The sequence below is a fragment of the Janthinobacterium sp. NFX145 genome, assembly GCF_049810325.1.
Lineage (GTDB): Bacteria > Pseudomonadota > Gammaproteobacteria > Burkholderiales > Burkholderiaceae_D > Janthinobacterium > Janthinobacterium rivuli.
On record NZ_CP187360.1, the window covers coordinates 4,787,608 to 5,011,530 of the forward strand.

Here is a 223,923-nt window from a genome sequence, read left to right on the forward strand (position 1 = left end):
GGCGGCGCCCAGGCGCCAGCGCTCGGCGCCGGCCATGGTGCCGATCCACAGGTTCTGCTGGCGATCGATCAGCAGCGACTGGATGACGTTGTACTTCGAGCCAGGATCCGTGTCGACGGCAAAGTGCTCGAAGCGGTCGCTGCCCGGCGCCAGCATGTCCAGGCCCGTGACCGTGCCGATCCACAGGCGCTGCTGCGCGTCCAGCGCCAGCGCCTTGATTTCATTGTCGCCCAGGCTATGCGGCTTGCCTTCTTCATGGTGCCAGGTGCGGAAGACGCCCGTGGCCGGATCGAAATGCTGCAAGCCGTCCGAGGTGGCGATCCAGAAGCCGCGCGCGCCATCGTCGAGAATGGCGTGGATATGCCGGTTGCCGTTGCCGCGCTTGCTCTTTTCGGCCGGGGCGTAGTGGATGAAGGTCTGGCTGGCGGCGTCGAAGCGGTCCAGGCCATTGTCGGTGCCGACCCACAGCTGGCCCTGGCTATCGACGTGCAGCTCGCCCACCCAGTTGTCGGCCAGGCTGGTCTTGTCGCCTTCGATATTTTTGTAGACGACCATGCGGTAGCCATCGTAGCGGCTCAGGCCAGACTGACTGCCGAACCACATATAGCCCTGCCGGTCCTGGGCGATGGCCAGCACCGATTCCTGCGCCAGGCCCTGGTCGACGCTGAGCTGGTCGAAACGCAGGGTGGGCGCGGGCGCCGCCGCGGCCCAGCCGCTCAACAGTAGACTGAATAACAACACCACATCGCAAACACGTCGAAATACCAGCACAGTCGTCCTGTCAAAAAAAACGCGAAAAACCCGCACGCCGCTCCAAGGGCCGTCTCAGGAACCAAAGAACGCCAGGACATCATCCTTGCGGGCTTGCGTATCGCGCTGTCCAAGACGGATCAGCTCGTTAGTATACGTCGATTCGAACAATAAATACGATGCCAGCGCCGCGCCGCGCGCTTCGGCCGCGCCGATACCGGACAACATGGTGCGGATGGGACGGGGCAAACTGCCGATATGCCGGCTGGCGATGGCGTCGAGGCGCTCGGACGGCGCGATGACGAGCAACTCCACGGGACGCAAGGCCGTCTTGCCCAGCAACTCGGGCGGCAGCATCGACAGAGTCAGGTTGATGCGGTTCAGGCGTTCGATGTCGACGGCCAGGCCATCGAGGAAAATCGACGACAGCGCATGGCCGGCGATCTGCGCCAGGCTCGGGTAGCGCGCCGCTTCGGATGCGGCCGGCGCCGGTTCCGTCATGCGCCCCGCGCCCACCACCAGCACCTTGTTCGCGCCCAGGTGGATGGCCGGCGAGATCGGCGCCAGTTGGCGCATGGAACCGTCGCCGCAGTATTCGCGCTGGCCGCCCACGTACAGGGGCACGGCGGGGAAGATGAAGGGGATGGCGGCCGAGGCGAGCAAGTGCTCCACGCCGATCTGGTCCGGCAGGGCCAGGCGCTGCGTGCGCACCCAGGGCGCGATATCCTCGGCCGTCTGGTAAAACGTCATGTGGCGGCTGCCCGAATACGACGACGCCGTCACGGCCAGCGCATGCAGCAGGCCGTCGGCCAGGGCCGCGTCCAGGCGCGGCAGGTCGAGCATGCGGTGCAGCAGGCTGACCAGCGGGGTATTGTCAAGCAGGGAACTGGGCGGCGACGCATGCCACTGGCGCAGCAGCCAGCCGAACGACAGCAAGGACAGCCAGCGCGCGCCCGAGCGGATCACGCCCAGCGAATCGGCGCGGTAGACTTGCTCGACCTCGATGTGCTGCCACACGTCGAGCAGCTTTTGCACGCCTTCGCCGAAATTGTCGGCGCGGCAGGCCAGCGCCGTGGCGTTGATGGCGCCGGCCGAGGTACCGCAGATGATGTCGAACGGGTTGCGCGCCGGCGCCCAGCCCGCTTCCCACAGTATCGCCGAAATCGCCTGCAGCACGCCCACCTGGTAGGCGGCACGGGCGCCTCCTCCCGTCAGTATCAAGCCTGTTTTATTTTGCATTCCCATGCCGGCAGATTAGCAGGGTCTGGATGCTTTGTGGAAAAGATTCGGGGGTGATTAATCTCCGCGTACCATGCCCTCCCTGCGTGGATCCGCACCCCCAAACCAGAAATCCTTGCCATGCGCATTCAGGCGCATGATGCCCTGCAAGCCCGAGTTCTGCTCGATCACGCGCACCTCGTGGCCCATGGCCTGCAGCGCCTCGACTTGGGCTGCCGGCGCGCGGCCCTTTTCCAGTTCCGTCGGACCGTTGCGGCTGCCGAAGTTCGGCAGGCTGATCGCCTGCTGCACGTTCAGGCCCCAGTCCATGGTGCCGACCAGGACCTTGGCGACATAGTTGATGATGGACGAGCCGCCGGGCGAACCCGTCGCCAGCACCAGTTTGTGCGTGCCTTTCTCGAACACGAGGGTGGGCGACATGGCGCTGCGCGGACGCTTGCCCGCTTCGACGCGGTTGGCGATCGGGCCGTCCGCATCGCGCGAATCGAACGAGAAATCCGTCAGCTGGTTATTGAGCAAAAAGCCGTCGACCATCTGGCGCGAACCGAACGCGTCTTCCACGCTGGTGGTCATCGACAGGCCGCCCCCAAACGCGTCGACGGCCACCAGGTGCGACGTCGACGGGCGCTGCAAGGCGTTGTCCATGCCCCACGCCACCTGCATGCCGGGCGGCGTGCCGGGCAAGGCTTTCACCATGGATTTGTCGCCGATCAGCGCGGCGCGCTGCGCCAGGTAGGTTTTATCGAGCATCGAGGCGACGCCATTGCCCGGCAGCGGCACAAAGTCCGTGTCGGCCACGTAGCGGTTGCGGTCCGCGTAGGCCAGGCGCCCCGCTTCCGAGAACAGGTGAATCGCTTGCGCATCGAGCACGCCGTCGACGGGTGCATACGGGCGGATATCCTTCACTTCCAGCATGCCCAGCATCTGCGCGATGGCGATGCCGCCCGACGATGGCGGCGGCATGCCGCATACGGTCCAGGCCTTGTAATCGCTGCAGACGGGTTCACGCACCTTGGCCCGGTAGCCAGCGATGTCGGTCGCCGTCAGCTTGCCCGGATTGCTCGGATGCGACGCCACCTTGGCGGCGATGTCGCGCGCGATGCGGCCGTTGTAAAAAGCGTCGGCGCCGCCACGGGCGATCTCGCGCAGGGTGCGCGTCAGTTCCGGATTCTTCAGCACGTGGCCGACGGGCCAGGCCTTGCCCTCTTTGTCATAGAAATAGGCGGCAGCGACGGGATCGCGCTTCAGGGCCTGATCCCAGTTCAGCAAGCCGTTGAGGCGCTGGCTGACGGGAAAGCCGCCGTGCGCCAGCTTGATGGCGGGGCCGAACAGGGTGGCCCACGGCAGCTTGCCGTGTTCCTTGTGCGCCAGTTCGAGCATGCGCAGCACGCCGGGCGCGCCCACGGAACGCCCGCCCACCACGCCCGTGGCGCGCGAGACGGGGCTGCCGTCCGCATTCTGGAACAGGTGTTCATCGGCGGCGGCAGGCGCCGTTTCGCGCCCGTCGAACGCCTGCACGCCCTTGGCGGTCGAGTACAGCAAGAAGGCGCCGCCGCCGATGCCCGACGATTGCGGCTCGACCAGGGTCAGCACCAGCTGCGTGGCGATGGCCGCGTCGATGGCGCTGCCGCCCTGTTTCAGCATCTGGTAGCCAGCATCGGCGGCCAGCGGATTGGCGGCGGCGACCATGAATTTCTGCGCCGCCCAACCCGATTTTTCCGCATACGCGGTGGCGATTTCCGGCGCCTTTTGCGGCGCCTCGGCAAATACGGGACTGGCAGCGAGGGCTCCCAGCAAGGTCAGGCTCAGCGCCAGCGGCTTCAATGTGATCATGGATTCTCCGATAAAAAAAGGGCGCACAGCCGAGCAAGGCTGTACGCCCCATACGGGGGTATCCTACATCAAATCACGCCCAACTTACTTTGGCTGCATGCGGATGGCGCCATCTAAACGTATCGTTTCACCATTGAGCATGACGTTTTCCACGATGGCTTTCACCAGTTGCGCGTATTCGCCTGGCTTGCCCAGGCGCGATGGGAACGGCACCATCTTGCCCAGCGCATCCTGCACTTCGGCCGGCATGCCCAGCAACATCGGCGTTTCGAAAATGCCGGGCGCCACCGTCATCACGCGGATGCCGTTGCGCGACAAATCGCGCGCCATCGGCAGGGTCAGTCCCACCACGGCCGCCTTCGACGACGCATACGCGGCCTGGCCGATCTGGCCATCGTAGGCCGCCACGGACGCCGTGTTGATGATGACGCCGCGCTCGCCTTCAGCGGTGGCATCCTGCTTGGCCATGGCGTCGGCCGTCAGGCGGCACATATTGAAAGTGCCGACCAGGTTGATGTTGACGACTTTCTGGAACAGGGCCAGCGGATGCGGGCCATCCTTGCCCACGGTTTTCACGGCCGGCGCCACGCCGGCGCAGTTGACCAGGCCGCGCAAGGTACCGAGCTTGGTCGCCGCCGCCACCACGGCCATGCCGTCTTCTTCCGACGTCACGTCGCACTGCACGAACACGCCGTTCAGTTCCGCGGCCAGCGCCTGGCCCGCCTCCGTCTGCACGTCGGCCAGCACGACCTTGCCGCCAGCCGCCGTCAGCATGCGCGCCGTGGCCGCGCCCAAGCCCGATGCGCCGCCCGTGATGATGAATACATTGTCCTGAATCTGCATGAAATCTCCTGAGTGATGAGGGCCGTGTTCCCGGCGCCTGATGGTTGCATGGTGCCATAGTTACGTTTACGTAAACGTAACGTCGGCGACAATTGTAGCCATTTTTACGCTCACCGAGCGAAAACTTGCAACACCAGCCAATGGCAGGGTTAAAAACACTGGATGAATGCGCCGTTGCGGTGGCAGATGCGCCCATTGGCGTCGAGCGTGGCGTTGCCCGCGCCGTTGTAGCGCGCGCCGGCCGCATCGAGGCAACCGCCCGTGTCGCATGCGCCGATGGGCTGCGGCGCGCGCGGCATCGGCACGGCCGGGCTGGGCGGCAGGGGCGCCATGGGCACGACCGGAGGCGCAGGCTGGGCCGGCATGCGGCCGATCACCTGTGCCACGGAACGGCGCGGCTGCACGGGCGGCGCCGGGCGGCATGGCTCCACGGCCAGCTTGCCGCTGTCGCGCGGGTCGAGCTGGCACACGGGCAAAGGCTCAGGCAAGGATTCAGCAGGCGCCGCCGGCTCTTGCGCCCAGGCATGGCCGCCAGCGAGCACGATGGCGCAGGCCAGCGCCGGTATGGTTTTTATCATCGTCTTCATGCCACCTCCCACGCATCGATCTTACCGCTTTCATTATTGGCACACACGGCGCCAGATACCATGCACATGTTGCAACGGTGTTTTATTTCCTCTCATTACTTTCTTTCTTGCCAGCATGGCATTACAATAAGAACGATTCTTATTCTCATTATCGGAATTCGAGCGCAGTTTATTCTCTTTTCATTCATACCCGAGCCACCCGGAAGGCAGCCAGGAAATAACAACATCCGGAAAGTTCACCATGACCAAGCGTAGTCCCGCTTTCGCAACCTTTGCAGCCCCCGTTCCCACTCCCGTCCGCTCCATGCATTCCGCCGCCCTGCTCCTGCCCTGCCTGCTGTCGCTGGCCGTCAGCAGCGCCTGGGCCGAAGGCAATGTGGCCGCCGATCCCACCATGAACACGGTGGTCGTCACCGCCTCCGGCACGGCCATCGACATCAAGGATGCGCCGGCCAGCATCAGCGTCATCACGCGCGAGGAAATCGAGCGCCAGCCCGTGTATGACCTCAACACCCTGCTGCGCCGCATCCCCGGCGTGACGGGCGGCACCGGCACCGAAGACGAAGCGTCGAAGATCAAGCTGCGCGGCTTGCCCGACAAATACACCTTGATCCTGGTCGATGGCAAGCGCGTGGGCAGCTCGGCCGACACGGCGTACCGTCCGGATTTGGGCCGCCAGGACTTGAACTGGATTTCGCCCGACATGATCGAACGTATCGAAGTGGTGCGCGGCCCCATGTCCTCGCTGTACGGCTCGGACGCCATGGGCGGCGTGATCAACATCATTACGCGCAAGGTGCCTGGCAAGTGGAACGGTTCGGCCACGGCCAACTACACGCAGCCGCAGGACAGCGGCCGCGGCACGGCGCACCAGCTGGGCGTAAACCTGGCCGGTCCCCTGTCGGACACGGTCGGCATGCGCCTGGGCGTGAGCCAGACGCGCCAGAATCCCGATGAAAAATTCTTCGACAAAGCGGGCAGCATGGGCGGCGAGCGCAACCAGACCGTCTCGGGCCAGCTGACCTGGGCGCTGGGCAAGAAACAGAACCTGTCGCTGGACGCCAGCTATGGCAGGCAGGAAGCCAGCACTTCGAGCGCGCGTGATGCGGACGGCGAACCGCTGGTCGACAGCTGGGGTGCCAACAAGCTGATACGCAAGAGCGTCAGCCTCGGCTACGAAGGCCGCTGGGACTTCGGCAAGACCACGGTCAACCTGTATCACAACGACTTCGATAACCAGGACGTCGGCACGGTGGCGAAGTCCAAGGACAGCACGCTCGACGCCAGCCTGGAAAAACGGGTCGGCTGGGGCGGCATCGAACAGATGCTGGTGATGGGCGGCCAGTGGAAGCACCAGGAACTGACGAACACGAATACCATCGGCACCGTGCCCACCGATTACCTGGGCAACACCGTGAGTGGCGCGACCTTGTCCGGCACCACGTCGGCCCTGTTTGCGGAAGATCAGCTGTTCCTGCGCGACAACCTGACGGCCACGGCCGGCCTGCGCCTCGATCACCACAGCAAGTTCGGCAACCACTACAGCCCGCGCCTGTACCTGGTGTACCACCCTGCCCCCGCCTGGACCATCAAGGGCGGAGTCTCGCAAGGCTTCCGCGCCCCGAGCCTGAAGGAAAACTCGCCGGCGGCGGCGACCAATTCGGGCGGACGCGGTTGCGGCAGCCTGAAACCGCTGGGCTACGTCACCGGTTCCTGCTACATGGCCGGCAATGCGGACTTGAAGCCGGAAACGAGCACGGCCGGCGAAATCGGCGTGGCGTGGGAACAGAATGGCTGGGACGTGGGCCTGACCTACTTCCACACGGATTTCAAGAACAAGATCGACTATGCGCCGCTGGGCTTTTACCAGCAGCGCTGGTGGACCAAGATGACGAATATCCAGAAGGCGCGCACCAGCGGCCTGGAAGCGACGGCCACCATCCCGCTGACGAAAAACCTGAACTGGCGTAACAACGTCACCTACATGGCGGAAGCGAAAAACCTGACGACGGGCGCCAACCTGCTCTCCACGCCAAAACTGTCGTGGTACTCGGCGCTGGGCTGGCAAGTCAACGACCAGCTGTTCAGCGAAGTATCGGCCCAGTACACGGGCAAGGAACTCGATGCGGGCAAGCTGGCCGACAAGGCCTACACCATCGTCGACACCGTCGTGTCGTACAAGGTCACGCCGCAGTGGACCGTGCGTGGCGGCGTGCAAAACCTGTTCAAGAAGGGCCCGATGGCCGATGGACTGGTCGACTATTATGTGCCGGGACGGCGCATGTTCGTCGGCCTGACGTCGCGCTTCTAAGCAGCCATCCCGGCGCCAGCAGCAAGCACGGCCGAGAGTTGCGCGCTACAAACGCCAACAGCCCTACGGCGCGGGCCACGGGGCTGTTGGGAATGACGCGGATTATTGCGCCGGCAAGCTTTGCACCGGTGTCGCCGGCGCCAGGATGGGCGGCACGGGCGCGTGGATCGGTGCCGGCGCCTTGACCGCCAGCCAGCCCGTGGCTGGCAGCAGCGGCACCAGCAGCAGGGCCACGATATTGATGATCTTGATCAAGGGGTTGACTGCCGGGCCGGCCGTGTCCTTGTACGGGTCGCCCACCGTGTCGCCCGTGACGGCGGCCTTGTGCGCGTCCGAACCCTTGCCGCCGAAGTGGCCATCCTCGATGTATTTCTTCGCATTGTCCCAGGCGCCGCCGCCCGTGGTCATGGAAATGGCCACGAACAGGCCCGTGACGATGGTCCCCATCAAGAGGCCACCCAGCGCCGCAGGCCCCAGCAGCATGCCCACGACGATGGGCACCACCACGGGCAGCAGGGACGGCACGATCATTTCGCGGATGGCCGACGCCGTCAGCATGTCGACGGCCTTGTCGTATTCGGGTCGCGCCGTGCCTTCCATGATGCCCTTGATATCGCGGAACTGCCGGCGCACCTCGACCACCACGGCGCCGGCCGCGCGGCCCACGGCTTCCATCGCCATGGCGCCGAACAGATACGGTATCAGCCCGCCGATGAACAGGCCGACGATGACCATGGGATTCGACAGATCAAACGTGATGTGCTGGCCCACGGATTCGAGCGCATGCGTGTAGTCGGCAAACAGCACCAGCGCGGCCAGGCCGGCCGAGCCGATGGCATAGCCCTTGGTGACGGCCTTGGTGGTATTGCCGACGGCGTCCAGAGGGTCGGTAATGGCGCGCACGGAGTCGGGCAAGCCCGACATTTCCGCGATGCCGCCCGCGTTATCCGTGATGGGGCCATACGCGTCGAGCGCGACGATGATGCCCGCCATCGACAGCATGGCCGTGGCCGCGATGGCGATGCCATACAGGCCCGCCAGCTGGTACGAGACGAGGATGGCGACGCAGACGGCCAGCACCGGATACGCCGTGGACTTCATCGACACGCCCAGGCCGGCGATGATGTTGGTGCCGTGGCCCGTCGTCGACGCTTCGGCGATGTGGCGCACGGGCTTGAAGTCGGTGCCCGTGTAGTACTCGGTGATGTACACCATCAGCCCCGTGAGGACGATGCCGACGACGGTGGCGCCCAGCATCTTGTAGCGCATGGCGTCGTCGGGCCACAGCAGCCACGTCACCACCGCGAAGCCAACCAGGGACAGGCCGGCCGCCCACCACAGGCCCGTGTACAGGGCCGACATGATTTTCGCACCCGGCTTGGTCTTGACCATCGAGCAGCCGACGATGGAAGCGAGGATGGAGACGGCGCCCAGCAGCAGCGGGTAGATGATGGCCGTGCCGCTGGCCTCGGCCATCAGCAAGGCCCCCAGCAGCATGGTGGCGATCAGGGTCACGACATAGGTTTCGAACAGGTCGGCCGCCATGCCGGCGCAGTCGCCCACGTTGTCGCCCACGTTGTCGGCGATGACGGCAGGGTTGCGCGGATCGTCCTCGGGAATGCCCGCCTCCACCTTGCCGACCAGGTCCGCGCCCACGTCGGCGCCCTTGGTGAAGATGCCGCCGCCGAGCCGCGCGAAGATGGAAATGAGCGAGGCGCCGAAGGCCAGGCCGATCAGGGGCTTGATCAGGTCATGCTGGGTCAGGCCGGGCGCGCCCGTCGTCACCAGCAGCCAATAGAACAGGGTCACGCCCAAGAGGCCCAGGCCCACGACCAGCATGCCCGTGATCGCCCCGCCCTTGAAGGCCACGTTCAAGGCCTGGTTGATGCCCAAGGTGGCCGCCTGCGCCGTGCGCACATTGGCCCGCACCGAGACATTCATGCCGATGAAGCCGCAGGCGCCCGACAGCACGGCGCCAATCAAAAAGCCCAGCGCCGTGTGCAGGCCAAGCAGCGCATAGATGGCGATCAGCAGCACCACGCCGACGATGGCGATGGTGCGGTACTGGCGCGCCAGGTAGGCGGCCGCGCCCTGCTGGATGGCCAGCGCGATTTCCTGCATGCGCGCGTTGCCGGGATCCTGCCGCAGGATCCAGCTGCGCGACACCAAACCGTAAATGACTGCGACCACGCCGCAGGCTACCGCAAACCACAAACTGGCTGCCATATCGTCCCCTTCTGTTTTTATCCGACGTCATTGCCAACAGCTGCAGACCGCACCGGGTAGGCACGCGCAGCCAGGAAAACACGACCTGCAAAAAACCTGAACCACGAAAACGATACGGCGCCCGCCTGAAGCGCGGGCACAAAAAAAGCGGACACTCAGGTCCGCTTTTCAATACTGCTTATTCCGCCAGGGCGGCAAATGCGCTGTCGCGGATTTGCTCGACCGGACCGACGCCGGCGATGCGGCGGTATTTCGGTGCGCCTGGCAGGCCGGATTTGGCCCAGTCATTGTAGTAGCCGAGCAAGACCTTGGTCTGGTTGTGGTACACGTCCAGGCGCTTCTTGACCGTTTCCGCCTTGTCGTCGTCGCGCTGGATCAGCGGTTCGCCGGTGATGTCGTCGACGCCGTCGACCTTGGGCGGATTGAATTTGACGTGGTAGACGCGGCCCGAACCCGGGTGGCTGCGGCGGCCGTCCATGCGCTCGATGATCGAAGCGTCAGGCACGTCGATTTCCAGCACGTAGTCGACATTGATGCCGGCGTCTTTCATGGCGTCCGCTTGCGCGATCGTGCGCGGGAAGCCGTCGAACAGGTAGCCATTGGCGCAATCGGCATCCTGCAGGCGATTCTTGACCAGGCCGATCATGATGTCGTCCGACACGAGGCCGCCCGCATCCATGACTTTTTTCGCGGCCAGACCCAGTTCCGTGCCTTCCTTGATCGCCGCGCGCAGCATGTCGCCCGTGGAGATTTGTGGAATGTTGTATTTTTCTTTGATGAAATTAGCTTGGGTGCCCTTGCCGGCACCGGGTGCTCCTAAAAGTATCAGACGCATTGAAAAGTTCCTAAAAAACAGATTTTGGATGGTGGTATGTGTAATTATTTTTAGATGGTGTTGCCAAGGCTATCTTTCCGTACGAAACTTACCACAAAAAATCCCTGGAACGCCAGTTTGCTATCGAATTGCTATGCCCTGATTGATCAAAGCCAGCAATTCGCGCGGCAGACGTTTCAAAATGTGGTTTTTACTGCAGGCGCACAAAACTTTATTTGCACGCCTGCCGTTTTACGGGTAGCGCTTACAGGGCGCCGTAGTGTGCTTGCACCCGGGCAAGATCTTCCGGCGTGTCGACGCCGGCGGCCGGCGCCGAGTCCGTGACATGCACGGCGATGGCAACACCGTGCCACAGAACGCGCAGCTGCTCCAGCGCCTCGATGGCTTCCAGCGGCGAGGCGGACAATTGCGGATACTCTTGCAAGAACGCATTGCTGTACGCATACAGGCCGATATGGCGCAGCGGCACATAGCCTGCGGGCAAGCTGTCTTTCGACTGCGCGAAGCCGTCGCGGTGCCACGGGATGGTGGCGCGCGAGAAATACAAGGCGCGGCCGTGCTTGTCCAGCACGACCTTCACCACGTTCGGATTGAATGCGTCAAGCACATCGTGCAGCGGATGGGCGCACGTGGCCATGGGAACGGCGGCGCTGATCTGCGCGGCGCAGGCGGCCAGCAGGGACGGATCGATCAGCGGTTCGTCGCCCTGCAGGTTGACGACGACGGCATCGAGCGGCAAATCGAGCGTGCGCGCCACTTCGGCGATGCGGTCCGTGCCCGACGGATGGTCGCCGCGCGTCATGCACACTTCCACGCCATGCGCGGCGCAGGCGGCGCGAATGGATTCATGGTCGGTGGCGACGATGACGCGCGCGGCGCCCGACAGGGCTGCCTGCTCGGCCACGCGCACCACCATGGGCTTGCCGCCCAGGTCAGCCAGCGGCTTGCCCGGCAGGCGCGTCGAGGCCAGGCGGGCCGGGATGATGACGATGAACGCCATCGTTATTCCACTGCGTCTTGCAGGGTGCGCGCTTCGTCCGCCCACATGATGGGGATGCCATCGCGGATAGGATAGGCGAGGCGGTCGGCGCGGCAAATCAGTTCCTGCGCCTTCTTATCGTGTTCAAGCGGACCCTTGCAAACAGGGCAGACCAGGATATCAAGCAGTCGAGCGTCCACGACATTTCTCCACAATTTGTTGGGCCAGCGCGCTATCGATGCGCGCACTGACGGGGACGACCCACAGTCTCGGGTCATCTTTGAGATGTTCAATTTGCGCACATTTTACTGCATCCTTCTCGGTGATCAAGATCACATCCGTGTCGAGCGCCGCAAATGGCTGGTCGAGGAAGTCGTGATGATCGGGCAAGGGCAGTTCCATGAAGTCCAGCCCGGCCCCGCGCAGCATGGCAAAGAAGCGCTGCGGGTTGCCGATGCCGGCCGCCGCCACGATGCGCTGGCCGCTGGCCGCCAGGGTCGCCAAAGGCATGCTTTCGCCGCGCTTGACCAGGCGTTCGGCCACGCCGCCATCGAGCCGCATCTGCACCACCAGGGAACCAGCTGGCGCCACCTGCGCCACGAGTGCCGGCGCCAGCTCGGGCGCATTGATCACCGTCACGTCGCGCCGGCGGCGCGGCGATTCGCGCAAAGGTCCCGCCGGCAACAGCCAGCCATTGCCGGCGCCGCGGCCGTCGAACAGCACGATTTCCACATCGCGCCGCAAGGCGTAATGCTGCAAGCCGTCGTCGGTGACCAGCACGTCGACGTCGGGATGGGCGGCCAGCAGCGCCCTGCCCGCTTGCGCGCGGTCGCGCCCCACCATCACGGGACAGCCGCCGCGCTGGAAGATCAGCAGCGGCTCGTCGCCCACCTGTTGCGGCGTGGAAGCTGCGCTGACGGCGCGCGGCGAACGGTCGGCGCTGCCATGGCCGCGCGAAATGACGCCCGGGCGCATGCCCGCGTCGCGCAAGGCTTGCACCAGCCAGATCGTCAGCGGCGTCTTGCCCGTGCCGCCGATAAAAATGTTGCCGACGACGACGACGGGCACGGGCAGGCGCGCTGATTTGATAATGTTTGCCCGGTACAGGCCGCGCCTGACACTACTCAGGGCGCCGAACAGCAGCGACACGGGCCACAGCGCGCACGCCAGCGGGCCGCGCGTCAGCCAGGCGCGGGTCAATGTGGATTCAAGCTTGGCGGGGGAGGATGTGGGCATGAAGGAAGACGTAAAAATGGTGTAGGTCGGATTAGCTGCGCCGCCAGGCGCAGCGTAATCCGACATGCTTGGCTGCGGCTTGTGTCGGCTTACGCCGTTCCGGCTAAGCCGACCTACTTGCCACCCGCCTGCGCCGCAAACGTCAGCTTTTCATAGCCGGCCAGGCGGGCCGCTTCCATCACGTGGATGACCATCTGGTGCATGGCGAACTGGTCGGCGTTGACCACCACGACGGGCGTCTGCGCGGGCGCCTTGCCGCCGTTGGCCGCTTTCGCCGCGTCCTGCAAGGCATCGGCCAGGCCGGCCACGTCGCGGAACGACACCGGTTCGCGGTTGACCGTGTAGTTACCCTTGGCATCGATGGTGACGTCGATCTGCTGCGGCTTGTCCTTGGCCTGCTCGGCGTCGGCCGTCGGCAAGGTGATCTGCAGCTCCGTAAACTTGCTGTAGGTGGTGCTGACCATCAAAAAGATCAGGATCACCAGCAGCACGTCGATGAACGGAATCAGGTTGATTTCGGGGTCTTCACGCCCCTTGCCTTTGCGGAAGTTCATTTGCGGCCACTGTGGACGATGTCGACGAACTTGACCGCTTGCTGCTCCATGTCAATGACGAAGCTGTCGACGAGGGCGCGGAAGTGGCGGTAGAAGATCAGGGCCGGCATGGCAATGGCCAGGCCGAAGCCCGTGTTATACAAAGCCACCGAGATACCGTGCGCCAATTGTGCGGGATTCGAGCCGCTGGCGTTTTGCGAACCGAAGATTTCAATCATGCCCACCACCGTGCCAAACAGGCCCATCAGCGGCGCCAGGGTGGCAATCGTGCCCAGGGTGGTCAGGAAACGTTCCAGTGTGTGGGCCACGCCGCTGCCCGCCTCTTCGATCGATTCCTTCATCACCTCGCGCGGCGCGTCGACGTTGCGCAGGGCGGCGGCCAGCACCACGCCCAGCGGCGAATTGTCTTCCAGCTTGGCCACCGTGTCCGGCGTGATCTTGCCGCTACGATACACCTGCACCACTTCATCAAACAGCTTGCGGGGCAGGATCTTGGCGCGTCGCAAATACAGCAGGCGCTCGATGATCAAGGCCAGGGCGACGATGGAAGCGATCAACAACAGCCAGATGGGCCAGCCAGCGGCTTGAAATATAGCGAGCAAAAGGAACTCCTGGTAAAGGGAAGGCGGTGAATCGCCCGAACAGCCTGTATTGTACCGAGCGCCGAAGTGCGATGGTGCGCGCGCGGGAATGGCGCAATGTAGCGCGTTGCCGCGCCGGCGGCAAGTGGCGCCCGCATGGCACTTGTCCACACGGCGCGTCGGGCGCACGCTGCCGCTGCACAGTTTTGCACACTTTGTGTGGATAAGATTGTGAGCAAGCATGAAGTCCAGCATGCAAGTCATTGATTTACATGAGAATTACTGCACTGCGCAAAATACAGGCATAGCAGCTCATCGCCATTAGTCAATGTCACAAAATCAAGAATTCAAGAGTTCTGCACATTTACTGTGGACAAGATTGTGCGCAAAGCCGAGGAATTCAATCAAGTCATTGATTTTAAAGGAGATTAAATCAATGCGTAAAAAAGTGGCAGCCGGCGCGCAATCGGCGGTAAACAGGCGGTCAAAGTTCTGCACACAATCTGTGGACAAGATTGTGTGCAAGCGCAAGGATACGCGCCAAGTACATTGATTTATATCGTTTTTATTGCCATGCATAAAAATGTGGCAGAGGTCGGAAAGCGGGGTTTTCCACGTCCGATTGCACTTCCAAACGGCAGTTTTCCACCGCCAGCGCAGTTCCACACATAAAGTGTGGATAAGATTGTGAGCAAGCCGATTGACTCCATGCAAGTGCCTTGATTTTAAAGGGATTTTTTTCCATGCTGAAAAATGAGGCAGCAATTCGGCGTGTTCACGCGGTGGAAAACCCGGACAAGCCACGAAACGGTTTATGCAGTTTTGCACACATTCTGTGGATAAGATTGTGAGCAAGGCGCACGGCCTTACGCTACATCCTTGATTTATATGGCTATTTTTATGCTGCGCAAAATTCAGGCAAGCGATGCCATGGGCCTTCCCGTGGATATATCCGGCGCCGTGCCAGAGTTCTGCACATTTTTTGTGGATAAGATTGTGCGCAAGGCCATGCATGGCATACTAAGCGCTTGATTCCTATACACTTTATTTCCGTGCGCAAAAATGTAGCAAGGCACTTTTATCGGTCAATGTTGCCTTGCCGGGCCATGTTTGTTCCAGGCAAAAAGTTCCGCACACTTTCTGTGGATAACTTTGTGCGTAAGTGGCAGGGGCTGAACTGATGTGCTTGATATTAAAGGTTTTTTTCCCCGTGCACGCAAATCAGGCATCCGGGAATTCATCATGAAATCAAATACTTAGAAATAGAACTTGTTGTTTTGCACGATATATGACATAAGCATGACCTCGCCGATAATATGTGGACAGTTCCCTCCCCCATAGCACCAGATGATGACCGATACCCCAACTGACAGCGGCTTTGCCGCCCCGCCCGTGCTGACCGTCAGCGCCCTGAACCAGGCCGTCGCGCGCCTGCTCGAGCGCTCGTTTCCCCTGACCTGGATCGCCGGCGAGATTTCCAACTTCACGCGCGCCGCTTCCGGCCACTGGTATTTCACCTTGAAGGACGATGGCGCCCAGGTGCGCGCCGTGATGTTCCGCGGCCGCGCCCAGTTTGCCGGCTTCACGCCGCGCGAAGGCGACAAGGTGGAAGTGCGCGCCCTCGTCACCTTGTACGGCGCGCGCGGCGATTACCAGATCAACGTGGAAGCCATCCGCCGCGCCGGCGTGGGCGCCCTGTATGAAGCGTTCCAGCGCCTGAAGGAAAAGCTGGCCGCGCAAGGCCTGTTCGACCAGGAACGCAAGCGCGCCATCCCCATGTTCGCGCGCAGCATCGGCATCGTCACCAGCCCGCAGGCGGCGGCCCTGCGCGACGTGTTGATCGCGCTCAAGCGCCGCGCGCCGCACGTCAACATCATCCTGTACCCCACGCCCGTGCAGGGCCAGCAGGCGCCGGAAAAAATCGCGCACGCCATCCGCACGGCATCGACAAGGACCGAGTGCGACGTGCTGCTCGTGTGCCGTGGCGGCGGCAGTATCGAAGACTTATGGTCGTTCAACGATGAAGCCGTGGCCCATGCGATCGCCGATTGCTCCATGCCCGTGATCAGCGGCGTGGGCCACGAGACGGATTTCACCATCGCCGACTTCGCGGCCGACCTGCGCGCGGCCACGCCGACGGCGGCGGCCGAACTGGCGGCCACGCCGCGCGCCGACTGGATGGCTTCCCTGCGCGCCGATGCGGCCGACCTGCGCCGCGCCATGCGCCGCAGCCTCGACGATGCGGCGCAGACGCTGGACCGCCACAGCCGCCGCCTGCTCAACCCGAAGGCGCAGCTGCAGCAACAGCGCTTGCAGCTGCTGGCCCTGTCCACGGCCATGACGCATGCGGCGCGCGCGCCCATCAACCAGTCGCAGTACGCGCTGGAGCGCCTGCGCTCGCGCTGGGCCAACCTGCGGCCCGACGTCACGGCGCCGCGCGCGCGCCTGGCGGACATGCAGCGGCGCAGCGGCGCGGCCATGGCGCAGCAACTGGGCCAGCGGCGCCACCACCTCGACGGCCTGGCGGCGCAGCTGGAGCTGCTCAATCCGCAGCGCACGCTGGAACGCGGCTATGCCATCCTGCGTGATGAAAAGGGAAATATCGTGCGCTCGCCGGCGCAGCTGCAAGCGCGCCAGAACGTCAATGTGCGCCTGGCCGAAGGCAGCGCGCAGATCGGCATCGCCAGCGTGCAGGCGAGTCTGGAATAAGCGCTGGAATAAAAAAGGCCGGGGAAGAACCCCGGCCCAACACCTTCCCTACTGAGTGGACTGCTACTGCAACTGCCCTTTCACACGGCCTGATTAAAACTTCATCGACACGCGCGCGCCAAAGGTGCGCGGCGCGTTGTAGAAGGCGCCGTAGATCTGCTGCGTGGGCTGGCATGGCATGCCGACGTCCGTGCAGATTTCATTGACGTCCAGCTTGACCGCCTTGTCGGTGGCGTTCTGCACGAACGCTTCGACCGTGTACGCCTTGTTGGCCGGCTGGAAGCGCAGGCTCAGGTCCAGGGTCGTGTAGGCTTCCTGGCGCTTGACGCCGGCGTGGCCCGGCACGTCGCCGTTGAAGGCGCCCGCACCCACATACGACATGGTTTCATAGTGCACCGAGGCGCGCGGCGTGAGCTGGCCGCCGGCGACACTGAAATCATGCTCGTACTGGACGGTCGTGGAAAACTTCGGCGCATGCTTCATGGTGCTGCCGCCCACGTTCACCAGTGGCGCCGTCGAACCGCAGGACTGGCCATTCGCGCGCGCCGCATCGACGTCGCACGACATGAAGTCGTCATACACGGCTTTGAGCCAGGTGGCGTTGCCCGTCAGGCGGTCGACCTTCGTTGGCCGCCAGACCCATTCCGCTTCCAGGCCCTTGACGGTGGCGCCGGCCGCGTTGAAGTTGGCCAGCACGCTGTTGACCACCTGCGACTCGAGCTTGTCCTTGTACTTCATCAGGAAGGCGTCGAGGTTCAGGGTCAATTCGCGGTTCAGCAAGTCCGACTTGAAGCCGATTTCATAGCTGGTCAGCTTTTCCGGCTTGGTGGTGGCGCCGCCATCGCCGATGGCCGGCGAATGGAAGCCCGTCGTCACGGAACCGAACAGCAAAATGTCCGGGCGCAGCTTGTACTCGATGCGGCCCAGCCAGGTGGCCTGGCCATATTTCAGGTCGGCCGTGTTGTCGCCCGGCGTATTGCCGCAGGTGGCGGCCGTGATGGCGCCGCCAGGGCCGATATTGTGCGTGTTGGCCAGGCCCGTGCCCGGCTTGACCAGTTGCGCCAGCTGATCGGGATTGAGCACTGTGGTGCCCAGCGGCGCGTTCGCGGGCCAGTTCGGGCAAGCCCAGTTCTTGCCGCCGACGTCGAATTTATGGTCTTTCGTGTAGCGCGCGCCGGCCGTCAGCTTGATCTGGTCCGTCACTTGCTGGCTGACCTGGCCGAACACGGCCTTCGATTTGAGCTGGCGGTCGCCCTGAATGAAGGACATCGACGACGCATACTGGCCCACGGTCGGCTGCACGAAGATCACGGCGCCGTTGGCGATATCCTGCTGCACGGCCGCCTGCGAAATCTGGCTGCGGTCGATATCGAAGCGCACCTTGTTCTTTTCATTGAACAGGAACACGCCGGCCACCCACTGGAACGGCGCATCGTCGTCCGAGCGCGCCTGCAGCTCGTGCGAATAGCTGTCGAACTGCGCCCAGTCGGTGCGGTTTTCCGACTTGAAGCCGGGGAACAGGCCGGCATCGGAATCGTTGCTGTTCTGGCGCTTGTAGCGGCTCCAGCTGCCCAGGTACGTGAAGTCCAGCGCGTCCGTCGGCTTGTAATTGAGCTTGCCCTTGTAGGTCAGAATCGACTGGTCCAGGGTGCCCGGCGTGTCGATCAGGGCCGAGCGCAGCTTCTCGCCCCGTTTCGGTTCGGCCGCCAGGTAGACGTTGCCGGCACCCTGGTCGAGGAAGTAGTCGGCGATGAAGGTGCCGCGCAGTTGTGGCGTGAACTTCCACAGCAGCGAGGCGCGCACGCCCATCTGGTCGCCGGCGCCATACTTGGCCGTGCCCGGCATGACGTTCGAGCCGCGGCGGAAGTCCACCGTGCCGTCATGGCTATCCTTGATGGCGGCGATGCGCAGCGCCACGTCGTCGGAAAACGGGATATTGAGCATGCCCTGCGTCTGCAGATGGCGCTTGTCGCCCACCGTGATGCCGGCCGAACCCATGAACTTGGCCGTGCTTGGCGCGGCCGACACGAGGTTGACGGCGCCGGCCGTCGAATTGCGGCCGTTCAGCGTGCCCTGCGGTCCGCGCGCCACCTCGACGTGCGACAGGTCATACATCAGCGCCGTGGCGCCCTGGGGACGCGGCGAATACACGCCGTCGACATAAAAGGCGACGGCCGGGTCGCCCAGCTCCGTGTGGTTGGCCGAACCGACGCCGCGCATGTAGACGTGCACGCCGCCCGAGTCGCCATGCTGTTCGACGACAAGGCTCGGCACCATGGTGGCCAGCGATGCCAGATCCTTGACCTGGTTGTTTTGCAGCGTGTCCTGGTTGAAGGCGGTGACGGCCAGCGGCGTCTCCTGCACGAAGGTATTGCGGCGCGTGGCCGTGACGACGATGCGGTCCATCTGTTCGGCAGCCGGTTTTGCCGCGTCGGTGGCTGCAGCCTCCTGGGCCATGGCGGCGCCGCTGCCCAGCAAGATGAACTGGGCGAATGTCGCATGCGCGAGGCTGAGGGCGATGGTGTTGCGTTTGAGCTGTTGCATTGTTGTTGTCTCCTGTACCGCTGGTTGATTGATGATCACATAGCTCTTTGGCTATTGCTGCACATTTTTTGGGTGTCAATCTGAAGTCATGTCGCCTCCGTGCGGGGTCAATGGGTAGCCACAGCGCGCCCGGCCGTGTCAAATAGAAAGGCATGGCCTTCTTCCGGCGCGAAGCCGATGCTGCTGCCCTGCGCCAGACTGTGGCGCGCCTCGCCATGCAGCTTGATGGCCACCGCATGCGGACTGTTATCGAGGGTCGCGTGGATGATTTGCGCATCGCCCAGCTGCTCGATCAGGGTCACCGTGGCGCCATAGCCTTCGTGGCGCGGCACCAGGCGCAGGTGTTCGGGGCGTATGCCGACCAGCATGCCCGCCTCGCCGCCAAGCTGGCTGGCCAGCGCGGGGACTGCGGCGCACGGCAAGAAGTTCATGCGCAGCGCGCCGATGAAGCCGGCGACGAACTGGCTGGCCGGATGGCGGTACAGGTCCAGGGGCGCGCCCACCTGCTCCAGGTGGCCGCCATGGAAGACGGCGACCCGGTCGCCGAGTGTCATGGCTTCGACCTGGTCGTGCGTCACGTAGATCATCGTGGTGCCCAGTTCCTGGTGCAGCTTGGCCAGTTCGATGCGCGTCTGCACGCGCAAGGACGCATCGAGGTTGGACAGCGGCTCGTCAAACAGGAATACCTTGGGCTGGCGCACGATGGAGCGGCCGATGGCCACGCGCTGGCGCTCGCCGCCCGACAGGGCTTTCGGCTTGCGGTCGAGCAGATGCGTGATCTGCAAAATCTCGGCCACCTTGCCGACGGCGGTGCGCACTTCGGTTTCCGGTTTGCCCGCCAGTTTCAAGGCAAAGCCCATGTTGTCGCGCGCCGTCATGTGCGGATACAGGGCGTAGCTCTGGAAGACCATGGCGATGCCCCGCTCGGCCGGGGCCACATCGTTGGCCAGCAAGTCGCCGATGCGCAGCTGGCCCGCGCTGATGTCTTCCAGTCCCGCGATCATGCGCAGCAGGGTCGACTTGCCGCAGCCGGACGGCCCGACAAAGACCATGAATTCGCCGTCGTGGATATCGAGGTCCAGGCCCTTGACGATTTCCGGGCCGTCGCCATAGGTCTTGCGGATGCCGCGCAGGGAAATGGCGGCCATGTCAGTGCTCCTCGGCCAGGACGGCGGCGTGGGATGCGCGCTGCGCGGCGATGAAATCGCGGTACCACAGGGCGCTGTCCTTGAAGCTGCGCTGCTGCGTGGCGTAATCGACGTAGACCATGCCGAAGCGCTTGGCGTAGCCGGAGTTCCACTCGAAGTTGTCCATCAGGCTCCAGTAGAAATAGCCGCGCACGTCGATGCCCTGCGCGATCACGGCGCGCAAGGCGTCCAGGTGCAGCTGCACGTATTCGATGCGCGGCGCGTCGTGGATCTTGCCGTCGACGGGCTTGTCGGCCACGGCCATGCCGTTTTCCGTGATGTAGACGGGGGGCAGCCGGTATTCGCGGTGCAGGCCGACGAGCAGTTCCGTCAAGCCTTGCGGATAGGTTTCCCAGCCCATGTCGTTGACACCGAGCTTGCATTCGGGTTTGCGCGGCGGCGTCTCGGCGCTCATGTAAGCACGCGTGTAATAGTTCACGCCGAGGAAATCGATGGGCTGCTTGATATCTATGAAATCGTTTTCAAAGATGGATAAAGCAGAAGCGTCGACGTGTTTCAGGGCCAGGGCCGGGTAGCGGCCCTTGAAGATGGCGTCCATATACCACTGCACCGAACGCGCATATTCGAGTTCGGCCAGCTCGCGGTCCTGGGCGCTGTCGGTGGCCGGCGTGGCCGTCCATTGATTGAGCACGATGCCCAGTTTCGCGGGCGGATTGACGGCGCGCATCGCCTGCATGGCTAGGCCGTGCGACAGCAGCAGATGGTGCGACACTTGCACGGCGGCGGCCGGGTCGGCCATGCCGGGGGCGAACTGGCCCGTGCCGTGGCCCAGCACGGCCGTGCACCACGGTTCGTTATGCGTGGCGATGCTGGCGACCTTGTGGCCGAAGCGGCGCGCCACTTCGGCCGCGTAGGCGGCGAAGTGGTAGCAGGTGGCGCGATTGAGCCAGCCGCCCTCGTCCTGCAAGGCTTGCGGCAAGTCCCAGTGGTACAGGGTCAGATGGGCATCGAGTCCCTTGGCGGCCAGGGCGTCGAGCAAACGCCCATAAAAGTCGAAGCCGGCCTCGTTCCAGGCGCCGGAACCCGTCGGCTGCACGCGCGACCAGGACATGGAAAAGCGGTAGGCGTTCACGCCCAGGCTGGCGATCAGCTCCACGTCCTCCGCGTAGCGGTGGTAATGGTCGCAAGCCACGTCGCCATTGCTGCCGTCGATGATCTTGCCATCCGTGTGGCTGAAGGTATCCCAGATGGAAGGGCCGCGGCCGTCGATGGCGGCGGCGCCCTCGATCTGGTAGGCGCTGGTGGCCACGCCCCAGGTGAAGGTGGCGGGAAAGTTGATATCGGTGTCGTCGTTATGCATGGTGGTCATGTCAGTGTAAGTGGATGAAAAAAAGTGCTAGCCTTTGACGGCGCCCTGGGTCAGTCCTTCAATTAAACGCTTCGAGGCGACAAAAAACATCAGCAGCAGCGGCAGCACGGCGATGGCGGCGCCCGTCATCAGCGCGCCCCATTCCGTGTTGTTCGGCGCCTGCATGCTGCGCAAGGCCAGCGGGATCGTGTAGTTCTCGACCGAGCGCATGACGACCAGCGGCGTGATGAAATTGTTCCACGAGTTGATGAAGGTGATCAGGCCCAGGGTGCCCATGGCGGGACCGATCAGCGGCAGCACGACGCGCCAGTAGATGGCGAATTCGCCGCAGCCGTCGATGCGCGCCGCCTCGATCAGGTCCTTCGGAATGGCCGTGCCGATGTACTGGCGCATCAGGAAGATGCCCAGCGCGCCGGCCGCTCCCGGCACGTACAGGGCGCGCGGCTGGTCCAGCCATCCGAGGAAATCCATCAGCATGAAGGTCGGGATCATGTTCATGAACGAGGGGATGATCATCGACGCCATCACCAGGGTAAACAAGGGCCGCTTGAAGCGGAACTCGTACATGGCGAAGGCATAGCCGCCCAGCGAGCAAAAGAACAAGGTCAGCGCCGTCGTCATCAGGGCCACGTACAGGCTGATGCCGATATTGCGCCAGAACGGCAGCCGCTCCTGCAGCAATTCCAGGTTGTTGAGCAGGGCCGTGCCGAACCAGCGCGGCGGCGGCAGGCTGTAGATCTCGGCGCTCGTATGCGTGGCGAAGACGAACATGAAGTAGAACGGCGCGACCATGATCAGGGCGCCGATGGCCACCATGGCGTAGGCCGTCCAGCGGGTGGTTTTCATCGGACCTCCTTGCGCTCATTGCGTTCATTGCGGCTGAAAATGCGGTTGTTGACCCAGGTGGTGCTGGCGATGATCAAAAACAGCAGCCAGGAAATGGCCGACGCCGTACCGAAGTCGCCCGAGGAAAACGCCGTCTTGTAGACGAAGATGGCCGTCGTCATCACCGACTGGCTCACGCCGCTCGATTCGGCCACCAGCACGAACGGCTCCTCGAACAGCTGCAGGTTGCCCATGATGGTCAGTGTCACGGCCAGGTAGATCATGGGTCGCAGCTGCGGCAGGGTGATGTACCAGAACTGCTGGCGTTTCGACGCGCCATCGATGGTGGCCGCTTCGTACAAGTCCTTGGGTATCACCTGCAGCGCGGACAGATACAGCACCAGGTTCCAGCCCAGGTAGCGCCAGAAAATCACGAAGGCGACGGCCGGCTTGATGAACAGCGAGCTGCCCAGCCAGTCGATCGATTCCGCCGGAAACAGGCCGCCGACGAGCGGCAGGCTGGCGCACCATTGAATCAGCACATTGATCTGCCCATAGTCGCGCGAGAACAGGGTATTGAAGACCATGGCGATGGCCACGCTGGACGTGATGAACGGTAAAAAGTAAATGCCGATCACCAGGTTGCGCGAGCGCTTGAAGCTGTTGTGGATGAAGGCTGCCAGCGGAATGGCGACCAGGTGCTGCGGCACGCCCGAGGCCAGCGCCAGCCACACGGTATTGCCCAGCGAGCGCAAAAACCACGGATCGCTCAAGGCGTATTTGTAGTTGTCCAGGCCCACCCACTGCATGGCTTCCACGCCGCTGGCCGCTTCCCACTGGTTGAACGACAGATAGATGGAAAACAGCAGCGGGAACAGGCTGAAGACGGCGAACAGGATGAAGAAGGGGCTGATGAAGATATACGGCGCCCACTTCTTCATGTTGTAGCGTTTCCTGGCGGGCCGCGCCGCAGCGGCAGCGGGCGCGCCCTCGGTACAAGGCATGGAGGTAGTCATGCTGCTCCTAGCGCCGCGCGCGGTGGGTGATCAGGGCCTTGGCGTCGGCCAGGGCCGTCTTGATATCCTTGTTTTGCGCCAGCACGCTTTCCAGTTCCATGTTGACGATGTCGCGCGCCACGGCGTCGAACTTGTCGACGCGGATGACGGGGATTTTCGCCGCCGTGTCGCGCGCCAGCAGACGCGTCTTCTGGCCGCCGAAATACGGCTGCGGCTCGTCCATCATCGGGTCCGCATACGCGGCCTTGAGGGCCGGGAAAGCGCCGATCTCTTTGAGCGAATGCAGCTGGATATCCTTGTTGACGGTCATGAACTTGATGAATTCCCAGGCCTGGGTTTTATTCGCGGCCTTTTTCGGGATGCCGTAGAAGGAGCCGCCGTAGGACGCCAGCGCGCCGGCCGGCAGGTTCGCCGCGCGCCACTGGCCGGACGACGCCGGCGCCAGCCACTTGGCCAGGTGGCCGCTGAGCCAGGAACCCATCATCTGGCTGGCCACCTTGTCGCGTTTGAATCCTTCGGCCCACTCGCCCGTCCAGGCCACGGTGCGCGCATCGATGCCGGCGACCCTGGCCGCCTTGGCCAGTTCGAACGCTTTCACGAAGCGGGGCGAGTCGACCAGCACCTGGCCCTTGTCGCCAAAATAGATGCCTTCGCCATCTTTCAAATTGGCGCGGATATAGATGTCGGCCAGGTCGCTGGCGCCGGCCAGCAGATAGGTGCCGGTGGCGGCCTTGAGTTTCTTGCCGGCGGCGATATACGATTCCCACGATTGCGTCAGATCGGTTTCCTTGATGCCCGCCTTGTCCATCAAGTCCTTGCGGTAGAACAGCGTGCCCGGTCCCAGGTCGGCCGGCATGGCGCCCAGGGTGCCGCGCGAACTGGTCGCCTGCACGAAGGTGAATGGCACGAACTGGGCGCGGTACTGCCCTGCCCCGTATGGCGGCTGCAGCAAATCTTCCATGCCCTTCGATTCGGCGAAGCTGCCGACATAGCGGAAGTCGATGGCCATCACGTCGGGCAGGCGCGCGCCGGCAGCCAGCGCCGTCGTCATCGAGTTATGGTGGTCGTCGATCTGCAGGCTGACCAGCTTGACCTTCACTTGCGGATACAGCTTTTCCCACAGGGGCAAGGCCGTCTTGACGGCGCGGTCGAGGTCGGGGAACGAGGCGACGGTAATCGTGGCCGGGGCCAGCGCCGGCAACGGTGCGGCCGGCGGGACGGCTGCGGGGGCGGCGGCCACGCTGGCAGCCAGGGTCAGCGCCGCCAGTGGGGCGGCGCCAAGGATGCTTGACTTCATTATTTCATCTCCGTTTATTGAGCGTCTTCTATCTTGAAAACGTTTTCACAACATGTGTCCATTTAACACCGCAAAGAAAATCAAGTCAACCGAAAAAGTTGTCATTTTTATTGAGGACAGCGTGGCGGGATGCATGCCGGGGCGCGTGTTCTCCTATGAAAAAGGCGAAAATATTGGCTGCCGGGCTTGCTGTTGTTTTTTGTGAAAACGTTTTCAAGCGCCGACCCACGGCCCTTTCGGCATTTATGGTAATCTTTCGATGAAAAGGTTTTCAGAGCACTGACAACCAGCCATTTTGATACCCAGGAATCACCTTGAACGATAGCGCCCACGCTGCTCCCCCTTCCACCCTGCTCGACGTGGCCCGCCAGGCCGGCGTGTCGCCCAGCACCGTCTCGCGCATCCTCAATGGCACGGCCAAAGTGTCCGACGACAAGCGCGACGCCGTGCTGGCGGCCATTGCGCACATGAAATTCGCGCCGAACCAGATGGCCCAGGGTCTGAAGAAGGGCCGCTCGATGACCATCGGTATCGTGGTGCAGGATATTTCCAGCCCCTTCTTCGACGAAAGCCTGCGCGGCGTGGACGATGGCCTGAAGGACACGGGCTATGCGTCCGTCATCGTCAGCGGTCACTGGAATGCGCAGGAAGAGGCCGACCGCATCCGTTTGCTGCTGGCAAGAAAAGTCGACGGCATCATCCTGCTGTCGGGGCGCATCTCGGACGAGAGCGTGCTCGATTTCTCGCAGCAGCGGCCCATCGTCTCGACGGGCCGCCTGCTGGCCACGAAAAGCGCCATCGGCTTCAAGCTCGACAACGAATACGGCGCCTACCTGGCCGTGCGCCACCTGGTGGAACTGGGCCACCGCCGCATCGCGTTCGTGGCCGGCCCCGCCAACAACACGGATGCGGCCGAGCGCCTGACGGGCTACCAGCGCGCGCTGCGCGAAGCGGACATCGCCATCGACCCGAAGCTGATGGTGGAAGGCGATTTCCACGAGGCAAGCGGGATGCTGGCCATGAACCATTTGTTCGATACGCAGCAGCAATTCAGCGCCGTCTTCGCCGCCAATGACCTGTCCGCCTACGGCGTGCGCCTGTGTTTGTACCGCAAGGGCATCCGCGTGCCCGACGATATCTCGCTCGTCGGTTTCGATGACTTGCCCGGCTCGTCCTACACGACGCCGCCGCTGACGACCATCCACCAGCCCCTGTACGACATCGGCCGCATCGCCACGCAAGCGCTGCTGGGGCTGATCAATGGCGAAGCCGTGCAGGCGGCAATACCGCCCCTGGAGCTGATCGTGCGGGAAACCACGCGGCGTATTCGCTAGGCCTGGCGCTGAACGAGAATCACTACGCCAACGGCATGCGCAACGCGTGCGGGAATCTGCAGCAATGGCGCATCCGCTTTACAATAGTGGCTCGTTCAGCAAGAATGCTTGGTTCAAGCACGCAAGGCTCAACCCTCCGGCCACAGGCTGGAAGACTCCGAACACTCACCATAAAGGGACATCACATGGAACATACTCTGCCACCACTGCCGTATGAAATGGACGCTCTGGCGCCGCATATTTCGAAAGAAACCCTGGAATACCACTATGCCAAGCATCACCAGGCGTATGTCACCAACTTGAACAACCTGATCAAGGGTACCGAGTTCGAGAACCTGTCGCTGGAAGAAATCATCAAGAAATCGTCGGGCGGCATCTTCAACAATGCAGCGCAAGTATGGAACCACACCTTCTACTGGAACGGCATGAAGCCGGCCGGCGGCGGCGCGCCTACCGGTGCCGTGGCTGACGCGATCAACGCGAAATGGTCGTCGTTCGACAAATTCAAGGAAGAATTCACCAAGTCGTGCGTGGGCAACTTCGGTTCGGGCTGGACCTGGCTGGTGCAAAAAGCCGACGGCTCCGTCGACATCGTCAACACCTCGAACGCCGGCTGCCCGCTGACCACCGGCGACAAGCCGCTGCTGACCTGCGACGTCTGGGAACACGCCTACTACATCGACTACCGCAACCTGCGCGCCAAGTACGTGGAAACGTTCTGGGGCCTGGTCAACTGGGACTTCGTTGCCAAGAACTTCGCGTAAGCGCCAGTTCCTGTCAACGTAGGGCGAAAAGAAGCCTGCGCCGCCCGGCGCGGGCTTTTTTTTGCCTGCTGAAAGGCACGGTGCTGCGCTACAATCACTGCCCCGCCACCGCTATCTCCCCTGCCCCGATGTCCGCTCGCCTGCTGCGCCGCCTGTTGATCTTGCCCCTGCTGGTGTGCCAGCTGCACGCGTGCGCGGCCGCCCCATCGCCCCTGCTGTCCGACTACACGCACAACGCCTGGGGCGCCCTGCAAGGCGCGCCCGTCGATGTGCTGAAATTCGCCCAGGGCAAGGATGGCTGGCTGTGGATCGCCACGGCCACCGGTTTGTACCGCTACGACGGCGTGCGCTTCGACAGGGTCGACAGCGTGTACGGCCACCGCCTGCCGTCGAGCAATGTGCTGGGCCTGGCCACGCCGGCGGACGGCGCCGTGTGGGTCGGCTACCGCCTCGGCGGCGTCAGCGTCTTTCGCAAGGATGGCGCGCGCACTTACCGCGAGGCGGACGGCTTGCCGCCGGGCGCCGTGTTCCATATCGAGGCAGCGCCCGACGGCGCCATCTGGGTCGGCACGCGCGATGGCGCGGCGCGCCTGGCGCCCGGCGCGGACCGCTTCGTTGCGCAGGCGGCCAACGTCGGCCTGCCCGACAAGCGTGTCTACCAGATCCTGTTCGCGCGCGATGGCACGCAGTGGATGGGCACCATGCACGGCGCCTATTTCCGCAGGCCGGGCGAGACGCGCTTTTCCCACGCCTGGCCGCGCACCATCCTCACCAGCATGGATGAAGCGCCCGATGGCGCCATCTGGGCCGTCGACGCACAAAGCAATTACTATCGCGTGCGCACCAGCGCGCCGCGCGGCGATGCACCCATCCGGCCCGACGCCAGGGGCAACAGCATCCGCTTCGACCGCGCCGGCACCATGTGGCTGATGCAGCCCGATGGCATCGAACGCAAGTTCGACCCTTCCGGCCCCAGCCTGCCGTCCCAGCGCCTGACGCGCCAGAACGGCATCAGCGGCCCGCTGCCGCAAACCTCGTTCCAGGACCGCGAAGGCAATCTGTGGTTCGGCACCTCGACGGGCCTGGACCGGCTGCGGCCGAACCGCCTGACAACCCTGAGCGTTGCCGTGCCCTTCGACCATCCCGGCATGCTGCCGGGGCCCGATGGCGACGTGTGGATCGGCGATTACGTGAGCGACGTGCGCAGCTTTACGGCCGACGGGATGAAAAAAGTGATCTTGAAGGGGGCGCTGGCGGCCAGCCACTGGGCGCCTGACGGCACGCTATGGCTAGGCAACGAGCAGGAACTCCACCATCGCGCGCGCAACGGCGTCATGACGCGCGTGGCGACGCCCGTGCAGGGACTCGATCCCCAGGCGCTGCAGCAAGACCGCTCGGGCGCACTGTGGGCCTCGTTTTCCGGCGGCGGCCTGTTTCGCCTGAACGAAGGAAAATGGAGCGCCAACGGCGGCCTGTCCGGCCTGCCCGCGGTGCTGACGACGGCCATGGCGATGGATGGCGCCGGCACCGTCTGGCTGGGCCATGCCGACAATACGGTCAGCCTGGTGGCCGACGGCCAGCGCGCGGGCGCCGTCAAACGGCTCGGCGCGCCCGAGGGTCTGCAGGTGGGCACCGTGTTGCAGCTGTACCGCGATGGCGAGGCGATGTGGGCCGGCGGCGAAAACGGCGTGGCGCTGTACAGCGCCGGCCGCTTCCACACCTTGCGCGGCGCGCGCGGCGCGGCATTTCGCGGTGTGTCGGGCATCGTTCGGCTGCCGGACGGCGACCTGTGGCTGCATGGCGCGGACGGCATAGCCCATATCGGCGCCGCCAGCCTGGCCGCGTGGATGCGGGATGGCAGGGCCGTCGACTCGGAACGCTTCGACGCGCTCGACGGCTTGCAGGGCCATGCCTCGCAACTGCGCCCCGTGCCGTCGCTGATCCATGCACCCGATGGCAAGCTGTGGTTCTCCACCTCGGCCACCATCGGCATGCTCAACCCGCTGCACATCCGCCGCAACACCCTGGCGCCGCCCGTGCAGATCCACAGCCTGCTGGCCGATGGCGCGCGTTACGCGCTGGACGATGGCAAGCCGCTGCACCTGCCGCAAGGCAGCAAGTCCCTGCAGATCGGTTTCACGGCCCTGAGCCTGTCGATGCCGGAACGCGTGCGCCTGCGCTACCGGCTGGCGGGCGTGGACGCCGGCTGGCAGGAAGCCGTGGGACGCCGCGAAGCCTACTACACCAACCTCGCGCCCGGCAGTTACCGCTTCGAGGTCACAGCCGCCAACGAAGACGGCGTGTGGAACACGCAGGGGACGGGACTCGACATCGTCATCGCGCCCGCCTTCGTGCAAACGCCGTGGTTCGTCGTGCTGCTGGCGCTGGGCGCCGCGCTGCTGCTGTATGGCGGCTATGTGCTGCGCATCCGCCACCTGACGCGCAATATGCAGGAACGGCTGCAGGAACGCTTGCAGGAGCGCCTGGCCGAACGCTCGCGCATCGCCCGCTCGCTGCACGACACCCTGCTGCAAAGCGTGCAAGGCTTGATCCTGTCGTTCCATGCGCATGCGGACATGCTGCCCAAGGGCACGCGCGAACGGGCGCGCCTCGATGGCACCCTCAACCTGGCCGACCAGCTGCTGATCGAAGGCCGCGACCAGATCATGGACTTGCGCGCCTCGGCCGAACCGGATGAACTGCGCCTGGCGCTGCAGCAATTCGGCAAGGGCCTGGCCGAGCACCGCGCACATGCGTTCGCCGTGCATGTCAGCGGCACCTGCCGGCGCCTGCAGCCGCGCGTGCATGACGAGGTTTATGCGATCGCGCGCGAAGCGCTGTTCAACGCCTCGCGCTATGCCGAGGCGGCCAACATCGTGCTGGAGCTCGACTATGCGGAACAGGCCTTCACCCTGCGCGTGCGCGACGACGGCTGCGGCCTCGACGACGCCGTGGCGCAGGCAGGCCAGCGGCCCGGCCACTGGGGCCTGGTCGGCATGCGCGAACGCGCCGCCGGCATCAGGGCCAGCCTGCGCATCGACAGCCGGCCCGGCGCCGGCACGCAGATCGAAGTGAGCGTGCCGGGCCGCCTGGCCTATTGACGCCGCTGGCAGGGAAGTGTTGTAGGATGCGCAAGAGCGCTGCCTTGCGCCGATCCCGCCACCACTCTGTCTGAAAGTACATCATGAAAAAATGCCTGCTTGCCCTGCTCGTGTTTGCCTCCGGTTCCGCCTTCGCCAACTCCGCTTGCGACACGCCGCGCAACGACTTCGACGGCCTGTATTGCCTCAACAAGGTGTACCAGGAAGCGGACAAGGAACTCAACGCCAACTACAAAAAACTCGCCGCCCAGCTCGATGCCGGCGGCAAGCAAAAGCTGAAATCGGGACAGCTGGCGTGGATAAGCAACCGCAACCAGAATTGCTCCAAACGCGAATCGTCGGGCTTTTATGTGAACCTCGATTGCGCCACCCAGACCACCATCGAACGCGCGCAATTCCTGCAGGACCGCGTGCGCGAATGCGTGAGCGCCGGCTGCCAGAACAGCAAACTGTGAGCTGAACCTGCGCCAGCGCAAACGGGAGCGGGCGGCAAGCGCCCATACTGGCCGCTCCAATGTCTTTCCCGTTTGTGCCATGAGCAAACTCATCGATATTTCCCTGGACCAGTGGGACGCCAGCGGCAGCGCCGCGCAACAGGCGGCGGCGCTGCAGGCACTCGAAGACGGGCAAGTGCTGCTGCTGCCCCGCCTGGGCTTCTCGCTGCGACAGGAAGAGCATGCCCTGCTGAACGGCGCGGCGGATAGCGCCAGCAGCGCCAAGAACATCAGCTGGGAAGCGGCGCGCGGCGTGCGCGGCCACGGCGACGCCTGCGATGCGGTCCTGCTGGCCGCGCTGATGCAGCGCTATGCGCGGCACACGCAGCGCCTGCTGGGCGGCTTGCTGCCTGGCTATGTTCCCCATCTGCAGCAAGGCAAGGGCAGCTTTCGTCCCGTGGAAATCGCCGGCAGAGTCAGTTCCTGGCGCAAGGACGATACGCGCCTGCACGTCGACAGCTTTCCCTCCTCGCCCACGCAGGGCCGGCGCATCCTGCGCGTCTTCACCAACATCCATCCGCGCGACACGCCCCGCGTGTGGAAACTGGGCGCGCCATTCGAGCAGGTGGCGCAGCATTTCTTGCCCGTCGCGAAGCGTCCGCAACCGGTGCTGGCATCCCTGCTGCAATGGCTGCACGTCACCAAGTCGCGGCGCACGGCCTATGATCACTACATGCTGCAACTGCACGACGCCATGAAGGCCGACCTCGGTTACCAGGCGCAGGTGGAACAGCACACCCATGCGTTCGCGCCGGGCCAGACGTGGATCGTCTTCAGCGACGCCGTATCGCACGCGGCCCTGCGGGGACAGTATGCGCTGGAGCAAACCTGGCTGCTGCCCGTGCACGCCATGGCCGCCCCGCACAAGTCGCCGCTGGCCATCCTCGAGCGCCAATTGCAACGTCCGCTGGCTTAGCCAGGTTCAGGCCGGCAAACGTGCCGCCTTGAAACGCCGCCACGCCTTGTGCATGCGGCCATCGCTGCCCTGCGCCTGCGCGCGTGCCGCCAGATAACCGCGCACGAAGGCCGCGTGCAGCCGCAGCCCGTCCTGGGTGGACTGATCAAGCTGGCCAGTCTGCTCAGCCTGAACTTCGGGCAATTGCTGCAGCAAGCGGTCGGCCACCTGCACATCGTTGAGCCAGCCCAGTTCATCCTGCAGGGCCGACAAGCGTCCCACATACGGTTTCACGGCCCGGCCCGCAAACAGCGAGGCAAAAAATTCCGTCGCGTAGCGCGTCTTCTTGGCCGCGATGCGCACCCGGTGGCGCTGCGGCGGCGTGGCATGCAGCAAGCCCTTGCCGCGCTTCATCAGGCGGCGCTGGTCCTTGCGCAGCGTGGCGCGGGCAAACGGCGAAACGCGCGCGTCCAGGCGCCGCAACTGGCGCACGGAGCAATTGTCGCGCCAGGCGCGCGCCTGCAGCCAGCGTTGCAAGCCCAGCATGCAGGCCGTATAGCGCGCCGAGGTGACGGCCTGGGCCGCTTGCTCGTGCTTGAGGCGCGCCTGCGCGTGCGCCGCCTCGGCCAGCGCCGCCGCATCCGCCTGCGCCTCGCCGTCGAGTTGCGCCAGGGTATTGCCTGCCAACACATCCCAGTCGCGCGCCTCGCCCAGCGCGCCGCCCAGCCACTCGAGTTCGCCCTTCAAGGCGTCCGGCAGCACCAGCAGGGACTTGAACATACCCAGCGCCGAACGCAAGCGGCGCAGGCCCACGCGCATCTGGTGCACGCTTTCCACATCCTCGCCGCCCGCCACGCCATCCTGGTTGCCGCTGACTTGCTCCAGGCAATTGCTGGCGATGGCCAGGAATACCTGCTCCACGGACATGGCCGCGTCCAGCGCCAAAGGCTGCGCCTTGGCCGCTTGCAGCGGCTGTGACGCTGCGAGACGGTAGCCGCGCTCCGCCTTGCTCATATGGCCCAGCTGCAGCGGCACGTCCTGCAACAAGGCCAGCGCCACGTCGAACAGGCTGGCCGCCTGCCCCTGCTTCAATTCCAGTTCGATCTCGCTGACGGGCACAGTGCGGACGACGCTATCCGCCCCGTCCGCGCCGCTTTCAATGACACCCTGGTCCAGCACGCATTCGATCTCGTCGCCCTGCGGCGTGCGCAACTGCCATACGGTGCGCTCCATGCGCGTGGTAAACACGGGCCGCAAGGCGTCACGGATGGCGTCCTGGCGCAGCAGCGCGCGGATGGGCTGCTTGCGGCCGATGGCCGCATCGAGCGCGGCCAGGTCCGGCTGCGGCCCGGGAACTTCGCCTTCCCATTCATGGCGGCTGTGCAAGCCGCCGCTGACGGTACCGCCCGCCTTCAGCGTTTGCACCCAGCGCCCCTCCACCTGGCGCACGCGCAAGCCCGCCTGCTGGCGGCACAGCTGCAAATCGGGCGTGTCGACATAGATATCGTGCATCCGCAGCAGCTGCGGTTCACCTTGCGTGGATTGCGCCAGCAGCGGGTGCGCGCGCAAACGGGGCACGTCTTGCGGTGCCAGCAACAATTTCAATTCGATTTCCATGACCGCTCCTTGCGAGACTCCTGAACGCCCATTGTAAGGCGCGTCCGGCCGCTCGCAAGGAGCACGCACACGGACCTTGATTTTGCGCGAAAATAAGCGCTTCATTCAACCAGGAGATGCCATGACCTACCACGCCGCCGAGAACCGCTACGACAGCATGCCATACCGCACCTGCGGGCGCAGCGGGCTGAAACTGCCGCTGCTGTCCCTGGGACTGTGGCACAACTTTGGCGACAGCAACAGCCTGGCCTCGCAGCGCGACATGCTGCGCACGGCGTTTGACCTGGGCATCACGCATTTCGACCTGGCGAACAACTACGGCCCGCCGTATGGCAGTGCGGAAAGCAATTTCGGCAAGCTGCTGCGCGACGATTTTTTACCGTACCGCGATGAACTGATCATTTCCACCAAGGCGGGCTGGGACATGTGGCCGGGCCCGTACGGCCAGGGCGGCGGTTCGCGCAAATACGTATTGGCCAGCCTGGACCAGAGCTTGCAGCGTCTGGGCCTCGATTACGTCGACATCTTTTACTCGCACCGTTACGACGCCGACACGCCGCTGGAAGAAACCATGGGCGCGCTGGCCACCGCCGTGCAGCAGGGCAAGGCGCTGTACGTGGGCCTGTCCTCGTATTCGCCGCAAAAAACGGCCGAGGCGGCCGCCCTGCTGAAGGAATGGAAAGTACCGTGCCTGATCCACCAGCCGGCCTACAATATGCTCAACCGCTGGATCGAGGAAGATGGCTTGCTCGATACCCTGCAGCAAGAAGGCATGGGCTGCATCACGTTCACGGCGCTGGCGCAGGGACTGCTCAGCGACAAGTACCTTGATGGCGTGCCGCAGGATGCCCGCGTCAACCGCCCCGGCGGCGATTCGCTGACGCAACAGCACCTGAGCACGGAAAACCTGGCCCGCGTGCGCGCACTGAACCAGATCGCCGCGCAGCGGGGGCAAACCCTGGCGCAGATGGCGCTGGCCTGGGTGTTGCGCGACCCCCGCGTCACCTCGACCCTGATCGGCGCGAGCAGCAGCGCGCAAATCCGCGAAAACGTGGCCGCGTTGCAGCAATTGTCGTTCACGGCCGACGAGCTGGCCGCCATCGACGTGCAGGCGCGCGAAGGCCATATCAATCTGTGGGAAGGTCCGTCGCGGGCCGTGTAAGGCGATTATGGCGACAGTGGCGGCGGCAGCAGGGCCAGCAGTTCCTGCGCCACCTGCCAGCGCCGTTCCGGCGTGGCAAAGACGCCCACCGCCACATGCCGGGTAGCATCACGCATATCGTTGATGTGTATCAATTGGCGCGGCCCTTGCGGCACATCGATGCGCGTGCACCAAGGCGCAAAGTGGTGGCGCCGGCACTGCCCGGCGCTGACCTGTTCGATGACCAGCTCGCCGTCGCGCAAGGCGATGTGCTCATAGTCGCGCGCGTGGCGCAGGTAATGCAGCAGGGCGGCGGCCACCAGGATCAATTCGGCGAACGAAAAAACGGGGATGTACCAGAGGCCGCGCAGTGCAAAAGCGGCGGCAATGACGAGGGAAAACAGGCATAGCAAGCCGTAGGCGCGCAGCAACTGGCGCGCCGTCAAGGCACTGTGGCGCGCCAGCAGCCATTGCGGCTGCTCGCGCGAGTGATCGCGTGGCATGGCGCCTCCCGCACTATCGCTTTATCACCCATCACAATCACCGCAGCGGCACTTGCCGCCGCAGGGTCAGCCAGACCGTTCTGCCAGCTTGCGCCCGGCTCAGGCGCCCATGCGCACCAGCGCGTGGCCCACGTGCTGCCACCAGTGTTCGCGCGACTTGACCTGTTTCAGGCAAGACGTGTCGATTTCCGCAGGAAACACATGATCCTGGCATGCCTTCGTTTCCAGCGCATGGCGCTGGTTTTCCGCCGCTGCCAGGGCCACGACGAGCCAGAACGCCAGCGCCAGCAAGATCACCAGCAAGCTCCAGGCCAGGTGATTGGTGTTACTTTTTTCGCCAAAAAACTCGCGCGGCCGCGTCTCGCGGTACATCGACATCAAGTCTTTTTCTTTCTCTTCCGACATCTGCGTTTGCATCCTCTGACATCCTATCCTGTGCCGGCCGGCTGGCCATGGCGGCGTGCACGCCGCCTTGCCCGCATTTTACGCTGATGCCGCAGGAGAGGCGGTAATTCATGGGGGCGATTCGCCACCACCTTCCTCCGCCGGCCGCACGGGCGCCATGCTTTCTACATGGTCGACGTCGATGTCGCCGCCATCGGGCGCCGTATTGCGCGGCTCCACGCCGGCCCGCTCACCTGTGCCGGCCGCATCGCTGTCGTTGTCGAGCGCTTCCGCATCCTGGCCGGGCACGCCCTGCATGTCGCTGCCGCTGTCGGAACTGTCGCTGGGGCCGAGCGCGCCCTTGCCATGGCCGCTGCCCAGGACGCGGTCGGGGATGACGGGCAAATTGTCCGGATCGAGTGTGCTGCCGCTCATGGTTGACTCCCGTTGAACAAAAAACCAGCTTACTCCCCTGGCCCGGCCAGCGGCGCACGCCTGCACCGCATTTTCCAAGGGGCAAATGCGGCGGCGCACAACTATTTTCATAAATTACTTCACAAATGTACTATTCATTGCTATAGTTAATTCAAGTAAGCATCTTCTCATCCAGAAACTGCTTCATCGCCGGCACGGCGCCCACCAGCGCCATGCCGACGAACCGACCGGTACGTGGCGATCCGGCCCATCCACCCAGCCATCATGCACATTTTGGAGTCTTATCATGCAAGCCAAATCACTCATCGCAGCATTGTTTGCCATCACCACCGCCACTTCGGCTTTGGCCCAAAGCGCCGCACCTGCCCCAACGGACAAGCAACTGACGCGCGAGCAAGTCACGGCCGAATACATCCGCGCCCGCAACGCCGGCGAAATCGCCACCAGCGAAGTCGACTACCCGAAAACGCCGGCCACCGCCGCCAGCCAGGTGACGCGCGAACAAGTCATGGCCGAGTTCTACGCCGCCCGCAAGGCAGGCCTGATTCCGCAAACGGAAGCGGACTTTGATATCGCGCATACGATCAAGCAGGTCGTGCAATAAGAAACCAGTCAGCCGGTTTCAGTCACACAGTAGTACACCTCAGTTGCGGCGCAGCACCCGGGCCTACCCCGGCCGGGCCACTCCCGGCGCTCACCGCGGCGAGCTGTCAGCATCGCCCCAATACCACCTTCCGGAGTTCCTGCATGTCCCTGCACCGCCGCTTGCTTGCCGCCAGCCTGATCCTTGCCTTGAGCGCTTGCGCCGACATGGGCCATATCGCGCCGCAATCGGCCATGCTCGACGCAAACAAACTGCAAGCGAGCCAGGCCATGGATGCCGCCGCCAGCGCCGCCATCGAATGGCCGCGCACGCAATGGTGGCAAGACTTGCATGACCCCCAATTGAACCGTTTGATGGACCAGGCCCTGGCCGACAGCCCCACCCTGCGCGGCGCCCAGGCGCGCGTGCGCCAGGCCGAGGCGCTGGCCGGCGCAGCCGAAGACAAGACTCGTCCGCAGGCCGACGCGGCCATCTCCATCAACCGCGAACTGTATTCCCAGCACGGCAGCACGCCGGCGCCGCTGGCCGGCAATTACGCGTGGCGCAACCAGGCCACCGTCACGGCCTCGTACGACCTGGACCTGTGGGGCCGCAACCGCGCCGCCCTGTCCGCCGCCCTGGGCGACGTGCAAATGGCGTCGGCCGAATCGCAGATGGCCCGCCTGGCGCTGGAAACGGCACTGGTGCGCACCTACATCCAGCTGTCGTATGAATTCCAGCTGCAGGATGTGATCGAACGCAGCCTGGCGCAGCGCGCCCGCATCCTCGACATCACGCGCCAGCGCAAGGCGGCCGGCATCGGCACGGACATTGACGTGGCGCAAATCGAAACCACCTTGCCGGCCGGCCGGCGCCAGCTGGAACAGTCGGCCGAATCGCTGGCTCTGCTGCGCAACCAGCTGGCCACCCTGGCAGGCAAGGGGCCGGCCGCCGGTGCGGCGCTCACGCGTCCCGTGCTGCGCCTGGACCAGCCGCTGGCCATCCCCGCCGCCCTGCCGGCCGAGCTGATCGGCCGCCGGCCCGACATCGCCGCCCAGCGCTGGCGGGTGGAAGCGGCGGCGCAGCGCATCGATGCGGCCAAAGCCGAGTTCTACCCGAACGTCAACCTGGTGGCCTTCGCCGGCTTCCAGGCGTTTGGCTTCAGCCATTTTCTCGACGCCAACTCGGACATCCGCGGCGTCTCGCCCGCGCTGAGCCTGCCCATCTTTGCCGGCGCCCGTTTGCGCGCCCAGCTGGGCAGCCAGACGGCCGTGTACGACGGCGCCGTGGAGCAGTACAACGCCACCGTCATCAACGCCATGTCGGACGTGGCCAATGCCGTCACCCGCGCCCAATCGCTGGCCAAACAGCACCAGCTGACCGTGCAGGCGCTGGCGACGGCGCAGCGCGCGCGCGACCTGGCGGAAAAGGCCTACAAGGCGGGCATGAGCGACGCCATCGCCATGCTCAACACGCAAGTGGCGCTGCTGGCGGAAGAACAGCAGCAGGCGCAGAATGGGGCGCGCGAGCTCGATCTGTACGTTTCCTTGATGAATGCGTTAGGAGGCGGCATCTGAGCTTGCAATCCTGGCATTGCCTTAGCCCAACAAGATACAATCGGAACTTTATTCACACATGAAGGAATATGACATGACCGCTTTTGACGCCACCTCCAAGCGGCTGCAAAACATCCGCACGCGCATGCCAGGCTTCCCCATGGAACTGATGCGTTTATTGCGCATGACGTACCACATTCAAAAAGGCATGAAGGACCTGACCAACGCCGCGCTGAAAAAGCACGACCTGGTCGATGCCAGTTACATGGTGCTGGCCGTGCTGTACGGCACGGACGATGAAACCTCGAACGCCTGCACCCTGGGCATGGCCTGTCATGAAAAGCCGGCCAACCTGACGCGCGTGTGCAACGACCTGGAAACGCGCGGCCTGATCCATCGGGGCACGCGCCCCGGCGACCGCCGCTCGGTGATGATCTCGCTGACCGACAAGGGCCGCGCGCTGATCGAGACGGCGCTGCCGGACGTGTACCAGGAAACCTCGGCCCTGTACGAAGGCTTCACGGAAGAAGAGCTGCAAGTGCTCGACAAGCTGTACATGCGCCAGCTGCGCAATTTGAACAATCTCAACAACCAGAACTGATAGCCTATCGATGACGCCAGCCACAGCAACAATATCTACGCACGGCCCCCTGAGCCGGGCGGCCCGCTGGCTGGCGCTGGCGCTGCAGGACTGGCGCGCGACGGAAGGCGAGCGCTGGATCTACGTCGGCAAGACCCTCATCGCCGCATTCTGCGCCCTGTGGCTGGCCTACCGCCTGGGCCTCGATTCGCCCAGCACGGCGATGACCACCACCATCATCCTGGCCCTGCCCAGCAGCGGCATGGTGCTGGAAAAAAGCTTTTACCGCCTGTGCGGCACCCTGCTCGGCTGCACGGCCGCGCTGACCCTGATCGGCCTGTTCCCGCAGCAGCCCGTGCTGTTGTTCGCCGGCCTGGCCCTGTGGGTGGGCCTGTGCACGAGCGGCTCGGCCCTGCACCGCAACGCCCAGTCATATGTGTACGTGCTGGCCGGCTACACGGCCTGCATGATCGTGCTGCCCGCCATCGAACAGCCGATGCAGGTGTTTTCGCTGGCCGTCACGCGCGTGGCTGAAGTGAGCCTGGGCATCATCTGCTCGGCGGCCGTCTCCAGCGTGCTGCTGCCGCGCCACCAGGGCACGCAGGTGATGCGCACGGTGCAGGCGCGTTACGGCAAATTCCTCACCTTTTGCCAGGATGTACTGCAGCAAAAGCTCACGCCGGCGCAGGTGGAACTGACGCATCTGCAGTTTGCCGCCGACGTGGCGGCGCTGGAACTGGGGCGCTCGGCCGCCCTGTTCGAAGTCACCAGCAAGGTCAGTCACGTGCGCGCGCAAAACCGCAAGCTGCACGCCTTCAACGCCACCTTCATGACGGCGCTGACCACCTTCTATACCTTCCACCGCCTGTTCGACCGCCTGCAGCGCGATGGCGAGACACAGGTCATGCAGGCCTGCGCGCCCCTGTACGCCATCGTCGCCGAAGCGCTGCAAACGACGCCATCACAAGACTCGCTCGACACCATGCAGCGGCATCTGCAAACGGCGCTGGGCCAGGCCCGCGCGGACATCGACGGCGCGGCCATCGCGCATGCGCAGCGCATCGATTTCGACACCGTGTGCGAACTGCTCGAACGCTTCGCGCGCGACATCAGCCGCTTTCACGAAGTGTATTTCAGCCTCGTGCACGACACGCCGCTCGATGTGAGCACGCCGCAGGCATACGCGCCGAAGACGCCGCCCGCGCTGGTGCTCGCCAGCGGCGCGCGCGCCGGCATCAGCCTGGCCCTGCTGGCGCTGGGCGCCTATTTCCTCGCCTGGCCCTACGCCAGCACGGCGATGCTGATGGCGGCCGTGTTCTGCGCGCTGGCCTCGTCCTCGCCGCGCCCCATCCTGATGATCCGCCAGGTGCTGACGGGCTTCCTGATCGCCATGCCGCTGTCGCTCGTCTGCGTGTATTTCGTGCTGGTGCACGGCGACGGCTTCCCCATGCTGGTCCTCAGCTTTGCGCCGTTTCTGGCCGTCGGCCTGTACCTGATGACGAATCCCGCCAAACTGGGCGTGGGCCTGGGCGTGTCGACCTTCATCACGCAGATGGTGCCGACGAATGTGATGCACGTCGATGGCGCGGCCTTTCTCAACACGGGCATGGCGCTGATCGTGGGACTGATGCTGGCCGCCCTCGTATTTGCCGTGCTGCTGCCCGAGCACACGATGGGCCACAAAGACCACATCGGCCGCGCACTCTGGCGCGAAGCACTGCATGCATGCACGGCGCCCGCGCGGCGTGTCAAACACCGTTTCGACAACCGCGTGCGCGACTTGCTCAGCCAGCTCAATGCGGCGGCCGGACCGGCGCCGGGCGAGGCCACGCGCGCCGTCGTGCGCCAGGCCCTGACCCTGCTGGAAATCGGCCACTCCGTGATCGAATTGCGCGAACTGATTGCCACGGCCCGGCCAGGCGCCACACGCCACGCGCTGCAGCAATGCGTGGACCACATCGCCGGCTGGCTGCGCACGCGCAGCGACCCCGCACTGCAGGCGGCCCTGGCCGCCACCCTGCAGGCGGGCGCCGTGGTGCGCGTGGCGCAAACGGAAGCTGGTGCGACACAAGAACGCAAGCAGGAGCAAGACCTGCGCCTGCAGACGGCGCTGGCCGACCTGCATTCGATCTACACCTCATTACTCGACCATATGGCGCCTGGCGCCGGAGACCACCATGCCGCGTGAATTCGCCCTGTTCGGAATTCTGATTCCTACCCTGCTGCCCCTGTTCCTACTCAGCATAGCCCTGCAAACCCTGCTTGACCGCGTGCTGGGCTGGCTGGGCGTGTACCGCATGGTGTGGCATCCGTCGCTGGCGCGGCTATGCATCTTCATCGCCATCTTCGGCGCGCTGGCTTTATCGCTTTACAAATAAAAAAAACTGTTCAACCAATCAAGGAAAGGCTGCCGACATGGTAAGCAAACTGACCCGCTATGCAATCACCGTGCTGCTATTGGCAGCCGCCCTGTGGACAGGCAAGACCGTCTGGGACCGCTACATGGAGTCGCCGTGGACGCGCGACGGCCGCATCAAGGCCGACATCGTCAACATCAGCGCCGACGTGGCCGGCACCGTCACGGACGTGCTGGTGCGCGACAACCAGGTGGTGCAGAAGGGCGATATCCTGTTCGTCGTCGACAAGGAACGCTATGCGAGCGCACTGGCGCAGGCCGACGCCGTGCTGGCCGCGCAAAAAACGGAGCAGGGCCGCCGCGGCAAGGAAGCGCAGCGCCGCGCAGGCCTGGACGCCAGCATCATCTCGACGGAAAGCCGCGAAAGCGCCGCCTTTGCCGCCAGCTCGGCCTCGTCGCAAGTGCAGGCCGCCGTGGCCGCGCGCACGCTGGCGCAACTGAACCTGGAGCGCACCACCGTGCGCGCGCCCGTCAGCGGCTACGTGACGAACCTGAACGTGCACAAGGGCGATTTCGCCGCCGTCGGCGCGGCCAAGCTGGCCGTCATCGACAGCGCCTCGTACTACGTGGTCGGCTACTTCGAAGAGACCAAGCTGGGCATGCTGGCGCAGGACGACAAGGCGGAAATGAACCTGATGAGCGGCGGCACCCTGCATGGCCACATCGAAAGCATCGCGCGCGGCATCACGGACCGCGACGCCGCCACGGGCCGCGAATTGCTGGCCGACGTCAACCCCACCTTCAACTGGGTGCGTCTGGCGCAGCGCGTGCCCGTGCGCATCCACATCGACGAGCAGCCGAAGGGGCAATTGCTGGTGGCCGGCACCACGTGCACCGTGGTGATCACGCCGCATTCGGCACCGGCGCCGAAGCCAGCAGCGGCCGCGCACCCCGCATGAGCCGCGGCGGCGCCGGGCGCCTGGCGGAAATCGCCCTGTTCCTCGACGCCGCGGCGCTGGGCAGTTTTTCCGCGGCCGGCCGCAAGCACGGCCTGTCGCCGGCCGCCGCCAGCGCCGCCATCGCGCGCCTGGAAACGGCGCTGGGCGCCACCCTGTTCGAACGCACCACGCGCCAGCTGCGCCTGACGGATGAAGGTGTGCACTACCGCCGCTACAGCGAACAGGCGCTGGACTTGCTGGCGCAGGCCGAAGACGGCTTGCATGCGGGCGACGGCGCCGTGCGCGGCGTGGTGCGCATCTCGGCGCCGTCCGACATCGGCCGCCAGTTGCTGCTGCCGATGCTCGACCGCTTTGCCGCGCTGCACCCGCAGGTGCGCCATGCGCTGACCCTGACGGACGCCACGGCCGACCTGGTGCAGGACGACGTCGACCTGGCCATCCGCTACGGCGAGCTGCCCGACAGCGACATGGTGGCGCGCCTGCTGCACCCAGGCCGGCGCGTCGTGTGCGTGGCGCCCGCGCTGGCCGCCAGGGTCGGCGTGCCGGCCGCGCCGCGCGACCTGGCGTCGCTGCCAACGCTCGTGCTCATGGCCGGCGACGGCGCGCCTCAGGAATGGCGCTACCGCGAAAACGGCAAGCGCCACGGCCTGCGCCTGCAAGGGGAATGGCACAGCAACGACGGTGAAATCATCCGCCGCTGGGCCGTGGCCGGCCATGGCTATGCCTACAAATCCCTGCTCGACATCAGCGACGACCTGCGCGCGGGACGCCTGCAGACGGTGCTCGACGATTACTTTGCCGACAGCGTCCCCCTGAACCTGCTGTACCGGCGCAGCCGCTTCCAGGCGCCGCGCATCGCCCTGCTGGCCGAGTTCCTGCTGCAGCAGTTCGCCGCGCTGCAAGTCTGACGGCCGCCCTTACTGCGCCAGCACGCCCAGCTGGCGCAACAGGGTCAGATTGTCTTCCAGGTGCCAGTTGTCGCTGATGCGCCCCAGCGCGTTCACGCGGTACAGGTCGAACGCATGGAAATCGATGGCTTGCCCCTGGCCGCGCAGCTCGCCCTGCGGCGTGGGGAAGACGCCTGTGAAATGGCCCGTGAAATGCAGGCGCAGGCTGACCCGATCGCCGGCCACCAGCATCTCCTCGATGGCGACTTTCAAATCCGGCACGGCCGCATGAAACACTTGCGAGGCCTGCAGCGGGCCGGCCAGTCCCTGCGGACGGCCGGCGGGCAAGGTGCGGTCAATAAAATCGTCGGCCAGCGCCAGCCGCGCCAGGGCCGGGTCGCCGCTCTGCCAGAACGCGGCGTAGCGGCGCGCGGCCAGCGCCGTTGTATCCGTGGCGGTGGCGCCGGACAGGTGGGCCGGCATGGGCAAATCCGTGGCGGCATGGGCTGGCGCGGCGCCCAGCAGCGACAGAGCCAGGAGGGCGGGGGCAAAAACGGAGGCGGAAGCAGATACGGGCATGATGAATCCAGGTTGGTTGATCGGCGTGCACATGGCACACCGCCATTCTGGACTCGCTTGCCCTGCTTGATAATTGGCCCCGCGCTTGAATCAGTCGCTCGCCAAATTTGAAAATGAGTTGAAAATCAGCGCCCGCCCGCCACGTCGAGGATGCTGCCCGTCACATACGTGGCGCCCGGTCCCAGCAGGTACAAAATGGCGTCGGCGATTTCTTCCGGCTGGCCGCCGCGCTGCATCGGCACGCCGGGTGCCAGGCGCGCCACCCTTCCCGGCTCGCCGCCGGAAGCGTGGATCTCCGTATGGATGATGCCGGGCCGCACGCCGTTGACGCGGATGCCTTCGGCCGCCACTTCCTTCGCCAGACCGAGGGTCAGGGTATCGACGGCGCCCTTCGAGGCCGCGTAATCGATGTATTCGTCCGGAGAACCGATGCGCGCGGCCGCCGACGACACATTCACGATGCGCCCGCCCTGCCCGCCACGAGCCGTCGACATGCGCCGCACGGCCTGCTGGCAGCACAGGAAATAACTGATCACGTTGGTGCGCAGCACACGTTCCAGGCGCTGTGCGGACATGTCGGTCAGCCGGCATTTCTGCTCCAGCACGCCCACATTGTTGACCAGCGCCGTGAGTGTACCCAGCCGCGCATCGATTTCGCCGAACAAGCGCGCCACGTGCGCTTCGTCGCTGACGTCGGCCTGCACGGCGATGGCCTCGCCCCCGTCGGCCACGATGCGCGCACACAGCGCCTCGGCCGCCGGCGCATCGCGCACATAGTTAATGCACACGGCATAGCCCTGGCGCGCCGCCAGCTGCGCCGTCGCCGCACCGATGCCGCGGCTGCTACCGGTAATCAAGATCACTTCCTTCATTGTCCCTCCTGGCTGGTTGTGGCTTCATCATACGCGGACGAAAAAAAACCCACGCGCGGCGGGTTTTCATGCAGACGCCTTCAGTTTCGGAAGTGCGTCATGGCGTACGTCAGATGCTGCCACCAGTGTTCGCGCGACCGCACGGACGCCAGGCATTTCGCGTCGACCTCGTTCTTGAACGCGGGGTCCACGCAAGCCTTGGTGACCAGCGCATTGCGCTGGTTTTCCACGCTGACGACGGCGATCGCCAGCCACGCCACGAGGGCCAGGGCCAGCACGCACAGGGTCCAGGGCAGCTGTTTCATGATGCGCTCCGCTTACTTCTTCGCCGGCGCCGGGGCGCGCTCTTTCAGCACGCGCGCCACCAGTTCATCCATCACGCGCAGGGTCGCCGTCTGGGTTTGCGGCTCGGACTGGCCCGGACGCGACAGCTGCGCCGGCGACGTGACGAAACGGCCATCGATGACGATGGTCGGCGCGCTGTCGATCTTGCTGGCGGTGATCAGCTGTTCGTTGCGTTTCAGCTTGGTCTGCACGCCGAAGGAATTGAACATGTCCAGGTATTTCGCCTTGTCGATGCCGTTCTTGACCAGCAGGTCGAGGATGGCGTCATCGCGGTTCAGGCGGTTGCGCTCGACGTGGATGGCGCGAAAGATCTTGTCGTGGAACTGGTCCAGCTGGCCCATCGCCTCCAGGGTGGCATAAGCGTGCGCCTGCGGGTCTTTCGGGCCATTGAAGGCCAGGTGGATGCGGCGGAAGGCGATCTTGTCGCCCTGCTTCTTGACCCAGTCGTGCATCAGCGGATCGAGCGCGTAGCAGTGCGGGCAGGAATACATGAAGTACTCGACCACTTCCACCTTCTTGCCCGTGTCCGTGCGCACTGGCGTCGGGAGCGTGGTAAAGCCGGTATCGGCCGCCATGGCGCCGCCGGTGGCCGCCACCAGGGTGACGGCGGCAAGCAGGGGACGCAAGAAACGCAGAAAACGCATATAAATCCTTCATTATAAAGTGGTCGTGAACGGGGCGAGATTACCACTTTTTGCGCCGGGCGATGAGGCCCGGGCGGAAAAAAGCCGTGTTTATCGCCCCGCTTTGCGCCCGCTTAAGCCGCATTTAAGCCCCGCTGCGCCTGCACCTCAAAAATGGTAGCGCGCCGATACGCGCAGCTGGCGCGCGTCGTTGAGGTAAATGCTGGAACGGCAGCCCGGCGCATCGCCGTAATGGCGGCGGTTGGCCAGGTTGCTGCCGGCCAGTTCCAGCTCCCAGGCGCCCAGCTTGCGCGCATAGCGCCCGTCCACTGTGGCAAACGCGGGCACTTGCGCCAGGCAGCTGCCGGCGAAATCGGGGCCATAGCGCAGCGCGCGCAGCCATTGCACGCCGACGTCGGCACTGGCGCCGCCCTGCCCCGTCCAGTACAGGCGCAGGCTGGCCAGGGTCTTGGGCACGAGGGCGATATCCGGGCCGTCGTAGGCGTAATCGTCATAGCGCGCATGCACTTGCCGCACTTGAGCGTCGAGGCGCCAGTCGCGCGCCAGCGCCATGCTGGCCTCGATGGCGATGCCGTCGCGGCGCGAGGGGTCGAGGTTGCCCGCAAAGCCCAGCTGGCCCAGGCTCTGGTCGAAGACGATCTGGTTGCTCAGGCGCTCGCTGAAGACGCGCACGGAAGCGCTGCGCGCCGCGTCGCCGACGGTGGCGCCCACTTCCATGTCGCGCCGCAGCTGGCCCGCCAGGGGGCGGTAGCCGGCGCGGGTATAGCCGTCGTCGTCGATGCGGTAGCTGCGCGCGGCCTTGGCGTACACGCTCAGTTGCGGGCGCAATTGCAGGCTGCCCTGCACGTCCCAGGCATTCTGGTTTTCCCAGTCGCTGCCGCCGGCGGGCAGGTCGGCCGGATCGAGCTGGAACTGTTCATGCCGCAGTCCCAGCAGCAGGCGCGGCGCATAGGGGCCGCCGAAGGCCAGCTCCTCGCGCAGCAGCAGCGCGCGCGAAGTCTGGCGCCGGCGCGCATCGCCATCGCGGCCCGAGCGCCGCTGCCACTGCATCAGATCCAGGCCCACTTCCGTATCCGTGCCCACGCCGCCCACCTTGCCGTAATGGCGCAGGCGCGGCGCCAGTTGCCGGCGACGGCTGCTGTAGGTCGATTCACTGCTGCCGTCCTCGCCCGCATAGTGGGCCGTGGCGCGTTTTTCCCGCTGCGACAGTTCCACGCCCAGCTCGAACTTGCCCACATAGCGCTGCACGAAAGCGCTAGCGCGCCGCACCTCATAGCGGTACAGGTCTTCGGGACGGGCCGCCAGCAAGGCCAGGAACGGCGCCTCGGGCGCGGGATAGCGGGTGTCCTGGTTCAGCTGGTCGGCGCTGAAGCCGAAGCGGCCCTGGCGCGCCTTCCATTCCGCGCCGCCGGTGAAGCCGCGCTGGTGAAACACGCTGCCATCGCGGTAATTGCCATTGCGCAGAGCGTCGACGGCCGCATCGAGCGTCATGCCGCCCTGCTCGCGCGACAGGGCGCCGCGCACGCTGTGCTGGCCGCCCTGCCCCAGTTCGGCGGACACGTCGCCATGCGTGACGCCGGCCGCGCCAGCATCCACGCCAGCCACACCTTCCTGCGCGCACGCCGGCATGGCCAGGGCGCACAGCAGCAAGGCGCGCGTGGCGATGGTCAGGACGGGAGGGGTAGGCATCATGGCGGCAGGCTTGAGACGTCACCTCGGCGCGGCTGCGCGCAGGCGGAACGGAGGGATGGCAAAAGCGAATCATTATACGCACGGCGCGCGGCGCCGCAAGCGCCAGCCCGGTGGTACTTTCCTTATGCCAATATTTTATTGGTGATTTGGCATTTTTGTAGGTATATTAAGCTGCGCCCGGCGATCCTGGGTGCAGCCGACTGCATTTAAAAATCAACAATAAGAAGTCACTGTGGGAGTCACGCATGGAAAGTCGTAGCACAACGCGCCAGGGGCCGCCAAGTCCCCGCGGCACGCGCCGCAGCATTGGTTTTTTCCCCATCTCGGGCAAGCTCAAAGCCCTCTCCATCGCCGCCCTGCTGCTGGCCGGCCTTGCCCTGCAGGCCGACCTGTTCGCGCAGCCTGGCCAAGGCAAGCCGGCCAGCGCGCCCTTGCCGCTGGCGCCATCGGCCGACGGCATCGCCCTGGCGTCGCCGCACGCGTCGGCCGTCAACACGCCCAGCGCCAGCAATGCCTGGGGCGGCGCGCGCACGGGCGCGCAAGCGACCCTGTCGGACCGCGTGGTCGACTACCAGATCGAAGCGACGCTCGATCCCGTCAAGCACACCATCGACGGCCAGCAGAAACTGCGCTGGCGCAACCGCAGCGCGCAAGCCGTCAGCAGCGTCTACCTGCACCTGTACCTGAACGCCTTCGAAGGCGAACATTCGACCTTCTTTACCGAAAAGCGCAAGCTCGACACGGGCTTCCGCTCGGGCGTCGACACGCGCGACGGCGAGTGGGGCTACATCGAACTGCGCAGCATGACGCAGAACGGCGCCAAGGCGCCCTGGCATTTCGTCCAGCCCGACAACGGCCCGGCCACCGACCGCACCGTCGTGCGCGTCGACTTGCCGCAAGCCGTCGCGCCGGGCGCCGAGACGACGCTCGACATCCGCTTCTTCGACCAGCTGCCGCGCGTCATCGCGCGCACCGGCTATTTCGGCAGCTTCCACCTGGTGGGCCAGTGGTTCCCGAAGATCGCCGTGCTGGAACTGCCCGGCGAACGGGGCGCCACCGCGCCGCGCTGGAACGCGCATGAATTCCACCTCAATTCGGAGTTCTACGCCGATTTCGGCCACTACGACGTGAAGCTGACCGTGCCCAAGGAATACACGGTGGGCGCCACGGGCGAACTGCAAGGCGCGCCGCAGGAAAAGAACGGCATGCTCACGCATCACTATGTGCAGGGCGACGTGCACGATTTCGCCTGGACGGCCGACAAGCACAGCGCCCAGCCGCTGACGGGCAGCTGGAGCGGCCCTGGCAGCCCGCCGGTGGCCATCAAGGTGCTGTACCCGCCAGAATATGCGTCGAACGCGGCGCCCGCGCTGCAGGCGGCCAAGGATTCGCTCACGTATTTCTCGCGCACGCTGGGCCCGTATCCGTACAAGACGCTGACGGTGGTGATTCCGCCGTTTAACGCGGCCGAAGCGGGCGGCATGGAATATCCGACCTTCATCACGGCGTCGAGCTACGCCAACCTGCAGCCGAAGACCATCCCCGAATTCGGCCTCGATTTCGTCACCATCCATGAATTCGGCCATGGCTATTTCTACGGCATCCTGGCATCGAACGAATTCGAGGAACCGATCCTCGACGAAGGCTTGAACGAGTACTGGGACCAGCGCATGCTGCGCGCGCGCGACCAGCACATCCACGCCACCACGCCCCTGCTCAAGCGCCTGGGCTTCGATCCCGTCTTCAAGGTCTTCGAATTCGAGCGCATGGCCGCACCGCGCCAGGATGCGGCCGATCCGCTGGGCCAGAACGCGTGGGACCGCCTGCAGGGCGTAGGCCCCGTCTACAGCCGCACGGCCATCACCATGCGCGACCTGGAAGCGCGCATCGGCAGCGAGGCCATGGAACGGGGCTTCAAGGCCTATTACGAACAGTGGAAATTCCGCCACCCGAGCGTGGCCGACCTGCGTGAAACGCTGGCCGAGGCGACGGGCCAGCGGCGCATCGTGGAGCAGGTCTTCGCGCAGCAAGTGTATGCCAGCGCGAACATCGACGACCGTATCGGCACCTTCACCAGCGAAGAGCAGACGCCGCTGGCCGGCACGGCGCTGGTGAACGGCAAACGCGTGGAACATACGGCCGACACGCTGGAAAAAGAGGAGAAAAAGGTACGCGAGGCGTGGGACAAGGCGCATCCGGACGCCAAGCCCGGCACCGGGCCGTATCCGTATCTGACCAGCGTGGTCCTGCGCCGCCGCGGCGCGCCCGTGCCGCAGGTGCTGCTGGTGAAGTTCGCCGACGGCACGTCCGAACGCGTGGTGTGGGACAACGAGCAGCTGTGGCAACGCTACACCTGGAGCAAGCCCGTGAAGGCCGTCTCGGCTGAACTGGACCCGGACCGCGTGCACTACCTCGACGTCAACAAGCTCGATGACGGCCGCACCCTGAAAGCCGACAAATCCGCCGCGCGGCGCTGGAGCTTCGACCTTGCCGCCGCCTTCCAATACCTCCTTTCCCTGATTGCCATCGTATGAGCGCCACTTCCACGACACGGGCCAGCGGCCTGACACTGACCACGCGCGCCAGCCGCGCCGCCCTGCAATGGCGCTTGCTGCTGCTGTGGGCCGGCCTGCTGCTGATCCCCGCCATCCTTGCCGTCATTCCCCTGTGGCGCACCTTGAGCGCCAGCCTCGATAACGCCGTGCATGCGGCGGCCCTGGCGCACAAGCTCGACCTGATGACCCTGGCCGACCTGGTGGCCAATGCGGGGCGCAACGGCGCCGCCATCAGCCAGGCGGCCATCACGGGCATCGTGCTGGCCCTGCTGCTGTCACCGCTGCTGAGCGGCCTGGTGGTGACGGCCGCGCGCGCGCCGGCGCCACTCGGTTTCGGTCCACTGCTGACGGGCGCCTTCAGCGAATACGGCCGCATGCTGCGCATGTTGTTGTGGAGCATCGTGCCGCTGGGCCTGGCGCTGACGATCGGCGCCGGCGCGCTGAAACTGGCCGACAAGCACGCGGCGAAAGCCATCCTGGAAGCCGACGCCGACCTGGCCCGCCACCTGGCCTTGCTGTTCGCGGGCGTGCTGTTCCTGCTGGCCTGCGCCACGCTCGACGCGGGCCGCGCGGCGCTGGCCGTCGACCGCCGCCGCACCTCGGCCGTCAAGGCCTGGTGGCGGGGCCTCGGCATGCTGCGCCGGCGTCCGCTGGCCAGCCTGGCCATCTACCTCGTCATCACCTTGCTGGGACTGGCGCTGTACGCGCTGCTGGGCGTGGCGCGCCTGAACCTGGCCGCGCCCGGTCCACTGGCCATCGTGGCCGGCCTGCTGGTGACGCAGCTGGCGGCGCTGGTGCTGGCGTGGATGCGCAGCGCGCGCCTGTTCGCGCTGATCGACGTCAAGCGCTCGCTGGCGTAATCAAGTCCCCAGGCGCCCTTCATCGGCAAGAAAGTCGATGAAGGTGCGCACTTTCGAAGACAGGTAGCGGCGGCTCGTGTAGACGGCGTACACCTTGCCGCCCGCCAACTTGAAATCATCGAAAAGGCGCACCAGCCGCCCCGCCGCCAGGTCCGCATCCGTCTGCCACGACGGCAGCAGCGCGATGCCCATGCCGTCGAGCGCGGCCGCGTGCAGCAGGCTTTCGTTATTGCATTGCAGGACGGGCGAAAACTTCACCGTCTCGCGCCCCTGCGGCCCGTCGAAATCCAGTTCATTACCGTTTGCCAGCAAGGAATAGCTGATCATGGCGTGTTGCGCCAGGTCTTGCGGCAGCTGCGGGTGGCCCGCGCGCGCCAGATAGGCGGGCGCGGCCACCAGGTGAAAGGCAATGCTGCCGATGGGCCGCGCGATCAGGGCCGGCGACGGCGCCTGACTGACGCGCAGGGCCAGGTCGAAACCCTCTTCCACCAGATTGACGACTCTTCCGCTGAGGTCGATGTCGAACGTCACTTCCGGGAAGCGTTCGCGGTAGGCGGCCAGGGTGCGCGTGAAGATGGCGTTGGCGAACCAGACGGGCGCGCTCAGGCGCAGCATGCCGCGCGGCACCACCGTCGTGCGGCCGACCGTCGCTTCCACCTCGTCGAGATTGTCGAGCATGTCGCGGCACTGTTCAAAATACACCTTGCCGATTTCCGTCAGGCTCAGGTGGCGGCTGCTGCGGTTCAGCAAGCGCGCGCCCAGGTGGCGCTCCAGGTGCATCACATGCTTGCTGACCATGGCCGGCGACAGATCGAGGCGCTCGCTGGCGCGCACGAAACTGTCGAGTTCCACCACGGCGCGAAACACGCGCATGCTGCGCAAGGTATCCATGACGATCCGATCATCAACAAAATGGAAATGATATATCAATAATTGCGATCTTGATCAACTGACTGCGCATGACTATCATGGTTCATCGTTAGCCATTCCTTCTGGAGCCGCCATGCAAGAGCACACCTTCCCCACTTACTTCCTGTCGCACGGCGGCGGCCCGTGGCCGTTCATGAAAGACCAGTTCGGCGGCCGCTACGACGTGCTGGAAGCGTCCTTGCAGGATATCCCGCGCCAGATCGGCGCGCGGCCGAAGGCCGTGCTGGTCGTCACGGCGCACTGGGAAGGGCCGCAATTTCTCGTCTCGGCCAGCCCCCGGCCGGACATGATCTACGATTATTCGGGCTTTCCGCCGCACACCTATCAAATCCAGTACCCGGCGCCCGGCGCGCCGGAACTGGCGGCGCAGGTCAAACAATTGCTGGACGCGGCTGGCCATCCGGCGCGCCTCGACCATGAGCGCGGTTTCGACCATGGCACCTTCAGCGCCCTGTTCCCCATCTACCCGCAGGCCGACATGCCGCTGGTGCAGCTGTCGCTGAAACACGGCTACGACCCGCTGACGCACGTCGAGGTGGGCCGCGCGCTGGCCAGCCTGCGCCGCCAGGGCGTGCTGATACTGGGCAGCGGCCTCAGTTACCACAACCTGCGCCAGTTCGGCCAGGCGGGCGCCGTCGCCTCGCACCAGTTCGACGCCTGGCTGCGCCAGACCATGGCCTTGCCACCCGAACAGCGGCTGGAACAGTTGCTAGCTTGGGATCGTGCACCGGGCGCGCGCCAGGCCCATCCGCAGGAAGACCATCTGCTGCCGCTGATGGTGGCGCTCGGCGCGGCCGAGCAGGAAGCGGGGCAGGTGGTGTATCACGAGGAGGATTTTTTTGGGGCGCTGGCGGTGACGAGTTTTAGGTTTGGCCAGGCAGCAACATAAACCCGCACTGCGAAAATGCCGGGGTCGGACGGGGACGCCGAGTCCCTGAGGGTCCGCCCCCTGTCGTCGCTATTGGGTTAAACAAAGCCGCTAACAAGCGGCTTTTAGTTCATTACGTGCCGCGCTTGCCGCGCGCCGCATTCTTCGCCTTCTCGGCAGCGATCTCCGCTGCCTTGGCCGCTTTTTCCGCCATCTCGGCCGCGTGCTGGGCCAGCAGGGCCGCGCGCGTGTCCGGCGTTTCCAGAGAGATACGTCCGAGGATGCCGCTGCGGTAATCGAGCAGCAGGGTGTGCGACGCTTTCTCGAAATCGTAGTCGCCGCCCTTGATGCGGAAACCGCGCTTGGCGGCGATGCCCTCGACCACGCCGATGGCGTCGACTTCATCGACCTTGGTGCCGTAGCGGGTTGCCAGCAAGTCCGGGTAGCGCTTGAGCAATTCCTCGGCCAGGAACACGGCCACTTCCTCTTCGATCAGCGCGTTCGAGCCGATGGCGTGGCTGGCCGCCAGCATCAGGCCGTCGCTGGGGATGGCGATCTTCGGCCACAGCATGCCGGGGGTGTCGACGAGGATGGTGTTCTTGTCCAGGTACAGCTTTTGCTGCATCTTTGTAACAGCCGGCTCGTCGCCCACCTTGGCCACGCGCTTTTTCAGCAGCGCGTTCATCAGGGTCGACTTGCCCACGTTGGGGATGCCCATGATCATGATGCGCAGCGGCTTCGTCGGCACGCCGCGGTGCGGCGCCAGCGATTTGGCCAGATCCGGAATGCGCGCCACGTCGCCCGGCTTCTTGGTCGTCATCGCGTACGCGGTCACGCCTTCCTGGGCATTGAAATACGCCACCCAGGCGGCGGTGGCGGCAGGATCGGCCAGGTCGGTCTTGTTGAGGATTTTCAGGCAAGGGCGCTGGCGGAACAGGCGCAGCTCGTCCACCATGGGATTGCAGCTGGCTGCCGGCAGGCGCGCGTCCACCACTTCAATCACCAGATCGGTGTTTTCCATGGTCTCGGCCGCTTTCTTGCGGGCCGCGTTCATGTGTCCTGGGTACCATTGTATCGCCATGCTCTTGCTTTCAAAATCGTTCGGTCAATCCGCTATTTTACGTGGTTGCCGCCACGACGTCCCATTTTCCGCCACCAGCGCCAGCCGTGCGACACGAACGAGACAATTGGTGATAATTTGGCAGTTACATGAATGATAAGATCCGCAGTCCGTCCAGCCTGGCCGGCTCCCCATCGCAAGCTTAACCTGACACGCATTCCATGCACTTTTCCCGCTTTTGCCTCCTCACCTCCCTTTACGCCTGCCTGCTGCCCGCCATGGCCCAGGAAAAACCGGCGGCGCCGGGCGACGCGGTGAATCAGGAAATGCAGCAGATCGTCGACGTGCAAGGCACGCGCGATCCCGACCTGCGCCCCTACCGCACCATGCTCAGGGGACTCGACGCGTATGCCGACCACCAGCGCCTGGCGCCAGCCGCGCCGCTGCGCTTCATGCTGATACCCGCCACGCCCCAGGCCAGGCTCGATGGCGTGACCCTGCACCTGTCAGCCGACAACCTGTCGATCCCCGTGCCGCTGGCGGCGGATGGCGGTTTCACTTTGTCGCGCGACAAGACCGCCTACGATGCGAATGCCGACCTGGTCAGCAACAAGAAGCGCGATACCTTGCGCTGGCGCGCCGACATCCACACGCCGGGCTTGCCGCAGAACGTGCGCCGCCTGGGCGACTTGCGCCTGGAATGCGAAATCCGCTGGGCCGTCGAGCAGGACGAATTGTCCTTTGTGCGGCGCAACCTGTTCCGCCTGGCGGGCGGACCGTGCCACTCGTCGCTGATCCACGTGCCGTTTCCCGTGGCCCGCAAGCTGCTTGCCGTGCAGGCGCGCTCGGGCGAGCGCACCCTGGACATCCGCCTCACGCAAGACCGCCAGCGCTACGTGCCGCCGCTGCATGACGTGAACTGGGACGACGATACCCTGCTGACCCTGACGTACGCCGACGAGGGCAAGATGGCTGGAGCCGCTCCGGCAGCGCCCTTGCAGACAATGCAGCATCAGTGAGGGGCACCCGGGAAGTCAGGTCAAATATTTCCACATGGATTTTTATATTTACTGAAAGAAACAAAAAAGTATGCTCTAATATCGCCTCTTAAATGAAAAGCAATTATTTTCCAGGCTGGTTCCCGCCGGGGAGATAGGCGATGGGGATAGTGCGATATGATGATGGAACACACTGGCAAGGCGCCCAAGCGCGTGCCGCGCAATGACTGGAAGAAGGAATGCCGGCAGTTGCAGGGCCAAGTGGCGCAGCTGGAAGAACGGTTGAAGCGCCAGAGCGCGGACAGCTATGGCTTGCAAGTGCTGTATGACCAACTGGTCAATGAAATCAAGCATCACCGCGACATGTTGCAGCTCGACAGTTTTGACGCGGACAAATCGTCGCTCGTCTACACGCAAGCCTGGCGCCGCTTCATGGCCGGCGATGCGCTCGACTACCAGACGCACCGCCACACGAATTCCCGCAGCCGCCCGAGTTTGCTTTAGTTAAAGCTCCGCCAGCGCCTTCACGTGCGCCGCCACGCTGCGGCCCAGGGACGACAGGTTGTAGCCCCCTTCCAGGCAGCTGACGATGCGGCCCTTGCCATACTGATCGGCCACGGCCATCATCTGCTGCGTCATCCACGTGTAATCGGCCTCCACCAGGCCCATGCCGCCCACGTCGTCTTCACGGTGGGCGTCGAAACCGGCGGAAATGAAAATCATCTGCGGCTGCTGCCGGTGCAGCGCTGGCAGCCAGTGGTCGAGCACCAGCTGGCGCACGGCGTCGCCCTTCGAGCGGGCCGGCACGGGCACGTTGACGCGCGTGTCCGTGTACGATTCCACGTCGCTGTACGGATAGAACGGGTGCTGGAAAAAGCTGACCATCAGGATGCGCGGATCATTTGCCACGGACTCGGCCGTGCCATTGCCATGGTGCACGTCGAAATCGACGATGGCGACCCGTTCGAGCCCGCGCACGTCGAGCGCATGCTTGGCGGCGATGGCGATATTGTTGAACAGGCAAAAACCCATGGGCTCGCTGGGCCGCGCGTGGTGGCCTGGCGGACGGATCGCGCAAAAAGCGTTGCTGATCTCGCCATCGATGACGGCGTCCGTGGCCGCCACGGCCGAGCCAGCGGCGGCCAACGCCGCCTCGTAGCTGTGCGCGTTGAGCAGGGTGTCGCCGTCGAGCGGGTAATAGTCACCGGCCTGCGGCACATTGTCGCGCACGAGGCCGATGGCCGTCGCGCTGTGGTTGCGCTCGATATCGGACAATTGGGCATGCACGCCATCGCGGTGCTCGACCAGGTCGCTGATGTGCGCGAGGATCAATTGATCATTGATGGCCTGCAAGCGGGCCGGCGATTCGGGATGCCAGTCGCCCATTTCATGGCGCTGGCAATCGGGATGGGTATAAATGGCTGTGCTCATGCGCTGTACTGGTTACCTCTGTCTCTGTCCGTTCTCCGGGAACACTGCATGGCATTCCTGTTCGCCCTGCGCGTTCTCGCATAAAATCACTGGCCGGTCTGTGCCGCTACTGCACTAATCTACCACGAGCCCGGCACGGGCGGGCGGCACGGCTTGACCTGGCCAAAGCGATTGTAAATTAAATAATCCGACTTACTGTGATAGAAATAGCATGTTTTCGAAAATACACCAGGCCGCACAGCAGATCGGCGAAGTTCTCGTCGGCAAACACTTGCAGATCCGCCAAGCCCTCGCCTGCGTGCTGGCCGGCGGCCACCTGCTGATCGAAGACGTGCCCGGCGTGGGCAAGACGACTCTGGCGCACGCGCTGGCCATCTCGCTGGGCCTGCAATGGAAGCGCCAGCAATTTACCAGCGACCTGCTGCCCGCCGACGTGGCCGGCATGAGCGTGTATGACCGGGGCAGTGGCAGCTTCATCTTCCACCCTGGTCCCCTGTTTACCCAGGTGCTGCTGGCCGACGAGATCAACCGCGCCACGCCGAAGACGCAATCGGGCTTGCTCGAAGCGATGGAAGAGCGGCAAGTGACGCTCGACGGCGTCACGCGCGCCCTGCCGCAGCCGTTTTTCGTCATCGCCACGCAAAACTGCGCGCACCAGCTGGGCACCTTTCCCCTGCCCGAGTCGCAGCTCGACCGTTTTCTCATGTGCGTCACCCTGGGCTACCCCGATGCGGCCGCCGAACGGGAACTGCTGCTCGGTGCCGACCGCCGCGCCATGCTGCAAACCTTGCCGGCCGTCATGAACGCGGAAGAATTGCTGCAGGCGCAGGCGGGCCTGCGCGCCATCCACGCCTCGGTCGGCGTCGTCGACTACGTGCTGGCCCTCGTGCATGCCACCCGCGTACCGGGCGTGTTTGCCGATGGCCTGAGCCCGCGCGCCGCGCTGGCCCTGCTGCAGGCAGCGCGCGCCTGGGCCGCCCTGGCCGGACGCGACCACATCACGCCCGACGATGTCCAAGCCGTGCTATTACCCGTCTGCGCCCACCGCCTGCATGCGGCGCAAGGGTCCACGGACAGCCGCACCCTGCTGCTGCAATTGCTGCTGGCGACTCCCGTCTGACCGCCATGCGCCTGCGCACCATCCGCTGGCTGCCGGCGCGCCCCTGGCTGGGCGCGCAGCGCGTGCACATCCGTCCCTCGCGCGCGGGCCTGGCGTTTGCCGCGCTGCTGCTGGCGCTATGGATCGCCGCCGTCAATTACCGCCTGGGCCTGGGCTATGCGCTCACGTATTTCGCGGCCGCCTGCGCCATCGCCGACATGCTGTTTGCCAGCCGCAACCTGGCGGGCCTGGCGCTGGCCGCCACGCCAGGCAATCCCGTGTTCGCTGGCGGCCACGCCACGTTCACCTTGCGCCTGATCAACCGCAGCACACGCCCGCGCCATGCGATCCAGCTGACCGTGATCGATTCCAGCGCAGCGCCCAGCCTGGCCGATATCGATGCCCACGGAGAAACGGCCATCCAGATCGTCGTAGCGGCGCCGCAACGCGGCTGGCTCGATGCCCCGCCCTTGCGCCTGTCCGGCAGTTTCCCGCTGGGCCTGTTTGTTGCCTGGTGCCATTGGCAACCCGAGGCGCGCGTGCTCGTGTATCCGCAGCCCGAGCAGAACGCGCCGCCGCTGCCCTTGCTGGCCAGCAAAGTGCAGCAGACACAACAAGCAAAACAGGCACAACAGCCACACTCGTCCGGCGGCGCCCTGGAACTGGCCGGCGTGCGCGCCTACCAGCCCGGCGATCCCTTGCACCGCCTGGCCTGGCGCCAGATCGCCCGGCATGACGGCGAGCATTTATTCAGCAAGCAATTCCAGCCAGCCGCCGACGCGCAAGCAGGCGCAGCCCATGGCAGCATCGTGTTCGATCTCGCCACCCTGCACGCGCTGTCGCCGGAAGCGCGTTTGTCCCGTCTGGCCGCCTGGGTGCTGCAGGCGGAACGCACGGGCTTGCCATATGGCTTGAGCCTGGGTGCGCTGACTCTGGCGCCGGCCCTGGGCGCCAGCCAGCGCGACGCCTGCCTGCGCGCGCTGGCGCTCCATGATGTGCCGCACGGTTCGCCGCACGGTTCGCCGCACGATTGGCCGCACGATGGGCCGCACGATTGGCCGCCAGCGCAGGCGACGCCATGAAAGCCTGGCTGAGCAACTTGCCGCGCGACAAGGCCGACATCGTGCTGCTGTTGCTGGCCGCCGCCATGGTGCTGGCGCCGCACGCGCTGCACCTGCCGCCGTGGCTGTCGGCCGCCGCTGCCGCCCTCCTGCTGTGGCGTGCCGTCATCACCGTGCGGGGCCGGCGCCAGCCGCGGCTGACCGTGCTCGCGCCGCTGGCCTTGCTGGGCATCGCCGGCGTCCACGCCAGCTACGGCACCGTGCTGGGGCGCGATGCGGGCGTGGCCATGCTGGCTTTGCTGCTGGCCTTGAAATCGCTGGAAATGCATGGCCGGCGCGACATCTTCGTCTTTGTCTTCCTCAGTTTTTTCCTCCTGCTGGCGAACTTCTTTCATGCGCAAGGCATCCTCAGCGCCGCGTGGATGCTGGCCACCGTCATCGTCCTGCTGGCTGGCCTGTTGTCGGCCCAGTACGGCGCCGTGCAGCCGCGCCTGGCGCAAAGGCTGCGTTTGCTGGGTCGCATGCTGGCGCTGGCCCTTCCCCTGTCGGCCGTACTGTTTCTGGCCGTGCCACGCATTGACGGCCCCCTGTGGGGCGCGGCGCCGGAAGGCGCGCAGGCGCGCACGGGCTTGTCCGACAGCATGCAGCCGGGCGCCATCGCCTCGCTGGCTCTGTCAAGCGAACCCGTCTTCACAGCCCGCTTTTCCACGCCGCTCCCGCCGCAAGACCAGCTGTACTGGCGCGGCGTCGTGCTGGGCGACTTCGACGGCGCCACCTGGACGCGCCGGGGCGCGGGCCAACGCGCACCGGCCAGCGACAACCGGATAGACATCGCACTGGAAGGCCAGCCCAGCCAATACGAAGTGACCTTGCAAGCGAGCGGCCAACGGCGCATCTTCGCGCTCGACGTACCTCGCAGCATCGAACGCCTGCCAGGCAATCCGTATGTCGTGTCGTCCGCGCTGGAAGTGCTGACCATACAACCTATTACTTCGACCGTCCGTTACCGCGTCAGTTCCCTGCCACGCTACCGGCTGCAGGCGGGCCTGTCGCCAGAGCAGCAGCAGCCATGGCTGGCCTTGCCCGCTGGCAGCAATCCGCGCAGCGTGGCCTGGGCCCGCACATTGCGCGGCCAGGGCGCGCAGGCGCTGACGCCCGCCGACGCCATCGCCGCCGTGCTCGGGCACTTCCGCCGCGCGCCGTTCCGCTACACCCTGCAGCCGCCGCTGCTGGGCAAGCAGGGCGTCGACGACTTCCTGTTCACCACGCAGGCGGGCTTTTGCGAACATTACGCGGGCAGCTTTGTCGTGCTGATGCGCGCGATGGGCATACCCGCGCGCGTCGTCACCGGTTACCAGGGCGGCCTGCGCAACGGCACGGACAACAGCCTGAGCGTGCGCCAGTCCGACGCCCATGCGTGGAGCGAGGTGTGGCTGGCTGGCCGGGGCTGGGTGCGCGTCGATCCCACCGGCGCCGTTGCGCCGTTGCGCACGGAGCGCAACCTCGACGCCGCCCTGCCGCCGACCGCGTCACCGCTGACGGCGTGGCGCGCCCTGGCCGGCCTCGATGGCGGCGCGCACGGGGCGGTGGCCGCGTGGCGCCAGCAATGGCAGCAGGCCGAGCACGTCTGGAGCAACTGGGTGCTCGACACCACGCCGCAGCGCCAGCGCGCCATGCTCGACGGCTTGAAAAACGTGCCCGCAAAAAAGCTGGCACTCGCTTGCGCCGTGCTGGCCCTGCTGGCCGCCGTGGCCGGCGCGCTGGTCTGGTGGCGGCAGGCGCGGCAAGGCGATCCGCTCGACGCCCTGTACGTACAGTTTTGCCAGCAGCAGGCGCGGCGCGGCTACAGCCGTGCGCCGCATGAAGGCCCGCACGGTTATGCTGCGCGGCTGGCCGCAGGCAAGGCCACGCAAGAGGCGCACGCCGCCATTGCACAGTTTCTGGCAATCTATGCCGCGATGAAGTATGGTAATGCCAACCCAGACGAACAATTCCGCGCGCGGCGCAGCTTGCGCCGCCTGTTAACCCAATGCCGATGAGACGCTCCTTGTTACCGATCAAATACCCCGCCCTGTCCCTGCTCCTCGCCCTTCCCTTGTGCCTGTCCACCGCGCATGCTGGTGAAAACAGCAATATTTCCGCTGCCGACCGGGCCCGTGCCGTGCGCGCGGCCAAGGCGCCACCCGCCAAGGCAGCCGCCAAAAAAGCACCGGCGAAATTCGACTTCGAAGGCGAATTTGTCGACTATGCCAACTGGAAGGAAGTACGCGCCTTCCTCGATGACATGTCCGCCAAACACGGCTTTAACCGCGCCGAACTCGATGTCCTGATCGGCAAGGTGCGCTATGTCGAGTCGACCGTGCAGCTGATGAAGCCGGCCCCGCCGGGCAAGCCGAAGAACTGGCAAGCGTACAGCGCCCGCTTCATCGAGCCGGTGCGCATCAATGCGGGCGTGAAATTCTGGGAAGAGAATGCGGATGCGCTGGCGCGCGCCGAACGCGAATATGGCGTGCCGGCCGAGATCATCGTCGGCATCATCGGCGTGGAAACTGTCTACGGACGCAACACGGGCCGTTTCCGCGTGCTCGACGCGCTGACCACCCTGGCGTTTTCCTACCCGGAAAGCCCGACGCGCGCCGCGCGCATGGAGTTTTTTAAGGGAGAACTGGAAAACGCGCTGCTGTACGCGCGCAAGGATGGCATCGATCCCTTGACCCTGCTCGGCTCGTATGCGGGCGCCATCGGCCTGCCCCAGTTCATGCCTAGCAGCATCATGAAATATGCGGTGGACTTCGATGGCGATAGTCACATCGACCTGCGCAATTCCACGGCCGACGCCATCGGCAGCGTCGCGCATTTCCTCGTCGAACACGGCTGGCGGCGCGACGATCCGGCCATCAGCACCTATCCCGTCACCGTCTCGGCCAGCCGCGCCTGGGAAAAATTCATCGGCCAGGGCTTGCAAGCGAAGTACCGGCTGGCGGAAATGCAGGAGGCTGGCGTGAGTGCCGGCCCGTCCACACCCCAGAACATGCTGTTTGGCCTGATCGATCTGCAAAATGGTTCAGAAGCAACTGAGTATCACTTGGCAACCAATAACTTCTTTGCTATAACTCAGTACAACAGAAGTTATTTTTATGCCATGTCAGTGATCGACTTGGGCAAGGCCATCAGTCAAGTGCGCGCACGCTAACCGAAAGTCAGTGTAAAGTTATAATATTACTTGTAAGAAAGCGTAAGGGATGTTGAAGCGACCAGAAAACAAGTCTATGGTAGGGCCGATAACATGTGCCAGCCTTGCTCGCCAGCCTTTGTGCGGCACGGAATACGGAAATGGTTTTATACTTAACTTTTGTCAAAGTACAATTTTTGTTCTATCATAGAGCATAATAAAGAATAAATAGGTGTTGCAACAAGACAACACCTATTTTGTACAAAGCAAGATTGCTGGGCTTTCCGGCCTGAAATTGAATCCTGTTGTACAATTGTGTATATATTACGAAAAACTGTATCCCGGATCGTACCGTGTGTGAATTCGTTCCTTTTAGTAAAGAATGAACATGAACGCAGCAAGAGCGAGCTCCGAGTGTTTTTTACTTTGCAGTGCAACTACAGAAGGAACAATAACATCATGACAAACCAAGTCGGCATTGATATGAACAGCGATTCGGACTCCGACGATCTGCTCCAGTACAACCCAAACAGATTGCTCGATACCCTGATCGAAAACCTGCGCCTGAAAAACGACGCAGCCCTGTCCCGCGCGCTGGAAGTAGCGCCGCCAGTCATCAGTAAAATCCGCCACCACCGCCTGCCGGTCGGCGCATCGCTGCTGATCCGCATGCACGAAGTCAGCGACCTGAGCATCCGCGACCTGCGTTACCTGATGGGTGACCGTCGTAACAAATTCCGCATCAGCGACAAGCAATTCAAGCCAAAAGAAGGCGAAACGCCACAAGGCTGATCCTGCCAGTTTCGCAGGTTTTCCCTCCCCGCCATGGGGAGGGGGTATTTCCAGCAGTTCTCAGGCCGTTCTGGCCGACATTATTTTCCCGTATCAACTATCAAGCAGGAAACACGCCGGTCGAGAGATAGCGGTCGCCACGGTCGCACACGACAAACACGATCGTCGCGTTTTCCACCGTTTGCGAGATGCGCAGCGCGATTTCGCACGCGCCGGCTGCCGAGATGCCGCAGAACAAGCCTTCTTCCGCCGCCAGGCTGCGCGCCATGCGTTCAGCCACGCCCTGGCTCACATACTCTACCTGGTCGACGCGCGACTTGTCGTAGATTTTCGGCAGGTACGCTTCCGGCCACTTGCGGATGCCGGGAATCTGCGAACCTTCCTCGGGCTGCGCGCCGATGATCTGGATGGCGGGATTCTGCTCTTTCAAATAGCGCGATACGCCCATGATGGTACCCGTCGTGCCCATGGCGCTGACGAAATGCGTGACCTGGCCATTCGTATCGCGCCAGATTTCCGGCCCCGTGCTTTCATAGTGGGCGCGCGAATTGTCTTCGTTGGCGAACTGATCGAGGATCACGCCACGGCCATCCTTCTGCATCTGCTCGGCCAGGTCGCGCGCATATTCCATGCCGCCCGTCTTCGGCGTCAATAAAATGTCGGCGCCGTAGGCGGCCATGCTCTGGCGGCGCTCCACGCTGAGATTATCCGGCATCAGGAGCAGCATCTTGTAGCCGCGCAAGGCGGCGGCCATGGCCAGCGCGATGCCCGTATTGCCACTGGTCGCCTCGATCAGGGTATCGCCCGGCTTGATGACGCCGCGCTCTTCAGCGCGCTTGAGCATGGACATGGCCGCGCGATCCTTCACGGAGCCGGCTGGATTATTGCCTTCCAGCTTGCCCAGGATGACGTTGTTGCGCGCAAGCGCATCGGCACCCGGCAAGCGCGTCAGCTGCACCAGCGGGGTATTGCCTATCGTATCTTCAAGTGTCTTGTAAGCCATCGTGTCTGTTTGAGTAGGTTCAACAAAGACCCATTCTAATATGAGATGCCGGCCCGCGTATCGCTGATCGGCTCCAGCAGCCGGGCCCGCGCGCGCCCCTTGCTGCGCCGCCACATGCGGCATGGCGCCTGCCGCGCCGCCATTTCCGGGCGTACACAAGGGGTATTGCGGCAGGCGCGCGCCGCATGCGCTAGACTCGTCACTGTTAGTTATTTTTGTTATTTGCTTATTCAGCCTCCGAACGGACTCGCCATGGCCAGCAGCACACCCGAATTCATTCCCGAAACGACGCAGGACGATCCCGTCCAGTTCGCCACGCTCGACTTGCAGGGCCGCAGCCACCAGATCTCGCCCGTCTTCAATGGGCTCGAACTGCAGCGCTTGCAGCGCTATGGCACGCTGCAGCGCTTTGCCGATGGCGATACCCTGTTCGAGGCGGGCAGCAGCAGCTTCGGCATGCTGGTGATACTGTCCGGGCGGGTCAGCATCAAGCGCCACGAAGTGATGGGACAGGCGTCCGTCCTGCGCGAAGTGGGCGTCGGCCACTTCATTGCCGAAGTGGCGCAATTGTCCGGCCGCCCCACCCTCGTCAACGGCAGCGCCGTGGGCGCCGTGGAATTGCTCGACATCAGTTCGGAATCCCTGCGCGCGCTGATCGTGGCCGAGGCGGAGATGGGCGAACGCATCGTGCGCGCCCTGATCCTGCGCCGCGTGGCGCTGATCGAATCGAATTCGGGCGGCCCCGTGCTGGTAGGGCCGCGCGGCAATGGCAATCTGTTCCACCTGCAAAGTTTTCTGTCGAGCAATGGCCATCCGCACACGGTGCTTGATCCGTCCACCGATGCGGCCGCCGCCGCGCTGGCCGAGCGCTACCAGCCTACGCCGCAGGAATGGCCGCTGGTGGTCTGCCCTGACGGCAAGATCATGAAGAATCCCGGCAATGCGGAACTGGGGCGCTGCCTGGGCATGCTGCCCGACTTGTCCGGTGACAAGATTTTTGATGTGCTGGTGGTGGGCGCCGGCCCCGCCGGCCTGGCCACGGCCGTGTATGCAGCCTCCGAAGGCCTCACCGTGCTGGCGCTGGAACAGCGCGCGTACGGCGGCCAGGCGGGCGCCAGCGCGCGCATCGAAAATTACCTGGGTTTTCCCACCGGTATCTCCGGTCGCGCGCTGGCGGGACGCGCCTATGTGCAGGCGCAAAAATTCGGCGTCGAGATCGCCACGCCAGCCAGCGCCGCCAACCTGCTGTGCGATACCTGGCCCCTGCGCGTCAATCTGTGCGACGGCACGCAGGTGCGCGCCCGCACGGTGGTGCTGTCGTGCGGCGCGCGCTACCGCCGCCCCTCGCTGGCCAACCTGAAAACGTATGAGGGACGGGGCGTGTATTACTGGGCCTCGCCCATCGAAGCCAAGCTGTGCCGGCAGGAAGAGATCATCCTCGTTGGCGGCGGCAACTCGGCCGGCCAGGCGGCCGTGTTTCTCTCCGGTCACGCCGCCAAGGTCCACATGGTGATCCGCGGCGAAGGCCTGGCGGCCAGCATGTCGAGCTATTTGATCGAGCGCATCGCCGCCACGCCCAACATCACTTTGCACACGCACACGGAAATCATCGCCCTCGAAGGTGACGACGATGGCTTGACGGAGGTGCGCTGGCGCAACAACCGCACGGGCGAGGAAGCCGCTTGCGCCGTGCGCCGCGTCTTCCTTTTTGTTGGCGCCGATCCGAACACGAACTGGCTGCACGACTGCGCCGTGGCCGTCGATGAACAGGGCTTTATCCGCACGGGCTTCGACGTCACGCGCGCCGAATGCCGCGCCCACGGCCACGCAATCTATCCGCCAGACTTGCCCGACCGGGCCGCGCTGGAAACGAGCGTGCCGGGCGTGTTCGCCATCGGCGACGTGCGCGCCGGTTCCACCAAGCGCGTGGCCGCCGCCGTCGGTGAAGGCGCGGCAGTTGTTTCCCAGATTCACGGCTTCCTGGCGCGGCTGCCAGCCGGCTCCGCCTGAAAATCGTGCATTGTAGAAACTGCTACAATCGGCTGTTGCCATCCAGCTGAAAGAGTCCGCATGCTCCACACCACCCGGCTTTTCCCGCGCCGCAGCATGCCCGCGGTACGCTGACGGTGCGCCGCATGCTCGTCAAATTGCTGCTGCTGGCCACCTTGTTTGCCATGCTCAGCATCGCCGCCCTGTACAGCTACGGGCGCTTCGCCGAGCGCTCGCTGGGCTCGCCTGGCACGGCCTTGCCCGTGGCGATGGATGCCACCCTGCTCGACCGCGTGCTGGCGCCGCAACTGGCGCAACGCCCAGGCCACAGCGGCACGGCGCTGATCGACGATAATCTGGAAGCGTTCGCCCTGCGCGCCCTGAGCGCGCGCGAAGCGGGCCGCAGCCTCGACCTGCAATACTACATCTGGCATAACGACGTCACGGGACGGCTGCTCGGGCGCGAACTGCTGCGTGCGGCCGACCGCGGCGTGCGCGTGCGCGTGTTGCTCGACGATATCAACGCGCGTGGCCAGGATGCCGCCATCCTCGCGCTCGACAGCCACCCGCTGATCGACGTGCGCATGTTTAACCCGGGCCGCAACCGCGACGGCATCTGGTTGCGCGCCACGGAAATGGCCTTGCGCGCCGTCAGCCTGAACCGGCGCATGCACAACAAGGCCTGGATCGTCGACGGCAGGGTCGCCCTCGTCGGCGGACGCAATATCGGCGATGAATATTTCGATGCCGCCGAACAAGTCAATTTCCAGGATGCCGACCTGCTGCTGGTGGGCCCCGCCGTGCAGCAGACGAGCGACATCTTCGACCGTTTCTGGAATAGCCGCGCCGTCATCCCCATCCGCGCTTTGCACGCTGGCAAGGACGCGGGCGCGCCGGAACTGCAGGCCGTGCGCGCCCGCCTCGACGCACTGACGGGCGAACTGGGCGCCTCACCCTACCTGCGGCAACTGACGGATGCGGGCCAGTTGCAAGCCCACCTCGATGGCCGCGTGCGCCTGCACTGGAGCGAAAAAGTACAGGTACTGTCGGATCCGCCGGAAAAAGCCGCGCCAGTAGCCAGTTTGCAGCGCAGCGAGCACTGGCTCATGCACAGTTTACTGCCCCTGCTGACGGAGGCGCGCGCGGAAGCGCTGCTGACTTCGCCATACTTCGTGCCCGGCGCGGCGCTGACGCGGACCCTGGGCGAAAAAGTCGCCGCCGGCGTCCAGGTCCAGGTGCTGACCAACTCGCTGGCCGCCACCGACGTGGCCCTCGTGCATGCGGGCTATGCGCGCTACCGCCAGGCGCTGCTGGTCGGCGGCATCGAACTGTATGAATTGAAGACCCAGCACCGCAAGCGCATCAGCCTGATGGGGTCGAGCCGCGCCAGCCTGCATACCAAGGCCATGGTGGTGGACGGCCAACGGGGCTTCGTCGGCTCCTTCAACCTCGATCCCCGCTCGGCCCAGCTCAATACGGAGATGGGCGTGCTGTTCGACGATGCCGCGCTGGCGAACGACATGCGCGCGCTGTTCCACCATTCGACGGCGAGCGACACCAGCTACCGTTTACTCCTTGACAACGGCGCCCTGCGCTGGTCCGACGCCACCGAAGTACCCGCCAAAGTGTGGACGCACGATCCGGAAGCGGGTATCTGGCGCCGCATGCTGGTGTCCGTGATGCGCTGGCTGCCGATCGAGTCGCAGCTGTAGCCGCACATGGCATGCAAAGACTTTAATCCCGGCAAGATTGCTACCTAAAAATACTTGTTGTTTTCAAGACATGTTAGATGCTGTTTTACCAAACGCTGCTATAATCGCTTCAACGAGACACCACCGCTGTCTCTGCAATACCTTTCTCGCCCCTTCCGCGATTGAATCCAACGTTGGCCAAAAGCTCGCCGACAGACTGCAACACTACCCTGTCACTTTTGGAGCTTTATCATGCGTAACACATCTACTTTGCTGGCCCTGGCCGCCGCTTCCCTGTGCGTCACTGCCGCCCAGGCCGCCACGACCAACCTGGTCAAGAATGGCGATTTCGAACTGACCAGCAACGGCACCTCGAAACAACTGAACGAAGGCACGTACGCCCGCGCGGACCGCACCTACCTGAGCGACTGGTCCAGCAAGGGCTACAACTTCGTCTTGAACGGCAATAACATCGACGACACCAACGCCGCGACGGCGCTGGCCTTGTGGGGCCCGAATTCCTACAGCGGCCGCGGCCCGCAAAACGGCCTGGGCGTCAGTCCTACGGGCGGCAATGTGCTGGCGGCGGACTGGGATTACTTTCCCGGCCCCGTCACGCAGCAGGTGAGCGGCCTCGTCCCCGGCCAAGCCTACACCCTGAGCTTTTCGTATGGCGCTGGCCAGCAAGTGGGTTTCCGCGGCGATAATCCCGTCAATTACTGGGACGTTGCGCTGGGCAACAGCAAGCAGCAGACGGCATCGCTGGCCAACGTCAGCCAGGGCTTCACGGGCTGGCACCAGGCCAGCATGACCTTCACTGCCACGGACAGCAGCGAATTGCTGTCGTTCATGGCCAAGGGCAGCCCAACGGGCGCGCCACCGTTCATGCTGCTCGACGGCGTGTCGCTGGTGTCGGCCGTGCCGGAACCATCGACCTGGGGCATGCTGATCGGCGGCCTGGGGCTGCTCGGTTTCCTAGCGCGCCGCCGCAAGACGGCCATTGCGGCCTGAGACACCAACAATTGGCCATTGCTTGATGGCATAAAATGAGCCTGCTGCACACCTTGCAAACCCACCTGCCCGGCATCGCCATCGATGTGCTGCGCCTGGGCCTGTGGCTGGTGCTGCTGGCCGTGATCTTCGTGCCGCTCGAACGCTTCTTTGGCGAGCGCCACACAGGGCGTTCCCGCACGGAACTGTTCAGCGACCTGGGCTTTTATTTCATCAGCAGCCTGCTGCCGGCCGTCTTGCTGGCCGCGCCGCTGGCCCTCGTCGCCGTCGCTGGCCAGCGCTGGCTGCCGGACGCCATTCCCGCCACCTTGTCCGCCCTGCCCCTGTGGGGCAAGCTCCTGCTGGGCTTGCTGATCGGCGAAGTCGGCACTTACTGGGGACATAGACTCAGCCATGAAATGCCATGGCTGTGGCGCTACCATGCCGTGCACCACAGCACGGAACAGCTGTATTTCCTCGCCAATACGCGCACCCATCCCGTCGACATGGTTGTCACGCGCCTGTTCGGCCTGACACCGCTGTATCTGCTGGGCCTGGCCGGCCCCGGCGCGGCGGGCAGCGCCGCACCTGTGCTCTTGCTGCTGGTCGGCACCGTCTGGGGCTTCTTTATCCACGCCAACCTGCGCTGGCGCTTCGGCCCGCTGGAATGGCTGGTGGCGACGCCCGCCTTCCACCACTGGCACCACAGCAAGGTCGAGCACATCAACCGCAACTACGCCTCGACTTTACCCGTGCTGGACCGGCTGTTCGGCACATATCACTTGCCGCGTACGTGGCCCGCCGCCTGCGGCATCGAGACGCCCATGCCAACGACGCTGGGCGGGCAACTGGCTGCGCCATTCCGGCGCACTGGCAAGCCGGAAGTCGAGGCCACAGAATAAAAAAAACCCGCGCGGCCGGTACCACGCGGGGTTTTCTTCTCGTGCTGCGCGGCACCACCACGCAACACGCCTTACAGCAAACTACAGCAACACGCTTACTTTTTCTCGGCTTCGGCCTTCTTCGCGTCGGCAGCAGCCAGTTTGGCTTCCTTCTTCGCCGCCGCTTCCGCAGCCTTGGCTTCTTTCTTGGCGGCCGTTGCCGCTTTCTTCGCAGCAGCCGCTTCCTTCTTCGTTTCGGCCGCCGTTTTCACGGGGGCGGCATCGGCGGCGGCTGGCGCGGTAGCGGCGGCAGGGACGACCTTGGCGGCGGCGGCTTCTTTCTTGGCGGCGGCAGCGGCGGCCTTGGCTTCTTTCTTGGCAGCAGCAGCTTCCTTCTTCGTTTCAGCGGCTGTCTTGGCTGGCGCCGCAGCGGTGTCGGTCGCAGCAGCTGGCTTCGGTGCGGCTTCTTTCGCTGCAACTTCCTTCACAGCAGTTTCCTTTTTTGCCGGGGCAGCTTTCGCCGCCGGAGCAGGCGCCGCTGGCGCGCCGGACTTGGCCTGGCCATTCACTTGCAAGCCCGCTTCCGACAGCTTCAACGAACTTTTCGGGCCGATGCCCTTCACGCGGGTTTCAAAATCGGCCCAATCCTTGAAGGCGCCGCCCTTGGCGCGTTCATCGATGATGGCTTTCGACGTGACGGGGCCGATGCCCTTGACGCTATCGAGTGCCGCCTGGTCCGCCTTGTTGACATCGACCTGGGCAAAGGCAAAGCCCATCGTCGCGATCAGGGTGGCGATGGCCAGCAGTATTTTTTTGAACATGGATATCTCTCCGTAAGGTGGTTTCAAGATGACTCGAACGCAAAGGAGGAACAGCGCCTTAACGGCTTAACGGCTGGGGCGTGATACGGTTGACAAGACGGGACAGCGGAATGGCAGGAGAACCTGCGCCAGATCAAACGGACCGGCGCAGGCGAGATGCGGCATACAGCGGCATAGTTACTGCGGGAACAGCTCTTCCCGGGTGACGGTGGCCGTGCCCAGCTTGCCGACGACGATGCCGCCGGCGCGATTCGCCGTGCGCACGGCCTCACCCAGGGCCATGCCGGCGCCCAGCATGGCCGCCATGGTGGCGATCACCGTGTCGCCGGCGCCCGAGACGTCGAACACTTCGCGCGCATCGGTCGGCATGTGCAGCACTTCATCGGCCGTGTACAAGCTCATGCCTTCTTCCGAGCGCGTCAGCAGCAAGGCGTCCAGGCCCAGTTGCGCGCGCATCTGTTGCGCGCGTTCCGTGAGTTGCTCTTCCGTATTCCAGTTGCCGATCACGCGGCGCAGTTCCGATTTATTCGGAGTGAGCACTGACGCTCCGGCATAGCGACTGAAATCATCGCCTTTCGGGTCGACCATGACGATCTTGCCGGCAGCCCGGGCCGCCTTGATCATCTCGGCCACGTTCACCAGACTGCCTTTGGCGTAATCGGACAGGACCACCACATCATAGTGCGGCAAGAGGGCATTGAATTGCGCCAGCTTGTCGCGCAACACCGTATCGCTGGGCGCATCCTCGAAGTCGATGCGCAGCATCTGCTGCTGGCGGCCGATCACGCGCAGCTTGATGATGGTGGAAATGGCCGCATCGCGCTGCAGATAGCTGTGGATGCCGCCGCCTTCGAGCAGGCGCTCGACCTGGCTGCCGGCCTCGTCGTCGCCGACCACGCCCAGCAAGCTCGTCTTCGCGCCCAGCGCGGCCGCGTTGCGCGCCACGTTGGCCGCGCCGCCGAGGCGCTCTTCGCGCTTTTCGATGCGCACGATGGGCACCGGCGCTTCCGGCGAAATACGGCTGACGTCGCCAAACCAGTAGCGGTCCAGCATCACATCGCCCACCACCAGCAGGCGTACCTGGGCCAATGCGGCCGGCGCCGTCAAGGCGACCACCTCTTGGGCGCTCATGCGCGCGTCAGGATCGAGCGACCGATCCCGTGGTATTCGATGCCATTCTCGGCCATGACGGCCGGCTCGAACAGGTTGCGCCCGTCAAAGATCACGGCCTGCTTCAGGCGCGCCTTGACCTGCTCGAAGTCGGGGCTGCGGAAAGCTTTCCATTCGGTCACGATGACCAGCGCATCGGCGTCCTGCAGCGCATCTTTCGAACTGTCGGCAAAGCGCACCTTGGCCAATTGCTGCGGCGTCAAGTCCAGCTGCAGCACGCGGCGCGCCTCGGCCATGGCGACGGGATCGTACACGGCCACGGTGGCGCCGCGTCCCAGCAAGTCGGCCAGCAGCACGCGGGCCGACGCTTCGCGCATGTCGTCCGTATTCGGTTTGAAGGCCAGGCCCCACACGGCGAAATGCCGGCCCGTCAGATCTTCGCCGAAGCGAGTGACCACTTTGCGTCCCAGCACCTGCTTCTGCTGGTCGTTGACGGCTTCGACGGCGCGCAGGATCAGCAATTCCTGGCCGTGCCCGCGCGCCGTGCGCTCGAGCGCCTGCACATCTTTCGGGAAGCAGGAACCGCCATAGCCGCAACCCGCGTACAGGAAGCTGTGGCCGATGCGCGGGTCGGAGCCGATGCCGTGGCGCACTGCCTCGATGTCGACGCCCACCTTGTCGGCCAGGTTCGCCAGTTCATTCATGAACGAGATGCGCGTGGCCAGCATGGCGTTGGCCGCATACTTCGTGAATTCGGCCGAGCGCACGTCCATCCAGTAGGTGCGTTCATGGTTGCGGTTGAATGGCGCGTACAGGCTTTTCAGCAATTCGCGCGCGCTCTCTCCGTCCGGCGTGGCGTCGACGCCGATGACGATGCGGTCCGGACGCATGAAGTCTTCGACGGCCGCGCCTTCCTTGAGAAATTCCGGGTTCGAGGCGACCGAGAACGTGGCGGCCACGCCGCGCGCGTCGAGTTCGCCCTGGATGGCGGCGCGCACTTTTTCCGCCGTGCCGACGGGCACGGTCGACTTGTCGACGATGACCTTGAATTCCGTCATGTACTTGCCGATGCCGCGCGCGGCGGCCAGCACGTATTGCAGGTCGGCCGAGCCGTCTTCATCGGGCGGCGTGCCGACGGCGATGAATTGCATTACGCCGTGTGCGGCGGCCGCCTCGACGTCGGTGGAAAAGGTCATGCGGCCGGCGGCGCGGTTGCGCGCCACGACTTCTTCCAGGCCAGGTTCATGGATGGGGATGCCGCCGCTGTTGAGCAAGGCGACCTTCTGTGCGTCCAGGTCGAGGCAAAAGACGTCGTTGCCCAGCTCCGCCAGGCAGGCGCCGGTCACGAGGCCAACATAGCCGGTGCCGATAATAGTGATTTTCATGGATGTACCGTATGGATAAAAAGCAGGTCTTACATAGAAGTACACGCCACATTGCTCAGGACAAGGTGACGTGTACGAATCAGTTCATGACATTGAGTTCTTCTGTGCGGCGTGGTGGGTAAGTCTCCCACTTATTGCAGCCAGGGCAGTGCCAGTAGAACTGGCGCGCCTTGAAGCCGCAGTGGCTGCACTGGTAGCGGGCCAGCTTTTGCGTGTAGCCGTGCACGAGGTTTTTCACCATCGACAGCTCGGACCAGATCGCGGCCGGCGCATCCATCATGCGCGCTTCCAGCAGTTTATCGAGGCCCAGCAGGGTCGGCGTGCGGCGCAGCTCGGCGCTGACCAGCTGCTTCGCCGCTTCTACGCCATCGAGTTCGATGACGGCCTTGAAGACGACTTCGATCAGGTCGATCGACGACGCCTCTTCCAGGTAGGAGCGCAGCAGGTTGACGCCTTCCTGTGGACGGCCCAGCTTGGTGTAGCCATCCATCAGGCGCTGCGCCACCAGGGCCACGTGCGGCACGCTTTGCTGCTCCACGCGGCGCCAGGTGGTCAGCGCGCCTTCCACGTCGCCGCGCGCCAGCAGCACGTCGCCCGTCAGGATGGTGGCGCGCACGCTCTTGCGGTCCGTCTGCAAGGCTTTTTCCAGCAGCGGCATGGCCTCGTCCGGTTTCATGTGCACGAGGGCGTCATGCGCCAGTTCGCAATAGAACTGGGCGATTTCCTTCTGGCGCGCGCCGGCGCCCGATTCCTGCAAGCCCACGGCCGCTTCGATGGCGCGTGGCCATTCCTTTTCGCGCTGGTAGATTTCCAGCAGCGCGCGGCGCGCCTGGGCCGCATATTGCGTGTCGATCAGGCTATTGAAAGTTTCTTCGGCGCGGTCCAGCAGACCCGCCTTCAGGTAATCCATGCCCAGCTCGTAGGCGGCGTGGCCCTGCTGTTCCAGCGGCAGGTCCGGGCGCGCCAGCAAGTTCTGGTGCACGCGGATGGCGCGCTCCGTCTCGCCGCGGCGGCGGAACAGGTTACCCAGCGCAAAGTGCATATCGGCCGATTCCGGGTCCAGCTTGACGACTTCGATGAAGGCGTCGATGGCCTTGTCATGCTGCTCATTGAGCAGGAAGTTCAAGCCCTTGAAATAATTGCGCGGCAGGCTGCGCGATTCGGACACCAGTTGATGAATGTCCACACGCGCGGCAATCCAGCCCAGCGCGAAAAACATCGGGATACCCAAGAGCCACCAGAGTTCAAAATCCATGCGATTGTTTTTATTCGAGTAAGAGAGATAGGAGCGACGGCGGCGCTTACTGCGCGCTCACGCTGTCCGGTTGCGGCTGGACATTGCTGGCCACGCCAACGGTCTGCAGCGCGGCAATGGTGGTTTTTTGCTTGCTCGCTTCGCGGCGGTGACGGAACACGGTCGGCGTCAGGGCCAATACGCCCAGGCTCGCGCCAGCGACAAAAAAGCCCAGCAGCATCAGGACCAGGGGGCCGCGAATTTCATAATTGAGGAAAACATGCAGGTCAACAACCTGCGCATTCTTCAGCGCAAAACTGAAGAACAGGACGAAAAGAACACAGCCAACGATGGTGGAGATGATTTTCATCGATACGTCCAGAAAGTACAAAAAATGCCCGTATGGCACAACCTTGGAATGCCTGACAGAAGCGTAGCGAGCGTCAGTGATTTGTGGCCAAGAAGCGCAACCGTACTTGAGTACGGTGAGCATCGCAGGCCGCAAAGCGCGACGCGCAGTAGCTTATGTCAGGTATTCTCAGCATATTAACAAAAAAAAGCGGCATCCAAGGACGCCGCTCTTTATGTCGCCTTCCAGCAGACGATTAATCCTCGATAATCGGTTGCCCGACCATCGCGTCCACGCGCTCGCGCAACTGTTTGCCCGGTTTGAAGTGGGGCACCCGTTTTTCAGGAACCATCACCTTGTCGCCGGATTTCGGGTTGCGGCCGATGCGCGGGGGCCTGCTGTTCAGGGCAAAACTGCCAAAACCGCGGATCTCGATACGCTGACCGGTCGCCAGGGCGTTGGTCATCGCATCGAGAATGGTCTTGACGGCATACTCCGCATCTTTCGCCACCAGCTGAGAATAACGCTCAGCGAGGCGGTTGATCAGCTCGGACTTTGTCATCTGCCGTATCCGCAGTCTTAGTTCTTGTTATCGAACTTAGCTTTCAACAAGGCGCCCAGGCTGGTGGTGCCCGAAGCTGCGTTGTTGTCGGTAGCTGCCATCTTCTGCATGGCTTCCTGGGTTTCAACGTTGTCTTTCGCTTTGATCGACAGTTGGATACCACGGGCTTTGCGGTCGATGTTCAACACCATAGCTTCGACGGTGTCGCCGACTTTCAGGTGCGTACCAGCATCTTCAACGCGGTCGCGCGAGATTTCGGAAGCGCGCAGGTAGCCTTCAACTTCTTCGGACAGTTGGATCACGGCGCCTTTAGGCTCAACCGATTTAACGGTACCGGTTACCAGCGAGCCTTTGTCGTTCATGGCTGCGAAGTTGTTGAATGGGTCACCTTCCAGTTGCTTGACGCCCAGGGAAACGCGCTCGCGCTCAACGTCGATGGCCAGAACGATGGCTTCCAGTTCGTCACCTTTCTTGAAGCGACGCACAGCTTCTTCGCCGGTTTCGGTCCAGGACAGGTCGGACAGGTGCACCAGACCGTCGATGTTGCCGGCCAGGCCGATGAACACGCCGAAGTCGGTGATCGATTTGATCGCGCCGCGGACTTTGTCACCTTTCTTATGGGTAACACCGAAGTCGTCCCATGGATTGGCTTTGCACTGTTTCATGCCCAGCGAAATACGACGACGCTCTTCGTCGATTTCCAGAACCATCACTTCTACTTCGTCGCCCAGTTGGACAACTTTGTTAGGAGCAACGTTTTTGTTCGTCCAGTCCATTTCGGAAACGTGTACCAGACCTTCGATACCCTGTTCCACTTCAACGAATGCGCCGTAGTCGGTCAGGTTCGTTACTTTACCGAACAGACGGGTGCTTTGTGGGTAACGACGGGACAGACCGGTCCAAGGATCGTCGCCCAGTTGTTTCACGCCCAGCGAAACACGGTTTTTCTCTTGATCGTATTTCAGGACTTTGGCGGTGATTTCCTGGCCAACCGTCAGTACTTCCGACGGGTGACGTACACGGCGCCATGCCAGGTCGGTGATGTGCAGCAGGCCATCGATACCGCCCAGATCCACGAACGCGCCGTAGTCGGTGATATTTTTGACGACGCCGGTCACGACCGTGCCTTCTTTCAGCGTTTCCATCAGTTTCTGACGCTCTTCGCCCATCGAAGCTTCGATGACGGCGCGGCGGGACAGAACCACGTTGTTACGCTTGCGATCCAGCTTGATCACTTTGAATTCGAGGGTTTTGCCTTCGAATGGGGTCGTGTCTTTGACAGGACGGGTATCAACCAGCGAACCCGGCAGGAACGCGCGGATGCCGTTGGTCAACACGGTCAGACCGCCTTTGACTTTACCATTGACGGTACCGACGACGATTTCGCCCGATTCCATCGCTTTTTCCAGAGCCAGCCACGAAGCCAGACGCTTGGCTTTATCGCGCGACAGGATGGTATCGCCGAAACCGTTTTCCAGCGATTCGATCGCCACGGAAACGAAGTCACCAACTTTGACTTCCAGTTCGCCGTGGTCGTTCTTGAATTCTTCGACAGGGATGAATGCTTCGGATTTGAGGCCGGCGTTCACGATCACGAAATTGTGGTCGAGGCGCACGACTTCAGCGGAAATAACTTCGCCGGAGCGCATATCTTGACGCGACAACGATTCCTCGAAGAGCGCAGCAAAACTTTCCATACCGGTAGATTCGTTAGTTGTAACAGTAGACATAGGGTTCACACAGGTTATCCAGCAGAGATCGCACGATGCGACTTAAACTGGGTTAGGTTTTTGACACACCCGGACAGGCCAGGAGCCGTCAACGGGCACCACATAGCACAACAACACGCTATTTTGCTGCAGCGGCATACCATTTCAACACGGTTTCGACGGCCTCATCAGCCGTCATTTCCGACGTATCCAGGACATGCGCCCCTTCCGCGGGGACCAGCGGCGCAATCGCACGGTGAGTATCACGTTCGTCCCGCGCCTGCAAATCCATCAGAAGGTCTTCCATATTAGCAGAAAAACCCTTGTCTATCAATTGCTTGTAGCGCCGTTGCGCGCGCGCCTCGACGCTGGCCGTCAGGAACACCTTCAATGGGGCATGCGGGAAGATCACCGTGCCCATGTCGCGCCCGTCGGCCACGAGGCCTGGCGTCTTGCGAAAGCCCAGCTGCAACCCCACAAGCGCATGGCGCACCGTTGGCAATACGGCAATCTTCGACGCCGTATTGCCCACTTCTTCGGCACGGATCTGCTCGCTGACGTTTTCATGCGCCAGCAGGATCTCGCCGCCGGCAAAATGGCAAGGCAGGTGTTCGGCCAGCTTGGCCAGCGCGTGCTCATCGCGCAAGTCCGTGCCGCGGCGCAGCGCGCTCAAGGCCGTCAGGCGGTACAGCGCGCCCGAATCGAGGTAATGAAAGCCCAGCTTGTCGGCCACGCGGTGCGCCACCGTGCCTTTGCCGGAAGCGGTGGGGCCGTCGATGGCGATGACTGGGATGTTGGAGGTCGGCATAGTATTAGGCAATCAATTAAATCAGGGTGTCTTTGGCAATCCCCGCGAATGCGGCGAAATACTCGGGGAAGGTCTTGGCCACGCATTTCGGGTCGTTGATGCGCATCTCGTTGCCGCGGCGCGCGGCGCCATCGAGCGAGGCGAGCGAGAAGCACATGGCCATGCGGTGGTCGTCATATGTGTCGATGGTGGCGGCGGCAATTTCGGCCGGCGGCGTCACGCGCAGGTAGTCCGCGCCCTCTTCCACTTCCGCACCGAGCTTGCGCAACTCCGTGGCCATGGCGGCCAGGCGGTCCGTTTCCTTCACCCGCCAGCTGGCGATATTGCGCAAGGTCGACGTGCCGTCCGCGTACAGGGCGGCCACGGCGATCGTCATGGCCGCGTCGGGAATATGGTTGAAATCCATGTCGACGGCTTTCAATACACCATTCGAACGGGCTTCGATCCAGCTCTCGCCCATGGTGATGGTCGCGCCCATCTGCTGCAAGGCTTCGACGAAACGCACGTCGCCCTGGATGCTGTCGCGCCCCACGCCTTCCACGCGCACGGGACCGCCGCCGATGGCGCCGGCCGCCAGGAAATACGAAGCAGACGACGCATCGCCTTCGACGTGGATCGTGCCCGGGCTTTGGTATTGCTGGCCCGGCTGCACGGTGAACGACTGCCAGCCGTCATGTTCGACCGTCACGCCAAAGCGGCGCATCAGGTTCAGGGTGATCTCGATATATGGCTTCGAAATCAGCTCGCCCGTCACGGCTATGGTGACCGCATGGTCGCGCGCCATCAGCGGCGCCACCATCAGCAAGGCCGTCAGGAACTGGCTCGACACGTTGCCGCGCACGGCGATGCGCTGCGCGTGGATGTGGCCGCGGCGGATGCGCAGCGGCGGGAAGCCCTGCTCGCCCGTGTATTCGATCTGCGTGCCGACGGCGTTCAGCGCGTCGACCAGGTCGCCGATGGGACGCTCGTGCATGCGCGACACGCCATGCAGGGTATAGTCGCCGCCGATCACGGCCAGGGCCGCCGTCAGGGGGCGGATCGCCGTGCCGGCATTACCCATGAACAGGTCCGCCTCGTGGTGCGGGAACACGCCGCCGCAGCCTTCCACGTGGTGCACCTGGTGGGCCGTGGCCGGGTCGCCCGTCAGCTCATCCTGCGTCCATTTGACGCCCAGCGACGTCAAGGCCGTCAGCATGACGAAGGTGTCGTCCGAGGCGAGCAAGTCGATGATCTTCGTCGTGCCCTTGGCCAGCGCGGCCAGCAGCAGCACGCGGTTGGAAATGCTTTTCGAGCCGGGCAGGCGCACCGTGCCCTGGGCGTGCATCACCGGCTTCAGATCGATATGGTGGGGGTAGTGCTTGGTCTGGGTCATGCTGGAATCCTTGAGTATTTATCGTGTGGGCGCGGCCGGTACTTCCGCCGTTTCAATCGCCTCGATCCATTGCTGCCGCGCGTGCTGGGCATTCGCATACACGCCCTCGATGGCGGCGCCGTCGTTCGCGGCCAGGTGGGCGCGCAAGGTCGTCAACTGCGCCAGGTAGGCGTCCAGTTCGTGCAGCAGCGCCGGCTGGTTGGCCAGGCTGATGTCGCGCCACATTTCCGGCGATGAGCCGGCGATGCGCGTAAAGTCGCGAAAGCCGCTGGCCGCGTACTGGAACAGCAGGCCCGCGTGCGGTTTGTTGGCGATGTCGTCGACCAGCGCAAAGGCCAGCAGATGCGGCAGATGGCTGACGGCGGCAAACACCTTGTCATGTTCTTCGGGGCTCAAGGTGTGCAGGATGGCGCCGCAAGCGCGCCAGGCGGCCGCCACCCGCTCCACGTCGTCCGCGGCGTTTTCCGCCAGCGGCGTGAGCACCACTTTCTTGCCCTGATACAGGTCGATGATGGCCGCGTCGGGGCCATTCGTCTCGCGCCCCGCGATCGGGTGGCCGGGCACGAATTGCGCCACCTTGCCACCGAGCGCCGCGCGCGCGGCCGCCACCACGTCGCTTTTCGTGCTGCCCGCATCGGTGACGATGGTGCCGGGCTGCAGATGCGGCGCGATGGACGCCAGGATGGCACCCGTTTGAGCCACAGGCGCGGCCAGCAGCACCAGGTCGGCGCCATGCAAGGCTTGCGCCATGTCGCCGCCGATTTCATCGATGATGCCCAGCTCCAAGGCGCGCGCCATCGAGGCCGACGAGCGGCCCATGCCGACAACCTTGGTCACCGCGCCCGCGTGTTTCAGGGCGCGCGCGAACGAGCCCCCGATCAGGCCCACGCCAAAGATCACTACCTTGTTCAGTGCAGGCGTCGTCATAGCGTCAGGCCAGCGCTTTCGTCAGCGCGGCGATGAAGATGGCGTTTTCCTGCGGCAGGCCGATGGAAATGCGCAGCCATTGCGGCAAGCCGTAGCTGCCCACGGGACGCACGATCACGCCTTGTTTCAGCAACGCCAGGTTCACACGCGCGCCGGCGCCTTCATCGTCGCCCACTTTGACCAGCACGAAATTGCCGTGCGATGGCACGTATTCCAGGCCCAGTTGCGCAAACGCTTCCGTGAACTGCTGGTAGCCGGCCGCGTTGTTGCGCGCGCTTTGCTCAAGGAAATCCTTGTCGTTCAGGGCCGCAATCGCGGCCGCCTGCGCCAGCGAGTTGACGTTGAACGGCTGGCGGATGCGATTCATCAGGTCCGTCAGCACGGGCTGGGCGATGGCGAAGCCGATGCGCAGGCCGGCCAGGCCGTACGCTTTCGACAGGGTGCGCGAGACCACCAGGTTCGGATACTGGCGCACCCACGCCGTCGACTCGTACTGGTCATCGGCCGACAGGAATTCGTTGTAGGCCTCGTCCAGCACGACGACGACATGCGCCGGTACTTTCTTGAGGAAGGCTTCCAGCTGCGCCGCCGTCAGGAAGGTGCCGGTCGGGTTGTTCGGGTTGGCGATGAAAATCAAACGCGTGTCGTCGGCAATCGCCGCCGCCATGGCGTCCAGATCATGACCATAGGCTTGCGCCGGCACGACGAGGTGGCGCGCGCCCAGTCCTTGCGTGGCCAGCGCGTACACGGCGAACGAGTACTGCGAGTACACGACGGATTGGCCATGCTGCACGAATGCGTGCGCGGCGATTTCCAGGATGTCGTTGCTGCCATTGCCCAGGGTGATCCAGTCGGCCGGCACGTCGTAACGTTTGGACAGCACGGCTTTCAAGTCGAAGCCGTTGGCGTCCGGATAGCGGCCCAGGTCATCGATGGCGGCGATCATCGCCTGCTTGGCCGATGCCGGCATGCCGTACGGGTTTTCATTCGACGCCAGCTTGACGATGGCTGCCTCGTCGAGACCGAATTCGCGCGCGACTTCCGCGATTGGTTTGCCGCTCTGGTAAGGGGCGATGGCGCGGACGTATTCTGGACCGATATTTTTAGACATGGTGTTCTTTAAAAGTTGGTGAATGATTAGGCTGGTGGTTTTTGTTGGGTTACGCTGCGCTAACCCAACCTACGGCTTATTGTAGGTCGGATTAGGCCGCAGGCCGTAATCCGACACCACCGTCGGCGTCACAGACTGACCGGATACGACCCCAGCACCTTGAAAAACGCCGCATTGCTCTGCAGCTCGGCCAACGCCTGGGCGACGGCAGCGTCGTGCACATGACCTTCCACGTCGACATAGAAATAATACTCCCAGCTGCCCATGCGCGCCGGGCGCGACTCGAAGCGCGTCATCGACACGCCGTGCTTGGCCAGGGGCGCCAGCAACTGGTACACGGCGCCCGCCTTGTTCGGCACGGCCAGCACCAGCGACGTCTGGTCCTTGCCCGACGGCGCCGTCTGCAAGGTGCCCACGACGGCAAAGCGCGTGCGGTTATGCGGATCGTCCTGGATATGGCCCTTGACCACGCCCAGCTTGTACTGCGCGCCGGCCAGTTCGCTGGCAATCGCCGCCACCGTGCCATCTTCGCCAGCCATGCGGGCCGCTTCGGCGTTCGAGGCGACGGCGTGGCGCGCGACGTTCGGATAATTCTGGTTCAGCCACACCTGGCACTGCGCCAGCGCCTGCGAATGGGCGCAGATGGCGGTGACGCCATCCATGTTGCCGCTCTTCGTCATCAGGCTGTGGTGCACGGCGATCGCCACTTCGCCGCTGATGATGAGGCTAGTCTGCAGCATCATGTCCAGGGTGCGGTTGACGGCGCCTTCCGAGGAATTTTCGATCGGCACGACGCCAAAGTCCGCCGTTCCCGCCTCGGCGGAACGGAATACTTCGTCGATGGACGCGCACGGCAAGCCTTCGACGGCGCTGCCGAACTGTTGATACACGGCCTGTTCGCTGAAGGTGCCGGCCGGGCCAAGGTAGGCCACGGTCACGCGCTTTTCCAGCGAGCGGCAGGACGACATGATTTCGCGGAAGATGGTCTGCACTTCGCGGTCGCCCATGGGGCCGGGATTGCGCTCGGCCACGCCGCGCAGCACCTGCGCTTCGCGCTCGGGGCGAAACACGGGCGCCTGGGTTTCGGCCTTCACGTGGCCCACTTGCTGGGCGATTTGCGCGCGGCGGTTCAGCAGTTCGAGGATTTGCGCGTCGATCGCATCGATCTGTTCGCGCAGCGGTTTCAATTTATCGGTCATGGTGGTTTGTTTCGTCAGCTGTACTTCAATCATGGCCGCGCGGCCTGCGCCGGCGGCGGGCCGGCGCGCTTATTCATGAGAATGCCGGACAAAATGATCAGGGCTAGGCGCGTTGCCGCTGGCAGTACGAATGTACGACAAGGCAATGCAACAACGCCCTGGACTTTTTGGCAGGCATTCTAGCGTCCGGCAAACTCGTTCAGATAATTCACTAAGGCTTGCACACCCTCGATCGGCATCGCGTTATAGATCGATGCACGCATGCCGCCGACGGACTTGTGGCCCTTCAGTTGCAGCAGGCCGCGCTGCTTGGCGCCGGCCAGGAATGCGTCGTTCAGACTTTCGTCGCGCAGATAGAACGGGATGGTCATGCGCGAGCGGTATGCGGGGTCGACCCGGTTCTGATAGAAGTCGTCCGCATCGAGCGCCGCGTACAGCAGCGCCGCTTTCTCAATATTACGCTGTTCCATGGCTGCAACGCCACCCTGGCGTTTGAGCCACTGGAAAACCAGGCCGGCGATATAGATGCCGTAGGTGGGCGGCGTGTTGTACATCGACTCATGTTCGGCCACGATGGTCCAGTCGAAAGCGGACGGGCAGATCGGCAGCGCCTTGCCCAGCAAGTCTTCGCGCACGATGACCAGGGTCAGGCCGGCCGGGCCGATATTTTTCTGCGCGCCGCCGAAAATGACGCCATATTGCGACACGTCGATCACGCGCGACAGAATGTGCGAGGACATGTCGGCCACGATGGTGGTTCCTGCTGGTACGTTCGGCGCCTGCTGGAATTCCACGCCGTCGATGGTTTCATTGGTGCAGATGTGCAGGTAGGCGGCGCCTGGCGTCAGCTTCCATTCGGAGACGTGTGGCACGCCCGTGAAACGGGCGGCCTTGGACGATGCGGCCACGTTGACGTTGGCATACTTGGCCGCTTCCTGGATCGACTTGCCCGACCACGAGCCCGTATGCACGAAATCGACGGTGGCCGGCTGCTGCGCCGCCAGGCCAGCCAGGTTCATCGGAATGATAGCGTTTTCGCCCAGGCCACCGCCCTGCAGGAACAGGATTTTGTAGTTGTCGGGCACGGCCAGCAGCTCGCGCAGGTCGGCCACTGCCTGCTGGTAGATGGAGATGAATTCGGGACCACGGTGGCTCATTTCCATCACCGACATGCCACTGCCATGCCAGTCCTGCATTTCAGAGGCCGCTTGCGCCAGCACTTCCTTGGGCAGGACGGCGGGGCCGGCGGAAAAATTGTAGATATGGGTCACGATACGGTCCTTGGCAAAATGGGAATCTTATTGGGGCGACTGCGTGGCTGCCCGCATGACCTGGTCAAGCACGGCATTCACGCGCGGGATCAGCACGCGCTGGCTGATGGCCATCGACTCGGCCGACAGTTGCGGCATGGTGGCCAGCATCTTGCGGCCCAGCGGCGTCTTGTAGAAGGCCGTCAACTGCTCGACTTCCGGCACCGTGTAAAAGCGCGCGTACAGGGGCACCATTTCGTCGCCCAGCTCGTCGATCAGGGTCGGGTCGGCCAGTACCTGCGTCAGGGTGGCGATGGCCAGGGGGATTTCTTCCTCGGCGCTGGCCAGCGCGCGCGCCTTGCGCTGTTCGTCCAGGTTCGGGTTGCCGCTGATTTGCTGCTGCGCCGACTGGCGGATCATGGCGGGCACCGATTGCAGCATCTGGTCGAAGATATTGCGCGTCAGTTGCGGGAACTGCATCGCGTCGAGCATGCGCCGCACGGCCACTTTCATGGCGGGGCTGGGCGCCGCCTGGCGCGCGGGCGTGGCTTGCGTGCTCTGGGCCAGGGCCGGCAGGGTCGCAAGAAAAGCCAGCGAAAACGCGGCGAAGAAGGTGGCGACGATTTTTCTCATGGCGTGCGGGATATTGAGTGACTTATAAATAGACATTGCCGGCGATGCATGTCGGCTTACGCCCGACGGGCTAAGCCGACCTACGCAATTCTGTTGGCGGCATAAGCACGCGCCAATAGCAATTGGGGCTCCCGAAAGAGCCCCAATCATCTTACTCCGGCTGGGCCGGATCGACCGGATCGACCGGGTCGGCCGCTGCCGGCGCAGGCGCGGCATCCGCCTCCGTCGTCAGCTCGACTTCGTCGATATCCGTTTCCACCACGCGCTGCAGGCCGGACAGCTTGGTGCCGTCTTCCACGGCGATCAGGGTCACGCCCTGCGTCGCGCGGCCCATCTCGCGGATTTCCGACACGCGGGTGCGGATCAATACGCCACCGGTGGTGATCAGCATGATTTCATCGCTGGTATCGACCAGGGTCGCGGCAACCACTTTACCGTTGCGTTCGCTGGTCTGGATGGCGATCATGCCTTTCGTGCCACGGCCATGGCGCGTGTATTCAAGAATCGGCGTACGCTTGCCATAACCATTTTCGGTTGCCGTCAGCACCGACTGCTGCTCGTTCTCGGCCACCAGCAGGGCGATCACGTGCTGGCCTTCTTCCAGGTTCATGCCGCGCACGCCGCGCGCCGTACGGCCCATCGGACGCACATCGTTTTCGTCGAAGCGCACTGCCTTGCCCGAATCGGAGAACAGCATCACGTCGTGCTGACCGTCGGTCAGCGCCGCGCCGATCAGGAAGTCGCCGTCGTCCAGGTCGACCGCGATGATGCCGGCCTTGCGTGGATTGCTGAAGTCCTTCAGCGGCGTCTTTTTCACGGTACCGAGGCTGGTCGACATGAAGACGTAATGGTCTTCCGGGAACGTGCGGTTCTCGCCCGACAGCGGCAGGATCACGGTGATCTTTTCGTTGTCTTGGAGCGGGAACATGTTGACGATCGGCTTGCCGCGCGAATTGCGCGAGCCTTGCGGCACTTCCCATACCTTCAGCCAGTACATGCGGCCACGATCCGAGAAGCACAGGATGTAGTCGTGCGTGTTGGCGATGAACAGCTGGTCGATCCAGTCTTCCTCTTTCGTCGCCATGGCCTGCTTGCCGCGTCCACCGCGTTTTTGCGCGCGGTATTCGGTGATCGGCTGGGCCTTCATGTAGCCGGTGTGCGACAGGGTCACGACCATGTCCTGCGGCGTAATGAGATCTTCAGTCTCGAGGTCGGTGGCGTTGAGTTCGATCTGCGAGCGGCGCACGTCCTTGTTGCCGGCGCCGTATTCGTTCTTCGCCGCCGTCATTTCATCGGTGATGATGACGGTCACGCGTTCCGGCTTGGCCAGAATGTCGAGCAAGTCGGCGATATGTTCCATCACGTCCTTGTACTCGTTGACGATCTTGTCCTGTTCCAGGCCGGTCAGGCGCTGCAGGCGCATCTGCAGAATTTCCTGCGCCTGGTCGTCCGACAGCTTGTACAGGCCATCCGTCTGCATGCCGTAGTGCTTCGGCAGGTTTTCCGGACGGTAGGCGTCGATGCCGCCTGGCGTGGTGCCGTCGCCCGTGCGGGCCAGCATTTCGCGCACGACGGACGAATCCCAGGCCTTGGCCATCAGCTCGACCTTGGCGATCGGCGGCGTCGGCGCGGCCTTGATGATGGCGATGAAGTCATCGATGTTGGCCAGCGCGACCGCCAGGCCTTCCAGTACGTGGCCCCGTTCGCGCGCCTTGCGCAGTTCGAACACGGTACGGCGCGTGACCACTTCGCGGCGGTGCGACAGGAAGCATTGCAGCATCTGCTTGAGGTTCAGCAGCTTCGGCTGGCCATCGACCAGGGCCACCATGTTCATGCCGAAGGTGTCTTGCAACTGGGTCTGCTTGTACAGATTGTTCAGCACCACTTCCGGCACTTCGCCCCGCTTCAGCTCGATCACCACGCGCATGCCCGACTTGTCGGATTCGTCGCGGATGTCGGAAATGCCGTCAAGCTTCTTGTCGCGCACGTTTTCAGCGATGCGTTCCAGCAAGGATTTCTTGTTGACCTGGAATGGCAGCTCGTCGACGATGATGGCGATGCGGCCGCCATCCTTGCCGTATTCTTCGAAGTGGGTCTTGGCGCGCATGACGACGCGGCCGCGGCCCGTGCGGTAGCCGTCGCGCACGCCGGACACGCCATAGATGATGCCGGCCGTCGGGAAGTCCGGTGCCGGGATCAGCTCGATCAATTCATCGATCGTGCACTCGGGATTGCGCAGCACGTGCAGCGCGCCGTCGATGACTTCGGTGATGTTATGTGGCGGAATGTTGGTCGCCATGCCGACGGCGATACCGGAGGAGCCATTGATCAGCAGGTTCGGGATACGCGTCGGCAAGACCGTCGGTTCCTTTTCCTTGCCATCGTAGTTGGGCTGGAAGTCGACGGTATCCTTGTCGATATCGGCCAGCAGCTCGCTGGCGATCTTGTCCAGGCGGCACTCGGTGTAACGCATCGCCGCGGCGCCGTCGCCGTCGACGGAACCGAAGTTGCCCTGGCCATCGACGAGCATGTAGCGCAGCGAGAAATCCTGCGCCATGCGCACCAGCGTGTCGTAGATCGAGGCATCGCCGTGGGGATGGTATTTACCCATGGTTTCGCCGACCACGCGGGCGCACTTGACGTAAGGGCGGTTCCACACGTTATTCATTTCATGCATCGCGAACAAGACGCGGCGGTGCACTGGCTTCAAGCCATCGCGCGCATCGGGCAAGGCGCGACCGACGATCACGCTCATGGCGTAATCGAGGTAGCTCTTGCGCATCTCTTCTTCGAGGGAAATAGGAATTGTTTCTTTTGCGAATTGATCCATTGGCGGTTCGACTGATCTCAGGCTGTGGTTAACTTATCTGTTACGCAATGTATGACGCAATACTGCATATCCTGGGTGGCTGTCGTCGTGGACGCCGCGCCGCGCGCTGCTGGCGCGGCCCGGTGTCCATGTCGCAGAGTGCCAGAACAAATCGGCGGGCTGGCGGCACGGCCAGTACGGCTACCGCAAGGGTAGGTGCTGGCCATGCCGTGCCGCCGTGGGCATTTGCTCGACACTCTTGACAGTCAAGCGCACGATTTTAGCATGCGCGCCCAGCTACCTGTACAAATTGGCCATACCGGCAAGATTGGCAGTTTGCATGGGAGGCGTGCATGTTGCCCTGTCGATAATGCACAATGGCAATATCAGTTCAAGACACCTGCCCTTAAAAGAGGCAAAAAAAGCGATCAATTGTTACAGACGCGTTACAAATGGGCATTTTCGTTGCGCAAAAACAACGCACGGTCTAAAATCGGGCAAGCTTTGATTTAACCACGGTCGTGTGCCCCTGATGCGTGTGGCAAAATGACTGGGAAGTTAATTGCTAGTTTCGCAATCTGAAACGAGCGCATATGGTCTACATGATAAAATCTTGGCACGTAGCACCAGTAGCGCAGTGTTGTTCTGCGGATATCACCCCCCGAAAGGAAAAAAGAATGAATAAATTTGTAACGCTGTTTTTCGCTGCATCCGCAGTGATTGCTGGCTCGGCTTCGGCCCAAACCCCAACCTCCCCACCATTCGCGCCAGTTACCACTGACATCAAAGCACCAAGCCCAAAAAGCGCTTACGTGCAAGATGCCCGCGGCGTCATCGTGCGTGACCCATTCGGTCTGTGCTGGCGTACCGGCTACTGGACACCTGCTGACGCGGTGCCAGGTTGCGACGTACCACTGTGCGTAGAGCCAGAAACCCTGCAAGACGGCAAATGCGTGGCTCCTCCAGCACCAGTCGTACCTGCTCCAGCACCAGCACCAGTCGTGCCAGTGCCAGTCGTCGTTGCTCCTACCTCGGAAAAAGTCAGCTTCGCTGCTGATGCATTCTTCGATTTCGACAAAGCTACGCTGAAGCCAGAAGGCAAAGCCAAGCTGGACGAGCTGTCCGCACAACTGGGCGGCATCAACCTGGAAGTCATCATCGCTGTGGGTCACACCGACTCCGTCGGCACCGATGCTTACAACCAAAAACTGTCGGTACGTCGTGCTGATGCTGTCAAAGCCTACCTGGTCACCAAAGGCGTTGAAAGCAACCGCGTGTACACCGAAGGCAAAGGCGAGAAACAACCTGTTGCTGATAACAAAACTGCCGAAGGCCGTGCGAAAAACCGTCGCGTGGAAATCGAAGTTGTTGGTACCCGCAACAAGTAATAGCTGATCCCCTGGACTTGCCGCAAGTCATCGCGCAAGTCAAGGACAGCATGAAAAACCCCGCCACGGCGGGGTTTTTTTTCGTCCGTGGCTGCCCAATTGTAAAATTGCCGCTATTATTCGACCTATGAACGCCGACCCTCTCGAAATCCAAAAATTCAGTGAGCTGGCCCACCGCTGGTGGGACCCCACTTCCGAGTTTCGTCCCCTGCACGAAATTAACCCCCTGCGCCTGGAATGGATCAACGCGAAAGTGCCGCTGGCCGGCAAGCGCGTGATCGACATCGGCTGCGGCGGCGGCATCCTGGCCGAATCGATGGCCCGCAAGGGCGCCGACGTGACGGGCATCGACCTGTCCGAAAAGGCACTAAAAGTTGCCGACCTGCACAGCCTGGAATCGGGCGCCAAGGTACGCTACAAGCTGATCGCCGCCGAAGCCATGGCCGAGGAAGAGCCGGGCCAGTACGACGTCGTGACCTGCATGGAAATGCTCGAGCACGTGCCGGACCCCGCCGCCATCGTCAAGGCTTGCGCCGCGCTGGTGAAACCGGGCGGCCATGTGTTCCTGTCGACCCTGAACCGCAACCCGAAAGCGTATCTGTTCGCCATCCTGGGCGCCGAATACCTGCTGCGCCTGTTGCCCAAAGGCACGCACGACTATGACAAATTCATCACCCCGGCCGAACTGTCGCAATACCTGCGCAGCGCCGGCCTGGACGTCAACAGCATGCGCGGCATGGGCTACAATCCGCTGACCAAGATTTACTCACTTAATAGCGATACCAGCGTCAATTACCTGGTGGCCTGCACCCGGCCGCTGTAACCATCACGCACAATACAAGGCGGCTGCGGCCGCCATTTTTCATTCCCACTTGACACACTTTGCCCGCCATGATCACTGACCATCTGCCAGCCCCGCGCGCCATCCTGTTCGACCTCGACGGCACCCTGGCCGACACCGCGCCCGACCTGGCAGCGGCCATCAACCTGCTGCGCGCGCGCGCCGGCCTGGCGCCGACGCCGTATGACATCCTGCGTCCCACGGCCTCGGCCGGCGCGCGCGGCATGATCGGCGCGTCGTATGGCATTGCCCCAGGCGAAAGCGGCTACGAAGCCCTGAAAGACGGCTTCCTGAACAATTACGAAGCGGCCCTGGCCGTGGAAAGCCGCTTATTCGACGGCATCCCCGCCCTGCTGGAAGGCTTGACCGCACTGGGCCTGGCCTGGGGCGTGGTCACCAACAAGGCGGCCCGCTTCACCGACCCGCTGGTCGGCCAGATCGGCCTGGGCGCGGCCGGCTGCGTGATCTCGGGCGACACCATGCCCCACCCGAAACCGCACCCCGCCCCCCTGCTGGAAGCGGCGCGCCGCCTGGACCTGGCGCCGGAAGACTGCTGGTACGTGGGCGACGACCTGCGCGACATCCAGGCCGGCCGCGCCGCCGGCATGCGCACGGTGGCCTGCGCCTGGGGCTACTGCGGCCCCGTCGAGCCGCAGCACTGGAACGCGGACCATTTGCTGGAGACGCCGCAAGCGTTGCTGGAACTGGTGACTGGCGTGGTGAAGGCGGCGCAGGAGCGGCAGCTGGCGGCTTGAGACACATCCCTTTTCGCAGCAGAAAGCTGAGGTCTGACCCGACGGGTCAGCCCCCTTACGCCAATGGCGCGAATGCATCATGCAAGAGTGGGCAGATTGCGCTACAATGAAGGTTCTGTGGGGACGACCTGGTTTCGACGTGGGTTGCAAAGCAGCGCAGGGCATACCGAGGGCGGGCTACCTCGTAAATACAACCTGAAAAAACTTAACTGCAAACGATAACTCGTACGCACTGGCAGCTTAATCGCTGTTAGCTCTAGAACACCTCGTCCCTGGGGTGGGCCGTCAAAAGCTCTAGAGTCATTTACAGGGACTCGTCGTATGCTGGGTTACTTAGCGTCCGACTAAATAATAGGTAACTCGCTTGCCCATAACGTGCACATCCGTGCTGGCTGAGTTAAATTAAATGATAGTGCTAAGTATGTAGAACTGTCTGTAGAGTGCTTGCGGACGCGGGTTCGATTCCCGCCGTCTCCACCACCGAATAAATAAAAAGGGCTTCCCCGTTTTGGCGGGGAGGCCCTTTTTATTTATTCCATGCATGCAGAACGCGGGCGTCGCATCCGCGTCCGGTACGGACGCGGGGGTTTTGCGGGACTTCGGCGAGCGCAGCTCGGCGCCGCAAAACCGGGTTGCGCTTGCAAGCGCAACCCTCTCCGATTCGTCTGACTAGCTTTTGCGCCGCAGGCGGTTTTTCCTAGCAACAACATCAGCCGCTCAGGCCGTGTACGAATGCCGGACCTCGTATATTGAATATGCCGCATCTCCGTCAGATAATGAGGACGTGGTAGCGGCCAGGCAGAGTGATGCTGATCAGACCGAGTGTCCTTGAACACGTGGGTCAGATAGGTACCTTTGCCTGTTTCATTTTACTAGTCCGAACGGTATCTTGGGCCATCGCGATGTTGCGTAAGCCTGTATACGAGGAAGGTCAAAAATGGATACGGCATGCGCGTTGGTTGGTATTGATGTGAGCAAGAAGAAGCTCGATGTTGCCATGCTTGTGAGCGGCAAGATAAAGGTGAAAGTGGTTGAGAACACCGCCGAGGGGCACAAATCATTGCTTGCATGGCTTAGCAAGTCGTCCGTACCGATGTCGTCAATACACGTCTGTATGGAAGCCACTGGAGTCTATTCTGAGCCAGTGGCGCTGGCCTTGCATCAAGAAGGACTCATTGTTAGCGTAGTCAATCCTGCCTGCATTAAGGGTTTTGGCGCCAGTGAAAATATCCGCAATAAAAATGACGCCATCGATGCGGCGCTCATTGCGCGTTATTGCGCAGCGATGCGACCGGCAGCATGGCTGCCGCCACCGCTAGAGCAGCGCCAGTTGCGGGCATGGACGCTGCGTGTGCAGGCACTCAAAGATATACGCCAGCAGGAAGAAAACCGGCTGGAAGCCAATGCTTTCATCGGCATGGAAGATGTCGCGGCACATGTGCATCAGCACATTGCTTGGTTGAGCGCTGAAATTGCGAAGCTGGAGAGTGACATTAACGATCATATTGATCGCCATCCCAGGCTGAAACATGATGCTCAGCTTCTTGTCAGCATCCCTGGTGTTGGCATGGCCACAGCCGCAAGAATCCTGGGCCAGTTAGGCGACATTCGTCGGTTTTGCAACGCCAAGGCATTTGCTGCCTTTCTTGGCGTCACTCCTCGTCAGCGTAATTCAGGCACTTCAGTGAAGGGACGCACGATGATCAGTCGTACCGGCAATACCTCGCTGCGCGCCGCGCTTTACATGCCCAGCTTGGTCGCACGTCGCTACAATCCCATTCTCTGCCGTTTTGCAGAACGCTTGTCTGCAACGGGCATGGCGAAAAAAGCCGTAATTGGCGCGATCATGCACAAACTAGCACATCTGATCTATGGAGTGATCCACAATGACAGGCCCTTTGATGCGCATTATTTGGCAAAAGGACTTGTCATTCAAGACGGTATCTGACCCTCGCTCCGCCTTATTACCGAATGGATGTTCAATGGCGTGACATTTGACGGTTTTGATTCCAGTCAGTGTCTCCTCAAGGAAGCCAAAGCGAAGTATGATCAATTTTTTGACGATGCCGGCGATCCGCAAGAGTGGTGGAACGGTGATGGGGCGCTGTTGGCTGAGGCATCCAGACAATCTGGCGTCGCAAAGCCGATGCCACCAGTTCAACTCCGCTGGTACTTCATGCAATCTAAGAGTTATCGGTTTTTCTCAAAAGCGCTCGTGGTAATGCGCCTTCCAATCGAAACGGTATTCAATCCATGAAACGTCCCTACGAATTTACCGCAATATTCCGTCACGCCGGCCGGCTTGACGTCAAAACGATGCTGGGTGAGCTGCAAGGACTTGTTCCTGATCTGCTAGCATGTTCACCGATATTAAATGGCTGGTTTCTTAAAGGAAACAAAAAAGCGGAAGCACTTCTTTACGAAGTCTTTGACCACGATGGCCCCACCACAGCCGCCATTGCGGTGTTGACCGAGTCGTTGAAACACGATGTGGATCCGCGCATCGTCAGCATGTGGAATGGTCGCGACGGCAGCGAAGGCGCGTCGGTTCAATACGTTGGACGCCTTATGCCGGAAACAAGCATGATGGTGCTGCGTGCCAAGCCAGGCGCGTTCGCGCAAGATTGGCAACTCGTCACAGAGCTCGTTCATAAGTCCGTAGCAATCTGGCATCCCACCGTCGTGACGGTTGAATCGGCCGGCTACTTTGACAAAAAGGTTTTCAAAGACCGTCCAGGAATCGGCTGGATGCTGTATCTGCCAAGGGTACTCAACGTTCAGCAAGTACCCGAGGCTCGCGCACTGGTGCCGGTGCTGGGGACCGACAACCAGCAGATTGGCACGATCATCGTCAGTGTCATCGACGCGCCTTTCTCTGACGAGAATCCGGAGCATGTCAAGATAGCCAATGCCATTGAAATCCGATTGGTCGATCAGGACTTGCTGCCTCGATACGCAGACCTTTGAACGACATCGACCTTCGCGCCAGATTGTCATAGGCGGACCAGAACTATCTACGCGAGATGACCCATCACTGCGGCGAGCACACCGCTGGTCGCCACGCAGAACCGTTCGACGCTGGCCAGTGTGTCTGGCGGCGGTGAGGCCTCGCCGGTCAATCAGCAACAGGGAAGGAGGCGGCACCAAGGGGCTATTTCAGGACGCATGCCGTTCTTGAGTATGACGTAGTCATTTCCGTTTTACATATGGCGCTATGACAGTAACAAGCCTTCCAGGACCGATGTGAACAAACTCGCGGCGTCCATCTGCCACTTACGAATTAGCAGATGGTCAGGATCTTCGTAGTAGTAGATCGGGCGACCAGCGGCCAGGTGAGACTTGGCAGCAGCGCCGTCATCGGCCACGAGGGCTTTCAAAACCTGCCTTGACAGCTCATCCAACTGATTATCATTCACAAATTGCTTGGCAATTTGCAACGCCAATCAAATAACCTCTTCCTAGTTCGATTTTTCATTTTTGGTGACTCCAAGTTTTCCAAGTATCCAGCAGGGATTCCTCTGACTACATTTTGCGCCGCAGGCGGTTTTTCCTAGCAACAACATCAGCTGCTCAGGCCCTGTACGAAAACCGGACTAGCTCAACCTGCCTCTTACTCCTTGCGGATGCAGACCAGGCGACCGGATCACAAGCGGAAATTGTGTTCGGTCTTTAACGATGAAATCGACCTCCTGACTGCCATGCAACATCAGGAGCCAATGATATAGTGGCGGCCATGTACTCAATGAAAGAAACTGCCATGAAAAACGACGCAACCGCTCGCCCGCAAGCCACCCAGGCACCGGCAAGACTCAGCAAAGGGGACTTCGTCACCGCACTGCGCAAGCTGCTGCAAGAAGAAGGAAAGACCGGCAAGACCAGCGTGGACGTACGCGCGGCAACCCTGCACACCGACGTTGGTGTTTATCCCGCGCGCGGCCACTCGATGCCGACCTGTTGCACGGTGATGTATGAGGAGATGCAGCCCGGTGACGAGATACTGCTGACGCCATCCGGCGGCAAAGGGCCAACGCTGCTGGTACGGTATAAATTCCCGCGTGGAGAATCGCGGTCTTAAGCTACTGGAGGCGATTCAGAGCGCTAATCTGCTCCGTCCGCTTCCGTCCCCGAAAGCAGCCAGTCAATCCGTATTGACGCAGCCAGGGAAGACTCTTGTTGTGGCCATAGGCGGAACTCCCCTCGCTCCGCAGGACTTAAAACCGGCCATAGCCGAGCACCAGGTTGACGCCAATAGAATTGTTAATATGCTACACCTATAAATGTAAAAACTTGCACTTTCATGCCCGCTGAAACCATCTACAAGGATGACCAGACAAGCCACGGCGGCGAAAAATGCAGGACTACAAGCACGGCCAGCGAGCCATATCCAGCAAAGGCACGATGATCAAACCAAGCAAGCAGAAGGGCCACCTGAGCAAACGCGATCTCGACGCATTGACAAAGAAATCCCAACCATGAAAATTGCGCGCCTGCTTTCCTCCGGTTTCCTCGTGCTGGCTGTGGCCCTCGTCGTCTATGGTCTTTTCGGCTTCTCCCGTTTTGCGTGGTACACCGGCGTCTACTATGACGAGCGCATGATCCTGTTCGACCACGGCGCCTATCCTTTTGCGTGGGGTATCGCGTTGCTGCTGACGGGACAAATCGCCCGCTTGCACCATCGTCGTCCAGCCATGCTGCTCGCCGCTGGCGCCGCCCTGGCGCTGCTTCTCTGGAAGCGTGCAACGGTACCTGCCGCCATCGCCAATCAGCGACTTTTTCCGGATCCTGCTTTACTGGAGGGACTGATTGTTACCGCTGCCGTGGTGATCGTCCTGGCGCTGATAGACCGCCCCGTCGAGCAGGCCATCCGTAAGGCTCTTGGTCGTACCCGGTGACCCTTGAAGGTCACCGCCGCCTCCACTACTCGTCACACACCGCCCCACCAACCGCTCCTCCGATACTCAAGCCCGTCGACAAATCAAAGCCAAAATCGCAGTGGTGGCCATCCTTTGGCCGATATCGGCACAGCAGCATGTCACGATGACGAACGCGTATTTGTGCATCGGGACAGCCATTGGGCAAATCCGGTCCCATGGCGTTGAACATGTCTCTGGCAGCGGCTCCCGTCAGACGAAACGCGACTTTGGTATCGCCCGCAACCGGGGCGACGGCTTCGTCAAGATATCCGCCATAGATCGCGTACGAAGCTGAAAAATTCCTCTCTGCAAACGCCCATACGGCCCGAGCCTGGTGCGCCAACAGCAGGCACAGTAGCGTGACGCCTAGCAGGCTGGCGCGCCTCAGCATATGGAGCCGCCGATGCTGCGCCCCGTCAGCAGATCAAAGCCAAAGTCGCAATAATGGCCATCACGGGGATGGTAGGAGCAGCTCACTTCCGCCCGCTGGCGCAATCGATATTCGCCATCCACGCCACACGCGTTGCGCAAGTCGGGCCCCATCGCATCAAATAGCTGTTTCGCCGCCTTGCCGTCGATCCAGAACGCGATGCGCTTGTCTTTCCTGGTCGGCGGCTGCGGATCGCTCAGGCTGCCGCCATAAACCGCATAGCGGCCTTTGAATGACTGGTAAGAAAATAGCCATTGGGGAGCGGATTGGGCCATGGCTGTAGCCAAAACAAGAAGAAGAAAAACAACGAGAAGGCGTTTCATATCATCTGCCTTGCTACTTGATCGTGACATGGAAATGGTCGTCGTGCCGTAGCGCGCGCAAAGAAATCTGCGCTCGATAATTCTTGCCGCTATGCATTTTCTGAGCATTGCGAAGAATCAAAGATCCATACGTTGGTGGACTTGTTGCCAGTTGAAGCGATGGCGTTGCGCCATTTCGAAGTTAAAAAACCTCACCCCTTAAATATTCCATCGCCCGCCGATACTTCTCCACCCGCTCCAGATCCTTCTGCGTCGGCCTATCTATCCTCGACAAATCGCTATTCTCGGCCAAATCCGCCAACTTGACGGCCTTGCCGACCGGGTCCAAGGCCGCGCGGGCGATGAACGCTTCGTAGGACTCGCCGTCGATCTTGGTCACGGCGCGCACGCCGTCGATGACTTCCCGGGAAAATCCTTCGCGTGCCAGGTCGTCGAAGGTGATTTTTCCATCGCTGTCTTCCACTACATCATGCAGCACGGCGACGATCTGCTGGGCACCGGGCGCGACGCGCAGCATGACGCGCAAGGGGTGGAGTATGTACGGCGCACCGCCCTTGTCCGTCTGGCCCGCATGGGTGGCTGCGGCGATTTCAATCGCGCGCTCCAGGGTGCCGCGTCTTGCGTGTTCACTCATTGTTCACTCCTTGTTCACTGCACCTTGATTGGTGACGCCGTTGCGCGCCAGCCGCGGCGCTGCAAATGGCAAACACTGCTGCACAGCAAGGCTGGTACCAGTAAATTGAGGACTGGTACGAGCATCAGCAAACACAACAGCAATCCCAGGGCAAAAATCGCCGGACGCTGTTCGTGGCGCAACGCCGCTTGCTGTTCCGCGCCGAGCACCTTTTCAGCCGCCGCGCCGTAGACCATCTGGACATTCCAGGCCAGCAAGTACGAAATCAGCACACACATGGCCCACACCGGAATCAGCAGGGAAAGCAGCAGCAACAGGCGCCGCCGCCAGACAGGGCGGGCGGAGGATGCATCCAGGCCGGCCGGAGGCTGCCACGCGGCATAGCGGCGCGCCGCCACAGCCTTGGCGCGCTCAAGCAACAGCCAGCGCAACGGCAAGCGCGCCGTGCCGATGGCGCCGACGATAAAAACCATCACATAGAAAAAGCCAGCCAGCGCCAGCAGCGCCAGGGCGATCTGGCCGATCGACAGCATCGCCTTGGCGGCACTGCCCAGACCGTCGGCGATATTGCCCATCTGCGAAAGCGTGGCAGGCCCGTTGGCCAGTGTCCCGACGCCATCCATCACGCCCAGCCCCAGCAAGCCCGTAACGGACACCAGCGCCAGCATGGCGCTCAGTTCGACAAAAAAACGGCCGAAGCAGCTATACAGTCCCAGCCACAGCGCCACGACCGCCATGCACCACAGCGCGGAGCGCCACCACAGCCCCGCATGACGCGCATCGCGCAGTCCCAGGCCGACGCACGTGAAGGCTTCCCGCCAGGCCTGCAGCCAGGTTTGCAATATTTGTGTCACGCTCAAGCGTACTCCGCAGTGAAGGGGCGGATACGTCGATCCGTATGTTGCCGATTGTACATGGACAAGGCTGGCGCACGCGCCGCCGAGAGCAACGGGCAAACCCCGCTCCAGCTCGCCACTGTTTGCGATGCCGCAATTCCCGATGGAAAGGAATACGAAACAATGCCAACACCCCCACCGTTGCGCGTAGCGGCGCACCCCAGCTTGCTATCACTGATCTTTTACATCGAACGTGAATGGCAGGCAATTGATGATCGGAAATTTGGCATTGGGAATATCAGTATCGCGGAAGGGTTAGGGTACGACAAGCATGTGAGCCACCGGAAAGGCCTTGAAATGGATATACGCCCCATGCGGAAGGACAGGCTGGAAGGCCAGTCCGCACGCGTGTCACGTTTTGATGATGTGTATGACCAGAACGCCACCATCCAATTGATACGACTGTTTTTGCCGCATCCCATGGTCACCAAGGTCTTCTTTAACGATGGCGAGGTGCAAAAAACAATTGCCGGTGGGCGCGTCCGATCTCTGCAAGGGCACGACGACCATCTTCATATTGAAATCAGGGAGCATGGATGAATACTCGGCTTGCATGCTGCGCCATGGCGCTCACTCTATTCTCAACGGCACATGCGGCCGACAAGCCGCGGGAGTGGAGTGGCGAGCCAAGGCCATTGCGTGGTGACTATCAGATCTATGGCGGAACGCTGTCCGACATGCTGCCGCCCACGCGAAACGACCGGAAAGTGGCAATCATGGTCAAAGGGGAATTGGCACGGGAACTGTTTGCCCAGCTCGGCCCCGATGTGCAACAGGAGCAGGCCTGCAGCTCCTCAGCGGGTTACCGGGAGCGGCGCAGAGGAGATATTACCTGCGTTCATACAAAAGGGGCAGCATACGAATGCTATTTCGGACTCGACCTGCGCACGGGAAAAGGCACGTATGGAGCAATCTGCTAAACCGGGCTCTGCCTGGCGCGGATAAAACGAAGGCCTGCCTCAGTGCGCCGGCGAGCAGTAGCGACAAGTACGGCCCGCTCCTCCACCTTCAAAAATGGCTATCGAAATGCAAAAGCAGTCACGGCCTGCTCGGCAGGCTCGCAAGACGATGCATAACAAACCTGATTTCTTCCCGATGCCTTGGCCTTGTACAAGGCCTTGTCAGCGAGCTCAACCAACTCGACCGCCTGGTTTTCCAGGTGCGTCGGCATGAAAGCCGCCACGCCGACGCTGGCCGTCACCACGTCAAGGGGATTGCCACTATGCTCGACTCCCAGCGATTGCACTGCCTGCCGGACGCCTTCCGCCACCGCCAAAGCGCCAGGCAAATCCGTCCCAGGCAATAAAATTACCAATTCCTCGCCACCGTAGCGCGCCGCAAGATCCCCCGGTCTGCGCATGCTGTAGCCGACCACTTTGCCGATTTTTCTCAGGCACTCGTCGCCAGCCACATGGCCATAGATATCGTTGTATTGCTTGAAGAAGTCGACATCGATCAACACCAGTGCCAGAGCACTTTTCTCACGCTGCGCACGGCTGAACTCGGCAAGCAGCGACTGATCGAAGTGGCGCCGGTTCGCCAGCCCCGTCAATCCATCCTGGTTGGCAAGACGGGCCAAGGTTTCATTGATCATTTCCAGTTCATTACGCGCCGCCACCAGTCCCGCTTCGCTCTTGACCCGCAAATCGATCTGCAGCACCACGCGATATCCGATGCAGGCAATCAACAGCACCAGCACGCCGCCCACCGCGTTTTGCATCACCGCATCGAGACGCCATGCAGCGAGAACTTCATCCTGCGACAGCGCGGCAGAGACGACCAGCGGGTATTCCTCGACTTTTCGATAGCTATTGATACGCGTCACGCCATCGACTCTCGACTTGATCACTGCCGTACCAACGGGACCTTTCGGCAAATAATCATGAAATAGGGGAAACTGCGAAAGATCGCGCCCCAGCCAGCTTTCATCGAACGGCCGTCTCAATAACAGAATGCCCTGTCCATTCGCAATGAAAATGGCGCCTTTTTTTCCTATCGAAAAGCGTTCATAAAACAGCCTGAAATAATTCATGTTGATGCTCGCCAGCGCCACGCCGCCAAAACTTCCGTCAGGCATATTGATACGCCGCGACACCGTGACTATCCAGTGTCCCGTCGATTTGCTGCGCACGGGAGGACCGACGTACGGCCCCCGATCAGCATGCGTTCGATGGTATTGGAAATAATCGCGATCGGAGTTATTCAGATTGTTCAACAGCGTATGCTGAGAATTCACGAGCCAGCTGCCATCGCTGGCATAGATGAAGATGCCGTGTAACTGACGCAGCTCGGCGACACGGCTCACCAGCAACTTGTGCATGCGGGCCAGCTCAGGATCGGAAACACCATCGGTTTCCACACGCTCCACCAGGCCGACCAGCACCGTATCGGCCTCCTTGATGGTGTCATAAGCATGCTGCGCAACAGATTGCGCCAGGTTGGCGCTTTCGCGCCCCGCTTCATTGAGTTGCACTTCGCGTGCGCGCAAGGTCATCCACAGCTGGATCGCCAGCAGCGACAGGCACACCAGCACGACAAATGAGATCGCCAGCGGCAGCAGGGAAAAGCCACGGAAGCCTGCTCCCAGCAAACGTGGCGGCAAGCTGCGTGACCTGGTCATGGGTACACTCCCGGTTTGATATGCGGCAAAGTGTGCACCAAATAGGTGGCAACATACTCACACATCGTCACAAACACGATATAAAAAAGTTACCGCCATGGCGTCGGAGTATCCGGTTCCAGCTCGCTATTGTTTGCGATACCGCAATTCCCGGTGGAAAGGAATACGAAACAATGCCAACTTCCCCACCAAGTGCGGACTGGAGGTGGACATTCGTCCATTACGCAAAGATGGCCTGCCCATTCCAGTATATTGGTACAACAAAGAATACGCTCAAGCCGCGACGGCAAAGCTCATCGCACTTTTTCGCGCCCATGCCAGTGTGCGCACGGTGCTGTTTACCGATTCAAGAATCACGACCATCACTTTCACCTGGAACTGAGTACCTGACATGAAGAAACTGTGGGCTATGGCGTTCGGCGCCCTCACCGTGTTTTCACTGGCTTATGCGGCTGGCAACAGCGACTGGGGCGAATACCAACCGTTCAAGGGTTCTTATCTGATCTATTCGAATACCTTGGGCGAGCAACAGCCGCCCACACCGCATGAGCGCAAGATTTCTTTCATGGTCACGGGGGCAGTGGCCAAGGACATGTTTGACTCCATGGCTCCGGATTCGAAAGAGCGCTGCAGTTTGGAGCAAGGCTATCGGCAGCGCGACAAGGAAAGTGTCTCGTGCACCCTGGATCACGACGGCTATGTATGCCACTTCGGCTTTAATCTGCGCAATGGAAAAAGCATAGGTGGATCGATTTGCTAGATCGCCTGTTGCCTGGCACCGTCAAACGGCGCCAGGCTCACAGGCCCCTACCGCCGGCTCAACGGCACATATTCCCCCGGCAAGCTGGCCACCTCCAGCGCATCGGCAAAGGCCAGCAGGAACTTCGCCGGACCATGCTCGGACACGAGCAGGGAGGCGCCCTTGTGGCGCAGCAGTTTCAATACTTCTTGCTGGTGCGCCTGGTATTCGCTGGAGTGGCCGTAAAAGGTTTGATACATCTCCAGCGTTTCCATGGCCTTGGCGGCCAGGATGAATTCGGGTTTGTCCATGATGTCTCCTCGTTGTCATTGCTGCCAAAACCACGAAAAAAAACCTCAAGATGTGCGGCCCATGCCGGTCGCACTGCCTTGCGGCAACCACATCCGTATTTCCATCATACGCCTCAACCCGGCCATTGCGCCGTCCAGTCGCGCATCTTTTTCCATCCCGCCCGTCCGACGCCATCCCTGCGGTGCGCACGCTAGCGCCAGCTGCCGGCACATGGCATCATGCGCGTTGCCCATTTACTCTGACGACACATGGATCATTATCACTTCCTGGTAGGCGAATTCAAGAAAGATAGCCCCTTCATCGCCGCCGCAGCCAGCGCGCAGCTGTTTGCCTGGTTCGCGCACATCGGCGAACCCGTCGAGCGCTATGGCAACAAGCGCGGCAAGGTCGTCAAGTTCTCACAGCGAAATTACGAGAAGATGCTGTTTGCGCCAGAGACCGACAGCATCGAGCTGTTTTCACCGCGCATCGTGCCGCCCGACGAAGCCGACGAGACCACCAACTGCGACGCGCTTGTCGTGTATTCATCGGGCTCGTTGTTCGTGCTGGCCATACGCGCCAGCAAGCTTGCGCTGGCGCCCTTGTTCGACGCTGCGCGGGCCATACCCGGTCTGTTCGAGCATTGCGAGTATATCTACTGCTACGCTGAAACGCAGGGCTATGGCACCGGCTACGCACTCGGCTACCGGCAGCTCGACGAGGCCCATCCGATGACCTTTGGCGTTCCTTGCCCCGCAAATAACTGGGCCGCCATCAAGCGGCGCGGGCTGCAAGACTCGCACCTGCGCGATGTCTATCCCATCAATGGTTTTACGCAAGCCCGACTGGATGCGCTGCCGCCCGAGCGCCGGCAAGCCCTGCGCGGTGCGATGCAGGCCCATGGCCGCTGCGAAGAGCATGCCGGCTGGATCTTCTGGCACCTGCAGCCCGGGGAATTGGAAGCGGCCCGCGCCGCACTGAACGCACACGCCATGCTGGGCGCCTACATCAACAACTGAACCTCATGACTACACATTTATCGCTGCACTGCTATCTGCAAGACGAGGCCGCAGAACGCCCCAAACGCTGTTCCGACGTGACCATTCAGGCCGACCCGGCCACCCTGCGCGCCATCGCCCGCTTCCTGCTGGCCAGCGCGGACACGTTTGAGCAGGCGCAAGAGAGCGCCGGCATGCACGCCCATCTGCAAGACGAGTGGGACGGCTGGCAGGACGACTTCCCCGACCTCGTCGTGGTGGCCGCCTAGCCAGGCGCCCCGGCTGGCGCTCGTCGGGTAACATACGCCACCTTTGCCATACAGAGAACACTGATGCACCAATCCCGATACGCCCTGCCGTCGCTGCGCACGGCCGTGCTGGCCGCCGCGCTGGCCAGCCTGTCCGCCTGCGCCAGCCAACCCGCGCATGAAACGCTGTTCCTCGCCACCACGCTCACGCCCGCGCATTCCTTCACCAAGGGTATCGAAGGTCCGGCCGTGGATGCGGATGGCAATATCTATGCCGTCAACTTTGCGCGCCAGCAAACCATCGGCAAGGTCAGCCCCGGCGGCACTGGCGAGGTGTACCTGACCCTGCCCGGCACCAGCATCGCCAACGGCATCCGCTTCGGCAGCCGTGGGCAGATGTATTTGGCCGACTACATGGAGCACACGATCTACCTGGTCGACCCGGCCACGCGCGCGCTCACCATCCACGCGCGCGAACCGCGCATGACGCAGCCGAACGACATCGCCATCACGGCCGACGACGTGCTGTATGCGAGCGATCCGAACTGGAAGGAAAACACGGGCCGCGTGTGGCGCATCGCGCAAGACGGCACGGTGACCCTGGCGCTCGACACCATGGGCACGGCCAACGGCATCGAGGTCAGTCCCGACGGCAAGATCTTGTATGTGAATGAAAGCGTGCAGCGCAATATCTGGATGTATGACATCGCCACCGATGGCAGCCTGAGCGGCAAGCGATTGCTGATCAAGTTCGACGATTTCGGCATGGACGGCATGCGCGTGGATATCGACGGCAATCTGTACGTGACGCGCTACGGCAAGGGCACGGTGGTGAAATTGTCGCCGCAAGGGCGCATCCTGCGCGAGATCAGCGTGCCCGGCGCCAAGCCCAGCAACATCACCTTCGGCGGCCCCGATGGCCGCACGGCCTACGTGACGGAAGTGGTACAAGGGCGGCTGCTGCAATTTCGCGTTGACCGCCCAGGGCTGGAATGGCTGCGGGCGCAGGAGCGGCGCAAGCCAGAATAGCAGTGGGGATGTCGGCTTACGCGCTTGCGCGCTAAGCCGACCTACGCACTGTCACGATGGCCCGGCAGGTCGGCTTAGCCGGAACGGCGTAAGCCGACAACCTGCTTGGCCGCGACCAGGTCAGCGCGGAATGACGCGCTCCGCCTTCAATTTCTCGAACAGATTGAAAAATGCATCCTGCGTATCCTGGTAATCGAGAAAACCCGCCTTGCGGCTCTTGCCCATGTCCGTCATCACTTCCATCGGCCGCCCCAGGTCGGCATCCGTATGCCACCAGGAAGCGAGACGGCCGACGTCAAGCTCCACCAGGCCATGCTGCTCGGCGATGGCGCGCCACTGCGCGGGCGCGTCCTGCATGCGGCCGGCCAGCGGCGCCATCGCCTCGGGCAGATCGGCCGCCTCGACACCGAAGTAGGCGGCCAGGCGGGGCCACAGCCACTTCCAGCGGAACACGTCGCCATTGACGATATTGAAGTCCTCGTTGCGCGCGCAAGGGCTGCCGGCCGCCCACGCCAGGTGGCGCGCGATCTGGCCCGCGTCCGTCATGTCGGACAAGCCGTGCCATTGCGCGGGCGAACCCGGAAAGACGAAGGGCTGGCCGCCGGCCTTGCACAGATTCGCATATACGGCCAGGGTCAGGCCCATGTTCATGGCGTTACCCAGCGCGTAGCCGATGATGGTGTGCGGGCGGTGCACGCTCCACGTAAAACCGTACTGCCCGGCCGCGTCGAACAGCCGGTCTTCCTGCGCATAGTAAAAGTTCTCCACGTCCTGGCGCCCCTGCTCTTCGCGGAACGGCGTGACGGGCACTGCTCCCTTGCCATACGCATCGAACGGTCCCAGGTAGTGCTTGAGGCCAGTCACCAGTGCCGCATGGCGCAAATGGCCGGTGGGGCCCAGCGCGGCCAGCACATTGGCGACCATGGCGCCATTGACGCGGATGTTTTCCTGCTCGTTTGCCTGGCGCGCCCAGGCCGTGAAGAAGACGTGGCTGGCATCAATGCCCGCCAGGGCGGCGCTGACCGCCGCGCCATCCGTGGCATCGAGCGGCAAGCATGCGCAGCCGGCGGGCACTGGCGTGCGGCCGCGCGAGACGCCCGTCACCTGCCAGCCCTGCGCCATCAAGTGCGTGGCCAGATTGCTGCCGATAACGCCACTGGCGCCGATAATCAATGCGTGCTTGTTCATGCGTACTCCCATGCCTGTGTAAGTAACCATGATATAGCGGACAGAAATTCTTATTCGCGATAGTATTTCACCTTATTCATGAAAAATATTCTGCAATCATGTCCGAACATTTGAAAGGCATCGCGCCTTTTCTTGCCACCGCCGACGCCGGCAGTTTCACCAAGGCGGCCACACGGCTGCACCTGAGCAGTTCGGCCGTGAGCAAGAGCGTGGCGCGCCTGGAAGCGCGCCTGGGCGTGATCCTGTTCGAGCGCAGCACGCGGCGTTTGCAGTTGAGCAGCGCGGGGCATGCCTATTACGCCACCTGCAAGCGCGTGCTGCAGGAACTGGTCGATGCGGAAAACGTGCTGGCCGAGCAGGATGGGGAACTGGCAGGCAAGGTGCGCATCGGCGTGCCCGCTTCGTATGGCCGCATGCGCGTGATGCCGGCGCTGATTGAATTGTGCGAAAAATATCCGCAGCTGCAACCGTCGATCAGCTTCAGCGACCGCTTTTCCGACCTGTTCGAAGAGCGCATCGATATCGCCGTGCGCATCGGCGCGCCGGGCAGCTGGCCGCCAACGCTGGGACAGATGCCCTTGGGCGAAGAGCGCCTGATCTTTTGCGCGGCGCCCGACTACCTGGCGCGGCGCGGCACCCCGCTCGCCATCGCGGATCTCGATGGCCACGACTGCATCGCCTATGGCCGCGGCGACGGCACGGCGGCGCCATGGCTGTTTGCCGGCGAGGACGGGGTGGAACGGCGCGCGATCGATCCGCGCCTGACGGTGGGGGATGCCGAGGCGCAGACGGCCGCCGTGCTGGCGGGTCTGGGCATCGCGCAGCAGGCGACCTGGCTGGTGCAGGAGCACCTGGCCAGCGGCGCCATCGTCGAAGTACTGCCGGCCTGCGCCACGCCAGGCTTGCCGCTTTCACTGGCATGGCCGCTGGCGCGCCAGCTCACCGCCAAGACCGGCACGCTGCTCAAGGAATTGAAGCAGCGCCTGACGATCAGCTGATACGCAATATGAAACTCAATACAAAACGTTCTTCGCTTCAGGCAGTTCGACATTGGCCTTGGTGACGATCACCACGCCCGTGTTGACGAACGGTGCGACCTTCTTGCCTTCGATCAGGCTGACGAGGGTTTTCACGCCCAGCGCGCCCATCGAGTACGAACCCTGCACGGCGGTCGCATACAGGGTGCCGTCCTTGACGAAGTTTTTCAGGTCTTCATTGCCATCGAAGCCCACGGCGATCACCTTGCCGGCCTTGCCCGCCTGCGCGATGGCGCGGCCCATGCCCACGGCCGTCGGCTCGTTGGCGCCGAAGATACCCTTCAAGTCAGGATTTGATGCCAGCACGTCGGTCGTCTGGTTCAGCGCCGTGGCCATCTGCGACTGCGAGTAATACGTGCCGACGATCTGCAGCTGCGAGTTCTTTTCGATATAGCGCTTGAAGCCGCCCACCCGGCCCGTTTCGGAACCGGCGCCCGCCACGTACGACATCACGGCGATCTTGCCCGTCTTGCCGACCTGCGAAATGAGGGCCTTGGCGCTTTGCTCGCCGGCCGCTTCATTGTCGGTCGACAGGAAGGACTGGTAATAGCGCTTGCCGCTGTCGGCCACCAGCGAATCGATCAGCACGACGGGAATCTTCGCTTCCCACGCCTTCTTCAGGGCCGGCACCAGCGCGTCCGGGTCCGACGCGGCCAGCACGATGCCGGCCACTTTGCGCGTGACGGCGTTTTCCACCATGCTGACCTGGTCGGCGATGGCCGATTCCGAAGCCGGTCCCTGAAAGGTCAGGCTGTAGCCCTTGGCGTCCGCGGCGCTGGCCGTGGCGCCCTTTTTCACGTTTTGCCAGTAGTTGGAATTGGTCGTCTTGACGATCACGGCGATCTCGCCCGGGGCGGCGAAGGCGGCGCTGGAGCTCAGGGCAAATGCTGCGGTCAACAGACCCAGCGACATGGCTTTGATGGTGTTCATTGTCGTCCTCATGTAATTATAGATTTAGTAGATTGACTTCATGCGTGCTGCTTGCTGCTTCAGGCGCGGTTGCGCTTCTGATCGATCCAGACGGTCAGCAAGATGACCAGTCCGATAATGATTTGCTGGATAAAGCTCGATACCCCATTCATGTTCAAGCCATTGCGCAGGATGCCGATGACGAAGGAACCGATGACGGTGCCGGAAATGGTGCCGATGCCGCCGATCAGCGAGGCGCCGCCGATCACGGCGCTGGCGATCGCATCGAGTTCGTACATCACGCCCTCGTTCGGCTGCGCCGTCACCAGGCGCGACATCAGCACGCAGCCCGTCAGGCCCGACAAGGCGCCGGACAAGGTGTACACGAGCAGGGTCACGCGGCCCACCTTCACGCCCGACAGGCGCGCCGCTTCCGCATTCGAGCCGACGGCATAGATATGCCGGCCAAAGGTGGTGCGGCTGAGCATGATGGACACGGCCACGGCGATCACCACCATCAGCACCACCGGATACGGAATGCCGGGAAAGACGACTTCGGGAAAGGTGCCGCCCGTGTCGCGCTCGATGCGCCACAACACGCCGTTACCGAGTTCGCCGAACGACTCGCCCAGGCCGGAAATGGCGCGCGCACCCGTCACCTGCAGCGCCAGGCCGCGTGCGATCAGCATCATGCCCAGGGTGGCGATGAACGGAGGCAGCTTCAGTTGCGTGATGCAAAAGCCGTTGACGGCGCCGCACATGGCGCCCACCACGACGCCGCCCAGCATGGCGACCGGTACGGGCACGCCGCTTTTCACCAGCAGCGCGGCGGCCACGCCGGCCAGCGCCAGCACGGAGCCGGAACTCAAGTCGATGCCGCCCGTGATGATGACGCAGGTGGCGGCAATGCCCAGGTAGGCGATCGACGTCACTTGCAAGGCCACGCTCATGCCGTTGCTGACGGAGAAAAAGGCGTTGCTGGTCAGGGAAAACACGAGCAGCAACAGCGACAGGCTGCCCAGCGCGGCGAATTTTTGGATCAGTTCTTTGTTCATTTTCTTGTGGCTTTCTGATGTTAATGCATTGCTGCCTGGCGGCCCGATGCGAGCTGCATGATCTCTTCCTGCGACGACTCGCGCGTGTTGACGATGCCGCTGATACGCCCTTCATGGAACACGGCTACACGGTCCGTCATGCCCATGATCTCGGGCAGCTCGGACGTGATCAGCACCACGCCGATGCCTTCCGACGCCAGCTTGTCGAGCAGCTGGTAGATGGCGAACTTGGCCCCCACGTCGATGCCGCGCGTGGGTTCGTCGAAGAAGATGATTTTCGATTCGCGGTACAGCCATTTGCTGATGACGATCTTTTGCTGGTTGCCGCCCGAAAGGTTGCGCGCGATCTGCTTCGAGGTCGGCGTCTTGATGCCCAGCGCCGCGATGTACTGTTGCGCCACCGCCTCTTCCCTGGCGAAATCGATGAAGCCGAAACGGTTCGCCAGCCCCGACACATTCGTCAGGGTCAGGTTGGCGGCCACCGACATGCGGATCGCCAGGCCGTGGCTCTTGCGGTCTTCCGACAGGTAGGCAATGCCGTGGCCGATGGCGTCGATGGGACTGTCGATGGTCACCGCCACGTCGCCCAGGTGGATCGCGCCGCTGGTGAGGGGATCGGCGCCAAAGATGGCGCGCGCCACTTCCGTGCGCCCCGCCCCCATCAGGCCGGAAAAGCCGAGGATCTCGCCGCGCCGCAAATCAAAGCTCAGCGGGCCGAAGACATCCTTGCGGTGCAAATCGGTCACGCGCAGCAGCACGTCATCCGTCGGCGTCGAGACGCGGTCGGGAAATTTTTCATCGAGGGTGCGGCCCACCATCTTGGCCACGATGGTGTCCAGGCTCGTGCTGGCAAAATCGTCGGTGCAGACGAATTTCCCGTCGCGCAGCACCGTCACCCTGTCGATGATGTGCTGCATCTCTTCGAGCCGGTGCGAGATGTAGACCACGCTCACGCCATTGCGCTTGAGTTCATTGATGATGTCGAACAGCTGGCCCGTCTCGCTTTCCGTCAGCGAGGACGTGGGCTCGTCCATGATCAGCACTTCCGTATTGAGCGACAGCGCCTTGGCGATTTCCACCATCTGCTGCTGCGCACAGGACAGGTTTTTCACCAGTTGGCGCGGGTCGATGCGCAGTTTCAACCGGTCCAGCAGCGCCTGTGCATCGGCACGCATTTTCTTGCGGTCGATGAAAATGCCGCGCACCGGTTCGCGCGCGAGAAAAATATTCTCGGCCACGCTCAGGTGCGGGATCAGGTTCAGTTCCTGGTGGATGATGGCGATGCCGGCGGCCTCCGCATCCACGCTGCAGGAAAAAGTGCACACCTTGCCCTTGTAGACCAGTTCTCCCTCGTCGGCCTGGTACACGCCGCTCATCACCTTCATCAGGGTGGACTTGCCAGCGCCGTTTTCGCCGCACAGCGCGTGGGCTTCGCCCTTGCGCAGGCTGAAACTGACGTTATCCAACGCCAGCACGCCGGGAAAGCGCTTGCTGACCTTGTTCAGCGCCAGTATCTCTTCGGATTGATTCATGGTGTGTCTCCTCCACTCCACTGCCATAGGCCGGCGCGCCGATGTCTGAGCATCTTGGCGGCGCGCCGGTCTGCTACTCATTTAACCGTCGATCAGTTGCGGATTCCAGGCATGCACGGTCTGGCTCTGTTCACCGAGGCCGCTGATCCCCAGGCGCATGGTGTCGCCCGGCTTCAGGTACACGGCCGACGGTTTCTGCCCCATGCCCACGCCCGGCGGCGTGCCGGTGCTGATGATGTCGCCCGGGTACAAGGTCATGAAGCGGCTGATGTAGCTGACCAGATTGGCCACGCCGAAGACCATGGTTCTGGTATTGCCATCCTGGACGCGCTTGCCGTTCACTTCCAGCCACAGGCCCAGGTTTTGCGGATCCGTCACTTCGTCGCTTGTGACCAGCCAAGGACCGATCGGGCCGAAGGTATCGCAGCCCTTGCCCTTGTCCCACTGGCCGCCGCGCTCCAGCTGGTACTCGCGTTCGGACAAGTCATTGACAACGCAGTAGCCGGCCACGTACGACAGCGCATCGGCTTCGCTCACATAGCGCGCGGTGGTGCCGATCACCACGCCCAGCTCCACTTCCCAGTCGCTTTTCTTCGAGTCCTGCGGCATCACCACGGCATCGTTGGCGCCGATGATGGCGCTGGTGGCCTTCATGAACAGCACCGGTTCAGCCGGCACGGCCATGCCCGATTCGGCCGCATGATCGGCATAGTTCAGGCCCACGCACAAAAACTTGCCCACGCCCTTCCACGGCGGCGCGATGCGGCCGGGATTCGCCACCACCGGCAGGCTGGCGATATCAAGGGCGGCCAGGGTTGCCAGGCCATCCTTGCCCAGGGTTGCGCCCGTGATATCGGACAGCACGCCGGACAGGTCGCGCACGGCGCCGTCGGCATCGATCAGTGCAGGTTTTTCAGCGCCCTTGGCGCCATATCGCATCAGTTTCATGTGTGTCTCTCGTCGTTGTAATTAGTTTGACCAGCCACCGTCGATGACGTGAGTCATGCCGGTGGTGAAAGCGGATTCGTCGGACGCCAGGTAGACAGCCAGCGCGGCGATTTCCTCCGCCCTGCCCACTCTGCCCATCGGCTGGCGGGCGACAAACGCCGCCTGCACTTCATCGATGCTCACGCCCGTCGCTGCCGCCTGGGCGGCAATGCGTTCCTTCAGCGACGGCGACTCGATGGTGCCGGGGCAGATCGCGTTGCAGCGGATGCCGCGCGTGACGAAGTCCGCCGCCACCGATTTCGTCATGCCCACCACGGCCGCCTTCGAGGTACCATAGATAAAACGGTTCGGCGCGCCCTTCACGCTCGACGCCACCGACGACATATTGACGATGGAGCCGGCGCCCCGTGCCAGCATGCCGGGCAGTACGGCGCGCATCAGCCGGTACATGGAACGCGCATTGATGTCGAAGGAACGGTCCCACGCCGCATCGTCGCAGTCGAGGATGGTGCCGCCGTCGACAAAGCCGGCGCAGTTAAACAGGATGTCGACGGGGCCGATCTCGTCGGCCAGCGCGGTGATGGCCGCGCCATCGGTCACGTCGAGCCGGCGGATGGCGCAGCCCGTCGCTTCCTTTAAGGCGTCGAGCTGGGCCTGGTTGATATCGGTGGCGATCACGGTGGCGCCTTCGCGCACGAACGCTTCAGCCGTGGCCCGGCCGATGCCCTGGCCAGCGGCGGTGAGCAGCGCGATTTTGCCTTGTAGTCTGGCGGTCATGTTGTCTCCTTTTATTTTTAACCCAACACCTGGCAATTCTGGGGTCGGACCCTCAGGGTCCGACCCCGGCCTTTTTTGGGGTCTACGTCATATGAAAAACCTGCTCCATCATCGCCCAGTGCTCACCCTCGGCGCGCGAGGCCAGCGGCTCCTGGCACGGGGCGCAAAAAGTCCACCAGCGCTGCGTTTCCGGGTCGGCGGCAATGGCCGCCATGTCGGCCTCAAAATCCTCGCCGTGGTATTCCCAGTAACCGAACAGCAGGTTTTCCGGCTGGCGCAGGAAGATCGAATAATTGCTGACATTCGCGGCCGCCAGCCTTGCCAGCACCTGCGGCCAGACGGCGGCGTGCAGGGTTTTGTATTCGGCGATACGTTCAGGCGCGATGCCGATGACCATGCCCATTCTTTTCATGGCGTCTCCTGGCTGATGCCGTAAAAGCGCAGCGCATTCAAACCGAAAATATCGTCCCTGTCCTCTTGCCCCAGATGCGCCAGCAGCGCCTCGCTGGCGGCCAGCCACGCCGCATAGCCCCCTGCCAGGTCCACCACGGGCCAGTCGCTGCCCCAGATCACGCGCCGGGGGCCGAACACGTCCAGCACATGTGCGGCATAGGGCCGCAGGTCGTCCACGTGCCAGCCGGGCCGCGCTTCCGTCACCAGCCCGGACAGCTTGCAATGCACGTTCGGCAGCGCGGCCAGCTGCGCCATGTCTTCGCGCCAGGCGCCGAACGCGGCATCGGCGATCGGCGGCTTGGCCGCATGGTCGATCACGATGGCCAACTGCGGATAAGCACGGGCGCAATGCAGCAGCGCGGGCAAGTGGCGCGGCAGCACCAGCGCGTCCAGACGCACGCCGTGTTCGACCATGGCAGCCAAGGCCGGCGCCAGCGCGGGATTGGCGATCCACTGGTCGTCATCGATATCCTGCAGCATGGGCCGCAAGCCTTTGAGCTTCGGCTGCGACGCCAGGCATGCAATCGCCGCCGCTGCGTCAGGCGCCAGCAAATCGGTCCAGCCCACGACGGCACGAATAAAGCTGGTCTGTTCCGCCAGCGCCAGCAGCCAATAGGTATCGTCTTCGGACGGCAGCGACTGCACCAGCACCGTGCCGACGATACCGTGCGCAGCCAGCAGCGGCGCCAGGTCGGCGGGCGCAAAATCGCGGTGGATGGCGGCCAAGGATGGCGGCGGCCAGCTGCCGGCGCGCGCGGCCAGCTGCCAGAAGTGCTGGTGGGCGTCGATGCGCATCATGCGGCCACTCCCGCAGGCAGCGGCGCGCGCGCATCGAGCAAGTCCGCGTCCCGCAGCGCCAGCCACAGGGCGTCGGGCAGCGGCGTGGCGAACCAGTCCAGGTTTTGCCGCAGCTGCGCCAGGTCTTGCCCGCCCGGGATGCAGGAAACGACGGCCGGATGGGCGAGCGGGAACTGCAGTGCCGCAGCCTGCAGCGGCACGCCGAATTCACGGCAGACGGCGTCCAGGCGCGCCACCCGCTTGAGTATGGCGGCCGGCGCATCGGCGTAATTGAACTTGCCGTTCCCGGCCAGCACGCCCGAGTTGAACGGGCCGCCGATCACGATGGCGTTACCACGCTCCACGCAAAGGTCCAGCAATGGCGACAGCGAGGCCTGTTCCAGCAAGGTATAGCGGCCGGCCAGCAGGGTGCAATCGAGGTCGAATTCCGCCATCGCGCGCAGCACGATCTCGCATTCATTGACACCGAGGCCCACGGCCTTCACCTGGCCGCTGGCGCGCAATTCATCGAGGGCGCGAAAACCGCCACCGGCCGTCAGCTGGCGCCAGTATTGCTGATCGAGTTCGCCATGCGTCGCCTTGCCGATATCGTGCACGAACAGGATATCGATGCGCTCGAGCCCCAACCGCTGCAGGCTGTCGTCGTGCGAACGCAGCACGCCGTCATATGTATAGTCGTAATGGGGACGGAACGGCAGCGGCGCGGCAAAGCCGTCGTCGCCGGGGCGCACCGAGGCGTCGGGCCGCATCAGCCGTCCCACCTTGGTGCTGATCACAAATTCATGGCGGGGCCGTTCGCGCAGCGCCGCACCAAGACGGCGTTCGGACTGGGTATACCCATAGAACGGCGCCGTGTCGAAGAAACGCACGCCCGCGTCCCAGGCGCCATCGAGCGTGGCGCGCGCCTGCGCGTCGCTGACTGGCTGGTACAAGCCGCCTATCGGGGCGCAGCCCATGCCGATGCAGGGCAGCGACAGGCCTCCGCGCGGCAAGGTATGCAATTGTGTGACATCCATGAATGCGGTCCTCAAGCGGCGCGCAAGGGGAAGCAGCCTGGCCCCACCGCGTCGAATTGTTTATAGGTCAGCACGAATTCCTGGTGGCCCAGGTCTTCCGAGCGGCTCAGTTCTCCGTTGGCCACGTTCAGCACGGCGGCGACGATCTCCGCGCCCACTTCTTCCAGGGTGGCTTCGCCCGTGAGGATCTTGCCCGCGTTGATATCCATGTCGTCGGCCAGGCGCTCGAAGGTTTGCGGATTGGCGCACACCTTGATGACGGGCGAGATCGCCGAGCCGACGACGGAGCCGCGGCCCGTGGTAAACAAGGTGATATGGGCGCCGCAGGAAATGAGTTCGACGATTTCCGCGTTGTCCGACACGTTCGGAAAACCGAAGCGCGGCTCGCCGTCCGGCACCACGTCAAGCAGGTACAGGCCGCCGCCGGCCGGCTGGTCGCCCGGTTTCAAAATGCCGACGATGGGCGAGGAACCGCTCTTGGCGTAGGCGCCCAGCGACTTTTCTTCCTGCGTGGTGAGGCCGCCATCGGCGTTCCCCGGCGAGAAGCTGCCATGGCCCATGATGGTGTAGTAGCGGGCCGCCTTGGCCACGGTTTCGACGATGGCGTTGCCCAGGTCGGGACTCACGGCGCGCCGCTGCATGTGGTATTCGCAGCCCACCAGTTCGCCCGTCTCTTCGAAGATGCAGGGGCTGCCGGCCGCGATCAGGGTGTCGAACGCGACGCCGACGGCCGGGTTGGCGCTAATGCCGCTGGTGCTGTCGGAGCCGCCGCAGATGGTAGCGACGACCAGTTCATCGATCCCCATCGGCACGCGCTCCTGCCGCGCCAGGTGTTCCAGCGCCCAGCCGATCCACTCGACACCGCTGCTCACGCTGGGGCGCGTGCCGCTGTTTTCCTGGATGGTGATTGTATGCACGGGGCGGTCGCTGTCGGCCACGGCGCTGGAGAGGCCATATTTGTTGAACCCTTCGCAGCCCAGGGAGACCAGCAGCACGGCGCCCACGTTCGGGTGCGTCAGCAGACGGCGCATCACCTGATCCGCGTATTCGTTGGGGAAGCAGCCCGTAAAGCCGATCAGGTGCACGGGCTGGCCGGGGAAGGCGTTGACCATCAGGCGCGCCACGTGATGCGCGCATTCGACCATATAGGCCACGACCACGATATTGCGGATGCCCTTGCGGCCATCGGCGCGCAGGTAGCCCGACAGGGCGGGTGTCGTCGTTGGAGCGTTCATGCTTGGTCGTCCTTGTCCAGGAAATGGTGGCCGTCCTGGCCCAGGGTAAACGTGGGGATGTAATCGCTTGCCAGGTTGTGCGTGTGGATATGCTCGCCGATGGCGACGGGGGCCGTGATGCTGCCGATCAGGGCGCCGTAGCGCAGCACCTTGTCGCCCATGGCCAGCGCGCGGCGCGCCACCTTGTGGCCAATCTGGATGTTTTGCGCCAGGGTGACGGGCACGCCGTCAATGGCGACGACGTCGCCGCAGGCCAGGGCTGTCCTGGCGATCAGGCAGTTATCCTCGGGCGACATCAAGAGCAGGCTGGCAGGCTGGGAAGCGAGGCTCATGGCGCACCCTCCCCGGCAAAGACGGCTAGGCGGCCGGCTGGCTCAGTTTTTCCCGCGTGCCGATCGAGGACAGCATGGTGCTGCGCGAGGAATCGAGGTGCGAGCGCATGGCATCGAGCGCCTTCGGCACGTCGTGCTCCGCCAACGCGCGCAGGATCGCCAGGTGTTCCTGCACCGCGTATTTGTTGCGGCCCTTTTCCTCGCCCTTGTCCCACTGGTAGTGATAGTGAAACACGAACGAGACGATATCGTAGAAGCCCTGCGCGAAGCGATTGTTCAAGAGGCCGATCAAGAAGGTGTGGAACTCGCGGTCCAGCGCCGGAAACGCGTTGTGGCGCGTGTCTATCCTGGCCGCCAGCTTCTCGTGCTGCTTGATCAGCCGCGCCAGTTCCGCATATGCCGGATCGCCATGCGGCAGATGCGCAAACTGCTCCACGGCCGCCATCTCGAACATGCGCCGCATGTCCGCCAGTTCGGTGGCGAACGAGCGGTCGAACGCGCACAGGCGCCAGCCGCCGCGCGGTTTCTTTTCGATCAGGCCGAAGCGCGAAAAGCCGATCAAAAATTCGCGCACGCTGACGGTACTGGCGCCCGCCTCGCGCGCCAGCTCCGCTTCCGAAAACTCCGCGCCGGGCGGCATGTCGCGCTGGTACACGCGTTCCATCAGCACTTGCTGGATGCGCTCCGCCCCCGACTGCAATTCCGAAATATCGAAGTAGTCGCCCGGTATGGGTTTGCGCAGCAAGCGCCGGTCCGCCGGGCTGGCGATCAGCCGCCGCGTCGACAGATACGCGATCGCGCTGCGAATCGCCGTGCGGCTGCCCTGGCAGATCGTGGTCAGGAACTGCTCCGTCGGCAGCATCTCGCCCACTGCGACATTCTCGGCGAGAAATTGCAACAGCAGATTGGTACTGCGCTTGAAGACGGTGGCGGGTTTGGACATGGATGAATGAACGCGCTATGCCAGCGAAAGGGAAAGTGGATGAGTGGGCCATTTTAGTCGATATCGGATTGGATCGGCATGCCAGAAAAGAAACAACTGCGCTAAGCGGGGCGTTCATGGCTGCGCTCCCGGCGCCAGCATGGCGCGCAGGCGCGGCTGCGCCAGGGCGGGACACAGCTGCCGCGCCAGCGCCGCCACGGGCGCCATGCGCCGCTCGATCTTGCCTGCGTGGTGCTGGGCGATGTCGGCCAGGCGGTGCGCGAGGAAGGGATTGCTGAAGCGTTCCCTGACCTGCGCCACATAGGCCAGCGCGGCGTCACCATGCCGCGCGCCCATGGCGGCAAACACGGGCAGCACTTCCTCGTGCCACAGGGCTTCCAGCGCGGCGCGCATGGCGCCATCGTCCATCGCCTCGCGCACCGTCATGCCGGCCGGACTGCCCCGTTCCATCCACAGCTGCGCCAGATAGGTGTGACCGAGGTTGAGCAGGAACAGCTTGCGCTGTTCATACTCGCGCAGGCTGCCCGTCACCACCAGTTGCGGGTGGCGGCACGGCAGCAGCATGCCTTCCTGCGCCTCGATGGCCCACAGCGCATAGGGCTCGGCCACCGCGCCTATCGGTTCGATCGGTTCGGAAACGATGCGGTCGACGAGGGAGTTGATCCACAGGCAGCCCGTTTGCAGGTAGACGATGAACGCGGCATCGCAGCGCCACTGCTGCGCCAATGTCACGATCACCTGGCGCAATACATGACCGTTGTCGGCCACCAGTTCGCACGGAAAAATCGAGATGGGCGCGGCGCCGGCCAGGAAGCGGTCGTGCAGCAGCACCAGCAGCTTGGCGGGAAAGCTGGCGGGAACGGTTGCGCCATCAAGCATACCGGCGTGGTCGGAATCAGCCAGCTGGTAGCCCGTGTCGCCCGTATTCGAGATGATCACGCGCGCGGCCACGGCAGCATCGCGCACCTGCCGCCAGTCGCTGCCGGCTTGCCACGCTTGCGTGACGGCGTCGGCGCGGCGTTCCTCGTCGACTTGCGCGCCGTCCTGCCAGCCGCGGATGCGCACCGGGTAGCCGCCGGCCTGGCGAAACGCCGCCACCCGCGCCGCACCCTGCGCGCTGCCGGTCGTTTGCACGATGGTGATATGGCCCAGCGCCTCGCCTGCCTTGGCCGCTTCGCTGACGAACAGGTCGGCGTGCGCCTGCAGGAAGCGGCTGGTGCCAAATTGCAGTATGGGATTGAGATTGCTCATCTCAGACCTCGACGATGGCCTTGATGACACCCGCCTCGGGCTGCATCCAGCGATCGAGCACGCCCGTAAATTCGTCGAGCGTGGTGCGGTGGGTATTGAGCAGCGCGGTGGGCACTTTCCCCGCCTTCATGGCCGCCACCACTTCCTCGAAATCGTCGACGGTGGCGTTGCGGCTACCCAGCAAGGTCGTTTCGCGCTTGTGGAATTCAGGGTCGGAAAAGGACAGGCGGTCGCGCACGATGGAGACCAGCACATAGGCCCCGCCGTGGGCGACGAAATCGAGGCCCCGCTCCATGGCGGCGATATTGCCGGTGGCGTCAAACACCACGTCGAAGAATTCGCCGCCGGTGGCGTCCGACAGTTGCTCCTTGTCGCCGTCGCCCAGTTGCACCGTGCGGACGATGCCCAGCGCGTCGCGGCAGAACTGCAAACGGTCGGCGCGGCCATCGAGCACCGTCACGTCGGCGCCTTTCAAGGACGCGAACAACATCACGGCCATGCCGATCGGACCGGCGCCCACCACCAGCACGCGCTTGCCGGCATCGACCGCGCCGCGCTTGACGGCGTGCGCGCCGATGGCGAGAAATTCGATCATGGCCGCGTCGTCGAGCGAGATGCCTTCCGTCTTGAAGACGAAGCGCTCGGGCAGCGCCAGGTATTCCGTCATGCCGCCGTCGCGGTGCACGCCCAGCACTTCGATGCGGGTGCAGCAGTTGGTCTTGCCCTGGCGGCAGGCCACGCAAGTACCGCACGACAGGTAGGGCATCACGTAGACCTGGTCGCCAGCGGCCAGGCGCGAGCCGGCTGGCGCACTGTCGATATGGCCGGACAATTCATGGCCCATCACGCGCGGATAGCTGAGAAAAGGCTGGGTGCCGCGGAAGATATGCATGTCGGTGCCGCAGATGCCGACGCGGCGTATGCGCAGCAGCACTTCACCCTCGCCGGGCACGGGCACGGGGCGCTGCTCCATGCGCAAACTGCCGGGCGTATCGCAAACGATACTTTTCATCATGGTCGTCTCTCTCGCCGCCCGGATCTTGCCGGTGGCATATTATATTTAACGTACAAACCAACTGTGAAAAAAATCCGTCTGTGCGGATTGTCTTTCCAGCCCTGCCAATGGCGCGCTTTGCTGCGCCGCACAACGATTTTTTCGTCATTCCATGTGGCTCGAACGCGCTGATTCTGCTGCAGTCGTCGTTCGGTTTTATAAATATACCGTACAAAAAAATGAAGGTCAACGGATTCTTTTTATGGTTTTTTCGGCTCCTCTGCTACATTCCTGCTTGACCCTGACGTTACGTCAGGCGCCATCGTGGTTGGTACGCACTGAAGACAAGGAGAAGACGATGCTGTTGAAAATCGGTGAACTGGCCAGGCTCACGGGCCTGACCATCCGCACCCTGCACCACTACGACAGCATCGGCCTGCTCTCGCCTTCGGCGCGCACGCAAGCTGGCTACCGCCTGTACCAGCACGGCGACATGGACCGGCTGCACCGGATCATGGCGCTGCGCAAGTTCGGGCTGTCGCTGGCCGATATCGCCAACGCCCTCGCCGGCCCGGATCTGCCGCTCTCCTCCATCGTGGCGCGGCAAATCGCCATGCTGGAACGCCAGATCGCGCAGGCGTCCACCTTGCGCGAACGCCTGCGCAGCCTGCAAACGCAACTGGCGCAGGGGCAGGCGCCGGAACTGGCCGAGTGGCTCACCACTATGGAGTTGATGACCATGTACGACAAATACTTTAGTCACGAAGAATTGCAACAACTGCCGCTGCTGTCCGATGCGGCCGTGGAACAGGAATGGAAAGCACTGGTAACGAAAGTGCGCGCCGTCAAGGACGCGGGCGCCGGCCCCGGCGATGCGCCAGCGCAAGCGCTGGCCACGGAATGGATGGTCAAGCTGGTGCGCGACACGGGCGCCCACCCGGGCCTGTTCGCGCGCCTGAACGACATGCATGCGCAGGAACCCTCGATGCAAGCGACGACCAGCATTGATGCGGACTTGATGCAGTTCATCCTCGCCGCCTTCAATGCCTCGCGCATGGCGCTGTACCGGCCCTTCCTCGACGAGCACGAATACGCGCATCTGGTGGCCAACTACGGCAAGCGTTCGGGCGAGTGGCCAGCCCTGATTGCCGCCGTGCGCGCCGCCATCGATGCGCGCACGCCGCCCACCGATCCGGCCGTGCTGCAACTGGCGCGGCAGTGGCTGGAACTGTTCCGCTCCTACGCGGGCGCGGACCCGGCCACGCAGCTGAAATTTCGCCAGGCGCACCAGCAGGAACCGCGTTTGATGGAAGGCAGCTTCGTCAACGCGGCCATGCTGCAATACCTGGGCGCGGCGATGGCCATCGTGGCGCAGGAGCGACCACACGCATAGTTGACGTGTGGCATCTCGTGGGCGCGGCCATGTAGAATCGGCCTTCGCCCACGAGAGGATTAACCGATGCGCCGCTTTCTGTTTGCTTGCCTGACCCTGCCCGCCCTGAACCTCGCCATGGCTGGCGATGCGCCCGTGCAAGGGGTATGGCAGGGCACCGTGGGCAAGGCCAGTATCGTGGCCTGCTTCAACCAGCCCAGCACCACGCAAGGCTCTGACCGCAGCGGCAATTATTACTACACGCGCTACAAGACGCCGATCATGCTGTCCCGGCCGAACGGCAAGACCCTGTGGCAGGAACTCGACGCCAAGGGCAATACGACGGGCACGTGGAGCCTGGGCACGCCGCAAGGTGGCAAGCTCACCGGCACGTGGACGGAGCCGAAAAGCGGCAAGACCCTGCCCCTGGCCTTGACCCTGCTGGAAGCGGCGGGCGACCGCGAACACCCGTCGTGTGCCAGCGATGCCTACAATCTGGCGCTGGAAGATTTTCCCGGCACCAAGGTCAGCAAACCCGCTACCTTTGAAGGCAAGCAATACCGCAACCTGCAAGTGGGCGACACCATCACGGTGGAGCTGATGGCGCCCGGCGACGGCGTGGCGAAAATCAACACACAGCTGCGCGCCGTGCTGGCGAAGAACAAGAAAGACCTGGAAGATTTCTATGCCACGCGCCGCGAATACCTGGGCCGCAACGGTTTCACGACGGAAGACGAAGTGTATGCGGATCCCACCTACTGGTCGCCGCGCTGGGTGACGGTCAAGTTCTACCGCTGGGCGGCCGGCTATGGCGCCAGCGGCATTTCCATCAAGTTCCGCACCTGGGACGTAAAAACGGGCCAGGAAACGGACGTGTGGAACTGGTTTGGCGCCAGCGCCAGCGATGGCGACGACAAGGCCGCATTGCCGGACCGCCTGCGCCAGGCCCTGTTCAAGGGCGTGAAAATCGACGCCGAATGCAAGGGCACGGATTACGACGGCCGCGGCCGCTTCCATCTGTCATTGAAACTGGAGGGCGTATCGTTCTGGCAAGACCCGAACGGCAGCGGCTGCGAAAACGACTTTTTACTGCCCTACAGCAAGGTCGGCCCTTTCCTCACCGTCAAGGGGCGCGCCGCGCTCAGCGATTTATTGCCGAAGAACTAGCCACCCGCCTTGTCCACCGTCTCAGCCACCATCTCCGCCGTGGCGGCCGCCAGGGTCCAGCCCAGGTGGCCGTGGCCCGTGTTGTAGTACACGCCAGGCGCCTTGCCCGGCCCCACTTTCGGCAGCATGTCGGGCAGCATGGGGCGCAAGCCCGCCCACGGCACAACCTTGCGCGTATTCACGCCAGGAAAGCACTGCTCGACCCATCCCAATAGCGGGCGGATGCGGTCGGCGCGGATGTCGTAATTGACGCCATTGAATTCGGCCGTGCCCGCCACCCTGAGCCGGTCTTCACCGAGGCGGCTGCTGACCAGCTTGGTCGCGTCGTCGAGCAGGCTGACGGTCGGCGCGGCCGCGCGGCTGGCTGGGTCTTCAAGCTGCACGGTGATGGAATAACCTTTCACGGGATACACGTTGACATGGTCGCCCAGCATGGCCGCCATGGCGCGGCTGGCCGTGCCCGCGCAGACGACGACGGCGTCAAACACGGTGCTGTCCCCATCCATGGAGACGCGCACCTTGCCGTGTTCGCGCGCCAGCGCCGTGACCTGGCCACCATAGCGGCAGGCCACGCCCAGGCGGACGCACGCGTCGGCCAGGCCGCTGGTGAATTTGTGGATGTCGCCCGTGGAATCGCTGTCCGTGTAGTAGCCGCCGTAAAAGTCGCCAGAGAGGGCCGGCTCGATGGCGCGCATTTCCTGCGCCGTGACGGCGCGCCGCTGCAAGCCGCCCTGCGCCAGCAGGCGCGACACGCCAGCCGCCCGCTCGAAACCGCGCTGGTCGCGGTAGACGTGCAGGATGCCGGCGCGGCGGTGATCGAAAGCTATGTTTTCTGCCTGCGCCCACCCAAACAAATGTTCACGCGCGGCGATCGCCATGCGCGCCGTGGCGATGGTGTTGCGCTCGTAGGCGGGCATGGCGGCGAGAAACTCCGCAAACCAGCTCAGCTTGTGCCAGCTGGGCCAGGGATGGAGCAGCAGCGGCGCATCGCGCCGCGCCATCCATTTCAGGGCGTTCAAAATCGTTGCCTTGTGGTTCCACACTTCCGCATGCGAGGCCGACAATTGCCCGCCGTTCGCGTATGACGTTTCCATGGCCGCGTAACGGTGGCGCTCGATCAGGGTCACGTCCACGCCCCGCTTGGCCAGCGCATACGCCGTCGTCACGCCCGTGATCCCTCCGCCGATGACAGCCACCCGCCTCATTGCGGCGACACCTTGTGCACGACCGTGTCGTCCGCCTGCAACACGCGGCCGTCCAGCGCCAGCACGTCCATCCTGCGCACGGGCAAGCCTGAGCCACGCTGCAACAGGGTGGAATGGGACTCGCCCGCTTCGAACAATTGATCCTCGCTCCACTGGCGCAAGCCGACGACGACGGGAAACAGCGCCAGCCCCTTTTGCGTGAGCACGTATTCCTGGTAGGCCGTGCCGTCCGAGGCGGGCGCAACCGTGAAGATGCCCTCTTCCACCAGGGTGTGCAGGCGGTCGGCCAGGATGTTCTTCGCCACGCCCAGGCTTTTCTGGAACTCGCCAAAGCGGCGCATGCCGTCGAAGGCGTCGCGCACGATCAGGAGCGACCAGCGCTCGCCGATCACGTCGAGCGCGCGCGCCACGGGACAGGGGTCGGTTTTCAGGCTCTTGCGCTTGGCCATCGTCATGCTCCAGGATTGAGTGGTTGCATTTTAAAACTTCCCGGCGTAGACTCCAAGTGGTTTTAATTTGAAACCACTTAATTGACCTCCCATGCGCGATACGACAACTCCCATCACGACAGCACTTCCTCCTACCCTCGTCTGGCTGTTTGCCACGGCGGCCGGCCTCAGCGTGGCCAATGTGTATTACGCCCAGCCCTTGCTCGCCACCCTGGCGCACGAATTCGGCATGATGGAGGCGGCCAGCGGCATGGTCATCACGGCCACGCAGATCGGCTGCGCGCTGGCCCTGCTGCTGCTCGTGCCCTTGGGCGACATGCTGAACCGGCGCCGCCTGACCCTGTTCCAGTTGGGCATGCTGGCCATCACCCTGGCGGCGCTGGGCTGCGCCCGTTCCACGGCCGCCTTGCTGGGCGGCATGCTGCTGGTCGGCTTGCTGGGCACGGCCATGACGCAGGGCTTGATCGCCTATGCGGCCAACGCGGCGGCCAGCCATGAGCGTGGCAGAGTGGTCGGCATGGCGCAGGGCGGCGTGGTGATCGGCTTGCTGCTGGCGCGCACCCTGTCCGGCGTGGTAGCCGATGTGGCCGACTGGCGCGCCGTGTATGTTGTTTCGGCCGCCATCGCTTGCGCCCTGCTGTTGCTGTTGTGGCGCAAGCTGCCACCGGCGCAGCCATCCAGTCAACAGCTGGCGTACGGCGCCCTGCTCGCCTCGATGCTGGACATGCTGCTGCACAACAAAGTGCTGCGCGTGCGGGGCATGCTGGCCCTGCTGATGTTTGCCGTCTTCAATATTTTCTGGAGCGCCCTGGTGCTGCCCCTGACGGCGCAAGGCTACAGCCATGCGGCCATCGGCGCGTTTGGCCTGGTGGGCGTGATCGGTGCGCTGGGCGCGGCGCGCGCCGGCGCCATGGCGGACAAGGGCCGCGCGCAATGGACGACGGGCGCGGCCCTTCTGCTGTTGCTGGCCGCGTGGCTGCCACTCAGTTTTGCAGGCGCGGCACTGTGGCCCTTAATCGTCGGCATCATCGCGCTGGACCTGGCAGGCCAGGCCATCCACGTGACGAACCAGAGCCTCATCTTCAAGGATGACAGCGACGCGCACAGCCGCCTGGTGGCGTGCTACATGCTGTTTTATGCGGTGGGAAGCGGACTCGGTGCGATTGCCGCCACCAGCGTGTATGCGCTGGCGGGCTGGCATGGGGTATGCGCGCTGGGCGCGGCGGTCAGCTTGCTCGCCCTGCTGTTCTGGCGGCTGACCTTGCCTGCTGAAAAAGCTGAGTGATCAACGCTTAATTCAGCATGGCCGTGGCGGAACCATGGCGGTAGGTTTTCAAGGCATCGGGCTGGATCTGGATCAGCGAACCGCTGACTTTAATCAGGTGCAAGTCCGTCAGCTGGTGCAGCACGCGCGACAGGGTGGCGGGCGCCAGGTTCAGGAACGATGCCAGCAAACTTTTCTTCAGGTCCAGCTTGACTTCGTTCGAGCGCTGCTGGTCCGATGCCTGCAGCAAATACTCGACCACGCGCTGGGTCGCGTTCTGCACGGAGCAGCGCTCCACGTTGCGGATAAAACCCATCAAGTGGTGCGACAGGCTGTTCATCATCTGGCGCGCGATGCGCGGCGACTGGTCCAACAGGCGCAGCAGCGCGTGCGGCGGGATGCGCAGCAGCAAGCAGTGCTCGAGCGCTTCGGCGCAGAATGGATACGGTTCATCGAGGAAAATCATGGCTTCGCCGAAGCTCTGGCCCGGACGGATCAGTTCCAGAACCTTGTCGGTCCCTTCCATGGAAAACACGCTGAGCTTGACGAGGCCGAAGACCACCACATAGGCGCCTTCCGCCACTTCGCCCTTGCGGAACAGCACTTTGCCTTTTTCCACTTCAACACGCACGACATCCTGGCGCAATTGCTCTAATTGCGAAGGGGAAATATGGCGGAACAGAGCCTGGCTCGATAGCAAGCCATCGACGTTGACCTTATGCATGACACTCTCTTATTAGATTAGCGAATGACTAAGAGTGTAATGGGCCGGCACGGTCAAGGCCATACGTCAAAGGAACTAGGGTTGTCTAGGCCGGAACGCCATGCAGATCAAACAATCGCGCATTGCTTGCGCATTATTTGCACTTTGTTTGATCTTTATTTGCTCAATTCACGCTCGACCGCATACACGGCGATCTGCACGCGGCTGCTGAGCTTAAGCTTTTTGAGGATGTTTTGCACGTGGATTTTCACCGTGCTTTCGGCCACGTCGAGCTGGCGCGCGATTTCCTTGTTGCTCAGTCCTTGCGCCAGGCAGGCCATGGCTTCGCGTTCGCGCGGCGTCAGTTTGTCATAGTCTTCCTGGGGCGCGTTCTGCCCCGCGCGGAACTGCGACACGAGCTTGGCCGTCATGGCGTCGGCGATCACGGATTCGCCGGCGGCGGCGCGGCAAATGGCCTGCCCCAGCTGCTCGGCCTCGATGTTTTTCAGCAAATAGCCGCGCGCACCGGCGCGCAGGGCCGCACCGAGGTCGGCCGCGTTTTCCGACACGGTCAGCATCAGCACGACCATCTGCGGCAGGTCCTGCAGGATCAGCTGCAGCGCCTCGACGCCAGTCACGCCGGGCATGTTCAAGTCCATCAGCACCACGTCGGGCCGCAGTTCGGCCGTCAGGCGCACGCCGTCCAGCCCGTTCGATGCCTCGCCCACCACCTGGAATTGAGGATTGCGCTGCAGCAGCAGCTTGACGCCGCTGCGCAGCAAGGTGTGGTCGTCGACCAGCAGGATTTTGATTGGTGCGTTCACGTGTTTGTTGCCTGATAAGGATGATTCATTTGTTACGCGGCCTGGCGCCGGGCTGCCGGCAAGGCCAGCGAGATCGTCGTGCCGCCGCCGGGCGTGCTGTCGATGGCAAATTGCGCACCGAGCCGCTCGGCTCTTTCCTGCATGATACGCAAGCCGATCTGCAATTCCGTTTTCTTGTCGCGCAGGTTGGCGGCGAAGCCTTCGCCATCGTCGCGCACCTGCAGCGCAAAATCGCGCCCATTGTCCACGCGCAGCGCCACATTGCTCGCCTGCGCGTGCTTGCGGATATTCGACAGCGCTTCCTGCACGATGAACAATATCTGCAACTGCTGTTCGGGCGCCAGCGGCGCGCCGTTGCCGCTCATCTCCAGGGAGCCGACGACGCCCGTCTGCAGCTCGAACTTGGCCAGCACTTCGCTGAGTTTGCTTTCGAGATCGCTGCCATGCCAGCGCGTGCGGAAATTGACCAGCAATTCGCGCACGTCCTGGTAGCTTTGCTCGACGCCCATGCGCATCAGCGGTAACACTTCGGCCGCTTCGTCGAGCTGACCACGGCGCACGGAATCGTCGAGCATCTGCACTTGCAGGCTGATGAAGTTCAGGCTTTGCGCAATGCTGTCATGCAAGCCTTCGGCCAGCAGGCTGCGTTCGCGCGCCACAGCGAATTCCTTTTCGCGCGCGATCAGGCGCTGGTTTTCAATGGCGATACCGAGGCTCTGGCCCAGCGTTTCCAGCCAGCCCTGCTGCTGCGCATGCACGGCTTGCGGGCGCGCAAAGTGCAGCGAAAAACTGCCCACCACCTGGTCGCGCGCAAGGATCGGGAAGACGGCGATGGCGATGAAACCTTCGTCCTGGCAGCGGTAGCGCTGCAGCGCATCGACCTGGCGAAAATCGCGGATCTGGATCACGCCCTGCGCCACGGCCGCGCCGCACAGGCAATCGTTGTTGCGGATGCAGTGTTCTTCTTCCACCATCGCGTCGGAAATGCCCTCGTGCACGATGATGTGCACGGTGTCCTGCTGCGGATCGAGGATGCGCACGGTGCCGCCTTCGGCCTGCGCGAACTGCATCACATGGCGCAGGAAGCCACGGCACAGCGCGTCGATGGCGTGCTGTCCCGCCAGCAAGGTGGAAATCTCGTGCAGGGTGGCCAGCTGGCGTTCCTGCGCGGCGCTCAGGCCCGATGCGGCTTGCGCCAGGCGGCGCTGGCGCCAGCGCGACGCTGGAAGTTGTTTGCGGGAAGGTTGACTGCGCGGCGCATGCATGAAGAACTCGAATCTGAAAAGTGGTGCGCCCGGCAAGCGCTGCGGCCTGCCGGGCTGGTAAAGGTTACAAACGGGTTACAAACGGGTTACAAACGGGTTACAAACGGATCTCGGTGCCGAGCAGTTTGACGAACTGCGCCAGCCAGGCCGGATGCGCGGGCCAGGCTGGCGCCGTGACGAACTGGCCATCCGTGACGGCGTCCGTGACGGCGATGTCGGCATACGTGCCGCCCGCCAGTGTCACTTCCGGCGCGCAGGCGGGATAGGCGGAAATGCGCTTGCCACGGATGACGTCGGCGGCGGCCAGCAATTGCGCGCCATGGCAGACGGCGGCGACGGGCTTGCCCGCTTCGGCGAAATGGCGCACGGCGGCGATGACGTTCTTGTTCAGACGCAGGTATTCGGGCGCGCGGCCGCCGGCGATCATCACGGCGTCATAGTCGGCCGGGTCGATCTCGTCGAAGCTGGCGTTCAGGGTGAACAGATGGCCGGGCTTTTCCGTGTAGGTCTGGTCGCCCTCGAAATCGTGGATGGCCGTCTTGATCGTCTCGCCGCTTTTCTTGCCGGGACAGACGGCATGCACGGTATGGCCGAGCATCAGCAGGGCCTGGAACGGCACCATCGTTTCATAATCTTCTGCAAAATCGCCGGTCAAAAACAGAATTTTCTTCGCTGCCATTTAGTTCTCCTATGAAAGATTGATGCCGCAAGGCGTATCTTAGCGCGACTTGGCAACCATACTGGATATTTATCAAACTTTTGCGCCTTGATCGAGGATTTTACAGGCTGAGGCAGAATTATTTGCAGCCTCGCCGGTCAAATCAAGCACACCTCCTTGAAAGGCCGGGCCATGGACAGCAACAGCGGCAACAGCGGCGACAGCGGCAACAGCACCCTCATACGTATCTTCGACCACTTGCCCGATGCCGAGCGCGCCCGCAACCGGCTGCTGGCCGATGGCTTTCCCGCTCACGCCGTGCAACTGGACGCGGGCGACGACGAGGCCGGCCCCGTGCAGGGCAATTTTACGGTCGGCAATCGCGACACCCTCACCAGCCGGCTGGAACGCGTGATCAATGCCCTGTTCGGCGGCGACAACCATATGTACCGGCGCAACTATGGCAAGACGGCGTTTCGCGGCATGGTGCGCCTGGTGGTGGCCACGCGCCATGCCGAGGAACAGGAACGCGCGCACGCCATCGTGCAAGCATGCGGCGGCAACGATATCGAACAGCGCACGGCCCGCTGCGGCCAGGACAGGCACGGCGGCGTGGCGGCCCTGTCGCGCTAGCCGGGGTGCACAGCAAGGAGAACGAGATGGACGTCACATGGGTGGTCGTGGCAGACAGCAGCCGCGCGCGGCTGTTTGCGCTGGGACAGCAAAACCAGCTGGGCGAGCTGCAAGACTTTGTCAATCCGGCGGGCCGTGACAACGATAACGCCTTGAACAGCGATGCCGGTGGACGCTTCGGCAGCGGCATGCGCGCGGGGACCCAAGCGGGCACGCAGGCGCACACGGCCGAGCCACAGGTGACGCCCGTCGACCATGCGAACGAACAGTTTGCCCGGCAGATCGCGCAGGTGTTGCAGCAGGGCCTGCAGCAACGGCGCTACAGCAAGCTGTGCCTGGTCGCCGCGCCGAAGTTCCTGGGACAATTGCGTCTAAGGCTAGATGCCCAGGTGGAAAAACGGCTCAGCCATGCCCTGGCCAGGGATGTCGCCAGCATGAACGTGCCGCAACTGGAAGCCTATCTGCAGCAGGCGCTGGACAGGAACGGCGGCGGCAGCTGAATGGCATGCGACCCGGCGCCCTCCGCAAGCGGGCACAATCTGTGGCAAGATCTGCGTTCTTTCTTTCAAAACCGGAACTTGCCATGATTTTTGAAATTGCCCACATCCAGATCAAATCGGCCACACACGCTGCCTTCGAAGCGGCCGTGACGAAAGCCGTCCCCCTGTTCCAGCGCGCACGCGGCTGCGAGTCGATGCGCCTGGAGCGCTCGATCGAAAACGGCGACGCCTACCGTCTGGTAGTCGGCTGGACAACCCTGGAAGACCATACCGTGCATTTTCGCGGCAGCGAGGACTTCCAGGCATGGCGCGGCCTGGTCGGTGAATTTTTCGCCGCACCGCCGCAGGTCGAGCACATGGATACGGTGGTGACGGGGTTCTAGACAGGCACCTACACTGCGGGGTGGTGGAAGACCTGCCGCAAATACGCGAGGAAAGTTTCATCCTTGCACAGGGTCTTGCCCGGCGAATCCGATAATTTCGCCACGGACTGGCCATTGCAGCGCACCAGTTTCATGACGATGTTGAGCGGCGTCAAGCCGACGTCGTTGGTGAGATTGGTGCCGATGCCAAAGCCCGTCATGATGCGGTCGGCGAAGTGCTGGTACAGGGCGAAGGCCTTGTCCAGGTCCAGGCCGTCGGAAAACACGAGGCGCTTGGTATTGGCGTCGATGCGCAGGGCCGCATAGTGGGCCAGCGCCTTCTCGCCCCACTCGACGGGGTCGCCCGAATCGTGGCGCAAGCCGTCGAACAGCTTGGCGAAATACAGGTCGAAATCGGCCAGGAACGCATCCATGCCCACCACGTCCGTCAGGGCGATGCCCAGGTCGCCCCGGTATTCCTGCACCCAGTCTTCCAGTGCCGCCTTTTGAAAATCGCGCAGGCGCACGCCAAACGACTGGAACGATTGCATGTATTCATGCGCCATGGTGCCGATCGGCACGATACCCAGCTTTTTCGCCAGGTAGACATTCGACGTACCCTTGAAATACTCGGGCACGTCGCGCGCCAGGCGCTGCACCACCTCGTCGTGCCAGGCGCCGGAAAAACGCCGGCGCACGCCGAAATCGGAAAACTCAAACGGATGCTTGCGCCGTGGCAGCTTGCCGAATTCCTTGACGGCTTCCACTTTCAAGCCCAGGCGGTGGCGCCCTTCGCGCATGGCCGCATCGAGGTCGAAACGGCGGAAATACAGTTCGTTGATGATGTACAGCACGAAAATCTCGAAGCCCATCACGTGTACCTGCGGCCCGGCCGCGTGCACGAGCAAGGTATCGCCATCCGTGCTCACGTCGATGAACTTGCGCTGGAAGCGGAACACCGTCAGGAAGTCGACGAAGTCGCTCTTCATGAAGCGCAGGGTGCGCAGATAGGCCAGCTCGTCGTCGGCAAACGACATCGAGCACAGGTGGTCGAGCTGCTCTTCCAGCTCGCTCTTCAGTTCGGCCAGGGGAAAGGCGGTGGCGTTGCGGCAGACAAATTCGTATTCGGTATGGGTATTCGGATGACCGTGCAGCAAGGCTTGCCACATTGTAAATTTATACAGATCGGTTTCCAGCAAACTGCGCACTATCGGGGTCATGTGTGTTTTCTCCAACTTCCTGAAGCCAGAATAGTACGCCACTGCAAGCATTTCAGCAGGGTCCGCTTGCAGGACAGCATCAATTGCCTGCATTGGCCAACAATTCAGGCAAGACGTCGGCGGACGTGGCCAGCCGCGCGCCGCGCGCATGCATGGCGGCAAGGAAGTCGCGCTGCTGTGCTGCAAAGCCCGTGACGGGGCTCATGCAGTCCGTCAGCAAGACCAGGCGCGACAGGGCCTGCTTGCCTTGCTGCGCTTCCAGGTAATCGGCGATGTGCTCGGTACTGGCTTTCACGCAATGGCTGCCCGCTTCGCCGGTGACATAAATCTGCTGTGCCGGCAGCAAGGTGTCGAGGAAAGCGCGGTTCAGCTGGGTGGCCGCATCCTGCGCATCGGGCACCTCCGCCATGACGGCCGAGTAATGCTCGGTCCACGGATTGGAACCCTTGCTCAGCTTGGCGACCACTTGCAGGTGATCCACTTCCCAGGCATTGTAGGCGGCGCGCACGGCCGCATGGATATTTTGCCCCCAGCTGCCGATCTCGCAATGCACAGGCCACACCATCAGCTGATAGCGCCCGGCTTGCTGCAAGGCATCGAGGTAGGCCAGCGCGCGCGGCAGGGCATCGCTGGCGGCGGGCAGGAACAGGCGGTCGCGCAACTGCTGCGCGGTGATCTGCGTAAACGGCGGCACGGCGCCGCCATCGCCCGTGCGCCAGAAGGCCGGGTGGGCGATGTCGTAGCGGTGGTGGGCGTCGAGGGTCACGCTGATCTGCGTCAGGCCATTGCCCCCTTCGCGTATCAGGTGCGCCACGCGCAGCATGTCGGCGTGGGCGCCGGGCACGGCCAGCGCCGGTGCGGCGTCCGGCGGCAGCCAGGCGAGAGGTAAATCGCAAAAATCATTTTGCGGATCGATGACGAGCAGGTGCAACTGGCGTTTCATGGCGGTCCTCGTGCGTGGCGGGAACTTGCATGATAATGGCAACATCGCCATCACGCCAATCCGGGACCCGCCATGCATCTTTCAGATCGCAATAACTTGCGTCCAAACAAATTACTCAACAGCAAATGGACGGCCGTGACACCGGCCAACAAGGAGAAGCACTTCCTCGTCATCAAGGTGTGCGCCGCGGCCACGCCCAATGAACCCGTCACACACGTGGAGCTGGAAGCCGTACATTCGGGCAGAGTGCAGATCCTGCCCTGGCGCGCGCTGCAGGATGCGGCGCAGTGGCATCAAGGATGGAAGACATAACGGCGCTGGCGCCGCTCGACCAGCTGCAATGCTACCTCGGCCGCTTCGCTGACGGCTTCGGCTTCCGTCGCGAACGGATGGTCGGCCAGCACGCGGTGCTTTTTGACGATATTGTTCCTGTGCATGGGATTGCTCGATGGGGTGTACAGGGACACATAGGCGCCCCACAGTTTGCAACCGCGTAAGGGTTCCGCCGTGTAATTTATTTCATACGTATCAACGTACTTTATCGGCACGATGTTTGCTCCAAAAATGACATCCCCGGGTAGCCTGTCTCAACGGCCCTACCCGGCGTAGGGTTGGAATACATGCAATCGCGCTTGCTCAGGATACTCACCTACTTATCTGCTTTTTATTACGCGGCACAGGGAAAAACTGAAACGCCACGCCTGGTTTCCAGGCATGGCGGCACGCCCACTGAAAGTATAGACGATGCGAAAAAATTATGAGAAGGCAACTCTGTACTGAACGCCGCAGGCGCCTGCCCTATTTCGCCGCCTCGGCGGCGGCATGCATGGACCAGACGACGCTGAGGATTTTCCATTGACCATCGCGCTTGACCATCTGCCACGCTTGCACGCCATAGTTGGACAATTTATCGCCGACGAGAAATTCGTAGTCGAAGTTGACCCACGCCACATGGCGGTCCTGGGTGATCTTGACGTTGTAGAATTTTTCTTCCGTGCGCAGGGGTTCGCGTTTGATGTAGTTGGCGAAACCGACGTAGCCGGCCGCCGCGACGCCGTCGAAGTGGACGTCCGTCGTGTCGCGCATTTTCTGGATGAAAGCGTCATCGGCCGGCGAGGCGAACAGGATGTTCGTGTGCAGCAGCAGCGACGACAGCAGCTTGACGTCCTTGGCGATCAGGGCCGCCTGGAAGTCGGCGACGACTTTTTCGATGGCGCGGATATCCTCGGGCGTGGAGGCATGGCGGCCCACGTGGGGCGGCGCCACCGGTGCCGTTTGCGCCAGCGCAATGCCTGCTGAAAACAAAGAACATCCGAACAGTACTGCGCTGGCCAACTTGTGCATGAGGGACTTTCATGGCGAACGGCTCGCCGGACTGGCACGGGGCGTGCCGCCGGCAAGCTTATGCCAACCATATTAGATTGGCAATCCCCCATTGGAACTAGAGTGTCACCAAACTCAGGCAGCCAGGGCCTCGATCGACGCGCGGCCCTTGGCGACGGCGCTGGCGACGGCATCCTCGCCCATGGCCACGCCTTCAGCTTGCACGAACTCGATGTCGGTGATGCCGATGAAGCCCAGCGCCGTGCGCAGATAGGTGCTCAGGTAGTCATACGCGGCGCCCGGGCCTTCGCTGTAGACGCCGCCGCTGGCCGTGAAAATCACGGCTTTCTTGCCCGTGGCCAGGCCAACGGGGCCATTGGCCGTGTACTGGAAGGTGCGGCCCGCGCGCGCCACGTGGTCGATCCACGCCTTCAGGGTCGACGGCACGGAAAAATTGTACATGGGCGCGGCCAGCACCAGCACGTCGGCGGCCAGCAATTCATCGACCAGGGTATCGGACAATTGCACGGCCGCCGCAGCCTGCGCGCTGCGCTGCTCGGCCGGCGTGAAGAAGGCGCCCATCACCTCTTCCGTCAGGTGCGGCACCGGTTGCGCGGCCAGATCGCGCACGACGATGGTGTCGCCTTGCGCGGCCAGTTTGGCGACGAATTCGCCCGACAACTGGCGCGACAGGGAACCGCTGTTGCGCACGCTGCTATTGATGTGTAGTACGTTTGCCATGATGCACTCCTTCAAGAACGATAGATGGGGGGTGCGGCGTTTGCTGCACTTGCACACATCATAGTTCGGGTCTACTATCGATGAAACCGTGTAAATATAAATGATTAGCATCGAATTTCTAGATATGGAGCCAGCATGAGAGAACCGGGCCAGCCTTCGCTCGACCAGTTGCGCGTGTTCGTCGCCGTCATCGACGCGGGCGGCTTTGCCCACGCGGCGCGCCAGCTGCACCGCACGCAGTCGGTGATCAGCTACACCATCGCCAACCTGGAAGAACAACTGAATGTGGTGCTGCTCGACCGTGGCAAGCGCAAGCCCACCCTGACGGACGCGGGCAAGGCCCTGCTGGCCGACGCGCGCGCCGTGGCCTTGAAGGTCGACGGCATGCGCGCGCGGGCCAAGGCGCTGGCCGGCGGGCTGGAAGCGGAAGTGTCGGTGGTGGTCGACGTGATGTTTCCCACCTGCGTGCTGGTGCGCGTGCTCGAGGCGTTCCAGGCGCAGTTCCCCACCGTCGCCCTGCGCCTGCGCATCGAAGCAATGGGCGCCGTGGCGCAGCTGGTGATGGATGGCAGCTGCCACATCGGCCTCGGTGGCTGGATGACGTCCACTGCCAGCGTCTTCGAGCGCCTGGCCGTCGGCCACGTGCGCCTGATTCCCGTGGCCGCCCCCAGCCACGCGCTGGCGCAGCTGGCCGGGCCGATTGCATCGAACGTGGCGCGCGAACACGTGCAGCTGGTGCTCAGCGACCGCAGCGTGCTGACGCAGGGCCAGGATTTCGGCGTGCTGGGATTGCGCAACTGGCGCCTGGGCGACCTCGGCTCCAAGCACGCGCTGCTGCGCGCGGGCCTTGGCTGGGGCAATATGCCCGAGGCGATGGTGCGCGACGACCTGGCAGAAGGCCGCCTGGTGCACCTGCCGCTGGCAGTCGACAATGGCGAGAATTATCCGATTTATCTGATCCAGCGCGCCGACACGCCGCCGGGGCAGGCGGGCAAGTGGCTGACGGAGCGGTTTGCGGAGCAGTTGCCGTTGCTGGTGCAGGGCTTCTAGAAAAAGTGGGCCACAGGTATGATTAGCCCCCCCAACGGCAGACACTGGGGTCGGACCCTGAGGGTCCGACCCCGGCCTTACTTGGGTCAACTTTCAATGACAAGGATTTACCATGGCCGGCATCGACGACTTCGTCAACAAACAAAAACCTGGCGCGCGCTTCGTCATCACGGCGCAGATGCTGCGCATGACGCCGCAGCAATTTGATTCACTGGCGCAGGAATGGATGGAAGACGGCGGCCCCGGCTTCGACGTGGCCGGCATCCCGCACCGGGTCGTCGTCGACGGGCAGTTTTATATCGGCAGGCTCACCGTGCAGCGGCACGGCGAGCCTGAGTAAAAGCTACTCCACGCCCAGCACGTGCAGGCGGCGCCGCAAACGCGCCACTTCCTCCGACAGATCAACCACCAGCGCGGCCAGCTCCGCATTCGCGTCGAACACGGATTCGATTTCATGCAGGCGGCGCGCGCGCACCAGGTCCAGGCTGGTAAAGCGCCAGGCCGTGAGCTGCCCCGCCGGCGGGCCGTCCTGCAGCAGCACGCCCGTCTGCACGTGCTGCACCACCCAGTCCGGCTCCACGGCGCAGGCGCGCGCCAGTTCTTCCAAGCTCAGGGCACGGTCTTCCAGCAATTCGCCAATTACCTTGTTAGTCATGATTTACCCTCCCAGCTTCTGGCGCGGATTGAAAGCCATCTCGCGCGCCATGGTTGCATACAGTTCGCGCGCCTTGTCGTCGTTCGCCGGCGGCAGCACCACTTCCAGCAGCAGATACAGGTCGCCCGGCTGGGCGGCGGGGATGCCGCGCCCCTTCAGGCGCAGCTTGCGCCCCGTCTGCGAATTGGACGGCACCGTCACGGACACCGTGCCCGATGGCGTGGGCACGTCGATTGCGCCGCCCAGTGCCGCTTCCCATGGCGTGACGGGTACCGTCTCGAAGACGTCGCGCCCCTCCACCTTGTAGCGCGCATCGGGCCGGAAGCGAATCTCCAGGTACAGATCGCCGGCGGGCGCGCCGCCGCTACCGGGATTGCCCTGCCCCCTCATGCGCAGCTGCTGTCCTTCCGTGACGCCTTTCGGTATCGTCACTTCCAGGGTGCGTTCGCGCGTCACCACGTGGCCTTGCGCATCCGCTTCGGGCACGCGCATGACGATGTGGCGCTTGGCGCCCTGGAAACTGTCCTGCAGATCGATGGTGATGGCGGCGTGGCTGTCCTCGCCCTGCATCTGGAAAGTGCTGTTGGAGCGGCGCCGCCCGCCCACGTGGGCGAACAGGTCGGCAAAGAAGTCGCTGTCGTCGGCGCCCGACGATTCGTAGCCCGCACCCCAGTCCGGCGGCGGGCGGAATGGCTGGCCCTGCGCGCCCTGGTTGCGGCCCAGTTCATCGTAGGCGGTTCGCTTTTCCGCGTCGCCCAGCACGCCGTAAGCCTCGTTCAAGGCTTTGGTGCGCTTGTCGGCGTCCGGCTCCTTGCTCACGTCGGGGTGGTATTTGCGCACCAGCTTGCGGTACGCCTTCTTGATATCGGCCTCGGTCGCCGTCTTCTCGACGCCAAGCTCCTTGTAATAGTCCTTGTATTCCACCGTGCCTGCTCCCCATGGTTGAACTGCCTATGGGAAGAGTACACGAATTGGGCGCTGGACAGCGTGTGCACAATACAACGCTGCCCGGCCGCGGAATCAGCGCACGCGGCGCAGCGAGGAAATGCGGCGGTCGAGGCCACCGTGCAGGCGGCCGTAGCTGCCCGGTCCCATCACCACGCAGCGGCCGCGGAAGTTGGCGTCGACGCAGAATTCCCAACGGCCGTAATTGACGACGAGCGATTCGGCGCGGTCGTTGAAACCATAGCGGTTCAAGTCGTGCACCTCGCGGTCCAGGCGCACGGGCCGGCCGCGCATGCCGGCATCGGGGAACAGCAGCACGGCGCCATTCATGTCGGGACGGTGGCCGCCGCCGTGGCCGGGGTAACCGGGATGAGGACGTTCCGGCTCCGGACGCGGCGGGCGTGGCGGGTAGGGACGGTGATCGCCGCCGCCATGGCCCGGGCGGCCCACTTCGCGCACGGAGGAAACGGCGTCGTTCATGCCCGGCATGGTGTCGTAGCGGCCCGGCCCCAGAGTGCGGCAATTGCCCCGGTAATTGGCGTCCTTGCATACTTCCCAGGTACCCGAGCGCACGATGATGCTCGAGGTCTTGTCGTTAAAGCCCATGCGCGACAACTCTGCCGCATCGGAACGCAGGGTGACGGGGCGGCCGCGGAAACCGGCATCCTGGAACAGGGTGATTTCGCCCGCCGATGCGGCAAGCGGGGCAAGGAAGGTGGCGGCGCACAGCAGCGCGGGGCGGAAAGATCGAACCATGACAACTCCAATACTGAGACATTTTCGCCAGTGTAGTCCAGGCGGCAGGCGGCGAGTGTAACAAAGGGCAAGCAAATGTCATCACACGGCTGGGAATGTAAAAACCGCCTGGCGGGCATTCCCGGCAGGCGGCCTGTCAGCACGGCGCAGGGACGCGGTCAGCGTACGCGGCGCAGCGAGGAAATCTGGTTTTCCATGGCGTTCAGTCGGCCATACTCGCCCGGCCCGATCACTTCACAGCGGCCACGGAAGTTCGAATCGCTGCACACTTCCCACTGGCCCTCATTGACGATGATGGACGAGGCGCGGTCGTTGAAATTGAAGCGCACCAGGTCCTCCGCGTTGCGCTCCAGCGCCAGCGGTTCGCCGCGCATGCCCGCCTCGGGGAACAGCAGTACGGCGCCGCGCTGCTGGTACTGCGGCTGCTGGTATTGCGGCTGTTGATATTGCGGATACTGCTGCTCGTACTGCGGCCGCTGGTACTGGTTATCGTACTGCTGCTGGCGGCGCGCTTCGCGCTCGTCGACCATGCGCGCCGACGACACGCGCCCATCAAGACCGCGCCCCAGGTCGTCGTGGCGGCCTGGGCCGAAAATGCGGCACGTGCCCTGGTAGTTCGAGTCGCTGCACAGCTGCCAGTAGCCGTTATGGATGACGATGCTCGTGGTGCGGTCATTGAAACCGATGCCGACGAAATCGTCCGTATCGCGGTTCAGGCGCGCCGAGCCGCCATTCTGGCCCGCGCCCGAATACACTTCCAGGCTGCCGCCACGGCCATAGCCGCCATTGCCACGGTCCGGATCGCGCCCCGGGCGTCCTGGATTATAGCCATCGCCGCGCCCCGTTTCACGCACTGAACTGATGGCGTCGTTCATGCCAGGCATCGAGGCGTACTCGCCCGGCCCCAGGGTCTTGCACCTGCCGCGGAAGCCGGCATCGGTACAGACATCCCAGGTTCCTGAACGCACCACGATGCTCGACACCTTGTCGTTGAAGCCCTGGGGCGACAGGTTATCCGCCGTTTCGCGCAGGGTCACGGCGCGGCCACGGAAATTGTCATCCTGGAACAGGGTGATCTCGCCCGCATGGGCGGCCGCATGGCCCCCCAGCGAGAGCAGCAAGGTCGCCGCGCATGCCAGCGTGTGTTTGAGAGGGCCCGTCATGATTAACTCCATTCTTCATTCTTTGGTGATGATTTGCCTGGCCAAAACGCCAGGATGCCATTGTAACAAGCGCCCTCCCCCACGGAGGGTCGCTCAAGACAAATGATCGACATGACAACTGATGCCAGTGTAACCATCCGCAGAAAAAAACGGTGTAACAAAGTATGGGAAAAGCACAATAAATTGTTACTAAAAGCAATAGCCGGCCCCGGCAGGGACCGGCTACGCTTGCCAGTCTGGCGTCAGCGCACTTCGCGCACCGACGAGATGCGGTTGCTCATGCGTTCCAGGCTCGCGTATTCACCGGGTTCCAGGGTGCGGCAACGGCCGCGGAAGCCCACGTCCTCGCACACTTCCCAATAGCCGGAGCGCACGCGCACGCTTTGCACCGTGTCGTTGAAATCGCGCTCGCGCAAGTCGGCTGAAGAGTTGCGCACGCTCAAGCTGCGGCCGGCGAAATCGTCGCGCGTGTAAAAGGTCAGTTCGCCGCCCAGCGAGCGCCCTGGCAAATGGCCGTGCTCCCGGTCGCGTTCCCAGCGGCCGTCCCGATCTCGCCCACGGTCACGATCGCGGCCCGGATGCCCACCCCAGCCGCCGCGCACTTCGCGCAGCGAGGTGATCTTGTTGGCGCGTTCATCGAGCGTTGGATACTCGCCCGCCTCGAGCAGGAAGCAATCACCGCGAAAATCGGCTTCCTCGCACGCTTCCCAGCGGCCCGAGCGCACGCGGATGCTTTGCGTCGTGTCGTTGAAACGGACGTCTTCCAGGTCGGCGACCGTATCGCGCACGGTCTGCGAGCGGCCGTGATAATCGTCGCGCGAATACAGGGTCAGTTCGCCAGCGCCGGCCAGTTCGGCCGTCATGGCGGCGCCCAGCAACAGGGCGCAGTTCAGGGTGTGTCTCAGCATGGTCTTGCTCCATAGTCAGGATAGTACGGTGTGACTATTTGGTCATCTTGCCAAATAGAGCACGCAGTCTAGCCGCGACTGGCCCATTTAGCTGTAACAAATGATTACCGCGCCCGGCCCCTCGCGGGGCCACGGCGGACAAGCACGGCGAATGCCGGTAGAATCTTGTGTTTCGTCAAGCTTGCCGCCATGCCACACACCACCTCGTTCACCCTGCCTGCCATCCGCACTGAAGTCTCATCGCTGTGGAAGCTGGCCTGGCCCATCCTGATCGGCCAGCTGGCCACCGTCGGCATGGGCGCGGCCGATGTGGCGATGACGGGGCATACGAATCCCGAGGAACTGGCGGCCGTCTCGCTGGGCGCGGCCATCTGGTCCATCGCGCTCGTCACCGTGAGCGGCATCATGATGGCGATCAATACGCTGGTCGCGCATGAAATCGGCGCCGCACGCCACGACAAGGTGCCGCACATCGTGCGCCAGTCGCTGTGGAAGGCGCTGCTCGTGGGCCTGGTCGCTTGCCTGCTGACGAACATGGCGGCGCTGGTGTTCGACCACCTGATGCTCGAACCCGCCGTCGCATCCAAGGCCAAGCTGTTCGTGCACATCATCAGCTGCGCGCTGCCGCCGTTCGCCGCCTACCGCGCGCTGTACGGCTACAGCACCAGCATCAACCAGACCAAGCCCGTGATGGTCATCGCGCTGGCCGCGCTGGCGCTGAATATTTTCGTCAACTACCTGTTGATCTACGGCCACTGGGGCATGCCGAAGATGGGCGGCGTGGGCTGCGCCGTGGCCACTACCTGCTGCGTGTGGATGATGCTGCTGGCCATGCTGACCTGGATCAGGATCGCGCCCGCCTACCGCGCCACGTATCCGTTCACGTACTGGGAAGGGCCGCAGCTGTCGTCCATCGGCCCCATGCTGCGCCTGGGCCTGCCCATCGGCGTGACCTACTTTGCCGAAGTGAGCGCCTTTGGCGTCATCAGCCTGCTGGTGGCGCGCTTCGGCGTGATCCAGGTGTCGGCGCACCAGATCGCCCTGAATTTCTCGTCCGTCGTCTTCATGGTGCCGCTCACCTTCGGCATCGCGCTCGTCACGCGCGTGGGCCATGCCGTGGGCGAAGCCAATTTGCGCAAGGCCCGCTTCATTTCATGGGTAGGCGTGGCCATGTCGCTGACGGCGGCCATCGTCTCGGCCACCATCATCACCGTCTTCCGCCACCAGATCGCGCAAGCCTACACGTCCGATCCGCAAGTGCAGGCCCTGTGCGCGCAGCTGCTGCTGTTCGCCGCCCTGTTCCAGCTGTCCGACGCGACGCAGGTCGCCACGTCCTGCGCGATTCGCGGCTACAAGGTGACGCGCCAGCCGATGCTGATCCAGCTGCTGGCCTTCTGGGGCTTCTCGCTGCCGATCGGCTACGTGCTGGGCCTCGCGCCGCAAGGCTTCCCCTGGTCGCCGGCAGCACCGATGGCCGCCGCTGGCTTCTGGATCGGCCTGGTGACGGGCCTGACGGTGGCGGCCGTGCTGCTGACGTGGTATCTGAACCGGCTGTCGCTGCAGCGCCTGCGTGCCGCCTGACCCTCCCGCAAGGAACAGCCATGCCACAACCGCGCCCCTTCAGGCAAGTCGATGTCTTCAGCAGCGTGCCCTTCCAGGGCAATCCGCTGGCGGTGGTGCTCGACGCCGACGGCCTGGATGACGCGCAGATGCAGGCGATTGCGCGCTGGACCGGCTTGTCGGAAACCACCTTCGTACTGGCGGCGCGCGATCCCGCCGCCGACTACCGCGTGCGTATCTTTTCGCCCGAGACGGAATTCCCGTTTGCCGGCCACCCGACCCTGGGCACGGCGCACGCCCTGCTCGATGTGGGCCTGCAGCCGAAAGGCGCGCGCATCGTGCAGGAATGCGGCGTCGGCCTGGTGCACATTGAACAGCAGGCGGGCGGCGTGCTGGCGTTCCAGGCGCCGCCCTGCACGGCGCGCGCGCTCGAACCCACTCTGCTGCCCCTGCTGCAAACAGCGCTGGCCGGCACGCCAGCCGCTGCCGGCAGCGTCGTCGACATGGGCATCCGCTGGCTGTGCGTGCCGCTGGCAAGCGCCGCCGCCTGCCTGGCCGTACGCGCCGATATCGCCGCGCTGACGGCCTTGCTGGCCGCCTCCGGGACCGATGGCCTGGCGCTGTACGGCCCGCACGCAGCAGGCGGACCGGCCGACTACGAAGTGCGCGCGCTGCTCAGCGAACATGGCGCGCTGGTGGAAGACCCCGTCACGGGCAGCGCCAATGCCTGCATCGCGCAGGTGCTGGCCGGTGGCGACTACAGCGTCCGCCAGGGCACCTGCCTGCAACGCGACGGCCGCGTATCGGTCCGCTTCCGCGATGGCCAGGCCTGGATAGGCGGCGCGTGCCTGACCGTGATCGCAGGGTCGATATTGGCCTGAACCGCATAAAGCGCCATGGAATGGGCGGCTATCGGATATTTCCAGCGAAGGAAATACGGCCAGCGCCCCCATATTCCGTGGCCGGGGCTATCGCATAAAGAGGCACGCTCTGGTATCGTCTTACGCTTAGGCAGCGCTCAAGTTCGCCTATGCATGCAGTGCCCTTCATCCTTCCAACTACCGAGACATCCATGCGTTTTATTCTTTGTTTTCTGGCCGCGATGGCCAGCGTTCCCGCATCGGCTGAAAAGCTGACCCTGGAACGCATCCACGCCGATCCGGCGCTGGCCGGCCCCGGCGTGCGCAACCTGAAGGTCTCGCCCGATGGCGAGAGAGTCACGTTCCTGCGCGGCCGCGCGGACAACCAGTTCCAGCTCGACCTGTGGGAATTCAAGCTGAAGGACAAGAGCACGCACCGCCTGATCGACTCGAAGGCGCTGGTGCCGAATGAAACGATTTCGCCCGAAGAGCAGGCGCGCCGCGAACGCGAGCGCACGGCCAGCCTGAACGGCATTCTCAGCTACAGCTGGTCGCCCGATGGCAAGCAGCTGCTGGTGCCGCTGGCCGGCAATCTGTACCTGGTCGACGCAGCCCACCCGGACAAGGCGCGCCTGGTCGCCAAGGGCAATGTGCTCGATCCGAAAATCTCGCCGAAAGGCCGCTATGTGTCGTTCGTGCGCGACCAGAACATCTATGTGATCGACCTGAAGTCGGGCCAGGAACGCCAGCTGACGACCGATGGCAAGGGCACGATCCGCAACGGCGAAGCCGAATTCGTGGCGCAGGAAGAAATGGGCCAGCGCACCGGCTACTACTGGGCGCCCGACGATTCCGCCATCGCCTACAAACGCTATGACGAAGCGCCCGTGCCCGTCGTGCGCCGCTTTGAAATCTTCGCCGACCGCACCGACGTCGTCGAGCAGCGCTACCCTGCCGCCGGTGACCCGAACGTGCTGGTGCAGCTGCTGATCGTCTCGCCGGAAACGGGCGCGCAGCGCCAGGTGGACCTGGGCACGAACCCGGACATCTATCTGGTGCGCGCCGACTGGAGCGCGGACAGCAAGTCGCTCGTGTACCAGCGCCAGTCGCGCGACCAGAAGACCCTCGACCTGGTGGCCGTCGATGCAAGCACGCTGGCGCAGCGCACCCTGCTGACGGAAACGTCAAAGACCTGGGTCAGCATCCATGACGACCTGCGCTTCCTGACGAACGGCACCTTCCTGTGGTCGTCCGAACGCACGGGCCGCAATCACCTGTATTTGTACGACATGAGCGGCAAGCTGCTGCACCCGGTCACTTCCGGCGCATGGGGCATCGACAACGTGCTGGCCGTGAACCAGAAAACCGGTAAAGTGTTCGTCGCGTCGAACCGCGACGCCGTCATAGACAAGCAAACCTACGCCCTGGCCCTCGATGGCAGCACGGCCGACAAACCGCAGCGCGTGACGAAAGCCGACGGCTGGCACGACACGACGTTCTCGCGCAATGGCGAAGTCTTCGTCGACACGTATTCCGACCCAGCCACGCCGCCGCAAGTGAGCATCCGCCGCCCGGACGGCGCCATGGTGGGCTGGCTGGAAGAAAACGCGCTGAACGCCAGCCACCCGTACGCCAAATACAAGGCGGACCACCTGCCGACCGAGTACGGCACCCTGAAGGCCAACGATGGCCAGACGCTGTACTACTCCATCGTCAAGCCATCGAACTTCGACGCAAGCAAGCGCTATCCCGTCTACCTGTCGACGTACGGCGGCCCGCACTCGCAGCACGTGGCGCGCCGCTGGGGCAACAACTTCGACCAGTACATGGCGCAGCAGGGCTTTGTCGTCTTCCGCCTCGATAACCGCGGTTCGTCGCGCCGCGAGCGCGCGTTCACGGACGCCATCTACCATAATCTGGGCGCGGCCGAAGTGGCCGACCAGCTGGTCGGCATCGACTGGCTGGGCAAGCAAAGCTTCGTCGATCCTAAACGCATCGGCGTGTTCGGCTGGAGCTACGGCGGCTTCATGACCTTGCGCTTGCTGTCGGCCGCATCCGACAAGATCGCCATGGGCGTTTCCGTGGCACCCGTGACCGACTGGTCGCTGTACGACACCCACTACACGGAGCAATTCCTCGGCATGCCGAAGGAAAACGTCGATGGCTACAAGGCCAGCACCGTGTTCGCCCACCTCGACGGCTTGAAGTCGCCGCTGCTGCTGGTGCACGGCATGGCCGACGACAACGTCTTGTTCAGCAACAGCACGCGCCTGATCGACGCGCTGGTGAACCGCGGCGTGCAGTTCGACCTGATGACGTATCCGGGCGCCAAGCACGGCATCTCGTCGCGCGCGGGCCAGCGCCACGTGTACAAGAAAATTGAAATGTTCTTCAAGCAGAACCTGGGCGTCGCGAAGTAAAGCGCGCCCGCAAATGAAAACCGCCGCCTGTCTCGCGACAGGCGGCGGTTTTTTTATGCGTGCGTCAGATTATGGCTTGCGCGTTACGGTCTCGACCGCATCTTTCACATCGCCCACTTTCTTCTGCACTTTGCCTTCGACCTGGTTTGCCAGGCCCTTGGCTTGCTGTTCTTCGCTGCCGACCAGTTTGCCAGCTTGTTCCTGGATTTTACCGCCGACTTCCTTCAGTTTACCTTCGACTTGATCTTTGTTCATGATGGATCCTCACTGTAGTTGGTACATCTGTTGTCCTGCCCCGAAGGGCCGGTACTGCGGCTCACTCGCTGCTTGAAGCGGCTTGCGCTGCTTGCTGCGTGTCGATGTGTCCATACTACGCTTGAGGTTGCAAAAACTATGTACGGTCCCTAACACATGCCAAAAATCAGCTAATTACGCGAAATCAGCCCGCTTTGCGCCAGACCGTCGCCAGCCACGGCTGCTGCTCGCGCGGCAAGCCGGGCGGACGGTAATACTGCTCGATCAAGGTAAAACCGGCCGCCTGCAAGTAGGCGGCCCAGGTCGCTTCGTCATGGTAGCTGCCGTAGCGGGCGCCATTCCAGCCTTCCTGGTTCTGCCCGCGCGGGTTCGAGCTGAACAACACACCGCCGGGCTTCAGGCACGCGGACAAAGCGCGCAGTACGCCGGCCAAGGCGGCGCTGGGCACGTGGAACAGCACGGCATTGGCGAACACGCCGTCGAAGTGTGCGGCGGGCAGGTCGAGGTCGACGAAATCCTGCCGCCAGACGGTGCAGCCGCTGTAGGCGCGCGCCATCTCGACGAAGCGGGCGCTGCCATCGACACCGGTCGCATGGTGGCCCATGGCCGTGAACGCTTTCAAATCGCGGCCCGGGCCGCAACCGAGGTCGAGAATCTCCAAAGGCGCCGGGCGGCCGATGGCGGCCAGCAGTGCGCTGATGTTCTGGCTGACGTCGTGGTCGCGCGTGCCTTCGAAAAACTGCTCGGCGCTGGCGTCGTAATGGGCCAGGGTGCGGCCCGTGATGGCGTGGATGGGGTCTTGCGGGTCTTGCGGTGGGGTCGGCTTCATGGCGGTCCTGTCGATATGTTCCGCCATTTTACGGTGCCGGCGCGCTAGGCGTGCGGCACCGTCAATGACTACCAGACGCGCACGCGCTGCTCCGGCGCCAGGTACAACTGCTGACCCGGCTTGACGTCGAAGGCCGGATACCAGGCGTCGAGGTTGCGCACGGTGGCGGCGCGGTATTGCGCCGGCGCATGGCCATCCGTGAGGATTTGCTGGCGCGCCGCCGCTTCACGCGCCTTGCTGCGCCAGCTGACGCCATAGCCCGTGAAGAAATCGCGGTCCGCACCAGGCTGCACCGGCTTGCCCTGCTGCGACAGGGTGAACGCGTCATGCGCGGCCGCCACGCCGGCCAGATCGGCCAGGTTTTCGCTCAGGGTCAGCTGGCCATTCACGGCCAGGTCGGGGAACGGTTTATAGGCCGCGAACTGCGCCACCAATTGCTTGGATGCCGTCTGGAAATGCGCCAGGTCGGCCGGCGTCCACCAGTCGCGCAACTTGCCCTGGGCGTCGAACTGCGCGCCCTGGTCGTCAAAACTGTGGCTGATTTCGTGGCCGATGGTGGCGCCGATGCCGCCATAGTTGGCCGCATCGGATGCTTGCGGGTCGAAAAACGGCGGCTGCAGGATGGCGGCCGGGAAGTTCAGCGCATTTTGCAGCGGCAGGTTGACGGCGTTGACCAGCTGGGCCGGCATGGCCCAGGCCTTGCGGTCGGGAGACTGGCCCAGCTTGGCCAGCTCCTGCCGGTAGTGAAACTGTTCCGCGCGCTGCACATTGCCCAGCGCATCGCCACGCACCACGCGCAAGCCAGCATAGCTGTCCCAGCGCTCCGGATAGCCGACGCCCACGTACAGGGTCTTGAGCTTTTCCTGCGCCTGCGCCTTGGTGGCCGGCGCCATCCAGTCCAGCTTGTCGATGCGGCGCGAGAAGGCGGCCACGATATTCGTCACCATGTCTTGCACGCGGGCTTTCGATTCAGGTGGGAAATAGCGTTCCACGTACAGCTTGCCGACGGCGTCGCTGAGGGCCGCGTTGGTTGCCGCCAGCGCGCGCTTGCTGCGCGGCGACTGCTGCGGCGTGCCGCTCAGGGCGCTGCCATAGAAGGCGAAGCGCTGCTCGGCGGCCGCCTTCGGCAAAATCGTGCTGAAATGATTGATGGCGTGGAAGGCCAGAAAATCCTTCCACGTGGCCAGCGGCACGCTACCCACCAGGGCCGCGCTGCCCGTCATGGCCGTCGGATGCCAGACGATGAAATCCGTCTGCTGGCCCAGACCGGCCGCCTGGAAGAAGGCTTTCCAGTCCAGTCCAGGCGCCTTGCTGGCGAAGTCGGCGGCGCGCCACGCATTATTGCCCTTGGCGACATCGGCCGAATCCTCGCGGCTGGCGTGGCTGGCGGCAATTTGCTGCTCCAGCGCAAACACGCGCGCGGCGCGGGCCGGCGCATCGCTGTAGCCGGCCTGCTTGAGCATGGCCGCGATATGCGCCTGGTAGCCGGCGCGCAAGCCCTGCATGCGGGCGCTGTCGCCCTGGTAGAACGCGCGGTCAGGCAAGCCCAGCCCGCCCTGCAGCAGATACGCCACATTGCGCGTGGTGTCGTTCAAGTCTTGCGCCACCCACAGGCCGAACAGGTTTTCCGTATAAAAATTGGTGGCGTTGAGCGGGTCGACATCGGCGCGCAAGCTTTCGCCCAGCGCGCGGGCCAGTCCCGCCAGGTCGCGGATGCCATCGATCTTCTTCAGCAACGGCTTGATCGGCGCCCAGCCTTTCGCTTCGATAGCCGATTCATCCATCCAGGAACGGTAAAAATCGCTGACCTGGCGCGCCGAGGCATCGGCCTGCGGCGCCGCCGACAAGCCTTCGACGAGACCGATGATGCGCTCGTTGGTGGCGTTGGCGAGGATGGCGAACGAGCCCCAGCTGCTGCGGTCGGCGGGAATCTCCGTCTTGCGCAGCCAGTCGCCATTCACGTAATCGTAGAAATCGTCGCCGGGCAAGGCCGTGGGGGCAGCGGGAACAACGGCGCTGGCGGCCGCCTGCTGGCCATGCGCCTGGGCGGGCAAGCCGGCCAGCGACACGCCGGCCAGGGCGAGGATGATGGCGGCCTGGACTGGCGTCCGGGACCAGGAAAAACGCAAACCGTGCATGGCGATCCTTTCAATGGAATAGTCAAAATCATAGCCTGTTTCCCATGAAAAAAGCGCCCCGGAATTTTTTTGCATGCGGACAAAAAATCGGCCTATAGTTTCACGACCCCGCGCCGCGCGAATGCCAAGGAGATTGCCATGCAACTGGAAGCGCTGTTTCAGCAACCCCACGCCCTGCCTGCCGCCCCGAAGATCGTCGATGAACTGGTGCGCAGTTTCGACAACCCCGCCATCGCCACCGAAGACATCGCCCGGCAGCTGGGAGCGGACCCGGCCTTGAGCGCCAAGCTGCTGCGGCTGGCCAACTCGGCGTATTACCACGTCTCGCGCAGCATCGGCACGGTGGAAGACGCCGTGCTGATGCTCGGCTTTGTAACCGTGCGCACGCTCGTCATCAGTTCGGGCCTGGTCAGCGGCTACAAGGCCGTGCCGGGACTGAATCTGCCGCAATTCTGGCGCTACAGCCTGCACAGCGCCGTGTCGGCCCGCTGGATCGCCAGACAGACGGGCGACAACCAGGATCTGGCGTTCACCATCGGCATGATGCATGCGATCGGTCAACTGGTGATCCATGCAGCCATGCCCGAACAAGCCATGCAGCTCGACAAGATCGCCCCGCCGCTCGACGCGCGCCGGCTTGACGCGGAGCGGGTTTCCCTGGGCTATGACTATGCGCAGGTGGGCGCCGAACTGGCACGCCGCTGGAAGTTCCCCCCTGCCTTTGCCGAGGCCATCGCCGCCTTTCCCGATCCGCTGGCCAAGGCGCCGCTGAACCGCCTGGCCGCCATCATCCACCTGGCCGCCTGGCGCGCACGCATCGATGAAAACGCGTTGAGCAATGAAGAAATCATCGCCTGCTACCCCAGCAACGTGGCCGAAGCGCTCGGTTTGCCGCCCTCGGTGCTGGTCGACAAGATGCCGCCGCCCACCGAACTGAGCGCGGGACTGGAAGAACTCGTCAAATAAATCCACGCTGGCCGGAATCGCCAGCCCCCGCATCCATGCGGGTTTGCGGGCGATTCCGGCGGCCGGCAAGCAATCAGCTAAATTATTTGGCTCTGTCATCGATAAATAGGGGATCTGCCTGAATCTTTCCTTGGCTGGGCTGTCTGACTCTGCATACCCACCATGCAGGAGCCGATCATGCAGCCAGCCGAATGGATACGCTTTATCGCGCAGTTTGCGCAGTTGAACCGGCGCCAGCGGCAGGCAGGAATAGCCTTGCTGTGTGGCAATGAGCCACACGATGTGACCGTCACGCTGCTTGAAAACGCTACGCAAGCACGCCTGGGCTGTCCCGCCTGCCAATCGTGTCACCTGCACCGGCATGGCCATGCGCACGGCCTGCAGCGCTACCGCTGTGTATCCTGTGGGCGCACATTCAATGCCTTGACGGGTACGCCGCTGGCGCACTTGCGCCATAAATCGCTGTGGCTCGACTATGCGGATTGCCTGCTTGATTCCAGGTCAGTACGCCAGGCCGCTCAGCAGTTGGGACTGCACCGCAACACCACGTTTCGCTGGCGACACCGTTTTCTCAGCGTAGCAAAGACGGACCGGCCGCATTGTCTGCATGGCATTGCCGAGGCCGATGAACTCTACGTGCTGGAATCAGAAAAGGGATCCAGGCAGATGACGCGTCCGGCGCGCCGCCGTGGCGGCCATGCCCATCAGCGCGGCATTTCCAATGAACAGGTTTGCATCCTGGTGGCGCGCGACCGTACGGGCCAGACCCTCGATTTCGTCACGGGCAAAGGGGCGTTGACGAAGGCACAGCTGCATCATTCGCTGCTACCCGTTATCGACAAGGACGTGCTGCTGGTGACCGACGGTCATGCCGCCTATCTGGCTTTTGCGAGGGAAGCGGGCATCAGCCACCAAGCAGTCAACTTGCGCGCTGGCATCCGTGTGCGAGGGGCCGCCCACGTGCAGAACGTCAATGCCTATCACAGCCGCTTGCGCGCATGGCTACGGCCCTTTCACGGCGTGGCGACGCGCTACCTGCCGAACTACCTGGGCTGGCGCTGGATACTCGACGCCAGGCGCATCCGTTCATCGGAAACGTTATTGAAAGCAACGTTGGGCGCATTCCCACACTTGACGGTGACATAGCCAATTATTTTCACTTTTTTTTCAAAAACACCCTCAAGTTCCGGATAAGCACGCCGTTAATCTAGACAAGCGGTAATCCATTCACTAGTTACGGGTGTGCTCATGACCTCCAACGACGTTCTCTCGATGTACGAAAATATTGCAGGAATGACCAATAAAATGGTCGTGGCCGCACGTTCGAGCGACTGGAATGACTTGGATGCCCTGGAAAACCAGTGCGCCAGCGCTGCCAGCGCGACCATGACGGGCAAGGTGCCTGCCCTGGCCGGCGCTTCGCGCCTGCGCAAGATCGACTTGCTCAAGCAAATCCTGGCAAACGACCGCGAAATCCGCGCCATCACGGAACCGTGGATGACGCAGCTGCCGAGCGCCATGCAGGGCGCGCGCGCCCGCATGTAAGAAGCTGCAGCACCAGAAACGACAAAAGCACCCGCGGGTGCTTTTTTTACGTCAACTCCCTGGCAAGGAGCGCGACAACTGCGGCGCTCGGGAACAAGGAGGGGGGGGAATTTGGAAGGCGAGCCCCAGGTATCTCCTGGCGTCGCCTCGCTGCCGGTTGCATCCGGCGTTCGCGAGCACATCGTCGGCATCGCGAACCGCTTCCAGACCCAGGCGTTTATGCAACGCTACACCTGTTTGCCGCGCCACACTATCGTTGGTGACTGCGCCAGGCTGGGGCTGTTTTGTCGTAGAGCAAGTCCACTGAATTAATCATAACACCATCTTTAAGAAATAGGCAACGCGATTGGCAAGCATATCCATGTCTTTTTTCAATATCTTTTTTTATATCAAATTGTAGCGCAGCCTTGCAACACGATTAACGCGAGAACGGCTCCGGTTCCGGCTCGGCTACCGTTCCGTCCTCCACCGCCTCCGTCAGCACGGGCACATCCTTTTTCTTGCGGCGGAACGGTTTGCGCAGCAAGACCCAGTATTTCGACGGCGCGCCCGGCACTGCCGCCTGCTTGCGCTTGCGCACGACATACACGATGAGCGCCGTCAGCAACAGGAAGGCCACGGTGCCGATACCGAGCCACAGCAAGCCATTGCCGCCCGCCTTCTTGTCAGCGGCTGGCGCCGCGTGCAGGGGCTTGGGCTTGGCATGCGGCGCCGGCGCCTCGGCAGGCGCGGCAGCCGGCGCAGCAATGGCGGCGGCGGCGGGCTGAGCCAGCGCCTTTTGCAAGGCGCCGATCTTGCCCTCCAATTCGCCGAGCTTGTCATTCAGGGCCGCATTTTTCTCATCCAGCGCCACGCACGCTTGCGCCTGCCCGGCATCCGCCTGCGGTGCGCAAGCGGCCACGGGCGCTGTGGCGCGGCGCAGCGGCGGCGCACGCAGCGCGGGCGCAGCCGGTGTGGGCGCGGCGGGCGGCGGCACGAACACGCGCGCCGGGCGTACCAGGCCCTCGGCACGCGCGCGGGCCGCCAGCGCGGCAGCATCGGGCAACGGCGCGCCAGTCACTGCGCGTGGCAACGGCGCGGGGACAGGCATGGGCATGGGCACCGGAACGGCGGGCCTGGCTGGCGCACTGACGGCAGCGGCAGCAGGCGGCGCCGGCGTCAGCCACAGGGTGCCCAGGCGCACGACGGCGCCATTGCCACTGCCCAGCAATAAATACAGATGCACGTGGCCCGCCTGGATCGCTTGCCGCGTAGTCACGCGCACATAATGGCGGCCACCGCGCTCCAGCGGGCTGATCGTCAACCCCTGCAGGGCCGGATCCATGCCGATGCCGCCACCGCGGTACACATCGGGCGAGGCCAGGCGCACGGCCACGCCATTGGCCTCCTCGGGCGCCAGTGCCGTCAGTTCGATCTCGGCCAGCAAGGGCTGGCCCACGTGCGACAGCACGGCCATCTCACCCAGTTCGGCCGCCATGACGGGCGGCATGGCCAGGCTGGCGGCGGCGCACGCGATCAGGGACCAACGGAGAATAATGCTGCTGTGCATGGACTGATCGCTTTGATAACAGGATAAGAAGGGGGACTCGCCTGTCTTTAACGGCAGGAAATCGCAAAAATATAGATGGGCCACGGCAAAAATGATGCAATACAGCATCATCCTGTGCCTTTTTGACGCCTGGAGTACACTCGATCCACCTCTATCGATGAAAGGGATGTCATGAGTAGCAGAATCGAACGCGACAGTTTCGGCCCGATCGACGTACCCGCCGACCGGCTGTGGGGAGCGCAAACGCAGCGCTCGCTTGAGCACTTCCATATCTCCACGGAAAAGATGCCGCCCGAACTGATCGCCGCCCTGGCCACCGTCAAGCGCGCGGCCGCCCACGTCAACCTGGACTTGGGATTACTAGATGGCAAGAAAGCCATCGCCATCACGCAGGCGGCCGACGAAGTGCTGGCCGGCAAGCATGACGCAGAATTCCCGCTGGCCGTCTGGCAGACGGGCTCTGGCACGCAAAGCAATATGAACATGAATGAAGTGCTGGCCAACCGCGGCTCCGAGCTGATCGGCGGCTTGCGTGGCGCCGAGCGCCTGCTGCACCCGAACGATGACGTCAACCTGGGCCAGTCCTCGAACGATATCTTTCCCACCGCAATCCACGTGGCGGCCGCCCTGTCCGTCGCCAACACGGTCTTGCCGCCGCTGCGCCAGCTGCGCGCCACCCTGGATGCGAAAGCGACGGAATTTACCGACATCGTCAAGATCGGCCGCACCCATTTGCAGGATGCGACGCCGCTGACCCTGGGCCAGGAATTTTCGGGCTACGTGGCGCAGCTGGACTTTGCCGAGCACATCATCACGGCATCGTTGCCGCCGCTGCTGCAACTGGCCGCCGGCGGCACGGCTGTCGGCACGGGCTTGAATGCCCACGTGGAATTTGCCGGCCGCATCGCGCAAGAACTGGCGCGCCTGACGGGTCAGCCGTTCGAGACAGCCAGCAACAAGTTTGCCGCCCTGGCCGCCCACGATGCCCTGGTCGCCGCCCATGGCGCGCTGAAAACCCTGGCCACGGCCCTGATGAAAATCGCCAACGACGTGCGCTGGATGGCCTCCGGCCCCCGTTCCGGCCTCGGTGAAATCACGATACCGGAAAACGAGCCGGGCAGCTCCATCATGCCGGGCAAGGTCAACCCCACCCAGTGCGAAGCGCTGACCATGCTGTGCTGCCAGGTCTTCGGCAACGACGTCGCCATCACGGTGGGGGGCGCCTCGGGCAATTTCGAGCTGAACGTCTTCAAGCCCTTGATTGCGCACAACTTCCTGCAAAGCGCGCGCCTGCTGGGCGACGGCATGCGCAGCTTCGACGAGCATTGCGCGCATGGCATCGAACCGAACCGTGCACGCATCGCCGAACTGATGGAGCGTTCCTTGATGCTGGTCACGGCGCTGGCGCCGCACATCGGCTACGACAAGGCGGCGCAAATCGCCAAGCAGGCCCAGCATGAAGGTACGACCTTGAAGGAAGCGGCGCTGGGCCTGGGCTTTGTAACGGAAGAGCAATTCAGCACGTGGATCGTGCCCCTGGAGATGACGCGGCCCAACAAAAGTTAAGGCTCAGCCTGCATTCTCCCTCGCTTCATGTAAACTATGATCTTAGTTGACACCGTCATTCAGTGTTGAAAACACATCGTTGCAATAAGGGATACAATGCAAAAAGTAAGCTTTGATTTAACATCCGAGTTCGTCGAGCTGAACCAGCTGTTGAAGCTGGTCGGCCTGTGCGACAGCGGTGGCGCAGGCAAGGTCATGGTCGATAGCGGCGTGGTGAAGGTCGATGGCAAGAAGGAATTGCGCAAGACCGCCAAGATCCGCGCCGGCCAGGTCGTCAGCGTGGGCGATATCCGTATCACGGTCGTCGCTCCTGCCTGATTCCCGCATGGGGTGCGAAAGCGGCCCCATGCGTCCAGCTGGCTGCCTGGATCAAGCTGCAAACACGTCGTTATTGTCAGATAAATATCGATTGCGGAAGGGAGCGCCATGGACCAGCCCGAACAAGGTACGCGCAGCCAGGAACGCCTGATCGGCGACTTGCGCCAGGTAATAGAAAACGCGGAAGAATTGCTGCGTAACACAGACAAATACACCAGCAGCCTGTACCAGAGCGCGCGCGCCAGGCTGGAACTGGCCCTCGTCGCGGCCACTGCCGAGCTGGCCCGCTTTGAAGAAGAGCAAGTCACGCGCATGATGGACGCCACCCTGGCCGCGAATGCCCTGTACCGCGATCAGACGGGCGAAGCGCGCCTGCTGCGGGCCTTCGAGTAAACTGTCACGCCGTCAACACCGCGTGCGCCAGCCACTGGCGCAAGTGGGCGGCCAGGTCGAATGCCGGGTCCAGCTCGAACGCCGCATCGAGCGCGGCGCCAAACGTCTGGCCCTGCTGCAACATGACCAAGGCGGCATGCGCGGCCACATCCTCTACCAGCACCTGCGCCTTCCAGCGCGTCCGGCATACGAGCGCCCAGCTGGCCACCTGCAACTCCTGCGGAAACTTCCCCTGCTCTTCACCTTCCTGATGCGCCTGCCACAGGGCGGCCACTTGCCAGCTGGACGCCAGCAAGACGCAAGCGGGATGCAAGCTGAAACGCCGCGCTTCCAGCTGATCGGGATGCAGGGCGGCCAGCGACTCGGGCGCCAGGCCCTGCGCATCGGCCGCGTAATGGGCCAGGTGCACGGCCCATTCCAGGCGCGCCATGTCCGGCAGGTAGGGCAAGTCGGCCACAGGCGGAAAACTGGTCAGAAAATCGGCGAAACGGGCGCCAAACTCATTCAAGTCGACGCTATCGGACGGGTACTGGCGGCCATACGCGCGCGCCAGACCGCCAAAGAATGCCTCGCCCACCAGCGCCAGCACAACGGGGTAGGCGTGGCCCAGGGTGCGGCGCCAGGTGGCGCTCAGGTTGCCGCGGTACAGCGAGAAACGCTGCGGCACGGCTTCTCCCGCGAACGCTGGCAATGCGGCCTGAGCATCCAGCAAGGCTGTGGCAAACGCTTGCTGGCCGGCCGCCAGCGCGTCAAGCAACACGGGCGGCGGCGGGGACGGCAGCACCGTTCCCTGCCATGGCGTTTGCGGCGCATGGCGCGCCAGCATGGCTTGCGCCTTGTCCGCCTCGCCCAGCAAGACATCGAGGGCGGGCAAGTCCGTATCCCATTCGACCAGGGTGGGCATGGCGCCAAAGCGCAGCAAGGCGGCCGCATACAAATCCCAGACGGGATCGGCCACGGCGGCGCCATGGTGGTCGATCACCGCATGCGGCGTCAGCAGATGGCCGCCCAGGTGCAGCTCGCCCACGCTGCCTGGGGCAATGGACTGCATGGCCGCCAAGGCGTCTTCGCCGTGGTTGCACTGGTTCACATACAGGTTATTGATATCGAGCAGCAGGCCGCAGCCGCTGCGGCGTGCCAGCTCCGCCAGGAATTGCGCCTCGCTCATGGCATCGTCGGCAAAACGCAGGCAAGTGGAGACATTCTCCAGCAAGATCGGCCTTTTCAGCACATCCTGCACCCGCCCCACTCGTGCGCACAGCAAATCCAGGGCGGCGCCATTCAAGGCCAGCGGCAACAGATCATTGAGTTGCTGCTGCGCCACGGCGCCCCAGCTCAGGTGTTCCGACACGAGGGCCGGTTCGATGCGCTCGACCACGGCGCGCACATGCTGCAAATGGGCTTCGGAAAAGCCCCGCGCGGAACCCAGGCCCAGCCCGACGCCATGCAGGCTGATCGGGTAATCCTGGCGCAGGGCTTGCAGCACATGATTATCCCAGCCCGACGGCTGCAGGTAGTTTTCAGTGTGCACTTCCAGCCAGCCGACCTTGGGCCGGCGCGCCAGGAAGTCGCGGTAATGCGCGGCGCGCAGGCCGACGCCGGCAAGCGCCTGGATGGGCGGCGGCATGGGCAGGCGGCGGACGCTTAGGGCTGCGTGGCCGGTTTGGCAGCCTTGCCGGCCTTGATGGGCTTGACGGAGCCGCCCGCCTGTTCGCACGTGCCCTTGGCAACATAAGTCCATTCGGTCGGCAGATTGTCCGCCTCCGCCTGGCCCGCGCAGGAATGCGCGCCATCGGACGAGGCGCAATCGTTCTGCCCTGCCTTGGCGACGCCATAGCATTTTTCCTTGTCGCCAGGAGCGGGGCCATCGTGCGCGGCCGCGTTGAGGGTGGTGCCGGCACAAATGCCCGCGAGGGCGGCGGCGATGAGAGCTTGACGTTTGTTCATGGAAAATCCTCTTGCATGGGTCAAAGTAATCGATAAGTAATCGATAAGTAATCGCGGCAAATCACGGCACGCCCCGGGCTGCACGATAGGCAACACGAGGTGATGAACGTCATTCTACTGAATCGGCCGCGCCATGGCGAACCATCTTCAATCAGTCAATTTTATAGAGGGAGGGGGGGGGGAAGCGGAAAGACAGACAAAAACGCCCACCCGCCACCGTTGATGACGGTGGTGTGGGCGTAAATAGAGCGGGCGCCAGGCTGGCGCCGCGGGACTGCGCTCAGGCGGTCGTGTTGATGCGGTTGCCGAGGTGAGCCGGCAGGCTAGGCGCCGACTGTACCGGTGGCAACGCTGCCAACAAGGCCGTGGCGGTCGAGCTTTGGATATCCTGGGCTTTTTTCAGGACAGTCAAGCCGACGGCTTGCCGCGTGCCTGTCTCCGCCATCGTGGTTGACAGTTGAGCAATGCTTCCGACGTCCATACGTTTCTCCAATGAGGTTCTACCAGTATTAACGGATGGCCGCGGCAAACCTTTAACTTATTTTTCCAGCTTATTTTCCAACTGCAGCAGCAGCCAGGCCAGCACGTGCTCGCGCGCATTCAAGTCCAGCCATTCCACGCCTTCGCGCAAGTCGGCCGGCGCCGGGCTGTCGGAGGCCACGGCGATCACATGCGGGTCGTGCGGATACAGGGGTGCCTGTCCCACTTCCGGGCGGAACACTTCCAGCTTGGGAATGGGATCCGTCTTGAAACCTTCGACCAGGGTCAGGTCTGCCGGCCCCATGCGGGACAATTGCTGCGCCAGGCTCGGCTCGGGCGCGCCGCGCAGCTCATGCACGATGGCAAAACGGTACGGCGACGCCACCAGCACTTCCGCCGCCCCGGCCAGGCGCAGGCGGGCACTGTCTTTTTGCGGCGGTTCCAGCGCCAGATCATGGTGGCTGTGCTTGACCAGGTTGACGCGCAAGCCGCGCGCCGCCAGTTCCTTCACCACAAATTCCAGCAGGGTCGTCTTGCCGCTACCGGAACGGCCGATCACACCGAGTACCGGGTGTGCGGGCATCGCATCGTGCATGGTCACTCCTTGATTGAGAAGGAATGATTATACGCAGCCCCACGGGCGCGACCATCCGGCACAGGCGCCCTGCATTGCCCAGCGCATCGCCCAAGTCAAGCGCCGCCAGGTTTTCCACCATTCTTCGCGCCGGCGGGCACCTGCCGCCGGCGCCTGCCTGTGGACTTCGGCGCTGTCGTTCCCACGGTTTTACTATTCACCGCCTGCGCATTCCTGGCCGTGCGCGCCAATTGCCGGTGGGCGGCGATCGCGCCGGCCTCGGCATCGGACTGGAACGGTACGGCGGCAGCGGCCGCCACTTCGCCATCAGGCTGGCAAGCGGGCGCCAGCGGCGTAAAATCCTGCGCCCGCACCTCCGCCTCCCATGCGGCCCGCTGCGCCAGCACAGCAGCGGGCACGGCGGGCGCCGCGCGCGCTTGCGCCAGGGTCAGCACGGCGCCCAAGCCACTGGCGGCCGCCACGCGCGCGCCCATCTGGGGCAAGGCGCCATCGGCGGCGCGGCAAAAGCGCTGCAAAATGGTTTTGATGATCGACGTGTGATCGACCACCTCGTGGCTGACGCTGCCCGGCGCGATCAGCGGCGACACGAGCAGCATGGGCACGCGCACGCCGTAGCGGCGAAACGCGGGATCGTCATCGATGGCGGGGCCCGGCGGCACATGGTCGAAAAAGCCGCCGTGCTCGTCATAGCTGAGGATGAGCAAGGTGCGCGCCCAGGCCGGTCCGCGCGACAGGGCCTGGTAGACCTGCGCCACCAGCGCCTGGCCGGCGCGGATATCGGCCGGCGGGTGGTCGTCATTGTCAAAGAAATGCGGATCGATCCAGCTGACCGAGGGCAAGGTGCCCGCCAGCGCATCGCCGATGAAGCCATAGCGGCGGGCGCTGGAGCCGAACGGCTCGTACATTTCCGACGAACGGTAATGGTCGTCCGTCAGCGCCAGGCTCCAGGGTTTCCAGGCGGAATAGAATTTCCAGCTGACCTGGGCACGCTCGAGGTGGCGCACGAAGGACTTGTTCGCATACAGGGGCACGCGTTTGCTGTCGTGGCTGCCGGCCGCCTTGCCGCTGATGGCATACAGGCGGTTGGGCCAGGTGGCGCCCGGCACGGAGCTGTAGCAGCGGTCGCAGACGCAGAACTCCCGCGCCAGGAAATCGTACATGGGCAAGTCGGCCCCATTGTAGTAACCCATCACCAGATCGATGTCGGGGTCGCCCGGATGCGTTTGCGCATAGTCGTCGACAAAGCCGCTATTATTGTTTTGCAATTGCTGCGCCACCGACATGCCCGTATGCGACGGGTCTTGCTGCGGGCCAAAGGCCGTGCGCCGCAAATGGTGCACGGGGTAGCTGACGCCCGCATGCACGTTGGCATGGCTGGCCTGCAAGCCATCGATATCGGCGCGCCCGCCTTCCAGGCTCAGGTAGCCGAGCATGTGGTCAAACGAGCGGTTTTCCATCATCAGCACGACGATGTGGTCGATGCGCGCCAGGTTTCCAGGCACATCCACATCCAGAACACCCTCACCAGCAGCTGCGGCAGCAATCATCGGACCTCCCCGGCCGCGCACACGGTCGCAGCGACCCTGGTTCGACCAGGCTTGGCCAGTATGGTTCAGCTATGGCGGCCCGGCCTTGATGCACAACAACTCAATACGGCACGCGGTAGCGATAGCCCTTGAAACTGAAGATGGCCGCCTTCGGCTGCAATTTTTCCAGCACCAGTCCCGGCGCCAGCTCCTCACCTTCATGGCGCAGTACCTTGTCGATCAGCAGCAGGCGGTCGGCTGGATTCTTCGAATAGATATAGCCGCCGATGGCGACCGCAGGGATTTGCCGCTGTATCGGCTCGGGCAAGTCGCGCATGCCGGGCACAGTCTCTTCGGCAGCAGGCGCAGGTACGGGCACGGCAGGCGCAGGGACAGACGGCGCGGCCTGGCCGGGCGACTCCTGCTTTGGTTCCGCCACAGGCCTGGCATGGTGCACGGGCGCGGCGGTGGCCGCTGGCGGCACGGGCGTAACTTGCGCAACGGGAACCGGCGCAGGCGCGGGGGTCGCCGGTGGCGCAGCGGCTGGCATCGGCGCGGGCACAGCCTGGGCCAGCACAGCGGGTGCAGCCGTTGGTACCGTAGCCGTCGCCTGCCAAGGCTGCCACAGCAGCAATGCGGCCACCACGGCTACCGTCACGCCACCCAGCGCCAGCCAGACAGGCGCGCGCCGCGACGCGCCGGATGCGGCGGCATCGTGCAACTGCACTTGCGGTGCGTGGATCGACGGCAACTCGCCAAGTTGGCGCTCGGCTTGCGATTTTTTCAGTGCTTCTAGTATGTAGGACATCTTATTTCCCCGCCACCATCGCCGTCGCAGCGGACGCCGCCACGGCAGGAGCTGCGCTGCTCAGGCGCGGCTCCGAATTGTCACCCAGCTGCATCAGGCGTATATACGTTTTCGGACCCGCCAGGCCATCGGCCCGCAGGTTCTGGCTTTGCTGGAAAGCCCGCAGCTGGCCTTGCATCTCGGCGTCGAGCGGCAGATTGGCGGCCGGCGCCGGCAAGCCCCGCTGTTGCGCGAGGCGCTGCGCCAGCCAGTCCACGTCCGCGCCGCGGGCGCCCAGCGGCACCTCGTCGCGCCAGCTACGCGGGGCGCGCCAGAAGGTCGTGAAACCGCCATCGCTGCGCTGCGCCAGCTGGGACAGCGGCAGGCTTTGCTGCTTACCGTCGAGCATCAAGGTGGCCGTCTCGTCCTGCAAGCGCGTCAGCAGCGCCAGCTGTTCCCTGCCCTCCCCGTCGCGCAAGGCCAGCAGGGCGGGACGGTCCAGCACGCGCAGCTCTGCGATGCCGCCACGGCTGTGCAGGCAGCGCAGGCCGGCGCGCGCGCCCGCCTGGCAAGCGTCGCCGGCCGGCAACTGCTCGCCCCACAGGCTGGCCAGCTGGCGCAGCATGGCGTTGCGGTCCGGCACGCTAGCGGGCGCGGGCGCAGGAACACTTGCCGCAGCGGGCGCTGCCGGCGCCACCACGGCAGGTGCTGTCGCCACGGCCACTGTGGCAGGCGCATGCGGCATGAAATGCCAGGCCAGCGCAGCCGTGACCACGGCACCGGCCAGCACGCCACCGGCCACGTGGGGCCAGCGCAGACCCCGTCCGGCAGCCGGCTTGCCCTCTTCCGCAAACACTTCCTCGGCGGCACGGCGCAGGATCTGGCGCGTCACCTGCGGCTGGTTTTCCACGTAGGCACCCAGCAGCGCGCGGTCGCACAGCAGGTTGATGCGGCGCGGCACGCCGTGGCTCATGGCGTGAATTTGCGCCATCAAACGGGGCGCGAACGGCGTCTGCGCCGTGCTGCCCGCCACGGCCAGGCGGTGGCGGATATAGCTGGCCGTCTCGTCCGCCGTCAGCGAACCGAGGTGATAGCGGGCGATCACGCGCTGCGCCAGCTGCTCCAGTTCAGGCCGGGCCAGCATGGCGCGCAATTCCGGCTGGCCGATGAGGATAATCTGCAGCAGCTTGCGCTCGCTCGTCTCCAGGTTGGTCAGCAAGCGCAATTGCTCCAGCACGGCGGCGGACAGGTTTTGCGCTTCGTCAATGATCAGCACATTGTTCTTGCCCTGCGCATGGCTGGCCAGCAAGTGCGCGTTGATGGCGTCGACATAGCCTTTCACGCTGGCCACCCCGGGCGCCAGGGCGATGCGGAATTCCTCGCAGATCGACAGCAGCAATTCCTCGACGGATAGTTTAGGATTGAAGATGTAGGCCAGCTGGCAGTTTTCCGGAATCTGCTCCATGAAGCAGCGGCACACGGTGGTCTTGCCGGCGCCGATTTCTCCTGTCAGCAGCACGAAGCCGCCGCCGCTGCCCACGCCATACAGCAGGTGCGCCAGCGCTTCGCGGTGGCGCTCGCTCATGAACAGGTAGCGCGGGTCGGGGGCGATCGAAAACGGCGATTGCTTGAGCTGGAAATAATGCGTGTACATGGAGACCCTGCGGATGAAACGATCAAAATGCGCGGCGGCAAGCCGAACCCCTCATCGGGTGCGGGCGGGCGGCAACGGCTTGTATTTGGCGCAATACACTTTCGCCTTGCTGCGGAAGTAGACGATTTTACTGCCAGGCACGGAACCACGGACAGGAAAGGCGGAATTGTCGAGTTTATTGAAACGCAGGCCCGACACGCCGCGGATGGCCGGTTCCAGCTTTTCCGGCGTCGAGTCCGCCACCACGCCCATGAAGACGAGGGGACTGGTGTCGTCGCTGACGATTACGTCGGTAATCGGCGCGCCCCACAAGGTGGCGTCCGTGCGGAACCAATAGGCGCCCCCTTCATGCTTGTAGGCGGGGCCGAAAGCCGTCAGCAAATAGGCATAGAAGGCCTTGTTGTCGATCTGGTCGATGCACAGCACGGCATTGCCCACCACTTGCCCGAACGTGGACGGCGGCGGCTTTTGCTGCGCCAGTACGCCGGACACGGGGACACCGAAGGCCAGCAGGGCGAACGCCGCCAGCAGGGCCGGCGCACGCCACGGGCGCGTCAATGAACGGCGCAGGCGCATGATCAGCGCTTGCGCTCTTCTTTCTTGACCTTCTTGGCTTCCTTCTTTTCCTTCATGGTCTTGGCCGGTTCCTTCTTGGCTTCTTTCTTGCTGTCCTGTGCCTTGCTCATTATCTACTCCATACCTGGGCGAAAATGCCTGGGCCATTATGACACTCCCCCATGAAAATGCCAGCCGAAAAGCAAAACGGCCGCACAGGGCGGCCGTTCCAGTCGTACGTCAGTGCCAGATCAATGCAGGCACAGGCGGCGGCGCGTCTTTTCGATCAGCTCCGCATCGTAGGGATGCAGGTTCTCGATAAAGAACAATTCCGTTTCCGCCTCGTCTTCCAGGCACATTTCGATCATGACCGGGCCATCGCTTTCGCGGCCCAGGAAATCCTTCGGCCAGCGGTTCTTGCGGTGCGTGCGCATCATTTCCATGCCCAGCTTGGCCAGCGGCGCCGACACACCGGCGGCCAGCGCCTCTTGCTGCCAGTCGTCCCAGTACTCGCTCTTTGCTGCCTTGTCGTTCATCATGCTCTTCCAACTCAGGTGTAAAAGGCGGACTTTACTCTTCATGGCGCCCCTTGCCAAGCAATACTACCGCGCGCGGCGCAGACCAGTGCGAAAAAATTGGCATTAAACAAGGCCAATTTCAATACCATTCACGTCATACAAAAATTCCTTTACTAACAATGACTTGCAAGCCACCCCTCGGGCAGGCCGCGTCAAGCGCCACACTATTTTACAATACCACTTAAATACCTCTTGACTAGCCATCGGGGCAACAATATAGTGCCTTCAGCTTTTCGCCGCCCGACAAATAAAAGAACCGAGACAGGCGCATTCAACCAAACGCGGGACTGCACAACATGATCGAATACATAATCGGCGTCGACGGCGGGGGCAGCGGAACCCGCGTACGCCTGGCGCGCCTCGATGGCGAGGAACTGGCGCAGGGACAAAGCGGCCCATCCGGCCTGGGACTGGGCATCGAACGGGCCTGGACCTCCGTGGCGCACGCCGTCACCCTGGCCTTCCGCGCGGCCGGCCTGGAACAGCCATCGTTGCAGCGCATGGCCATCGGCCTGGGCCTGGCCGGCGTGCACAACAAGCAGTGGGCCGCCAGCTTCGTCGAACACAATCCCGGCTATGCCTTTGTGGCGCTCGAATCGGATGCCCTGACCACCCTGCTGGGCGCGCACGCGGGCCAGCCGGGCGCCATCGTGGCCATCGGCACGGGCAGCGTGGGCGAAGTGCTGCACGCGGACGGCAGCCGCCATGAAGTGGGCGGCTGGGGCTTCCCTTCCGGCGACGAGGCGGGCGGCGCCTGGATCGGCATGCGCGCCATCAACCACGCGCAGCAAGTGGTCGACGGGCGCGTGCCCGGCAGCGCCTTCGCCACGGCCATCATCGACGCCTGCGGCGGCCAGCGCGACGCCATGCAAGTGTGGCTGGCGGCCGCCAGTCAGACCAATTTCGCGCAACTGGCGCGCCTGGTGCTCGAACACGCGGCCAGCAATGCCGTGGCGCGCACCATCCTGGTCGACGCGGGCCGGCAGATCGCGCTGATCGCCAGGGCCCTCGACCCGGCCGGCGCCTTGCCCGTGGCCCTGTGCGGCGGCCTGGCCGCGCCCTTGTCGGCCTACCTGCCGGCGGAACTGTTGCAACTGGTCGTGCCGGCACAGGGCGACTCGGCCGCAGGCGGTCTGCGCCTGATACGCAAGTACTTGCAGGAGCAATGACCATGCTGGCCAAACTGTCCACCTTCAAACCCAATCCGGCCAGCGACACGCCGCTCTACATGCAGCTGGCGAACATGCTATCGGACGGCATCGCCAGCGGCGACTGGCGCGCCAACCAGGCCTTGCCTTCCGAGCGCGTGCTGTCGGACATCCTGGAAATCTCGCGCGTCACGGCGCGCAAGGCCATCGACATGCTGTGTGACCGGGGCATGCTGACGCGCAAGCGCGGCTCGGGCACCTACATCACGCCCAAGCTGGAACAGCCGCTGTCGCGCCTGACGAGCTTTTCGGAAGAATTGCGCCAGCGGGGCTTTACGGCCGGCTCGCGCTGGCTGCAGCGCGATATCGGCTCGGCCGCGCCGCTGGAACTGCTGTCGCTGGGCCTGTCGCCGCACATGCCGGTGGCGCGCCTGCGCCGCCTGCGCACGGCCGACGAAGTGGTGATGGCGATCGAAACGACCACCATCCCTGCGCTGTACATGCCGGATCCGCAGCAGGTGACCGATTCGCTGTACGGCTACCTGGAGTCGCGCGGCACCATCCCGATGCGCGCGCTGCAGCATATCCGCGCCGTCAACGCCACGGCGGAACAGGCCAAGCTGGCCAATATCAAGACGGGTGAAGCCATGCTGCACATCACCCGTGTCAGTTATCTCGACAACGGCGCAGCGGTGGAACTGACCCACTCGTATTGCCGCAGTGATTATTATGAATTCGTAGCGGAGTCGCGCAGATGAGCAGCACTATCAAAGGCAATATCCTTACCCCCGGCGGCTGGATCCACGGCGCCATCGCCTTCGGCGAGCGCGTCGACAGCATCACCGGCGATTCCCTCCACCCGTCGAGCAACAGCGACGACTATATTTTGCCCGGCTTTATCGACCTGCACGTGCATGGCGGTGCCGGCAAGGACATCATGGAAGGCGGCGAAGCCGTCTACACCATCGCGGCCATCCATGCGCGCCACGGCACCACCAGCCTCTTGGCCACCACCATGACGGCGCCGCCGGAAGACATCGACATGGCCTTGACGGCCATCGGCATCGCCGCCAAGGACCGCCGCCCGAACACGGCGCGCGTGCTGGGCGCCCACCTGGAAGGCCCGTACATCAATTCCGGCAAGCTCGGGGCGCAGCCCAACTACGCGCGCGCCGCCACGCTGGCTGAAATCGAACGCCTGCAAACCCTGGCCAAGCTGCGCGTCATCACCGTGGCGCCGGAAATCGCCGGCCACCTGGACCTGGTGCGGGCCCTGGCCGACGCCGGCGTGCGCGTGCAGATCGGCCATACGCTCGGTTCCTATGAAGACGGCGTGGCCGCGCTGGAACACGGCGCCATGGGCTTCACGCATCTGTTCAACGCCATGAGCGGCTTGCACCACCGCGAACCGGGCATGGTCGGCGCCGCCCTGGCGCACGCCGAATACGCCGAACTGATTCCCGACCTGCTGCACGTGCATCCGGGCGCCATCAAGGTGGCCCTGCGCGCCATTCCGCGCCTGTACTGCGTCACCGATTCGACCGCCGCCACCGGCATGCCGGACGGCGAATACATGCTGGGCCGCCACGCCGTGCAGAAATGCATGGGCGGCGTGCGCCTGCCCGACGGCACCTTGGCGGGCAGCACCCTGACCCTGGACCAGGCGCTGCGCAACCTGGTGGGACTGGGACTGGATCTGGCCGACGCGTCCAAGCGCGTGTCGACCAACGCCGCCGATTACCTGGGCCTGGAAGAACGCGGCCGGCTGGCCCCCGGTACTTACGCCGATCTGGTGGTACTCGATCGCGATCTCAAACTCAAAGCTGTGTATATAGAAGGAGAAATCTGTGACCTCAATGATGCTTAAAGAAGCCATTTCCGCCGCCGAATGCGTCGCCCTGCAACTGGCCAGCGACACGGAACGCTACGCGGAACTGGGCCGCAAATTGAGGAGCACCTCGTTCTCGACCGCGCTGACCATCGCGCGCGGCAGCTCGGACCACGCCTGCAACTACGTCGCCTACCTGATCATGGCGCGCCTGGGCCGTGTCGTCGCATCCCTGCCGATGTCGCTGGTGACCCTGAACAAGTCGCCGCTGGTGACGCGCGACACGCTGGCCATCTCGATCTCGCAATCGGGCCAGAGTCCCGACGTGGTCGAGCCGATCCGCTACTTCCGCGACGGCGGCGCCACCACCGTGGCCCTGGTCAACGATATCGAGTCGCCGCTGGCGCACGCCGCCGAATGGGCCATGCCCCTGCGCGCCGGCAAGGAACAAAGCGTCGCCGCCACCAAGAGTTTTATTACCAGCCTGGTCGCTGGTGCGCGCATGGTGGCCCAGTGGCAGAATGACCCTGAACTGCAGGCCGGCCTGGAAGCGCTGCCTGAAGCGCTGCTCGAAGCGACCCGCGTCGACTGGTCGCCAGCGATCGACGTGCTGGCCCCGGCCCGCAACATCATGGTCGTGGGACGCGGCATCAGCTTCCCCGTGGCGCTGGAAGCGGCGCTGAAATTCAAGGAAACCTCGGCCCTGCAGGCGGAAGCCTTCAGCGGCGCCGAAATCAAGCACGGCCCGATGGCCCTGATCGAAGACGGCTACCCGCTGCTGATTTTTGCAACGCGCGGCCCGACGCAGGCCGGCCTGCTGCAACTGGCCACGGAGATGCGCGGGCGCGGCGCCAAGGTTCTGCTGGCGGCGCCAAGCGATGTGGCCGAGCGCGACCTGACCCTGCCCGTGGCGGCCACGCCGGACCTCGACCCGATCGTCGCCATCCAGTCCTTCTACGTGATGGCGGCCAAGCTGTCGGCCGCGCGCGGCATGGACCCGGATGCGCCGCGTCACTTGAGCAAGGTCACCAAGACCAACTAAGCACTACCCGGCAGCTTCGCCCCCGGCACGGGGCGCGGCTGCCAGCAGCACCCGAATATAAGCGACGGCAAGGGCATGTACCCGCGCCGCGGACTCATGGACATTGGAGCCTCGCGCTCCAGGATAAAAATGACGATCAAGAGACTGTTGGCGGTTGTTGCCTGCGCGGGCCTGCTCGCGCCGCAGGCATGGGCTGCCGAGAAAATCGAATTCTGGACCTTCAGCATGAAGCCCAAGTTCACGCCGTATTTCAATGCGGTGGTGGCGCGCTATGAGGCGCAAAATCCCGGCGTCAAAATCGAATGGATCGATTTTCCATGGGACGTCATCCAGACCAAGCTGGTCACGCGCATCGTGGCCGGCACGCCGCCCGCGCTGGTCAGCCTGAACGTGCCCTGGGCCGACGAATTCGCGCGCGACGGCTTGCTCACCCCCGTCGATGGTCTGATCGCGGAGGCGCGCGCCAGCTACATTCCCAGCGCCCTGGCGGACTTGCGCTTCAAGGGCGGCACCTACGGTTTTCCCATGTACAGCAATGTCGCGGTGATCGCCTTCAATACCGCCATTTTCAAGCAGGCGGGCCTCACGCGCGGCCCCGCCAGCCTCGATGAACAGCTGGCGTTTGCGCGGCAGATCGCGCAGCGCACGGGCAAGGCCGGCATCGCGCCTGCCCTCTCCAAAATCGATGGCCTGTTCATGCAGCAGGGCCTGGGCGTGGTCCAGAACAACCGCGCCGTCTTCAATTCGCCGCAGCACGTGGCGCTGGTGCAAAAGCTGGCCGACACCTACAAGGTCGGCGGCTTATTGAAAGAAAGTCTGTTCGCCGAAGACAATTTTCCGGCCGTGATCGACGCCTACAAGGGCGGCCGCCTGGGCATGCTGCTGGCGCCACCGACGGCCATGCAGCGCATCCGCGGCGACGCGAAAGACATCTACACCATCACCGACGTGGCACCCGCGCCGCTGGGCCCCACCGGCATCGCCGACGGCGGCTGGCTCGTGCATTTCGCCATTCCAAAAGGCGTGCCGGCGCGCCAGCTGCCGTCGGTCGGCAAGTTCGCGCGCTTCCTGACGAACGACGAGAACCAGCTGGCCTTCGCCAAGCAGGCCAGCGTCTTTCCCACCACGGTGAAAGCGGCGGCCGACCCGTTTTTCCTCGCCACGCCAGCAAACGCGGGCGCGGCCGAAAAGGCGGTGGCCGCCGGCGCCCTGTCGATGGGCCACTCGCGCACCCTGTACGTGGCCGGCATCGACGACTACGACGAGTTGCGCCGCTCGCTCGTGAAGGCAGTCGAAGCCGGGGTCACGGGCAAGCAGGACGTGCAGCAGGCGCTGAACCAGGCCGTCGCCATCTGGAACCGCAAGCTGGCCACCCTGCCGCGCCACTAAGGACACCATGAAACTCGCCCACCGCCATACCGTGCAAGCCTGGCTGTTCCTCGCCCCCGCTCTGCTGCTGCTGGCCGCCTTTTCCTTCTGGCCCGTCGGCTACGGCTCCGTGCTGGCGTTTACCGACTACAGCCTGATACGCGAGACGCGCTTCGTCGGCCTCGACAACTTCCGCTACATCTTCAACAACGAGATGTTCGTCTCGGGCCTGAAAAACTCGCTGATGTTTTTGCTGATGGTGCCCTTCGTGCAGGTGGGCGCCATCACGCTGGCCGTGCTGGTGAACAACCGCCTGCCCGGCATCCGCCTGTTCCGCGCCGCCTACTACGTGCCCGTGGTGACCACCGTTTCCGTGGTCGGCATCATGTGGGGTTTCATGTTCCACGAACAGGGCGCGCTGAACTACGTGATGATGACCTTAAAACTCGTGAACGCGCCCGTGGGCTGGCTGTCGAACGACAGCCTGGCCCTGTTTGCCGTGATGTTCGTCACCCTGTGGCGCGGCCTGGGCTGGTACATGGTGATGTACCTGGCGGCCCTGCAATCGATTCCGTCGGACATGCAGGAAGCGGCCATGCTCGATGGCGCCAGCCGCTGGCAGCGCTTCTGGAAAATCACCGTGCCCATGCTGCGCCCGACCATCATGCTGTGCTCCATCCTGTCCGTGCTGGCGGCCCTGAAGGCGTACCAGGAAGTCGACGTGCTGACGCAGGGCGGCCCGATGAATTCCACCTTCACGGCGCTGTACTACGCCTACGACCAGGGTCTGAAGCACCTGAAACTGCCGCGCGCGCTGGCGGCCAGCTTCGTCGTCTCGCTGTTCTGCATAGCCATCGCCCTGCTGTGCCTGCGCTATCTGAAACCGAAGCACCGCTAACCGGGACTGACCATGAAAAACCGCTCCCGCCCCCTGACAACGCGCCTGCACATCCTGGGCCACTATGCCGTGCTGTGCGCAATCGCCGTCGTCTGCGTCTTCCCGTTCTGGTGGACCCTGGTCACGGCCATTTCCACGCAAGGCAATATCTTTGCTTTTCCGCCCACCTTCTGGCCGAAGGCGCCGTCGTTCGACAACTTCATCGAAGTGTTCAACGCGATCCCGATCTGGTCGTTCTTCAGGAACTCCGTGCTGATCGCCGTGTTCACCGTGTTCTGGAAACTGCTGCTGTGTTCACTGGCCGCGTATCCGCTGGCGCGCCTGAAGTTCCGCGGCCGCAAACTGGTGTTCGGCCTGATCCTGGCCACCCTGGTGCTGCCGTCCGAGGTCAACTTCCTCGTCAACTTCATCACCATCACGCAAATGAGCCTGGTCGACACCTACACGGGCGTGATCCTGCCCAACGTGGTGACGGCCGTGGCCATCTTGCTGCTCAAGCAGGCGTTCGAGGAAGTGCCGCAAGACCTGATCGACGCGGCAAGGGTCGATGGCGCGTCCGAGTGGGTCATCTTCAGCCGCATCATGCTGCCCCTGATTACGCCATGGCTGGCCACCGTCGGCATCCTGACGGCCGTCGAATCGTGGAATGAATACATCTGGCCTTCCATCGTCATGAGCAAGCCCGATGAATTCCCGCTTTCTGTCGGCGTGCTGTACTTGCGCGGCACCTTCGGCAGCAGCACGCGCGTGATCGCGGCCGGCACCCTGATCACCATCGTGCCGACCCTGCTCGCCTTCCTGTTTACCCAACGCTTCTTCATGCGCGGCATGGACGGCGCAGTCAAATGAAAACGTCTCTCGATAAGGAAGCCTCCATGCACGACCAGCGCATCAGCATCAGCAAAAAAGTACGCAGCCCGATTTCCTGGGTGCCCACCTTGTACTTCGCCCAGGGCTTGCCGTTCTACGCCGTGGCCCTGGTGGCCGGCCTGATGTTCAAGAGCATGGGCGTGCCGAACGACCAGATCGCCCGCTGGACGGGCCTGATCGGCTTTGCCTGGGTCTTCAAGTCGCTGTGGAGCCCCTTCATGGAACTGGCCTCGAGCAAGAAGACCATGGTGGTGCTGTTCCAGTTCCTTGGCGGCCTGAGCCTGGGCCTGATCGCGCTGGCCCTGCAAACGCCGCTGTGGTTCGCCGCCTGCATCGCCGTGCTGTTCGTCGCCGCGCTGGCCTCGTCGACGCACGACATCGTCTGCGACGGCCTGTACATCGCCAGCCTGTCGGACAAGCAGCAGGCCGCCTACGCGGGCTGGCAAGGCGCCTTCTTCAATGCGGGCAAGTTCATCTCGCTGGGCGGCCTGGTGATCCTGGCCGGCTACCTGGAGAAAAAAATCGGCATCAAGCCGGCATGGTCGGTGATCTTCCTGATCATCGGCGCCATGATGCTGTCGCTGGCCGCCTACCACCTGTGGGCCCTGCCGCAGGTGCGCAACGCGGCCGTGGCCGACAAGAGTGTGGCCGGCATCAGCCGCACCCTGTGGGACGTGCTGGTGGACTTCCTGAAAAAGCCCGGCATCTGGGGCATGATCGCCTTCATCATCCTGTTCCGCGCCGGCGAGGCGCAAGTGCAGACCATCGGCCCGCTGTTCCTGCGCGAAGCGCGCGAACTGGGCGGCCTGGGCCTGTCGACGACGGAAGTGGGCGCCGTGTACGGCACCGCCGGCACCGTCGCTTTCCTGCTGGGCAGCATCGGCGGCGGCTACTTCACTTCCTGGCTGGGCCTCAAGCGCGCCATGTTCTTCCTGATCCTGGCCATGAACTTGCCGAACCTGGTGTTCTATTACCTGAGCCACAGCATGCCGACCGACCTGACCCTGATCACGGCCGCGCTCAGCGTGGAGATGTTCGGCTATGGCTTCGGCTTCGTCGGCCTGATCCTGTTCATGATGCAGGTGGTCTCCGTCGGCAAATACCAGACGGCCCACTATGCGTTCGCCACCGGCGTGATGCAGCTCGGTTCCGTGCTGTTCAAGATGATCAGCGGCGACATCCAGACGGCGCTCGGCTACAAGACTTTCTTCCTGTGGGTGCTGGTGTCGGCCGTGCCCGTATTGATCCTGTCGCGCTTCATGCGCATCGGCCCGAAGGAGTCCTCCGACCCATCTGACGCCAGCGCCACGTCCGCGCCGGCCAGCGCAAGCTAGGAATCGCACAGTCCATGGCACACATCGCATTAAAGAACATCGTCAAGCTGTACGACGACAAGCACCCGGTCATCCACGGCATCGACCTCGATATCCGCGACGGCGAATTCGTCGTCTTCGTGGGGCCGTCCGGCTGCGGCAAATCGACCCTGCTGCGCATGATCGCGGGGCTGGAAGACATCACGGATGGCGAGCTGCATATCGGCGGCCAGCTGGCCAACGATATCGCGCCGGCCGAGCGGGGCCTGGCCATGGTTTTCCAGAGCTACGCCCTGTACCCGCACATGACGGTGTACGAGAACATGGCCTTCGCCCTGAGTCTGGCCGGGCACAAGAAGGCCGAGGTGCGCGCCGCCGTCGAACGCGCGGCCGACATCCTGCAGATCACGCCACTGTTGAAACGCAAGCCGAAGGATCTGTCGGGCGGCCAGCGCCAGCGCGTGGCCATCGGCCGCGCCATCGTGCGCAAACCCAAGGTCTTCCTGTTCGACGAACCGCTGTCGAACCTCGATGCTTCCTTGCGCGTGCAGATGCGCGTGGAAATTTCGCGCCTGCACCAGGAACTGAAAACCACCATGATCTACGTCACGCACGACCAGGTCGAGGCGATGACCCTGGGCGAGCGCATCGTCGTCTTCAACGGCGGGCGCATCGAGCAAGTGGGCAGTCCGCACGAGTTGTACAACAATCCCGGCAACCTGTTCGTGGCCGGCTTCCTCGGCGCGCCGAAGATGAACTTCGTCGCTTGCGAGGCCGTCGCCAGCGGCCCCGGCTCGGTGGCCGTGCGCCTGCCCGGCGGCGCCGTCATCGACGTCGAAGCGCAGGGCGGGAGCGTGGCGCCGGGCGACCAGCTGACCCTGGGCGTGCGCGCCGAACATGTCAGCCTGCGGCACGCGAACGATGCAGGCGACAACGTGGTCGACGCGGCCGTCAGCCATGTCGAATACCTGGGCGACGTGGCCATCGTGTACGCCAGCATGCCGGGCGTGAACGAGATGCTGGCCGAAATGCTGGCCGTTAAGCTGCCGGCCGAGGAAGGCATGCGTCAGGCGGGCGACGCCATGCGCCTGCATCTGCCGCCGCAGCGCTGCCTGCTGTTCGATGCAAAAGGGCAAGCCCTGGCGCGCACGTTTGCCGCACCCGCTCAGCCGTTTATGTGACAATAGCCGTTTTGTATCATGCCGCTTCTGTTTGACTTGTGCACACAGACTGGCAGAATGATGTTTTTTCGAGCTTCCTTGCCCCTCTGGCAAAGCCACTGCACGATGTTGCGGCTGCCAGTGCAGGTGCGTATTTTTGTTATTGATTGAAGGATAACCCATGTCCCAATTCCGTCTTGCCCGTCTTAGTCTGCTCCTGGCCGCCATCGGCCTCAATGTCCTGCCATCCCTGTCGCATGCGCAGGATGCCAAGCCAGCCGCCGCCGCTGCCGCTCCGGCCGACTCCGTGCGCCCTGAAGTGTTCAAGCTGCTCGATCCGACCGTCGTGAAGGCATCGATGGATGCCAAGAACTACGCCGACGTGCAAAGCCGTATCGACCAGGCTGCCGCCATTCCGGCCCTGACGCCGTACGAAACGTTCGTGCTGAACCGCCTGCGCGTGGCGCTGGCCTCGACCACCAACAATGCACCGATGGCCATGACGGCGCTGGAAGCGGTGATCGAATCGGGCAAGCTGGACAAGAAATCGGAAGGCGACTTCATCCAGGCACTGGCGAACTACCACTACAACGCCAAAGATTACCCGAACGCCATCAAATGGTTCACCCGTTACCAGACAGCAACGGGCGACGTGGCCACCGTGCGTCCCTACATCATCCGCGCCTATTACTTCAGCAACGATTTCGCGCGCGCCAAGCAGGAACTGATGGCCGACGTGACGGCCAAGCAGCAAGCGGGCAAGACGCCGAGCATCGAAGAACTGCAATTGCTGGCCAACACGGGATCGAAAAGCAAGGATCCGGCCACCTACCTGATCGCCATGGAAAACCTGGTGCGCTACTACCCGTCGGACGACTACTGGAGCGACCTGCTGGGCCGCTTGCAAGGCAAGGCCGGCTATTCCGACCGCTTCGCGCTGGACGTGCTGCGCCTGCAATTCCAGGCCGTCGGCACCATGCCGCCACAGGACTACAGCGACATGGCTGAAATCGCCTTGCAGAACGCCTTCCCGACGGAAGCGAAAAAAGTCCTCGACGCCGGCTTTGCCAAAGGCGTGCTGGGCACGGGCGCGAATGCCGCCAAGCACAAGAAACTGCGCGACCAGGCCAGCAAGGCTGCCGCCGACGATGCGAAAAACATCGCCAGCGGCGAAGCCTCGGCCATGAAGAGCAAGGATGGCACAGGCTTGATCAACCTCGGCTACGCCTTCGTGACGATGGACCAGTTCGACAAAGGTATCGACCTGATCCAGAAAGGCATCGCCAAGGGCGGCCTGAAGCGCGTTGAAGACGCCAAGCTGCGCCTCGGCTATTCCTACGCCATGGCCGGCAAGAAAGACGACGCCATCAAGGTGCTGGAAACGGTCAAGGGCGGCGACGGCGTGGGCGATCTGGCCCGCTACTGGATCCTGTGGCTGAACCGTCCTGCCACGGCAGCGGCACCGGCAGCAGCGGCAGCAGCGGCGCAGTAATTTCCGCTCCCGGCAGCACACGCAAGGCGGTTCCCGGCTCAGGCCGGGGCTGCTTTTTTTTCGACCTTTTTTCCTCCTTCCATGCCGCCAGCCACTGTCGCCACTGCCACCGCCGCCGAACGATTGACCAGCCTGGACGCCTTTCGCGGCTGCGTGATCGTCACCATGATCTGGGTCAACTACCTGGCCGGCATGCCCGGCATTGCCTGGTGGCTCGAACATGCGGGGCCGCGCGCCGACGGTATCACCGTGCCCGACCTGGTCTTTCCCGGCTTTCTGTTCATGGTCGGCATGGCCATTCCGCTGGCCTTGCAGCGCCATTGCGGCAACGTCACGCCAGCCTTGCTGGGGCGCCTGCTGTGGCGCTCCGCCAGCCTGATGCTGGCCGGCGTGGTGCTGGCGAATGCCTACCGCTACGATGCGCAGGCGGCGCTGCTGCCGCACGCCGTCTATGTCCTGTTGTTTTATATGGCCATGATCCTGCTGTGGCGCCAGGGCGCGGGCAAGCTCGAACTGGCCGCAGGCGGCGCCCTGATGCTGTTCCTGCTGGCGACGTTCCGCGGCGAATTGAATGCGGAATTTTCCAGCACCTGGCTGCAACCGTCATGGTGGGGCATCCTCGGCATGATCGGCTGGGCGTATCTGCTGTGCAGCCTGCTGTACCTGGCGTGCCAGGGCAACGGCACGGCGCTGATGGGCGTGTTTGCCCTGCTGATCACGCTGTACATGGGCGGCACGGCGGGCAGCCTCGATTTCCTGCCGGCGGGTATCAACGGGTTTGTCAACGTGCAGCAAGTGCTCGGTTCGACGGCGGCCAATGTGCTGGCCGGCACCCTGGTGGGCCAGCTGTTCCTGCGCGGCGCCGCCCTGAGCCATGGGCAGCGCATCCGTTTCATGGCGTGGTTCGCGCTGGGACTGTTCGTTGCCGGCCTGCTGCTGCGGCCGTATCACCACATCAACAAGATCGCGGCAACGGAATCCTACACGCTCGTGTGCAGCGCCATCATCCTGGCCCTGTTCCTCGTGTTTTATGTCGTCATCGACGTGTGGCGCTGGCGCGCCTGGGCGGTGGTGCTCTTGCCTGCCGGAACAAATGCCCTGTTCGCCTACATCGTGCCCGACCTGTGGCAGCAACTGGCGGCCGTGCTGCACCTGCCGCGCTTCTGGTGGCCGTATCTTGAAACGGGCGGCGCGGCCGGCCTGTGGAATGCCGCCGCCGTCACCGCCCTGATGCTGCTCTTCACCGCCCTGGCCACACGTCACGGCCTGAAGCTGAAGTTCTAGACTTTGATGTATATCTTGCGCTTGTCCATGCCGTAGGCGATCAGCCAGCACAGCAGCATGAAGCTGACGGCAAACAGCATGGACCCCACGCGCGCCGGCGCCCAGCCCGTAAACCAGTGCGTGTACAGCCACTGGTACAGGTTGCCGCCGCCGATGCGCACGGTAAACGCGATGATCACCAGCACTTCCGACACCAGGTAAATGAAGAGCGTGTTCTTGCCAAAGACTTCAAAGAAATACGTCCAGCCAGTCATTTGACGTACGTCAATGATGTACATCAGCAGCGCCAGCAGCAGCAAGTCCAGGCCGATACCCAGCATCACGTAAGAGCTGGTCCACAGCTTCTTGTTGATCGGAAACACTTCATTCCAGCACAGGGCCACGGCCACGCAGATGACGCCAGCCACGACCAGCTGATACAGCGCGGCACGCAGCTGCGCCGGCGCCGTCTGGCGCACGAAGCTGCCCGCCAGGTAGCCGGCAATCACATTGACAATCGATGGCAAGGTGCCGAGAACACCTTCCGGATCGAAGGCGATGCCTTCGCCGTGGTACAAATGGCTGTCGCCCAGCAGGATCAGATCGAGCTTTGCGGGCGCGTTGCCGTGCAGGCTGTAATCGCCCCAGGTCGCCAGGATGGCCCAGTAGCCGAGCAAAGCGCAGGCGCTGAACACCAGCGCGCCGCGCGTCTTCCAGTAATGCAGGATCAGGGCGGCGGCCAGGTAGCACACGGCGATGCGCTGCAGCACGCCGGGGATGCGCGTGTGCGAAAGCGGCGACCAGGCGAACTGGCCCGCATCGTCGAGCTTGAAGAAGGGGAACCAGTACAGCAGGAAGCCCAGTAAAAAAATCAGCGCGCTGCGCTTGCACAGCCTGGCCAGCACGGCGCCATGGCCCAGATGTTCATATTTCCCCAACGCAAACGCCAGCGCATTGCCGACGACAAACAAAAAGCTGGGGAAGACCAGGTCCGTGAGGGTAAAACCATGCCATTCGGCATGCAGGAACGGCGCATACACGCTGCCCCAGTCGCCCGGCGTATTGACGACGATCATCAGGGCGACGGTCAGGCCGCGCAGGACGTCGAGGGCGAGGTAGCGCTGGTTCATGGTTGCGCCCCCTTCAGGATGGGCGCCATGGCCGTACCCAGCACATGCTGCGCATCGCCGCTCAATTCCCAGAACATGCCACCACGCAAGCCCTTGTCGCGGATATAGCGCACTTTATGCGCCACCGATTGCGCATCTTCATAGCTGATGAACACGCCGCTGTCGCGGTTGTACAGATACGGTACTTGCGACGCGGCATTCCAATGGCGCTGGAAGCCGCGCGCGCCCTGGCCCTCGGCCAGGTAGCCTTGCTCCTGCAGATATCGGTAAGTAAATGTCGGCGTAGCGTCGTTGCCGCTGGCGGCGCCCTGGCAAGGCTGGTACAAGCCATCGCCGCGGGGACCGGCGGCGCACTGCTTCCAGCCATAGCCATAGAAGGGCACGCCCAGCACCAGCTTGGCGGCAGGCACGCCGGCGCGCAGGAAGCGCGTCACGGTGGCGTCCGCATACAGCTGCTTGTCGCGCTGCGGGTCGGCGGGGTCGGCATGCAGGGGCGCCAGCTGGCCACTCTCGGCATCCCACACGCCGCGGTAGTCATACGTCATCAGGTTGATCCAGTCCAGCTGCGCCGCCAGGCGGACGATCCAGCCGGGCGAAGCGTCGCTGTCGTCGCTCAGGCTGGCATGCGCGCCGGCGGCGATGGTGATCAGGTAATGGCGGCCGGCATCCTGCTTGCCGGCCTGCTCGAAGGCGCTGCGCAGTTCGCTCGCGAGGCGCACATAGTTTTCCTTGTCGTCGGCGCGATGGCAGAGCTTGCCTTCGATACAGGGAATCCCCCCAGTGGCCGGATGTTCCCAGTCGATATCGACGCCATCGAGGCCATGCCGGCGTACCAGTTCCAGCGCGGAGGCGATGAACGCCTGGCGTGCGGCCGGCGTGGCGGCCACGTCCGAAAAGCGGTTCGACCAGATCCAGCCGCCCACCGACAGCAGGACGCGCAGGCGCGGATGACTTTGCTTGAGCGCATTGAGCTTGCGCAAGTTGCCGGCATCGGCTTGCGGTGCCGGCAGCACGATGCTGCCATTGGCCGGCCGGGACGGCTGGCCTTGGGCATCCCGGCAGGCACTCACGCCGCCGCCCTCGGGTGCGGGATTGCCATGTTCGCCATCCCAGCAGATGTCGGCGAACGCGTACTGGATCAGGCTGACATTGCCAGCGCGAATATTGTGCTCGTTAACGGGAAAATCGGCCGATTTCCAGCCGGGATAATACGCCACCACTTCCGGCGCGAAAGCCGGCGCGGCAGGAGCGGAAGGACTGGCGGAGGCGGCGGCCAGTGGCAGTGCGCAGGCGAAGCAAGCCAGCATTGCGTGTAATGTCATCGGAGGTATCTCACCCTATAAAAAATCCATCTTGCAATAAAAAAATGGCGGAGCCAGCTGCGCTCCGCCATTGTCATGCCATCCCGGGTGTCCGCCGGGAGGCATTAACCAAGTAAAACGTCTTACATCTTGCCACGCAGGCCAAAGAATACCTGGCGGCCATTCTTGTAGAACGCGCGCGGCTGGTCTTTGGTCGACGCATACGACTTCAACAGCGGATTGTTCAAGTCCTTGCCTTCCAGCGACAGGGTCAGGAACTCGTTGATGTTGTAGTTGACGGAAGCCGAAACGGTGGCGACGTCATCCTGGTAAATGGCGCTCTTGCGATCCAGGCCGTTCAGGAAGGCGGAACGGAAGCTGTAGTTCAGGCGCGCGCTCCATTTGGCATTTTCAAAGAAGCCCGACAGGTTGTACGAGTTCTTCGACGTGCCGACCATATCGCAGTTGCCTTCATCGGCGCACGCCGATTTTGGCGCCGCTTGCGTTTCCTTGCCGTCAGCATAGGTGTAGTTGGCGCTGAAGCCGAAACCATTGCTCAGGTCCTGGGTGTACTGCAGTTCCACGCCACGCACGCGCGCCTTGGTATTGACGGCGGCGCTCATGCTGTAGTCGGTTACGCGGCCGAGAGTCGTGTTGTAGAACTGCGCCACCGACGAACCGTAGGTGACATACGAAGCCAGTTTCATCTGATACAGGTTCACGGCGATCAGCGACTTCGGCATGAAGTACCATTCCACGCCCGCATCGACGTTGTTCGACAAGATCGGCTTCAGGTTCGGATTGCCGCCGGAACCGGACATCGTCAAATCGTTCAGGCTCAAGGCACCCAGTGCGCCAAAGTCAGGACGCGCCATGGTGCGGCTGGCCGCGCCGCGCAACACGACATCCTTCGCCAGGTCCGTGCGCAAGTTCACGCTCGGCAGGAAGTTATTATAGGTGTTCGAGCTGAGGGTCGGTTTCCACACGGTGTTCGGCGATGCATTGGCCACGTCGATCTCGGTCTTGACATAACGCACACCGAAGTTACCTTGCACGTTGGCAAAGTTCAGGTCACCCATGACGTAGGCGGCATTGGCTTTTTCCGTCATCTGGAATTCGCCCTGGTAAGCATGCCTGTCGTACGTCACGTACTTGTCGCCCCACTCCTTCATCGAGGAACCGCTGAAGGTCCAGGGATTTTGCAGCACGTTGGCCAGGGGACTGGTCGGGAAACGCGTCAAGCCTTTCGGCGCATTCTCCAGCAGGCCGGCGCCCGGCGCATAGGTGCCTTCGAGCGCGGTCAGGGAACGGTCATGCTTGGCGGTACGCAGACCAAAACGGATGGTCGGCACGGCATCCCATACGGTGCTGTAGGCACCGTCGACCTGGCCATAGTTTTCCTTGTCACGCGTGGTGGTGTCCGTTGCCCAACCGGTGAAGAACGGGGCGCCGGTGCGTGGATTCAAGGTCGCGGCATTGTCGATGACGACATTGGCCGGCGCATCGATGCCATGCACGGTCAGACTGCTGCCCGAATAAGCCAGCCAGGCTTCATACGCGTAGTCGCGGGCGTGGCCCGTGCCGCGCGTGGTACCGACCTGGCCAGTAAACTTCAGGTTGGCGTTGGCGCGGTACTTGAAGTTAAAGTCGACAAATTTCGAATCGCTGTAGGAACCTGGACGGGCAATGATGTCCTGCACCGAGGCGCCCATTTCCGAGCAATCGGCGACCGGGCACTTCGACGGGAAGGCGATCGACGTAATCGTGTTGCCCTTGAGCGTGTACGACGACGGGACGGCGCCGGGCACGCCCAGGACTTGAAACGGCGCATGCATGAAGTTGGTATTGACGTTGTCCGCATCGAGGCGGGTGTAGAAGCCGTTGACGTTGAAGCTCAGGTCGTTCGATACCTTGTATTCGATGTCCAGCGAGCCGCCCTTGCGCTGGCGCTTTTGCTCAAACAGCGAGGAACCGGTCAGGAACGACAAAGTCTTGCCTGCGACTTCGGGATTGGCGGCAATCCAGGCTTTTGCATTCGTGTCATTAAGCTTTTCCCACCACAGGAATTCCTGGCCCTGGCGGCGCAAGGTGCGTTTCTCGTTAAACACTTGCAACAGAATACCCAGGTCGTTGGTGTCGTTTTTCCAGTTGATCAAGCCGCTGACTTGCGCATCGGTTTTCTTGGCCGATTCCGTGTAAGCGCCTTCAATCGAGCCCATCAGGGTCAGATTCTTCTTGAAGCTCAAGGGCTTGCGGGTTTCGATATTGACATTGCCGGCGGCGCCGCCTTCGATCAGGTCTGCTTGCGAGCTTTTGTGTACGGTGACGCGGCCGATCAGCTCGGACGGGAACATGGAGTAGCTGACGCTGCGGCCACCGCCCGTGATGTTGGCGATATACCAGTCGCCGCTCGACACGGTGTGGCCGTTCAGGGTGGTCAAGGTCAGGTTCGAAGGCGTGCCTTTCAGGCTGACGCGGTCATTGTCGCCAAAGCCACCTTCGGTGCCGCCTGCCGTGGCGACGGACACGCCAGGGATGCGCTGCAGCGAATCGGCAACGCTCTTGTCCGGCATCTTGCCCACGTCTTCGGCCGTGACGACTTCGACCAGGGAGTCGGAATTACGCTTTTGATTGAGCGACTGGGCCATTGCGGCGCGCACGCCGGTTACCACCACAACACTTGAATCCGGCTGCACTGCTTCCTGCGCCTGGGCGGCAAAACTCGCACCCAGTACCATCAACCCCACGGCTGCCGCGATAGGCGTCAGGCGCGTTACACCGCTAGCTGTCAAATTGCGTTTCATGTACTCCCCCTTGATTTAGGCTCCAGGATTGGAACCTTTTCATTTTTAATGTAGGTCTTCTTTCCAGCCCACCACTCTCGCCGGCATGCTGCAGACCCTTCGGCACAACTACTTACAAAACCAATTCAACGCCAATATACTACTATCCAATACCAGAACACTACCAGTTGCAACTTTTTTTTTATAACGTTGCTTGAATCACACAGACCACTTTATCCAAATCAATCCGTAGCCCGTATGAGCAGGCTAAATACCTGCGAGGCCAGGCATAAATTGCTGGCCTGATAATTCAAATTGGTTTTATAACGGCCTTTTTTGGTATTATCCAGCGACACAAAACAGATACAGAGCGCGTCTGCAACGCGCCGTAACGGAGACCCTCAGCGTATGACCACCCTGGCTCACATCATGCAAGGCCTGGGGCAGACGAGTAGCCTGCCCCTGTACCAGCAACTGCAGCGCGCGCTGCGCGAAGCGATCGACAAGCGCATCCTCGGCCCCGAGGAAGCCCTGCCGGCCGAGCGCCAGCTGGCCAGTGACCTGTCCGTCTCGCGCATCACCGTGCGCAAGGCCATCGATGGCCTCGTCAACGAGGGCTTGCTGGTGCGGCGCCCCGGCTCGGGCAATTTCATCAATACGCGCATCGAGAAAAACTTCGCCAAGCTGACCTCGTTTTCCGAGGACATGCGGGCGCGCGGACGCACGCCGCGCAGCGTGTGGCTCAAGCGCGCGGAGGGCACCGTCACGCCGGAAGAAGCCTTGCGCCTGCGGCTGTCGCCGGGCGCGCCCGTGTACCGTTTTCACCGCATCCGCTATGCGGACGAGATACCGATGTGCCTGGAGTACGCGACCATCGTTGCCAGCTGCCTGCCGGCGCTCGACGCAGTCGACGTATCGATGTATGACGCGCTGGAACAGGCCGGCAACCGGCCCGTGCGCGCCTTGCAGCGGCTCAGCGCGCTTTTGTTGACAGGGGAACAGGCCAGCCTGTTGCAGGCGGAGGAAGGCGACGCGGGCTTGTCGGTGGAAAGGCTGGGCTTTTTGCGCGATGGCCGCGCCGTGGAATTTTGCCGCTCCTACTTCCGCGGCGATATGTATGACTTCGTGGCGGAATTAAGTACCAATTAATACCGGATGCCCGAATTTCTCAATACCAGATAACACCACTTATTGCAGTGCAATATATATGCCGGTATCGCGCCGAATATATGCACGGCTATGGTGCAATCATCGGCGGTGATTATGTGACTGCCTGCGCGGAATATAAAATAAGGCCGCGCAATACGGTTTTGCGCATCGCAGCAAAACGTGCCGTGATGCCTCAGGCAGCGGGCGCCGCGCGGTGGCCGATGCACAGCAAAATCACGCCCAGCGCCACGCACAGCCAGCCGAATAGCGGCCCCAGCCATCCAGCCCAAGTGGCAATAGATGGCGGCGCCGGCAGCGGCGCCAGCAAGGTGCTGCCCGGCATGGCGCTGCTGGCCCGTTCCGCCAGCACGCGGCCATACGCATCGCTGACCGTCAGCACGCCCTCGCGCGCCGCGCGCAGCACGGCGTAACCATTTTCCACGCCGCGCACGACCGTCATGCGCGCGCCCATCCAGGCGTCCAGCTGAAAATCCCAGGCCGGCACCAGCATCGCCCGCGCCCCGGCCGCGCCATACGCCTGCCCCAGGGAGGCAAAATGCATGTCCTTACAGATAGCCAAGCCCATGGCCTGCCCCGCCACCGGCTGCACGGCATACGCGCTGCCAGCAAGAAACTCGCGTTCGGGCGGCGCCAGATGCTGTTTCTGATAGCTGACGGGCGCGGCGCCATCGGGCGCGAACAACCAGGCCAGGTTGCGCCGGCCGGCGGCGTCCTGCACGCCGATCCCCACGGTGATCCACGCGCCCGTGCTACGCGCCAGTGCCTGGAAACGCTGCCGCACGGCGTCCGCCTGCACGGGGTCCAGCACGGCGATCTTTTCCGGCAGCAGCACCAGCGTGGCGCCCTGCCCGGCCAGCGCTTCGACGTGGCGCGCGTACTGGTCCCAGATGGCTTGCGCGCGTGCCGGCGGCGTGGCCGGGCCGATAAAGTCATCGATGGCCACCAGCCCCGCCAGCGGGCCGGTCGGCGCAGGGGCGCCGTGCACGCGCCAGGCGCCACCGGCCCACGCGGCCGCCAGCAGCAGCACGGCCGCGCCCGCCGCTGGCGCATACGCGCGGCCACCGGCCAGCAACAAGGCCAGCGCGGATGGCACCAGGCACAGCAAGAACAGCAGGCCAGGCATGCCCGCCAGGGCCGCCACCTGCAACACGGCAATATTATCCGCTTGCGAATACGCGAGGCTGCCCCAGTTACCGTCCGGCAGCAATGCGGCCATCAGGGCATCGACGGCGACCCACAGCACGGGATACGCCAGCACCGTCCAGGACGCACGGTAGCGCAGCACGAGGCGCCGCGTGGCCAGCACCACCAGCAGCCACAGCAGTGCCTTGACGGCGATCGCGGCCAGCACGGCCGACAAAGGCATCAGCAGGCGGAAATAGGCAAGGTTCGACGACAAGCCGAGCATGGCGGCCAGGAACGTCATCCAGGCCGCATCGCGGCGCGACGAGCGCAGGGCCAGCCACAGCACGGGCAGCGGCGCGCACCAGGCCAGCGGGCCCAGCGGCTGCGGTCCCAGCACCCAGTACAAAGGCAGGCCCGCCGCCAGCGCGGCGGCGATTTGCAACAGGCGCTGGCGCAGCGCGGTGCCGCCGGCAAACAGGGCCGGCGCAGACAAGGTATTGGGCAAGGTATTGAGCATGCTCATGCTTTCAAGGGGAGCCAGATTTCCACGCCGCCGATGCCGCTGGCGGGGTCGAACTGCTGGTCGTAGCGTTCAAAATCGGGCGCGTCGGCCACTTCCAGACCGGACTGGGGCAGCCACTCGTTCCACACCGTATGCCAGGTGGCGCGGATGGTGGAAATGTGGCCGCGGTGATGAAACACGGCATAGCGCCGCGGCGCGATACGCAGCCGCATCCAGCCCTCGGGGGCCTGGGAAAAGTCGCTCACCGGCATGGCGCACAGGTAATCGAAATTGCCCGCATCGTCATTGTTGCAGCACACGCCATACACCAGCTGGCCGGGCGCCGCATGGGGCAGGAAGCGCTGCCACAGGGCGGGGATGCCGGCAGCCGTTTCGGCGCGATAACGTTCGACGAGGCCGGCCAGCAGCAGGGCGGGACCCTGCTCGAAACGCGGCGCTTCCAGGGCCACACCAGGCGCCACATCCATTTTAATGGCGTCCACCAACGCAAGGTTGGCAACGTGGCGCTGGGCCCGCACCTTTTCCGGCGTGATCTGGAACTGGTCGCGGAAGGCCCGCGTAAATGCCTCATGGGAACTGTAGCCGGCCTGCAGCGCGACGGCGAGGATGTCTTGCGCGCCCTGCGCCAGCGCGCGGGCCGCCTCGCTGAGCCGGCGCGCCCGCACATAGCGCATCACGGAGTGGCCCGTGGCCAGGCCAAACGCGCGCGTCAGGTGGCACGGCGAGGCGCCGCCCACGTGGGCGATATCGCCGAGCGAAATATTTTGCGCATAATGCGATTCGATATACCAGAGTGCCTTGGCCAGAGTGTGCATGGACGCTTCCCGTTGAACGAGCAGCGACTGTAGCATTTTCAGGCAGGCGTGACTTGACCGGAATTGCGCAATACGGGCTTACTTTCTGGTGCGCTTTTCGTACACCAGCTGTCCGCTGCTGATACGGGCCAGCTCGGCCATCTCCTGGGCCAGGAAGGCCAGCAGGTCGTCGATGCTGACGACGCCGGAAAGCGCGCCCAGGCTGTTGACCACGGGCAGGCGTCGGATGCCGTTGACGCGCATGCGTTCGATGATGTCGTAGACGTCTTCGTCTTCGCTGGCCGTGAGCAGCTGCGCGCTCATGATGTCGCCCACCAGCAGGCTGGCGGGATCGAGGCCCAAGGCGATGACGGAAATGACGATGTCGCGGTCGGTGAGGATGCCGATGGGGACGCGCTCGCCGTTCGGCTGTTCGGCCACGATCAGGTCGCCCTCGTGGTGCTGGCGCATCAGCAGCGCCGCGTCTTGCACGCTGGTGTCACGCTGGCAATGGATGGTGTGCAGGGTACAGATGTCGCCGATGCGCATGTCGCCACTCCGTTTGAGGCAGAGTGTCCACGCTACGCCAGCCCGCCGTGGCGGGTTTGAGGCACATCAATGAAACGAGTCTTACTTTTCTTCGGGGGGCGGCAGGAAGCAGGCTTCGACGATTTGCAGGTCGTTATCCTTGGCAAATTCGCGCACGAAGTGAAACGCCATCGGCTCGATCTCGCGCAACTTCGTGTTGACCACCACCGATTTGACGCCATTGACGACGGTCGGGCGCACGTAGGGCGAATACTGGAGGTGCGCATTGCGCCCGCCACCTTCGGGATTGAAACAGGACATCACTCCACAAAGGCGCTCGGCCCAATCGCTGGGTCGGAATTGCTTGCCATTGCTGGTGAGACCAAGGATGAAGAACTCGTCTGAGAGTTCCCCTGTTTTTTGAGATAACTCGGCCATGTGGCTTGTCGGGACTGGATTGCGTGAATGGCCCCGGCGGGTAAGCCGGGCTGGTAGTTCAACTACGTTTGCTGCGGTAAGCCAGTATTATATCTTATAGAAGACTTGGGTTCTACCTCGATCTGCCCTGACGATGCAAACAGGGGCCGGCACGCCTAACGCGCCAGCCCCTATTTTAACCTTGTTCCACGCGCAAGGCGCATGGATGGCGCGTGTGCGCCCGCGTCAGCCGAGGAAAACGGCGCCCGACATCAACAGCAACAGCAGCATCCACAGCAGCAAGGCGCGCCAGACCAGGCCCACCGTGCTCTGCAAGGCGCGCGCGCCCGGCTCTTCGCCAGGCAGGATATCGCTTTCGCTGTCGCTGTCATCGACGGCCATGTCCGGCGTGACGAGCACGCGGGCCGCCGTTTCCGCTGGCGTGCCCAGGCGTACGCCCATGGCGCCGCCGCCGGCCGTCAGGATGATGCCGATGGCCTCGTCCTGCCAGCGCTGGGCGAAATTGCGCCAGGCATAGATGGCATCCTCGAAATTGCCGACCACGGCAAACGCCACGGCCGTCAGGCGCACGGGGATCCAGTCGATCCAGTAAAAGGCGCGCGCGGCGAACTGGCCGAACGCTTCATTGCGCATGTGCTCAGGCTCGTTCCAGGCGCGCGCCAGGTATTCGGCCACGCGGTACATCACGGCGCAGGCAGGACCCACCGGCATCAGGAACCAGAAGAACACGCCAAACACATTGCGGTGCGTCGTGATCAGGGCTTTTTCCACGGCGATGCGGGCGATCTCGCTCGCTTCCATGCCCACCGTGTCGAGTTTGGTCCACTCGCCGAGCAAGGTGCGCGCGGACGCTTCGTCGCCGGCGCTCAGGGCCAGCTGGATCGAGGTGAAATAATGGCTGTAGTGACGGAAGCCCAGGGTCAGGTAGACGATGAGGACGTTCCAGACGAAGGCCAGGGGGGTCAGCTGGTAATACCGCAAGAGCCAGTACACGCCTGCCGTCGGCACCATCAACGCGCCGATCATGAGGAACCAGCCCATGCGGCCATGGTTGGCGTGGCCGGCATTGAACCAGGTCTCCATGCGCATTGCCAGGCTCTTGATTTCGGCGTAGATCGGATTGTCCGCGCGCAAAGGTTTGAGCTGCTCGATCAGCAATGCGCAAAGTATGGAGAGAAATGTCATCAAACGTCCTTTTTGTCTTTTTCAGCAATACCGCAATGCCCGCTACGATAGCGCAGTGCCGTGCTGGAATCAAACTTATTACGTGCGCGGCATCATTTTACGCGCGCAAGAGGTGAAACAGATTGCGCAGCATGCCGGCGGTGGCGCCCCAAATATAGAAACGCTCGTAGGGCATGGCGTAGAACGAGCGCCGCCCGCCGGGCAATTCCACCGACAGGCGCTGATGGTTGAGGCCATCCATGAGGAAGGCCAGCGGCACTTCGAAAATTTCCGCCACTTCGGACGGGTCGGCGCGCAGCTCGAACGGCGGCGTCACCAGGCCCACCACGGGCGTGACCTGGTAGCCGGTGCCCGTCAGGTAGTCGGGCAGGCAGCCCAGCACTTCGATATGTTCGCGCGACAAGCCCACTTCTTCTTCCGTTTCGCGCAAGGCCGTGGCGACGGGCGACGCATCGAAGGCTTCGCTGCGCCCGCCGGGAAAGCTGACCTGGCCCGCATGGCTGCTCAGGTGGTCCGTGCGCATGGTCAGCAAGATGGTCAGGCCCTGTGGGCGCTGCACCAGCGGAATGAGCACGGCGGCGCGCACGGGCACGGCGCGGGCGGACAGAAAATCCTGGGTCATCTCGGGCTGCCAGTCAGGCTGTTCGGCCAGGCGCTGGCGCAGCCAGTCCGGCGTCAGGCGCACGGCGTCCAGCGCCGCTTCGCCGGCGATCGAATCGATGGCGAGTTGTTTTGGATCAAATGCGATAGTGGCCATGGCAGCTTGCCTCAACAGCAATTCAGAATAAAAAAAGGGCGCCGCGAGGCACCCTTTTCCCAACGCAGACGCTGATATTACGCGCTTGCTTTCGCCACAACGCGGCGATTTGGCAATTTTTCTTTGATACGCGCCGATTTACCCGAACGCTCACGCAGATAGTACAGCTTGGCGCGGCGAACGTCACCACGGCGTTTCACTTCGATCGAAGCGATCAGCGGCGAGTACAGTTGGAACGTACGCTCAACGCCTTCGCCGGACGAGATCTTGCGAACGATGAAGTTCGAGTTCAGGCCACGGTTACGACGGGAGATAACGACGCCTTCGTAAGCCTGGGCGCGCTTGCGCGTACCTTCGACTACGTTGACGCTGACGATAACGGTATCGCCTGGTGCGAAGTCAGGAATCGATTTACCCAGACGGGCGATCTCTTCTTGCTCTAATTGTTGAATCAAGTCCATTTTATAACTCCGAAAACCATCATGCCGGCGCACTGTGGATAGCAAGTATCCGCCCGGTAGAGGATGGGTATTACCAATTTGGGCAACATGCCCGGCACTACTGGCCACCCTGCCGGCCGTCCGGAGACGGCTTACAGGCTGGCCAAGAATTTTTCGTCGGTCTTGCTGAGCAAGCCGGCGGCGCGCGCACTGACCAGCAGGTCAGGCCGCTTTGTCGCGGTCGCTTCCAGCATGCGCTGGCGGCGCCACTTGACGATCTCGGCATGATTGCCACCCATCAAGACGGGCGGTACGGCCATGCCTTCGTATGTTTCCGGCCGCGTGTAGTGCGGCGAATCGAGCAAGCCATTGACGAAACTGTCCTCGATGGCCGATGCCTCGGTGTTCAAGACACCCGGCAACAAGCGGATCACCGCATCCATCAGCGCCATGGCAGGCAATTCACCGCCCGACAACACGAAGTCGCCGACGCTGATTTCCTCGTCGACGCAACGGTCCAGCAAACGCTGATCCACGGCTTCGTAGCGGCCACACAGGATCACCAAACCAGGTTCGGCTTTCAGCTGCGTGACGCGCTCGTGCGTCAACGGACGGCCTTGCGGCGACATGAACACCACGCGGGGCGCCGCCAGTCCCAATGCGGTCTGGCGTTGCTTCGCGGCATTGATTGTCGCTTCGAGGGGACGGGCCATCATCACCATGCCGGGGCCGCCGCCATACGGGCGGTCATCCACGGTACGGTGATTGTCGGTGGTGAAATCACGGGGATTCCACAGCGACAAGCCACATTTCCCCTGCTCGAAGGCGCGCCGGGTCACACCCGACTGCGTCAGCGCGGCAAACATTTCCGGGAAAAGGGTCACGACATCAAATTGCATCGCTCACCATCCTGCAACGTTTGCCCGGCGCATTGTTAAGCGCAGGCGGTTTAATAATCGAGGCCCCAGTCGACCGTGATCTTGCTGGCAGCCTTGTCAACGTTAATGACAAACTGGCCAACAAACGGGATCAGGCGCTCAGGCGCCTTTTCAACGGTCTCATCGGCAGTGGCGACGGGCGTAACGCGCAAGATCGACTGCGGACCATTGCTCATCATGTCGTGCACTGTGCCGAGGCACTCGCCTTGCAAATTCTCGACTGTCAGTCCGATCAGATCGGACCAATAAAATTCATCGGCCGTCAGCGTCGGGAAATGGCTACGCGGAATTTGCACAGAGACGCCTTTCAGCGCTTCTGCGGCATCCCGCCCGACCACACCCACCAGCTGGGCCACGACGTCGCCGCCGTGTAACTTCGCTTGCCTGACTTGAACATCATGCAAGGTCGGTTTATCAAACCACCAGGTTTTGACGCTTAATAATGCATCCGCGTCGTCGGAGAAAGGAGTGATCCTGACTCCGCCAGCAATGCCATAAGCACCGGAGACATAGCCTACCTGTACCAGGTCATCGGGGACTTTCACCCCGGATGCAGTCTTGACCGTCAAACCAGTGATCTAATTAAGCTGCTGCTTTGTTGTTGCTAGCTACCAGGCGAGCAACGGTTGGCGACAATTGTGCGCCAACGCCTTGCCAGTAGGCCAGACGGTCTGCGGTGATACGCAGTGGAACTTCGCCACCTTGCGCCATCGGGTTGTAAAAACCGATACGCTCAATGAAGCGACCATCGCGGCGATTGCGCGAATCAGTAGCGACGATGTTGAAGAACGGGCGCTTCTTGGCGCCTCCACGAGCTAAACGAATAACGACCATAATATTTCCAAAAAGTGTGCTGAGGCGGAAAAAGCCGCAAATTATAGCGCGCTTTACCGCCAGGCAGCAAGCGTTATGATGACGGGCGTGTAATTTGGGCTAATCAAACATTATGACCAGTCATGGCCGAAGACGCAATAGGCGCGTGCGTCTATCGTGCCGGCCATGGCTTGGCATCAGGCGAAATCATTACATAAACGCCACAGGAAAGTGCTATCGTTGTGCGAGACAATGACCGATACTGGCAATCTTTACCGATGAGCAACTCTGGAGTCCCATGACCACCGCTACCATTTTGCAACAGTCGCACAAGAACAAGGCCTTCACGGCACTGCTGGCCTTCCTGCTGGGCATGCTGGGCGCCCACCGCTTCTACCTGCATGGCGCCAAGGACCGCTGGGGATGGCTACACCTGGCCGCCCTGCCCGCCAGCTTGCTGCTGCGCCAGCTGTTTCCCGACGCGGACTGGTTTTATCAGATATTGCCGCTGACCCTGTCCGCCCTGGCCGGCTTCCTGCAAGCGCTGGTGCTGGGCCTGATGCCGGACGACAAATGGGATGCGCGCTACAACGCCGCCTCCGGCCGTCCGTCGGACACGGGCTGGCCCCTGGCCGTCGTGCTGGTCGCTACCTTGATGCTAGGCGCGGGCGTGCTGATCGCCACCATGGCACGCCTGTTCGACTTGCTGTACACAGGCGGCGCCTACGGTTAATTTCCGCACGGAAACCAGCTCGACTCGCCCACATGTAAGTGTTGGTAAGCAATCATGATTTTCCTCTATACTGCATTCACAATGCCGACATTACTGGCACATTTAACACCCCCTAGGAGAAGATCATGATTCGTCGCCCACTCATCCTCGCAGTCGCCATCACGGCCCTGTTCAGCACTTCCGCCTTCGCGCAAAACCTGTCGCCGAAGGCGCAATACGCCTACGACACGAAGCAAGCCAGCACCCGCTATGCGGACGACAAAAAACTGTGTGCAGAAGAAAGCAGCTCGAAAGCCCGCATGCAATGCCTGCGCGACGCCAAGGGCGAATACGACCAGGCCATCATCAACGCCAAGGCCGCGCAAAAGGCCGGCAACTCGTACGCAGGCCAGAACAGCAAGCCAGCTCAGCAGATCTGCGCCGATTGCGGCAAGGTGCTGGCAGTCAACGTTACTGAAAAAGCCGGTGAAGGCGGCGCGCTGGGCATGATCGGCGGCGGCGTGGCCGGCGCCCTGCTGGGCCGCCAGGTCGGCGGCGGACGCGGCAAGGATCTGGCCACCCTGGCCGGCGCCGCAGGCGGCGCTTTCGCGGGCAAGCAAGTCGAAGGCCACATGAAAAACAGCAAGGTGTGGACCGTCACCGTGCAATACGAAACGGGCGCCAAGGCTGACTTCGCTTTTGACCAGGATCCTGGATTGGCTGCTGGCGACCTGGTGCGCAATTCAGGTAATGGTATTGCCAGAAGGTAAGCTGAACCCAAGAGCAAGGACTGGGGTCGGACCCTCAGGGTCCGACCCCGGCACTTACGTTTGGGGTTAAAAAAAGCGCTGGAGAGTGATCTCCAGCGCTTTTTTGCATTCAGCCAGCTTCGGCTGGCCAAGTTTCAACTTAAAACTGCTCCTCCGACAGCGCCATCACGCCGGCGCTGCCGTCGATGATGGTGGCGCGCAGTCCTGGCGCTTGCGACAGGATGTGGTCGGCAAAGAAGCGCGCCGTGGCGATTTTTGCCTTGTAGAACGAAGCGTCGCCGCTGCCTTCTCCCAGCCTTTGCTGCGCCACCACAGCCGCGCGCGCCATTTGCCAGCCGCCCAGCACGATGCCGGCCAGCTTCAGATACGGCACACTGCCTGCGAACACGGCCTTGATGTCCGTCTTCATGTTCGCCACCACATACTCAACTACCGCTTCGAGCGCGGCGCTGCCTTCGGCCAGGTGGCGCTGCATGGCCTGGAAGTCGGCACCGGTCAGTTCGCCCAGCTGGGCCTCCGTGGCGCGCACCTGGGCGATGATGGCTTTCGCCACGGCACCGCCGTCGCGCACCGTCTTGCGGCCCACGAGGTCGTTGGCCTGGATGGCCGTCGTGCCTTCGTAGATGGTCAAGATTTTGGCGTCGCGGTAATGCTGGGCGGCGCCCGTTTCTTCAATAAAACCCATGCCGCCATGCACTTGCACGCCGTCGCGCGTGACGTCCTGCGACATTTCCGTGGCCCAGCCCTTGATCACGGGCACCAGGTATTCATAGGTCGCCAGGCTTTCCGCGCGCACGTCCGCGTCCGGATGGTGGTGCGCCACGTCGCTGATGGCCGCGCCCACGTAAGCCAGCGCGCGCGCCGCCTCCGTTTGCGAGCGCATCGACATCAGCATGCGGCGCACGTCCGGATGGTGGATGATGGAGACCGGGCCTGGCGAGCCCGCCAGGTCGCGCGACTGCACGCGGTCCTTGGCGAACGCCACGGCCTGCTGGTAGGCGCGCTCGGCCAGGCCGATGCCTTGCAAGCCGACGCCGAAGCGGGCCGCGTTCATCATGATGAACATGTATTCGAGACCGCGGTTTTCCTCGCCCACCAGGGTGCCGATGGCGCCGCCGTGGTCGCCGAACTGCAGCACCGCCGTCGGGCTGGCCTTGATGCCCAGCTTGTGCTCGATCGAGACGCAGTGCGCGTCGTTGCGCGCGCCCAGGCTGCCATCCGCGTTGACGAGGAATTTCGGCACGATGAACAGGGAAATCCCTTTCACGCCGGCGGGCGCGTCCGGCGTGCGGGCCAGCACCAGGTGGACGATGTTTTCCGCCATGTCGTGTTCGCCGTACGTGATGAAAATCTTCGTGCCGAACACTTTATAGGTGCCATCTTCCTGCGGCACGGCGCGCGTGCGCACGGCGGCCAGGTCGGAACCGGCCTGCGGCTCCGTCAGATTCATGGTGCCCGTCCATTTGCCGGATACCAGGTTTTCCAGGTAGACAGCCTTTTGCTCGTCGCTGCCAGCCGTCAGCAACGCTTCGATGGCGCCGTCCGACAGCAGAGCCACGAGGGCGAACGAGATGCTGGCCGAGTTGAGCATTTCAATGCAGGGCGTGGCCAAGAGCTTGGGCAAGCCCTGGCCGCCAAATTCCGTCGGATGCTGCACGCCCTGCCAGCCCGCTTCGCCATAGGCCTTGAATGCTTCCTTGAAGCCTTTCGAGGTAGTCACTTGCCCGTCGTGCCAGAAGCTCGGCTCCTTGTCGCTGGGGCCGTTCAAGGGGGCCACCACGCCGCCGCAGAACTTGGCGTTCTCTTCCAGCACGGCTTCGGCCGTGTCGGGCGTCGCGTCTTCGCAGCCAGGTAGCGTGTGGATTTCGGCCAGGCCGGCCAGTTCGTTCATCACGAACAACATGTCTTTCAGCGGGGCTTGATAGCTCATCTTCTTTTCTCCAAGAAAAAAGCCACGCGCGGCTCGCCGTGTGGGGCGGGCCGGCGTGGCTTTGTCAATAACAAAACCGGAAGGGGTGTGACTTAACCCAGTTCTTTGACCAGTTGCGGCACGATCTCGAACAGATCGCCCACGATGCCGTAGTCGGCCACGGCAAAGATCGGCGCTTCCGGATCCTTGTTGATGGCGACGATGGTTTTCGAGTCTTTCATGCCGGCCAGATGCTGGATCGCGCCCGAGATGCCGACGGCGATGTACAGCGATGGCGCGACGATCTTGCCCGTCTGGCCCACTTGCCAGTCGTTCGGCACGAAGCCGGCGTCGACGGCGGCGCGCGACGCACCCATGGCGGCGCCCAGCTTGTCGGCCAGCGGTTCCAGGATGTGGAAGTTCTCGGCCGAACCCATGCCACGGCCGCCCGACACGATGATTTTCGCGGCGGTCAGTTCAGGACGGTCGGACTTGGCCAGTTCGCGGCCCACGAAGGCCGATTTGCCATTGTCGGCAACGGCGGCGACGGTTTCCGTGGCAGCCGAACCGCCGGTGGCGGCAGCGGCGTCGAAACCGGTGGTGCGCACGGTGATGACCTTGACCTTGTCGCCAGATTGCACGGTGGCAATCGCGTTACCGGCGTAGATCGGGCGCTCGAAGGTGTCAGGGGAATCGACCTTGGTGATTTCCGAGATTTGCGCCACGTCCAGCTTGGCAGCCACGCGTGGCAGGATGTTCTTGCCGTAGGCGGTGGCTGGCGCCAGGATGTGGCTGTAGTTGCCGGCGATGGCCAGCACTTGCTCGGCCACGTTTTCGGCCAGGCCGTCGGCAAAATATGGCGCGTCGGCCACGATGACTTTCGTCACGCCGGCGATTTGCGCGGCGGCAGCAGCGGCGGCCGATGCGTTCGAACCTGCGACCAGTACGTGCACGTCGCCGCCGCACTGGGCAGCCGCGGTCACGGTGTGGTGGGTGCTGCCCTTTAAGGTAGCGTTGTCGTGTTCAGCAATAACTAATGCGACCATGATGTGTCCTGTAATTGTTCTGGATAAACGGCGAGGCCGCGCTTAGATGACTTTGGCTTCGGTACGCAGCTTGGCGACCAGCGTAGCGACGTCCGGGACCTTGATGCCGGCCGAGCGCTTGGCTGGCTCGACGACTTTCAGGGTCTTCAGGCGTGGCGCAACATCGACGCCCAGGTCTTCCGGCTTGACGGTCTCGAGCGGCTTTTTCTTTGCCTTCATGATGTTCGGCAAGGTCACATAGCGTGGCTCGTTCAAGCGCAGGTCGGTGGTGATGATCGCCGGCAAGGTCAATGCCAGGGTTTCCAGGCCGCCGTCGACTTCGCGGGTGACGGTGACTTTGCCGTCTTCCAGCACGACTTTCGAGGCGAACGTGGCTTGCGGCCAACCCAGCAGGGCAGCGAGCATCTGGCCGGTCTGGTTGCTGTCGTCATCGATGGCTTGCTTGCCCAGGATGATCAGTTGCGGCTGTTCTTTCTCGGCCAGGGATTTCACCAGCTTGGCCACGGCCAGCGGTTCCAGTTCGGTCGTCGTTTCCACCAGGATGCCGCGGTCGGCGCCGATGGCCATGGCCGTGCGCAGGGTTTCCTGGCACTGCGTCACGCCGCAGGAGATGGCGACCACTTCAGTGACCTTGCCAGCTTCTTTCAGGCGCATCGCTTCTTCCAGCGCGATCTCATCGAAAGGGTTCATCGACATTTTGACGTTGGCGGTATCGACGCCAGTGCCGTCACTCTTGACGCGGACTTTGACGTTATAGTCGACCACGCGTTTGACGGGTACCAAGACTTTCATAGCTATGCCTTTGGGAAATTATAAAAATGACGGATCAAGTGCTGATTGTGCGTTCGATTATAAGAGAAATTTGAATCTTGAACCGAATTTAAGCACGATCGTGCGATTTTTTGTTAGAGCAATCCATCTAAACTGTCCAGCTTCGGGGATTTCAGGGGTGTCCGCCGCTACGCTGCAGGGCAGCAAAAGGGCTGGCTCGGGAAGGAAAACCAGGCCGCGCCACGGCGGCCCCGGCTGGCAGAATTATTTGCGTTGCATCAGGAAGACGAATTCGGTACCCGTCTGCACATGCGACAGCAGGGCATTGCCCGTTTGCTTGGCGAAAGCCTGGAAGTCGCGCACGGAACCGGGATCGGTTGCCATGATGCGCAGCACTTCCCCGCTCTGCAGCTCTGACAAAGCCTTTTTCGCCTTCAGAATCGGCAAGGGGCAATTCAAGCCCCGCGCGTCGAGTTCTTTGTGAAATTCCATAATCTCGGTATCAAGTAGTGTGTCGCTCATCATCAATATCCCACCATTGTTTTGTTGTACTGATTTTCGACATACTACTCTAAATCAGGGGCATTGACGCGCTGCACCAAAATAGTTCATCGGCTGTTGTGGTGTCACAACGAGATTCCACACGGCAAAACGGCCCGCAAACACCGTCTGCGGGCCGTTTTCAAGGGGCTGTGGGGCGAAAACCCCGCATGCCCTCTAGCTTACGCCTTATTTCACGCGCTCGCCGACCCAGGCCGGCACGCCTGCCAGAGCATTCGCCAAACCGCTAGCATCGGTACCGCCGGCCTGCGCCATATCGGGGCGTCCGCCGCCTTTTCCGCCCACTTGCTGTGCAACGAAGTTCACCAGCTCGCCCGCCTTGACCTTGGAAGTCGCGTCCGCCGTCACGCCGGCGATCAGGCTGACCTTGCCGTCCGCCACGCTGGCCAGCACGATGGCGGCCGTTTTCAGCTTGTCCTTCAGCTTGTCCATGGTTTCGCGCAGACGGGCCACGTCGGCGCCGTCCAGCACGGCCGCGAGCACCTTGATGCCGTTGACATCGACGGCTTGCGTGACCAGTTCATCGCCCTGGCCCGAGGCCAGTTTCGATTTCAGCGCGGCCAGTTCCTTCTCCAGCGCCTTCACATGATCCTGCACCTGGCCGATGCGGGCAGTCAGTTCTTCCGGCTGCGCCTTCAAGGCGTTGGCCGCTTCGACCAGGCGGCGGTTGATGGTTTGCACCAGCGCCAGCGCGCCCTCACCCGTCACGGCTTCGACGCGGCGGATGCCGGCGGCAACACCGCTTTCGCCGATGATCTTGAACAGGCCGATGTCGCCCGTGCGCTGCACGTGGACGCCGCCGCACAGCTCTTTCGAGCTGCCGATATCGAGCACGCGCACTTCGTCGCCGTATTTCTCGCCGAACAAGGCCATTGCGCCATGCTTGACGGCATCGTCAAACGACATCAGATGCGCTTGCGTGGCGCGGTTTTCCAGGATCTCTTTGTTGACGATGGTTTCCACGGCGGCGATCTGCTCGGCAGTCATCGGCGCATTGTGGCTGAAGTCGAAACGGGTTTTGTCCGGGTCGACCAGCGAACCCTTTTGCGCCACGTGGCTGCCCAGCACTTCGCGCAAGGCCTTGTGCATCAAGTGCGTGGCCGAGTGGTTGCGGATTGTGCGCGCGCGCTTGGCCGTGTCGACCTGCGCCGAGACGGCGTCGCCCACTTTCAACACGCCCGACTCGAGCACGCCGTGGTGGCCAAACACGTCAGCCTGAATTTTCAGCGTGTCGCTAACGGCAAAGCTGCCGGCGCCCGAGGCGATCACGCCCTGGTCGCCCACCTGGCCGCCCGATTCCGCGTAGAACGGCGTCGTGTCGAGCACGACGATGCCATCCTGGCCCGCCTTCAGTTCCGTGACCTGCGTGCCGGCCGCGTACAGCGCGACGACCTTGCCGCTGAACGTCAATTGATCGTAGCCGACGAATTTGTTTTTCTCGCCCGTGTACTCGACCTTGCTGTCCTTGTGCGTCTTGCCGCCCTTGCGCGACAGTTCCTGGCTTTCCTTCAGTGCCGCATCGTAGCCGGCCTGGTCGAACGTGATGTTGCGTTCGCGGCAGATGTCGGCCGTCAGGTCTGGCGGGAAGCCGTAGGTTTCGTACAAAGTAAAAGCGGTAGCGCCGTCGATGCCGGTCGCATCCTTGGCCAGCTGCGCTTCCAGCACTTTCATGCCCGTTTCCAGGGTTTCGCCGAAACGTTCTTCCTCGGCTTTGAGCATGTTGGCGACGTTGTCTTTCGCTTCTTCCAGCTCCGGATAGGCGCCGCCCATCTCGATGGCGAGGTCAGCCACCAGCTTGTAGAAGAACGGCTTCGTCTGGCCCAGCTTGTGGCCATGGCGCAAGGCGCGGCGGATGATGCGGCGCAAGACGTACGCGCGGCCTTCGCTGCCCGGAATGATGCCGTCGACGATCATGAAGGCGGCGGCGCGGATGTGGTCGGCGATCACGCGCAGCGACTTGTTTTCCAGGTCCGTGGCGCCCGTTTCGCGCGCGGCAGCCTTGATCAGGTGCTGGAACAGGTCGATTTCATAGTTCGAATGCACGTGCTGCAGCACGGCGGCCAGGCGCTCCATGCCCATGCCCGTGTCGACGCATGGCTTCGGCAACTTGTGCATGACGCCCGCTTCGTCGCGGTTGAACTGCATGAACACCAGATTCCAGATTTCAATGAAGCGGTCGCCATCTTCGTCAGGCGAACCCGGCGGGCCGCCAGGAATGTCGGCGCCGTGGTCGTAGAAGATTTCCGTGCACGGACCGCATGGGCCCGTGTCCGCCATCTGCCAGAAATTGTCCGACGCGTAGCGCGAGCCCTTGTTGTCGCCGATGCGGATGATGCGCTCGACGGGCACGCCAATTTCCTTGGCCCAGATATCGTACGCTTCGTCATCTTCGATGTAGACGGTGACGGTCAGCTTGTCGGCCGGCAAGCCATATACCTTGGTCAGCAGTTCCCACGCGTATTGAATCGCGTCGCGCTTGAAATAGTCGCCGAAGCTGAAGTTGCCCAGCATTTCAAAGAAGGTATGGTGGCGCGCCGTGTAGCCGACGTTTTCCAGATCGTTGTGCTTGCCGCCGGCGCGCACGCAGCGCTGCACCGAGGTGGCGCGCGTGTAGGGACGGCTGTCCGTGCCCGTAAACACATCCTTGAATTGCACCATGCCGCTGTTCGTCAACAGCAAGGTCGGATCGTTGCCTGGCACCAGGGAGCTGGAACGGACGATGGAATGGCCCTTGGACTCGAAAAATTTGAGGAACTTGTCGCGGATTTCAGTTGATTTCATGTTTTTTTGGCAAAGAGTGGCGGCAGCTTTAAAGGGAAGATTATACGTGATCTAGGTACGGGAATTGGCGCCGGGCAGGCAGCATTGTTGCAAGCCTGCCCATGGATGCCGCCCTGCCCGCTCAGGCCGGGTCGTGGTGGCTGGCGCAGGCGTGCGGGGCTGTGCCAGCCACACTGGCGCCGGCGGCCGCATTGCAGTCGGCGCAGCGGCCGTACAGGGTCAGCTCGTGGCGCTCGACAACAAAGCCTTGCGGCGCCATGCGCTTCAAGTCACCCGGGCAATCGTGCACGTCGAACACGCGCTGGCACGTGGTGCACTGGAAATGGTGATGGTGGTGATTGGCGACAGCGTTCGACTCGTAGCGCGGGTTTTCGCCCGGCAAGGTGACCACGTGCACTTTTTCTTCCAGCACCAGGGACTTCAAGTTGCGGTAAACGGTGGCAATGCCGAGCTGCGTCACTTGCAAGCTGGCCTGTTCGAGGATTTCCTGCGCCGACAGGGGGCGCTGGGCCGACTCGATGGCGGCTTGAATAGCGGTTTTTTGACGTGTTGTGCGTTCCATAGCCGACAGAATACACCATCCGCCTCTATCTACCGCCCGGAAAAACTGTCACACAGTAATGATAATGGGTTATCATTATCAACTTAGGGCAGGCATTTACCTGTCACGCACTGCCCCAACCCTGCCAACACTGATAGCCGATAAGGAAATCTTGCCCATGTCCGTACGTCCTCACCAACCCACTCCCCTCGCGCTGGCCATCATGCTGGCCTTTGCCGCTCCCGCCAGCGCACTGGCGCAGCAGGCGACAATCTTGCCTGCCGTCACCGTCTCGGCCAGCGCGCTGGCCCTGGGCAGCGACGACATGAGCACGCCCGTCACCGTACTCGAAGGCGAGGCACTGGTGCTGGCAAGGGCAGCGACCCTCGGTGAAACCCTGGCCGGCCAGCCCGGCATCACGTCCAGCCATTTCGGCGCCGGCGCCAGCCGTCCCATCATCCGCGGCATGGATGGCCCGCGCGTGAAAGTGCTGTCCGATGGCGCCGAAGTGCAGGATGCCTCGACCATCAGCCCCGACCATGCCGTCGCGGCCGAACCGATGCTGTCGGAACAGATTGAAGTCTTGCGCGGCCCGTCCGCGCTGGCGTATGGCGGCGGCGCCGTCGGTGGCGTGGTCAATGTGATCGACAAGAAAATCCCCACGCGCGTGCCGGCAAAGGGCTTGGAGGGCAGCGCGGAAGTGCGCGCCAACTCGGGCGCGCGCGAAAAGGCGGGCGCCTTTGAAGTGACTGGCGGCTCCGGCAACATCGCCTTTCACGCGGAAGGCGTCAAGCGCGATGCGAAAGAATACAAGGTCGGCAGCGGCTGGGAAGGCGGCTCGAAAGTAGGCGGCAGCTACAACAAGACGGACACGGGCAGCGTGGGCGTGTCGTGGGTAGGTCAGCGCGGCTTCCTGGGCCTGGCCTTCACCAGCCAGCACGCGGAGTATGGCTTACCTGGCCACAACCACGAATTCGAAAGCTGCCACCCGCACGGCACGCATTTGCATTGCGGCGGCCACGAGGGCCACGGCCATGGCGACGAAGAAGAACATGAGCACGAGCATGAACACGAAAGCGTGCCCTACGTGAAACTGAAGAGCGAACGCTGGGATGTGCGCGGCGAATTGCGCGACCCCGTGCCCGGCTTCGCCAAGCTGCGCCTGCGCGCCGCGTTCACCGATTACAAGCACGATGAAATCGAAGGCACGGAAATCGCCACCACGTTCAAAAACAAGGGCCACGATGCACGCCTGGAAATGGAACACCATCCCGTCTTCGGCTGGCGCGGCGTAGTCGGCCTGCAAACGTCGAAGCGCGATTTCTCGGCCCTGGGCGAGGAAGCGTACGTGGCGCCGACGGTCACGAAGAAACACGCGGCTTTCCTGGTGGAAGAATACAAGCTCGACCAATGGCGCTTCGAAGCGGGCTTGCGCCACGAATGGCAAGACATCACGGTCGACAGCGCCACCTTGCAAGACCGCAGCGCCAAGGGCACCTCGATCTCCCTGGGCGCCGTGTGGAAATTTGCGCCGCAATATTCGCTCGGTTCGACCATTTCCCGCACGCACCGCCTGCCCAGCGCCGAGGAACTGTATGCGCATGGCGTGCACATGGCTACGGCCACGTATGAGCTGGGCAATGAAAACCTGGGCAAGGAAACGTCGAACAATATCGACTTGACCTTGCGCAAATATGCGGGCGCCACGACCTTCTCGGCCAGCGCCTACCGCAACAAGGTCGACAACTACATCTTCGGTTCCACCCTGGACAACCACGAAGGCTTCCAGCTGATCCAGTACGCCCAGCGCGACGCCACGTTCACGGGTGTCGAAGGCCAGATCCGCCAGCAACTGAACCCCATGTTCGGCGCCAGCGTATTCGGCGACTACGTGCGGGCCAAGCTGGCCGACGGCGGTGGCAACTTGCCGCGCATCCCGGCCCAGCGTTTTGGTGTGAAATTCGACGCCAACTGGCAGGCGTGGAGCGGCGTGGCCGAGCTCTACCGAGTGGGCAAGCAGGATAAAGTGGCCGCGTTCGAAACGGCAACGCCTGGCTACAACATGCTCAACCTCTCCGCCAACTACGACACGCGCATCGGCACGACGCCGGCCCAGTTCTACATCAAGGCGAACAACCTGACGAATGAGCTGGCGTACAGCCACACCTCGTTCATCAAGAATGCGGCGCCTTTGATGGGGCGCAATGTGACAGTAGGCATGCGCGTGACTTTCTAAGTTGTTTGAAACGTAGGTCGGCTTAGCGCGCAAGCGCGTAAGCCGACAACACCAGCGGCGCCAACAATGTTGTCGGATTACGGCGCTGCGCGCCTAATCCGACCTACGCCATGGATGGAATAATATCTATCCTGTCCGTACAAAACCCGTCCACGCCCCAGGCCAGCAGCTCGCTGGCCCGTTCGGACGTGTTGACGGTGTAGCAGAACAGTCCGTATCCCGCCTCCTTTACCTCTCGCGCCAGTTCCGGTGTCAGCTGTTGATGGTCGCAATGGATGGCCACCACGTCCAGCTCCTTCGCCTTTTTTACCCAATCATCCGGTATCTGTTCGACCAGCCAGCCGCGCGCCAGTTCCGGGGCCGCCTCGCGCGCCGCTTCCAATGCAGCGATGCTGAACGACGATAGCAACGGCAATAACTCTCCTGCCGCAATTTCCTTTGAGAAATAATCGCGCGTGGCGCGCGCCACGGTCTTGCCCGTGGGCACGTCGAAGCCGGGCGCCGGCTTGATTTCGATATTCATCCAGATGCGCTGCGCCTTGCAATAGTCCACCACGGCCTCGAACGTGGGCACGCCTTCGCCCGCGAATGCGGGGCCGAACCAGGCGCCCGCTTCCATTTCTCCCAACTGCGCGGCCGTGTAGTCATTGACCTGGCCGCTGCCGGCCACGGTGCGGCCCAGCTCGGGGTCGTGCACGACGACGGGCACGCCGTCGGACGCCAGCATGACGTCGAATTCCACGGCGCGGTAGCCGTAGGCGAGGCCGCAGCGCAGGGCGGCCAGGGTATTTTCAGGCGCCAGGGTGCCGCCGCCGCGGTGCGCCAGGGTGCGTGGATAGGGCCACATGGGATTTCCTTTATCGCAATTTTATGGATGCAAGACTGTCTTGCCATACTATCCCGTGCCAATGCTGAAAAGTAAAGCGGCCCCGTTTGGCGACGCGCCGCGGTGAATGGCGGCGCGCCAGTCCCGTTTCGTCGCAGCTCTGTTGCGCCCTGGCCTGCGCTGGCACACAATGCCCCATCGCTACCAGCAGACACCACCATGAAAACCGACGCTCCCTCCGCCGATACGCCAATAGCCAAGGCCAGGTCTCCGTACTACCGCATGCTGCACGATGCCCGCTACGCGCTGGCGCTGAACGTGATCTGCGCGCTTGTCATCACGTTCATCCTCAATCCGGGCAGCCATTTTGGCCAAAACCTGATCGCCTCGATGTGCATCGGCACGATCGCCTTCCTGCTGATCGACGGTGTGCGCCTGACGTTATGGGGCGCGGACCAGCGGCCCAGATTCCTGCCTTTCATGCTCATCATCCTGATTTCCGTGCCCGTGGCGCAAATACTGGGCTTGGCCCTGTTCAGCTGGCTGACGGGCGTGGACGTGGGGGGCTTTGAAAACCTGCTGCCCACGCAAATGATGGGCACACTCGTATTCACCCTGCTGGCCACGGGAGGCGCCGTGCTGTTTTTCTCCAGCCGCGAAAAGATTGCCCGCCTGCAAATGGCGGCAGCCGAGGAAAAAGCCCGCGCCGAATCCGTGGCGCGCCAGGCCATGCAGGCCCAGCTGCAGCTGCTGCAGGCGCAGATCGAACCGCACATGCTGTTCAATACCCTGGCCAACCTGCAGGGCCTGATCAGCTTTGACCCGGAGCGCGCCCAGTTGCTGCTCGACCAGCTAATCCAGTATCTGCGCGCCACGCTTTCTTCCTCGCGCGCCGAGTCCACCACCCTGGAGCAGGAATTTTCCCTGATGCAAGCCTACCTGGGCCTGATGTCGATCCGCATGGGCGCGCGCCTGCGCTTTACCTTGGACTTGCCCGAGGCTTTGCGCCAGGTCAAGGTGCCGCCCATGCTGCTGCAGCCGCTGGTGGAAAACGCCATCCAGCACGGCCTGGAACCGAAGATCGAAGGCGGCCATATCCACGTGCAGGCCTCCACCGACGGCGGCGTGCTGATTCTTACCGTCAGCGACGATGGCCTGGGCCTCGACCATCCGGGCCAGACCAAGGGCACGCAGCTGGGCGTCGCGAATATCCGCGAACGCCTGCGCGGCATGCATGGCGATACCGCCAGCCTGTCGCTGATCGCCAACCATCCGGCAGGCGCGACCGCCCGCCTGACATTCCCCCATCCATCCACCATCACGAGTCCCCTCGCATGAGCCAATACACTCCACGCGCGCCACGCGCCCTGATCGCCGAAGACGAACCGATACTCGCCGCCGCCCTCGCGCACGCCTTGCAGCGGCTGTGGCCGGAACTCGACATCGTTGCCACCTGCCCCAATGGCGTGGAAGCCTTGCGGCAAGGCCTGGCGCTGCAACCCGACATCCTCTTTCTCGACATCAAGATGCCAGGCAAGACGGGCCTGGAAGCGGCCGAGGAACTGGCGGAACAGTGGCCCGACGGCGTTGCGTTTCCCCACATCGTGTTTGTGACCGCCTACGACGAATATGCGCTGGCCGCTTTCGAGCACGCGGCCGCCGACTACGTCTTAAAACCCGTCAACGATGCGCGACTGGGCAAGACGGTGGAACGGCTGCAGCAGCGCTTGCGCGACAGCGGCGGTGGCAGCGGCACCGCCGCAACCACAGTAACGGCAGCAGCAGCGCCAACCACCACGGCAACGCAGGCAGCCGGATCCACCAGCGACGACAACATGGCCCGCCTGCTAAGCCAGCTGCAAGCCATGCTGCCGCCCGCCCCGCGCCTGCAAATGATACGGGCCGCCGTCGGCAACAGCGTGCGCATGATCGCGCTGGCCGACGTCGTGTATTTCGAAGCGCTGGACAAATACATCAACGTCGTGTGCCAGGACAGCGAAGCGCTGATACGCACGAGCCTGAAGGAACTCTTGCCCCAGCTGGACCCGCAACAATTCTGGCAAATCCACCGGGGCACCATCGTCAACGCCAGCGCCATCGCCACGGCCGTGCGCGATGAGGCCGGCAAGCTGTCGCTGACCCTGCGCCAGCACCCGGCGCAACTGCGCGTCAGCCCTTTATATGCGCATTTGTTCCGCCAGATGTAACTAATGTAGCTGGTGCTTCAGGTCCGACAACTCATCGTGCACCTTGAGCACGGCGCTCTTCATTTCCGGCGTGACGCTGGCCGCCGTGCCGCAGGCCCGCTTGGCGCGGTCGCCCAAGGATTCCATCTGGTCGACAGCTTGCCGGATGCGCGCATCGTCTTGCGTGTCGATGGCTTGCCGTACGGCGCTCTTTTGCTGGTCCAACTGGTTGATGCAATCCTTCAAGTCCATCGGCATGCCCTGCTGCTTGCCGCACAGCTGGGCCGCCTGGCCGATCGCGTGTTCGATGGCGCCAAAGCGCCGTGCCACTTCCTTTACCTGCATCATGATGATCTCCTGTTCGCGTGGTGTCCGGGTTGGATCACCAAGCTGGCACAGGGTTCCCCGCCACGGCCAAATCGCAGGACTCAGCCCACCGCTTCGCGCGCCCCCAGCGGCTGCAAATGGCGCAGGCGCAAGGCGATCAGCACGCCGCCGCCCAGGCACAGTCCCAGCATGATGACCACGCCCGTCCAGCCGTCGAAGCCCCACATCATGCCCGAGGCGGAACCGATCAGGCTCGATCCCAGGTAATAGAACAGCAGGTAGAAGGCCGACGCCAGCGCCTGCGGCGCGCGGGCGCGGCGGCTGACCCAGCTGCTGGCGATCGAGTGCGAGGCAAAGAAGCCAAAAGTGGCCAGCGCCATGCCGATGACGATCAGCGGCAGGGAATCGAACAGGGTCAATAAAATGCCGGACAGCATCACCGACAGCATAATCCACAGCACGCCCCGGCGTCCCAGCCGATCCACCAGGCGCCCGGCCCAGACGGAACTGAAGATACCGATCAGGTACAGGAAGGCCAGCAAGCCGACTGTGCTCTGGCGCAAGCCAAATGGCGCGGCCAGCAGGCGGTAGCCGATGTAGTTATACAGGCTGACGAAACAGCCCATCAGCACGAACGCCAGGCAGAACAGCCACGGCAAACCCTTATCGGAAAAATGCTGTTTTATCGCGTGCGGCAAGGCATTCCAACCTTTGGTACTGGGCACGAAATTTTTCGATGCGGGCAGGCTGCGCCAGAATTCCATGGCGGCCAGCACGCCGGCCACGCCCAGCACGCCCAGGGCCCAGCGCCACGAGAGGAAATCGCTGAGCATGGACGCGATCAGCCGGCCCGACATGCCGCCAAACGCGCTGCCCGCAATATACAAGCCCATCGACAGCCCCAGGGACGGCCCCTCGATTTCCTCGCCCAGATACGCCATGGCCACGGCCGGCATGCCGCCCAGGGCCACGCCCAGCGCGGCGCGGATCGCCAGCAGCTGCGCATAATCCTGCGCAAACGCGGACAAAATGGTGAGAATCGCGGCGGAAAACATCGACGCCACCATCAGCGGTTTGCGCCCGACCCGGTCCGACACGGCGCTCAGCAGCACCAAGGAAATGGCCAGCAAGCCGCTCGACACGGACAAGGACCAGCTGCTTTGCGCCGGCGTCAGATGAAACTGCTGCGACAGCAGCGGGAACAGGGGCTGGATGCAATACAGCAAGCTGAAGGTGGAAAAGCCGCCGAAGAACAGGGCGCGGTTGCTGCGCTTGAATTCGATGGAACCCTTGGCGATGGCCGTGCGGGGAACGGGAGCAGAAACCGGAATGGCGGATGGGGCAGCGGGGGCAAAGGCAAGCGATGAATCAGACATGGCCGTGTTTCGAAGAAGGAGCGAGTCTTCATCTTAGGATTGCCAACTCATATCGTCCAATATATATTCAAGGCCCAACTCATACTTTAAAACGATTACTGGACGAATATGGAACTGCGCCACTTGCGTTACTTTGTCGCCGTCGCCGAGGAGCTGCACTTCACGCGTGCGGCCGAGCGCCTGCACATCGGCCAGCCGCCGCTGAGCCAACAGATCCAGGCACTGGAAGCGGAATTGGGTGCGCAGTTGTTTGAGCGCAACAAGCGCTCCGTGCGCCTGACAGAAGCAGGCCGCCTGTTCCTCGACGATGCGCGGCGCATCCTGGCCCTGTCGGAACAGGCAGCCGTCACGGCGCGCCGGGCACAGCGGGGCGAAGCGGGTGAGTTGCGCATCGGTTTTACGTTTTCCACGCCGTTCACGCCGTATTTCGCTACAGTCATCAACCGCTACCGCCAGCAGTTTCCGCACGTCACCTTGACCTTGCACGAGATGGCGACCCTGCATCAGCTCGAAGCGATCAGCGGCCGCACCATGGACCTGGGCTTCGTGCGCCCGCCGGAAACGACGTATCCATCCGATATCAAGCTGACGCAACTGCGCCAGGATCCGCTGTTCCTCGTCTTGCCCGTCGCCCACGCGCTGGCGGCCAAGGATGCGATTGCCATCGCCGACATGGCGGGCGAAGGCTTTGTCATGTACCCCAAGGATGCGGGCACGGGGATTTATCCGCAGATCTTCCGCCTGTGCAAGGCGGCCGGCTTCGTGCCCCAGGTGGCGCAGGAAGCGGGCGAAGCGTCAACCATCATCGGCCTGGTGGCGGCCGGCTGCGGCATTTCCGTGCTGCCCGCCTCGTTCGACCGCATCCGCATGGATGGCGTGTGCTACCGCCCCATCGCCGACCCGCAGGCGACGACCAGCTTATTACTTGCACAAAGGGAAGAAGAGACGTCGCCGCTGGTGGCGGCGTTTGTAAAACTGGCCGAAGAAGCGGCCATGGAAGAGAAAGAATAGGCCGATGAGGTCGGCGTAGGTCGGCGTAGGTCGGATTAGGCCGCAGGCCGTAATCCGACAATCGCATGCGTCAAGTCGCAGGTCACGAATAATCCGCATCCAGCTCCGAACCCGCATAATTTTCCAGATCCTCGAACAGGCTCTTCATGCTGGCCCGCGTGAGGATTTTATGCACGACGGTGCAGCTGCGGCGGTACGACTCTATGCGGTCGAGCAACACGGGATGGTGCTGCACGGGCACCTTGGCCACCAGGGCGGCCCAGCCTTCCTCGAAGTCGGGCTTGTTCTTGCGCACGGAACGCACGAAGCGTTCAAACTCCTTCTGGCCCGTGCGCGCGATGATGCGTCCCCCGCCTTCGATGGCGAAGATGATGGCCAGGGCGATGACGCCCTCGGCATTCAAGTCGCTGTCGCTGACGGGACCGTTGTCATGGTGGCGGCGCAGCCAGCCGGCCAGGCGCACGACGGCTTGCACTTCCTTGCGCTGTTGCAACTGCACGGCATACTTTTCATAGCCGGCCCAGTTCTGGTTCGGGTCGGCCTGGCAAATATCGATGAACAGCTCGCGCAGGCGCCGCTGCAGGTAGACGGGGTCCTGGTCGTATTCACCGACGAGGGCGTCTTCGGGCAGCTGCGACAATTCCTTGATCAGGCGAAAGCCTACCTGGAACGCGTGCTCGGCGCCGTGCTCGACGAGGAAGTCGAGGGCCGCCTGGTCGCCTTCATGCGTGACGGCCTGCTCCAGGCCCAAGGACACGCCGCCCACCGTCAGGAACAGCGCTTTCTGGATGCCGTCGGCCGTGCGTTCATTCGTGAACTTCTCGGCTACCATGGCCGTGATGCCCGTCAATTCGTCGGCCAGGTTCAGGGCCGCGTCTTCGCGCGGGTCGCCCGGCAACAGTTTGATGGCGCGCACCAGGCGCGGAAGATTCTCTACAACAATTGCTGGCAGCATTAGACGTTCCCTGCTTTCATTACGAGAAAATACCGGTGCCCAGGCTGCGGCGCGTGCTGGAGCGTGGCGCGCTGCGCGTGCTCGGCACTTGCTTGCGCAGGCGGTACAGCAATTCCTTGGTGCTCCGCTGCAACATGGTCGGCTCTTCGTCCGGGTCGTCCGAATATTCCGCGTCGGCCAGGTCGGCGCTGTGGCGGAAGTCGGGGAACAGCTCGAACAGCGAGCGGTCCCAGCCGTCTTCATTCGCTTGCGCCAGCTCGATGGCCAGCGGCACGACGTCGTTGTCGGACGAGGTCACGCCCGTCACGTACGGTCCCTTGATGACGATTTCGCCCGCCACTTCGAGGATTTCCTTCGGCGCCATCGAGAACAAAATGGCGAACGCCGTGGCGCCCCAGTCGGTGGCCGATGCTTCCAGCAGCAGCTCGCGGCGGCGCTCGGCGTCGTCGGTGGAGAACACCACGCCGTGGATGTGCGCGAACAGCGACTCGGCGATGCGTTCCGGATCGTCCTCGATCTGGTCGTCGCTCCACGTGGCGGCGATGAAGGCCAGGCTGTCGGCCCAGGCTTTCGGCGGCACCAGCAGGGTGGCCAGCGACATCTTGCCGCCATCAAAGCCGGCCAGATGCAGGGCCGTCACCTGCGGCGGGATGGCACTCAGCACTTCCACCACGGCCAGGTCGCCATACTGGTCGGCCGCATCGGCAAACGCCTGCTCGGCGTGGCCCAGCGAACCGGACAGTACCAATTCCGTGACCTGTTTCGTCAGCGCGGGAAGATTGCTCTTTTGTTCCGTGTTATCGGCCATGGTCATCTCCATCCTGGTCAAACATCTGGGCAAAATCGTCGGTGGCTTCGTCTTCGTCGTGATCGTCGTCGCCGTCGTCATTGGCGGCCAGCTGGTCGAGCGACTGGTCGTCGTCGTCCCACAGGCGCGGGTTCTTGTGCAGGAAAGCCGTGATGATGGCCTGGCGCGCCAGGTCGGGGAAGCTCTCTTCGATGGCGGCGTACATCTTGGCCGCTTCCGGCGCGGCGCAGGCGGCCATGGAAAACACGCGGGCCGTATCGCCGAACTCGTAGTCTTCGCTTTCGGCCAGCAAGCCTTTCGGGTCGCTGAAGGTGATGTGGTCGACCAGCGCGAAGGCCAGCATGTTCACGTCTTCGATGCCGCCGCCGCTCGCGTATTCGCCGACCAATGCATCGACCATGCTCTTGTAGTTCTTGCGGTTCGGCGGGTCGCCGAGGATGCCTTCGATCTGGCCTTCCAGCTCGCGCGACTGGTACGCGAATTCAGGGTGTACTCTTCTCATGCTGTGCTTTCCAATGTGATGCGCGGCGCTGATAAAAGCGCCGTTGTTGTTGTTTTTCAAATCATTCGGGCTGGCCGGGCGGCCGCCGGCAGGCTTAGTCTGCCGGCAGTACCGTGCCGTGCAGGCGGAACACGCCGCACCACAGGGCATAGGCTTCCGCTTCCGGGTCGATGATGATGCGGTGGTTCACGCTCTGGTCGTATTCGGCGCGCTTGGCCGGGTCGGCCAGGATTTCATACGCCTTGGTCACGCTCTTGAAGCGCGCCTCGGCGCCGGGAGCCTGGTTGCGGTCGGGGTGGAAGCGCATGGCCAGCGAACGGTAAACCTTCTTGATTTCATCGTCGCTGGCATTGGGCGCGACACCGAGGACGTTATATAAATTTTCCATAAAAGGCTCCGGGGTCACGTTTTTCTACTAATTAAAGGCGAATTATCCTATAGAACGGCGTCGGCGTCGCTTGCATGCCGGGAAATGGGGCCAAATACGTGCTTATAAAGCGCTTGCGGTACGGTAAAATGCTTTTTACTGTCACTCTTCCGCATTGATCAATGAGCAACGATAAACCGAATACCGCCGCGCCAGCGCTGGCGCCCAATTTCTTGCGTAACATCATCGAAGCCGACCTGGCCGCCGGCGCCCACGTGCGTCCCGGCCTGCCCCAGGTGATCACGCGTTTCCCGCCGGAGCCGAACGGCTACCTGCACGTGGGCCACGCCAAGTCGATCTGCGTCAACTTCGGCCTGGCGCGCGATTACGCCGGCCAGTGCAACCTGCGCTTCGACGATACCAATCCGGCGAAGGAAGAGCAGGAATACGTCGACACCATCATGGACAGCGTGAAATGGCTGGGCTTTGACTGGGAGCCAAAGCAGGCCGATGGCCAGAGCCACCTGCATTACGCGAGCGACTATTTCGACCAGCTGTACGCGATGGCCGAGTACCTGATCACGGCCGGCTTCGCCTATGTGGACAGCCAGAGCGCCGAAGACATGGCCGCCAACCGCGGCAATTTCGGCCAGGCCGGCAAGAATTCGCCGTTCCGCGACCGTCCGCGCGACGAATCGCTGGCCCTGTTCCGCGCCATGAAGGCGGGCCAGTTCAAGGATGGCGAACACATCCTGCGCGCGAAGATGAGCGAAGATGCCATGAGTTCGCCGAACATGAACTTGCGCGACCCGGCCATCTACCGCATCCGCCACGCGCATCACCACCGCACGGGCGATGCCTGGTGCATCTATCCGATGTACGACTACACGCACCCGATCTCGGATGCGCTGGAAAACATCACGCATTCGATCTGCACGCTGGAATTCCAGGATCACCGTCCGTTCTATGACTGGCTGCTGGAAACCCTGTCGGCCGGCGGCTTCTTTGCCAAGCCGGTGCCGCACCAGTTCGAATTCTCGCGCCTGAACCTGACCTACATCGTCACCAGCAAGCGCAAGCTGCGCCAGCTGGTGGAAGAAAAAATCGTCGATGGCTGGGACGACCCGCGCATGCCGACCCTAGTGGGCATGCGCCGCCGCGGCTACACGCCGGAAGCGATTCAATTGATGTGCGAACGCACGGGCGTAACCAAGTCCGACGGCTGGATCGACTACAGCGTGCTCGAAGGCTGTTTGCGCGAAGATCTGGACCCGAAAGCGCCGCGCACGGTGGCCGTGCTGCGTCCGTTGAAACTGATCATCGACAATTTCCCTGAAAACGACAGCGTGGAATGCACGGCGCCCGTGCACCCGCACTTCCCCGAGCGCGGCTTGCGCACCTTCCCCATCTCGCGCGAGCTGTGGATCGAGGAAGACGACTTCATGGAAGTGCCAAATAAAGGCTATTTCCGTTTGTATCCGCCGATCGACGACAAGCCGGGCAGCAAGGTTCGCCTGCGCTATGGCTATGTGATCGAGTGCACGGGCTTTGACAAGGATGAAAACGGCAAGGTCATCGCCGTGCATTGCACCTACTTCCCGGACAGCAAGTCGGGCACGGAAGGCAGCGCCAATTACAAGGTCAAGGGCAATATGCACTGGGTCAGCGCGCCGACGGCGATTCCCGCCGAAGTGCGCCTGTACGACCGCCTGTTTACAGACCCGCAGCCGGACGCGGGCGGCAAGGACTTCAAGCTGGCTCTGAATCCGCTGGCCAAGGAAGTGGTGCAAGCGTGGCTGGAACCGGGTGCGGAACTGGCCCAGCCGGAACAGCGCTTCCAGTTCGAGCGCCACGGCTATTTCGCGGCCGACCGCGTGGACAGCCAGCCTGGCAAGCCCGTCTTCAACCGCATCGTCACCCTGAAAGACAGCTGGCAGCCCGCCAAATAGAGGCTGGACGGCACACGAAAAAAACCGCTGCGGCGGTTTTTTTTCGTTTCAACCATATATATCACCTGAGAATATTGCCAGTTGACTATATTCACGATAATTTTGTATATTAGGCAGCTATTGAGCAATTTACAATGTCGATGGCGCTTCTACAACGCAGTCCAGCCTCCGCCACCCAGGCGGCACCCGATTCCTCTTCCTGATGCGGATGGCGATGTCTTCTACTGCCGGCGAACACCCCTTATCTGTTGAAAAAAGACCGCTGTGGCTGCTCGGCTTTGTGATGTCGATGATGGTGGGCCTGTTGTTCTACATGGCAGCCTCGCTGTCGATCGAAAGCGATGCCAGCGAACAGTTCAACAATCTGGCGCGCAATACCCGGAAAAGCATCGAATCACGCACCAAATCGTATGCCAACCTGCTGCGCGGCACCGCCAGCCTGTTCCACGCCAATGCGCACGTGAGCCGCGAGCAATTTCACCGCTACGTGGCAAACCTCGCCCTGCAGCAGAACTATCCGGGCGTGATGAATCTCAATTACAGCCAGGAACTCGACGAGACGCAGCGCGCCGCCTTCGAAGCGGCCATGCAACACGACTATCCACCCGGGCGCGACGGCTATCCGGCGTTTGCCATCCATCCGCCCGTCCCGCGCGCCCATTATTCCGTGCTCGTCTACGTCGAACCGATCGCCAGCGCCCCGGACAAGTATGGCTATGACATCGCCTCGCGCCCCCTGATCGCCGAAACGCTGGCGCAGTCGCGCGATTCCGGCAACGTCAGCAATTCCGGCATGCCCGTGCCGATGGACGGCCGCCCCCAATTGACGGCCATGGCCATGCGCCTGCCCGTGTACCGCTTCGGCATGCCGGTCGCTACGGTGGAGCAGCGGCGCGCCGCTTACCAGGGTTCCGTCGGCATCGGCTACGACCTGGTGTCGATGATGCGCAGCGCCCTGGCCGACATGCCGGTACGCAACGTCCGCCTGACCGTGTTCGATATCGGCCCGCAGGCGCCGGAACGGCCGGACTTGCCGCTGCAGTTGCCGCACGACATGCGCCCCATCTTCGACAGCACGACGGCGGGCATGCATGCGCCATGGTGGCAGCCCGGCAGCTCGGGCCGCTATCTGAGCAGTACGATGCTGATCGAACACAATGGCCGCGTGTGGCAAGCGCTGTTCAGCGTGCGCAAGAGCGACCTGTATTCACGCTTCGACGCCTTCCTGCCGTGGCTGGCCCTGCTGATCGGCTGTGCCAGCACCATGCTGCTGTATATGCTGTTCCACACCCTGGCGTCGTCGCGCCGGCGCGCCATCCAGATGGCGACGGGCATGACGGAAGAATTGCGCGCCAGCCAGATCCGCCTGCAACTGTCGCACCAGAAACTGCGCCGGCTGGCGGCGCACGCCGACCAGATCAAGGAAGAAGAACGCAAGCGCATCGCGCGCGAAATCCACGACGACCTGGGACAGAACCTGCTGGTGCTGCGCATCGACGCCGACATGCTGGCCTCGCGCACGCAACGCCGCCATCCGCGCCTGAACGCCCGCGCCCGCTCGACCCTGGAGCAGATCGACGCCACCATCAAGAGCGTGCGGCAAATCATCAACGACTTGCGCCCTACCGTGCTGGACCTGGGCGTGAATGCGGCCGTCGAGTGGCAGGTGGCGCAATTTCGCCAGCGCACGGGCATCGCTTGCGAAGTGAACGAAAGCCATGACGACATTTGCCTCAGCGATCAATGCGCGACGGCCCTGTTCCGCATCCTGCAAGAGTCGCTCAGCAATATTTCCCAGCATGCGAATGCCAGCCGCGTGCAAGTCAAGCTGGAAAAGTGCCGCGATACGGTGTCCATGAGCATCAGCGACAACGGCGTGGGCGCGGCCATCGACGGGCGCAACAAGCTGGGCTCGTTTGGCCTGGTGGGCATCGAGGAACGCATAAAATTGCTGGGCGGCACTTTTTACATCGAAAGCAGCCCCGGCGCCGGCATGAGCGTGCACGTCAGCGTGCCGCTGGGCGCGGACGCCACCGCCTTTCCCTACCAGGAAGAAAGCCGGGCCAGCAGCTGACAGGCGCGCGCCCGCATGAAGCAAGCTCAGCTTGCATATTTCGTAATTAGATGCAATATTGATGTAGAACAACTCAGCGTGCCCGCCCGCCATGGGCCAGGCATTCCTCGACCACTTGCCAGGAGTACACAGCCGCCGCTTTCCCTTGCTTCACCGTATTTCCCACAACGCTCTTTACAAAAGGACATTCATGGATACGAACGACAGTTTCAAGGCAATTGCAGATTTGAATTTGGACGCGATCAAGGTCAAGCTGATGCACCGTGAGTCAGGCGAAGGATGGAGCCTGGAGAAGGCGAATGCGGTGGAATTCGAATACCGCCGCTTCCTGATCCTGATGAAACAATTTCCACAAGAAGAGACGGCACCGCTGATGGACGTCGATACCTTCTGGCACTACCACATCCTCGACACCCTGAAATATGCGGCGGACTGCGAACAGGTGTTCGGCTACTTCCTCCACCACTTCCCGTACATCGGCTTGCGCGGCGAAGACGACGAAGCGGCGCACCACCGCGTGGGCGAGCGCATGAAGCAATTGTATGAGCAAACGTTCGGGGAAGATTATATCCGCGCAGAAACGGCGTATTCGGGGCGTGCGGTACAGGCGGCGTATTCGGGACGGGCGATACAAGCGGCGTATTCAGGACGGGCTGTGCAAACAGCATTTTCCAGTGCGGCGGTACAGGCGACGGCTTACTCGGGCCGGGCCGTGCAGACGGCGTTTTCCAGTGCGGCGGTACAGGCGACGGCGTATTCGGGCCGCGCGACCGGGCTTGCCAGCACCGCATTTTCCAGCGCACCAGCCTCATTGACGGCAGCGGTGGTCAAGTCGTCCTCGACTGGCCAGGAAATGGGGCGTTTCTATGTCGATCGTCCGGTACTGAACCGCGACGCGCAATAGAAAAGCGGAAAACAGATGTGGCTGCCGCACGCGGCAAGCCTGACTTACCCAGACGGCACCTCTCAGTTTGCCGTCTGTCAGGCGCTCTTAGGCAGCCATCAACTCGCGCAATTCACGAATGCTGAAATCGCTGATTTCATGCATGCGGATAAGGATCGTGGCGCCGATCGGCAAGGTATTGTGACGAATCTTGCTGATGACCGGTGGCGCCACTTCCAGAGCTCGCGACAAGGCGGCATCATTTTTCAGTTGCAGCTTGTCGATGATCGCGTCGAGGACGCGATTCGGGTTGTAGGTAGGCAAAGAGGTAATTTGTTTGAGAGACATGATCAAAAATCCGTACTTGTTGTATTAGAGCAATAAGAAACCGAATGTCTCTTCTGCAATAATTCAGGGTAAACACACTAAAAAGCGCCATCACTTATGCGGCTTTTACGCCGCAAACAATATAATACACGCTATTGTTGATTTTTGCGTAACTTAAAGCAAAATTGTGATAATTGAAGAGAATTGACGCACCTGGAATGTGCTAGAGGATAACTCAAATCGGGAAAGTTTGCTGCACGTCATCAGTTTTTACGATGAGCAACACCGCTATGCATGAGCCAGGCTATCGCCATGAGGGTGCTCAGGCGGGCCATTTCCGCGGATAAATGCCAGCCTTGCACGGCCACGCCGGCCGGAGTGGCCGGAACGCAAGTGCATCCGGCATCGTCCACACGGCACCAGGCCAGTTGCCGGCGAATTTCATCGGGTGGTGGCGGCGGCTGCAGCGCGTGTTCACGCCTGCGCATATAGGCGCGCACCTGTTCCTTGCTGGGATGACTCGTCGCTCGCATGGCTCGCTCCTGCTGACGGGAAACAGCGTCACGCTCTGCAGAGCTCGCCACAAGAGCCCAGACGCGTGACGACATCGCTCACCATATCGCCAGCGCGCCATGGCACGTTTGCGCTGCATCAAATGGCAAGGCCCCGGCGTTGCGCCGAAGCCCGTACTGCCCCATCCTTACTTCTTTTGCTGGCGCACGCGCTGCTGCTGTTTTTCCTGCGTTTGCTGGCGATTCTGTTTGCGCTCGAACAGGGTGACCGCATCTTTCTTGGCTTGCTCGGCGGTACGCATTTCTTCATGCGCATCGTGCGGGACAAAAAATTCGGCGTCCTGCGCCGCCACCACCAGCTTGATGGCGGCCTCGTCGTCGAGGTCGTACAGTTCCGTCAGGACGGTGGTGACCTCGTCCAGGTATTCTTCGTAAGTGAGGGTGCTCATGCGGTATTCCTTAAGTGAGTGGCGCAGCGCGGGAACGGCGCGCTGCGCGCCGGCCCAGCAAAGTGCGCAGATAACCGGCCATTTTACCCGATGCCGGCGCCATCGGCTGACAGCGACTGCAAGGCATCGGCCACGCGCGCGTAGCGCAGGCGCACGCCCAGCTCGCGTTTGAGGCGCGCATTGTGCAGGCGGCGCGACTCGGACATGAACGACAGCAGCATCGGCGTAACCACTTGCCGCAGCTCGGCACGCGGCAGGCGCGGCGGACGTGGCAGGCCGAACGTGTCGGCCACGGCGTCGAAATACTCGGCCATCTTGAGTTCGCTGTCATCGCTGGCGTGATACACGCGTCCCGGCTTGCCCCGCCACAGGGCCCGCTCGATGATGCGCGCCAGGTCGTCGGCATGGATATGGTTGGTGTAGACATCGTCGCCCGCAGCCAGGGCCGGCGTGCCTTCGCGCAAGCGCTTCAAAGGCAGGCGGTCGTCCGCATAAATGCCGGGCACACGCAGGATGGCCACGCTGGCGCCGCGGCGCGCGCCCCAGCCGCGCAAGACCTGTTCCGCGTCGACGCGCCGCTTCGCGCGCGCATTGGCCGGCGCCGTCGGCCGTGTTTCATCGACCCAGGCACCGGCGCAATCGCCATACACGCCGCTGGTGCTCACATACACCATGCGCGCATGCTCGGGTAAAATGGCGGCCAGATTGCGCGTGCGCTGGTCCAGCAAGCCCGACGACCGGGGCGGCGCCAGGTGCACGATCATCGTCGCCAGTCCCGCCAGCCGTTTCAGGCTGGCGCGGTCGTCGAGGTTGGCCACGATGGGCACGGCGCCGGCTTCCCGCAACTGCGCGCAGCGCGCCGGCTGGCTGGTGACGGCAAAGACGCGAAAACGCGCCGCTAGCTGCGGCAGCAGCCGCATGCCGACGTCGCCGCAGCCCAGGATCAGCAAGCGCGGCAAGCCTGACGGCTTGCGCAAAGAGTGCATTAACATATTTTTCATCTCAAGGATTGTATGACTTTTCAAATTACTGTTCAGCCCAGCGGCCACCAATTCAGCTGCGAAGCGGACGAAACCGTCCTGTCGGCAGCGATACGCGCCGGCGTCGGCCTGCCGTACAGCTGCAAGAGCGGCGCCTGCAGTTCCTGCAAGGGCAAGATCGTCTCCGGCAACGTACAGCATAAGCCATACCAGGCCCGCTCCCTGACGGAAGATGAAGCGGCCGCCGGCTATTCGCTGCTGTGCTGCGCCGTGCCCCAGGGCGACCTCGTGGTACAGGCGCGCGAAGTGGCGGGCAGCAGCGACTACCCGATCAAGAAAATGCCGTCGCGCGTGACCACCATCGAGAAAGTCGCTCCCGACGTCGTCGTGCTGACCCTGCAATTGCCGGCCAGCGAGCGCCTGCATTACCGCGCCGGACAGTATATCGAAATCATGCTGCGCGACAACAAACGCCGCAGCTACAGCATGGCCAGCGCGCCCGTCGAAGGCGGCCCGGTCAGCCTGCACATCCGCCACATGCCGGGCGGCCTGTTCACGGACCAGGTGTTTGGCAGCATGAAAGAGCGCGACATCCTGCGCTTCGAAGGCCCGATGGGCACCTTCTTCCTGCGCGAAGATTCCGACAAGCCCATCGTGCTGCTGGCCTCGGGCACGGGCTTTGCCCCGTTGAAAGCCATCGTCGAGCACATGATCAACGAGCAATCGCCGCGCCCGATCACCCTGTACTGGGGCGGCCGCCGTCCGCACGACCTGTACATGGATGCGCTGTGCCGCCAGTGGGCCGCCGACTTGCCGCAGTTCACCTATGTGCCCGTCGTCTCGGACGCCTTGCCGGAAGACGCGTGGGAAGGCCGCACGGGCTTCGTGCACCAGGCCGTCATCGCCGACTTGCCGGACATGTCCGCATATCAGGTGTATGCCTGCGGCGCGCCCATCGTCGTCGAGTCGGCCAACCGCGATTTCGTGCAGCTGTGCCAACTGCCAGCCGACGAGTTTTACGCGGACGCCTTCACCACGGAAGCCGACCTGGCCAAGTAAGCGTCACCTTCCAGACAGCGGGGCGCGGCTGGTGCGGCGCCCGCTGCCGCCACCGCTACACCCCGCTGCTCCCTGGAAATCTCATGTCTTTCGCCATCCTGCGTCACCGCAACTTCGCCTTTTATCTTTCCGCCCGCGTGCTGGGCACGGTGGCCGTGCAGATGCAAAGCGTGGCCATCGGTTGGCAGGTGTACCAGATCACGGGCAGCCTGTTCGACCTGGGCCTGATCGGCCTGGCCCAGTTCGCCCCCTTCCTCGTCTTGATTTTGCCGGCCGGCCACGTGGCCGACCGCTACAACCGCCGCAACATCATCGCCTGGTGTCTGGCGGCACAACTGGCTTGCGCGCTGGCCCTGCTGGCGTTCACCCTGAGCGGACTGTCCATCGTCTGGCCCGTGTTTGCCGTGCTGGTGCTGTTCGGCAGCGCGCGCGCCTTCATGATGCCGGCCACGCAAGCCGTGCTGGTGAACATGGTGCCCACGCAACACTTCAGCCGCGCCGTCGCGCTCAGTTCGTCGAGCTCGCACGTGGCCATCATCCTGGGGCCTACCCTGGGCGGCTTGCTGTATTACTTCGGCCCCAAGGTGGTGTATTTGATCTCGTCCGCGCTGCTGGTCGTGTCCGTCCTGCTGATGCGCGCCACCACCCCGGCGCCGCAAGTGGTCAGGCGCGAACCCGTCAGCTGGCATACCCTGCTCGAAGGCTTGCGCTTCGTCTGGTCGAAACCCATCGTGCTGGGCGCCATTTCGCTCGACCTGTTTGCCGTGCTGTTCGGCGGCGCCACGGCCCTGCTGCCGGCGCTCGCGCACGACGTGCTGCATATCGGCCCCAGCGGCCTGGGCTTGCTGCGCACGGCGCCCGGTGCCGGCGCGGCCCTGTGCTCGATCGCGCTGGCCATCTTCCCCATCACGCGCCGCGTGGGGGCGTGGATGTTTGGCGGCGTGGCCGTCTTCGGCCTGGGCACCCTGGTGCTGGGCAGCACCAGTTATTTCCCGCTGGCCCTGGCGGCCCTGTTCCTGATGGGCGCCGGCGACATGGTCAGCGTCTACATCCGCCACCTGCTGGTGCAGTTCGAGACGCCCGACGAGATCCGCGGCCGGGTCAGCGCCGTGAACGCCGTCTTCATCGGCGCCTCGAACGAGCTGGGCGAATTCGAATCGGGCCTGACGGCTGGCTGGTTCGGCCTCGTGCGCGCCGTGCTCTTCGGCGGCGCCGCCACCCTGGCCGTGACGGGCATCTGGGCCGTGCTGTTCCCCGTGCTGTCGCGCATGGACCGCTTCCCCCACCACGAAAAGGAAGCGGCCGCCAGGACGGCCACCACGGCCAGCCCATAAGGTCTAAGATGCGCTATCGCCACTGACCAAGCCGCACCATGAAAATCACGCTTCCATTCCGCAGCTTCATCCGCAGCCGCCCCCACCTGAGCCTGGCCTCGGTCATCGGCGTGGCGGCCGGCCTGCTGCTGCCCTCGTCCTGGCAACAGATGACGCGCTTGCTGACGGCGTGGAACGTCGCCGTCTGGTTTTACCTGGCGACGATGGCCTGGATGATGATGCGCGCCAACCATCACAAGGTTAAAGCCATGGCGGCGCGCCAGGACGAGCGGGCGGCCACGGTGCTGTCGGCCCTGTCCGTCGCTTCCGTGATGAGCCTGGTGGCCATCGTCTCGCAACTGTCCTCGATGAAAGACATGGCGCCGGACGAGCGCGCGCTGCATTACGGCCTGACGATCCTCACCCTGGTCGGCTCCTGGTTCCTCGTCGGCACCCTGTTCTGCTTCCACTATGCCCACCTGTATTACCAGGCCGATCCCGCGCTGCGCCCGCTGAAGTTTCCCGACGACGAGCAAAACCCCGATTACTGGGATTTTCTGTATTTCGCCATCACCATCGCCGTGGCCGTGCAAACGTCGGACGTTTCCGTGCAGACGCGCACGATGCGGCAGATCGTGCTGGGGCAATCCGTGCTGAGCTTTTTCTTCAACCTGGTCGTGCTGGGGCTGTCGATCAATATCGCGGCTGGACTCATCAATGGCTGAAAAATCATTTCATAGCGGAAACTTGACCTGACTGAAGGGTTAAGCTCATCTTAATCGTGCGCACCCTCTTGAAATACTGGAAAGAGGAGTAAGATAAGTTCCATGCACAGAGTTCATGTGCATGAGGCAGCAACCAGGCCGCAGCACGCCTGAGATGGGTTTTTTTTGAATTGACAGGAGTAAGCATATGCAAATCAATATTCATACCGACAGCACCATCGCCAACACCGCTGGACTGAACGAACATGTGCAATCCGTACTTGAAAGCGCACTGAACCGCTTCCGCGACAACCTGACCCGCATCGAAGTCCACATCAGCGACACGAATGGCCCGAAAGGCGGCGCTGACGATATCCGCTGCGTCATGGAAGCACGCGTTGCTGGCTATCAACCGATCGCCGTGACCGAACAGAACGCCACCGTGCATCAATCCGTTGCCGGCGCCACCGATAAACTGAAACGCGCCATCGATAGCGCCCTGGGCCGCCTGCAAGACAGCAAGCGCCACGCCACCGGCAAGAATGCCGTGATCGATACGGCCGAAGCGGAAGAAACCGCCGAGTAATTCCCCACCTGCAAGATTTCCAGAGACTGAGGCAGCCGTTCAAGGCTGCCTTTGCACATCTGGCCCGCCTTTTGCACGCGGCAACTTCAATAATAAAACCACAAGCATTCCAGCGTATTAACGCGGCAATGAAATAATTGTCGTATTTCTCACAGTAAGTGACATCAAGCAAGGCGTTGCCGTTACGGCCAAGGCCGCTTTACGCTATCATGAAGTGACCGGCCCCCTGCTCGCGCGCCGGCTTTTTGAAAGTGTGATTGTGGAACAGATCGGCAACTTCGGCGCTTCAGGCTGCAACATCGGCGATTTACAGCTATTTCGCGATGGGGCGGATAGCCAGACGGCCGCCATGCTGGCGCCCTGCCCCGTCATGCGCCTCGAAGCGGGCGAAGCTATTTCCGACACGCAAGGCGCCAGCCTGTACATCGTCCTGCGCGGTTCGCTGGCCGTGGCCGCCGACACCCACACGGGCATGGATGACGGCACCGTCAGCAAGGTCTTGCCCGGCGAAAGCGTGGGCGAACAATCGGTGCTCGATGAAGCGAGCAACCTGGCCGCCATTTCCGCCCTGGAAGAAACCGACTTGCTGGTGATCGACGCGGCCATCGTCTGGGAATTGATCGAACAGTCGAACGGTCTGGCGCGCAACCTGCTGCGGCTGCTGTCCTTCCGCATCCGCGCCGCGAATGCGCTGCTGCGCCGGCGCCAGAAACTGGGCGAATTCTACCGCCAGCTATCGATGGTCGACAGCCTGACGGGCTTGTACAACCGCGCCTGGCTGACGGATCTGCTGCCTAACATGATCGTCACGGCCCACGCCAGCGGCTCGCCGCTGTCGCTGGTGATGATCGACCTCGACCATTTCAAGCGTTTCAACGACACGCACGGCCACCAGGCGGGCGACCAGGCGCTGCGCATCGCCGCACAAGTGCTGGGCGCGGCCCTGCGGCCCACGGATTTTGCCGTGCGCTATGGTGGCGAGGAAATGATGGTGATCTTGCCCGATACCAACGAACACGTGGCCCTGCGGGTGGCCGAGCGCCTGTGCGAGCGCATGCAGCTGGCCGTCATCTTCGCCGACATGCGCAGCGCGCTGCCGCACATCACGGGTTCCTTCGGCGTGGCCAGCCTGGCGGCCGAACAGGACGACGAGGCGCTGATCGCGGCCGCCGACGCGGCCCTTTACCGCGCGAAGGCAGGCGGACGCAACCGGGTCATGCTATAGATCAGGCAGCCTTGCTGTCGGCTGGCTTGCTTGCATCCGGCTTGGCGGCGTCATCCTTCTTGCTGCTGTGCGCGGCGATGAAATCGGCATAGCCCTTCTGCACCAGCTCATACGTCTTGTCGATATTGCCGGCGATATCGCCACCCAGCACTTTCAAGCCCTCCAGGATATCGCGCGCTTCCTTGAAACCTTTCTCCATGCCGCCGCTGATGGTGTCCATGAACTTGGTCAGGGCCGTATCGTCGTCCATGCCGGGATTTTGCTTCTTGTAGGCGTCAAAAAAACCCGTCGACAGCGATACAATGCGGCTCGCCGTCGCTTCGGCGCTGTTATCCTGCGACGCCGCGTTCTGGATCGCATCGTCGCCGTACTGGCTCTTCAGCGCTTCATTGATGTTGGTGATGGCCGTCTTGTACAGCAGCGCCAGCGGCTCGTTCTCGGAACCGATGGACACATTCAGCGACGCCTGCATGATGGAAGCGTTCAATTGCAGCTTGGTGCGGTCATTCACGCTCATTTCAGCGTTGATGCCGTCCTTTTGCTGGACTTTATCGTCCTTGCCGGCAACGCCTGTACTGACGGAAGTCACGGAAGGGTTGGAATTGCCGCTTGCGGCGATGGGAATTGACACGATAGACCTCCTTGAACGGACAATGTATGCCACCATGCGGGAAACGCGATGATGACCATCCTCTCGTGTAGTATCGGCAGGTTTTCAGAAAACTGTAGCAGCGGCCGCTTTTAGCGGCCCGGATAACCAATCAAGCAACGACCATCAATGACTAACCAGACCTTTCTTTGGCACGACTACGAAACCTTTGGCGCCCAGCCGCGCCGCGACCGTCCGGCCCAGTTCGCCGCCATCCGCACGGATGCGGACCTCAACGAAATCGGCGAGCCGATCATGCTGTATTGCCAGCCTGCCAATGATTTCCTGCCCGACCCGCAATCGTGCCTGATCACCGGCATCACGCCGCAACAGTGCTTGCAGCTGGGCGTGCCCGAACACCAGTTCGCCGCCACCATCGAAGCGGCCTTTTCGGAGCCGGGCACCATCGGCGTGGGCTACAACACCATCCGTTTCGACGATGAAGTCACGCGTTTCCTGTTCTGGCGCAATCTGATCGACCCGTATGCGCGCGAATGGAAGAACCATTGCGGCCGCTGGGACATCCTCGACGTGGTGCGCATGACGCATGCGCTGCGCCCGGAAGGCATTCAATGGCCAAAGCGCGACGACGGCCAGACCAGTTTTAGACTGGAACACTTGAGCAAGGCCAATGGCCTGGCCCACGAAGCGGCGCACGATGCGCTGTCCGACGTGCGCGCCACCATCGCCCTGGCGCGCCTGATCCGCGAAAAGCAGCCGAAACTGTTCGAATTTTGCCTGGCCCTGCACAAGAAGGACCGGGTCGCCAGTGAAATGGGCATGCACCTGGCCGCCGCCGAGCGCCAGCCCTTCCTGCACGTGTCGGGCATGTTCCCCGCCGAACGGGGCTGCTTGGGCGTCGCCTGGCCGCTGGCCACGCATCCGAGCAATAAAAATGAAATCCTCGTCTGGGATTGCGCCTACGATCCGCGCGAACTGTTCGCGCTGGACGCCGACACCATCCGCACGCGGCTGTTCACGCGCAAGGAAGCCATGCCGGAAGGCATGACGCGCCTGCCCGTGAAAAGCGTGCACCTGAACAAGTCGCCCATGCTGGTGGGTAATTTAAAAACCCTGTCGCCGGCCATGGCCGCGCAATGGGGCATCGATCTGGATGCGGCGAAGGTCAACGCGCAACTGGCCGCGACGGCGCCGAACATGGATGCGATCTGGGCCGAAGTGTTCCAGCGTCCGGGCGCGAACGCCGCGCTGGACGTGGATGAGGATTTGTACAATGGTTTCGTCAGCAACGACGACCGCCGCCTGCTCGAATCCTTGCGCCGCGACACGCCGGCCAAGCTGGCCACGGCCCGCCCCTCGTTTGCCGACGAGCGCCTGCAGGAATTGCTGTTCCGCTACCGCGCCCGCAATTTCCCGCAAACCCTGAGCGAAGCGGAAAGCCTGCGCTGGGAACAGCACCGCGCCGCCCGCCTGTTCGACGGCGACGCCGGCGCCCGCACCATCGAAATGTTGTTTACGGAGATCGACGTGCTGTCGGAATCGGTCGATGAGCGGGGAGAAGAGATTTTAGGCGAGCTGTACGACTACGCGGAGATGGTGGCGCCCATGCGCGACTGAAAGAGGGCGCGAGTCGGGTAGGTCGGATTAGCGGGCCGAAGACCCGCGTAATCCGACAACATTGTTGACGTTACCGGTGTTGTCGGGTTACGGCCGCTGGCCTAACCCGACCTATATTTTTTATGGGTGATGTTTAAACCGAACGATGCTGATTGATCGCATCGCGCGTTTCAATGGCCACGCGGCGCGCCGCGTCGGCGAAATCTTCGCCCGCTTGCGGCGTGGCGTAGATGATGGCGCGCGACGAGCTGATCATCATGCCCATGCCCTTGGCCGTCTGGCCCGCGCCAACTGTCGCCGCGATGTCGCCGCCCTGGGCGCCGATGCCGGGCACCAGCAGCGGCATGTCGCCGACGATGGCGCGCACTTGCGCCAGTTCTTCAGGGAAGGTGGCGCCGACGACAAGCGCGCACTGGCCATTCTTGTTCCATTTATCGGCCACCAGGCGCGCCACGCGCTGGTACAGCGGTTCGCCATCCGTATTCAGGAATTGCAGGTCCGAGCCGCCCGGGTTCGAGGTGCGGCACAGGATAATCACGCCGCGGTCTTTCCACGCCAGATAGGGGTCGAGCGAATCCTCGCCCATGTAGGGGTTCACGGTGACGGCGTCGGCGCCGTAGCGCTCGAACGCTTCGCGCGCGTACTGCGTGGCCGTCGCGCCGATGTCGCCCCGTTTCGCGTCGAGGATCAGCGGGATGTGCGGATAGTGTTCACGCACATAGCGGCAGATGTCTTCCAGCTGCTTTTCCGCGCCCAGCGCGGCAAAATAGGCGATCTGCGGCTTGAAGGCGCATGCCAGGTCGGCCGTGGCGTCGATGATGCGCGTGCAGAAGGTGGTGATTCCATCAGGCAGGTCGCGCAGTTCGGCCGGCAGTTTCGCCAGGTCGGGGTCCAGGCCCACGCACAGCAGGGAATTATTGGCCGTCCACGCGGCGGATAATTTATTGATGAAATTCACGGTACACCTTCTCTATATTCAGTTGCAAACCCCGTATTGTAACGCGGCGCGGGATTGCGAAGGCAGACGGAGGCGGCGACCGGCGCTGATTAAACCGACATGGCGGGCCGTTTCAGGTATATTTGCCCCATCCCTTTTACTCGGCACGGAACCCATCATGCAAATCACCAATCAATTCACCAAATGGCTGCGCCTGGCCCTGAGCGTCACCGTCCTGGCCGGCGTCCTGACGGGCTGCGGCTACAACGACTTCCAGAGCAAGGATGAAGCCACCAAGGCCGCCTGGGGCGAAGTGGTCAACCAGTACCAGCGCCGCGCCGACCTGATCCCCAACCTGGTCAACACCGTCAAGGGCTATGCCACGCACGAGCGCGAAACCCTGGAAGCGGTGACCAAGGCGCGCGCCGCCGCCACCAGTTTCCAGATCACGCCCGAAGTGCTGAACGATCCGGCCGCATTCGAGAAATTCCAGCAAGTGCAGGGCCAGCTGTCGTCGGCCCTGTCGCGCCTGATGGTGGTGTCCGAGAAATACCCGGACCTGAAGGCCGACACGAGCTTCCGCGACCTGCAATCGCAGCTGGAAGGCACGGAAAACCGCATCACCGTGGCGCGCCAGCGCTACATCGTGGCCGTACAGGATTACAACGTGCATGCGCGCAGCTTCCCGAACAACCTGACGGCCATGGTCTTCGGCTACAAGGTCAAGCCATCGTTCACGGTGGAAAATGAAAAAGCCATCTCGACCGCACCGACCGTCAACTTTGGCAAATAAGATGAAAGCCTGGTCCTACCTCGCGGCGCTGGCGACGGCGCTGCTGCTGTGGACGATGGCGCCAGCTGGCGCACAGGGCTTGCAGCCCGTGCCGCCGCTGGCGGCGCGCGTGACGGACAACGCCGGCATGCTCGACGCCAAGCAAAAGGCGGCGCTGGAAGGCGTGCTGGCCGATTACGAAGCCAAGACGGGCAGCCAGATCGCCGTGCTGCTGGTCAAGAGCACGGAACCGGAAGCCATCGAGCAATACAGCATCCGCGTGACGGATGCCTGGAAGCTGGGCCGCAAGGGTGTCGATGACGGCGTGCTGCTGATGGTGGCGAAGGACAACCCCTCGTCCCTGCGCCGCCTGCGTATCGAAGCGGGCCGCGGCGTGCAGGGCGTGCTGACGGATGCGCAATCGAAACGCATCCTGCAAGACGTGATCGCGCCGCATTTCAAGCAAAACGACTATTACGGCGGCCTGGTGGCCGGTGTGGGGTCGATTGCCACCTTGCTGAACCAGGAGCAATTTCCCGCTCCCGCACAGCAGAAGGCCCCAGCGACGGTGGAAGCGGGCGGCATGACGTTCTGGCTGCCGCTGCTGTTCTTCGGCTTCCTCGTCGTGCTGACCCTGTTCCGCTCACGCGGCGGGCCGACGCGGCTGCAGCGCGGCAGCAACTGGTCCAGCGGCGCCACCGGCGTCGTGCTGGGCAGCATCCTCAGCCAGGCACTGAACAACCGCGGTGGTGGTGGTGGCGGCTTCGGCGGCGGTGGTTTTGGCGGTGGCGGTGGCGGCGGTGGTTTCGGTGGCGGCGGCGGCGGATTTGACGGCGGCGGCGCCTCGGGAGATTGGTAATGACGAAACATCTGACATTTGGCCAGCGCTGCGGACGCGCGTTAAAACATTTGCGGGGCACGCCGGCGACGGCGCGCCAGGCTTTTCCAGAGCGCACCTTGAAAGCCATCGAGACGGCGATTGCCGACGGTGAAGCGATGCACCAGGCGGAAGTGCGCCTGATCGTCGAAGCTGCCCTGACGCCAGGAATGGCTTACCAGGGAGTGAGCAACCGCGAGCGGGCGCGCGAACTGTTCGCCCAGTATGGCGTGTGGGATACGGAAGACAACGTTGGCGTGCTCATCTACATCAACCTGGCCGAGCATCAGGTCGATATCGTGGCCGACCGCAACGTGGGCCGCCGCGTCACGCCGGAGCAATGGCAAGCCGTGTGCCGCACCATGACCAAAGGGTTCAAGGATGGCAATTACCACGACAGCACCGTGGAAGCACTGGCGCAGCTGAATACCTTGCTGCAAAGCCACTTCCCTGCCAACGGCACACGCGGCAACCAGTTGCCGAACGAACCCATCCTCCTCTGATTCCTGCCCAGGGATTAAAATCCGCCATGGCACCGCAGCATGGCGGCGCCCCCACCCGCCGAGGAGCACACATGAAACTAGTCAATAAAACCGCCATCGTCACGGGCGCCACGCAAGGCATCGGCCTGGCTTGCGCCACCCGCCTGATCGCCGAAGGGGCGCAGGTGATGCTGGTCGACATCAAGGAAGAAGGCGCGCAGGCGGCAGCCGCGCTCGGCCCGCAGGCGCGCTTCTTTTGCGCCGACGTCAGCCAGAAGGCGGACGTCGACGCCATGCTGAAGGAAACCCTGGCCCAGTTCGGCCACATCGATATCCTCGTCAACAATGCGGGCGTCACGCACGCGGCCGATTTCCTCGACGTGTGCGAAGACGATTTCGACCGGGTCATGCGCATCAATCTGAAATCGATGTTCCTGTGCGGCCAGGCCGTGGCGCGCGAAATGGTCAAGCGCAACAGCGGCTGCATCATCAATATGTCCAGCGTGAATGCGGAACTGGCCATTCCGAACCAGGTGCCGTACGTGGTGTCGAAAGGCGCCATCAACCAGCTGACCAAGGTCATGGCCCTGAACCTGGCGCCGCACGGCGTGCGCGTGAACGGCATCGGCCCGGGCACCATCCTGACGGAACTGGCCAAACAGGCGGTGCTGTCGAGCCCGCAGGCGCGCCACACGATATTGTCGCGCACGCCGCTGGGCCGCTGCGGCGAACCGGAGGAAGTGGCCGGCATCGCCGCCTTCCTGGCCAGCGACGACGCCACCTACATGACGGGCCAGACCATCTATGTCGATGGCGGACGCATGGCGCTCAACTACACGGTGGCCGTGAAGGAATGAAGACAGACGCAGACAGTTATATCAAAAAAGAATAATGGTTATCTGAAAAGACCATTAGACACATATCGTGCGACGCAGCATAATGCACCTGTCTCCACTATTCTCCTCCAAGAAAATAGTTTTAAGCCCGCTTTCACCAGCGGGCTTTTTTTTCGCTGTCCTTCCTGAAACATGGCCATTCTTGCCATGATGCACAATCTTCCCGCTCCTTCTGGCTACCGCAAAAAAATGTTGCGGCGTGTCATCAGCCCGTCATCTTCGCCCCCTATACTTGCCTCATCTGCTGTACAGGCAACCGATATGCCTGACTACAGACAGGTGTGCCGCGATGGCACACCACTCCCTTTCATGACCGTGGCGGGCGCTGGCAAGGCGCGCGACATGCTGAGTACCGAGCAACTCTCAACTCTTGACCCATTTCATTTGGGTTTTTGGCCCGCGTCCCCGCGGGCCTTTTTTTGCCCGCACGGCAAGCTCTTGCGCAAAAACACGGTAGCCCGCCCTGCCCATGATATTGTGACGGCCTTTCCACCTGTCCTGACACCTCATGCCTGCACCCTTGCCCGAACTGTGTTTTGCCGACCGCTACGAACGCCTGCGCTACCGCACGGCGCTGGTGCTCTATGCCTTGGTGATCCTGATCGGCGACATTCCCGGTGTGCGCGCGGACGTGGGCCAATATGCGTCGGGCGGCGTGCTGCATTCCGTCGGCTATGGCGTGCTGGCTCTGATCCTGTTCAGCGGCACGGCCGGCGGCATGGCGCGCCGCGCGTTGCTGTCGGTCCTGATGGTGGCGGCCATGGGCGCGCTGGACGAATTCATCCAGAGTTTCCTGCCTTACCGCCGTGGCGCCGTCAGCGACTGGGTGGTCGATATCACTGCCGCGACGGCCGTGGTACTGCCACTGTACTTTTTCTGGCCTGCCATGGCCGCCGCCGCGCTGAAGAAACAGCGGGGCTGATCACGGCGCACCGCCATCGCCGGCACCCAGCGCCAGCGACAGCTGCCCCTGGCCGGCTGCCGCCCGGCTGGCGATACGGCGCAAGGCCGTGCGCATTTCCCGCCGGCTGGCCGCTCCCGCTGCACGCGCCGCATCGCGCTGCATCTCCATCAACTGCTCCGACCGTGACAGCCTCGTCAAGGCATGCAGGGCCTGGGTCAGCGCATAACGGGCGCGCGCGCCGTTCGCAGCGCCCGGGGCACCGTACACCGCAATCACCAGCTCATTGATCAGCTTGACGCTATGGGAATCGGCA

At 63.2% G+C, this 223,923-nt stretch carries 223 protein-coding genes and 1 other RNA gene (2 of these 224 cut by a window edge); 96 read left to right on the forward strand and 128 right to left on the reverse strand.

Going from position 1 to position 223,923, the window contains the following annotated elements:
* The 5 genes from ACPJXG_RS21375 to ACPJXG_RS21395 form a co-directional block, all read right to left on the reverse strand.
* Positions 1–720: the 5' portion of a two-component regulator propeller domain-containing protein gene (locus ACPJXG_RS21375; protein ID WP_425252270.1), read on the reverse strand. 3,459 nt of this gene lie to the left of the window's left edge; only the first 720 of its 4,179 coding nucleotides appear in the window; the start codon lies at positions 718–720; the stop codon falls past the left edge of the window.
* A gap of 105 nt (positions 721–825) precedes the next feature.
* A complete protein-coding gene (locus ACPJXG_RS21380; protein WP_034751717.1) occupies positions 826–1,995 on the reverse strand; it encodes a patatin-like phospholipase family protein in 1,170 nt (389 codons plus the stop codon).
* 51 nt (positions 1,996–2,046) lie between these two features.
* The gene (gene ggt, locus ACPJXG_RS21385; protein ID WP_425252271.1) at positions 2,047–3,822 is read right to left on the reverse strand and encodes a gamma-glutamyltransferase; all 1,776 of its coding nucleotides are present in this window, start codon (positions 3,820–3,822) and stop codon (positions 2,047–2,049) included.
* Positions 3,823–3,906: 84 nt separating this feature from the next.
* Entirely contained in the window at positions 3,907–4,665 is a 759-nt protein-coding gene (locus ACPJXG_RS21390) for a 3-hydroxyacyl-CoA dehydrogenase (protein WP_425252272.1), read from the reverse strand.
* Positions 4,666–4,814: 149 nt separating this feature from the next.
* Positions 4,815–5,252 carry a hypothetical protein gene (locus tag ACPJXG_RS21395; protein ID WP_425252273.1) on the reverse strand — a complete coding sequence of 146 codons (438 nt, stop codon included), beginning with the start codon at positions 5,250–5,252 and terminating at the stop codon, positions 4,815–4,817.
* Between the two features lie 241 nt (positions 5,253–5,493).
* On the opposite strand from ACPJXG_RS21395, the gene ACPJXG_RS21400 reads away from it, so the two are divergent.
* Entirely contained in the window at positions 5,494–7,563 is a 2,070-nt protein-coding gene (locus ACPJXG_RS21400; protein WP_425252274.1) for a TonB-dependent receptor domain-containing protein, read from the forward strand.
* Positions 7,564–7,665: 102 nt separating this feature from the next.
* Here the strand turns inward: ACPJXG_RS21400 and ACPJXG_RS21405 are convergent, their stop codons facing one another.
* The 7 genes from ACPJXG_RS21405 to ACPJXG_RS21435 form a co-directional block, all read right to left on the reverse strand.
* The gene (locus tag ACPJXG_RS21405) at positions 7,666–9,789 is read right to left on the reverse strand and encodes a sodium-translocating pyrophosphatase (protein WP_035825774.1); all 2,124 of its coding nucleotides are present in this window, start codon (positions 9,787–9,789) and stop codon (positions 7,666–7,668) included.
* A gap of 178 nt (positions 9,790–9,967) precedes the next feature.
* Entirely contained in the window at positions 9,968–10,624 is a 657-nt protein-coding gene (adk, locus tag ACPJXG_RS21410) for an adenylate kinase (protein ID WP_035825772.1), read from the reverse strand.
* 244 nt (positions 10,625–10,868) lie between these two features.
* Positions 10,869–11,624: a 3-deoxy-manno-octulosonate cytidylyltransferase gene (gene kdsB, locus ACPJXG_RS21415; RefSeq protein ID WP_035825770.1), complete on the reverse strand. Its 756-nt coding sequence runs from the start codon at positions 11,622–11,624 to the stop codon at positions 10,869–10,871.
* Positions 11,625–11,626: 2 nt separating this feature from the next.
* Positions 11,627–11,803 carry a Trm112 family protein gene (locus tag ACPJXG_RS21420; RefSeq protein ID WP_010395789.1) on the reverse strand — a complete coding sequence of 59 codons (177 nt, stop codon included), beginning with the start codon at positions 11,801–11,803 and terminating at the stop codon, positions 11,627–11,629.
* Positions 11,784–12,839 carry a tetraacyldisaccharide 4'-kinase gene (gene lpxK, locus ACPJXG_RS21425; protein WP_425252275.1) on the reverse strand — a complete coding sequence of 352 codons (1,056 nt, stop codon included), beginning with the start codon at positions 12,837–12,839 and terminating at the stop codon, positions 11,784–11,786. The genes ACPJXG_RS21420 and lpxK overlap by 20 nt, the downstream gene beginning before the upstream one ends.
* Positions 12,840–12,952: 113 nt before the next feature.
* Positions 12,953–13,393, reverse strand: coding sequence for an ExbD/TolR family protein (locus tag ACPJXG_RS21430; RefSeq protein ID WP_215409757.1), 441 nt, complete (start codon positions 13,391–13,393; stop codon positions 12,953–12,955).
* Positions 13,390–13,995, reverse strand: coding sequence for a MotA/TolQ/ExbB proton channel family protein (locus tag ACPJXG_RS21435; protein ID WP_425252276.1), 606 nt, complete (start codon positions 13,993–13,995; stop codon positions 13,390–13,392). Before ACPJXG_RS21435 ends, ACPJXG_RS21430 begins: the two co-directional genes overlap by 4 nt.
* A gap of 1,326 nt (positions 13,996–15,321) precedes the next feature.
* Between ACPJXG_RS21435 and xseA the strand changes: the two genes are divergently transcribed.
* The gene (gene xseA, locus ACPJXG_RS21440; RefSeq protein ID WP_425252277.1) at positions 15,322–16,683 is read left to right on the forward strand and encodes an exodeoxyribonuclease VII large subunit; all 1,362 of its coding nucleotides are present in this window, start codon (positions 15,322–15,324) and stop codon (positions 16,681–16,683) included.
* Between the two features lie 93 nt (positions 16,684–16,776).
* Here the strand turns inward: xseA and ACPJXG_RS21445 are convergent, their stop codons facing one another.
* From ACPJXG_RS21445 to ACPJXG_RS21470, 6 genes are all read right to left on the reverse strand, one after another.
* Entirely contained in the window at positions 16,777–19,227 is a 2,451-nt protein-coding gene (locus tag ACPJXG_RS21445) for a TonB-dependent receptor (protein WP_035825753.1), read from the reverse strand.
* A 107-nt stretch (positions 19,228–19,334) separates the two neighbouring features.
* Positions 19,335–20,375 carry an ABC transporter ATP-binding protein gene (locus tag ACPJXG_RS21450; RefSeq protein ID WP_425252278.1) on the reverse strand — a complete coding sequence of 347 codons (1,041 nt, stop codon included), beginning with the start codon at positions 20,373–20,375 and terminating at the stop codon, positions 19,335–19,337.
* A gap of 1 nt (position 20,376) precedes the next feature.
* Complete coding sequence (locus ACPJXG_RS21455; RefSeq protein WP_425252279.1) at positions 20,377–21,744, reverse strand: GH1 family beta-glucosidase; 1,368 nt, start codon at positions 21,742–21,744, stop codon at positions 20,377–20,379.
* Between the two features lie 27 nt (positions 21,745–21,771).
* The gene (locus tag ACPJXG_RS21460; RefSeq protein ID WP_034751746.1) at positions 21,772–22,590 is read right to left on the reverse strand and encodes a carbohydrate ABC transporter permease; all 819 of its coding nucleotides are present in this window, start codon (positions 22,588–22,590) and stop codon (positions 21,772–21,774) included.
* Complete coding sequence (locus tag ACPJXG_RS21465; protein WP_035825745.1) at positions 22,587–23,585, reverse strand: carbohydrate ABC transporter permease; 999 nt, start codon at positions 23,583–23,585, stop codon at positions 22,587–22,589. Before ACPJXG_RS21465 ends, ACPJXG_RS21460 begins: the two co-directional genes overlap by 4 nt.
* A 7-nt stretch (positions 23,586–23,592) precedes the next feature.
* Positions 23,593–24,882 (reverse strand): extracellular solute-binding protein, encoded by a 1,290-nt coding sequence (locus ACPJXG_RS21470; protein WP_425252280.1) that lies wholly within the window; start codon positions 24,880–24,882, stop codon positions 23,593–23,595.
* A 314-nt stretch (positions 24,883–25,196) separates the two neighbouring features.
* Between ACPJXG_RS21470 and ACPJXG_RS21475 the strand changes: the two genes are divergently transcribed.
* The 5 genes from ACPJXG_RS21475 to ACPJXG_RS21495 all read left to right on the forward strand — a co-directional run bounded on the left by ACPJXG_RS21475 (position 25,197) and on the right by ACPJXG_RS21495 (position 31,491).
* Entirely contained in the window at positions 25,197–26,216 is a 1,020-nt protein-coding gene (locus tag ACPJXG_RS21475) for a LacI family DNA-binding transcriptional regulator (protein WP_035825735.1), read from the forward strand.
* A gap of 185 nt (positions 26,217–26,401) precedes the next feature.
* Positions 26,402–26,980, forward strand: a complete 579-nt coding sequence (locus ACPJXG_RS21480; protein ID WP_070224622.1) for a superoxide dismutase — start codon at positions 26,402–26,404, stop codon at positions 26,978–26,980.
* A gap of 80 nt (positions 26,981–27,060) precedes the next feature.
* Entirely contained in the window at positions 27,061–30,081 is a 3,021-nt protein-coding gene (locus tag ACPJXG_RS21485; protein ID WP_425252281.1) for a triple tyrosine motif-containing protein, read from the forward strand.
* Positions 30,082–30,164: 83 nt separating this feature from the next.
* Positions 30,165–30,536 (forward strand): lysozyme inhibitor LprI family protein, encoded by a 372-nt coding sequence (locus ACPJXG_RS21490; protein WP_035825730.1) that lies wholly within the window; start codon positions 30,165–30,167, stop codon positions 30,534–30,536.
* Positions 30,537–30,615: 79 nt separating this feature from the next.
* Positions 30,616–31,491: a Kdo hydroxylase family protein gene (locus ACPJXG_RS21495; protein WP_425252282.1), complete on the forward strand. Its 876-nt coding sequence runs from the start codon at positions 30,616–30,618 to the stop codon at positions 31,489–31,491.
* A 6-nt stretch (positions 31,492–31,497) separates the two neighbouring features.
* On the opposite strand, the gene ACPJXG_RS21500 is transcribed toward ACPJXG_RS21495, so the two are convergent.
* On the reverse strand, positions 31,498–33,087 hold the full coding sequence (locus ACPJXG_RS21500; RefSeq protein ID WP_425252283.1) for a CHAD domain-containing protein: 1,590 nt from the start codon (positions 33,085–33,087) through the stop codon (positions 31,498–31,500).
* Between the two features lie 121 nt (positions 33,088–33,208).
* On the opposite strand from ACPJXG_RS21500, the gene mgrA reads away from it, so the two are divergent.
* Complete coding sequence (gene mgrA / locus ACPJXG_RS21505; protein ID WP_425252284.1) at positions 33,209–34,249, forward strand: L-glyceraldehyde 3-phosphate reductase; 1,041 nt, start codon at positions 33,209–33,211, stop codon at positions 34,247–34,249.
* Between the two features lie 5 nt (positions 34,250–34,254).
* Here the strand turns inward: mgrA and ACPJXG_RS21510 are convergent, their stop codons facing one another.
* From ACPJXG_RS21510 to ACPJXG_RS21520, 3 genes are all read right to left on the reverse strand, one after another.
* Entirely contained in the window at positions 34,255–34,731 is a 477-nt protein-coding gene (locus tag ACPJXG_RS21510) for a DUF2244 domain-containing protein (protein WP_425252285.1), read from the reverse strand.
* A 99-nt stretch (positions 34,732–34,830) separates the two neighbouring features.
* Complete coding sequence (locus tag ACPJXG_RS21515) at positions 34,831–35,148, reverse strand: hypothetical protein (protein WP_425252286.1); 318 nt, start codon at positions 35,146–35,148, stop codon at positions 34,831–34,833.
* A gap of 96 nt (positions 35,149–35,244) precedes the next feature.
* Positions 35,245–35,550, reverse strand: a complete 306-nt coding sequence (locus ACPJXG_RS21520) for a hypothetical protein (protein ID WP_099400985.1) — start codon at positions 35,548–35,550, stop codon at positions 35,245–35,247.
* Between the two features lie 286 nt (positions 35,551–35,836).
* Between ACPJXG_RS21520 and ACPJXG_RS21525 the strand changes: the two genes are divergently transcribed.
* The 7 genes from ACPJXG_RS21525 (at position 35,837) to ACPJXG_RS21555 (ending at position 42,492) form a co-directional block, all read left to right on the forward strand.
* Positions 35,837–36,154 (forward strand): DUF4148 domain-containing protein, encoded by a 318-nt coding sequence (locus ACPJXG_RS21525; RefSeq protein ID WP_425252287.1) that lies wholly within the window; start codon positions 35,837–35,839, stop codon positions 36,152–36,154.
* Between the two features lie 143 nt (positions 36,155–36,297).
* On the forward strand, positions 36,298–37,710 hold the full coding sequence (locus ACPJXG_RS21530) for an efflux transporter outer membrane subunit (RefSeq protein ID WP_425252288.1): 1,413 nt from the start codon (positions 36,298–36,300) through the stop codon (positions 37,708–37,710).
* A 73-nt stretch (positions 37,711–37,783) separates the two neighbouring features.
* Complete coding sequence (locus tag ACPJXG_RS21535) at positions 37,784–38,290, forward strand: MarR family winged helix-turn-helix transcriptional regulator (protein WP_046682655.1); 507 nt, start codon at positions 37,784–37,786, stop codon at positions 38,288–38,290.
* Positions 38,291–38,300: 10 nt separating this feature from the next.
* Positions 38,301–40,457 carry an FUSC family protein gene (locus tag ACPJXG_RS21540; RefSeq protein WP_425252289.1) on the forward strand — a complete coding sequence of 719 codons (2,157 nt, stop codon included), beginning with the start codon at positions 38,301–38,303 and terminating at the stop codon, positions 40,455–40,457.
* Positions 40,447–40,647 (forward strand): DUF1656 domain-containing protein, encoded by a 201-nt coding sequence (locus ACPJXG_RS21545; protein ID WP_034751763.1) that lies wholly within the window; start codon positions 40,447–40,449, stop codon positions 40,645–40,647. The genes ACPJXG_RS21540 and ACPJXG_RS21545 overlap by 11 nt, the downstream gene beginning before the upstream one ends.
* A 37-nt stretch (positions 40,648–40,684) precedes the next feature.
* The gene (locus ACPJXG_RS21550; protein ID WP_425252290.1) at positions 40,685–41,584 is read left to right on the forward strand and encodes an efflux RND transporter periplasmic adaptor subunit; all 900 of its coding nucleotides are present in this window, start codon (positions 40,685–40,687) and stop codon (positions 41,582–41,584) included.
* Positions 41,581–42,492, forward strand: a complete 912-nt coding sequence (locus ACPJXG_RS21555; protein ID WP_425252291.1) for a LysR substrate-binding domain-containing protein — start codon at positions 41,581–41,583, stop codon at positions 42,490–42,492. Before ACPJXG_RS21550 ends, ACPJXG_RS21555 begins: the two co-directional genes overlap by 4 nt.
* Positions 42,493–42,501: 9 nt before the next feature.
* On the opposite strand, the gene ACPJXG_RS21560 is transcribed toward ACPJXG_RS21555, so the two are convergent.
* The 5 genes from ACPJXG_RS21560 to ACPJXG_RS21580 form a co-directional block, all read right to left on the reverse strand.
* Positions 42,502–43,050, reverse strand: coding sequence for an ester cyclase (locus ACPJXG_RS21560; protein ID WP_425252292.1), 549 nt, complete (start codon positions 43,048–43,050; stop codon positions 42,502–42,504).
* 125 nt (positions 43,051–43,175) lie between these two features.
* Complete coding sequence (locus tag ACPJXG_RS21565) at positions 43,176–43,922, reverse strand: SDR family oxidoreductase (RefSeq protein WP_425252293.1); 747 nt, start codon at positions 43,920–43,922, stop codon at positions 43,176–43,178.
* 80 nt (positions 43,923–44,002) lie between these two features.
* Entirely contained in the window at positions 44,003–44,227 is a 225-nt protein-coding gene (locus tag ACPJXG_RS21570) for a hypothetical protein (RefSeq protein ID WP_099400978.1), read from the reverse strand.
* A 12-nt stretch (positions 44,228–44,239) separates the two neighbouring features.
* Positions 44,240–44,911 (reverse strand): thiol:disulfide interchange protein DsbA/DsbL, encoded by a 672-nt coding sequence (locus ACPJXG_RS21575; protein WP_034782052.1) that lies wholly within the window; start codon positions 44,909–44,911, stop codon positions 44,240–44,242.
* 147 nt (positions 44,912–45,058) lie between these two features.
* Positions 45,059–46,603 (reverse strand): TonB-dependent receptor domain-containing protein, encoded by a 1,545-nt coding sequence (locus tag ACPJXG_RS21580; RefSeq protein WP_425252294.1) that lies wholly within the window; start codon positions 46,601–46,603, stop codon positions 45,059–45,061.
* Positions 46,604–46,848: 245 nt separating this feature from the next.
* Here ACPJXG_RS21580 and ACPJXG_RS21585 point away from each other — a divergent pair, with 245 nt between their 5' ends.
* Both ACPJXG_RS21585 and ACPJXG_RS21590 read left to right on the forward strand, forming a co-directional pair.
* A complete protein-coding gene (locus ACPJXG_RS21585) occupies positions 46,849–49,137 on the forward strand; it encodes a M1 family metallopeptidase (protein WP_425252295.1) in 2,289 nt (762 codons plus the stop codon).
* Positions 49,134–50,018, forward strand: a complete 885-nt coding sequence (locus tag ACPJXG_RS21590; RefSeq protein WP_219313114.1) for a hypothetical protein — start codon at positions 49,134–49,136, stop codon at positions 50,016–50,018. Before ACPJXG_RS21585 ends, ACPJXG_RS21590 begins: the two co-directional genes overlap by 4 nt.
* Here ACPJXG_RS21590 and ACPJXG_RS21595 read toward each other — a convergent pair whose 3' ends face one another.
* Positions 50,019–50,909, reverse strand: coding sequence for a LysR family transcriptional regulator (locus ACPJXG_RS21595; RefSeq protein WP_176388688.1), 891 nt, complete (start codon positions 50,907–50,909; stop codon positions 50,019–50,021).
* Between the two features lie 112 nt (positions 50,910–51,021).
* On the opposite strand from ACPJXG_RS21595, the gene ACPJXG_RS21600 reads away from it, so the two are divergent.
* Positions 51,022–51,837 (forward strand): DODA-type extradiol aromatic ring-opening family dioxygenase, encoded by an 816-nt coding sequence (locus ACPJXG_RS21600; protein ID WP_425252296.1) that lies wholly within the window; start codon positions 51,022–51,024, stop codon positions 51,835–51,837.
* Positions 51,838–51,949: 112 nt separating this feature from the next.
* On the opposite strand, the gene ylqF is transcribed toward ACPJXG_RS21600, so the two are convergent.
* Positions 51,950–52,870 (reverse strand): ribosome biogenesis GTPase YlqF, encoded by a 921-nt coding sequence (gene ylqF, locus ACPJXG_RS21605; RefSeq protein ID WP_035825692.1) that lies wholly within the window; start codon positions 52,868–52,870, stop codon positions 51,950–51,952.
* A 227-nt stretch (positions 52,871–53,097) separates the two neighbouring features.
* Here ylqF and ACPJXG_RS21610 point away from each other — a divergent pair, with 227 nt between their 5' ends.
* Complete coding sequence (locus tag ACPJXG_RS21610) at positions 53,098–53,895, forward strand: hypothetical protein (protein WP_176388690.1); 798 nt, start codon at positions 53,098–53,100, stop codon at positions 53,893–53,895.
* Between the two features lie 156 nt (positions 53,896–54,051).
* A complete protein-coding gene (locus ACPJXG_RS21615; RefSeq protein WP_219313120.1) occupies positions 54,052–54,378 on the forward strand; it encodes a hypothetical protein in 327 nt (108 codons plus the stop codon).
* Here ACPJXG_RS21615 and ACPJXG_RS21620 read toward each other — a convergent pair whose 3' ends face one another.
* On the reverse strand, positions 54,379–55,305 hold the full coding sequence (locus ACPJXG_RS21620; RefSeq protein WP_035825688.1) for a histone deacetylase family protein: 927 nt from the start codon (positions 55,303–55,305) through the stop codon (positions 54,379–54,381).
* 211 nt (positions 55,306–55,516) lie between these two features.
* Here ACPJXG_RS21620 and ACPJXG_RS21625 point away from each other — a divergent pair, with 211 nt between their 5' ends.
* The 5 genes from ACPJXG_RS21625 (at position 55,517) to ACPJXG_RS21645 (ending at position 61,429) form a co-directional block, all read left to right on the forward strand.
* The gene (locus ACPJXG_RS21625) at positions 55,517–56,425 is read left to right on the forward strand and encodes an AAA family ATPase (protein WP_425252297.1); all 909 of its coding nucleotides are present in this window, start codon (positions 55,517–55,519) and stop codon (positions 56,423–56,425) included.
* Between the two features lie 5 nt (positions 56,426–56,430).
* The gene (locus ACPJXG_RS21630) at positions 56,431–57,486 is read left to right on the forward strand and encodes a DUF58 domain-containing protein (protein WP_425252298.1); all 1,056 of its coding nucleotides are present in this window, start codon (positions 56,431–56,433) and stop codon (positions 57,484–57,486) included.
* Positions 57,483–59,504 (forward strand): transglutaminase TgpA family protein, encoded by a 2,022-nt coding sequence (locus tag ACPJXG_RS21635; RefSeq protein WP_425252299.1) that lies wholly within the window; start codon positions 57,483–57,485, stop codon positions 59,502–59,504. The genes ACPJXG_RS21630 and ACPJXG_RS21635 overlap by 4 nt, the downstream gene beginning before the upstream one ends.
* Positions 59,505–59,512: 8 nt before the next feature.
* Positions 59,513–60,658, forward strand: coding sequence for a lytic murein transglycosylase B (gene mltB, locus ACPJXG_RS21640; RefSeq protein WP_425252300.1), 1,146 nt, complete (start codon positions 59,513–59,515; stop codon positions 60,656–60,658).
* A 438-nt stretch (positions 60,659–61,096) separates the two neighbouring features.
* On the forward strand, positions 61,097–61,429 hold the full coding sequence (locus ACPJXG_RS21645; RefSeq protein ID WP_034751784.1) for a hypothetical protein: 333 nt from the start codon (positions 61,097–61,099) through the stop codon (positions 61,427–61,429).
* Between the two features lie 100 nt (positions 61,430–61,529).
* Here the strand turns inward: ACPJXG_RS21645 and cysM are convergent, their stop codons facing one another.
* Complete coding sequence (gene cysM / locus ACPJXG_RS21650; protein ID WP_035825682.1) at positions 61,530–62,432, reverse strand: cysteine synthase CysM; 903 nt, start codon at positions 62,430–62,432, stop codon at positions 61,530–61,532.
* Positions 62,433–62,684: 252 nt separating this feature from the next.
* Here cysM and ACPJXG_RS21655 point away from each other — a divergent pair, with 252 nt between their 5' ends.
* The 4 genes from ACPJXG_RS21655 to ACPJXG_RS21670 all read left to right on the forward strand — a co-directional run bounded on the left by ACPJXG_RS21655 (position 62,685) and on the right by ACPJXG_RS21670 (position 68,004).
* On the forward strand, positions 62,685–64,442 hold the full coding sequence (locus tag ACPJXG_RS21655; RefSeq protein ID WP_425252301.1) for an FAD-dependent oxidoreductase: 1,758 nt from the start codon (positions 62,685–62,687) through the stop codon (positions 64,440–64,442).
* 125 nt (positions 64,443–64,567) lie between these two features.
* Positions 64,568–66,133 carry a phospholipase D family protein gene (locus ACPJXG_RS21660; RefSeq protein ID WP_425252302.1) on the forward strand — a complete coding sequence of 522 codons (1,566 nt, stop codon included), beginning with the start codon at positions 64,568–64,570 and terminating at the stop codon, positions 66,131–66,133.
* Between the two features lie 231 nt (positions 66,134–66,364).
* On the forward strand, positions 66,365–67,123 hold the full coding sequence (locus ACPJXG_RS21665) for a PEPxxWA-CTERM sorting domain-containing protein (RefSeq protein ID WP_425252303.1): 759 nt from the start codon (positions 66,365–66,367) through the stop codon (positions 67,121–67,123).
* A gap of 35 nt (positions 67,124–67,158) precedes the next feature.
* Positions 67,159–68,004, forward strand: coding sequence for a sterol desaturase family protein (locus ACPJXG_RS21670; RefSeq protein ID WP_425252304.1), 846 nt, complete (start codon positions 67,159–67,161; stop codon positions 68,002–68,004).
* Between the two features lie 95 nt (positions 68,005–68,099).
* Here the strand turns inward: ACPJXG_RS21670 and ACPJXG_RS21675 are convergent, their stop codons facing one another.
* The 15 genes from ACPJXG_RS21675 to gyrA all read right to left on the reverse strand — a co-directional run bounded on the left by ACPJXG_RS21675 (position 68,100) and on the right by gyrA (position 85,283).
* On the reverse strand, positions 68,100–68,804 hold the full coding sequence (locus tag ACPJXG_RS21675; RefSeq protein ID WP_099400961.1) for a ComEA family DNA-binding protein: 705 nt from the start codon (positions 68,802–68,804) through the stop codon (positions 68,100–68,102).
* Between the two features lie 177 nt (positions 68,805–68,981).
* Positions 68,982–69,935, reverse strand: coding sequence for a D-glycero-beta-D-manno-heptose-7-phosphate kinase (rfaE1, locus tag ACPJXG_RS21680; RefSeq protein WP_425252305.1), 954 nt, complete (start codon positions 69,933–69,935; stop codon positions 68,982–68,984).
* Positions 69,932–71,299: a UDP-glucose dehydrogenase family protein gene (locus tag ACPJXG_RS21685; RefSeq protein WP_425252306.1), complete on the reverse strand. Its 1,368-nt coding sequence runs from the start codon at positions 71,297–71,299 to the stop codon at positions 69,932–69,934. Before ACPJXG_RS21685 ends, rfaE1 begins: the two co-directional genes overlap by 4 nt.
* 79 nt (positions 71,300–71,378) lie before the next feature.
* A complete protein-coding gene (gene lapB / locus ACPJXG_RS21690; protein ID WP_035825667.1) occupies positions 71,379–72,554 on the reverse strand; it encodes a lipopolysaccharide assembly protein LapB in 1,176 nt (391 codons plus the stop codon).
* Between the two features lie 46 nt (positions 72,555–72,600).
* The gene (locus tag ACPJXG_RS21695) at positions 72,601–72,903 is read right to left on the reverse strand and encodes a LapA family protein (RefSeq protein WP_077400759.1); all 303 of its coding nucleotides are present in this window, start codon (positions 72,901–72,903) and stop codon (positions 72,601–72,603) included.
* A 235-nt stretch (positions 72,904–73,138) separates the two neighbouring features.
* The gene (locus ACPJXG_RS21700) at positions 73,139–73,444 is read right to left on the reverse strand and encodes an integration host factor subunit beta (RefSeq protein ID WP_008446215.1); all 306 of its coding nucleotides are present in this window, start codon (positions 73,442–73,444) and stop codon (positions 73,139–73,141) included.
* A gap of 17 nt (positions 73,445–73,461) precedes the next feature.
* A complete protein-coding gene (rpsA, locus tag ACPJXG_RS21705) occupies positions 73,462–75,174 on the reverse strand; it encodes a 30S ribosomal protein S1 (RefSeq protein ID WP_071650172.1) in 1,713 nt (570 codons plus the stop codon).
* Positions 75,175–75,292: 118 nt separating this feature from the next.
* Positions 75,293–75,961 (reverse strand): (d)CMP kinase, encoded by a 669-nt coding sequence (gene cmk, locus ACPJXG_RS21710; RefSeq protein WP_425252307.1) that lies wholly within the window; start codon positions 75,959–75,961, stop codon positions 75,293–75,295.
* Positions 75,962–75,977: 16 nt separating this feature from the next.
* The gene (aroA, locus tag ACPJXG_RS21715) at positions 75,978–77,333 is read right to left on the reverse strand and encodes a 3-phosphoshikimate 1-carboxyvinyltransferase (protein ID WP_425252308.1); all 1,356 of its coding nucleotides are present in this window, start codon (positions 77,331–77,333) and stop codon (positions 75,978–75,980) included.
* An 18-nt stretch (positions 77,334–77,351) separates the two neighbouring features.
* Positions 77,352–78,260 (reverse strand): prephenate dehydrogenase, encoded by a 909-nt coding sequence (locus ACPJXG_RS21720; protein WP_425252309.1) that lies wholly within the window; start codon positions 78,258–78,260, stop codon positions 77,352–77,354.
* Positions 78,261–78,264: 4 nt separating this feature from the next.
* On the reverse strand, positions 78,265–79,371 hold the full coding sequence (gene hisC, locus ACPJXG_RS21725) for a histidinol-phosphate transaminase (RefSeq protein ID WP_425252310.1): 1,107 nt from the start codon (positions 79,369–79,371) through the stop codon (positions 78,265–78,267).
* A 128-nt stretch (positions 79,372–79,499) separates the two neighbouring features.
* On the reverse strand, positions 79,500–80,570 hold the full coding sequence (pheA, locus tag ACPJXG_RS21730; protein WP_425254778.1) for a prephenate dehydratase: 1,071 nt from the start codon (positions 80,568–80,570) through the stop codon (positions 79,500–79,502).
* Between the two features lie 179 nt (positions 80,571–80,749).
* Positions 80,750–81,841, reverse strand: coding sequence for a 3-phosphoserine/phosphohydroxythreonine transaminase (gene serC, locus ACPJXG_RS21735; RefSeq protein WP_425252311.1), 1,092 nt, complete (start codon positions 81,839–81,841; stop codon positions 80,750–80,752).
* A gap of 27 nt (positions 81,842–81,868) precedes the next feature.
* Positions 81,869–82,489 carry a DUF2059 domain-containing protein gene (locus tag ACPJXG_RS21740; RefSeq protein ID WP_425252312.1) on the reverse strand — a complete coding sequence of 207 codons (621 nt, stop codon included), beginning with the start codon at positions 82,487–82,489 and terminating at the stop codon, positions 81,869–81,871.
* A 115-nt stretch (positions 82,490–82,604) separates the two neighbouring features.
* Positions 82,605–85,283 carry a DNA gyrase subunit A gene (gyrA, locus tag ACPJXG_RS21745; protein WP_035825646.1) on the reverse strand — a complete coding sequence of 893 codons (2,679 nt, stop codon included), beginning with the start codon at positions 85,281–85,283 and terminating at the stop codon, positions 82,605–82,607.
* A gap of 656 nt (positions 85,284–85,939) precedes the next feature.
* Here gyrA and ompA point away from each other — a divergent pair.
* The 7 genes from ompA (at position 85,940) to ACPJXG_RS21780 (ending at position 91,213) form a co-directional block, all read left to right on the forward strand.
* Complete coding sequence (gene ompA, locus ACPJXG_RS21750) at positions 85,940–86,650, forward strand: outer membrane protein OmpA (RefSeq protein WP_035825645.1); 711 nt, start codon at positions 85,940–85,942, stop codon at positions 86,648–86,650.
* A gap of 127 nt (positions 86,651–86,777) precedes the next feature.
* Positions 86,778–87,473 (forward strand): bifunctional 2-polyprenyl-6-hydroxyphenol methylase/3-demethylubiquinol 3-O-methyltransferase UbiG, encoded by a 696-nt coding sequence (ubiG, locus tag ACPJXG_RS21755; RefSeq protein WP_035825644.1) that lies wholly within the window; start codon positions 86,778–86,780, stop codon positions 87,471–87,473.
* Positions 87,474–87,541: 68 nt separating this feature from the next.
* Positions 87,542–88,246 (forward strand): HAD family hydrolase, encoded by a 705-nt coding sequence (locus ACPJXG_RS21760; RefSeq protein WP_425252313.1) that lies wholly within the window; start codon positions 87,542–87,544, stop codon positions 88,244–88,246.
* A 119-nt stretch (positions 88,247–88,365) separates the two neighbouring features.
* Positions 88,366–88,726, forward strand: a transfer-messenger RNA (tmRNA) gene (gene ssrA / locus ACPJXG_RS21765).
* Positions 88,727–89,183: 457 nt separating this feature from the next.
* Entirely contained in the window at positions 89,184–90,194 is a 1,011-nt protein-coding gene (locus ACPJXG_RS21770; protein WP_402718642.1) for an IS110 family transposase, read from the forward strand.
* A 15-nt stretch (positions 90,195–90,209) separates the two neighbouring features.
* Positions 90,210–90,503, forward strand: a complete 294-nt coding sequence (locus tag ACPJXG_RS21775; protein WP_425254779.1) for a Tox-REase-5 domain-containing protein — start codon at positions 90,210–90,212, stop codon at positions 90,501–90,503.
* Entirely contained in the window at positions 90,500–91,213 is a 714-nt protein-coding gene (locus ACPJXG_RS21780) for an immunity 52 family protein (RefSeq protein ID WP_051959456.1), read from the forward strand. Before ACPJXG_RS21775 ends, ACPJXG_RS21780 begins: the two co-directional genes overlap by 4 nt.
* A 245-nt stretch (positions 91,214–91,458) precedes the next feature.
* Here ACPJXG_RS21780 and ACPJXG_RS21785 read toward each other — a convergent pair whose 3' ends face one another.
* The gene (locus tag ACPJXG_RS21785) at positions 91,459–91,689 is read right to left on the reverse strand and encodes a hypothetical protein (RefSeq protein WP_035825578.1); all 231 of its coding nucleotides are present in this window, start codon (positions 91,687–91,689) and stop codon (positions 91,459–91,461) included.
* 314 nt (positions 91,690–92,003) lie between these two features.
* Here ACPJXG_RS21785 and ACPJXG_RS21790 point away from each other — a divergent pair, with 314 nt between their 5' ends.
* Together ACPJXG_RS21790 and ACPJXG_RS21795 are read left to right on the forward strand one after the other, a co-directional pair.
* Positions 92,004–92,321 (forward strand): HNH endonuclease, encoded by a 318-nt coding sequence (locus ACPJXG_RS21790; RefSeq protein WP_425252314.1) that lies wholly within the window; start codon positions 92,004–92,006, stop codon positions 92,319–92,321.
* A gap of 397 nt (positions 92,322–92,718) precedes the next feature.
* On the forward strand, positions 92,719–93,138 hold the full coding sequence (locus tag ACPJXG_RS21795) for a hypothetical protein (protein ID WP_425252315.1): 420 nt from the start codon (positions 92,719–92,721) through the stop codon (positions 93,136–93,138).
* 405 nt (positions 93,139–93,543) lie between these two features.
* Here ACPJXG_RS21795 and ACPJXG_RS21800 read toward each other — a convergent pair whose 3' ends face one another.
* The 3 genes from ACPJXG_RS21800 to ACPJXG_RS21810 all read right to left on the reverse strand — a co-directional run bounded on the left by ACPJXG_RS21800 (position 93,544) and on the right by ACPJXG_RS21810 (position 95,406).
* Positions 93,544–93,912 (reverse strand): hypothetical protein, encoded by a 369-nt coding sequence (locus tag ACPJXG_RS21800; RefSeq protein ID WP_152598859.1) that lies wholly within the window; start codon positions 93,910–93,912, stop codon positions 93,544–93,546.
* A 181-nt stretch (positions 93,913–94,093) separates the two neighbouring features.
* On the reverse strand, positions 94,094–94,546 hold the full coding sequence (locus ACPJXG_RS21805) for a GTP pyrophosphokinase (RefSeq protein WP_425252316.1): 453 nt from the start codon (positions 94,544–94,546) through the stop codon (positions 94,094–94,096).
* A gap of 14 nt (positions 94,547–94,560) precedes the next feature.
* Positions 94,561–95,406, reverse strand: a complete 846-nt coding sequence (locus tag ACPJXG_RS21810) for a hypothetical protein (RefSeq protein WP_425252317.1) — start codon at positions 95,404–95,406, stop codon at positions 94,561–94,563.
* A gap of 54 nt (positions 95,407–95,460) precedes the next feature.
* On the opposite strand from ACPJXG_RS21810, the gene ACPJXG_RS21815 reads away from it, so the two are divergent.
* Together ACPJXG_RS21815 and ACPJXG_RS21820 are read left to right on the forward strand one after the other, a co-directional pair.
* On the forward strand, positions 95,461–95,982 hold the full coding sequence (locus ACPJXG_RS21815) for a hypothetical protein (protein ID WP_425252318.1): 522 nt from the start codon (positions 95,461–95,463) through the stop codon (positions 95,980–95,982).
* A gap of 23 nt (positions 95,983–96,005) precedes the next feature.
* A complete protein-coding gene (locus ACPJXG_RS21820) occupies positions 96,006–96,362 on the forward strand; it encodes a hypothetical protein (RefSeq protein ID WP_425252319.1) in 357 nt (118 codons plus the stop codon).
* A 98-nt stretch (positions 96,363–96,460) separates the two neighbouring features.
* Here ACPJXG_RS21820 and ACPJXG_RS21825 read toward each other — a convergent pair whose 3' ends face one another.
* Positions 96,461–98,062 (reverse strand): sensor domain-containing diguanylate cyclase, encoded by a 1,602-nt coding sequence (locus ACPJXG_RS21825; protein WP_425252320.1) that lies wholly within the window; start codon positions 98,060–98,062, stop codon positions 96,461–96,463.
* Positions 98,063–98,267: 205 nt separating this feature from the next.
* On the opposite strand from ACPJXG_RS21825, the gene ACPJXG_RS21830 reads away from it, so the two are divergent.
* Together ACPJXG_RS21830 and ACPJXG_RS21835 are read left to right on the forward strand one after the other, a co-directional pair.
* On the forward strand, positions 98,268–98,444 hold the full coding sequence (locus tag ACPJXG_RS21830; protein WP_425252321.1) for a hypothetical protein: 177 nt from the start codon (positions 98,268–98,270) through the stop codon (positions 98,442–98,444).
* Between the two features lie 9 nt (positions 98,445–98,453).
* Positions 98,454–98,822 (forward strand): hypothetical protein, encoded by a 369-nt coding sequence (locus ACPJXG_RS21835; protein ID WP_425252322.1) that lies wholly within the window; start codon positions 98,454–98,456, stop codon positions 98,820–98,822.
* A gap of 47 nt (positions 98,823–98,869) precedes the next feature.
* Here ACPJXG_RS21835 and ACPJXG_RS21840 read toward each other — a convergent pair whose 3' ends face one another.
* Positions 98,870–99,112 carry a hypothetical protein gene (locus ACPJXG_RS21840; RefSeq protein ID WP_035825558.1) on the reverse strand — a complete coding sequence of 81 codons (243 nt, stop codon included), beginning with the start codon at positions 99,110–99,112 and terminating at the stop codon, positions 98,870–98,872.
* A 249-nt stretch (positions 99,113–99,361) separates the two neighbouring features.
* Here ACPJXG_RS21840 and ACPJXG_RS21845 point away from each other — a divergent pair, with 249 nt between their 5' ends.
* From ACPJXG_RS21845 to ACPJXG_RS21855, 3 genes are all read left to right on the forward strand, one after another.
* Complete coding sequence (locus ACPJXG_RS21845; RefSeq protein ID WP_425252323.1) at positions 99,362–100,111, forward strand: hypothetical protein; 750 nt, start codon at positions 99,362–99,364, stop codon at positions 100,109–100,111.
* A gap of 5 nt (positions 100,112–100,116) precedes the next feature.
* Positions 100,117–100,359: an Imm32 family immunity protein gene (locus ACPJXG_RS21850; RefSeq protein ID WP_225243378.1), complete on the forward strand. Its 243-nt coding sequence runs from the start codon at positions 100,117–100,119 to the stop codon at positions 100,357–100,359.
* Positions 100,360–100,422: 63 nt separating this feature from the next.
* Positions 100,423–101,367 carry an SMP-30/gluconolactonase/LRE family protein gene (locus ACPJXG_RS21855; RefSeq protein ID WP_225243379.1) on the forward strand — a complete coding sequence of 315 codons (945 nt, stop codon included), beginning with the start codon at positions 100,423–100,425 and terminating at the stop codon, positions 101,365–101,367.
* Between the two features lie 120 nt (positions 101,368–101,487).
* On the opposite strand, the gene ACPJXG_RS21860 is transcribed toward ACPJXG_RS21855, so the two are convergent.
* Complete coding sequence (locus tag ACPJXG_RS21860) at positions 101,488–102,555, reverse strand: SDR family oxidoreductase (RefSeq protein ID WP_425252324.1); 1,068 nt, start codon at positions 102,553–102,555, stop codon at positions 101,488–101,490.
* A 98-nt stretch (positions 102,556–102,653) separates the two neighbouring features.
* Between ACPJXG_RS21860 and ACPJXG_RS21865 the strand changes: the two genes are divergently transcribed.
* Complete coding sequence (locus ACPJXG_RS21865; protein ID WP_425252325.1) at positions 102,654–103,553, forward strand: LysR family transcriptional regulator; 900 nt, start codon at positions 102,654–102,656, stop codon at positions 103,551–103,553.
* Between the two features lie 15 nt (positions 103,554–103,568).
* Here ACPJXG_RS21865 and ACPJXG_RS21870 read toward each other — a convergent pair whose 3' ends face one another.
* The 13 genes from ACPJXG_RS21870 to ACPJXG_RS21930 all read right to left on the reverse strand — a co-directional run bounded on the left by ACPJXG_RS21870 (position 103,569) and on the right by ACPJXG_RS21930 (position 115,853).
* Positions 103,569–104,522, reverse strand: a complete 954-nt coding sequence (locus tag ACPJXG_RS21870; RefSeq protein ID WP_099400904.1) for an ABC transporter substrate-binding protein — start codon at positions 104,520–104,522, stop codon at positions 103,569–103,571.
* Positions 104,523–104,581: 59 nt separating this feature from the next.
* Positions 104,582–105,556, reverse strand: coding sequence for an ABC transporter permease (locus tag ACPJXG_RS21875; protein WP_034759656.1), 975 nt, complete (start codon positions 105,554–105,556; stop codon positions 104,582–104,584).
* Positions 105,557–105,576: 20 nt separating this feature from the next.
* A complete protein-coding gene (locus ACPJXG_RS21880; protein ID WP_425252326.1) occupies positions 105,577–107,088 on the reverse strand; it encodes a sugar ABC transporter ATP-binding protein in 1,512 nt (503 codons plus the stop codon).
* Between the two features lie 81 nt (positions 107,089–107,169).
* Positions 107,170–108,036, reverse strand: coding sequence for a fumarylacetoacetate hydrolase family protein (locus ACPJXG_RS21885; RefSeq protein WP_425252327.1), 867 nt, complete (start codon positions 108,034–108,036; stop codon positions 107,170–107,172).
* 21 nt (positions 108,037–108,057) lie between these two features.
* Positions 108,058–108,813, reverse strand: a complete 756-nt coding sequence (locus ACPJXG_RS21890) for an SDR family oxidoreductase (protein WP_034759659.1) — start codon at positions 108,811–108,813, stop codon at positions 108,058–108,060.
* An 82-nt stretch (positions 108,814–108,895) separates the two neighbouring features.
* Positions 108,896–109,225 carry an L-rhamnose mutarotase gene (locus ACPJXG_RS21895; RefSeq protein ID WP_425252328.1) on the reverse strand — a complete coding sequence of 110 codons (330 nt, stop codon included), beginning with the start codon at positions 109,223–109,225 and terminating at the stop codon, positions 108,896–108,898.
* A complete protein-coding gene (locus ACPJXG_RS21900) occupies positions 109,222–110,064 on the reverse strand; it encodes an amidohydrolase family protein (RefSeq protein ID WP_425252329.1) in 843 nt (280 codons plus the stop codon). Before ACPJXG_RS21900 ends, ACPJXG_RS21895 begins: the two co-directional genes overlap by 4 nt.
* Positions 110,061–111,080, reverse strand: a complete 1,020-nt coding sequence (locus ACPJXG_RS21905) for an aldo/keto reductase (protein ID WP_425252330.1) — start codon at positions 111,078–111,080, stop codon at positions 110,061–110,063. The genes ACPJXG_RS21900 and ACPJXG_RS21905 overlap by 4 nt, the downstream gene beginning before the upstream one ends.
* Positions 111,081–111,091: 11 nt before the next feature.
* Positions 111,092–112,315 (reverse strand): UxaA family hydrolase, encoded by a 1,224-nt coding sequence (locus tag ACPJXG_RS21910; RefSeq protein WP_099400898.1) that lies wholly within the window; start codon positions 112,313–112,315, stop codon positions 111,092–111,094.
* On the reverse strand, positions 112,312–112,647 hold the full coding sequence (locus ACPJXG_RS21915; protein ID WP_099400897.1) for a UxaA family hydrolase: 336 nt from the start codon (positions 112,645–112,647) through the stop codon (positions 112,312–112,314). Before ACPJXG_RS21915 ends, ACPJXG_RS21910 begins: the two co-directional genes overlap by 4 nt.
* Before the next feature lie 25 nt (positions 112,648–112,672).
* Entirely contained in the window at positions 112,673–113,590 is a 918-nt protein-coding gene (locus tag ACPJXG_RS21920; RefSeq protein ID WP_402720439.1) for a GntR family transcriptional regulator, read from the reverse strand.
* A gap of 114 nt (positions 113,591–113,704) precedes the next feature.
* Positions 113,705–114,841, reverse strand: coding sequence for a mannitol dehydrogenase family protein (locus ACPJXG_RS21925; RefSeq protein WP_425252331.1), 1,137 nt, complete (start codon positions 114,839–114,841; stop codon positions 113,705–113,707).
* A 1-nt stretch (position 114,842) separates the two neighbouring features.
* Positions 114,843–115,853, reverse strand: a complete 1,011-nt coding sequence (locus tag ACPJXG_RS21930; RefSeq protein WP_099401087.1) for a zinc-binding alcohol dehydrogenase family protein — start codon at positions 115,851–115,853, stop codon at positions 114,843–114,845.
* A gap of 340 nt (positions 115,854–116,193) precedes the next feature.
* Here ACPJXG_RS21930 and ACPJXG_RS21935 point away from each other — a divergent pair, with 340 nt between their 5' ends.
* A complete protein-coding gene (locus ACPJXG_RS21935; RefSeq protein WP_425252332.1) occupies positions 116,194–117,228 on the forward strand; it encodes a MerR family transcriptional regulator in 1,035 nt (344 codons plus the stop codon).
* A 66-nt stretch (positions 117,229–117,294) separates the two neighbouring features.
* Complete coding sequence (locus ACPJXG_RS21940) at positions 117,295–118,374, forward strand: hypothetical protein (RefSeq protein ID WP_425252333.1); 1,080 nt, start codon at positions 117,295–117,297, stop codon at positions 118,372–118,374.
* Here ACPJXG_RS21940 and ACPJXG_RS21945 read toward each other — a convergent pair.
* Both ACPJXG_RS21945 and ACPJXG_RS21950 read right to left on the reverse strand, forming a co-directional pair.
* A complete protein-coding gene (locus ACPJXG_RS21945; RefSeq protein WP_425252334.1) occupies positions 118,371–119,579 on the reverse strand; it encodes a D-amino acid dehydrogenase in 1,209 nt (402 codons plus the stop codon). The genes ACPJXG_RS21940 and ACPJXG_RS21945 overlap by 4 nt on opposite strands.
* The gene (locus tag ACPJXG_RS21950) at positions 119,576–120,028 is read right to left on the reverse strand and encodes a winged helix-turn-helix transcriptional regulator (protein WP_035828729.1); all 453 of its coding nucleotides are present in this window, start codon (positions 120,026–120,028) and stop codon (positions 119,576–119,578) included. Before ACPJXG_RS21950 ends, ACPJXG_RS21945 begins: the two co-directional genes overlap by 4 nt.
* Before the next feature lie 91 nt (positions 120,029–120,119).
* Between ACPJXG_RS21950 and ACPJXG_RS21955 the strand changes: the two genes are divergently transcribed.
* Entirely contained in the window at positions 120,120–121,313 is a 1,194-nt protein-coding gene (locus ACPJXG_RS21955; RefSeq protein ID WP_425252335.1) for an MFS transporter, read from the forward strand.
* Between the two features lie 7 nt (positions 121,314–121,320).
* Here the strand turns inward: ACPJXG_RS21955 and ACPJXG_RS21960 are convergent, their stop codons facing one another.
* From ACPJXG_RS21960 to ACPJXG_RS21975, 4 genes are all read right to left on the reverse strand, one after another.
* Positions 121,321–122,016, reverse strand: coding sequence for a Crp/Fnr family transcriptional regulator (locus ACPJXG_RS21960; protein ID WP_034759676.1), 696 nt, complete (start codon positions 122,014–122,016; stop codon positions 121,321–121,323).
* A gap of 155 nt (positions 122,017–122,171) precedes the next feature.
* Complete coding sequence (locus ACPJXG_RS21965) at positions 122,172–122,819, reverse strand: response regulator (RefSeq protein ID WP_425252336.1); 648 nt, start codon at positions 122,817–122,819, stop codon at positions 122,172–122,174.
* 32 nt (positions 122,820–122,851) lie between these two features.
* On the reverse strand, positions 122,852–124,084 hold the full coding sequence (locus ACPJXG_RS21970; RefSeq protein WP_402720434.1) for a GAF domain-containing sensor histidine kinase: 1,233 nt from the start codon (positions 124,082–124,084) through the stop codon (positions 122,852–122,854).
* A gap of 97 nt (positions 124,085–124,181) precedes the next feature.
* On the reverse strand, positions 124,182–124,763 hold the full coding sequence (locus ACPJXG_RS21975; RefSeq protein WP_035825518.1) for a DJ-1/PfpI family protein: 582 nt from the start codon (positions 124,761–124,763) through the stop codon (positions 124,182–124,184).
* Between the two features lie 171 nt (positions 124,764–124,934).
* Between ACPJXG_RS21975 and ACPJXG_RS21980 the strand changes: the two genes are divergently transcribed.
* The 3 genes from ACPJXG_RS21980 to ACPJXG_RS21990 all read left to right on the forward strand — a co-directional run bounded on the left by ACPJXG_RS21980 (position 124,935) and on the right by ACPJXG_RS21990 (position 126,258).
* Complete coding sequence (locus tag ACPJXG_RS21980; protein WP_425252337.1) at positions 124,935–125,375, forward strand: hypothetical protein; 441 nt, start codon at positions 124,935–124,937, stop codon at positions 125,373–125,375.
* A 26-nt stretch (positions 125,376–125,401) separates the two neighbouring features.
* Positions 125,402–125,875, forward strand: a complete 474-nt coding sequence (locus ACPJXG_RS21985; RefSeq protein ID WP_425252338.1) for a host attachment protein — start codon at positions 125,402–125,404, stop codon at positions 125,873–125,875.
* A gap of 83 nt (positions 125,876–125,958) precedes the next feature.
* Complete coding sequence (locus ACPJXG_RS21990; RefSeq protein ID WP_035825510.1) at positions 125,959–126,258, forward strand: antibiotic biosynthesis monooxygenase family protein; 300 nt, start codon at positions 125,959–125,961, stop codon at positions 126,256–126,258.
* Between the two features lie 8 nt (positions 126,259–126,266).
* Here the strand turns inward: ACPJXG_RS21990 and pncB are convergent, their stop codons facing one another.
* Positions 126,267–127,457, reverse strand: coding sequence for a nicotinate phosphoribosyltransferase (pncB, locus tag ACPJXG_RS21995; RefSeq protein ID WP_425252339.1), 1,191 nt, complete (start codon positions 127,455–127,457; stop codon positions 126,267–126,269).
* 79 nt (positions 127,458–127,536) lie between these two features.
* Positions 127,537–128,400 carry a cysteine hydrolase gene (locus ACPJXG_RS22000; RefSeq protein ID WP_425252340.1) on the reverse strand — a complete coding sequence of 288 codons (864 nt, stop codon included), beginning with the start codon at positions 128,398–128,400 and terminating at the stop codon, positions 127,537–127,539.
* Positions 128,401–128,472: 72 nt separating this feature from the next.
* Here ACPJXG_RS22000 and ACPJXG_RS22005 point away from each other — a divergent pair, with 72 nt between their 5' ends.
* Positions 128,473–128,712, forward strand: coding sequence for a TIGR02450 family Trp-rich protein (locus ACPJXG_RS22005; RefSeq protein ID WP_176390496.1), 240 nt, complete (start codon positions 128,473–128,475; stop codon positions 128,710–128,712).
* Here ACPJXG_RS22005 and ACPJXG_RS22010 read toward each other — a convergent pair.
* The 3 genes from ACPJXG_RS22010 to ACPJXG_RS22020 form a co-directional block, all read right to left on the reverse strand.
* The gene (locus tag ACPJXG_RS22010; protein ID WP_217916871.1) at positions 128,694–128,837 is read right to left on the reverse strand and encodes a hypothetical protein; all 144 of its coding nucleotides are present in this window, start codon (positions 128,835–128,837) and stop codon (positions 128,694–128,696) included. The genes ACPJXG_RS22005 and ACPJXG_RS22010 overlap by 19 nt on opposite strands.
* A 361-nt stretch (positions 128,838–129,198) precedes the next feature.
* Positions 129,199–129,705 (reverse strand): hypothetical protein, encoded by a 507-nt coding sequence (locus tag ACPJXG_RS22015; RefSeq protein WP_425252341.1) that lies wholly within the window; start codon positions 129,703–129,705, stop codon positions 129,199–129,201.
* Positions 129,706–129,858: 153 nt separating this feature from the next.
* Positions 129,859–130,464 carry an FMN-dependent NADH-azoreductase gene (locus tag ACPJXG_RS22020; RefSeq protein WP_425252342.1) on the reverse strand — a complete coding sequence of 202 codons (606 nt, stop codon included), beginning with the start codon at positions 130,462–130,464 and terminating at the stop codon, positions 129,859–129,861.
* Between the two features lie 135 nt (positions 130,465–130,599).
* Here ACPJXG_RS22020 and ACPJXG_RS22025 point away from each other — a divergent pair, with 135 nt between their 5' ends.
* Together ACPJXG_RS22025 and ACPJXG_RS22030 are read left to right on the forward strand one after the other, a co-directional pair.
* Entirely contained in the window at positions 130,600–131,514 is a 915-nt protein-coding gene (locus ACPJXG_RS22025) for a LysR family transcriptional regulator (protein WP_425252343.1), read from the forward strand.
* A 112-nt stretch (positions 131,515–131,626) separates the two neighbouring features.
* Positions 131,627–131,854, forward strand: coding sequence for a hypothetical protein (locus ACPJXG_RS22030; protein ID WP_035825496.1), 228 nt, complete (start codon positions 131,627–131,629; stop codon positions 131,852–131,854).
* Between the two features lie 3 nt (positions 131,855–131,857).
* Here the strand turns inward: ACPJXG_RS22030 and ACPJXG_RS22035 are convergent, their stop codons facing one another.
* From ACPJXG_RS22035 to ACPJXG_RS22055, 5 genes are all read right to left on the reverse strand, one after another.
* Positions 131,858–132,169, reverse strand: a complete 312-nt coding sequence (locus tag ACPJXG_RS22035) for a MerR family transcriptional regulator (protein ID WP_034759737.1) — start codon at positions 132,167–132,169, stop codon at positions 131,858–131,860.
* A 3-nt stretch (positions 132,170–132,172) separates the two neighbouring features.
* Entirely contained in the window at positions 132,173–133,093 is a 921-nt protein-coding gene (locus tag ACPJXG_RS22040) for a DnaJ C-terminal domain-containing protein (protein ID WP_425252344.1), read from the reverse strand.
* 96 nt (positions 133,094–133,189) lie between these two features.
* On the reverse strand, positions 133,190–133,870 hold the full coding sequence (locus ACPJXG_RS22045; protein WP_219313733.1) for a beta/gamma crystallin-related protein: 681 nt from the start codon (positions 133,868–133,870) through the stop codon (positions 133,190–133,192).
* A 158-nt stretch (positions 133,871–134,028) separates the two neighbouring features.
* The gene (locus ACPJXG_RS22050) at positions 134,029–135,033 is read right to left on the reverse strand and encodes a beta/gamma crystallin-related protein (protein ID WP_219313731.1); all 1,005 of its coding nucleotides are present in this window, start codon (positions 135,031–135,033) and stop codon (positions 134,029–134,031) included.
* A gap of 242 nt (positions 135,034–135,275) precedes the next feature.
* Positions 135,276–135,941, reverse strand: a complete 666-nt coding sequence (locus ACPJXG_RS22055; RefSeq protein ID WP_425252345.1) for a beta/gamma crystallin family protein — start codon at positions 135,939–135,941, stop codon at positions 135,276–135,278.
* A gap of 189 nt (positions 135,942–136,130) precedes the next feature.
* Here ACPJXG_RS22055 and ACPJXG_RS22060 point away from each other — a divergent pair, with 189 nt between their 5' ends.
* The 3 genes from ACPJXG_RS22060 (at position 136,131) to ACPJXG_RS22070 (ending at position 140,781) form a co-directional block, all read left to right on the forward strand.
* Positions 136,131–137,522 (forward strand): MATE family efflux transporter, encoded by a 1,392-nt coding sequence (locus tag ACPJXG_RS22060; protein ID WP_425252346.1) that lies wholly within the window; start codon positions 136,131–136,133, stop codon positions 137,520–137,522.
* 20 nt (positions 137,523–137,542) lie between these two features.
* Positions 137,543–138,382, forward strand: a complete 840-nt coding sequence (locus ACPJXG_RS22065) for a PhzF family phenazine biosynthesis protein (protein WP_425252347.1) — start codon at positions 137,543–137,545, stop codon at positions 138,380–138,382.
* A gap of 191 nt (positions 138,383–138,573) precedes the next feature.
* On the forward strand, positions 138,574–140,781 hold the full coding sequence (locus ACPJXG_RS22070) for a S9 family peptidase (protein ID WP_425252348.1): 2,208 nt from the start codon (positions 138,574–138,576) through the stop codon (positions 140,779–140,781).
* A 69-nt stretch (positions 140,782–140,850) separates the two neighbouring features.
* Here the strand turns inward: ACPJXG_RS22070 and ACPJXG_RS22075 are convergent, their stop codons facing one another.
* From ACPJXG_RS22075 to ACPJXG_RS22085, 3 genes are all read right to left on the reverse strand, one after another.
* Entirely contained in the window at positions 140,851–141,036 is a 186-nt protein-coding gene (locus ACPJXG_RS22075) for a CsbD family protein (RefSeq protein WP_035825486.1), read from the reverse strand.
* Between the two features lie 184 nt (positions 141,037–141,220).
* Entirely contained in the window at positions 141,221–141,865 is a 645-nt protein-coding gene (locus ACPJXG_RS22080) for a class I SAM-dependent methyltransferase (RefSeq protein ID WP_425252349.1), read from the reverse strand.
* Between the two features lie 68 nt (positions 141,866–141,933).
* A complete protein-coding gene (locus ACPJXG_RS22085) occupies positions 141,934–144,003 on the reverse strand; it encodes a M13 family metallopeptidase (RefSeq protein ID WP_425252350.1) in 2,070 nt (689 codons plus the stop codon).
* Positions 144,004–144,141: 138 nt separating this feature from the next.
* On the opposite strand from ACPJXG_RS22085, the gene ACPJXG_RS22090 reads away from it, so the two are divergent.
* From ACPJXG_RS22090 to ACPJXG_RS22100, 3 genes are all read left to right on the forward strand, one after another.
* Positions 144,142–144,969, forward strand: coding sequence for an HDOD domain-containing protein (locus ACPJXG_RS22090; RefSeq protein WP_278317979.1), 828 nt, complete (start codon positions 144,142–144,144; stop codon positions 144,967–144,969).
* Positions 144,970–145,146: 177 nt separating this feature from the next.
* A complete protein-coding gene (locus tag ACPJXG_RS22095; RefSeq protein ID WP_425252351.1) occupies positions 145,147–146,115 on the forward strand; it encodes an IS1595 family transposase in 969 nt (322 codons plus the stop codon).
* A gap of 147 nt (positions 146,116–146,262) precedes the next feature.
* Positions 146,263–146,514: a flagellar protein FliT gene (locus tag ACPJXG_RS22100; protein ID WP_235211804.1), complete on the forward strand. Its 252-nt coding sequence runs from the start codon at positions 146,263–146,265 to the stop codon at positions 146,512–146,514.
* Between the two features lie 418 nt (positions 146,515–146,932).
* On the opposite strand, the gene ACPJXG_RS22105 is transcribed toward ACPJXG_RS22100, so the two are convergent.
* A complete protein-coding gene (locus tag ACPJXG_RS22105) occupies positions 146,933–148,063 on the reverse strand; it encodes a hypothetical protein (RefSeq protein WP_278317978.1) in 1,131 nt (376 codons plus the stop codon).
* 171 nt (positions 148,064–148,234) lie between these two features.
* Between ACPJXG_RS22105 and fumC the strand changes: the two genes are divergently transcribed.
* From fumC to ACPJXG_RS22120, 3 genes are all read left to right on the forward strand, one after another.
* Positions 148,235–149,629, forward strand: a complete 1,395-nt coding sequence (fumC, locus tag ACPJXG_RS22110; RefSeq protein WP_425252352.1) for a class II fumarate hydratase — start codon at positions 148,235–148,237, stop codon at positions 149,627–149,629.
* Positions 149,630–149,725: 96 nt separating this feature from the next.
* Positions 149,726–149,947 carry an RNA-binding S4 domain-containing protein gene (locus ACPJXG_RS22115; RefSeq protein ID WP_071079051.1) on the forward strand — a complete coding sequence of 74 codons (222 nt, stop codon included), beginning with the start codon at positions 149,726–149,728 and terminating at the stop codon, positions 149,945–149,947.
* A 108-nt stretch (positions 149,948–150,055) separates the two neighbouring features.
* Positions 150,056–150,340: a hypothetical protein gene (locus ACPJXG_RS22120; RefSeq protein ID WP_035825472.1), complete on the forward strand. Its 285-nt coding sequence runs from the start codon at positions 150,056–150,058 to the stop codon at positions 150,338–150,340.
* A 4-nt stretch (positions 150,341–150,344) separates the two neighbouring features.
* Here ACPJXG_RS22120 and ACPJXG_RS22125 read toward each other — a convergent pair whose 3' ends face one another.
* The 9 genes from ACPJXG_RS22125 to ACPJXG_RS22165 form a co-directional block, all read right to left on the reverse strand.
* Positions 150,345–151,967, reverse strand: coding sequence for a DUF692 family multinuclear iron-containing protein (locus ACPJXG_RS22125; protein ID WP_425252353.1), 1,623 nt, complete (start codon positions 151,965–151,967; stop codon positions 150,345–150,347).
* A 17-nt stretch (positions 151,968–151,984) separates the two neighbouring features.
* On the reverse strand, positions 151,985–152,287 hold the full coding sequence (locus tag ACPJXG_RS22130) for a DUF2282 domain-containing protein (protein WP_077400619.1): 303 nt from the start codon (positions 152,285–152,287) through the stop codon (positions 151,985–151,987).
* Between the two features lie 280 nt (positions 152,288–152,567).
* Positions 152,568–152,768 carry a YjfB family protein gene (locus ACPJXG_RS22135; protein ID WP_034781856.1) on the reverse strand — a complete coding sequence of 67 codons (201 nt, stop codon included), beginning with the start codon at positions 152,766–152,768 and terminating at the stop codon, positions 152,568–152,570.
* A 57-nt stretch (positions 152,769–152,825) separates the two neighbouring features.
* Complete coding sequence (gene mobB / locus ACPJXG_RS22140; protein WP_176390481.1) at positions 152,826–153,362, reverse strand: molybdopterin-guanine dinucleotide biosynthesis protein B; 537 nt, start codon at positions 153,360–153,362, stop codon at positions 152,826–152,828.
* Between the two features lie 95 nt (positions 153,363–153,457).
* Positions 153,458–154,909: an alkaline phosphatase family protein gene (locus ACPJXG_RS22145; RefSeq protein WP_425252354.1), complete on the reverse strand. Its 1,452-nt coding sequence runs from the start codon at positions 154,907–154,909 to the stop codon at positions 153,458–153,460.
* A gap of 100 nt (positions 154,910–155,009) precedes the next feature.
* On the reverse strand, positions 155,010–155,696 hold the full coding sequence (locus ACPJXG_RS22150; protein WP_425252355.1) for a general secretion pathway protein GspB: 687 nt from the start codon (positions 155,694–155,696) through the stop codon (positions 155,010–155,012).
* A gap of 1 nt (position 155,697) precedes the next feature.
* The gene (locus ACPJXG_RS22155; protein ID WP_425252356.1) at positions 155,698–157,329 is read right to left on the reverse strand and encodes an AAA family ATPase; all 1,632 of its coding nucleotides are present in this window, start codon (positions 157,327–157,329) and stop codon (positions 155,698–155,700) included.
* Positions 157,330–157,380: 51 nt separating this feature from the next.
* Positions 157,381–157,905 (reverse strand): hypothetical protein, encoded by a 525-nt coding sequence (locus tag ACPJXG_RS22160; protein ID WP_176391051.1) that lies wholly within the window; start codon positions 157,903–157,905, stop codon positions 157,381–157,383.
* Between the two features lie 230 nt (positions 157,906–158,135).
* Positions 158,136–158,423 (reverse strand): hypothetical protein, encoded by a 288-nt coding sequence (locus tag ACPJXG_RS22165; RefSeq protein WP_035825453.1) that lies wholly within the window; start codon positions 158,421–158,423, stop codon positions 158,136–158,138.
* Between the two features lie 335 nt (positions 158,424–158,758).
* Here ACPJXG_RS22165 and ACPJXG_RS22170 point away from each other — a divergent pair, with 335 nt between their 5' ends.
* From ACPJXG_RS22170 to ACPJXG_RS22220, 11 genes are all read left to right on the forward strand, one after another.
* The gene (locus ACPJXG_RS22170; RefSeq protein WP_035825451.1) at positions 158,759–159,631 is read left to right on the forward strand and encodes a BadF/BadG/BcrA/BcrD ATPase family protein; all 873 of its coding nucleotides are present in this window, start codon (positions 158,759–158,761) and stop codon (positions 159,629–159,631) included.
* A gap of 2 nt (positions 159,632–159,633) precedes the next feature.
* On the forward strand, positions 159,634–160,368 hold the full coding sequence (locus tag ACPJXG_RS22175) for a GntR family transcriptional regulator (protein WP_046685618.1): 735 nt from the start codon (positions 159,634–159,636) through the stop codon (positions 160,366–160,368).
* Positions 160,365–161,477: an N-acetylglucosamine-6-phosphate deacetylase gene (nagA, locus tag ACPJXG_RS22180; protein WP_425252357.1), complete on the forward strand. Its 1,113-nt coding sequence runs from the start codon at positions 160,365–160,367 to the stop codon at positions 161,475–161,477. The genes ACPJXG_RS22175 and nagA overlap by 4 nt, the downstream gene beginning before the upstream one ends.
* A complete protein-coding gene (locus tag ACPJXG_RS22185; RefSeq protein ID WP_034781837.1) occupies positions 161,467–162,480 on the forward strand; it encodes an SIS domain-containing protein in 1,014 nt (337 codons plus the stop codon). The genes nagA and ACPJXG_RS22185 overlap by 11 nt, the downstream gene beginning before the upstream one ends.
* Before the next feature lie 129 nt (positions 162,481–162,609).
* On the forward strand, positions 162,610–163,869 hold the full coding sequence (locus ACPJXG_RS22190) for an ABC transporter substrate-binding protein (RefSeq protein WP_425252358.1): 1,260 nt from the start codon (positions 162,610–162,612) through the stop codon (positions 163,867–163,869).
* A 7-nt stretch (positions 163,870–163,876) separates the two neighbouring features.
* A complete protein-coding gene (locus ACPJXG_RS22195) occupies positions 163,877–164,746 on the forward strand; it encodes a carbohydrate ABC transporter permease (RefSeq protein WP_425252359.1) in 870 nt (289 codons plus the stop codon).
* 12 nt (positions 164,747–164,758) lie between these two features.
* Positions 164,759–165,595 carry a carbohydrate ABC transporter permease gene (locus tag ACPJXG_RS22200; RefSeq protein WP_425252360.1) on the forward strand — a complete coding sequence of 279 codons (837 nt, stop codon included), beginning with the start codon at positions 164,759–164,761 and terminating at the stop codon, positions 165,593–165,595.
* Between the two features lie 26 nt (positions 165,596–165,621).
* On the forward strand, positions 165,622–166,950 hold the full coding sequence (locus ACPJXG_RS22205; RefSeq protein ID WP_425252361.1) for an MFS transporter: 1,329 nt from the start codon (positions 165,622–165,624) through the stop codon (positions 166,948–166,950).
* A gap of 14 nt (positions 166,951–166,964) precedes the next feature.
* Positions 166,965–168,110, forward strand: a complete 1,146-nt coding sequence (locus tag ACPJXG_RS22210) for an ABC transporter ATP-binding protein (protein WP_425252362.1) — start codon at positions 166,965–166,967, stop codon at positions 168,108–168,110.
* Positions 168,111–168,270: 160 nt separating this feature from the next.
* Positions 168,271–169,581, forward strand: coding sequence for a tetratricopeptide repeat protein (locus ACPJXG_RS22215; RefSeq protein ID WP_035825436.1), 1,311 nt, complete (start codon positions 168,271–168,273; stop codon positions 169,579–169,581).
* Between the two features lie 81 nt (positions 169,582–169,662).
* Entirely contained in the window at positions 169,663–170,865 is a 1,203-nt protein-coding gene (locus ACPJXG_RS22220; RefSeq protein ID WP_425252363.1) for a DUF5009 domain-containing protein, read from the forward strand.
* Here ACPJXG_RS22220 and ACPJXG_RS22225 read toward each other — a convergent pair.
* From ACPJXG_RS22225 to ACPJXG_RS22235, 3 genes are all read right to left on the reverse strand, one after another.
* Positions 170,862–171,974, reverse strand: coding sequence for an acyltransferase family protein (locus ACPJXG_RS22225; RefSeq protein WP_425252364.1), 1,113 nt, complete (start codon positions 171,972–171,974; stop codon positions 170,862–170,864). The genes ACPJXG_RS22220 and ACPJXG_RS22225 overlap by 4 nt on opposite strands.
* Positions 171,971–173,296, reverse strand: a complete 1,326-nt coding sequence (locus tag ACPJXG_RS22230; protein WP_425252365.1) for a glycoside hydrolase family 18 protein — start codon at positions 173,294–173,296, stop codon at positions 171,971–171,973. Before ACPJXG_RS22230 ends, ACPJXG_RS22225 begins: the two co-directional genes overlap by 4 nt.
* Positions 173,297–173,418: 122 nt before the next feature.
* Positions 173,419–176,079 (reverse strand): TonB-dependent receptor, encoded by a 2,661-nt coding sequence (locus ACPJXG_RS22235; RefSeq protein ID WP_081922706.1) that lies wholly within the window; start codon positions 176,077–176,079, stop codon positions 173,419–173,421.
* 387 nt (positions 176,080–176,466) lie between these two features.
* Between ACPJXG_RS22235 and ACPJXG_RS22240 the strand changes: the two genes are divergently transcribed.
* A complete protein-coding gene (locus ACPJXG_RS22240; RefSeq protein ID WP_035825427.1) occupies positions 176,467–177,207 on the forward strand; it encodes a GntR family transcriptional regulator in 741 nt (246 codons plus the stop codon).
* 193 nt (positions 177,208–177,400) lie between these two features.
* Here ACPJXG_RS22240 and ACPJXG_RS22245 read toward each other — a convergent pair whose 3' ends face one another.
* The 10 genes from ACPJXG_RS22245 to rpsP all read right to left on the reverse strand — a co-directional run bounded on the left by ACPJXG_RS22245 (position 177,401) and on the right by rpsP (position 184,790).
* Entirely contained in the window at positions 177,401–178,876 is a 1,476-nt protein-coding gene (locus ACPJXG_RS22245; protein WP_425252366.1) for a nitrilase-related carbon-nitrogen hydrolase, read from the reverse strand.
* Positions 178,873–179,691: an AraC family transcriptional regulator gene (locus tag ACPJXG_RS22250; RefSeq protein ID WP_425252367.1), complete on the reverse strand. Its 819-nt coding sequence runs from the start codon at positions 179,689–179,691 to the stop codon at positions 178,873–178,875. Before ACPJXG_RS22250 ends, ACPJXG_RS22245 begins: the two co-directional genes overlap by 4 nt.
* Positions 179,692–179,769: 78 nt before the next feature.
* Positions 179,770–180,219, reverse strand: coding sequence for a CBS domain-containing protein (locus ACPJXG_RS22255; protein WP_425252368.1), 450 nt, complete (start codon positions 180,217–180,219; stop codon positions 179,770–179,772).
* Positions 180,220–180,300: 81 nt separating this feature from the next.
* Complete coding sequence (locus tag ACPJXG_RS22260) at positions 180,301–180,636, reverse strand: DUF3579 domain-containing protein (protein ID WP_029496213.1); 336 nt, start codon at positions 180,634–180,636, stop codon at positions 180,301–180,303.
* A gap of 225 nt (positions 180,637–180,861) precedes the next feature.
* Positions 180,862–181,821 carry a CobD/CbiB family protein gene (locus ACPJXG_RS22265; protein ID WP_035825418.1) on the reverse strand — a complete coding sequence of 320 codons (960 nt, stop codon included), beginning with the start codon at positions 181,819–181,821 and terminating at the stop codon, positions 180,862–180,864.
* A 97-nt stretch (positions 181,822–181,918) separates the two neighbouring features.
* Entirely contained in the window at positions 181,919–182,578 is a 660-nt protein-coding gene (locus ACPJXG_RS22270) for a CoA pyrophosphatase (RefSeq protein WP_219310933.1), read from the reverse strand.
* A 77-nt stretch (positions 182,579–182,655) separates the two neighbouring features.
* The gene (gene rplS / locus ACPJXG_RS22275; RefSeq protein WP_035825414.1) at positions 182,656–183,039 is read right to left on the reverse strand and encodes a 50S ribosomal protein L19; all 384 of its coding nucleotides are present in this window, start codon (positions 183,037–183,039) and stop codon (positions 182,656–182,658) included.
* 131 nt (positions 183,040–183,170) lie between these two features.
* Positions 183,171–183,917 (reverse strand): tRNA (guanosine(37)-N1)-methyltransferase TrmD, encoded by a 747-nt coding sequence (gene trmD, locus ACPJXG_RS22280; RefSeq protein WP_034759865.1) that lies wholly within the window; start codon positions 183,915–183,917, stop codon positions 183,171–183,173.
* 50 nt (positions 183,918–183,967) lie between these two features.
* Positions 183,968–184,525 (reverse strand): ribosome maturation factor RimM, encoded by a 558-nt coding sequence (gene rimM, locus ACPJXG_RS22285; RefSeq protein WP_034759867.1) that lies wholly within the window; start codon positions 184,523–184,525, stop codon positions 183,968–183,970.
* A gap of 13 nt (positions 184,526–184,538) precedes the next feature.
* A complete protein-coding gene (gene rpsP, locus ACPJXG_RS22290; protein WP_010395524.1) occupies positions 184,539–184,790 on the reverse strand; it encodes a 30S ribosomal protein S16 in 252 nt (83 codons plus the stop codon).
* A 277-nt stretch (positions 184,791–185,067) separates the two neighbouring features.
* Between rpsP and ACPJXG_RS22295 the strand changes: the two genes are divergently transcribed.
* Positions 185,068–185,502 (forward strand): NINE protein, encoded by a 435-nt coding sequence (locus ACPJXG_RS22295; protein WP_425252369.1) that lies wholly within the window; start codon positions 185,068–185,070, stop codon positions 185,500–185,502.
* A gap of 125 nt (positions 185,503–185,627) precedes the next feature.
* A complete protein-coding gene (locus ACPJXG_RS22300) occupies positions 185,628–186,251 on the forward strand; it encodes a glycine zipper 2TM domain-containing protein (RefSeq protein WP_099400850.1) in 624 nt (207 codons plus the stop codon).
* A gap of 139 nt (positions 186,252–186,390) precedes the next feature.
* Here the strand turns inward: ACPJXG_RS22300 and ACPJXG_RS22305 are convergent, their stop codons facing one another.
* The 6 genes from ACPJXG_RS22305 to ACPJXG_RS22330 form a co-directional block, all read right to left on the reverse strand.
* Entirely contained in the window at positions 186,391–188,181 is a 1,791-nt protein-coding gene (locus ACPJXG_RS22305) for an acyl-CoA dehydrogenase (protein WP_425252370.1), read from the reverse strand.
* 92 nt (positions 188,182–188,273) lie between these two features.
* Positions 188,274–189,206 (reverse strand): electron transfer flavoprotein subunit alpha/FixB family protein, encoded by a 933-nt coding sequence (locus ACPJXG_RS22310; protein WP_086145064.1) that lies wholly within the window; start codon positions 189,204–189,206, stop codon positions 188,274–188,276.
* A gap of 42 nt (positions 189,207–189,248) precedes the next feature.
* A complete protein-coding gene (locus tag ACPJXG_RS22315; RefSeq protein WP_034759884.1) occupies positions 189,249–189,998 on the reverse strand; it encodes an electron transfer flavoprotein subunit beta/FixA family protein in 750 nt (249 codons plus the stop codon).
* A gap of 243 nt (positions 189,999–190,241) precedes the next feature.
* Positions 190,242–190,469 (reverse strand): sulfurtransferase TusA family protein, encoded by a 228-nt coding sequence (locus ACPJXG_RS22320; protein WP_010395510.1) that lies wholly within the window; start codon positions 190,467–190,469, stop codon positions 190,242–190,244.
* A gap of 237 nt (positions 190,470–190,706) precedes the next feature.
* Positions 190,707–193,319, reverse strand: a complete 2,613-nt coding sequence (gene alaS / locus ACPJXG_RS22325; RefSeq protein WP_425252371.1) for an alanine--tRNA ligase — start codon at positions 193,317–193,319, stop codon at positions 190,707–190,709.
* A gap of 121 nt (positions 193,320–193,440) precedes the next feature.
* On the reverse strand, positions 193,441–193,881 hold the full coding sequence (locus ACPJXG_RS22330) for a Fur family transcriptional regulator (protein ID WP_035825393.1): 441 nt from the start codon (positions 193,879–193,881) through the stop codon (positions 193,441–193,443).
* Positions 193,882–194,038: 157 nt separating this feature from the next.
* Between ACPJXG_RS22330 and ACPJXG_RS22335 the strand changes: the two genes are divergently transcribed.
* Positions 194,039–196,096, forward strand: coding sequence for a TonB-dependent receptor domain-containing protein (locus ACPJXG_RS22335; RefSeq protein WP_425252372.1), 2,058 nt, complete (start codon positions 194,039–194,041; stop codon positions 196,094–196,096).
* A 103-nt stretch (positions 196,097–196,199) separates the two neighbouring features.
* On the opposite strand, the gene ugpQ is transcribed toward ACPJXG_RS22335, so the two are convergent.
* Positions 196,200–196,943, reverse strand: coding sequence for a glycerophosphodiester phosphodiesterase (gene ugpQ, locus ACPJXG_RS22340; RefSeq protein WP_425252373.1), 744 nt, complete (start codon positions 196,941–196,943; stop codon positions 196,200–196,202).
* A 198-nt stretch (positions 196,944–197,141) separates the two neighbouring features.
* On the opposite strand from ugpQ, the gene ACPJXG_RS22345 reads away from it, so the two are divergent.
* Both ACPJXG_RS22345 and ACPJXG_RS22350 read left to right on the forward strand, forming a co-directional pair.
* Entirely contained in the window at positions 197,142–198,260 is a 1,119-nt protein-coding gene (locus tag ACPJXG_RS22345; protein WP_425252374.1) for a sensor histidine kinase, read from the forward strand.
* Complete coding sequence (locus ACPJXG_RS22350; protein ID WP_425252375.1) at positions 198,257–199,129, forward strand: LytR/AlgR family response regulator transcription factor; 873 nt, start codon at positions 198,257–198,259, stop codon at positions 199,127–199,129. The genes ACPJXG_RS22345 and ACPJXG_RS22350 overlap by 4 nt, the downstream gene beginning before the upstream one ends.
* Here the strand turns inward: ACPJXG_RS22350 and ACPJXG_RS22355 are convergent, their stop codons facing one another.
* Both ACPJXG_RS22355 and ACPJXG_RS22360 read right to left on the reverse strand, forming a co-directional pair.
* Positions 199,130–199,456, reverse strand: a complete 327-nt coding sequence (locus ACPJXG_RS22355) for a hypothetical protein (RefSeq protein WP_099379466.1) — start codon at positions 199,454–199,456, stop codon at positions 199,130–199,132.
* 80 nt (positions 199,457–199,536) lie between these two features.
* The gene (locus ACPJXG_RS22360; protein WP_425252376.1) at positions 199,537–200,811 is read right to left on the reverse strand and encodes an MFS transporter; all 1,275 of its coding nucleotides are present in this window, start codon (positions 200,809–200,811) and stop codon (positions 199,537–199,539) included.
* A gap of 108 nt (positions 200,812–200,919) precedes the next feature.
* On the opposite strand from ACPJXG_RS22360, the gene ACPJXG_RS22365 reads away from it, so the two are divergent.
* Positions 200,920–201,822, forward strand: coding sequence for a LysR substrate-binding domain-containing protein (locus ACPJXG_RS22365; protein WP_128140359.1), 903 nt, complete (start codon positions 200,920–200,922; stop codon positions 201,820–201,822).
* An 82-nt stretch (positions 201,823–201,904) separates the two neighbouring features.
* On the opposite strand, the gene ACPJXG_RS22370 is transcribed toward ACPJXG_RS22365, so the two are convergent.
* The 4 genes from ACPJXG_RS22370 to ACPJXG_RS22385 form a co-directional block, all read right to left on the reverse strand.
* A complete protein-coding gene (locus ACPJXG_RS22370) occupies positions 201,905–202,777 on the reverse strand; it encodes a hypothetical protein (protein ID WP_176389402.1) in 873 nt (290 codons plus the stop codon).
* A gap of 19 nt (positions 202,778–202,796) precedes the next feature.
* Positions 202,797–203,585 (reverse strand): hypothetical protein, encoded by a 789-nt coding sequence (locus ACPJXG_RS22375; RefSeq protein WP_035825364.1) that lies wholly within the window; start codon positions 203,583–203,585, stop codon positions 202,797–202,799.
* Complete coding sequence (locus ACPJXG_RS22380; RefSeq protein ID WP_035828715.1) at positions 203,575–204,087, reverse strand: hypothetical protein; 513 nt, start codon at positions 204,085–204,087, stop codon at positions 203,575–203,577. The genes ACPJXG_RS22375 and ACPJXG_RS22380 overlap by 11 nt, the downstream gene beginning before the upstream one ends.
* Before the next feature lie 94 nt (positions 204,088–204,181).
* Positions 204,182–204,475 (reverse strand): DnaJ domain-containing protein, encoded by a 294-nt coding sequence (locus ACPJXG_RS22385; RefSeq protein ID WP_010395442.1) that lies wholly within the window; start codon positions 204,473–204,475, stop codon positions 204,182–204,184.
* A 161-nt stretch (positions 204,476–204,636) separates the two neighbouring features.
* Here ACPJXG_RS22385 and ACPJXG_RS22390 point away from each other — a divergent pair, with 161 nt between their 5' ends.
* The 3 genes from ACPJXG_RS22390 to ACPJXG_RS22400 all read left to right on the forward strand — a co-directional run bounded on the left by ACPJXG_RS22390 (position 204,637) and on the right by ACPJXG_RS22400 (position 209,381).
* Positions 204,637–206,403, forward strand: a complete 1,767-nt coding sequence (locus ACPJXG_RS22390) for a glutamine--tRNA ligase/YqeY domain fusion protein (RefSeq protein WP_035825362.1) — start codon at positions 204,637–204,639, stop codon at positions 206,401–206,403.
* A gap of 214 nt (positions 206,404–206,617) precedes the next feature.
* Positions 206,618–208,477, forward strand: coding sequence for a CHASE domain-containing protein (locus tag ACPJXG_RS22395; protein ID WP_425252377.1), 1,860 nt, complete (start codon positions 206,618–206,620; stop codon positions 208,475–208,477).
* Positions 208,478–208,667: 190 nt separating this feature from the next.
* Positions 208,668–209,381 carry a glycine-rich domain-containing protein gene (locus ACPJXG_RS22400; RefSeq protein ID WP_176389399.1) on the forward strand — a complete coding sequence of 238 codons (714 nt, stop codon included), beginning with the start codon at positions 208,668–208,670 and terminating at the stop codon, positions 209,379–209,381.
* An 87-nt stretch (positions 209,382–209,468) separates the two neighbouring features.
* On the opposite strand, the gene ACPJXG_RS22405 is transcribed toward ACPJXG_RS22400, so the two are convergent.
* The 4 genes from ACPJXG_RS22405 to ACPJXG_RS22420 form a co-directional block, all read right to left on the reverse strand.
* The gene (locus tag ACPJXG_RS22405; RefSeq protein WP_029496207.1) at positions 209,469–209,708 is read right to left on the reverse strand and encodes a hypothetical protein; all 240 of its coding nucleotides are present in this window, start codon (positions 209,706–209,708) and stop codon (positions 209,469–209,471) included.
* A gap of 242 nt (positions 209,709–209,950) precedes the next feature.
* The gene (locus ACPJXG_RS22410; RefSeq protein WP_425252378.1) at positions 209,951–210,220 is read right to left on the reverse strand and encodes a hypothetical protein; all 270 of its coding nucleotides are present in this window, start codon (positions 210,218–210,220) and stop codon (positions 209,951–209,953) included.
* Positions 210,221–210,387: 167 nt separating this feature from the next.
* On the reverse strand, positions 210,388–210,648 hold the full coding sequence (locus ACPJXG_RS22415; protein ID WP_035825355.1) for a hypothetical protein: 261 nt from the start codon (positions 210,646–210,648) through the stop codon (positions 210,388–210,390).
* Between the two features lie 83 nt (positions 210,649–210,731).
* On the reverse strand, positions 210,732–211,649 hold the full coding sequence (locus tag ACPJXG_RS22420; protein WP_425252379.1) for an SDR family oxidoreductase: 918 nt from the start codon (positions 211,647–211,649) through the stop codon (positions 210,732–210,734).
* A gap of 12 nt (positions 211,650–211,661) precedes the next feature.
* On the opposite strand from ACPJXG_RS22420, the gene ACPJXG_RS22425 reads away from it, so the two are divergent.
* The 5 genes from ACPJXG_RS22425 (at position 211,662) to ACPJXG_RS22445 (ending at position 216,515) form a co-directional block, all read left to right on the forward strand.
* On the forward strand, positions 211,662–212,687 hold the full coding sequence (locus tag ACPJXG_RS22425; RefSeq protein WP_035825350.1) for a CDP-6-deoxy-delta-3,4-glucoseen reductase: 1,026 nt from the start codon (positions 211,662–211,664) through the stop codon (positions 212,685–212,687).
* An 83-nt stretch (positions 212,688–212,770) separates the two neighbouring features.
* Entirely contained in the window at positions 212,771–214,021 is a 1,251-nt protein-coding gene (locus ACPJXG_RS22430) for an MFS transporter (RefSeq protein ID WP_425252380.1), read from the forward strand.
* A gap of 38 nt (positions 214,022–214,059) precedes the next feature.
* Positions 214,060–214,725 (forward strand): DUF1345 domain-containing protein, encoded by a 666-nt coding sequence (locus ACPJXG_RS22435; RefSeq protein WP_425252381.1) that lies wholly within the window; start codon positions 214,060–214,062, stop codon positions 214,723–214,725.
* Positions 214,726–214,912: 187 nt separating this feature from the next.
* On the forward strand, positions 214,913–215,290 hold the full coding sequence (locus tag ACPJXG_RS22440; protein WP_034781728.1) for an HPF/RaiA family ribosome-associated protein: 378 nt from the start codon (positions 214,913–214,915) through the stop codon (positions 215,288–215,290).
* A 259-nt stretch (positions 215,291–215,549) separates the two neighbouring features.
* Entirely contained in the window at positions 215,550–216,515 is a 966-nt protein-coding gene (locus ACPJXG_RS22445; protein ID WP_402720394.1) for a GGDEF domain-containing protein, read from the forward strand.
* Position 216,516: 1 nt separating this feature from the next.
* Here ACPJXG_RS22445 and ACPJXG_RS22450 read toward each other — a convergent pair whose 3' ends face one another.
* Positions 216,517–217,146: a DUF5610 domain-containing protein gene (locus ACPJXG_RS22450; protein ID WP_235211802.1), complete on the reverse strand. Its 630-nt coding sequence runs from the start codon at positions 217,144–217,146 to the stop codon at positions 216,517–216,519.
* A 147-nt stretch (positions 217,147–217,293) separates the two neighbouring features.
* Here ACPJXG_RS22450 and sbcB point away from each other — a divergent pair, with 147 nt between their 5' ends.
* The gene (gene sbcB / locus ACPJXG_RS22455) at positions 217,294–218,742 is read left to right on the forward strand and encodes an exodeoxyribonuclease I (RefSeq protein WP_425252382.1); all 1,449 of its coding nucleotides are present in this window, start codon (positions 217,294–217,296) and stop codon (positions 218,740–218,742) included.
* Positions 218,743–218,875: 133 nt separating this feature from the next.
* On the opposite strand, the gene pyrF is transcribed toward sbcB, so the two are convergent.
* Positions 218,876–219,700 (reverse strand): orotidine-5'-phosphate decarboxylase, encoded by an 825-nt coding sequence (gene pyrF / locus ACPJXG_RS22460; protein ID WP_035825338.1) that lies wholly within the window; start codon positions 219,698–219,700, stop codon positions 218,876–218,878.
* Between the two features lie 157 nt (positions 219,701–219,857).
* Between pyrF and ACPJXG_RS22465 the strand changes: the two genes are divergently transcribed.
* The 5 genes from ACPJXG_RS22465 to ACPJXG_RS22485 all read left to right on the forward strand — a co-directional run bounded on the left by ACPJXG_RS22465 (position 219,858) and on the right by ACPJXG_RS22485 (position 223,628).
* Positions 219,858–220,472, forward strand: coding sequence for a LemA family protein (locus ACPJXG_RS22465; protein WP_034781723.1), 615 nt, complete (start codon positions 219,858–219,860; stop codon positions 220,470–220,472).
* 1 nt (position 220,473) lies between these two features.
* Positions 220,474–221,310, forward strand: a complete 837-nt coding sequence (locus ACPJXG_RS22470) for a TPM domain-containing protein (protein WP_425252383.1) — start codon at positions 220,474–220,476, stop codon at positions 221,308–221,310.
* The gene (locus ACPJXG_RS22475; protein WP_099400831.1) at positions 221,310–221,831 is read left to right on the forward strand and encodes a TPM domain-containing protein; all 522 of its coding nucleotides are present in this window, start codon (positions 221,310–221,312) and stop codon (positions 221,829–221,831) included. Before ACPJXG_RS22470 ends, ACPJXG_RS22475 begins: the two co-directional genes overlap by 1 nt.
* 71 nt (positions 221,832–221,902) lie before the next feature.
* On the forward strand, positions 221,903–222,667 hold the full coding sequence (locus ACPJXG_RS22480) for an SDR family NAD(P)-dependent oxidoreductase (RefSeq protein ID WP_035825332.1): 765 nt from the start codon (positions 221,903–221,905) through the stop codon (positions 222,665–222,667).
* 547 nt (positions 222,668–223,214) lie between these two features.
* Positions 223,215–223,628: a VanZ family protein gene (locus ACPJXG_RS22485; RefSeq protein ID WP_035825329.1), complete on the forward strand. Its 414-nt coding sequence runs from the start codon at positions 223,215–223,217 to the stop codon at positions 223,626–223,628.
* Here the strand turns inward: ACPJXG_RS22485 and ACPJXG_RS22490 are convergent, their stop codons facing one another.
* Positions 223,629–223,923: the 3' portion of a hypothetical protein gene (locus ACPJXG_RS22490; RefSeq protein ID WP_099400830.1), read on the reverse strand. Its footprint extends 5 nt past the window's final position; 295 of the gene's 300 nt are visible here — the last part of the coding sequence; the start codon falls outside the window, past its right edge; its stop codon occupies positions 223,629–223,631.

Excerpts from the sequence above, each read along its gene's own strand:
- ACPJXG_RS21380 (WP_034751717.1), bottom strand. The coding sequence starts at position 1,995 with ATGGGAATGCAAAATAAAACAGGCTTGATACTGACGGGAGGAGGCGCC.
- ggt (WP_425252271.1), bottom strand. The coding sequence starts at position 3,822 with ATGATCACATTGAAGCCGCTGGCGCTGAGCCTGACCTTGCTGGGAGCC.
- ACPJXG_RS21390 (WP_425252272.1), bottom strand. The coding sequence starts at position 4,665 with ATGCAGATTCAGGACAATGTATTCATCATCACGGGCGGCGCATCGGGC.
- ACPJXG_RS21395 (WP_425252273.1), bottom strand. The coding sequence starts at position 5,252 with ATGAAGACGATGATAAAAACCATACCGGCGCTGGCCTGCGCCATCGTG.
- ACPJXG_RS21400 (WP_425252274.1), top strand. The coding sequence starts at position 5,494 with ATGACCAAGCGTAGTCCCGCTTTCGCAACCTTTGCAGCCCCCGTTCCC.
- ACPJXG_RS21405 (WP_035825774.1), bottom strand. The coding sequence starts at position 9,789 with ATGGCAGCCAGTTTGTGGTTTGCGGTAGCCTGCGGCGTGGTCGCAGTC.
- adk (WP_035825772.1), bottom strand. The coding sequence starts at position 10,624 with ATGCGTCTGATACTTTTAGGAGCACCCGGTGCCGGCAAGGGCACCCAA.
- kdsB (WP_035825770.1), bottom strand. The coding sequence starts at position 11,624 with ATGGCGTTCATCGTCATCATCCCGGCCCGCCTGGCCTCGACGCGCCTG.
- lpxK (WP_425252275.1), bottom strand. The coding sequence starts at position 12,839 with ATGCCCACATCCTCCCCCGCCAAGCTTGAATCCACATTGACCCGCGCC.
- ACPJXG_RS21430 (WP_215409757.1), bottom strand. The coding sequence starts at position 13,393 with ATGAACTTCCGCAAAGGCAAGGGGCGTGAAGACCCCGAAATCAACCTG.
- xseA (WP_425252277.1), top strand. The coding sequence starts at position 15,322 with ATGATGACCGATACCCCAACTGACAGCGGCTTTGCCGCCCCGCCCGTG.
- ACPJXG_RS21445 (WP_035825753.1), bottom strand. The coding sequence starts at position 19,227 with ATGCAACAGCTCAAACGCAACACCATCGCCCTCAGCCTCGCGCATGCG.
- ACPJXG_RS21450 (WP_425252278.1), bottom strand. The coding sequence starts at position 20,375 with ATGGCCGCCATTTCCCTGCGCGGCATCCGCAAGACCTATGGCGACGGC.
- ACPJXG_RS21455 (WP_425252279.1), bottom strand. The coding sequence starts at position 21,744 with ATGACCACCATGCATAACGACGACACCGATATCAACTTTCCCGCCACC.
- ACPJXG_RS21460 (WP_034751746.1), bottom strand. The coding sequence starts at position 22,590 with ATGAAAACCACCCGCTGGACGGCCTACGCCATGGTGGCCATCGGCGCC.
- ACPJXG_RS21465 (WP_035825745.1), bottom strand. The coding sequence starts at position 23,585 with ATGACTACCTCCATGCCTTGTACCGAGGGCGCGCCCGCTGCCGCTGCG.
- ACPJXG_RS21470 (WP_425252280.1), bottom strand. The coding sequence starts at position 24,882 with ATGAAGTCAAGCATCCTTGGCGCCGCCCCACTGGCGGCGCTGACCCTG.
- ACPJXG_RS21480 (WP_070224622.1), top strand. The coding sequence starts at position 26,402 with ATGGAACATACTCTGCCACCACTGCCGTATGAAATGGACGCTCTGGCG.
- ACPJXG_RS21490 (WP_035825730.1), top strand. The coding sequence starts at position 30,165 with ATGAAAAAATGCCTGCTTGCCCTGCTCGTGTTTGCCTCCGGTTCCGCC.
- ACPJXG_RS21495 (WP_425252282.1), top strand. The coding sequence starts at position 30,616 with ATGAGCAAACTCATCGATATTTCCCTGGACCAGTGGGACGCCAGCGGC.
- ACPJXG_RS21500 (WP_425252283.1), bottom strand. The coding sequence starts at position 33,087 with ATGGAAATCGAATTGAAATTGTTGCTGGCACCGCAAGACGTGCCCCGT.
- mgrA (WP_425252284.1), top strand. The coding sequence starts at position 33,209 with ATGACCTACCACGCCGCCGAGAACCGCTACGACAGCATGCCATACCGC.
- ACPJXG_RS21510 (WP_425252285.1), bottom strand. The coding sequence starts at position 34,731 with ATGCCACGCGATCACTCGCGCGAGCAGCCGCAATGGCTGCTGGCGCGC.
- ACPJXG_RS21515 (WP_425252286.1), bottom strand. The coding sequence starts at position 35,148 with ATGCAAACGCAGATGTCGGAAGAGAAAGAAAAAGACTTGATGTCGATG.
- ACPJXG_RS21520 (WP_099400985.1), bottom strand. The coding sequence starts at position 35,550 with ATGAGCGGCAGCACACTCGATCCGGACAATTTGCCCGTCATCCCCGAC.
- ACPJXG_RS21525 (WP_425252287.1), top strand. The coding sequence starts at position 35,837 with ATGCAAGCCAAATCACTCATCGCAGCATTGTTTGCCATCACCACCGCC.
- ACPJXG_RS21530 (WP_425252288.1), top strand. The coding sequence starts at position 36,298 with ATGTCCCTGCACCGCCGCTTGCTTGCCGCCAGCCTGATCCTTGCCTTG.
- ACPJXG_RS21535 (WP_046682655.1), top strand. The coding sequence starts at position 37,784 with ATGACCGCTTTTGACGCCACCTCCAAGCGGCTGCAAAACATCCGCACG.
- ACPJXG_RS21540 (WP_425252289.1), top strand. The coding sequence starts at position 38,301 with ATGACGCCAGCCACAGCAACAATATCTACGCACGGCCCCCTGAGCCGG.
- ACPJXG_RS21545 (WP_034751763.1), top strand. The coding sequence starts at position 40,447 with ATGCCGCGTGAATTCGCCCTGTTCGGAATTCTGATTCCTACCCTGCTG.
- ACPJXG_RS21550 (WP_425252290.1), top strand. The coding sequence starts at position 40,685 with ATGGTAAGCAAACTGACCCGCTATGCAATCACCGTGCTGCTATTGGCA.
- ACPJXG_RS21555 (WP_425252291.1), top strand. The coding sequence starts at position 41,581 with ATGAGCCGCGGCGGCGCCGGGCGCCTGGCGGAAATCGCCCTGTTCCTC.
- ACPJXG_RS21560 (WP_425252292.1), bottom strand. The coding sequence starts at position 43,050 with ATGCCCGTATCTGCTTCCGCCTCCGTTTTTGCCCCCGCCCTCCTGGCT.
- ACPJXG_RS21565 (WP_425252293.1), bottom strand. The coding sequence starts at position 43,922 with ATGAAGGAAGTGATCTTGATTACCGGTAGCAGCCGCGGCATCGGTGCG.
- ACPJXG_RS21570 (WP_099400978.1), bottom strand. The coding sequence starts at position 44,227 with ATGAAACAGCTGCCCTGGACCCTGTGCGTGCTGGCCCTGGCCCTCGTG.
- ACPJXG_RS21575 (WP_034782052.1), bottom strand. The coding sequence starts at position 44,911 with ATGCGTTTTCTGCGTTTCTTGCGTCCCCTGCTTGCCGCCGTCACCCTG.
- ACPJXG_RS21580 (WP_425252294.1), bottom strand. The coding sequence starts at position 46,603 with ATGATGCCTACCCCTCCCGTCCTGACCATCGCCACGCGCGCCTTGCTG.
- ACPJXG_RS21585 (WP_425252295.1), top strand. The coding sequence starts at position 46,849 with ATGGAAAGTCGTAGCACAACGCGCCAGGGGCCGCCAAGTCCCCGCGGC.
- ACPJXG_RS21590 (WP_219313114.1), top strand. The coding sequence starts at position 49,134 with ATGAGCGCCACTTCCACGACACGGGCCAGCGGCCTGACACTGACCACG.
- ACPJXG_RS21595 (WP_176388688.1), bottom strand. The coding sequence starts at position 50,909 with ATGGATACCTTGCGCAGCATGCGCGTGTTTCGCGCCGTGGTGGAACTC.
- ACPJXG_RS21600 (WP_425252296.1), top strand. The coding sequence starts at position 51,022 with ATGCAAGAGCACACCTTCCCCACTTACTTCCTGTCGCACGGCGGCGGC.
- ylqF (WP_035825692.1), bottom strand. The coding sequence starts at position 52,870 with ATGAACGCGGCCCGCAAGAAAGCGGCCGAGACCATGGAAAACACCGAT.
- ACPJXG_RS21610 (WP_176388690.1), top strand. The coding sequence starts at position 53,098 with ATGCACTTTTCCCGCTTTTGCCTCCTCACCTCCCTTTACGCCTGCCTG.
- ACPJXG_RS21615 (WP_219313120.1), top strand. The coding sequence starts at position 54,052 with ATGATGATGGAACACACTGGCAAGGCGCCCAAGCGCGTGCCGCGCAAT.
- ACPJXG_RS21620 (WP_035825688.1), bottom strand. The coding sequence starts at position 55,305 with ATGAGCACAGCCATTTATACCCATCCCGATTGCCAGCGCCATGAAATG.
- ACPJXG_RS21625 (WP_425252297.1), top strand. The coding sequence starts at position 55,517 with ATGTTTTCGAAAATACACCAGGCCGCACAGCAGATCGGCGAAGTTCTC.
- ACPJXG_RS21630 (WP_425252298.1), top strand. The coding sequence starts at position 56,431 with ATGCGCCTGCGCACCATCCGCTGGCTGCCGGCGCGCCCCTGGCTGGGC.
- ACPJXG_RS21635 (WP_425252299.1), top strand. The coding sequence starts at position 57,483 with ATGAAAGCCTGGCTGAGCAACTTGCCGCGCGACAAGGCCGACATCGTG.
- ACPJXG_RS21645 (WP_034751784.1), top strand. The coding sequence starts at position 61,097 with ATGACAAACCAAGTCGGCATTGATATGAACAGCGATTCGGACTCCGAC.
- cysM (WP_035825682.1), bottom strand. The coding sequence starts at position 62,432 with ATGGCTTACAAGACACTTGAAGATACGATAGGCAATACCCCGCTGGTG.
- ACPJXG_RS21655 (WP_425252301.1), top strand. The coding sequence starts at position 62,685 with ATGGCCAGCAGCACACCCGAATTCATTCCCGAAACGACGCAGGACGAT.
- ACPJXG_RS21660 (WP_425252302.1), top strand. The coding sequence starts at position 64,568 with ATGCTCGTCAAATTGCTGCTGCTGGCCACCTTGTTTGCCATGCTCAGC.
- ACPJXG_RS21665 (WP_425252303.1), top strand. The coding sequence starts at position 66,365 with ATGCGTAACACATCTACTTTGCTGGCCCTGGCCGCCGCTTCCCTGTGC.
- ACPJXG_RS21670 (WP_425252304.1), top strand. The coding sequence starts at position 67,159 with ATGAGCCTGCTGCACACCTTGCAAACCCACCTGCCCGGCATCGCCATC.
- ACPJXG_RS21675 (WP_099400961.1), bottom strand. The coding sequence starts at position 68,804 with ATGTTCAAAAAAATACTGCTGGCCATCGCCACCCTGATCGCGACGATG.
- rfaE1 (WP_425252305.1), bottom strand. The coding sequence starts at position 69,935 with ATGAGCGCCCAAGAGGTGGTCGCCTTGACGGCGCCGGCCGCATTGGCC.
- ACPJXG_RS21685 (WP_425252306.1), bottom strand. The coding sequence starts at position 71,299 with ATGAAAATCACTATTATCGGCACCGGCTATGTTGGCCTCGTGACCGGC.
- lapB (WP_035825667.1), bottom strand. The coding sequence starts at position 72,554 with ATGGATTTTGAACTCTGGTGGCTCTTGGGTATCCCGATGTTTTTCGCG.
- ACPJXG_RS21695 (WP_077400759.1), bottom strand. The coding sequence starts at position 72,903 with ATGAAAATCATCTCCACCATCGTTGGCTGTGTTCTTTTCGTCCTGTTC.
- ACPJXG_RS21700 (WP_008446215.1), bottom strand. The coding sequence starts at position 73,444 with ATGACAAAGTCCGAGCTGATCAACCGCCTCGCTGAGCGTTATTCTCAG.
- rpsA (WP_071650172.1), bottom strand. The coding sequence starts at position 75,174 with ATGTCTACTGTTACAACTAACGAATCTACCGGTATGGAAAGTTTTGCT.
- cmk (WP_425252307.1), bottom strand. The coding sequence starts at position 75,961 with ATGCCGACCTCCAACATCCCAGTCATCGCCATCGACGGCCCCACCGCT.
- aroA (WP_425252308.1), bottom strand. The coding sequence starts at position 77,333 with ATGACCCAGACCAAGCACTACCCCCACCATATCGATCTGAAGCCGGTG.
- ACPJXG_RS21720 (WP_425252309.1), bottom strand. The coding sequence starts at position 78,260 with ATGACGACGCCTGCACTGAACAAGGTAGTGATCTTTGGCGTGGGCCTG.
- hisC (WP_425252310.1), bottom strand. The coding sequence starts at position 79,371 with ATGTCTAAAAATATCGGTCCAGAATACGTCCGCGCCATCGCCCCTTAC.
- pheA (WP_425254778.1), bottom strand. The coding sequence starts at position 80,570 with ATGACCGATAAATTGAAACCGCTGCGCGAACAGATCGATGCGATCGAC.
- ACPJXG_RS21740 (WP_425252312.1), bottom strand. The coding sequence starts at position 82,489 with ATGTCTATTTATAAGTCACTCAATATCCCGCACGCCATGAGAAAAATC.
- gyrA (WP_035825646.1), bottom strand. The coding sequence starts at position 85,283 with ATGGATCAATTCGCAAAAGAAACAATTCCTATTTCCCTCGAAGAAGAG.
- ompA (WP_035825645.1), top strand. The coding sequence starts at position 85,940 with ATGAATAAATTTGTAACGCTGTTTTTCGCTGCATCCGCAGTGATTGCT.
- ubiG (WP_035825644.1), top strand. The coding sequence starts at position 86,778 with ATGAACGCCGACCCTCTCGAAATCCAAAAATTCAGTGAGCTGGCCCAC.
- ACPJXG_RS21760 (WP_425252313.1), top strand. The coding sequence starts at position 87,542 with ATGATCACTGACCATCTGCCAGCCCCGCGCGCCATCCTGTTCGACCTC.
- ACPJXG_RS21770 (WP_402718642.1), top strand. The coding sequence starts at position 89,184 with ATGGATACGGCATGCGCGTTGGTTGGTATTGATGTGAGCAAGAAGAAG.
- ACPJXG_RS21780 (WP_051959456.1), top strand. The coding sequence starts at position 90,500 with ATGAAACGTCCCTACGAATTTACCGCAATATTCCGTCACGCCGGCCGG.
- ACPJXG_RS21790 (WP_425252314.1), top strand. The coding sequence starts at position 92,004 with ATGAAAAACGACGCAACCGCTCGCCCGCAAGCCACCCAGGCACCGGCA.
- ACPJXG_RS21795 (WP_425252315.1), top strand. The coding sequence starts at position 92,719 with ATGAAAATTGCGCGCCTGCTTTCCTCCGGTTTCCTCGTGCTGGCTGTG.
- ACPJXG_RS21800 (WP_152598859.1), bottom strand. The coding sequence starts at position 93,912 with ATGAAACGCCTTCTCGTTGTTTTTCTTCTTCTTGTTTTGGCTACAGCC.
- ACPJXG_RS21805 (WP_425252316.1), bottom strand. The coding sequence starts at position 94,546 with ATGAGTGAACACGCAAGACGCGGCACCCTGGAGCGCGCGATTGAAATC.
- ACPJXG_RS21815 (WP_425252318.1), top strand. The coding sequence starts at position 95,461 with ATGGACAAGGCTGGCGCACGCGCCGCCGAGAGCAACGGGCAAACCCCG.
- ACPJXG_RS21820 (WP_425252319.1), top strand. The coding sequence starts at position 96,006 with ATGGCGCTCACTCTATTCTCAACGGCACATGCGGCCGACAAGCCGCGG.
- ACPJXG_RS21825 (WP_425252320.1), bottom strand. The coding sequence starts at position 98,062 with ATGACCAGGTCACGCAGCTTGCCGCCACGTTTGCTGGGAGCAGGCTTC.
- ACPJXG_RS21835 (WP_425252322.1), top strand. The coding sequence starts at position 98,454 with ATGAAGAAACTGTGGGCTATGGCGTTCGGCGCCCTCACCGTGTTTTCA.
- ACPJXG_RS21840 (WP_035825558.1), bottom strand. The coding sequence starts at position 99,112 with ATGGACAAACCCGAATTCATCCTGGCCGCCAAGGCCATGGAAACGCTG.
- ACPJXG_RS21845 (WP_425252323.1), top strand. The coding sequence starts at position 99,362 with ATGGATCATTATCACTTCCTGGTAGGCGAATTCAAGAAAGATAGCCCC.
- ACPJXG_RS21850 (WP_225243378.1), top strand. The coding sequence starts at position 100,117 with ATGACTACACATTTATCGCTGCACTGCTATCTGCAAGACGAGGCCGCA.
- ACPJXG_RS21855 (WP_225243379.1), top strand. The coding sequence starts at position 100,423 with ATGCACCAATCCCGATACGCCCTGCCGTCGCTGCGCACGGCCGTGCTG.
- ACPJXG_RS21860 (WP_425252324.1), bottom strand. The coding sequence starts at position 102,555 with ATGAACAAGCACGCATTGATTATCGGCGCCAGTGGCGTTATCGGCAGC.
- ACPJXG_RS21865 (WP_425252325.1), top strand. The coding sequence starts at position 102,654 with ATGTCCGAACATTTGAAAGGCATCGCGCCTTTTCTTGCCACCGCCGAC.
- ACPJXG_RS21870 (WP_099400904.1), bottom strand. The coding sequence starts at position 104,522 with ATGAACACCATCAAAGCCATGTCGCTGGGTCTGTTGACCGCAGCATTT.
- ACPJXG_RS21875 (WP_034759656.1), bottom strand. The coding sequence starts at position 105,556 with ATGAACAAAGAACTGATCCAAAAATTCGCCGCGCTGGGCAGCCTGTCG.
- ACPJXG_RS21880 (WP_425252326.1), bottom strand. The coding sequence starts at position 107,088 with ATGAATCAATCCGAAGAGATACTGGCGCTGAACAAGGTCAGCAAGCGC.
- ACPJXG_RS21885 (WP_425252327.1), bottom strand. The coding sequence starts at position 108,036 with ATGAAACTGATGCGATATGGCGCCAAGGGCGCTGAAAAACCTGCACTG.
- ACPJXG_RS21890 (WP_034759659.1), bottom strand. The coding sequence starts at position 108,813 with ATGACCGCCAGACTACAAGGCAAAATCGCGCTGCTCACCGCCGCTGGC.
- ACPJXG_RS21895 (WP_425252328.1), bottom strand. The coding sequence starts at position 109,225 with ATGAAAAGAATGGGCATGGTCATCGGCATCGCGCCTGAACGTATCGCC.
- ACPJXG_RS21900 (WP_425252329.1), bottom strand. The coding sequence starts at position 110,064 with ATGATGCGCATCGACGCCCACCAGCACTTCTGGCAGCTGGCCGCGCGC.
- ACPJXG_RS21905 (WP_425252330.1), bottom strand. The coding sequence starts at position 111,080 with ATGGATGTCACACAATTGCATACCTTGCCGCGCGGAGGCCTGTCGCTG.
- ACPJXG_RS21910 (WP_099400898.1), bottom strand. The coding sequence starts at position 112,315 with ATGAACGCTCCAACGACGACACCCGCCCTGTCGGGCTACCTGCGCGCC.
- ACPJXG_RS21915 (WP_099400897.1), bottom strand. The coding sequence starts at position 112,647 with ATGAGCCTCGCTTCCCAGCCTGCCAGCCTGCTCTTGATGTCGCCCGAG.
- ACPJXG_RS21920 (WP_402720439.1), bottom strand. The coding sequence starts at position 113,590 with ATGTCCAAACCCGCCACCGTCTTCAAGCGCAGTACCAATCTGCTGTTG.
- ACPJXG_RS21925 (WP_425252331.1), bottom strand. The coding sequence starts at position 114,841 with ATGAGCAATCTCAATCCCATACTGCAATTTGGCACCAGCCGCTTCCTG.
- ACPJXG_RS21930 (WP_099401087.1), bottom strand. The coding sequence starts at position 115,853 with ATGAAAAGTATCGTTTGCGATACGCCCGGCAGTTTGCGCATGGAGCAG.
- ACPJXG_RS21935 (WP_425252332.1), top strand. The coding sequence starts at position 116,194 with ATGCTGTTGAAAATCGGTGAACTGGCCAGGCTCACGGGCCTGACCATC.
- ACPJXG_RS21940 (WP_425252333.1), top strand. The coding sequence starts at position 117,295 with ATGCGCCGCTTTCTGTTTGCTTGCCTGACCCTGCCCGCCCTGAACCTC.
- ACPJXG_RS21945 (WP_425252334.1), bottom strand. The coding sequence starts at position 119,579 with ATGAGGCGGGTGGCTGTCATCGGCGGAGGGATCACGGGCGTGACGACG.
- ACPJXG_RS21950 (WP_035828729.1), bottom strand. The coding sequence starts at position 120,028 with ATGGCCAAGCGCAAGAGCCTGAAAACCGACCCCTGTCCCGTGGCGCGC.
- ACPJXG_RS21955 (WP_425252335.1), top strand. The coding sequence starts at position 120,120 with ATGCGCGATACGACAACTCCCATCACGACAGCACTTCCTCCTACCCTC.
- ACPJXG_RS21960 (WP_034759676.1), bottom strand. The coding sequence starts at position 122,016 with ATGCATAAGGTCAACGTCGATGGCTTGCTATCGAGCCAGGCTCTGTTC.
- ACPJXG_RS21970 (WP_402720434.1), bottom strand. The coding sequence starts at position 124,084 with ATGCATGCGCCGCGCAGTCAACCTTCCCGCAAACAACTTCCAGCGTCG.
- ACPJXG_RS21975 (WP_035825518.1), bottom strand. The coding sequence starts at position 124,763 with ATGGCAGCGAAGAAAATTCTGTTTTTGACCGGCGATTTTGCAGAAGAT.
- ACPJXG_RS21980 (WP_425252337.1), top strand. The coding sequence starts at position 124,935 with ATGGACAGCAACAGCGGCAACAGCGGCGACAGCGGCAACAGCACCCTC.
- ACPJXG_RS21985 (WP_425252338.1), top strand. The coding sequence starts at position 125,402 with ATGGACGTCACATGGGTGGTCGTGGCAGACAGCAGCCGCGCGCGGCTG.
- ACPJXG_RS21990 (WP_035825510.1), top strand. The coding sequence starts at position 125,959 with ATGATTTTTGAAATTGCCCACATCCAGATCAAATCGGCCACACACGCT.
- pncB (WP_425252339.1), bottom strand. The coding sequence starts at position 127,457 with ATGACCCCGATAGTGCGCAGTTTGCTGGAAACCGATCTGTATAAATTT.
- ACPJXG_RS22000 (WP_425252340.1), bottom strand. The coding sequence starts at position 128,400 with ATGAAACGCCAGTTGCACCTGCTCGTCATCGATCCGCAAAATGATTTT.
- ACPJXG_RS22005 (WP_176390496.1), top strand. The coding sequence starts at position 128,473 with ATGCATCTTTCAGATCGCAATAACTTGCGTCCAAACAAATTACTCAAC.
- ACPJXG_RS22010 (WP_217916871.1), bottom strand. The coding sequence starts at position 128,837 with ATGCACAGGAACAATATCGTCAAAAAGCACCGCGTGCTGGCCGACCAT.
- ACPJXG_RS22020 (WP_425252342.1), bottom strand. The coding sequence starts at position 130,464 with ATGGCAAACGTACTACACATCAATAGCAGCGTGCGCAACAGCGGTTCC.
- ACPJXG_RS22025 (WP_425252343.1), top strand. The coding sequence starts at position 130,600 with ATGAGAGAACCGGGCCAGCCTTCGCTCGACCAGTTGCGCGTGTTCGTC.
- ACPJXG_RS22030 (WP_035825496.1), top strand. The coding sequence starts at position 131,627 with ATGGCCGGCATCGACGACTTCGTCAACAAACAAAAACCTGGCGCGCGC.
- ACPJXG_RS22035 (WP_034759737.1), bottom strand. The coding sequence starts at position 132,169 with ATGACTAACAAGGTAATTGGCGAATTGCTGGAAGACCGTGCCCTGAGC.
- ACPJXG_RS22045 (WP_219313733.1), bottom strand. The coding sequence starts at position 133,870 with ATGGTTCGATCTTTCCGCCCCGCGCTGCTGTGCGCCGCCACCTTCCTT.
- ACPJXG_RS22050 (WP_219313731.1), bottom strand. The coding sequence starts at position 135,033 with ATGACGGGCCCTCTCAAACACACGCTGGCATGCGCGGCGACCTTGCTG.
- ACPJXG_RS22055 (WP_425252345.1), bottom strand. The coding sequence starts at position 135,941 with ATGCTGAGACACACCCTGAACTGCGCCCTGTTGCTGGGCGCCGCCATG.
- ACPJXG_RS22060 (WP_425252346.1), top strand. The coding sequence starts at position 136,131 with ATGCCACACACCACCTCGTTCACCCTGCCTGCCATCCGCACTGAAGTC.
- ACPJXG_RS22065 (WP_425252347.1), top strand. The coding sequence starts at position 137,543 with ATGCCACAACCGCGCCCCTTCAGGCAAGTCGATGTCTTCAGCAGCGTG.
- ACPJXG_RS22070 (WP_425252348.1), top strand. The coding sequence starts at position 138,574 with ATGCGTTTTATTCTTTGTTTTCTGGCCGCGATGGCCAGCGTTCCCGCA.
- ACPJXG_RS22075 (WP_035825486.1), bottom strand. The coding sequence starts at position 141,036 with ATGAACAAAGATCAAGTCGAAGGTAAACTGAAGGAAGTCGGCGGTAAA.
- ACPJXG_RS22080 (WP_425252349.1), bottom strand. The coding sequence starts at position 141,865 with ATGAAGCCGACCCCACCGCAAGACCCGCAAGACCCCATCCACGCCATC.
- ACPJXG_RS22085 (WP_425252350.1), bottom strand. The coding sequence starts at position 144,003 with ATGCACGGTTTGCGTTTTTCCTGGTCCCGGACGCCAGTCCAGGCCGCC.
- ACPJXG_RS22090 (WP_278317979.1), top strand. The coding sequence starts at position 144,142 with ATGCAACTGGAAGCGCTGTTTCAGCAACCCCACGCCCTGCCTGCCGCC.
- ACPJXG_RS22095 (WP_425252351.1), top strand. The coding sequence starts at position 145,147 with ATGCAGCCAGCCGAATGGATACGCTTTATCGCGCAGTTTGCGCAGTTG.
- ACPJXG_RS22100 (WP_235211804.1), top strand. The coding sequence starts at position 146,263 with ATGACCAATAAAATGGTCGTGGCCGCACGTTCGAGCGACTGGAATGAC.
- ACPJXG_RS22105 (WP_278317978.1), bottom strand. The coding sequence starts at position 148,063 with ATGCACAGCAGCATTATTCTCCGTTGGTCCCTGATCGCGTGCGCCGCC.
- fumC (WP_425252352.1), top strand. The coding sequence starts at position 148,235 with ATGAGTAGCAGAATCGAACGCGACAGTTTCGGCCCGATCGACGTACCC.
- ACPJXG_RS22115 (WP_071079051.1), top strand. The coding sequence starts at position 149,726 with ATGCAAAAAGTAAGCTTTGATTTAACATCCGAGTTCGTCGAGCTGAAC.
- ACPJXG_RS22120 (WP_035825472.1), top strand. The coding sequence starts at position 150,056 with ATGGACCAGCCCGAACAAGGTACGCGCAGCCAGGAACGCCTGATCGGC.
- ACPJXG_RS22125 (WP_425252353.1), bottom strand. The coding sequence starts at position 151,967 with ATGCCGCCGCCCATCCAGGCGCTTGCCGGCGTCGGCCTGCGCGCCGCG.
- ACPJXG_RS22130 (WP_077400619.1), bottom strand. The coding sequence starts at position 152,287 with ATGAACAAACGTCAAGCTCTCATCGCCGCCGCCCTCGCGGGCATTTGT.
- ACPJXG_RS22135 (WP_034781856.1), bottom strand. The coding sequence starts at position 152,768 with ATGGACGTCGGAAGCATTGCTCAACTGTCAACCACGATGGCGGAGACA.
- mobB (WP_176390481.1), bottom strand. The coding sequence starts at position 153,362 with ATGCACGATGCGATGCCCGCACACCCGGTACTCGGTGTGATCGGCCGT.
- ACPJXG_RS22145 (WP_425252354.1), bottom strand. The coding sequence starts at position 154,909 with ATGATTGCTGCCGCAGCTGCTGGTGAGGGTGTTCTGGATGTGGATGTG.
- ACPJXG_RS22150 (WP_425252355.1), bottom strand. The coding sequence starts at position 155,696 with ATGTCCTACATACTAGAAGCACTGAAAAAATCGCAAGCCGAGCGCCAA.
- ACPJXG_RS22155 (WP_425252356.1), bottom strand. The coding sequence starts at position 157,329 with ATGTACACGCATTATTTCCAGCTCAAGCAATCGCCGTTTTCGATCGCC.
- ACPJXG_RS22160 (WP_176391051.1), bottom strand. The coding sequence starts at position 157,905 with ATGCGCCTGCGCCGTTCATTGACGCGCCCGTGGCGTGCGCCGGCCCTG.
- ACPJXG_RS22165 (WP_035825453.1), bottom strand. The coding sequence starts at position 158,423 with ATGATGAACGACAAGGCAGCAAAGAGCGAGTACTGGGACGACTGGCAG.
- ACPJXG_RS22170 (WP_035825451.1), top strand. The coding sequence starts at position 158,759 with ATGATCGAATACATAATCGGCGTCGACGGCGGGGGCAGCGGAACCCGC.
- ACPJXG_RS22175 (WP_046685618.1), top strand. The coding sequence starts at position 159,634 with ATGCTGGCCAAACTGTCCACCTTCAAACCCAATCCGGCCAGCGACACG.
- nagA (WP_425252357.1), top strand. The coding sequence starts at position 160,365 with ATGAGCAGCACTATCAAAGGCAATATCCTTACCCCCGGCGGCTGGATC.
- ACPJXG_RS22185 (WP_034781837.1), top strand. The coding sequence starts at position 161,467 with ATGATGCTTAAAGAAGCCATTTCCGCCGCCGAATGCGTCGCCCTGCAA.
- ACPJXG_RS22190 (WP_425252358.1), top strand. The coding sequence starts at position 162,610 with ATGACGATCAAGAGACTGTTGGCGGTTGTTGCCTGCGCGGGCCTGCTC.
- ACPJXG_RS22195 (WP_425252359.1), top strand. The coding sequence starts at position 163,877 with ATGAAACTCGCCCACCGCCATACCGTGCAAGCCTGGCTGTTCCTCGCC.
- ACPJXG_RS22200 (WP_425252360.1), top strand. The coding sequence starts at position 164,759 with ATGAAAAACCGCTCCCGCCCCCTGACAACGCGCCTGCACATCCTGGGC.
- ACPJXG_RS22205 (WP_425252361.1), top strand. The coding sequence starts at position 165,622 with ATGCACGACCAGCGCATCAGCATCAGCAAAAAAGTACGCAGCCCGATT.
- ACPJXG_RS22210 (WP_425252362.1), top strand. The coding sequence starts at position 166,965 with ATGGCACACATCGCATTAAAGAACATCGTCAAGCTGTACGACGACAAG.
- ACPJXG_RS22215 (WP_035825436.1), top strand. The coding sequence starts at position 168,271 with ATGTCCCAATTCCGTCTTGCCCGTCTTAGTCTGCTCCTGGCCGCCATC.
- ACPJXG_RS22220 (WP_425252363.1), top strand. The coding sequence starts at position 169,663 with ATGCCGCCAGCCACTGTCGCCACTGCCACCGCCGCCGAACGATTGACC.
- ACPJXG_RS22225 (WP_425252364.1), bottom strand. The coding sequence starts at position 171,974 with ATGAACCAGCGCTACCTCGCCCTCGACGTCCTGCGCGGCCTGACCGTC.
- ACPJXG_RS22230 (WP_425252365.1), bottom strand. The coding sequence starts at position 173,296 with ATGACATTACACGCAATGCTGGCTTGCTTCGCCTGCGCACTGCCACTG.
- ACPJXG_RS22235 (WP_081922706.1), bottom strand. The coding sequence starts at position 176,079 with ATGAAACGCAATTTGACAGCTAGCGGTGTAACGCGCCTGACGCCTATC.
- ACPJXG_RS22240 (WP_035825427.1), top strand. The coding sequence starts at position 176,467 with ATGACCACCCTGGCTCACATCATGCAAGGCCTGGGGCAGACGAGTAGC.
- ACPJXG_RS22245 (WP_425252366.1), bottom strand. The coding sequence starts at position 178,876 with ATGAGCATGCTCAATACCTTGCCCAATACCTTGTCTGCGCCGGCCCTG.
- ACPJXG_RS22250 (WP_425252367.1), bottom strand. The coding sequence starts at position 179,691 with ATGCACACTCTGGCCAAGGCACTCTGGTATATCGAATCGCATTATGCG.
- ACPJXG_RS22255 (WP_425252368.1), bottom strand. The coding sequence starts at position 180,219 with ATGCGCATCGGCGACATCTGTACCCTGCACACCATCCATTGCCAGCGT.
- ACPJXG_RS22260 (WP_029496213.1), bottom strand. The coding sequence starts at position 180,636 with ATGGCCGAGTTATCTCAAAAAACAGGGGAACTCTCAGACGAGTTCTTC.
- ACPJXG_RS22265 (WP_035825418.1), bottom strand. The coding sequence starts at position 181,821 with ATGACATTTCTCTCCATACTTTGCGCATTGCTGATCGAGCAGCTCAAA.
- ACPJXG_RS22270 (WP_219310933.1), bottom strand. The coding sequence starts at position 182,578 with ATGGCCACTATCGCATTTGATCCAAAACAACTCGCCATCGATTCGATC.
- rplS (WP_035825414.1), bottom strand. The coding sequence starts at position 183,039 with ATGGACTTGATTCAACAATTAGAGCAAGAAGAGATCGCCCGTCTGGGT.
- trmD (WP_034759865.1), bottom strand. The coding sequence starts at position 183,917 with ATGCAATTTGATGTCGTGACCCTTTTCCCGGAAATGTTTGCCGCGCTG.
- rpsP (WP_010395524.1), bottom strand. The coding sequence starts at position 184,790 with ATGGTCGTTATTCGTTTAGCTCGTGGAGGCGCCAAGAAGCGCCCGTTC.
- ACPJXG_RS22295 (WP_425252369.1), top strand. The coding sequence starts at position 185,068 with ATGACCACCGCTACCATTTTGCAACAGTCGCACAAGAACAAGGCCTTC.
- ACPJXG_RS22300 (WP_099400850.1), top strand. The coding sequence starts at position 185,628 with ATGATTCGTCGCCCACTCATCCTCGCAGTCGCCATCACGGCCCTGTTC.
- ACPJXG_RS22305 (WP_425252370.1), bottom strand. The coding sequence starts at position 188,181 with ATGAGCTATCAAGCCCCGCTGAAAGACATGTTGTTCGTGATGAACGAA.
- ACPJXG_RS22310 (WP_086145064.1), bottom strand. The coding sequence starts at position 189,206 with ATGGTCGCATTAGTTATTGCTGAACACGACAACGCTACCTTAAAGGGC.
- ACPJXG_RS22315 (WP_034759884.1), bottom strand. The coding sequence starts at position 189,998 with ATGAAAGTCTTGGTACCCGTCAAACGCGTGGTCGACTATAACGTCAAA.
- ACPJXG_RS22320 (WP_010395510.1), bottom strand. The coding sequence starts at position 190,469 with ATGGAATTTCACAAAGAACTCGACGCGCGGGGCTTGAATTGCCCCTTG.
- alaS (WP_425252371.1), bottom strand. The coding sequence starts at position 193,319 with ATGAAATCAACTGAAATCCGCGACAAGTTCCTCAAATTTTTCGAGTCC.
- ACPJXG_RS22330 (WP_035825393.1), bottom strand. The coding sequence starts at position 193,881 with ATGGAACGCACAACACGTCAAAAAACCGCTATTCAAGCCGCCATCGAG.
- ACPJXG_RS22335 (WP_425252372.1), top strand. The coding sequence starts at position 194,039 with ATGTCCGTACGTCCTCACCAACCCACTCCCCTCGCGCTGGCCATCATG.
- ugpQ (WP_425252373.1), bottom strand. The coding sequence starts at position 196,943 with ATGTGGCCCTATCCACGCACCCTGGCGCACCGCGGCGGCGGCACCCTG.
- ACPJXG_RS22345 (WP_425252374.1), top strand. The coding sequence starts at position 197,142 with ATGAAAACCGACGCTCCCTCCGCCGATACGCCAATAGCCAAGGCCAGG.
- ACPJXG_RS22350 (WP_425252375.1), top strand. The coding sequence starts at position 198,257 with ATGAGCCAATACACTCCACGCGCGCCACGCGCCCTGATCGCCGAAGAC.
- ACPJXG_RS22355 (WP_099379466.1), bottom strand. The coding sequence starts at position 199,456 with ATGATGCAGGTAAAGGAAGTGGCACGGCGCTTTGGCGCCATCGAACAC.
- ACPJXG_RS22360 (WP_425252376.1), bottom strand. The coding sequence starts at position 200,811 with ATGTCTGATTCATCGCTTGCCTTTGCCCCCGCTGCCCCATCCGCCATT.
- ACPJXG_RS22365 (WP_128140359.1), top strand. The coding sequence starts at position 200,920 with ATGGAACTGCGCCACTTGCGTTACTTTGTCGCCGTCGCCGAGGAGCTG.
- ACPJXG_RS22370 (WP_176389402.1), bottom strand. The coding sequence starts at position 202,777 with ATGCTGCCAGCAATTGTTGTAGAGAATCTTCCGCGCCTGGTGCGCGCC.
- ACPJXG_RS22375 (WP_035825364.1), bottom strand. The coding sequence starts at position 203,585 with ATGGCCGATAACACGGAACAAAAGAGCAATCTTCCCGCGCTGACGAAA.
- ACPJXG_RS22380 (WP_035828715.1), bottom strand. The coding sequence starts at position 204,087 with ATGAGAAGAGTACACCCTGAATTCGCGTACCAGTCGCGCGAGCTGGAA.
- ACPJXG_RS22385 (WP_010395442.1), bottom strand. The coding sequence starts at position 204,475 with ATGGAAAATTTATATAACGTCCTCGGTGTCGCGCCCAATGCCAGCGAC.
- ACPJXG_RS22390 (WP_035825362.1), top strand. The coding sequence starts at position 204,637 with ATGAGCAACGATAAACCGAATACCGCCGCGCCAGCGCTGGCGCCCAAT.
- ACPJXG_RS22395 (WP_425252377.1), top strand. The coding sequence starts at position 206,618 with ATGTCTTCTACTGCCGGCGAACACCCCTTATCTGTTGAAAAAAGACCG.
- ACPJXG_RS22400 (WP_176389399.1), top strand. The coding sequence starts at position 208,668 with ATGGATACGAACGACAGTTTCAAGGCAATTGCAGATTTGAATTTGGAC.
- ACPJXG_RS22405 (WP_029496207.1), bottom strand. The coding sequence starts at position 209,708 with ATGTCTCTCAAACAAATTACCTCTTTGCCTACCTACAACCCGAATCGC.
- ACPJXG_RS22410 (WP_425252378.1), bottom strand. The coding sequence starts at position 210,220 with ATGCGAGCGACGAGTCATCCCAGCAAGGAACAGGTGCGCGCCTATATG.
- ACPJXG_RS22415 (WP_035825355.1), bottom strand. The coding sequence starts at position 210,648 with ATGAGCACCCTCACTTACGAAGAATACCTGGACGAGGTCACCACCGTC.
- ACPJXG_RS22420 (WP_425252379.1), bottom strand. The coding sequence starts at position 211,649 with ATGAAAAATATGTTAATGCACTCTTTGCGCAAGCCGTCAGGCTTGCCG.
- ACPJXG_RS22425 (WP_035825350.1), top strand. The coding sequence starts at position 211,662 with ATGACTTTTCAAATTACTGTTCAGCCCAGCGGCCACCAATTCAGCTGC.
- ACPJXG_RS22430 (WP_425252380.1), top strand. The coding sequence starts at position 212,771 with ATGTCTTTCGCCATCCTGCGTCACCGCAACTTCGCCTTTTATCTTTCC.
- ACPJXG_RS22435 (WP_425252381.1), top strand. The coding sequence starts at position 214,060 with ATGAAAATCACGCTTCCATTCCGCAGCTTCATCCGCAGCCGCCCCCAC.
- ACPJXG_RS22440 (WP_034781728.1), top strand. The coding sequence starts at position 214,913 with ATGCAAATCAATATTCATACCGACAGCACCATCGCCAACACCGCTGGA.
- sbcB (WP_425252382.1), top strand. The coding sequence starts at position 217,294 with ATGACTAACCAGACCTTTCTTTGGCACGACTACGAAACCTTTGGCGCC.
- ACPJXG_RS22465 (WP_034781723.1), top strand. The coding sequence starts at position 219,858 with ATGCAAATCACCAATCAATTCACCAAATGGCTGCGCCTGGCCCTGAGC.
- ACPJXG_RS22470 (WP_425252383.1), top strand. The coding sequence starts at position 220,474 with ATGAAAGCCTGGTCCTACCTCGCGGCGCTGGCGACGGCGCTGCTGCTG.
- ACPJXG_RS22475 (WP_099400831.1), top strand. The coding sequence starts at position 221,310 with ATGACGAAACATCTGACATTTGGCCAGCGCTGCGGACGCGCGTTAAAA.
- ACPJXG_RS22480 (WP_035825332.1), top strand. The coding sequence starts at position 221,903 with ATGAAACTAGTCAATAAAACCGCCATCGTCACGGGCGCCACGCAAGGC.
- ACPJXG_RS22485 (WP_035825329.1), top strand. The coding sequence starts at position 223,215 with ATGCCTGCACCCTTGCCCGAACTGTGTTTTGCCGACCGCTACGAACGC.